The 224,692-nt window shown below is 70.1% G+C and carries 219 protein-coding genes and 1 tRNA gene (2 of these 220 only partly in view); 131 read left to right on the top strand and 89 right to left on the bottom strand.

Annotation, left to right across the window (positions count from 1 at the left end; all coding sequences use genetic code 11):
* A protein-coding gene (dnaB, locus tag ABD708_RS02705; RefSeq protein WP_425553233.1) for a replicative DNA helicase crosses the window boundary here: on the top strand, window positions 1-300 show its final stretch. The gene continues 1,089 nt to the left of window position 1, outside the view; the window shows 300 of its 1,389 coding nt (coding positions 1,090-1,389); the start codon falls outside the window, past its left edge; the stop codon is at window positions 298-300.
* 79 nt (window positions 301-379) lie between these two features.
* Here the strand turns inward: dnaB and ABD708_RS02700 are convergent, their stop codons facing one another.
* On the bottom strand, window positions 380-997 hold the full coding sequence (locus ABD708_RS02700; protein ID WP_344751742.1) for an NADPH-dependent F420 reductase: 618 nt from the start codon (window positions 995-997) through the stop codon (window positions 380-382).
* Window positions 998-1,051: 54 nt separating this feature from the next.
* On the bottom strand, window positions 1,052-2,584 hold the full coding sequence (locus tag ABD708_RS02695; RefSeq protein ID WP_344751741.1) for an MFS transporter: 1,533 nt from the start codon (window positions 2,582-2,584) through the stop codon (window positions 1,052-1,054).
* Window positions 2,585-2,741: 157 nt separating this feature from the next.
* Between ABD708_RS02695 and ABD708_RS02690 the strand changes: the two genes are divergently transcribed.
* On the top strand, window positions 2,742-3,404 hold the full coding sequence (locus tag ABD708_RS02690) for a TetR/AcrR family transcriptional regulator (RefSeq protein WP_344751740.1): 663 nt from the start codon (window positions 2,742-2,744) through the stop codon (window positions 3,402-3,404).
* Here the strand turns inward: ABD708_RS02690 and ABD708_RS02685 are convergent.
* The gene (locus tag ABD708_RS02685; protein ID WP_344751739.1) at window positions 3,388-4,338 is read right to left on the bottom strand and encodes an alpha/beta hydrolase; all 951 of its coding nucleotides are present in this window, start codon (window positions 4,336-4,338) and stop codon (window positions 3,388-3,390) included. The two genes, ABD708_RS02690 and ABD708_RS02685, sit on opposite strands and share 17 nt — an antisense overlap.
* 79 nt (window positions 4,339-4,417) lie before the next feature.
* Here ABD708_RS02685 and ABD708_RS02680 point away from each other — a divergent pair, with 79 nt between their 5' ends.
* A complete protein-coding gene (locus ABD708_RS02680; RefSeq protein WP_344751738.1) occupies window positions 4,418-4,810 on the top strand; it encodes a MerR family transcriptional regulator in 393 nt (130 codons plus the stop codon).
* Here ABD708_RS02680 and ABD708_RS02675 read toward each other — a convergent pair.
* Entirely contained in the window at window positions 4,779-5,750 is a 972-nt protein-coding gene (locus ABD708_RS02675; RefSeq protein WP_344751737.1) for an alcohol dehydrogenase catalytic domain-containing protein, read from the bottom strand. The genes ABD708_RS02680 and ABD708_RS02675 overlap by 32 nt on opposite strands.
* Complete coding sequence (locus ABD708_RS02670; RefSeq protein ID WP_344751736.1) at window positions 5,747-6,328, bottom strand: TetR/AcrR family transcriptional regulator; 582 nt, start codon at window positions 6,326-6,328, stop codon at window positions 5,747-5,749. The genes ABD708_RS02675 and ABD708_RS02670 overlap by 4 nt, the downstream gene beginning before the upstream one ends.
* Window positions 6,329-6,377: 49 nt before the next feature.
* Between ABD708_RS02670 and ABD708_RS02665 the strand changes: the two genes are divergently transcribed.
* Window positions 6,378-7,589 carry an FAD-dependent oxidoreductase gene (locus ABD708_RS02665; protein ID WP_344751735.1) on the top strand — a complete coding sequence of 404 codons (1,212 nt, stop codon included), beginning with the start codon at window positions 6,378-6,380 and terminating at the stop codon, window positions 7,587-7,589.
* A gap of 6 nt (window positions 7,590-7,595) precedes the next feature.
* Here ABD708_RS02665 and ABD708_RS02660 read toward each other — a convergent pair whose 3' ends face one another.
* Complete coding sequence (locus ABD708_RS02660) at window positions 7,596-8,636, bottom strand: LacI family DNA-binding transcriptional regulator (protein WP_344751734.1); 1,041 nt, start codon at window positions 8,634-8,636, stop codon at window positions 7,596-7,598.
* Between the two features lie 186 nt (window positions 8,637-8,822).
* On the opposite strand from ABD708_RS02660, the gene ABD708_RS02655 reads away from it, so the two are divergent.
* The 6 genes from ABD708_RS02655 (at window position 8,823) to ABD708_RS02630 (ending at window position 15,185) form a co-directional block, all read left to right on the top strand.
* Complete coding sequence (locus ABD708_RS02655; RefSeq protein ID WP_344751733.1) at window positions 8,823-10,133, top strand: ABC transporter substrate-binding protein; 1,311 nt, start codon at window positions 8,823-8,825, stop codon at window positions 10,131-10,133.
* An 85-nt stretch (window positions 10,134-10,218) separates the two neighbouring features.
* Window positions 10,219-10,965: an HAD family hydrolase gene (locus ABD708_RS02650; RefSeq protein WP_344751732.1), complete on the top strand. Its 747-nt coding sequence runs from the start codon at window positions 10,219-10,221 to the stop codon at window positions 10,963-10,965.
* On the top strand, window positions 10,962-13,502 hold the full coding sequence (locus ABD708_RS02645) for a glycoside hydrolase family 65 protein (RefSeq protein ID WP_344751731.1): 2,541 nt from the start codon (window positions 10,962-10,964) through the stop codon (window positions 13,500-13,502). The genes ABD708_RS02650 and ABD708_RS02645 overlap by 4 nt, the downstream gene beginning before the upstream one ends.
* A 73-nt stretch (window positions 13,503-13,575) precedes the next feature.
* Window positions 13,576-14,151, top strand: coding sequence for an HdeD family acid-resistance protein (locus ABD708_RS02640; RefSeq protein WP_344751730.1), 576 nt, complete (start codon window positions 13,576-13,578; stop codon window positions 14,149-14,151).
* Window positions 14,148-14,477: a hypothetical protein gene (locus tag ABD708_RS02635; RefSeq protein ID WP_344751729.1), complete on the top strand. Its 330-nt coding sequence runs from the start codon at window positions 14,148-14,150 to the stop codon at window positions 14,475-14,477. The genes ABD708_RS02640 and ABD708_RS02635 overlap by 4 nt, the downstream gene beginning before the upstream one ends.
* Window positions 14,478-14,702: 225 nt before the next feature.
* Complete coding sequence (locus tag ABD708_RS02630) at window positions 14,703-15,185, top strand: FBP domain-containing protein (RefSeq protein WP_344751728.1); 483 nt, start codon at window positions 14,703-14,705, stop codon at window positions 15,183-15,185.
* A 93-nt stretch (window positions 15,186-15,278) separates the two neighbouring features.
* Here ABD708_RS02630 and purB read toward each other — a convergent pair whose 3' ends face one another.
* Together purB and ABD708_RS02620 are read right to left on the bottom strand one after the other, a co-directional pair.
* Complete coding sequence (gene purB / locus ABD708_RS02625; protein ID WP_344752170.1) at window positions 15,279-16,661, bottom strand: adenylosuccinate lyase; 1,383 nt, start codon at window positions 16,659-16,661, stop codon at window positions 15,279-15,281.
* A 41-nt stretch (window positions 16,662-16,702) separates the two neighbouring features.
* Window positions 16,703-17,239, bottom strand: a complete 537-nt coding sequence (locus tag ABD708_RS02620; protein ID WP_344751727.1) for a low molecular weight protein-tyrosine-phosphatase — start codon at window positions 17,237-17,239, stop codon at window positions 16,703-16,705.
* A gap of 147 nt (window positions 17,240-17,386) precedes the next feature.
* On the opposite strand from ABD708_RS02620, the gene ABD708_RS02615 reads away from it, so the two are divergent.
* Window positions 17,387-17,608 carry a hypothetical protein gene (locus ABD708_RS02615; protein WP_344751726.1) on the top strand — a complete coding sequence of 74 codons (222 nt, stop codon included), beginning with the start codon at window positions 17,387-17,389 and terminating at the stop codon, window positions 17,606-17,608.
* Window positions 17,605-18,852 carry a hypothetical protein gene (locus ABD708_RS02610; RefSeq protein WP_344751725.1) on the top strand — a complete coding sequence of 416 codons (1,248 nt, stop codon included), beginning with the start codon at window positions 17,605-17,607 and terminating at the stop codon, window positions 18,850-18,852. Before ABD708_RS02615 ends, ABD708_RS02610 begins: the two co-directional genes overlap by 4 nt.
* Here ABD708_RS02610 and ABD708_RS02605 read toward each other — a convergent pair.
* Window positions 18,815-19,216 carry a phage holin family protein gene (locus ABD708_RS02605; RefSeq protein ID WP_344751724.1) on the bottom strand — a complete coding sequence of 134 codons (402 nt, stop codon included), beginning with the start codon at window positions 19,214-19,216 and terminating at the stop codon, window positions 18,815-18,817. The two genes, ABD708_RS02610 and ABD708_RS02605, sit on opposite strands and share 38 nt — an antisense overlap.
* A 37-nt stretch (window positions 19,217-19,253) precedes the next feature.
* Here ABD708_RS02605 and ABD708_RS02600 point away from each other — a divergent pair, with 37 nt between their 5' ends.
* The 8 genes from ABD708_RS02600 (at window position 19,254) to rpsN (ending at window position 24,346) form a co-directional block, all read left to right on the top strand.
* The gene (locus ABD708_RS02600; RefSeq protein ID WP_344751723.1) at window positions 19,254-20,318 is read left to right on the top strand and encodes a histidinol-phosphate transaminase; all 1,065 of its coding nucleotides are present in this window, start codon (window positions 19,254-19,256) and stop codon (window positions 20,316-20,318) included.
* A gap of 62 nt (window positions 20,319-20,380) precedes the next feature.
* Window positions 20,381-21,298, top strand: a complete 918-nt coding sequence (locus ABD708_RS02595) for a metal ABC transporter solute-binding protein, Zn/Mn family (RefSeq protein ID WP_344751722.1) — start codon at window positions 20,381-20,383, stop codon at window positions 21,296-21,298.
* Window positions 21,291-22,160, top strand: coding sequence for a metal ABC transporter ATP-binding protein (locus tag ABD708_RS02590; protein ID WP_344751721.1), 870 nt, complete (start codon window positions 21,291-21,293; stop codon window positions 22,158-22,160). The genes ABD708_RS02595 and ABD708_RS02590 overlap by 8 nt, the downstream gene beginning before the upstream one ends.
* Window positions 22,160-23,062, top strand: coding sequence for a metal ABC transporter permease (locus ABD708_RS02585; RefSeq protein WP_344751720.1), 903 nt, complete (start codon window positions 22,160-22,162; stop codon window positions 23,060-23,062). The genes ABD708_RS02590 and ABD708_RS02585 overlap by 1 nt, the downstream gene beginning before the upstream one ends.
* Window positions 23,059-23,451 carry a Fur family transcriptional regulator gene (locus tag ABD708_RS02580; RefSeq protein WP_344751719.1) on the top strand — a complete coding sequence of 131 codons (393 nt, stop codon included), beginning with the start codon at window positions 23,059-23,061 and terminating at the stop codon, window positions 23,449-23,451. Before ABD708_RS02585 ends, ABD708_RS02580 begins: the two co-directional genes overlap by 4 nt.
* Before the next feature lie 180 nt (window positions 23,452-23,631).
* Complete coding sequence (gene rpmB / locus ABD708_RS02575) at window positions 23,632-23,868, top strand: 50S ribosomal protein L28 (protein ID WP_344751718.1); 237 nt, start codon at window positions 23,632-23,634, stop codon at window positions 23,866-23,868.
* Window positions 23,868-24,035: a 50S ribosomal protein L33 gene (rpmG, locus tag ABD708_RS02570; RefSeq protein WP_022881958.1), complete on the top strand. Its 168-nt coding sequence runs from the start codon at window positions 23,868-23,870 to the stop codon at window positions 24,033-24,035. The genes rpmB and rpmG overlap by 1 nt, the downstream gene beginning before the upstream one ends.
* Before the next feature lie 5 nt (window positions 24,036-24,040).
* Window positions 24,041-24,346 (top strand): 30S ribosomal protein S14, encoded by a 306-nt coding sequence (rpsN, locus tag ABD708_RS02565; RefSeq protein ID WP_344751717.1) that lies wholly within the window; start codon window positions 24,041-24,043, stop codon window positions 24,344-24,346.
* A gap of 148 nt (window positions 24,347-24,494) precedes the next feature.
* Here rpsN and ABD708_RS02560 read toward each other — a convergent pair whose 3' ends face one another.
* The gene (locus ABD708_RS02560) at window positions 24,495-25,748 is read right to left on the bottom strand and encodes an amidohydrolase (RefSeq protein ID WP_344751716.1); all 1,254 of its coding nucleotides are present in this window, start codon (window positions 25,746-25,748) and stop codon (window positions 24,495-24,497) included.
* A 170-nt stretch (window positions 25,749-25,918) separates the two neighbouring features.
* Here ABD708_RS02560 and ABD708_RS02555 point away from each other — a divergent pair, with 170 nt between their 5' ends.
* The 7 genes from ABD708_RS02555 (at window position 25,919) to ABD708_RS02525 (ending at window position 32,536) form a co-directional block, all read left to right on the top strand.
* Window positions 25,919-26,206 carry an HU family DNA-binding protein gene (locus ABD708_RS02555; protein WP_344751715.1) on the top strand — a complete coding sequence of 96 codons (288 nt, stop codon included), beginning with the start codon at window positions 25,919-25,921 and terminating at the stop codon, window positions 26,204-26,206.
* A gap of 203 nt (window positions 26,207-26,409) precedes the next feature.
* Window positions 26,410-28,377: a bifunctional copper resistance protein CopD/cytochrome c oxidase assembly protein gene (locus tag ABD708_RS02550; protein WP_344751714.1), complete on the top strand. Its 1,968-nt coding sequence runs from the start codon at window positions 26,410-26,412 to the stop codon at window positions 28,375-28,377.
* 40 nt (window positions 28,378-28,417) lie between these two features.
* A complete protein-coding gene (locus tag ABD708_RS02545; protein WP_344751713.1) occupies window positions 28,418-28,633 on the top strand; it encodes a hypothetical protein in 216 nt (71 codons plus the stop codon).
* 42 nt (window positions 28,634-28,675) lie between these two features.
* A complete protein-coding gene (locus tag ABD708_RS02540) occupies window positions 28,676-29,014 on the top strand; it encodes a hypothetical protein (protein ID WP_344751712.1) in 339 nt (112 codons plus the stop codon).
* Window positions 29,015-29,105: 91 nt separating this feature from the next.
* The gene (locus ABD708_RS02535) at window positions 29,106-30,383 is read left to right on the top strand and encodes an ATP-dependent DNA helicase (protein ID WP_344751711.1); all 1,278 of its coding nucleotides are present in this window, start codon (window positions 29,106-29,108) and stop codon (window positions 30,381-30,383) included.
* Window positions 30,384-30,565: 182 nt separating this feature from the next.
* A complete protein-coding gene (locus ABD708_RS02530) occupies window positions 30,566-31,912 on the top strand; it encodes a serine hydrolase domain-containing protein (protein WP_344751710.1) in 1,347 nt (448 codons plus the stop codon).
* Window positions 31,913-31,984: 72 nt separating this feature from the next.
* Window positions 31,985-32,536, top strand: a complete 552-nt coding sequence (locus tag ABD708_RS02525; RefSeq protein WP_344751709.1) for a DinB family protein — start codon at window positions 31,985-31,987, stop codon at window positions 32,534-32,536.
* Here ABD708_RS02525 and ABD708_RS02520 read toward each other — a convergent pair.
* Complete coding sequence (locus ABD708_RS02520) at window positions 32,493-34,175, bottom strand: cutinase family protein (protein WP_344751708.1); 1,683 nt, start codon at window positions 34,173-34,175, stop codon at window positions 32,493-32,495. The two genes, ABD708_RS02525 and ABD708_RS02520, sit on opposite strands and share 44 nt — an antisense overlap.
* A 63-nt stretch (window positions 34,176-34,238) precedes the next feature.
* Complete coding sequence (locus ABD708_RS02515; protein ID WP_344751707.1) at window positions 34,239-35,798, bottom strand: DNA-3-methyladenine glycosylase 2 family protein; 1,560 nt, start codon at window positions 35,796-35,798, stop codon at window positions 34,239-34,241.
* Between the two features lie 76 nt (window positions 35,799-35,874).
* Here ABD708_RS02515 and ABD708_RS02510 point away from each other — a divergent pair, with 76 nt between their 5' ends.
* The gene (locus ABD708_RS02510; RefSeq protein ID WP_344751706.1) at window positions 35,875-36,900 is read left to right on the top strand and encodes a YeiH family protein; all 1,026 of its coding nucleotides are present in this window, start codon (window positions 35,875-35,877) and stop codon (window positions 36,898-36,900) included.
* Here the strand turns inward: ABD708_RS02510 and ABD708_RS02505 are convergent.
* The 3 genes from ABD708_RS02505 to ABD708_RS02495 all read right to left on the bottom strand — a co-directional run bounded on the left by ABD708_RS02505 (window position 36,865) and on the right by ABD708_RS02495 (window position 40,171).
* Window positions 36,865-38,292: an MFS transporter gene (locus ABD708_RS02505; protein WP_344751705.1), complete on the bottom strand. Its 1,428-nt coding sequence runs from the start codon at window positions 38,290-38,292 to the stop codon at window positions 36,865-36,867. The genes ABD708_RS02510 and ABD708_RS02505 overlap by 36 nt on opposite strands.
* Complete coding sequence (locus tag ABD708_RS02500) at window positions 38,289-38,729, bottom strand: MarR family winged helix-turn-helix transcriptional regulator (RefSeq protein ID WP_344751704.1); 441 nt, start codon at window positions 38,727-38,729, stop codon at window positions 38,289-38,291. The genes ABD708_RS02505 and ABD708_RS02500 overlap by 4 nt, the downstream gene beginning before the upstream one ends.
* 74 nt (window positions 38,730-38,803) lie before the next feature.
* Window positions 38,804-40,171, bottom strand: coding sequence for an HNH endonuclease signature motif containing protein (locus ABD708_RS02495; RefSeq protein ID WP_344751703.1), 1,368 nt, complete (start codon window positions 40,169-40,171; stop codon window positions 38,804-38,806).
* 291 nt (window positions 40,172-40,462) lie between these two features.
* On the opposite strand from ABD708_RS02495, the gene ABD708_RS02490 reads away from it, so the two are divergent.
* The 7 genes from ABD708_RS02490 (at window position 40,463) to ABD708_RS02460 (ending at window position 49,058) form a co-directional block, all read left to right on the top strand.
* The gene (locus ABD708_RS02490) at window positions 40,463-41,212 is read left to right on the top strand and encodes an SDR family NAD(P)-dependent oxidoreductase (RefSeq protein WP_344751702.1); all 750 of its coding nucleotides are present in this window, start codon (window positions 40,463-40,465) and stop codon (window positions 41,210-41,212) included.
* A gap of 127 nt (window positions 41,213-41,339) precedes the next feature.
* Window positions 41,340-42,548, top strand: coding sequence for an ROK family protein (locus ABD708_RS02485; protein ID WP_344751701.1), 1,209 nt, complete (start codon window positions 41,340-41,342; stop codon window positions 42,546-42,548).
* A gap of 53 nt (window positions 42,549-42,601) precedes the next feature.
* Complete coding sequence (locus ABD708_RS02480) at window positions 42,602-43,501, top strand: carbohydrate ABC transporter permease (protein ID WP_344751700.1); 900 nt, start codon at window positions 42,602-42,604, stop codon at window positions 43,499-43,501.
* The gene (locus ABD708_RS02475; protein ID WP_344751699.1) at window positions 43,494-44,309 is read left to right on the top strand and encodes a carbohydrate ABC transporter permease; all 816 of its coding nucleotides are present in this window, start codon (window positions 43,494-43,496) and stop codon (window positions 44,307-44,309) included. Before ABD708_RS02480 ends, ABD708_RS02475 begins: the two co-directional genes overlap by 8 nt.
* Before the next feature lie 60 nt (window positions 44,310-44,369).
* Window positions 44,370-45,617, top strand: a complete 1,248-nt coding sequence (locus ABD708_RS02470) for an ABC transporter substrate-binding protein (protein WP_344751698.1) — start codon at window positions 44,370-44,372, stop codon at window positions 45,615-45,617.
* 67 nt (window positions 45,618-45,684) lie between these two features.
* On the top strand, window positions 45,685-46,824 hold the full coding sequence (locus tag ABD708_RS02465; RefSeq protein ID WP_344751697.1) for a glycoside hydrolase family 15 protein: 1,140 nt from the start codon (window positions 45,685-45,687) through the stop codon (window positions 46,822-46,824).
* Window positions 46,821-49,058, top strand: a complete 2,238-nt coding sequence (locus ABD708_RS02460) for a glycoside hydrolase family 31 protein (protein WP_344751696.1) — start codon at window positions 46,821-46,823, stop codon at window positions 49,056-49,058. The genes ABD708_RS02465 and ABD708_RS02460 overlap by 4 nt, the downstream gene beginning before the upstream one ends.
* Window positions 49,059-49,199: 141 nt before the next feature.
* On the opposite strand, the gene ABD708_RS02455 is transcribed toward ABD708_RS02460, so the two are convergent.
* The 4 genes from ABD708_RS02455 to ABD708_RS02440 all read right to left on the bottom strand — a co-directional run bounded on the left by ABD708_RS02455 (window position 49,200) and on the right by ABD708_RS02440 (window position 54,031).
* Window positions 49,200-49,661 (bottom strand): YceI family protein, encoded by a 462-nt coding sequence (locus tag ABD708_RS02455; protein ID WP_425553241.1) that lies wholly within the window; start codon window positions 49,659-49,661, stop codon window positions 49,200-49,202.
* 207 nt (window positions 49,662-49,868) lie between these two features.
* The gene (locus tag ABD708_RS02450; protein ID WP_344751694.1) at window positions 49,869-50,399 is read right to left on the bottom strand and encodes a winged helix-turn-helix transcriptional regulator; all 531 of its coding nucleotides are present in this window, start codon (window positions 50,397-50,399) and stop codon (window positions 49,869-49,871) included.
* A gap of 2 nt (window positions 50,400-50,401) precedes the next feature.
* Window positions 50,402-51,646 (bottom strand): MFS transporter, encoded by a 1,245-nt coding sequence (locus tag ABD708_RS02445; protein WP_344751693.1) that lies wholly within the window; start codon window positions 51,644-51,646, stop codon window positions 50,402-50,404.
* Between the two features lie 126 nt (window positions 51,647-51,772).
* On the bottom strand, window positions 51,773-54,031 hold the full coding sequence (locus tag ABD708_RS02440) for an LLM class flavin-dependent oxidoreductase (RefSeq protein ID WP_344751692.1): 2,259 nt from the start codon (window positions 54,029-54,031) through the stop codon (window positions 51,773-51,775).
* A gap of 71 nt (window positions 54,032-54,102) precedes the next feature.
* On the opposite strand from ABD708_RS02440, the gene ABD708_RS02435 reads away from it, so the two are divergent.
* The 4 genes from ABD708_RS02435 to ABD708_RS02420 all read left to right on the top strand — a co-directional run bounded on the left by ABD708_RS02435 (window position 54,103) and on the right by ABD708_RS02420 (window position 56,514).
* Window positions 54,103-54,462, top strand: coding sequence for a winged helix-turn-helix transcriptional regulator (locus ABD708_RS02435; RefSeq protein ID WP_344752169.1), 360 nt, complete (start codon window positions 54,103-54,105; stop codon window positions 54,460-54,462).
* Complete coding sequence (gene deoC, locus ABD708_RS02430; protein WP_344751691.1) at window positions 54,455-55,147, top strand: deoxyribose-phosphate aldolase; 693 nt, start codon at window positions 54,455-54,457, stop codon at window positions 55,145-55,147. Before ABD708_RS02435 ends, deoC begins: the two co-directional genes overlap by 8 nt.
* A gap of 99 nt (window positions 55,148-55,246) precedes the next feature.
* Window positions 55,247-56,320: an ArsR/SmtB family transcription factor gene (locus ABD708_RS02425; RefSeq protein WP_344751690.1), complete on the top strand. Its 1,074-nt coding sequence runs from the start codon at window positions 55,247-55,249 to the stop codon at window positions 56,318-56,320.
* Window positions 56,317-56,514, top strand: a complete 198-nt coding sequence (locus tag ABD708_RS02420; protein ID WP_344751689.1) for a hypothetical protein — start codon at window positions 56,317-56,319, stop codon at window positions 56,512-56,514. The genes ABD708_RS02425 and ABD708_RS02420 overlap by 4 nt, the downstream gene beginning before the upstream one ends.
* Window positions 56,515-56,553: 39 nt before the next feature.
* Here the strand turns inward: ABD708_RS02420 and ABD708_RS02415 are convergent, their stop codons facing one another.
* Entirely contained in the window at window positions 56,554-57,036 is a 483-nt protein-coding gene (locus ABD708_RS02415) for an Lrp/AsnC family transcriptional regulator (RefSeq protein ID WP_344751688.1), read from the bottom strand.
* Window positions 57,037-57,104: 68 nt separating this feature from the next.
* On the opposite strand from ABD708_RS02415, the gene ABD708_RS02410 reads away from it, so the two are divergent.
* Window positions 57,105-57,575: a DUF2000 domain-containing protein gene (locus tag ABD708_RS02410; protein ID WP_344751687.1), complete on the top strand. Its 471-nt coding sequence runs from the start codon at window positions 57,105-57,107 to the stop codon at window positions 57,573-57,575.
* 13 nt (window positions 57,576-57,588) lie between these two features.
* Window positions 57,589-58,854 carry an MFS transporter gene (locus ABD708_RS02405; RefSeq protein WP_344751686.1) on the top strand — a complete coding sequence of 422 codons (1,266 nt, stop codon included), beginning with the start codon at window positions 57,589-57,591 and terminating at the stop codon, window positions 58,852-58,854.
* A 67-nt stretch (window positions 58,855-58,921) separates the two neighbouring features.
* Here ABD708_RS02405 and ABD708_RS02400 read toward each other — a convergent pair whose 3' ends face one another.
* The 3 genes from ABD708_RS02400 to ABD708_RS02390 form a co-directional block, all read right to left on the bottom strand.
* The gene (locus ABD708_RS02400) at window positions 58,922-60,484 is read right to left on the bottom strand and encodes a glycosyltransferase family 39 protein (protein WP_344751685.1); all 1,563 of its coding nucleotides are present in this window, start codon (window positions 60,482-60,484) and stop codon (window positions 58,922-58,924) included.
* Window positions 60,485-60,654: 170 nt separating this feature from the next.
* Window positions 60,655-61,977, bottom strand: a complete 1,323-nt coding sequence (locus tag ABD708_RS02395) for an LLM class flavin-dependent oxidoreductase (protein ID WP_344751684.1) — start codon at window positions 61,975-61,977, stop codon at window positions 60,655-60,657.
* A 17-nt stretch (window positions 61,978-61,994) separates the two neighbouring features.
* A complete protein-coding gene (locus tag ABD708_RS02390) occupies window positions 61,995-63,284 on the bottom strand; it encodes an O-acetylhomoserine aminocarboxypropyltransferase/cysteine synthase family protein (protein WP_344751683.1) in 1,290 nt (429 codons plus the stop codon).
* A 165-nt stretch (window positions 63,285-63,449) separates the two neighbouring features.
* Between ABD708_RS02390 and ABD708_RS02385 the strand changes: the two genes are divergently transcribed.
* Complete coding sequence (locus ABD708_RS02385) at window positions 63,450-64,088, top strand: FMN-dependent NADH-azoreductase (protein WP_344751682.1); 639 nt, start codon at window positions 63,450-63,452, stop codon at window positions 64,086-64,088.
* 7 nt (window positions 64,089-64,095) lie between these two features.
* Here the strand turns inward: ABD708_RS02385 and ABD708_RS02380 are convergent, their stop codons facing one another.
* Together ABD708_RS02380 and mftR are read right to left on the bottom strand one after the other, a co-directional pair.
* The gene (locus tag ABD708_RS02380) at window positions 64,096-65,631 is read right to left on the bottom strand and encodes a GMC family oxidoreductase (protein ID WP_344751681.1); all 1,536 of its coding nucleotides are present in this window, start codon (window positions 65,629-65,631) and stop codon (window positions 64,096-64,098) included.
* Entirely contained in the window at window positions 65,628-66,224 is a 597-nt protein-coding gene (gene mftR / locus ABD708_RS02375) for a mycofactocin system transcriptional regulator (RefSeq protein ID WP_344751680.1), read from the bottom strand. The genes ABD708_RS02380 and mftR overlap by 4 nt, the downstream gene beginning before the upstream one ends.
* A 358-nt stretch (window positions 66,225-66,582) precedes the next feature.
* On the opposite strand from mftR, the gene ABD708_RS02370 reads away from it, so the two are divergent.
* The 15 genes from ABD708_RS02370 to mftF all read left to right on the top strand — a co-directional run bounded on the left by ABD708_RS02370 (window position 66,583) and on the right by mftF (window position 83,019).
* Window positions 66,583-70,569 (top strand): beta strand repeat-containing protein, encoded by a 3,987-nt coding sequence (locus tag ABD708_RS02370; RefSeq protein ID WP_344751679.1) that lies wholly within the window; start codon window positions 66,583-66,585, stop codon window positions 70,567-70,569.
* Window positions 70,569-71,243, top strand: a complete 675-nt coding sequence (locus ABD708_RS02365; protein WP_344751678.1) for a class F sortase — start codon at window positions 70,569-70,571, stop codon at window positions 71,241-71,243. The genes ABD708_RS02370 and ABD708_RS02365 overlap by 1 nt, the downstream gene beginning before the upstream one ends.
* 154 nt (window positions 71,244-71,397) lie before the next feature.
* Window positions 71,398-71,520 carry a mycofactocin precursor MftA gene (gene mftA / locus ABD708_RS02360; RefSeq protein WP_344751677.1) on the top strand — a complete coding sequence of 41 codons (123 nt, stop codon included), beginning with the start codon at window positions 71,398-71,400 and terminating at the stop codon, window positions 71,518-71,520.
* Entirely contained in the window at window positions 71,510-71,800 is a 291-nt protein-coding gene (mftB, locus tag ABD708_RS02355) for a mycofactocin biosynthesis chaperone MftB (RefSeq protein ID WP_344751676.1), read from the top strand. Before mftA ends, mftB begins: the two co-directional genes overlap by 11 nt.
* Entirely contained in the window at window positions 71,797-73,104 is a 1,308-nt protein-coding gene (gene mftC, locus ABD708_RS02350; RefSeq protein WP_344751675.1) for a mycofactocin radical SAM maturase, read from the top strand. Before mftB ends, mftC begins: the two co-directional genes overlap by 4 nt.
* 105 nt (window positions 73,105-73,209) lie before the next feature.
* Window positions 73,210-74,106 carry a mycofactocin-coupled SDR family oxidoreductase gene (locus ABD708_RS02345; RefSeq protein WP_344751674.1) on the top strand — a complete coding sequence of 299 codons (897 nt, stop codon included), beginning with the start codon at window positions 73,210-73,212 and terminating at the stop codon, window positions 74,104-74,106.
* A gap of 26 nt (window positions 74,107-74,132) precedes the next feature.
* Window positions 74,133-74,966 (top strand): mycofactocin-coupled SDR family oxidoreductase, encoded by an 834-nt coding sequence (locus tag ABD708_RS02340; RefSeq protein WP_344751673.1) that lies wholly within the window; start codon window positions 74,133-74,135, stop codon window positions 74,964-74,966.
* Between the two features lie 29 nt (window positions 74,967-74,995).
* The gene (locus ABD708_RS02335; RefSeq protein WP_344751672.1) at window positions 74,996-75,832 is read left to right on the top strand and encodes a mycofactocin-coupled SDR family oxidoreductase; all 837 of its coding nucleotides are present in this window, start codon (window positions 74,996-74,998) and stop codon (window positions 75,830-75,832) included.
* A 12-nt stretch (window positions 75,833-75,844) separates the two neighbouring features.
* Window positions 75,845-76,687, top strand: coding sequence for a mycofactocin-coupled SDR family oxidoreductase (locus tag ABD708_RS02330; protein WP_344751671.1), 843 nt, complete (start codon window positions 75,845-75,847; stop codon window positions 76,685-76,687).
* Between the two features lie 46 nt (window positions 76,688-76,733).
* Complete coding sequence (locus tag ABD708_RS02325) at window positions 76,734-77,555, top strand: mycofactocin-coupled SDR family oxidoreductase (RefSeq protein WP_344751670.1); 822 nt, start codon at window positions 76,734-76,736, stop codon at window positions 77,553-77,555.
* Window positions 77,556-77,583: 28 nt separating this feature from the next.
* Window positions 77,584-78,546 (top strand): AAA family ATPase, encoded by a 963-nt coding sequence (locus tag ABD708_RS02320; protein WP_344751669.1) that lies wholly within the window; start codon window positions 77,584-77,586, stop codon window positions 78,544-78,546.
* Window positions 78,547-78,552: 6 nt separating this feature from the next.
* Entirely contained in the window at window positions 78,553-79,530 is a 978-nt protein-coding gene (locus ABD708_RS02315) for a vWA domain-containing protein (RefSeq protein ID WP_344751668.1), read from the top strand.
* A 26-nt stretch (window positions 79,531-79,556) separates the two neighbouring features.
* Window positions 79,557-80,909, top strand: coding sequence for a pre-mycofactocin synthase MftD (gene mftD / locus ABD708_RS02310; RefSeq protein ID WP_344751667.1), 1,353 nt, complete (start codon window positions 79,557-79,559; stop codon window positions 80,907-80,909).
* Entirely contained in the window at window positions 80,906-81,616 is a 711-nt protein-coding gene (gene mftE, locus ABD708_RS02305; protein ID WP_344751666.1) for a mycofactocin biosynthesis peptidyl-dipeptidase MftE, read from the top strand. The genes mftD and mftE overlap by 4 nt, the downstream gene beginning before the upstream one ends.
* The gene (gene mftF / locus ABD708_RS02300) at window positions 81,613-83,019 is read left to right on the top strand and encodes a mycofactocin biosynthesis glycosyltransferase MftF (protein WP_344751665.1); all 1,407 of its coding nucleotides are present in this window, start codon (window positions 81,613-81,615) and stop codon (window positions 83,017-83,019) included. Before mftE ends, mftF begins: the two co-directional genes overlap by 4 nt.
* Window positions 83,020-83,028: 9 nt before the next feature.
* Here mftF and ABD708_RS02295 read toward each other — a convergent pair whose 3' ends face one another.
* From ABD708_RS02295 to ABD708_RS02275, 5 genes are read right to left on the bottom strand one after another with little or no spacing between them, the layout of a single operon-like run.
* Window positions 83,029-84,072: an adenosine deaminase family protein gene (locus ABD708_RS02295; protein ID WP_344751664.1), complete on the bottom strand. Its 1,044-nt coding sequence runs from the start codon at window positions 84,070-84,072 to the stop codon at window positions 83,029-83,031.
* Complete coding sequence (locus ABD708_RS02290) at window positions 84,069-84,788, bottom strand: purine-nucleoside phosphorylase (protein ID WP_344751663.1); 720 nt, start codon at window positions 84,786-84,788, stop codon at window positions 84,069-84,071. The genes ABD708_RS02295 and ABD708_RS02290 overlap by 4 nt, the downstream gene beginning before the upstream one ends.
* Window positions 84,789-84,841: 53 nt before the next feature.
* A complete protein-coding gene (locus ABD708_RS02285; RefSeq protein WP_344751662.1) occupies window positions 84,842-86,506 on the bottom strand; it encodes an ABC transporter permease in 1,665 nt (554 codons plus the stop codon).
* Between the two features lie 17 nt (window positions 86,507-86,523).
* A complete protein-coding gene (locus ABD708_RS02280; protein WP_344751661.1) occupies window positions 86,524-87,357 on the bottom strand; it encodes an ABC transporter ATP-binding protein in 834 nt (277 codons plus the stop codon).
* 8 nt (window positions 87,358-87,365) lie between these two features.
* Window positions 87,366-88,496, bottom strand: coding sequence for an ABC transporter substrate-binding protein (locus ABD708_RS02275; protein WP_344751660.1), 1,131 nt, complete (start codon window positions 88,494-88,496; stop codon window positions 87,366-87,368).
* A gap of 138 nt (window positions 88,497-88,634) precedes the next feature.
* Between ABD708_RS02275 and ABD708_RS02270 the strand changes: the two genes are divergently transcribed.
* From ABD708_RS02270 to ABD708_RS02235, 8 genes are all read left to right on the top strand, one after another.
* Window positions 88,635-89,822, top strand: a complete 1,188-nt coding sequence (locus ABD708_RS02270) for an adenosine deaminase (RefSeq protein ID WP_344751659.1) — start codon at window positions 88,635-88,637, stop codon at window positions 89,820-89,822.
* Between the two features lie 55 nt (window positions 89,823-89,877).
* On the top strand, window positions 89,878-90,918 hold the full coding sequence (locus ABD708_RS02265) for a LacI family DNA-binding transcriptional regulator (protein ID WP_344751658.1): 1,041 nt from the start codon (window positions 89,878-89,880) through the stop codon (window positions 90,916-90,918).
* 68 nt (window positions 90,919-90,986) lie between these two features.
* Window positions 90,987-91,289 carry an antibiotic biosynthesis monooxygenase family protein gene (locus ABD708_RS02260; protein ID WP_344751657.1) on the top strand — a complete coding sequence of 101 codons (303 nt, stop codon included), beginning with the start codon at window positions 90,987-90,989 and terminating at the stop codon, window positions 91,287-91,289.
* A 74-nt stretch (window positions 91,290-91,363) separates the two neighbouring features.
* The gene (locus ABD708_RS02255; protein WP_344751656.1) at window positions 91,364-91,549 is read left to right on the top strand and encodes a PIN domain-containing protein; all 186 of its coding nucleotides are present in this window, start codon (window positions 91,364-91,366) and stop codon (window positions 91,547-91,549) included.
* Between the two features lie 38 nt (window positions 91,550-91,587).
* Window positions 91,588-92,406, top strand: coding sequence for an IclR family transcriptional regulator (locus tag ABD708_RS02250; RefSeq protein ID WP_344751655.1), 819 nt, complete (start codon window positions 91,588-91,590; stop codon window positions 92,404-92,406).
* A gap of 78 nt (window positions 92,407-92,484) precedes the next feature.
* Complete coding sequence (locus ABD708_RS02245; protein ID WP_344751654.1) at window positions 92,485-93,786, top strand: bifunctional glycosyltransferase family 2/GtrA family protein; 1,302 nt, start codon at window positions 92,485-92,487, stop codon at window positions 93,784-93,786.
* A complete protein-coding gene (locus ABD708_RS02240; protein ID WP_344751653.1) occupies window positions 93,783-95,891 on the top strand; it encodes a glycosyltransferase family 39 protein in 2,109 nt (702 codons plus the stop codon). The genes ABD708_RS02245 and ABD708_RS02240 overlap by 4 nt, the downstream gene beginning before the upstream one ends.
* Before the next feature lie 26 nt (window positions 95,892-95,917).
* Window positions 95,918-98,113 (top strand): ArnT family glycosyltransferase, encoded by a 2,196-nt coding sequence (locus ABD708_RS02235; RefSeq protein ID WP_344751652.1) that lies wholly within the window; start codon window positions 95,918-95,920, stop codon window positions 98,111-98,113.
* Between the two features lie 366 nt (window positions 98,114-98,479).
* Here the strand turns inward: ABD708_RS02235 and ABD708_RS02230 are convergent, their stop codons facing one another.
* The 4 genes from ABD708_RS02230 to ABD708_RS02215 are packed head-to-tail and all read right to left on the bottom strand — an operon-like array spanning window position 98,480 to window position 101,570.
* The gene (locus tag ABD708_RS02230; RefSeq protein ID WP_344751651.1) at window positions 98,480-98,755 is read right to left on the bottom strand and encodes a ferredoxin; all 276 of its coding nucleotides are present in this window, start codon (window positions 98,753-98,755) and stop codon (window positions 98,480-98,482) included.
* Between the two features lie 28 nt (window positions 98,756-98,783).
* Complete coding sequence (locus tag ABD708_RS02225) at window positions 98,784-100,025, bottom strand: NADH-ubiquinone oxidoreductase-F iron-sulfur binding region domain-containing protein (RefSeq protein WP_344751650.1); 1,242 nt, start codon at window positions 100,023-100,025, stop codon at window positions 98,784-98,786.
* Window positions 100,022-100,630 (bottom strand): ferric reductase-like transmembrane domain-containing protein, encoded by a 609-nt coding sequence (locus ABD708_RS02220; protein ID WP_344751649.1) that lies wholly within the window; start codon window positions 100,628-100,630, stop codon window positions 100,022-100,024. The genes ABD708_RS02225 and ABD708_RS02220 overlap by 4 nt, the downstream gene beginning before the upstream one ends.
* Complete coding sequence (locus ABD708_RS02215) at window positions 100,620-101,570, bottom strand: FAD:protein FMN transferase (protein WP_344751648.1); 951 nt, start codon at window positions 101,568-101,570, stop codon at window positions 100,620-100,622. The genes ABD708_RS02220 and ABD708_RS02215 overlap by 11 nt, the downstream gene beginning before the upstream one ends.
* Window positions 101,571-101,666: 96 nt before the next feature.
* On the opposite strand from ABD708_RS02215, the gene ABD708_RS02210 reads away from it, so the two are divergent.
* On the top strand, window positions 101,667-101,900 hold the full coding sequence (locus tag ABD708_RS02210) for a hypothetical protein (protein WP_344751647.1): 234 nt from the start codon (window positions 101,667-101,669) through the stop codon (window positions 101,898-101,900).
* 66 nt (window positions 101,901-101,966) lie between these two features.
* On the opposite strand, the gene ABD708_RS02205 is transcribed toward ABD708_RS02210, so the two are convergent.
* Both ABD708_RS02205 and ABD708_RS02200 read right to left on the bottom strand, forming a co-directional pair.
* On the bottom strand, window positions 101,967-103,259 hold the full coding sequence (locus tag ABD708_RS02205) for a sensor histidine kinase (protein ID WP_344751646.1): 1,293 nt from the start codon (window positions 103,257-103,259) through the stop codon (window positions 101,967-101,969).
* Window positions 103,256-103,927, bottom strand: a complete 672-nt coding sequence (locus ABD708_RS02200; protein WP_344751645.1) for a response regulator transcription factor — start codon at window positions 103,925-103,927, stop codon at window positions 103,256-103,258. The genes ABD708_RS02205 and ABD708_RS02200 overlap by 4 nt, the downstream gene beginning before the upstream one ends.
* Before the next feature lie 191 nt (window positions 103,928-104,118).
* Here ABD708_RS02200 and ABD708_RS02195 point away from each other — a divergent pair, with 191 nt between their 5' ends.
* From ABD708_RS02195 to pcaC, 10 genes are all read left to right on the top strand, one after another.
* Window positions 104,119-105,456, top strand: coding sequence for an efflux RND transporter periplasmic adaptor subunit (locus ABD708_RS02195; RefSeq protein ID WP_344751644.1), 1,338 nt, complete (start codon window positions 104,119-104,121; stop codon window positions 105,454-105,456).
* A gap of 1 nt (window position 105,457) precedes the next feature.
* On the top strand, window positions 105,458-106,168 hold the full coding sequence (locus ABD708_RS02190) for an ABC transporter ATP-binding protein (protein ID WP_344751643.1): 711 nt from the start codon (window positions 105,458-105,460) through the stop codon (window positions 106,166-106,168).
* Entirely contained in the window at window positions 106,165-107,397 is a 1,233-nt protein-coding gene (locus tag ABD708_RS02185; protein ID WP_344751642.1) for an ABC transporter permease, read from the top strand. Before ABD708_RS02190 ends, ABD708_RS02185 begins: the two co-directional genes overlap by 4 nt.
* Before the next feature lie 21 nt (window positions 107,398-107,418).
* Window positions 107,419-108,300, top strand: coding sequence for a DUF5666 domain-containing protein (locus ABD708_RS02180; protein WP_344751641.1), 882 nt, complete (start codon window positions 107,419-107,421; stop codon window positions 108,298-108,300).
* Window positions 108,293-110,281, top strand: coding sequence for an efflux RND transporter periplasmic adaptor subunit (locus ABD708_RS02175; RefSeq protein ID WP_344751640.1), 1,989 nt, complete (start codon window positions 108,293-108,295; stop codon window positions 110,279-110,281). The genes ABD708_RS02180 and ABD708_RS02175 overlap by 8 nt, the downstream gene beginning before the upstream one ends.
* A 115-nt stretch (window positions 110,282-110,396) precedes the next feature.
* Window positions 110,397-111,182 (top strand): protocatechuate 3,4-dioxygenase subunit beta, encoded by a 786-nt coding sequence (gene pcaH, locus ABD708_RS02170; RefSeq protein ID WP_344751639.1) that lies wholly within the window; start codon window positions 110,397-110,399, stop codon window positions 111,180-111,182.
* On the top strand, window positions 111,182-111,739 hold the full coding sequence (pcaG, locus tag ABD708_RS02165; protein WP_344751638.1) for a protocatechuate 3,4-dioxygenase subunit alpha: 558 nt from the start codon (window positions 111,182-111,184) through the stop codon (window positions 111,737-111,739). Before pcaH ends, pcaG begins: the two co-directional genes overlap by 1 nt.
* Before the next feature lies 1 nt (window position 111,740).
* A complete protein-coding gene (locus ABD708_RS02160) occupies window positions 111,741-113,003 on the top strand; it encodes a lyase family protein (RefSeq protein ID WP_344751637.1) in 1,263 nt (420 codons plus the stop codon).
* The gene (locus ABD708_RS02155) at window positions 113,000-113,779 is read left to right on the top strand and encodes an alpha/beta fold hydrolase (RefSeq protein ID WP_344751636.1); all 780 of its coding nucleotides are present in this window, start codon (window positions 113,000-113,002) and stop codon (window positions 113,777-113,779) included. Before ABD708_RS02160 ends, ABD708_RS02155 begins: the two co-directional genes overlap by 4 nt.
* Window positions 113,776-114,180, top strand: a complete 405-nt coding sequence (gene pcaC, locus ABD708_RS02150) for a 4-carboxymuconolactone decarboxylase (RefSeq protein ID WP_344751635.1) — start codon at window positions 113,776-113,778, stop codon at window positions 114,178-114,180. Before ABD708_RS02155 ends, pcaC begins: the two co-directional genes overlap by 4 nt.
* Window positions 114,181-114,276: 96 nt before the next feature.
* Here pcaC and ABD708_RS02145 read toward each other — a convergent pair whose 3' ends face one another.
* The 6 genes from ABD708_RS02145 to ABD708_RS02120 form a co-directional block, all read right to left on the bottom strand.
* On the bottom strand, window positions 114,277-115,902 hold the full coding sequence (locus ABD708_RS02145) for a bifunctional 3-(3-hydroxy-phenyl)propionate/3-hydroxycinnamic acid hydroxylase (protein WP_344751634.1): 1,626 nt from the start codon (window positions 115,900-115,902) through the stop codon (window positions 114,277-114,279).
* A gap of 3 nt (window positions 115,903-115,905) precedes the next feature.
* The gene (locus ABD708_RS02140) at window positions 115,906-116,796 is read right to left on the bottom strand and encodes a fumarylacetoacetate hydrolase family protein (RefSeq protein WP_344751633.1); all 891 of its coding nucleotides are present in this window, start codon (window positions 116,794-116,796) and stop codon (window positions 115,906-115,908) included.
* A gap of 33 nt (window positions 116,797-116,829) precedes the next feature.
* Entirely contained in the window at window positions 116,830-117,723 is an 894-nt protein-coding gene (locus ABD708_RS02135; RefSeq protein ID WP_344751632.1) for a VOC family protein, read from the bottom strand.
* Between the two features lie 17 nt (window positions 117,724-117,740).
* Window positions 117,741-119,723 carry a flavin-containing monooxygenase gene (locus tag ABD708_RS02130; RefSeq protein WP_344751631.1) on the bottom strand — a complete coding sequence of 661 codons (1,983 nt, stop codon included), beginning with the start codon at window positions 119,721-119,723 and terminating at the stop codon, window positions 117,741-117,743.
* A gap of 272 nt (window positions 119,724-119,995) precedes the next feature.
* The gene (locus ABD708_RS02125) at window positions 119,996-120,709 is read right to left on the bottom strand and encodes an SDR family oxidoreductase (RefSeq protein ID WP_344751630.1); all 714 of its coding nucleotides are present in this window, start codon (window positions 120,707-120,709) and stop codon (window positions 119,996-119,998) included.
* Entirely contained in the window at window positions 120,709-121,401 is a 693-nt protein-coding gene (locus tag ABD708_RS02120; RefSeq protein ID WP_344751629.1) for a TetR family transcriptional regulator, read from the bottom strand. Before ABD708_RS02120 ends, ABD708_RS02125 begins: the two co-directional genes overlap by 1 nt.
* 253 nt (window positions 121,402-121,654) lie before the next feature.
* Here ABD708_RS02120 and ABD708_RS02115 point away from each other — a divergent pair, with 253 nt between their 5' ends.
* The 7 genes from ABD708_RS02115 to mhpA all read left to right on the top strand — a co-directional run bounded on the left by ABD708_RS02115 (window position 121,655) and on the right by mhpA (window position 128,677).
* A complete protein-coding gene (locus ABD708_RS02115) occupies window positions 121,655-123,019 on the top strand; it encodes an MFS transporter (RefSeq protein ID WP_344751628.1) in 1,365 nt (454 codons plus the stop codon).
* A 110-nt stretch (window positions 123,020-123,129) separates the two neighbouring features.
* Window positions 123,130-124,071, top strand: a complete 942-nt coding sequence (locus ABD708_RS02110; RefSeq protein WP_344751627.1) for a 3-carboxyethylcatechol 2,3-dioxygenase — start codon at window positions 123,130-123,132, stop codon at window positions 124,069-124,071.
* On the top strand, window positions 124,068-124,961 hold the full coding sequence (locus ABD708_RS02105) for an alpha/beta fold hydrolase (RefSeq protein ID WP_344751626.1): 894 nt from the start codon (window positions 124,068-124,070) through the stop codon (window positions 124,959-124,961). Before ABD708_RS02110 ends, ABD708_RS02105 begins: the two co-directional genes overlap by 4 nt.
* Window positions 124,958-125,761, top strand: coding sequence for a 2-keto-4-pentenoate hydratase (locus ABD708_RS02100; RefSeq protein WP_344751625.1), 804 nt, complete (start codon window positions 124,958-124,960; stop codon window positions 125,759-125,761). Before ABD708_RS02105 ends, ABD708_RS02100 begins: the two co-directional genes overlap by 4 nt.
* 14 nt (window positions 125,762-125,775) lie before the next feature.
* Window positions 125,776-126,255: a nuclear transport factor 2 family protein gene (locus ABD708_RS02095; protein ID WP_344751624.1), complete on the top strand. Its 480-nt coding sequence runs from the start codon at window positions 125,776-125,778 to the stop codon at window positions 126,253-126,255.
* Complete coding sequence (locus ABD708_RS02090) at window positions 126,252-127,013, top strand: HpcH/HpaI aldolase family protein (RefSeq protein WP_344751623.1); 762 nt, start codon at window positions 126,252-126,254, stop codon at window positions 127,011-127,013. The genes ABD708_RS02095 and ABD708_RS02090 overlap by 4 nt, the downstream gene beginning before the upstream one ends.
* Entirely contained in the window at window positions 127,010-128,677 is a 1,668-nt protein-coding gene (mhpA, locus tag ABD708_RS02085) for a bifunctional 3-(3-hydroxy-phenyl)propionate/3-hydroxycinnamic acid hydroxylase MhpA (RefSeq protein ID WP_344751622.1), read from the top strand. Before ABD708_RS02090 ends, mhpA begins: the two co-directional genes overlap by 4 nt.
* Here the strand turns inward: mhpA and ABD708_RS02080 are convergent, their stop codons facing one another.
* The 3 genes from ABD708_RS02080 to ABD708_RS02070 all read right to left on the bottom strand — a co-directional run bounded on the left by ABD708_RS02080 (window position 128,678) and on the right by ABD708_RS02070 (window position 131,337).
* Window positions 128,678-129,139, bottom strand: coding sequence for a GNAT family N-acetyltransferase (locus tag ABD708_RS02080; RefSeq protein WP_344751621.1), 462 nt, complete (start codon window positions 129,137-129,139; stop codon window positions 128,678-128,680). It abuts the gene before it with no gap.
* 85 nt (window positions 129,140-129,224) lie between these two features.
* Window positions 129,225-130,511, bottom strand: coding sequence for an MFS transporter (locus ABD708_RS02075; RefSeq protein WP_344751620.1), 1,287 nt, complete (start codon window positions 130,509-130,511; stop codon window positions 129,225-129,227).
* Window positions 130,512-130,542: 31 nt separating this feature from the next.
* Entirely contained in the window at window positions 130,543-131,337 is a 795-nt protein-coding gene (locus ABD708_RS02070) for an aldo/keto reductase (protein WP_344751619.1), read from the bottom strand.
* 76 nt (window positions 131,338-131,413) lie between these two features.
* Between ABD708_RS02070 and ABD708_RS02065 the strand changes: the two genes are divergently transcribed.
* A complete protein-coding gene (locus ABD708_RS02065; protein ID WP_344751618.1) occupies window positions 131,414-131,788 on the top strand; it encodes a DUF2255 family protein in 375 nt (124 codons plus the stop codon).
* 17 nt (window positions 131,789-131,805) lie between these two features.
* On the opposite strand, the gene ABD708_RS02060 is transcribed toward ABD708_RS02065, so the two are convergent.
* Both ABD708_RS02060 and ABD708_RS02055 read right to left on the bottom strand, forming a co-directional pair.
* Window positions 131,806-132,531: a GNAT family N-acetyltransferase gene (locus tag ABD708_RS02060; protein WP_344751617.1), complete on the bottom strand. Its 726-nt coding sequence runs from the start codon at window positions 132,529-132,531 to the stop codon at window positions 131,806-131,808.
* A gap of 45 nt (window positions 132,532-132,576) precedes the next feature.
* A tRNA-Gly gene (locus tag ABD708_RS02055) sits at window positions 132,577-132,650 on the bottom strand.
* Between the two features lie 160 nt (window positions 132,651-132,810).
* Between ABD708_RS02055 and ABD708_RS02050 the strand changes: the two genes are divergently transcribed.
* Entirely contained in the window at window positions 132,811-132,957 is a 147-nt protein-coding gene (locus tag ABD708_RS02050; RefSeq protein WP_344751616.1) for a hypothetical protein, read from the top strand.
* Window positions 132,958-133,055: 98 nt separating this feature from the next.
* Here the strand turns inward: ABD708_RS02050 and ABD708_RS02045 are convergent, their stop codons facing one another.
* Both ABD708_RS02045 and ABD708_RS02040 read right to left on the bottom strand, forming a co-directional pair.
* Window positions 133,056-134,609 (bottom strand): carboxylesterase/lipase family protein, encoded by a 1,554-nt coding sequence (locus ABD708_RS02045; RefSeq protein WP_344751615.1) that lies wholly within the window; start codon window positions 134,607-134,609, stop codon window positions 133,056-133,058.
* A 3-nt stretch (window positions 134,610-134,612) separates the two neighbouring features.
* Window positions 134,613-135,854: an MFS transporter gene (locus tag ABD708_RS02040; protein WP_344751614.1), complete on the bottom strand. Its 1,242-nt coding sequence runs from the start codon at window positions 135,852-135,854 to the stop codon at window positions 134,613-134,615.
* 168 nt (window positions 135,855-136,022) lie between these two features.
* Here ABD708_RS02040 and ABD708_RS02035 point away from each other — a divergent pair, with 168 nt between their 5' ends.
* The 5 genes from ABD708_RS02035 to nhaA all read left to right on the top strand — a co-directional run bounded on the left by ABD708_RS02035 (window position 136,023) and on the right by nhaA (window position 141,101).
* Window positions 136,023-137,165: an ROK family protein gene (locus tag ABD708_RS02035; RefSeq protein ID WP_344751613.1), complete on the top strand. Its 1,143-nt coding sequence runs from the start codon at window positions 136,023-136,025 to the stop codon at window positions 137,163-137,165.
* Between the two features lie 46 nt (window positions 137,166-137,211).
* Window positions 137,212-138,090, top strand: coding sequence for an SMP-30/gluconolactonase/LRE family protein (locus ABD708_RS02030; protein WP_344751612.1), 879 nt, complete (start codon window positions 137,212-137,214; stop codon window positions 138,088-138,090).
* A gap of 40 nt (window positions 138,091-138,130) precedes the next feature.
* Window positions 138,131-139,330, top strand: a complete 1,200-nt coding sequence (locus ABD708_RS02025; RefSeq protein ID WP_344751611.1) for an inorganic phosphate transporter — start codon at window positions 138,131-138,133, stop codon at window positions 139,328-139,330.
* Window positions 139,327-139,659 (top strand): peptidase, encoded by a 333-nt coding sequence (locus ABD708_RS02020; protein WP_344751610.1) that lies wholly within the window; start codon window positions 139,327-139,329, stop codon window positions 139,657-139,659. Before ABD708_RS02025 ends, ABD708_RS02020 begins: the two co-directional genes overlap by 4 nt.
* Window positions 139,660-139,769: 110 nt before the next feature.
* Window positions 139,770-141,101 (top strand): Na+/H+ antiporter NhaA, encoded by a 1,332-nt coding sequence (gene nhaA, locus ABD708_RS02015; RefSeq protein WP_344751609.1) that lies wholly within the window; start codon window positions 139,770-139,772, stop codon window positions 141,099-141,101.
* Window positions 141,102-141,119: 18 nt separating this feature from the next.
* On the opposite strand, the gene ABD708_RS02010 is transcribed toward nhaA, so the two are convergent.
* Window positions 141,120-142,079 carry a LysR substrate-binding domain-containing protein gene (locus ABD708_RS02010; RefSeq protein ID WP_344751608.1) on the bottom strand — a complete coding sequence of 320 codons (960 nt, stop codon included), beginning with the start codon at window positions 142,077-142,079 and terminating at the stop codon, window positions 141,120-141,122.
* A gap of 155 nt (window positions 142,080-142,234) precedes the next feature.
* On the opposite strand from ABD708_RS02010, the gene ABD708_RS02005 reads away from it, so the two are divergent.
* From ABD708_RS02005 to ABD708_RS01980, 6 genes are all read left to right on the top strand, one after another.
* Window positions 142,235-143,383: an acyl-CoA dehydrogenase family protein gene (locus ABD708_RS02005; protein ID WP_344751607.1), complete on the top strand. Its 1,149-nt coding sequence runs from the start codon at window positions 142,235-142,237 to the stop codon at window positions 143,381-143,383.
* Complete coding sequence (locus ABD708_RS02000) at window positions 143,383-144,618, top strand: CaiB/BaiF CoA transferase family protein (RefSeq protein ID WP_344751606.1); 1,236 nt, start codon at window positions 143,383-143,385, stop codon at window positions 144,616-144,618. Before ABD708_RS02005 ends, ABD708_RS02000 begins: the two co-directional genes overlap by 1 nt.
* Window positions 144,615-145,805, top strand: a complete 1,191-nt coding sequence (locus ABD708_RS01995) for a mandelate racemase/muconate lactonizing enzyme family protein (RefSeq protein WP_344751605.1) — start codon at window positions 144,615-144,617, stop codon at window positions 145,803-145,805. The genes ABD708_RS02000 and ABD708_RS01995 overlap by 4 nt, the downstream gene beginning before the upstream one ends.
* On the top strand, window positions 145,805-146,956 hold the full coding sequence (locus ABD708_RS01990) for a CaiB/BaiF CoA transferase family protein (RefSeq protein ID WP_344751604.1): 1,152 nt from the start codon (window positions 145,805-145,807) through the stop codon (window positions 146,954-146,956). The genes ABD708_RS01995 and ABD708_RS01990 overlap by 1 nt, the downstream gene beginning before the upstream one ends.
* Before the next feature lie 73 nt (window positions 146,957-147,029).
* On the top strand, window positions 147,030-148,379 hold the full coding sequence (locus ABD708_RS01985) for an MFS transporter (RefSeq protein WP_344751603.1): 1,350 nt from the start codon (window positions 147,030-147,032) through the stop codon (window positions 148,377-148,379).
* Between the two features lie 31 nt (window positions 148,380-148,410).
* A complete protein-coding gene (locus ABD708_RS01980) occupies window positions 148,411-149,898 on the top strand; it encodes an aldehyde dehydrogenase family protein (protein ID WP_344751602.1) in 1,488 nt (495 codons plus the stop codon).
* A 101-nt stretch (window positions 149,899-149,999) separates the two neighbouring features.
* On the opposite strand, the gene lhgO is transcribed toward ABD708_RS01980, so the two are convergent.
* The 4 genes from lhgO to ABD708_RS01960 are packed head-to-tail and all read right to left on the bottom strand — an operon-like array spanning window position 150,000 to window position 153,059.
* Window positions 150,000-151,244, bottom strand: a complete 1,245-nt coding sequence (gene lhgO, locus ABD708_RS01975) for an L-2-hydroxyglutarate oxidase (RefSeq protein WP_344751601.1) — start codon at window positions 151,242-151,244, stop codon at window positions 150,000-150,002.
* A gap of 29 nt (window positions 151,245-151,273) precedes the next feature.
* On the bottom strand, window positions 151,274-152,272 hold the full coding sequence (locus tag ABD708_RS01970; protein WP_344751600.1) for a cation diffusion facilitator family transporter: 999 nt from the start codon (window positions 152,270-152,272) through the stop codon (window positions 151,274-151,276).
* Entirely contained in the window at window positions 152,269-152,649 is a 381-nt protein-coding gene (locus ABD708_RS01965; protein ID WP_344751599.1) for an ArsR/SmtB family transcription factor, read from the bottom strand. Before ABD708_RS01965 ends, ABD708_RS01970 begins: the two co-directional genes overlap by 4 nt.
* A gap of 29 nt (window positions 152,650-152,678) precedes the next feature.
* Window positions 152,679-153,059, bottom strand: a complete 381-nt coding sequence (locus tag ABD708_RS01960; protein ID WP_344751598.1) for a nitroreductase/quinone reductase family protein — start codon at window positions 153,057-153,059, stop codon at window positions 152,679-152,681.
* Window positions 153,060-153,128: 69 nt separating this feature from the next.
* Here ABD708_RS01960 and ABD708_RS01955 point away from each other — a divergent pair, with 69 nt between their 5' ends.
* From ABD708_RS01955 to ABD708_RS01945, 3 genes are read left to right on the top strand one after another with little or no spacing between them, the layout of a single operon-like run.
* A complete protein-coding gene (locus tag ABD708_RS01955; RefSeq protein WP_344751597.1) occupies window positions 153,129-153,602 on the top strand; it encodes a MarR family winged helix-turn-helix transcriptional regulator in 474 nt (157 codons plus the stop codon).
* Window positions 153,599-157,486 (top strand): ABC transporter ATP-binding protein, encoded by a 3,888-nt coding sequence (locus ABD708_RS01950; protein ID WP_344751596.1) that lies wholly within the window; start codon window positions 153,599-153,601, stop codon window positions 157,484-157,486. The genes ABD708_RS01955 and ABD708_RS01950 overlap by 4 nt, the downstream gene beginning before the upstream one ends.
* 41 nt (window positions 157,487-157,527) lie before the next feature.
* Complete coding sequence (locus tag ABD708_RS01945; RefSeq protein ID WP_344751595.1) at window positions 157,528-158,898, top strand: SLC13 family permease; 1,371 nt, start codon at window positions 157,528-157,530, stop codon at window positions 158,896-158,898.
* A gap of 140 nt (window positions 158,899-159,038) precedes the next feature.
* On the opposite strand, the gene ABD708_RS01940 is transcribed toward ABD708_RS01945, so the two are convergent.
* Window positions 159,039-159,770: an ABC transporter permease gene (locus ABD708_RS01940; RefSeq protein WP_425553232.1), complete on the bottom strand. Its 732-nt coding sequence runs from the start codon at window positions 159,768-159,770 to the stop codon at window positions 159,039-159,041.
* Between ABD708_RS01940 and ABD708_RS19420 the strand changes: the two genes are divergently transcribed.
* Window positions 159,691-159,855, top strand: coding sequence for an AzlD domain-containing protein (locus ABD708_RS19420; protein WP_425553231.1), 165 nt, complete (start codon window positions 159,691-159,693; stop codon window positions 159,853-159,855). The two genes, ABD708_RS01940 and ABD708_RS19420, sit on opposite strands and share 80 nt — an antisense overlap.
* Here ABD708_RS19420 and ABD708_RS01935 read toward each other — a convergent pair.
* The 3 genes from ABD708_RS01935 to ABD708_RS01925 are packed head-to-tail and all read right to left on the bottom strand — an operon-like array spanning window position 159,824 to window position 161,269.
* Window positions 159,824-160,573 (bottom strand): ABC transporter ATP-binding protein, encoded by a 750-nt coding sequence (locus ABD708_RS01935; RefSeq protein WP_344751593.1) that lies wholly within the window; start codon window positions 160,571-160,573, stop codon window positions 159,824-159,826. The two genes, ABD708_RS19420 and ABD708_RS01935, sit on opposite strands and share 32 nt — an antisense overlap.
* Window positions 160,570-160,938 carry a DUF1048 domain-containing protein gene (locus ABD708_RS01930; protein ID WP_344751592.1) on the bottom strand — a complete coding sequence of 123 codons (369 nt, stop codon included), beginning with the start codon at window positions 160,936-160,938 and terminating at the stop codon, window positions 160,570-160,572. The genes ABD708_RS01935 and ABD708_RS01930 overlap by 4 nt, the downstream gene beginning before the upstream one ends.
* 1 nt (window position 160,939) lies before the next feature.
* Window positions 160,940-161,269, bottom strand: coding sequence for a PadR family transcriptional regulator (locus ABD708_RS01925; protein WP_344751591.1), 330 nt, complete (start codon window positions 161,267-161,269; stop codon window positions 160,940-160,942).
* Between the two features lie 763 nt (window positions 161,270-162,032).
* Here ABD708_RS01925 and kdpF point away from each other — a divergent pair.
* The 6 genes from kdpF (at window position 162,033) to ABD708_RS01895 (ending at window position 169,875) form a co-directional block, all read left to right on the top strand.
* Window positions 162,033-162,122: a K(+)-transporting ATPase subunit F gene (gene kdpF, locus ABD708_RS01920; RefSeq protein WP_344751590.1), complete on the top strand. Its 90-nt coding sequence runs from the start codon at window positions 162,033-162,035 to the stop codon at window positions 162,120-162,122.
* Window positions 162,122-163,795 carry a potassium-transporting ATPase subunit KdpA gene (gene kdpA, locus ABD708_RS01915; protein WP_344751589.1) on the top strand — a complete coding sequence of 558 codons (1,674 nt, stop codon included), beginning with the start codon at window positions 162,122-162,124 and terminating at the stop codon, window positions 163,793-163,795. The genes kdpF and kdpA overlap by 1 nt, the downstream gene beginning before the upstream one ends.
* 2 nt (window positions 163,796-163,797) lie before the next feature.
* Window positions 163,798-165,939, top strand: coding sequence for a potassium-transporting ATPase subunit KdpB (gene kdpB / locus ABD708_RS01910; protein ID WP_344751588.1), 2,142 nt, complete (start codon window positions 163,798-163,800; stop codon window positions 165,937-165,939).
* A gap of 8 nt (window positions 165,940-165,947) precedes the next feature.
* Entirely contained in the window at window positions 165,948-166,583 is a 636-nt protein-coding gene (gene kdpC / locus ABD708_RS01905) for a potassium-transporting ATPase subunit KdpC (protein ID WP_344751587.1), read from the top strand.
* A gap of 80 nt (window positions 166,584-166,663) precedes the next feature.
* On the top strand, window positions 166,664-169,186 hold the full coding sequence (locus tag ABD708_RS01900; protein WP_344751586.1) for a DUF4118 domain-containing protein: 2,523 nt from the start codon (window positions 166,664-166,666) through the stop codon (window positions 169,184-169,186).
* Window positions 169,183-169,875 carry a response regulator gene (locus ABD708_RS01895; RefSeq protein WP_344751585.1) on the top strand — a complete coding sequence of 231 codons (693 nt, stop codon included), beginning with the start codon at window positions 169,183-169,185 and terminating at the stop codon, window positions 169,873-169,875. The genes ABD708_RS01900 and ABD708_RS01895 overlap by 4 nt, the downstream gene beginning before the upstream one ends.
* Here ABD708_RS01895 and ABD708_RS01890 read toward each other — a convergent pair.
* Both ABD708_RS01890 and ABD708_RS01885 read right to left on the bottom strand, forming a co-directional pair.
* Window positions 169,865-170,560 carry a hypothetical protein gene (locus tag ABD708_RS01890; protein ID WP_344751584.1) on the bottom strand — a complete coding sequence of 232 codons (696 nt, stop codon included), beginning with the start codon at window positions 170,558-170,560 and terminating at the stop codon, window positions 169,865-169,867. The genes ABD708_RS01895 and ABD708_RS01890 overlap by 11 nt on opposite strands.
* A gap of 152 nt (window positions 170,561-170,712) precedes the next feature.
* Window positions 170,713-172,035 carry an HNH endonuclease signature motif containing protein gene (locus ABD708_RS01885; protein ID WP_344751583.1) on the bottom strand — a complete coding sequence of 441 codons (1,323 nt, stop codon included), beginning with the start codon at window positions 172,033-172,035 and terminating at the stop codon, window positions 170,713-170,715.
* Window positions 172,036-172,191: 156 nt separating this feature from the next.
* Here ABD708_RS01885 and ABD708_RS01880 point away from each other — a divergent pair, with 156 nt between their 5' ends.
* Window positions 172,192-172,854: an enoyl-CoA hydratase/isomerase family protein gene (locus ABD708_RS01880; RefSeq protein WP_344751582.1), complete on the top strand. Its 663-nt coding sequence runs from the start codon at window positions 172,192-172,194 to the stop codon at window positions 172,852-172,854.
* A 115-nt stretch (window positions 172,855-172,969) separates the two neighbouring features.
* On the opposite strand, the gene ABD708_RS01875 is transcribed toward ABD708_RS01880, so the two are convergent.
* The 7 genes from ABD708_RS01875 to ABD708_RS01845 all read right to left on the bottom strand — a co-directional run bounded on the left by ABD708_RS01875 (window position 172,970) and on the right by ABD708_RS01845 (window position 181,628).
* Window positions 172,970-174,766, bottom strand: a complete 1,797-nt coding sequence (locus ABD708_RS01875) for a cytochrome b/b6 domain-containing protein (RefSeq protein ID WP_344751581.1) — start codon at window positions 174,764-174,766, stop codon at window positions 172,970-172,972.
* A 5-nt stretch (window positions 174,767-174,771) separates the two neighbouring features.
* A complete protein-coding gene (locus ABD708_RS01870) occupies window positions 174,772-175,755 on the bottom strand; it encodes an electron transfer flavoprotein subunit alpha/FixB family protein (protein WP_344751580.1) in 984 nt (327 codons plus the stop codon).
* Complete coding sequence (locus tag ABD708_RS01865; RefSeq protein WP_344751579.1) at window positions 175,752-176,525, bottom strand: electron transfer flavoprotein subunit beta/FixA family protein; 774 nt, start codon at window positions 176,523-176,525, stop codon at window positions 175,752-175,754. Before ABD708_RS01865 ends, ABD708_RS01870 begins: the two co-directional genes overlap by 4 nt.
* 218 nt (window positions 176,526-176,743) lie before the next feature.
* Window positions 176,744-178,885, bottom strand: coding sequence for an acetate--CoA ligase family protein (locus ABD708_RS01860; RefSeq protein WP_344751578.1), 2,142 nt, complete (start codon window positions 178,883-178,885; stop codon window positions 176,744-176,746).
* Between the two features lie 2 nt (window positions 178,886-178,887).
* On the bottom strand, window positions 178,888-180,060 hold the full coding sequence (locus tag ABD708_RS01855; protein ID WP_344751577.1) for an acyl-CoA dehydrogenase family protein: 1,173 nt from the start codon (window positions 180,058-180,060) through the stop codon (window positions 178,888-178,890).
* Between the two features lie 56 nt (window positions 180,061-180,116).
* The gene (gene fabG, locus ABD708_RS01850; protein ID WP_344751576.1) at window positions 180,117-180,878 is read right to left on the bottom strand and encodes a 3-oxoacyl-ACP reductase FabG; all 762 of its coding nucleotides are present in this window, start codon (window positions 180,876-180,878) and stop codon (window positions 180,117-180,119) included.
* Window positions 180,879-181,001: 123 nt separating this feature from the next.
* Window positions 181,002-181,628 carry a TetR/AcrR family transcriptional regulator gene (locus ABD708_RS01845; protein WP_344751575.1) on the bottom strand — a complete coding sequence of 209 codons (627 nt, stop codon included), beginning with the start codon at window positions 181,626-181,628 and terminating at the stop codon, window positions 181,002-181,004.
* Window positions 181,629-181,745: 117 nt separating this feature from the next.
* Between ABD708_RS01845 and ABD708_RS01840 the strand changes: the two genes are divergently transcribed.
* The 7 genes from ABD708_RS01840 to ABD708_RS01810 all read left to right on the top strand — a co-directional run bounded on the left by ABD708_RS01840 (window position 181,746) and on the right by ABD708_RS01810 (window position 188,918).
* Entirely contained in the window at window positions 181,746-182,687 is a 942-nt protein-coding gene (locus tag ABD708_RS01840) for an MBL fold metallo-hydrolase (protein ID WP_344751574.1), read from the top strand.
* Window positions 182,680-183,099 carry a Zn-ribbon domain-containing OB-fold protein gene (locus ABD708_RS01835; protein WP_344751573.1) on the top strand — a complete coding sequence of 140 codons (420 nt, stop codon included), beginning with the start codon at window positions 182,680-182,682 and terminating at the stop codon, window positions 183,097-183,099. Before ABD708_RS01840 ends, ABD708_RS01835 begins: the two co-directional genes overlap by 8 nt.
* 2 nt (window positions 183,100-183,101) lie before the next feature.
* Entirely contained in the window at window positions 183,102-184,265 is a 1,164-nt protein-coding gene (locus ABD708_RS01830) for a thiolase C-terminal domain-containing protein (protein ID WP_344751572.1), read from the top strand.
* Between the two features lie 128 nt (window positions 184,266-184,393).
* Window positions 184,394-185,941: an MFS transporter gene (locus ABD708_RS01825; protein WP_344751571.1), complete on the top strand. Its 1,548-nt coding sequence runs from the start codon at window positions 184,394-184,396 to the stop codon at window positions 185,939-185,941.
* A 21-nt stretch (window positions 185,942-185,962) separates the two neighbouring features.
* Window positions 185,963-187,621, top strand: a complete 1,659-nt coding sequence (locus tag ABD708_RS01820; RefSeq protein WP_344751570.1) for a sensor histidine kinase — start codon at window positions 185,963-185,965, stop codon at window positions 187,619-187,621.
* 156 nt (window positions 187,622-187,777) lie between these two features.
* Window positions 187,778-188,383, top strand: a complete 606-nt coding sequence (gene dcd, locus ABD708_RS01815) for a dCTP deaminase (RefSeq protein ID WP_344751569.1) — start codon at window positions 187,778-187,780, stop codon at window positions 188,381-188,383.
* Between the two features lie 28 nt (window positions 188,384-188,411).
* The gene (locus tag ABD708_RS01810; protein WP_344751568.1) at window positions 188,412-188,918 is read left to right on the top strand and encodes a hypothetical protein; all 507 of its coding nucleotides are present in this window, start codon (window positions 188,412-188,414) and stop codon (window positions 188,916-188,918) included.
* Window positions 188,919-188,986: 68 nt separating this feature from the next.
* Here the strand turns inward: ABD708_RS01810 and ABD708_RS01805 are convergent, their stop codons facing one another.
* Together ABD708_RS01805 and ABD708_RS01800 are read right to left on the bottom strand one after the other, a co-directional pair.
* On the bottom strand, window positions 188,987-189,304 hold the full coding sequence (locus ABD708_RS01805) for a type II toxin-antitoxin system RelE/ParE family toxin (RefSeq protein WP_344751567.1): 318 nt from the start codon (window positions 189,302-189,304) through the stop codon (window positions 188,987-188,989).
* Window positions 189,301-189,555, bottom strand: coding sequence for an addiction module protein (locus tag ABD708_RS01800; protein ID WP_344751566.1), 255 nt, complete (start codon window positions 189,553-189,555; stop codon window positions 189,301-189,303). The genes ABD708_RS01805 and ABD708_RS01800 overlap by 4 nt, the downstream gene beginning before the upstream one ends.
* A 129-nt stretch (window positions 189,556-189,684) precedes the next feature.
* Here ABD708_RS01800 and ABD708_RS01795 point away from each other — a divergent pair, with 129 nt between their 5' ends.
* On the top strand, window positions 189,685-190,314 hold the full coding sequence (locus ABD708_RS01795; RefSeq protein WP_344751565.1) for a GNAT family N-acetyltransferase: 630 nt from the start codon (window positions 189,685-189,687) through the stop codon (window positions 190,312-190,314).
* 106 nt (window positions 190,315-190,420) lie between these two features.
* On the opposite strand, the gene ABD708_RS01790 is transcribed toward ABD708_RS01795, so the two are convergent.
* Entirely contained in the window at window positions 190,421-191,176 is a 756-nt protein-coding gene (locus tag ABD708_RS01790; RefSeq protein ID WP_344751564.1) for an SDR family NAD(P)-dependent oxidoreductase, read from the bottom strand.
* The gene (locus tag ABD708_RS01785; protein ID WP_344751563.1) at window positions 191,173-192,033 is read right to left on the bottom strand and encodes a fumarylacetoacetate hydrolase family protein; all 861 of its coding nucleotides are present in this window, start codon (window positions 192,031-192,033) and stop codon (window positions 191,173-191,175) included. Before ABD708_RS01785 ends, ABD708_RS01790 begins: the two co-directional genes overlap by 4 nt.
* A 135-nt stretch (window positions 192,034-192,168) precedes the next feature.
* Between ABD708_RS01785 and ABD708_RS01780 the strand changes: the two genes are divergently transcribed.
* Genes ABD708_RS01780 through ABD708_RS01765 form a run of 4 tightly spaced genes read left to right on the top strand, consistent with a single transcriptional unit; the run spans window position 192,169 to window position 195,635 of the window.
* Window positions 192,169-193,458, top strand: coding sequence for an L-fuconate dehydratase (locus tag ABD708_RS01780; protein ID WP_344751562.1), 1,290 nt, complete (start codon window positions 192,169-192,171; stop codon window positions 193,456-193,458).
* The gene (locus ABD708_RS01775; protein ID WP_344751561.1) at window positions 193,451-194,395 is read left to right on the top strand and encodes an aldo/keto reductase; all 945 of its coding nucleotides are present in this window, start codon (window positions 193,451-193,453) and stop codon (window positions 194,393-194,395) included. The genes ABD708_RS01780 and ABD708_RS01775 overlap by 8 nt, the downstream gene beginning before the upstream one ends.
* On the top strand, window positions 194,395-195,234 hold the full coding sequence (locus ABD708_RS01770; protein ID WP_344751560.1) for an amidohydrolase family protein: 840 nt from the start codon (window positions 194,395-194,397) through the stop codon (window positions 195,232-195,234). The genes ABD708_RS01775 and ABD708_RS01770 overlap by 1 nt, the downstream gene beginning before the upstream one ends.
* Complete coding sequence (locus ABD708_RS01765) at window positions 195,228-195,635, top strand: RbsD/FucU family protein (RefSeq protein ID WP_344751559.1); 408 nt, start codon at window positions 195,228-195,230, stop codon at window positions 195,633-195,635. The genes ABD708_RS01770 and ABD708_RS01765 overlap by 7 nt, the downstream gene beginning before the upstream one ends.
* 111 nt (window positions 195,636-195,746) lie before the next feature.
* On the opposite strand, the gene ABD708_RS01760 is transcribed toward ABD708_RS01765, so the two are convergent.
* From ABD708_RS01760 to ABD708_RS01750, 3 genes are all read right to left on the bottom strand, one after another.
* A complete protein-coding gene (locus tag ABD708_RS01760) occupies window positions 195,747-196,421 on the bottom strand; it encodes a FadR/GntR family transcriptional regulator (protein WP_344751558.1) in 675 nt (224 codons plus the stop codon).
* 29 nt (window positions 196,422-196,450) lie between these two features.
* Window positions 196,451-197,062: a GTP pyrophosphokinase gene (locus ABD708_RS01755; protein WP_344752168.1), complete on the bottom strand. Its 612-nt coding sequence runs from the start codon at window positions 197,060-197,062 to the stop codon at window positions 196,451-196,453.
* A gap of 190 nt (window positions 197,063-197,252) precedes the next feature.
* Window positions 197,253-198,587 (bottom strand): MFS transporter, encoded by a 1,335-nt coding sequence (locus ABD708_RS01750; RefSeq protein WP_344751557.1) that lies wholly within the window; start codon window positions 198,585-198,587, stop codon window positions 197,253-197,255.
* A 22-nt stretch (window positions 198,588-198,609) separates the two neighbouring features.
* Here ABD708_RS01750 and ABD708_RS01745 point away from each other — a divergent pair, with 22 nt between their 5' ends.
* Window positions 198,610-199,437, top strand: coding sequence for a class I SAM-dependent methyltransferase (locus ABD708_RS01745; RefSeq protein ID WP_344751556.1), 828 nt, complete (start codon window positions 198,610-198,612; stop codon window positions 199,435-199,437).
* Window positions 199,438-199,452: 15 nt separating this feature from the next.
* Window positions 199,453-199,842 (top strand): nuclear transport factor 2 family protein, encoded by a 390-nt coding sequence (locus ABD708_RS01740; protein ID WP_344751555.1) that lies wholly within the window; start codon window positions 199,453-199,455, stop codon window positions 199,840-199,842.
* A 2-nt stretch (window positions 199,843-199,844) separates the two neighbouring features.
* Here ABD708_RS01740 and ABD708_RS01735 read toward each other — a convergent pair whose 3' ends face one another.
* The 6 genes from ABD708_RS01735 to ABD708_RS01710 all read right to left on the bottom strand — a co-directional run bounded on the left by ABD708_RS01735 (window position 199,845) and on the right by ABD708_RS01710 (window position 206,639).
* On the bottom strand, window positions 199,845-200,660 hold the full coding sequence (locus ABD708_RS01735; RefSeq protein ID WP_344751554.1) for an IclR family transcriptional regulator: 816 nt from the start codon (window positions 200,658-200,660) through the stop codon (window positions 199,845-199,847).
* Window positions 200,660-201,817 (bottom strand): pyridoxal-phosphate-dependent aminotransferase family protein, encoded by a 1,158-nt coding sequence (locus ABD708_RS01730; protein WP_344751553.1) that lies wholly within the window; start codon window positions 201,815-201,817, stop codon window positions 200,660-200,662. The genes ABD708_RS01735 and ABD708_RS01730 overlap by 1 nt, the downstream gene beginning before the upstream one ends.
* Before the next feature lie 25 nt (window positions 201,818-201,842).
* The gene (locus ABD708_RS01725; protein WP_344751552.1) at window positions 201,843-202,775 is read right to left on the bottom strand and encodes an ABC transporter permease; all 933 of its coding nucleotides are present in this window, start codon (window positions 202,773-202,775) and stop codon (window positions 201,843-201,845) included.
* The gene (locus tag ABD708_RS01720; RefSeq protein ID WP_344751551.1) at window positions 202,772-203,890 is read right to left on the bottom strand and encodes a putative B6 ABC transporter permease subunit 2; all 1,119 of its coding nucleotides are present in this window, start codon (window positions 203,888-203,890) and stop codon (window positions 202,772-202,774) included. The genes ABD708_RS01725 and ABD708_RS01720 overlap by 4 nt, the downstream gene beginning before the upstream one ends.
* The gene (locus ABD708_RS01715; protein WP_344751550.1) at window positions 203,880-205,472 is read right to left on the bottom strand and encodes a putative B6 ABC transporter ATP-binding protein; all 1,593 of its coding nucleotides are present in this window, start codon (window positions 205,470-205,472) and stop codon (window positions 203,880-203,882) included. Before ABD708_RS01715 ends, ABD708_RS01720 begins: the two co-directional genes overlap by 11 nt.
* An 87-nt stretch (window positions 205,473-205,559) precedes the next feature.
* Window positions 205,560-206,639, bottom strand: coding sequence for a putative B6 ABC transporter substrate-binding protein (locus ABD708_RS01710; protein ID WP_344751549.1), 1,080 nt, complete (start codon window positions 206,637-206,639; stop codon window positions 205,560-205,562).
* A 188-nt stretch (window positions 206,640-206,827) separates the two neighbouring features.
* Here ABD708_RS01710 and ABD708_RS01705 point away from each other — a divergent pair, with 188 nt between their 5' ends.
* From ABD708_RS01705 to ABD708_RS01690, 4 genes are all read left to right on the top strand, one after another.
* Window positions 206,828-207,310: a hypothetical protein gene (locus ABD708_RS01705; protein WP_344751548.1), complete on the top strand. Its 483-nt coding sequence runs from the start codon at window positions 206,828-206,830 to the stop codon at window positions 207,308-207,310.
* 131 nt (window positions 207,311-207,441) lie between these two features.
* A complete protein-coding gene (pldA, locus tag ABD708_RS01700) occupies window positions 207,442-208,200 on the top strand; it encodes a 4-pyridoxolactonase (RefSeq protein WP_344751547.1) in 759 nt (252 codons plus the stop codon).
* Between the two features lie 49 nt (window positions 208,201-208,249).
* The gene (pldH, locus tag ABD708_RS01695) at window positions 208,250-208,978 is read left to right on the top strand and encodes a pyridoxal 4-dehydrogenase, SDR-type (protein WP_344751546.1); all 729 of its coding nucleotides are present in this window, start codon (window positions 208,250-208,252) and stop codon (window positions 208,976-208,978) included.
* Between the two features lie 7 nt (window positions 208,979-208,985).
* A complete protein-coding gene (locus ABD708_RS01690) occupies window positions 208,986-210,506 on the top strand; it encodes a GMC family oxidoreductase (RefSeq protein WP_344751545.1) in 1,521 nt (506 codons plus the stop codon).
* A 40-nt stretch (window positions 210,507-210,546) separates the two neighbouring features.
* On the opposite strand, the gene ABD708_RS01685 is transcribed toward ABD708_RS01690, so the two are convergent.
* From ABD708_RS01685 to ABD708_RS01660, 6 genes are all read right to left on the bottom strand, one after another.
* Window positions 210,547-211,389, bottom strand: coding sequence for an alpha/beta fold hydrolase (locus tag ABD708_RS01685; protein WP_344751544.1), 843 nt, complete (start codon window positions 211,387-211,389; stop codon window positions 210,547-210,549).
* The gene (locus ABD708_RS01680; RefSeq protein ID WP_344751543.1) at window positions 211,389-212,321 is read right to left on the bottom strand and encodes a 3-hydroxyacyl-CoA dehydrogenase NAD-binding domain-containing protein; all 933 of its coding nucleotides are present in this window, start codon (window positions 212,319-212,321) and stop codon (window positions 211,389-211,391) included. The genes ABD708_RS01685 and ABD708_RS01680 overlap by 1 nt, the downstream gene beginning before the upstream one ends.
* Window positions 212,322-212,368: 47 nt before the next feature.
* Window positions 212,369-213,508, bottom strand: coding sequence for an FAD-dependent oxidoreductase (locus ABD708_RS01675; protein ID WP_344751542.1), 1,140 nt, complete (start codon window positions 213,506-213,508; stop codon window positions 212,369-212,371).
* A 154-nt stretch (window positions 213,509-213,662) separates the two neighbouring features.
* Window positions 213,663-214,442, bottom strand: a complete 780-nt coding sequence (locus ABD708_RS01670) for a class II aldolase/adducin family protein (RefSeq protein ID WP_344751541.1) — start codon at window positions 214,440-214,442, stop codon at window positions 213,663-213,665.
* A 30-nt stretch (window positions 214,443-214,472) separates the two neighbouring features.
* Window positions 214,473-215,060 carry an amino acid synthesis family protein gene (locus tag ABD708_RS01665; RefSeq protein WP_344751540.1) on the bottom strand — a complete coding sequence of 196 codons (588 nt, stop codon included), beginning with the start codon at window positions 215,058-215,060 and terminating at the stop codon, window positions 214,473-214,475.
* A 217-nt stretch (window positions 215,061-215,277) separates the two neighbouring features.
* On the bottom strand, window positions 215,278-215,817 hold the full coding sequence (locus ABD708_RS01660; RefSeq protein WP_344751539.1) for an NUDIX domain-containing protein: 540 nt from the start codon (window positions 215,815-215,817) through the stop codon (window positions 215,278-215,280).
* 72 nt (window positions 215,818-215,889) lie between these two features.
* Here ABD708_RS01660 and ABD708_RS01655 point away from each other — a divergent pair, with 72 nt between their 5' ends.
* The 4 genes from ABD708_RS01655 (at window position 215,890) to ABD708_RS01640 (ending at window position 220,160) form a co-directional block, all read left to right on the top strand.
* Window positions 215,890-217,416, top strand: a complete 1,527-nt coding sequence (locus ABD708_RS01655; RefSeq protein WP_344751538.1) for a hypothetical protein — start codon at window positions 215,890-215,892, stop codon at window positions 217,414-217,416.
* A gap of 89 nt (window positions 217,417-217,505) precedes the next feature.
* Entirely contained in the window at window positions 217,506-217,940 is a 435-nt protein-coding gene (mscL, locus tag ABD708_RS01650; protein ID WP_344751537.1) for a large conductance mechanosensitive channel protein MscL, read from the top strand.
* Window positions 217,941-218,097: 157 nt separating this feature from the next.
* Window positions 218,098-218,424, top strand: a complete 327-nt coding sequence (locus ABD708_RS01645) for a hypothetical protein (RefSeq protein ID WP_344751536.1) — start codon at window positions 218,098-218,100, stop codon at window positions 218,422-218,424.
* Window positions 218,425-218,510: 86 nt separating this feature from the next.
* A complete protein-coding gene (locus ABD708_RS01640) occupies window positions 218,511-220,160 on the top strand; it encodes a sigma-70 family RNA polymerase sigma factor (protein WP_344751535.1) in 1,650 nt (549 codons plus the stop codon).
* A 143-nt stretch (window positions 220,161-220,303) separates the two neighbouring features.
* Here the strand turns inward: ABD708_RS01640 and ABD708_RS01635 are convergent, their stop codons facing one another.
* The 3 genes from ABD708_RS01635 to ABD708_RS01625 form a co-directional block, all read right to left on the bottom strand.
* Window positions 220,304-220,933: a hypothetical protein gene (locus ABD708_RS01635; protein ID WP_344751534.1), complete on the bottom strand. Its 630-nt coding sequence runs from the start codon at window positions 220,931-220,933 to the stop codon at window positions 220,304-220,306.
* Between the two features lie 238 nt (window positions 220,934-221,171).
* Window positions 221,172-222,176 carry a magnesium transporter CorA family protein gene (locus tag ABD708_RS01630; protein ID WP_344751533.1) on the bottom strand — a complete coding sequence of 335 codons (1,005 nt, stop codon included), beginning with the start codon at window positions 222,174-222,176 and terminating at the stop codon, window positions 221,172-221,174.
* A 19-nt stretch (window positions 222,177-222,195) separates the two neighbouring features.
* Complete coding sequence (locus ABD708_RS01625) at window positions 222,196-222,765, bottom strand: TetR/AcrR family transcriptional regulator (RefSeq protein WP_344751532.1); 570 nt, start codon at window positions 222,763-222,765, stop codon at window positions 222,196-222,198.
* A gap of 95 nt (window positions 222,766-222,860) precedes the next feature.
* Between ABD708_RS01625 and ABD708_RS01620 the strand changes: the two genes are divergently transcribed.
* A complete protein-coding gene (locus ABD708_RS01620; RefSeq protein WP_344751531.1) occupies window positions 222,861-223,823 on the top strand; it encodes an alpha/beta hydrolase in 963 nt (320 codons plus the stop codon).
* Between the two features lie 255 nt (window positions 223,824-224,078).
* Window positions 224,079-224,692: the 5' end (the start) of an MFS transporter gene (locus tag ABD708_RS01615; RefSeq protein WP_344751530.1), read on the top strand. It continues 793 nt past the right edge of the window; only the first 614 of its 1,407 coding nucleotides appear in the window; it begins with the start codon at window positions 224,079-224,081; its stop codon lies off the right edge, out of view.

Raw genomic sequence — 224,692 nt, 5'->3', positions numbered from 1 at the left:
CTCAAGCTGCTCGCGAAGGAGCTGCAGGTTCCGGTCATCGCCCTCTCGCAGCTGAACCGCGGGCCCGAGCAGCGCACCGACAAGCGCCCCGCGCTCTCCGATCTGCGCGAGTCGGGCTCGATCGAGCAGGACGCCGACATGGTGATCCTGCTGCACCGCGAAGACGCCTACGACAAGGAGAGCCCGCGCGCGGGCGAGGCCGACCTCATCGTCGCCAAGCACCGCAACGGCCCGACCCGCGACGTCGCGGTCGCGTTCCAGGGCGCCTACTCGCGCTTCGCCGACATGGCGGCGATGTAGGCGCAGGTCGATGTAGGTTCCACGCGCAGCCCGCAGGTCCGGGCCGGCGCGGGGGCGACCGGCCCAGACCGGGGGTGCTTCAGCGGAGGTCGGCGCTCAGTGCGACGTTCCACCCGGCGCCGTTGCGGGCCAGTCCCATCAGGAGGATGGCCGCCCACTCCAGCACATAGGTCTCCTCTGGACCGCCGGCGTCGAGGGGGCGGATGCCGATGCTCTGCAGGAAGGCCGCGAAGCGTGCCCTCGCCCCCGCGGAACCGCCGGCGAAGAGCGCGTCCAGCGGCGCGGCTTCGGCGAGCACGTTGCGGAAGATCGTGTTGAACGCCTTGATCACCTCCGCATCCTTGGGGGCGATAGCGGCGATCTGCTGGGCCACCGAGCTTCCGGGAGTGGTGACGACGCCGGTCCCGGAGGCGTTGAACGGATTGGTGATGTCCACGAGGATCTTGCCGGCCAGCGTGTCGCCGAACTGGGCCACCACGTCGACCGCGTGCTGGTAGAGAACAGCCACGAAGACGATGCCTCCGCTCGGCCGCTCGCCATAGGTCCCGACCGTGGCACCGTGCCCGATGGCGTCGGCGGCCGCCTCGGCCTTCGAACGGCTGCGGCCGATGATCTCCACGGCGTGGCCGTGCTGGACTGCCCGGGCGCCGATGGCCGTGGCCATGTTGCCGGTGCCGATGATGCTGATGGTGGTCATGATGTGTTCCTTCGTTGTCGTGTAGGGATGGGTCGATGGAGGGCCGGCGTGCGGTCAGATGATTCCGCCGACGAACTCGTCGAGGGGCTCGGGCTGATCGGCTTCGTGGTGCAGCCGAGTGCCGCTGCGGATCAGGGCGACGCTGAGGACGGCGCCGGCCCAGAAGGCACCGGCGGCCCACCAGAATCCGACCGAGTAGCCGTGCATGGTGGCGCTTAGGGCGGCGGTGCTGCCGTGAGCGCCCAGGTAGTGGCTGGTGGCTGTCGCGACGACGGTGCTGACGACGGCGATGCCGAGTGCCGGGCCGAGCTGCTGGAACACATTGTTGACCGCGCCGGCGGTGCCCGCGTCACGCGGAGCGATGCCCAGTTGTCCGACCGCGACGGCCGAGACGATCGCTGATCCGATTCCGACCCCGGCGAGGATCAACCCGGGCAGCACCCAGGCCGCGTAAGGGCTGTGGATGCCCGTCTGGGCCAGCAGAGCAGCCCCGGTGCCGCCGATGAGCAGGCCGCCAGGGATGATGACGCGGAGGGTCAGGTGCTTCACGAGCACGTTCTGGGTCAGCGTGGCGATCACGATGATCGTGAGCATCATCGGCAGGAACGCGACGCCGGTCATGAGCGGTGAGTAGCCGAGCGTGCCCTGGAAGTAGTAGGTCAGGAACAGGAACAGCACGAACACGCCCGCCTGGCCGAGGAAGAGCGTCAGGTAGGCGGCGCCGCGGTTGCGGTCGGCGAGCACGCGCAACGGGACGAGCGGGTTGCGGTCGAAGCGCTGCAGCACGAGGAATCCGATCAGCAGTACTCCGCCCGCGATCAGCGAGACGAGGGTGATCGTCGATCCCCAGCCGGCGGTCTCTGCTCGGGAAGCGCCGAAGACCAGCCCGAAGAGCGCCGCGGAGCCGAGGACCGTGCTCGGCATGGAGAGCTTCGGCCTGTCGCCGTCCGCGGTGTTGTGCAGCAGCGCAAGGCTGCCGATGACGCCCACGACGGCGAAGACGATGTTGACGTACATCGTCCAGCGCCAGCCGGCATAGTCGGTCAGCAGCCCGCCCAGCATCAGCCCGACCGCCGAGGAGCTTCCGGCGACAGCGCCGAAGATCGCGAACGCTCTGTTCAGCTCTTTGAGGTCGGTGAAGATCACCGTGATGAGCGACAGCGCCGCCGGCGCCATGATCGCGGCGAAGCCGCCCTGGAACGCGCGGGCCGTGATCAGCGTGGAGATATTGGGAGCTGCGCCGGCCAACGCGGAGGCGATCGCGAACCCGATCAACCCCGTGACGAACATGCTCTTGCGGCCGAAGGCGTCCGCCAGTCGGCCACCGAGCAGAAGCAGGCTCCCGAACGCCAGCAGGTAGGCGGTGACCACCCAGCCGCGAGCGGCATCGGAGAATCCGAGATCGGCCTGCACCGAGGGCAGCGCGACGTTCACGATCGTCGCGTCGAGCAGCAGCATCATCTGCGCGATCAGGATGACGCCGAGCGCCAGCCATCGCCGACCGTGATGGGGGTCGTGAGAAGCGGTGGGTCGTGCTGCCGTGGCGGCGTCCGCTCGCATCGACGTCGCGGGCTCGTTGGTACTCATCGTGTTCTCTCCTGGTGAGGTCGAATCGGAGCGCCAAAGTGAGGCACCCCTCCGGTCATACAGGAGAGCGGAACGGAGGGGTGCCTCAGGTTATTCCGACGGGCTGCCTTGGGTTTGAACCGGAGGCCCCCCTCGGCATCCCAGGTAGGATCTCGATGTGAGCGTGGCAGGCATCGAGCAGCGGACAAGACCGCTGCGGCGAGACGCTCAGGAGCGCCGCGGCAGGCTCATCGCGGCGGCCCAGCGTGAGTTCGCGGCACATGGCGCCGACGCCTCACTCGAGAAGATCGCACGCGATGCCGGCGTCGCCATCGGCACCCTGTACCGCCACTTCCCGACCCGCCTAGACCTGCTGATGGCCGCCTTCCGGCCCCGCGTTCAGCAGTTCCGCGACGGCGCGACGAAGGCCCTCGCAATCGACGACCCGTGGGCTGGCTTCGTCTACTATCTGGAGAACCTCTTCGCCATGCAGGTCGGAGATCGCGGCTTCAACGACTTCCTCTCCCGCCGCTTCACTGACAACGCCGAGACCGAGCGCATCCACGACGAGATGTGCCAGCAGATCGAAGACGTCCTCACCCGTGCCCAAAAGGCCGGCGAAGCCCGCCCCGACATCACCCAGGCCGACATCGTCAACCTCATCTGGTCCAACGGCCGCATCATCGAGGCCACCAGCGACACGGCACCGAACGCCTGGCGCCGCTACCTCCACCTCATGCTCGATGCCTACCGCGCCGAGCGGGCGCATCCGATCCCCGAGCCGCCGATGACATCAGGCCAGCTCTACGACGCCATGGTCCACCTCAGCGAAGCGAAATAGGCGCACCGAGCGCGCCGCGGAGCGCTGCGGCGAGCTCTGCGATCGCAATTGCGGCGTCGTCGAAGGGGTGGCGCAGGAACTCGTGGATCATCCCGTCGTAGCGGCGCACCGTGACGTCGACTCCTGCGTCGCGGAGCTGCTGGCCGTACTGCTCGCCCTCCTCTCGGAGCGCGTCGTACTCGGCGGTGATGATGTACGCCGGAGGCAGCCCGGAGAGGTCCGGTTCGAGCACGGGCGACACGCGCGGATCGAAACGCAGAGCGGGGTCGTCGAGGTAGTGGTCCCTGAACCAGAACTGGGCCTCGCGCGTGATGTTGCCATAACGCCCGGCCAGGGTGGTGATCGTGCGGTTCTCGCGCCGGAAGTCGAGATCGGGGTAGATGAGCACCTGGAACGCGATGTGGGGCGCGCCGACGTCGCGGGCCTTGAGCGCGACGACCGCCGCGAGGTTGCCCCCGGCACTGTCCCCGGCCACGGCGAGGCGGGAGGCATCGACGCCCAACTCGACGGCGTGCTCGGCGACCCATGTGGTCGCGGCGAGCCCCGCGTCGACCTGCGACGGGTATTTGTGCTCGGGCGCGAGGGGGTAGTCGACGGAGATCACGACCATGCCCGCGGCGTTCGCCACCGAGCGTGCCAGCGCATCGTGCGAATCCAGATCGCCGAGCACGAATCCGCCGCCGTGGAAGAACACGATGACAGGAGCAGGTCCCACGGCTGCCGTCGGCCGGTAGATCCGAAGCGGGAGTTCGCCCGCGGCGGTGTCAGCGATTCGGTCGATCACCTCGGCGATCGGTTCCGGGGCAGCGACCGTCGCGGCAGTCAGCCGCCGGTCGCCGGCGCGCGCCTGTTCGGGGGAGACGGTGTGCAGTCCGGTGAAGTTGGCGGCCGCGAGGCGCTCGAGGTGCGCCCGGACTTGGGGATGCATGGGCATGTGCTTGTCCTCTCGGTGGATGGATGTCAAGATGACAGCATGCAACTTGAACCATGGTTCAAGTCAACGGAGGCCAACAATGGGAACGGGACTCGACATCGCCGACGTCGCCGAGAGAGCCGGCGTGACCGCATCCGCTCTGCGGTTTTACGAGCGTCGCGGGCTGATCGCCTCAAGCGGGCGCAACGGGCTGAGACGCACCTTCGATCCGGACGTCCTCGGGAGGCTCACCCTGATCCGCTGCGCACAGGACGCGGGCTTCACGCTCGAGCAGATCGGGCGCTTCATCGCCGCGACGCCTCAGGATGAGGAGCTCCGCCATCAGCTGGGTGGACGAGCAGGGGAACTCGACGAGGAGATCGCGCGGCTGACGCGGATGCGCGACAGCCTCCGCCACGCCAGGACGTGTACGCACTCGCCGCTCGTCGAGTGCCCCGAGTTCAAGAGTCGGCTGCTTCTCCCGGGAACATGATCGCCACCTTGCCGGGCCGGGTCCCCGCCGCCTGACAGGTAAATGCGCGTGGCACGTCGTCGAAGTCGAAGGTCTCGATGATGGGCATGTGGATTCGGTTCCGGGCGGCACTCTCGATCACGCGCCGCGTCTGGGTCACGGTGCCGAGGGACACCGCGCGCACGGTGACGTTGCGGCTGAAGAGCTTCACGGCATCGATCGGGGTGCCGCCTGCGGGGCTCACGAGTGCGATGCGCCCGGCGAACGCGAGCCGATCGACGGTCGAGTCGATGCTGCCGAAGGTGTGCACGGCGCCGTCCGCGCCGTCGGCTGGAGCACCAGGCTCTGCGCTGATGCCGGCACGCTCGAGCTCGCTGATCCGCTGGGTGCTGTTGCTCAGCAGATGCGGGATGAGCCCGCGGGTGGCGGCGAACTGCACGGCGTAGACCGAGACATTGCCTGTGGTCGTGCTCAGGAGGGACTGGCCGACGCGCAGTTCGAGCAGGTCGAGCGCGTTCCATGCGGTCACGGCCGCGCAGGGCAGGCACGCGGCCTGGAGGGGATCCATCCCCTCTGGAACGCGGACGACGGCGGATGCCGGCCAGCACAGCCGCTCGCGAAGAACTCCGTCGAGGGAGCCGCCGAGCTGAGCGGCGACGCCCAGCGAGAACGGGCCATCCTCCCAAGCGGGGAATACGGCGAGGACGACGCGCTCGCCGACGTGCAGCTCAGCGACGCCGGGCCCGGTGGCGAGGATCGTGCCGACCGCATCGCAGGCCGGCACGAGGGTTGGCTTGACGGGCAACGGGTAGTAGCCGTCGAGAATGCTCTGGTCCCGCCGGTTCAGTGTGGCGAACTCGAGCTGAATCAGCACCTCGCCCTTACGGGGTTCGGGCTCTGGCAGCTCGACGCGGCGCAGGCTGTCGACTCCGCCGCCGAAGTCCGCAAGCCATGCCCTCATGCGCGCCCCCCGATGGGGAGGATCAGGTCGACGACTCTCCTGACGTCCGCTGCGCTCGGCCGTGCACCGGTGAGAAGCCGCCGCTGGAAGAGCAGGGCGGGCCCGGCGCTCGCGAGCAGCTCGATGTCGGCCGCCTCTGGGAGGAGCCCGTCCGTCTGTGCGGCGCGCAGGACCGCGGCGAGGCGGCCGATGCGCGGTTCCAGCACCTCCGACCTCACTGCGGCGGCGACGGGGTCTGTCGCTGGGGCGACGGCCTTCGCGGTCGCGACCCGCAGCAGGAATGCAGCCGAGCGGTCGGAGGAGTCGAACATCGACGCGAGCAGCTGCCGGAGCCGCTCGCGGGGCTCCGCGCCGGCATCCGCTTCTATCGCCTCCGGCAGCCTGGCGCGAAGCGTCGCGAGCACGAGCGCCGTCTTGTCCGGCCAGCGGCGGTACAGCGACATCCGCCCGATTCGCGCTCGGAGGGCGATGCCCTCCAGAGAGGCCGCATCGCAGCCCAGCTCGTTGACCTCGTCGACGACAGCGTCGAAGATCGCTTCCTCGAGCGCCGCGCCCCGTCGTCGCGAACGCCTGGGCACGGAATTCCCGTTTGCATCATTAAGAGACATCACTGTCTATTATGAGCGCATGACGAGCTTGCCGGACACGGACGTTCTCATCGTCGGCGCCGGGCCGACCGGGTTGACCGCCGCCATCGGGCTGACGCAGCGCGGAGCCCGCGTCCGGATCCTCGACGCCGCACCCCACCCGGTGCGCGAGTCGCGTGCCGCGCTCGTGCACGCGGCGACGATCGAGATCATGGAGCGCCTGGGAATCGCCGAGGACGCGATCCGGCTCGGCCGCCGCATCGACGCGGTCAGCATCTCTGCCGGAACTCGCGTCCTGGCCAGGATTCCGTTCGGCCTGCTCGACGGTCCCTATCCGTTCGGCCTGGGGCTCCCGCAGGACGTGACCGAGCGACTTCTCATCGCCAGACTGAAGGCGCTCGGCATCACGGTGGAGCGCGGGTGGCAGGTCGAGCACGTCGAGCAGCGGGCAGACGGATGCCACATCACGGCGAGTGGCGACGCCGGGTCGTGCGCGATCCGGAGCCGCTACCTGGTCGGCGCGGACGGCCGCGACAGCATTGTCCGCGCCGAGGCCGGCATCGCCTTCACCGCCCAGCGGTACCGAGAGGACTTCCTGCTCGCCGACCTCCCCCTCGAGCCGCCACCGGCACCGCCGGACCAGGCGCGCATCACCCTCTCACCCGACGGCGTCACCGTCTTCGGCGCCCTGCCCTCCGGCAATTACCGCGTCATCGGCACCGCCTCGCCCGGGCACGAAGTCCCACCGCACCCTGACGCGGCTTCTCTCGACGCACTGTTCGCCGCCCGCGGCATCCCGACCCGGGCGGCCGCGGAGCCCGCCTGGTCCTCGCGCTTCCGGATCGCGCACGGCATCGCCCTGCAGCTGCGCGCAGGCGCGATCTTCCTCTGTGGCGATGCTGCACACGTCCACTCGCCCGCCGCAGGTCAAGGCATGAACACCGGCATCGCCGACGCTTACGATCTGGCCGAACGGCTCGCCGACGCGCTCGAGGGTCGTCCGGCCGCGCTCGACGGCTACGAGCCCGCCCGCCTCGCTGCGGCCGCGGAGGTCGTCCGCCTCACCGACCGGATCACTCGGCTCGCGCTCATCCGCCCAGCACCGCTGCGCTGGATGCGCAACGCGGCGCTCGGCCGAGTCATGGCCATCCCCGCGGTGCAGCGCCGACTGGTCAGCTGGATCTCGGGGATCGAGCGAAGCCCCCTGCGGCGCGCGCCGCTGCGCGGCCCTCAGCTTGGCATGCCGCAGTAAGACGGCTCAGCGCATGGCGGCGGTGGAGGCGCGCACGACGAGGCTCGTCAGCATCTCGACCCGAGGGTGCGGCCGGTCGGTGTCTCCGCCGCGGAGTCGCGACTCCAGCAGGAGCTTGACGGCGGCAGACCCCATTTCCGCGCTCGGCTGCCGGATCGTGGTGAGCTGCGGCGTGGCCCACTGGGCCTCAGGCACATCGTCGAACCCGACGACGCTGACGTCCTCGGCAACCCGCAGCCCGCGTGACGCGAGAGCGTCGTAGACGCCGAGCGCCATCACATCGGAACAGGCGAAGACGGCCGAGATGTCGGGGGTGCGATCGAGCAGCTCGTGGGCAGCCGCCTCGGCCTGCGTGCGGCTCCAGTCCCCGTAGGCGACGGTGACAGTGCCCCCTTCGTGCCCCGCGGCGTCGACGGCCGCACGCAGGCCGTCGACGCGCGCCCGGCTGTACATGTGGCTCCGGGCTCCCGCGACCACGCCGATCCGGCGGTGACCGAGCTCGAGGAGGTGCTCGCCGGCGATCCGGCCGCCGTCCCAGTTGGCGACGCCGACGCTGGCCGCATTGATGGGCGGCTTGCTCATCGGGTCGATGAGGACGACCGGGATGCCGGCGGCGGCGAGCGCCTTGAACTGACTGGAGGTCGGGTCCACCAAGACCACGACGGCGCCGAGCGAGCGGCGCCTCAGCAGACGCGACGCCCAGTCGCCGTTGTGGCGGGCAAGGGTGATGACGACGTCGAGACCGGCCGCAGCCGCCTCGTATTCCACGCCTGTGAGCACCCGGTTCGCCCACGAGCCCTCGACGTGATTGACCACGAGATCGATCAGCCCGGGCTGCCCGGTCTCGTCGCGAGCAGCACCGGCTTTCGCGCGGCCGGGGCGTTCATAGCCGACGGCCCGCACGGCGTCCATGACCTTGAGGCGCGTCTCCGGGGAGACATCCGTGCCACCCCTGAGGACCTTCGACACGGTGGGCACGCTGATCCCTGCGACGGCGGCGACCGTTGAGAGCGTCACGCGCGGTTCGCGTCCACTCTGTTCGGTCATGGGCACAGAGTATTGCATCGAGATATTTGCGCAAATTCAGTTCGGCTTCTACGTTGCGCGTGAGGCAAATGCCTGCAATCATTCCGGAGTAAGTCACCGGATTCACACGATTTGCGCAAAACATTGCGGGCGTGCGTTTCCCTCGTTCAACGTGGAGCGCCGGCTCGGCCGGGATGGAGGACATCGATGGAACAAGCGCATGGCATGCAGGTCTCGCGCCGTGGTCTTCTCGTCATGGCGGGCGGTGCGGCGACGGCACTCGCGCTCGCGGGCTGCGGTTCCCGCTCGGCACGATCGGGCGGCGGAAAGACCCTGAAGTTCTGGAACATGCCGTGGGGCGGCGTGAACTTCGCCCCGACGGACAAGAAGATCACCGAGTCGTACATGCCGTCCGGCTCGCTGCCGGCCGCCCAGTATCAGTCGATCGCGTGGGCGAACTTCACCGCGACGTTCGCCTCGGCGATCTCCTCGGACACCGGGCCCGCCGTCAGCAGCGGCAGCGGGACGCAGGCATTCCAGTTCGCGGCGGAGAACAAGATCGCGTACGCCGACCACCTGCTGGACAGCTGGAAGGACAACGGCCTCTACGACGACTTCCTGCCGGGTCTGATCGACACGATGAAGACCCCGAAGGGCTACGTCGCGGTCCCCTACAACCTCGACATGCGCGTGCTCTGGTACAACAAGGAGCTGCTCGACAAGGCGGGCGTTCAGCCGCCGACCGACTGGCAGTCGTATCTCGATGCGTGCGAGGCGCTGAAGAAGATCGGCGTCTTCGGCTTCGGGGCGGCATCCGGCGCTCAGGGCAACGCCTTCCAGACCCTCGTCAGCATCATGATCAACAACGGCGGCGGCCTCTTCGACGAGGAGCAGAAGCCGAACTGCGTCACCACGGAGAACCTCGACGCGCTGGACTTCGTCGTCGAACTCATCAGCAAGGGCTACATGGACCCGGGCACCCTGCAGTACTCCACCGACAACGAGTACTCGCAGTGGAAGGCGAGGCGCTTCGGCATGGGCTGGGAGGCGCCGGGCCTCGCCCAGCAGGTGGCCGGCGACGTCGGCACGCACATGTTCGTGGGTGAGCCGCTGACCTCGGCGAACGGGACGAAAGGAACCCTGTCGTTCCCGAACAACATCATGATGTACACGAACACCCCGAGCCAGAAGGGCTCAGAGGCCTTCCTCACCTACTACTACAGGCACATGGCGCCGCTGTGGACGAAGAACACCGGAATCGGCCTTCCGGTGCTCAAGTCGATCGCCGCCACCCCCGAGTTCCAGGCCGACCCGAATGCCGCGAAGATGATCTCGGCCTGGCAGCCGATCGCGAAGACCTGGGCGGCGCCCGGCGGCAGCGCCCTGTTCGCGAACGTGTCCCTCGTCGACAGCACTCCGGCGATGACGACCTTCGCGCAGGACGTTCTCTCGCGAAAGGCCACGCCGCGGCAGGCGCTGAGCACCCTGCAGCAGACGCTCAGCTCGAAGATGAAATAGCGGCGCCGGCCTCGCTCGATTTCGTGCCCGTGACGATCTCATTCCGGGGTGCCTCGGTGCGGCAACTCTCGCTACGCTCGAAGGCGTGGCTGGGGCAGAACTGTTCGCCGATGTGCACGCCGTCCTCTTCGACCTGGACGGTGTGCTGACGCCGACCGCCGTGGTGCACCGCCGGGCATGGGCGCTGCTCTTCGAGGAGTACTTCGCCCAGGTGGGCGCGGGCCCCTATACGGAATCCGACTACTTCGCCCACATCGACGGGAAGCCCCGCTACGACGGCGTGCGCGACGAGCTCGCCGCCCACGGCATCACGCTGCCCGAGGGCGACCCGAGCGACGGCCCCGACGTGGAGACCGTGTGCGGGCTCGGCAACCGCAAGAACGTCGAGTTCAACCGGGTGCTCGCCGAAGAGGGCGTCACCCCGTACCCCGGCTCGCTGGAGTTCCTCGACGCGGTCGACGCCTCAGGCATCCGCTCTGCCGTCGTGTCGTCGTCGGCGAACGCCGTCGACGTGCTGAACGCCGCAGGAATCGCCGACCGCTTCGTCGACGTCGTCGACGGAAAGGTGGCGCGCGAGCAGCAGCTCGCGGGCAAGCCGTCCCCGGAGACCTACGAGTACGGCGCGCGGCTGCTGGGTACGGATGCCGCGCACTCGGTCGTCGTCGAGGATGCCACCTCGGGCGTCGCCGCCGGCCGCGCGGGCGGCTTCATCGTCGTCGGGGTCGACCGGGGCACCGGGCGCGACGCCCTACTTCGAGAAGGCGCCGACATCGTCGTGGAGGACCTGGCCGACTTGGTCGGGGCCTGGAAGAGCAGCAAGGGAGACCGATGAGACGTCCTGCCGCCGATCCGCTGGATCGCGACCGCTTCCCCATCGACGAGTGGGCGCTGGTCGAGAGCGAGCTCTCGGTGCCCGATCTCGGGCGCACCGAGACGCTGTTCTCCGTCGGCAACGGCTACATCGGACTGCGCGGCAACTACGAGGAGGCGCGCGAGGGGGTCATGCAGGGCACCTTCGTGAACGGATTCCACGAGACCTGGCCGATCCGGCACGCGGAGGACGCCTTCGGCTTCGCGCACGTCGGGCAGACGATCGTGAACGCGCCGGATGCCAAGGTGATCCGTGTCTACGTCGATGACGTGCCGTTCAAGATCTCGGAGGCCGAGCTGCTCTCCTACGAGCGGCGACTCGACTTCGTCACCGGCGTGCTGACCCGCGACGTCGAGTGGCGCACGCCTGCGGGCCGGCGGGTGCAGATCACTTCGCGGCGCTTCGCGTCGTTCACCGACCGTCACCTCGCGGTCATCGACTACGAGGTGACGGTGCTCGACGCGGATGCCTCGGTGGTGCTCTCGAGCCAGGTGATCAACCGGCAGGACCGCACGGACGAGTACGGCATCGGCGGCGCGACGCTCGGCGACGCGGGCTTCGACCCGCGCAAGGCGGAGTCGTTCACCGACCGGGTGTTGCAGCCGCGGCTGAAGCGCAACTCGGGCGGCCGCAGCCTGCTTGGCTACCGCTGCACGAACTCGCGCATGACGATCGCGGTCGCCGCCGATCACGTCATCGACACCGACAACGAGATCACCCAGTCGTACATCCTCGAGGACGACCTCGCCAAGCAGGAGTACCGCGTGCAGGCGAAGGCCGGCGTGCCGATCCGGCTGACGAAACTGTTGAGCTATCACACCTCGCACGCCGTGCCCGTGCGCGAGCTCGCCGACCGCTGCGACCGCACCCTCGACCGGGTGCGCGAGCGGGGGCTGCACCAGCTCTATGAAGACCAGCGCATCTGGCTCGACGACTTCTGGTCGCGCGCCGATGTCGAGGTGTTCGGCCGGCCTGCCGAGCAGCAGGCGGTGCGCTGGAACCTGTTCCAGCTCGCGCAGGCGACCGCGCGGGCGGACGGGCTGGGGATTCCGGCCAAGGGCGTCACCGGCTCCGGCTACGGCGGCCACTACTTCTGGGACATGGAGATCTATGTCCTGCCGTTCCTCAGCTACACGAATCCGACCGCCGCGCGGAATGCGCTGCGGTTCCGGCACAGCATCCTCGACGATGCGCGGGCCCGGGCCGGCGAGCTCAGCCAGCGCGGGGCGCTGTTCCCGTGGCGGACGATCAACGGTCAGGAATCCTCTGCCTACTACGCCGCCGGAACCGCGCAGTATCACATCGACGCCGACGTCTCCTTCGCGCTCATGCAGTATGTGAACGCCTCGGGCGACGACGCGTTCCTGGACTCCGAGGGCATCGACATCCTGGTCGAGACGGCGCGCATGTGGGCCGATCTGGGCTTCTGGCGCTACAACGGCGGCGAGATCTTCCACATCCACGGGGTGACGGGGCCGGACGAGTACACGACGGTCGTCAACGACAACCTGTTCACCAACGTGATGGCGCGCTGCAATCTGCGTGCTGCGGTTCGAGCGGTGAACGCGGTGAAGGAGCGCGACCCGAGCGCCTACCGCAGCATGGTCAACCGGCTGGGCCTCACCGACGACGAGGTCGCCGAGTGGGGGCGGGCCGCCGAGGCGATGCACGTGCCGTACGACGAGAGCCTCGGTATCAACCCACAGGACGCGCAGTTCCTCGAGAAGGAGCTGTGGGACCTGCCGAACACGCCGCTCGACAAGCTGCCGCTGCTGCTGCACTACCACCCGCTCGTCATCTACCGCTTCCAGGTGCTCAAGCAGGCCGACGTCGTGCTCGCGCTCGTGCTGCAGGGCGACGAGTTCACGCCCGAGCAGAAGCTGGCCGACTTCGAGTACTACGACCCGCTGACCACCGGCGACTCGACCCTGTCCGCGGTCGCGCAGTCGATCATCGCGGCCGAGGTCGGCTACGGCCAGCTCGCGGTGGACTACTTCCTCGACGCCCTCTACGTCGACCTCGCCGATCTGCACAACAACGCCGTCGACGGGGTGCACGTGGCCTCGACCGGCGGCGTCTGGGGATCGCTCGTGTGGGGCTTCGGCGGGGTGCGCGACTACCTCGGCGTGCTGTCGATGGACCCCCGGCTGCCGAGCGAATGGGAAGGCATCCGCTATCGCCTGACCGTCAAGGGCAGCCGCCTGCGCGTCGAGCTGCGCCGCGAGAGCGTGCAGCTGCGCGTCGAGGAGGGCGACGGCGTCGCGGTCACCGTGCGCGGCGAGGAGTACTTCGTCGTGCCGGGTGAGCCGCAGCTCATCCCCCTCGACGGCCAGGGCCCGATCCGCCACGGCACCCCGAGCGCCAGTGCGATCAAGGGCGAGCTGCGGCCGGACGGCTCCGTGATGACCGCCTCGATCCCGACTCTCGCCGCCGACGATCCGACGCCGACGACGGGCACCGCGCCGATCGTGGTCGTTCAACAGCCGGGTGGGAACTGACGCTCGCAGCTAAGCCACAAGAGCCGCGCAACTAGACTGAGGAGTCGCTTCCCCACGTCTGAAAGAGGTGTTCGTGGCTGCCCGGTACTGGCTTGCACAGCTCGTCCGCGCCGTCATCGCCTTCGCCGCAGGGTTCGCGATCACCCTCGATCAGGACCACACGGCCGGGTACGGCATCGCGATGTTCGCCGCGTTCGCGATCGTCGGCGGCCTGGCGGTGGCCGGCTTCTTCTTCGTGACGGATGCCGGTGACCGCGCCCTCTGGCTCGTGCAGGGCCTTCTGGGGGTCGCCGCAGGCGTCGTGGCACTGATCGTCCACTCGGGCGGCCTGGGTGCGCTGCTGTACGGCGTGAGCGTCTGGGCGCTGCTGACCGGGGTCGCCGAGCTGTACGGCGGCTGGCGCGCGCGGCGCGCCCGCGGGTCGGACACCGGCTCGGCATCCGCCGCCCGTGATCGCCTGGCTGTCGGCGGACTGACCGTCGCCCTCGCGATCGTCTACCTCGTCATCCCCGCTGAGCACCGACTCGCCGTCGGGCTGTTCGGCGCCTACGCCATCGTCATCGGCGTCTACCTCGCGATCGGCGCGCTCTCGCTCAAATGGGCGCGGCCCGCCGAGACCGCCGACGAAACCACGGAGTCCCACGCATGAGCGCCCGCACGTCCCGCCCCGCCGACCGCCAGCCTTCGCGCCGCGAGGTGCTGCGCCCCGCAGAGCTCGTGGGGGGCTCTGCGCTGCTCGCGCTCTTCGCCGGGGTGATCATGCTGATCGGCTCGCGCAGCTGGTTGGTCGCCGTGATCGGCTTCGGCGTCGTGTTCATCGTCGCGCTGGTCGTGATCGCGCTCTTCGTGCAGTCGATCAAGCCGACCGCCGACGAGCAGGCGGACATCGCCGAGCAGGATGCCGCGCACGGCGGCTCGCGGCCGATGCTGGAGCCGAAGCCCGGCCCCGAGGACGAGCGGCCGAGCGGCCACTGAGCGATCACCCGGGCGCGGTGTCTAGACTCGACCCGTGCCCGTATTGACCTCACTCGGCCCGATCAGCGGGCGTCTGGAGGTCGTCGGCGCCCTCTGCGCCGGCACGAGGTAGCCCTGTTCGCAGTCCGTGATCCGCTGGTGCCCCATGGGCGCCGCCCTTCAATTCCCCGACCCCGGCGCGATTCCGCGCGGGTCGGAACTCTCGAACAGACAGGCAACTCAGTCATGCAACCGCTCACCGAGCAGGAAATCCGGGCGTCGTTCGTCAACACGTCGCTCAAGGAACGCAATTCGATCACCATGCCCGACCTCGGCGCCATCTCTTGGGACGCGCTCGACTTCCTCGGCTGGCGCGACCGGAAGATCGACAACGTGGGCTATGCCGTCGCCCACGTCGACGGCGCGCCCGTCGGCGTGATGATGCGCACCGGCAACGGACGCACTCGCACCCGCCCCCAGTGCTCGTGGTGCGAGGACGTCCACCTGCCCAACGAGGTCGTGTTCTTCTCGGCGAAGCGCGCAGGAGCAGCCGGGCGGAAGGGCGACACGATCGGCACCCTCGTCTGCGCCGAGTTCGAGTGCTCGGCGAACGTGCGCAAGCTGCCGCCGCTCGCCTACGTCGGCTTCGACGCAGAGGCGGCGCGCCTCGAGCGCATCGAGGCGCTGCTCGAGAACGTCACGCGCTTCGTCGCCGCCGTTCTCGGCTGAGCGGAACGCTGCGAGACGTGCGGCGATGTCGTCTCGCCTGAAGGCAGGCGACATCGCGGCACGTCCCGGCGAGGCATCCGTGCCCCGCTGCGCTCAGTCGAGGAAGCGGAGCAGCGCCGGGGCGACGCCGATGTAGGTGGCCGGCGTGAGCGCGATGAGGCGCCGCTTCGCCTCGTCGCCGATCTCGAGCCCCTGCACGAACTCGGCCAGCTCGGCGGGGCCGACGCGGTGGCCGCGGGTGAGGTCCTTGAGCACGGCGTAGGGGTCGGCGATGCTTGAGCGGCCGGCGACGACCTCTGCGCGGATGACGGTCTGGATCGCCTCGGCCAGCACCTCCCAGTTGCCGTCGAGATCGGCCGCCAGCGCGGACTCGTCGAGGGCGATCTCGCCGAGTCCGCGCTCAAGGTTGTCGAGGGCGAGCAGCGAGTGGCCGAATGCCACTCCGATGTTGCGCTGGGTCGTGGAATCCGTCAGATCCCGCTGCAGGCGCGAGGTGACCAGCGTGGCGGACAGCGAGTCGAGCAGAGCGGACGAGATCTCGAGGTTCGCCTCGGCGTTCTCGAAGCGGATCGGGTTGATCTTGTGCGGCATCGTCGACGAGCCGGTCGCGCCGGGCACAGGGATCTGCCGGAAGTAGCCGAGCGAGATGTAGGTCCAGATGTCAGTCGCGAGGTTGTGCAGGATACGGTTCGCGTGCGACGCCTTGCCGTACAGCTCGGCCTGCCAGTCGTGCGATTCGATCTGGGTCGTGAGCGGATTCCACGTGAGGCCGAGCCCCTCGACGAACTCGCGGCTGATCGCCGGCCAGTCGGCCGTGGGGTCGGCGGCGAGGTGCGCCGCGAAGGTGCCGGTCGCCCCGCTGAACTTGCCGAGGTACTCGGATGCCTCGAGCTGGGCGATCACGCGCTGCAGGCGGTAGACGAAAACGCCGAGCTCCTTGCCCATGGTGGTCGGGGTCGCGGGCTGGCCGTGGGTGCGCGAGAGCATCGCGGCGTCCTTGTGCTGCTCGGCCAGGGCGGCGAGCTTCCCGACGACGGCGCGCAGCTTGGGCAGCCAGATCTGCTCGACGGCGGCCTTCACGGTGATCGCATACGACAGGTTGTTGATGTCTTCGCTGGTGCACGCGAAGTGGGTGAGCTCGGCGATGCCGCCGAGTCCGAGGCGGTCGAGCTCGCCGCGGATCAGGTACTCGACGGCCTTCACGTCGTGCCGGGTGCGCGCCTCGATCTCGGCGAGGGCATCGATCTCGAGGTCGCCGAAGTTCGCCGCGAAGGCGCGCAGCTGCTGCACATGCTCGGCCTCGAGCGGCGCCGCGCCGAACATCGCGTGCGAGGTCAGGTAGATGAGCCACTCGACCTCGACGTGTACACGGGCGCGGTTGAGGCCCGCCTCGGAGAGGTGGTCGCCGAGGGCCGAGACGGCGGCGCGGTAGCGGCCGTCGAGCGGGCTGATCGGCTGGGGCGGCAGGGAGGGCAGCTGGTCGTTCATCTTCTGGTGCAGGTCCTTGTTCAGCCGGTTCAGCGGCGGTGTTCGTGCTTGAGGGCGGGTTCGAGCTGGCACACGAGCCCGGCACAGGCGCGCTCGACGAGGTCGAGCACGGTGTCGAACATGGCGTCGTCGGAGTAGTACGGGTCAGGCACATCGAGGGCATCGCCGTGGTGCGGCGCGAAATCCATGAGCAGCGCGACCTTCGCCTGGTTCTCGGGCGTCAGCGCCCAGTGGTCGAGGATGCGCCGGTGGCTGCGATCCAGGGCGACCACGAGGTCGAAGTCGTCGAACCAGTCGGCGTCAAACTGCCGGGCGCGGTGCGTGGCGCCGTCGTAGCCCCGACGGCGGAGCGCAGCGACCGTGCGGTGGTCAGCCGGTTCGCCGACGTGCCAGTCACCCGTTCCCGCGGAGCTCGAGGCGACCTTCGCGCCGATGCCCGCCTTCTCGGCGAGGTCGCGGAAGACGACCTCGGCCATCGGCGAGCGGCAGATGTTTCCGCTGCAGACGAAGCACACCCGGAAGCGGTCGGAGGGGGCCTCGTCGTCTGGGGGCGAGGCGAACGTCACGCCGACATTCTGCCGTAACACGCTGGGGATCTCGCCCTCCCCATGACGAGCGATAGGGCTGTAGTGCACGGATGCCGCAACTGAGCGCGCCACTGCCGTGGGGCCCGTGCAACGCTGGTCTTCCGCCCGCGCCGGAGCGGAAGAAAGATGTCTGTGTTGTCCGTCGACGAGGCTGCGACGGAGCGGGCGGCCGTGCGCGCACACCTGCGCGCTGCCGAGGCCGATTGCCTGCTGCTGTATCGGCTGCTGCCCGCCGTGCCGGGGTGGTCGGGTGCGGCCAGCTGGGCCTTCGGGTTGCGCCTCGCCGAGCTGCGCGCCCGGGTCGCGGCCGCGCACGCTGCGCTCGCGGCGGCGGAGGCGGCGCTGTGAGCATCGAGGTCTCCGGCGGCGGCAGCGTCGCTGTCGAGACCGAGGCGATGCTCGAGGCGCGGAGAGACCTGATCGAGCTCGCCGACCGCGCCGACGAGGCGTACGGCCAGATCCACGGTGTGCTCGACGCGGCCCAGGCGCCAGCCGGTCCGCCCGCGTGGCTGCTCGCGATCGCCGCGCGGGAGATGCGAGCTCTCGCGCGAGACGCGGACGCGCTCGCCCGAGAGCTCGACGCCGCAGCCGAGGCCTACGGCTGGGTCGAGCGAGCGCTGCTCGCGCGCGACCAGCTGCTCGCCCACCTCGCCGGCCCGGCGCCGGCCATCGACGACGCGGCGACAGCGCTCGCGGCGAGCGCGGCGCGGCACGGTGCGAACGTCGCCGGCGACCCGCAATTCGTCAGGGCGCTGCGCGAGCTTGCGGACTCGGTGAGCCTGCCCGGGCTCCTGCTGATGGTGCAGGCGCTCCCCGGCGGCGTGCTCGACGAGACGCCGGTGACGGTCACGCAGGCGTCAGCCCCGCAGGCGGTGCCCGCGTTCGACGGCTTCACGGATCTTGCGACGCGCATTCCGGCGGGGAAGCCGGGGAAGCCCCAGGTGCGCGTAGAGAAATATGAGCTGGCGGGCGGTGAGCGTCACTGGGTGGTGTACTCAGCCGGCACGATCGACTGGAGCCTCGTGCCCTCGAGCGAGCCATGGGACGACACGTCCAATGTCGTCGGCGTAGCGGGTGGTTCTGCCGGTTCGTCGCGGGCGGCGGTGCAGGCGCTCGAGCAGGCCGGCTGGAAGCCCGGCGAGCCCGTGCTTCCGGTGGGCCACTCTCAGGGCGGCATCGTGGCCACGGCGATTGCGACGAGCGGCGTCGCGCCCGTGCCGATGCTCGTCACCTTCGGCTCGCCGACGGCGGGCGTGCGCACCACCCCAGGCCTGCTCGATGTGGCCGTCGAGCACACCGACGATCCCGTGCCGGCGCTCGGCGGCAGCCCGCGGTCGCTCGTGGACCCCCGGCTGCTCGTCAGAGAGGCGGCGCCCGCGGCGGGTCCGGGCGCGGGCGGGCTGCCCGCTCACGCGATGACCGGCTATGCGAAGACGGCGATCGAGATGGATCGCTCGACCGATCCGCGCCTCGTGAACGCGCGCACCACGCTCACGGAATTCACCGGGGGGCAGAAGGCGACGGTGACGATGTGGCGCGGCGAGCGTGTTCCGGCTACCGGCGGTCCTGGCGGGTCAGCGGGCGGAAGATGAGGCCCACGATCCAGCTGATGATGGCGAGCACGAGGGCTCCGAGCACACCCCACCAGAATCCGTCGACGGTGAGGCCGAAGTGCAGCCAGTGCTCGCTGATCCATCCGACGAGCAGAAGGAGCAGGCCGTTCACGATCAGCGAGAACAACCCGAGCGTCAGGATGTAGAGGGGGAAGGCGACGATCCGCAGGACCGTGCCGACGATGCCGTTCACGATGCCGAAGACGAGGGCGAGCACGATGTACGTCCAGAACAGCGCCCAGCCCGAGCCTGCCTTCCAGGCGGTCACGTGCACCCCCGCGACGATCAGCGTGGTCAGCCAGAGCGCGAAGGCGTTGATCAGCAGTTTGACGACGAATCGCATGGCGAAAGTCTCGCAGGTGCGCCGCTACCTTTGAAGAGTGTCTGAGAACGTGCGCCTGCGCCCCGAGATCGCCGCTCTGACGGCCTACTCGCAGGGGCGCTCGCCCTCCCCCGACGGATTCAAGCTCTCGAGCAACGAGAACCCGTACCCGGCGCTTCCCGGTGTGCTCGAGGCGGCGGCCGCTCACGTCGAGATCAACCGCTACCCCGACGGTGCCGCCGTCGCGCTGCGCGCTCGGCTGGCCGACCTCTTCGACGTCGAGTTCAGCGAGGTCATCGTCGGCGCAGGCTCCTCGTCGCTGCTGCAGCAGCTCTTCCTCGCGGCCGCGGCCCCCGGCGACGAGATCGTCTACGCCTGGCGTTCCTTCGAGGCATACCCCGGGTTCGTCACCGTCACGGGCGCCACGAGCGTGCACGTTCCCTTGACCGCAGGGCTCGAGCACGATCTCGACGCGCTCGCCGCGGCGGTCACCGATCGCACCCGGGTCGTCGTCGTGTGCTCGCCGAACAATCCCACCGGGCCGGCGGTCTCGGCTGCCGCGTTCGAGAAGTTCATGGCCGCCGTGCCCGCAGAGGTCCTCGTCGTCCTCGACGAGGCGTACCGCGAGTTCGTCACCGATCCGCTGGCCGTCGACGGTGAGGCGTACCTCGGCCGCTACCCGAACCTCGTCATCACCCGCACCTTCTCGAAGGCGTACGGGCTGGCCGGCCTGCGCGTCGGATACGCCATCGGCCCCGCGCGGCTGCTCGCCGCCGCGCGCGCCACGGCGATCCCCTTCGCCGTCACCGAGCTGGGGTTCGCGGCTGCTCTCGCGAGCCTCGAGCGCAAGCCGCTGCTCGACGAGCGTGTTGCCGAGATCGTCGCGCGCCGCGATCGCCTGCGCGGCGCCCTGATCGAGCAGGGCTGGAGCATTCCCTCCGCGCAGGGGAACTTCCTGTGGCTGCCGACCGGCGGCCTCACAACGCAGGCGGCCGACGCCTTCTTCGACGCCGACATCGCGGTGCGGCCGTTCGCCGAGGAGGGCATCCGCATCTCCATCGGAGAAGAGGAGTCGATCGAGCGCGTCCTGGCGGTGACTTCGGGGCTCCGGCAGGGTCGGTGAGACGCGCGCCAGCGCACTCTTGGTTTTGACAATCATTATCAATAAGGCGTAACGTCGAGGGCGTGAACCGATCGCGCTTTCTCGCTTCCGTCGCCCTCGCCGCAGCCGCCGTCGCCCTTGCCGGGTGCTCGGCCGGGGCATCCGGCGCCACCGATCCGGCGAAGTCCGGCACGATCAACGTCGTCGCGTCGACCGACGTGTGGGGCTCGGTCGCGAGCGCCATCGGGGGCGACCACGTGAAGGTCACGTCAATCATCGACGACCCCGACAAAGATCCGCACGAGTACCAGGCCGACGCCCGCAATCAACTCGCCATCTCGAAGGCCAACGTGGTCCTCTCGAACGGCGCCGGCTACGACGACTTCATCGGCACCATGGTGAAGGCGTCGAAGCAGCACCCGACCGCCCTCGTCGCGGCCGACATCTCGGGCTACGACCAGCACCCGAGCGACGGCGAGTTCAACGAGCACCTCTGGTACGACTTCCCGACCGTTCAGAAGGTGGCGGACCGGCTGGCGGATGCCTTCGCCAAGGCCGACGCGAAGGACGCCGCCGACTTCCACGCGAACGCCGACGCATTCGGCGCGAAGCTCGCCGGCCTCGAGGCGACGGAGACCCACCTCAAGTCCGAGCACGCGGGCACGGCGGTGACGATCACCGAGCCGGTGCCGCTCTACATGCTCGACGCGATCGGCCTGAAGAACGTCACCCCCGAGAAGTTCAGCGAGGCGATCGAGAACGACACCGACGTCGCGCCGACGGTCTTGAAGCAGACGCTGGATCTCTACAGCAGCGGCCAGGTCAAGCTGCTCGCCTACAACGAGCAGACCACGGGCGCGCAGACCCAGGCCGTGCTGGATGCCGCGAAGCGGAACCACGTCGCCGTCGTCCCCGTGACCGAGACGCTTCCCGCGGGCACGAACTACATTGGCTGGATGACCGCGAACCTTGAGGCGATCGGGGCGGCGCTCGATGACTGACGCACAGGCACGGCAGCCGGTGCTGAGCCTGCGCGGTGCGACGCTGCGCTTCGACCGGCGCACGCTCTGGCAGGGGCTCGACCTCGATGTCGCCCCTGGGGAGTTCATCGCGGTGCTCGGCGCGAACGGCTCGGGCAAGACGAGTCTGCTGCGCACGATCCTGGGGCAGCATCCGCTGAGCTCGGGCGAGGCGCTCGTCGCCGGCGAGCCGGTCACCGCGGGGAATCCGCGCATCGGCTACGTGCCGCAGCAGAAGCTCGCCGACGAGGGCACGCCGCTGCGTGCACGCGACCTCGTTGGGCTCGGCATCGACGGCGGCACGTTCGGCTTCTGGCCGAGCCGCTCGAAGCGCGCCCGCGTCGACCGGCTGCTGGCCGATGTCGGCGCCACGGACTACGCCGAGGTGCCCGTCTCGACGCTCTCCGGGGGGGAGCAGCAGCGTCTGCGGGTTGGCCAGGCACTGGCATCCGACCCCGTCCTGCTGCTCGCCGACGAGCCGCTCGCCTCGCTCGACCTCACCAATCAGCGGGCCGTGAGCGAACTGATCGACCGGCACCGACGCGAGCGCGGCTTCGGCGTGCTGTTCGTCACGCACGATGTGAACCCCGTGCTGCCGATCGTCGACCGGGTGCTCTATCTCGCCGGCGGCCGCTTCCGCATCGGCGCCCCCGACGAGGTGCTGCGCAGCGAGGTGCTCACGGAGCTGTACGGCTCGCCGGTCGATGTGATCCGCGCCCGCGGCCGCATCATCGTCGTCGGCACGCCCGATGCAGGCCACGCCCCGCACGACGAGCATCACGACGCGGGCCACGAGGACGTCTGCGACCACAATCCAGAGGACACCGAGGCGGTGGTGCTGTGATGCTGCACGACTCAGGCGTCTGGGGCCAGATCTTCGACTTCAGCGACTACGGCCAGCTGCTCGTGCTGCTGCGCAACTCGATCATCGCGGGCGCCGTGCTCGGGCTGATCGGCGGCCTCATCGGCGTCTTCGTGATGAGCCGCGACATGGCGTTCGCCGTACACGGCATCAGCGAGCTCTCGTTCGCCGGCGCCTCGGCCGGCCTGCTGCTCGGCATCGGGGTCGTGCAGGGCTCGATCGTCGGCTCGTTGGTCGCCGCGCTGCTGATCGGCGCGCTCGGCGCACGCGCACGCGAGCGCAACAGCATCACCGCCGTGCTCATGCCGTTCGGCCTCGGCCTCGGCATCCTGTGCCTCGCCATTTACTCCGGCCGCAGCGCGAACAAGTTCGGGCTGCTCACCGGGCAGATCGTCGCCATCGACGACCCGCAGGTCGGGTGGCTGCTCGCGATCGCGGTCATCGTGCTCATCGGCCTCGGCATCGTGTGGCGCCCGCTCACCTTCGCCTCGATCGATGCCGACGTCGCCGCGGCCCGCGGGGTGCCCGTGCGCGGGCTCTCCATCGTGTTCATGCTGCTGCTCGGGCTCACCGTCGCCGTCTCGGTGCAGATCGTCGGCGCGCTGCTCGTGCTGTCGATTCTCGTGACACCCGCCGCGGCCGCCCTGCGGGTCTCGGCCTCGCCCCTCGTGGTGCCGGTGCTCAGCGTGGTGTTCGGAGTGGTCTCGGTCGTCGGCGGCATCCTGCTCGCCCTCGGCGGCTCGGTGCCGATCAGCCCGTACGTCACGACCATCTCGTTCGCGATCTACATCGTGTGCCGGGCGATCGGGGCGGCGCGCGCGCGGCGCGGCATCTCAGGGCGACGGATGCCGGAGCCAGCCCTGTCTGCGGGGGCGCTGTCATGACCACCGCGAAGCGCAATACCTGGCAGCGTGAGGCCGTGCGCGAGGCTCTGTCCGAGCGGGACGACTTCGTCAGCGCGCAGGGCCTCTACTCGACCCTGCGCGACGGCGGCTCGCCGATCGGCCTCGCGACCGTCTACCGCGCGCTCGCCTCGCTCGCGGTGGAGGGCGAGGCCGACTCGCTGCAGTCGCCGGACGGCGAGGCGCTCTACCGCGCCTGCGTGACCACGGGGCACCACCACCACCTGATCTGCCGCAACTGCGGGCTGACGGTCGAGATCTCGGCCGACCCCGTCGAGGAGTGGGCACAGAGGGTCGCGAGCGCCAACGGCTTCACCGAGCCGCAGCATGTCGTCGACGTGTTCGGGCTCTGCGCGTCGTGCTCGCGCTAGGGCGGAGCGCGTGGTAAAGGCATCCCGCAGGCTCTGTTAGACTTGACGTTTGTCTGGCTCGGACTCCTCGAGCCGGTTCGCACCCACCAAGCCCCTTTCGAAACGAAGAGGTACTGGTGTGTGCCGACAAGAGATCTTGGGATGCCCCGTCCGGGGCATCGGTAGTGATGGAGGAATCACATGGCAGCAGTGTGCCAGGTGACCGGCGCCACCCCCGGCTTCGGTCACTCTATTTCGCACTCGCACCGACGCAACAAGCGTCGTTTCGACCCGAACATCCAGAAGAAGACGTACTACGTCCCTTCGCTTCGCCGTAACGTCACTCTGACGCTGTCCGCCAAGGGCATCAAGGTGATCGACGCCCGCGGCATCGAGGCCGTCGTCAAGGACATCCTGGCCCGTGGGGAGAAGATCTAATGGCCAAGCAGCAGGACATCCGCCCGATCATCAAGCTCCGCTCGACGGCCGGCACCGGTTACACCTACGTGACCAAGAAGAACCGCCGCAATGACCCGGACCGCCTCGTGCTCAAGAAGTACGACCCGATCATCCGCAAGCACGTCGAGTTCCGTGAGGAGCGCTAAGGAATATGGCTAAGAAGAGCAAGATCGCCCGCAACAAGCAGCGCGAGGTCATCGTCGCCCGCTACGCCGCGAAGCGCGCCGAGCTGAAGAAGCAGCTCGTCAACCCGAACGCGACCGATGAGGAGCGCGAGGCCGCCCGCGTCGGCCTGCAGAAGCTGCCGCGCAACGCGTCGCCGGTTCGCCTCCGCAACCGCGACCAGATCGACGGCCGCCCCCGCGGTGTCCTCTCGAAGTTCGGCATCTCGCGTGTCCGCTTCCGCGACATGGCGCACAACGGCGAGCTGCCCGGCATCACCAAGTCGAGCTGGTAAGCACAGTTCTCATCCGAAGGCCCCCTGGTTCTCCAGGGGGCCTTCGTCGTACCCCGGCTGGGACGCGAGGCTGCGCTACAGCTGCGGAAGCGCGCGACCGTTACCGGAAGCGCGCGGATCCGTAGGTGTAGCGCGGTTGCAGGGCAGCTCAGGAGGCGAAGCGGGCGGAGCGTTCCACGACGGTGCCGCCGGTCGCGGCATCCCATGAATAGACCCGCGTGCCGGTGATGAAGACCTGCTCGGCGCGGGAGTTCACGTCGAGGGGATCGCCCGACCAGATGACGAGGTCGCCGTCGAGGCCGGGCTCGAGCGCGCCGACGCGGTCGCGCAGTCCGAGGAACGACGCCGGGTTGACCGTCAGCGCCTCGATGGCGGTCTTCGGGTCGAGGCCCTCCTTCACGGCGAGCGACGCCTGGTGGATCAGGAAGTTGATCGGCACCACGGGGTGGTCGGTCGTGATCGCCACGCGCACGCCGGCGGCGGCGAGGCGGCCGAGGTTCGCGATCGCGCGCTTCCGCAGCTCGACCTTCGAGCGCGTCGTGAACAGCGGCCCGAAGATGACCGGCACGTCGCGCTCGGCGAGCACGTCGGCGAGCTCCGCGCCCTCCGTGCCGTGGTTCACGACGAGGCGGTAGCCGAACTCGTCGGCCAGGCGCAGCGCCGTCGCGATGTCGTCGGCGCGGTGCGTGTGCTGGTCCCACGCGAGCTCGCCCTCGAGCACGCGCACGAGCGTCTCCTTCGCGAGGTCCCGGTCGAAGGGCTCGCCCTTGGCGGCAGCCGCGTCGCGCTTGGCGCGGTAGTTCTGTGCGTCGACGAAGGCGGAGCGAATGACGGATGCCACACCGAGGCGCGTCGAGGGCAGCTGCTTCTTGTCCCCGTACACGCGCTTGGGGTTCTCGCCGAGGGCCGACTTCACCGACACGGCATCCGTGATCACCTGCTCATCGACCGTGCGGCCGCCCCAGGTCTTGATCGCGACGGTCTGGCCGCCGATCGGGTTGCCGGAGCCCGGCTTGATGACCGCGCTCGTGACGCCGCCGATGAGCGCGTCGCGGAATCCCTCGTCCTCGATGTTGATGCCGTCGATCGCGCGCAGCCCGGCGCCGTTCGGGTCGGTCATCTCGTTGGTGTCGTTGCCGGCCCAGCCCTCGGCCTCCTCGTGCACGCCGAGGTGGCCGTGCGCCTCGACGAACCCGGGGTAGACGGCCTTGCCTCCTGCGTCGATGACCTCGATGCCCAAGGGCACCTCGACGGCGGCGCCGAGGGCCTGGATGACCCCATCGACGACGACGATCGTGCCGTTCTCGACGGGGTCGGATGCCACAGGAACGAGACGCGCGTTCGTGATCGCGATGCTTCCGCGGGTGGTCAGAATGGGCTTCTTCGTGTCGTCAGCGGCCATGAACCCATCCTTTCACCCCCGCAACACGCCGAAATTCCGCGTGATTCCGCGGATGTGATGCTACTTTGGCCGTGGCCGGAGGGGGTCGGAAGACGGGCCTCTCTATGAGCCACCCGTTTCATCACTGAACACACGCTGCTGACGCAGCAGTAGTCCGAGGAGGACACCCCATGGCTGACAAGTCGCTGAACAAGACCGAGCTGGTCGCCGCTGTCGCCGGTGAGACCGGCCAGAGCCAGACCGTCGTCGGTGGCGTCATCGACGCTTTCTTCGCGACGATCTCCAAGACCGTCGCCGCCGGTGGCAAGGTGACGATCCCCGGCTGGCTCGCCGCGGAGAGCACCACCACCGCCGCCCGCACGGGCCGCAACCCGCAGACCGGTGCCGAGATCAAGATCCCGGCCGGCAAGCGCGTCAAGCTGACCGCGGGCTCGAAGCTGAAGGCCGCCGTCAAGTAAGACCGCTTCACACGAGGAAGGCGCTCACCCGCGGGTGGGCGCCTTTTTCGTGCCCCGGGGTGGGGCTTCCCAGGCGCCCGAACTGCCCCGAGGGGGCACTTTGGGTGCCTGCTTCCGCGAGCGCGCAGCCCGAACGCACCCCTCGGGGCAGCCGCAGCCGCCGGCGCGGGAAGCTCAAAGGTGTCTCGAACTACGCTGGTGCGGTGAACAGAGCGCAGCGCGTCGCGGGGCCGGTCGCTCTCGTCGTGGCGGCGCTCGTCGCGGTGATCGCGGCGCTCGCCTTCGGCGGCGCGAGCGCTCCGCTGGGGCTCAGCGACCCGGGCGCGGTCACCCGCTGGGGGCTGCCGATCACCCGGCTCGTCGTCGACCTTTCGGCGGCCGGCGTCATCGGCGCGCTGTTGCTGGCGCTGTTCGCATTGAGCCCCGCGAAGCCGGAGTTCGACAAGGCGGTCGACCTCGCCGCGGCATCCGCCGCCATCATGACGGTCGCGGCAGGCTTCACCACGGTGCTGTCGTTCAGCGACTCGTCCTTCACGCCACTCGCCGCGACCCAGGACTTCAGCAACCAGTTCCTGCAGTTCGTCACCCAGATCGCGCTCGGGCAGGCGTGGGGCATCACGACGCTCGCCGCCGCCGCGACGACGGTGCTGTGCTTCGCGGTGCGCGGGCAGACCGCGCTCGCGTTCGTGACGGTGCTCGCGATCGGCTCGCTCATCCCGATCGCCCTGCAGGGGCACGCGGCCGGCACGAGCGGGCACAATCTCGCGGTCACCTCGCTGGCGCTGCACATCATCGGCGCGGCGGTGTGGATCGGCGGCCTGCTCACCCTCGTGCTGATCCGCAACACGCTCGGCGGCGATCGCCTGCCCACCGTGCTTGCGCGCTACTCGAGCCTCGCTCTGATCTGCTTCATCGTCGTCGCGTTCAGCGGCTTCCTCAACGCGCAGCTGCGCGTCGGCACCTGGGCGAACCTGCTCACCTCCTACGGCGTGCTGGTGATCGGGAAGGCCACGCTGCTCGTCATCCTCGGCCTCTTCGGCGTGCTGCAGCGCCGCTGGCTGATCGAACGCCTGCGCACGAACGCCGGCCGCGGGCCGTTCTGGGTCATGGTCACCACCGAGCTCGCGTTCATGGGCCTCGCCTCGGGCATCGCGGCCGCCCTCGCGCGCACCGTCACCCCGGTGCAGCAGGTGGCGACGGGCACCACCCCGGCCGAGATCCTCACCGGGCAGCCGCTGCCGCCTCCCGAGACGCTGCGCGAGCTGGTCTTCGGGGCGAACGTCGATCCGATCTGGCTGCTGGTCTGTGTGTTCGGCATCTTCTTCTACGTCGCCGGCGTGCTGCGGCTGCGCCGCCGCGGCGACCGCTGGCCGCTCGTGCGCACCATCAGCTGGATCGCGGGCGTGCTCGTGCTGGCATACATCACGAGCGGTGGAATCGCCGTCTACGTCGACTATCTGTTCTCCGCGCACATGGCGATGCACATGGTGCTGACCATGCTCGTTCCGCTGCTGCTCGTCCCCGGCGCGCCCGTCACGCTGGCGGCGCGCGCGATCCAGAGGAGAACGGATGCCTCGCGCGGCGGCCGCGAGTGGATTCTGCTCGTCGTGCACAGCCGTGTCGCCGGCTTCCTCGCCAACCCGTTCGTCGCCGCGCTGCTGTTCGCCGGCAGCCTCTGGGTGTTCTACTACTCGCCGCTGTTCCGCTGGGCGACCGAGAACCACCTCGGGCACGAGTGGATGACCGCCCACTTCCTCATCACCGGCTATCTGTTCGTGCAGTCTCTGATCGGCATCGACCCCGTGCCGTTCCGGCTCGCCTGGCCGTTCCGGTTGCTGCTGCTGCTCGGCACGATGGTGTTCCACGCCTTCTTCGGGCTCACGATCATGACCGCCTCTGGGCTGTTCCTCGCCGACTGGTTCGGGGCGATGGGCCGCACCTGGGGGCCGACGCCGATGCAGGACCAGCTGACGGCGGGCGGCATCGCCTGGAGCATCGGCGAGATCCCGACGCTCGTGCTCGCGATCGTCGTCGCCGTGCAGTGGAGCCGCAGCGACGCCCGCGAGACGAAGCGGAAGGACCGGGCATCCGATCGCACCGGCAATGCCGACGTCGCCGAGTACAACGCGATGCTGCAGCGGATGGCGGAGCGGGACTCTTCCCGCCGCTGAGTCGCGATCCTATGCTTGGGCCAAGAGATTGGCGGACAGCATGATCGCAGCGATTCTGGCCTGGGTCTTCGGCCTTGCACTCGTCGGGCTCATCGTCGCGGGGCTCATCAGGGGCCGCGGCGGGCGCAAGCGGCATGAGTCAGGCGTCTACTCGGTGCCGACCGACGACGCCGCGGTCGCTAACGACGTCGAGTCGCGGCGCGGTCAGCTGCAGGAGCTGCACGGCGCGCAGAGCATGGGCCCCGGCGGGGTCTGAGGCACGGCTGGGCGACGGATGCCTGACCCGAGCAATCCCCTGGTGCCGAGCGGCTTCGATCTGCTGTTCCCGGTCGTCTTCGCAGTCGTCGCGCTGGCCGTGCTCGCCGGGATCGCCTTTACCGTCTACCGTCTGATCCGCGACCGGAGGAAGATCGCGGCATATCAGGCGGCGATGCTCGAGCTGACAGGCGAGGTCCTGAAGGCGACCCGCGATGGTGACCTCGCCAAAGCACAGTTGCTGCAGAGCCAGCTGCTGCTGATGCAGCAGCAACTTCTGAGCAGGCGGCAGCAGCCAGGCAACGCGACCCTGCTGAATCAGCAGATGATGAACGGGGTTGTGCCTGGGGACGTCAACGGAGACGGCATCCCCGGGAATTAGCCGGTGCCGAAGGCCCTGTGGGCTGAATCGTGAAGCGGCGTGCCCTGTGGATGAGCACGGGGTGAGGCATCCGTCGCCGTAATCTGTATCGGTGCCCCAGCTCTCTCGTGAACAGCAGGCCGTCTTCGACCTGATCGAGAAGACGCGCGAGCACGTGTTCGTGACGGGGCGCGCCGGCACGGGCAAGTCGACACTGCTGAACCACCTGGCGTGGAACACGGACAAGCAGCTGGTCATCAGCGCGCCCACCGGGGTCGCGGCACTGAACGTGGGCGGGCAGACGATCCACTCGCTGTTCCGGCTGCCGATCGGGGTGATCGCCGACCATGCGATCGACCAGTCCGACGAGCTGAAGAAGCTGCTCAACACGATCGACACGCTGGTCATCGACGAGGTCTCGATGGTCAACGCCGACCTGATGGATGCGATCGACCGCAGCCTGCGTCAGGCGCGCAAGCGGAAAGAGCCGTTCGGCGGGGTGCAGGTGGTGCTGTTCGGCGACCCGTACCAGCTCGCACCGGTGCCCGGCAGCCAGGAGGAGCGCGAGTACTTCGCCGACACCTACCGCTCGATGTGGTTCTTCGACGCGAAGGTGTGGCAGGGCGCCGAGTTGCGCATCGTCGAGCTCTCAGAGGTGCACCGGCAGCACGAGGCCGAGTTCAAGTACATGCTCAATGCCGTGCGGCACGGCATGGTCACGAAGGAGATCGCCGACCGGCTCAACAGCATGGGCGCGCGGCCGGCACCCGCCGACGGCGTCATCACGCTCGCGAGCCGCAACGACTCGGTGAACCGCATCAACCAGGCGCAGCTGAAGCGGCTGCCCGGGCGGCTGCAGACCGCGAAGGCCGAGATCTCGGGCGACTTCGGCGGCCGCAACTACCCGGCGGACGAGGCGCTCGAGCTCAAGGTCGGCGCGCAGGTGATGTTCCTGCGCAACGACACCCAGGGGCAGGGCGAGGTGCGCTGGGTGAACGGGTCCATCGGCACGGTCACGAAGATCACCGCGAACGTCGAGGTCGAGATCGACGGGGTGCGCTACGAGGTCGAGCCGGCCACCTGGGAACGGCACAAGTACAGCTACGACCCCGTGAACAAGAAGCTCGAAAGAGAGGTCGTCGCCGAGTTCTCGCAGTTCCCGCTACGGCTCGCCTGGGCGGTGACGATCCACAAGTCGCAGGGCAAGACCTACGACCGGGCGATCGTCGACCTCGGTGCGCGGGCGTTCAGCCCCGGTCAGACCTACGTGGCGCTGAGCCGGATCACCGCGCTCGAGGGGCTCTATCTGACGCGGCCGCTGCGCCCCGCCGACATCTGGGTCGACAAGGACGTGGAGAGATTCATGGCCGCGCGGACCGCTAGGAGGTGACGACCCTGTGGGTCGTCGCCGCGGTCCGCGCTGAGCGAGCTGTGCTCGCGAAGAGTCGCGCCCCGCGGGTCGCTGTCACGGCTTCGTAACGCTCGCAGCAGGCATCCGTTCGACGTGTCTTTCGCTCAAGACGCCCGCATAGACTCGAGCGACAGGCTGATGCGTCACAAGGGGTGGTGTGCATGGCGCCTCGGGGCGTTCGGGGGCGGCGCGCGACACGCGCGCTCGCCGCGGTTGCGGTTGCGCTGAGCGCTCTGCTCGCCGGCTGCAGCAGCGGCGCGGGCGGCGCGACCGTGACGGCGATCGGTGCGCAGGCCGGCGATCGGATGCCGGATGCGACGGCCAAGCAGCTGCAGGCCGCCCTCGACAAAGCCGTCAAGCTCTCGGGCGGCAGCGGCGGCGTCGCGGGCGTGTGGGCTCCGTGGGCGGGCACCTGGACTGCCGCCTCCGGCACCGTCTCACGCGACAAGGGCGCTGCACCCATGAACGTCGACTCGTCGTTCCGCATCGGCTCGATCACTAAGGAAGCGACCTGCACGGTGCTGCTGAAGCTCGTGGCCGACAAGAAGGTCGGTCTCGACGACGAGGTGTCGAAGTATCTGCCGCGCATGGTCGGCCTCAACGGGCTGACGCTCGGGGGGCTGTGCCAGAACACCTCGGGCTTCGCCGACTACTGGAGCAGCCTCAACCCCCAGATGGTGACGAACCCCGGGCGCAACTGGGACGCGGTCGAGCTGATCAACAGCGCCCTCGGGAAGGCGCGCGTCGGTGCGCCCGGGCAGACGTGGTCGTATTCGAACGCCGGCTTCGTGCTGCTCGGACTCGCGCTGCAGACCGCGACCCACCAGAACTGGCAGACGCTCTACCAGAAGTACGTGACCGGCCCCCTCGGCATCGCCGACACCACGACTCTGCCGACCGGCACCTCGCTGCCGTCCCCGTCGCCCACCGGCTACGCGGCCGACCGCGACCCGGTCACGGGGGCGACCAACTGCAAGGTGCTCGACGACGACACCGGGCTGTCGCCCTCCGCCATGCAGCAGGCGGGCGGGCTGGTCAGCACTCTCGACGACACGGCGTCGCTCGTGCATGCCGTCGCCGCCGGGGCGCTGCTGCCTGCCGGGGTCGCCGCGCAGCAGCAGAAGGCCGTCAACATGTCGGACTCGATGCCGTCCTGGGCGCAGTACGGGCTGGGGGTCGAGAAGATGGGTCCGCTCATCGGGCACGCGAGCGCCGTTCCCGGATTCGCGACCGCCGCGTACAGCGACCCGAAATCGGGGCTGACCGTCGTCGTCATGGTGAACAGCTCGACCCCGGGGGCGAACTTCGCCCGGCTCGTCGCCCTGCAGCTCGCGTCGATCGGGTCGAAGGCCTCGGCGTCGTCAGGCCACAAGCAGCCGGCCATCGGCTTGCCGTGGACGGCCGACCAGCTCGCCGCCGTGCTGCCCTCCGAGACCGGGTGCAACGCCGCGGCCGCGCCCGGCGACCCCGCGCTGAAGGCGATCGGGTCGATCGGGCCGGATTACTGAGACTGGACTGATCGGGCCGGGGATGCCGGGTGCGGGTGCCGTGGCGATGCCGGCGGTTGCGATACTGGCCTGATGCCGATCACCCCTGACACGAAGAACTGGACCTGGGTGCTCGAGCGCCCCTGCCCGGAATGCGGCTTCGCCCCCGACGCCGTCGCGTACCGGGACGTGCCGCGACTGGTCCGCGATGCCGTCGTGGTGTGGCAGCGGGTGCTGGCGGAGCCCGCGATCGAGGTGCGGCCCGACGAGTCCACCTGGTCGAAGCTCGAGTACGGGGCGCACACCCGCGACGTATTCCGCATGATGCATGCGCGCCTCAACCTGATGCTCGTGCTGGTCGACCCCGACTTCTTGAACTGGGACCAGGACGACACGGCGGTGGAGCGGGACTACGGCGCGCAGTCCTCCGCGACGGTCGCCCACGAGCTCGCGGCGGCGGGCCGCGCGATCGCCGAGGCGTTCGAGCTCGTGCCCGATGCCGACCTCGGACGCACCGGCCGGCGCACGGACGGTTCGCGCTTCACCGTCGAGTCGCTGGCGAAGTACTTCGTGCACGACATCGTGCACCACCGCTGGGATGTCACCGGCGAGGCCTTCGCCGGCGCGCGCTCGGCCGGGTCCTGATCAGCGCGGACCCCAGCACGACGACAATCAGGCCGAGTCCGAGCGCCCAGGTGAGCTCGGGGTCGACGAGCGTCGTCGCGGGCGTCGGCAGGCGCACGGCCGCGGCGGCCGGGCGCTGGGTCGCGGCCTGAGGAGTGGCATCCGTCTGCTTCGAAGGCGCGCTGCGGCCCATGCTGTTCACGGCATATACGCGATAGCTGCGGCCCTTGCCGTTGCTGAGGCCGCTATCGGTCCACGACACGGTCTGTTGCCCGCTGACGAGCGGGGTGAACGCGGTGAGGAGCTTGCCCGAGGCATCCGTCACCGCGTAGAACTCGGCGCCCGTCACGGCGGGCCAGCTCAGCGCGATCGCGCCGTCGCCCGCGGTGGCGGTGATCTTCTTCGGGGCGGCGGGGGTCGCGGCGGCTGCCGCCAGCACGGCGGGATGGACGGAGGCCACGGCGTGCGTGCCGGAGGCCGTCGTGGTGCGCAGCGACACCGTGTGCTGGCCCGGGGTGAAGAAGATGGTCGACATGCTCGGCGCGGTCGTCGTGAACTGCCGCGCGGAATCCGTGGAGCCGTCGATGGTCCAGCGGTAGCTGACGATCGGGTCGGCGGGGTCGCTGAGGCTGCCGGCCGCGCTGAACCGCGACAGCTTGCCGACCTCGATCATGGACGACGCCGTCACGTGGGCCTTCGGCTTGGCCGCGGCGAGCAGCGGCAGGCCGAGCACGGCGCGCAGCTGCTGCGCCGCGTTGGCGGTGTCGCCGCGCTGATAGGTCGTGTGGTTGACGAGGATGTTCGGGTCGCCCGACTCGTCGCCCGTGGCCTCGACGATGTGCGCGAAGTCGCGCACCGGGTAGTTCCTGCCGCCGATCTCTCGGTCGTCGACCAGGCCGCAGATCGGGTCGCCGTCGTGGCAGTAGTCGAAGATCGGAGCCCCGTGGAATTCCCCGGCCCAATCGCTGCTGCCGTTCGCCCCGCTGTGCACGAGGTAGCCGTCGAGGCCCGGCGCGAAGCTGCCGTAGTCGCCCGCGGCATCGGACGAGTCGAAGTAGGTGTTCCCGAAGAACACCGCGGCGACGATGCTCTTGCGCGCGCTCGGCGTGGCCGAGAGCACGGCCTCGACCATCGCCTGCGCCCCCTGCGAGTAGCCGGAGATGATGACTCCCGTCCGCGGGCAGCTGCGACTGAGGCGGTCCAGCTCTGCGGCCGCCGCGTGGGCGCCCAGCTCGACCGACTTCGTGTAGCCGCCCAGATCACCGCTGACGAGCGCGTCGCCGCCGATGACGTCGATTCCGATCGCGGGGTAGGGCACCGGGTACGGCGTGATCGTGACGCCATTCGCGGCGGCCGTCGCCGCGACGCGTTTGAAGACGTCCGAGACCGGGCCGCCCATTCCGAGCGTGGGGTTCGCCGTCGTGTAGCGCGTCTTCGCCGGCACGCCGTTGTCCTCGCCGGAGCCGCGGGCGCCGATGAACTCGTAGTCGGGGCAGTTCGGCGGCGCCGCGAGCTTCGTGTCGATGGTGGGGGTCGGCGTGGGAGTGGCCGCCGCGACCCGAGCCGCCGCGTCGGCCGGTGTCGCGGACGACAGCGCGAGGGCGAGCGCCGCGAGGGCGGCCGCCATCGCTGCAGGCATCCGTCGGCGCGTTCGGGTCACCCCTTCGACGCTACTCGCGGGTGCTGCGCGAGCACTGGGTCCTGCGGCGCTGGGTCCTGCGGATCACGGAAGGTAGGCGGAGGCCGTCCACAGGTGCATCGCGGCGTAGCTGCGCCACGGCGACCACGCGGCGGAGACGACGGATGCCTCGCGCGCGTTCCGCGCCCCGACCGCCTTCTTCAGCACCAGATCGTCCGGAGCGAAGGAGTCGGGGTCGCCGAGGGCGCGCAGGGCGATGTAGTCGGCGGTCCAGGGGCCGATGCCGGGCAGCGCGAGCAGCGCGCGGCGGGTCTCGGCGCGATCGGCAGCGGGGCTCAGCTCAAGGCCGCCGGCGATCGCCTCGGCGAGGCGGTGCAGGGCGGCGGCGCGGCCGCCGGTGAGGCCGATCGCGCGCAGTGCTTCGACGCCGGCATCCGCCACCGTCCGCGGGGACGGGAACGCGCGCAGCGCAGAGCCGGCCACCGGGGTGCCGAATGCGCCGACGAGCCGGCCGGCGAACACCGCGGCTGCCTTGAGCGAGACGGCTTGGCCGATCACGGTGAGCAGGGCCGTGGTCGCGCCGTCGAGCGAGCCGGGCACGCGCAGGCCGGGCCGGGCCGCGATCAGCGGGCCGATGACCGGATCGGGGCCGAGTGCTTCGGTGATGAGCTGCGGGTCGGCGTCGAGGTCGAGCCAGCGGCGCAGCTTCGCGACGATGAGCGTGAGGTCGGCGATGTCGGCCGGCTGGATGCGCACCGTGACGTGTTCTGCGCCTGCTGCCGCCCAATCGACGGTCGCGAGCGCCGGGCCGTGCGGGGCGGGGATGCTGGTGGTGAAGGCCCCGTCGTCGGCGACGAGATCCATGCCGGTGACGGCATGTGCCCGCTGGAAGGCGCGCATGGCGGCCGCGTCGTAAAGGCCGCGGTGGCGCAGGCGCAGCACGATCGTGGGGGTCGCGTCGGAGCTCGGGACATCGTCGCGGGCTCGGTCTCGGTACGCGGCTGCGCCGCTGCCCGGCTCGGGAACGCGCGGCTGCGCCGCTCCTCGGCCGGCCGGGGCGGGGGCGGAAGCCGGGCGCCGCAGTGCGGAGGGCGAGGTGCCGTACTCGGCGAGCATGACGTCGTTGAACTGGCGCACGCTGCCGAAGCCCGCGGCGAAGGCGATGTCGGCGAGAGGCAGCGTCGTCTGCTCGATCAGGGTGCGCGCGGTCTGGGCGCGGCGGGTGCGATTGAGCTGCACGGGCGAGGCGCCGACCTCGGCCACGAGGATGCGGTGCAGGTGGCGCTCCGAGACCGAGAGCCTGCTCGCGAGGCCCGAGACCCCCAGCTCATCGATGGCCCCGTCGCGGATCGCGCGCACGGCGCGGGCAGCGAGGTCGCCGCTCGCGTCCCAGTGGCGCGAGCCGGGAAGCGCGTCGGGCCGGCACCGCTTGCACGCGCGGAACCCCGCAGCGACCGCGGCCGCGGCCGTCGGGAAGAACACGGCGTTGCGGCGCAGCGGCTTGCGGGCGGGGCAGGACGGCCGGCAGTAGATGCCCGTTGTCGTCACGCCGAGGAAGAACCGCCCGTCGAAGCGCGGATCGCGACCGGATGCCGCGCGGTAGGCGACCTCGGGGTCGAACGGGTCAACGGGAGTGATGCTCACCCCACCATCTTGAGCGCTGGCGCGCCCTGCGGATGGCGGAAATCGGACATCGGTGTGCGGCGGTAGCCTGGCGGCGATGAAGAAGCGGCTACCCGGACTCGCCCTCTGCGTGGGCATCGCCCTGGTTGCGACCGGCCTCGGCAAGCTGCTCCCGGTGGTCGGCGCGCCCGTCTTCGGCATCGTGATCGGCGCGATCATCGCCGCGTTCCTGAAGCCGGGTGCGGCGACGGATGCCGGGGCGAGCTGGTCGGGAAAGTACGTGCTGCAGGCATCCGTCGTCGTCTTCGGCACCGGTCTGTCGATCCGTCAGGTGCTGCAGACGGGCTGGCACTCGCTGCCCGTCATGCTCGGCACGCTCGCGATCGCGCTGCTCGGCGCGTGGCTGATCGGCCGGGCGCTCGGCCTCGACGGCGATGTGCGCACGCTCATCGGCGTGGGCACCGGCATCTGCGGGGCGTCGGCGATCGCGGCGACGCAGTCGGTCATCCGCGCCAGATCGGCCGACGTCGCCTACGCGATCGGCACGATCTTCACCTTCAATGTGATCGCGGTCGTCACGTTCCCGTTCATCGGGCGGGCGCTCGGCATGAGCGACCACTCCTTCGGCCTGTGGGCGGGCACGGCGATCAACGACACCTCGTCGGTCGTGGCGGCGTCGTTCAGCTTCAGCGCGGCGGCCGGCGCCTACGGCATCGTCGTGAAGCTCACGCGCACGCTCATGATCATCCCGATCACGATCGCGCTGGCGCTGTACAAGCGGCGACAGGATGCCCGGGCCGCGGTCGCGGGCGACACCGCGGTCGACGGCTCGGCTCAGACCCCCGCGCGCGTCTCCTGGAACAGGGTCGTGCCGCTGTTCTTGATCTGGTTCCTCGTCGCCGTGGTCGTGGACTCCCTCGGGGGGATCCCCGGCTCGTGGCATCCGTATCTCAGCGAACTCGGCAGCTTCATGATCACCGTCGCGCTTGCGGGCATCGGCCTCGGAACGCGCATCGGGGTCCTTCGGCAGGCGGGCTTCCGGCCGCTCGCGCTCGGCGCCAGCCTGTGGGTGCTGGTCGCGCTGTCGTCACTGGGTCTTCAGGCCGTCACCCACACGCTCTGACTTCGCGGACGCCGCGGACTTCAGCGCCGGGTCGATCAGGGCCAGCACGGCGGCCGCCCCCACCACGACGGCGACCGCGATGCCGAGGCTGTGCAGCCCGGAATCCGTCGGCGCGCTCGGGAACGCGAGGCCGATCGCGGCGGACGAGAGGATCGAGCCGAGATACACCGCCGTGCGGGACAGCCCCGATGCGGTGCCCAGCTGGGCACCCGGCGCCTGGCGGTAGAGCGCCTGCTGGTTGCTGACGGAGGCGAGCCCCTGCGGCACACCGAAGATCGCCGCGACGAGAAGCAGCAGCCAGAGCGGGCTCGCACCCGTGAGGAAGACGAGCAGCACCCCGCCGACGAACGGGATCGCCCCAGAGAGCACGAGCGGCAGGCGCAGGCGCTGGTTCTTGGCGATCATGATCGAGGTGGCGGCGGCGAGCACGGCGGTCGGCAGCTGGATGAATCCGGCCTGGTCGGCCGAGTACCCCGCGGAGCCCTGCACCCACTGGCTGAAGCCGTACATCATCGAGTAGGCGCCGAAGTAGATGAGCAGCATGCGCAGGTAGGTGCGGCTGAGCGCGCCGTTGCGGCGGAGCATGCGAATGTCGATGAACGGATGCTCGCTGCGCAGCGACCACCAGATCAGCGCCGCCACCAGCACGATCGTCACGCCGACGAGCCAGATCAGCTCGACCTTGAGGTTGAGCAGGAACACGAGCAGCGACGCCAGGGCGCCGGCGAAGAGCACGATGCCGATCGGGTCGATGTCGCGCAGGGCGGGTTTCGGGCCGGTGCGCTCTGGCCGCGTCTTGTCGGACGGGACCCAGATGATCGCCGTGACGAGTGCGATCGCCGCGAGCGGGATGTTGACGAGGAAGATCGACTGCCAGCCGAACACGCTGATGAGCAGGCCACCGAGCACGGGCCCGACGGCGGCCGTCGTCTGGCTGGCGATCGAGATGCCGGAGAGCAGAGCGGGCGGCGTCTGCCGATCGAGGCGCGTGCTCTGGTCGCGGATCAGCGACATCGCCGACGGATAGGCGGCCGAGGTGCCGATGCCGATCAGGATGCGCGAGATCAGCACCGCCGAGAAGTCGTGCCAGATGTTCGGCAGGAAGCCGGCGATGAGCACCACGACGAGGCCGACGAGGTAGACGCGCTTCGGGCCGAAGACGTCGGCGAGCTTGCCCATCGTCGGCTGCGCGATCGCGCTCGCGAGGTAGAGCCCGGCGACGAGCCACACGACGGTCGAGGTCGCGACGTGCAGGTCGTGGCTGATCGGCACGAGCGCGACGGCGATCATGCTCGTGTTGATCGGATTCAGCACGGGCCCGATCAGCACCGGGGTGACGAAGCGCCAGGTGAAGCGGCCCGTTCCGGTGGTGGCTGCTGCCGTTTCGGTCACTTCTGTTCCTCTTCGATCTTCATGAGCAGGGTGAGGCCGCGGGCGACCAGATCGCGCTCGTCAGCGGTGAGCTTGGTGGCGAGCAGGCGCACGAGATCGGCGTGCCTGGCTTCGTCGGTCTGATTGACGGTGGCAGCGCCGGCGTCCGTCAGTGTGAGCAGCTCGCGTCTGCCGTCCTCCGGGTCCTTGGACTTGACGACCCAGCCCCTCTCCACCAAGTCGGCCACGACCGCACCCATCGATTGCGGGGTGATCTGCTCGAACCGGGCGAGCTCAGCGGTCGTCAGCTGCCGCTTGCGGCGCAGCCAGGCGAGGGCCGCCTCGTGCCGCGGCGGTAGCTCGCCGATCTGCCGGCCGCTGCGCATCGCGCGGCGCAGCGAGGCGAGCATGTCGCCGATGCGGTCAGCGAGAAGTTCGGGGTCCGGTGGTGTGCTCACATCACAATAGTAAGGCAGACTTGCAAGGTAATCTGTCTAGTTCAACCATGGCGGCGGATGGAGCATCGCCGCGCTCAGCCCCCGTCCGGCGTTCCGGGTGGTGCTGCGGCTCGGATTCTGGCGGCGGTGCCGTTGCCGGCGGTCTTCCATCCGGTGTCGGTGCTGCCGTGGGTGTACCGCACTTCCGGGGTGCCGTGGGTCATTCTGAGGTGCCAGGGCCCCGTGTCGATCTCGTGGTGATGGAACCAGCACACCAGGACGCCGTTGCAGACGTCCGTGGGTCCGCCGTCTGTGTATGGGACCACGTGGTGGACCTCGCACCACTGCGCGGGAACGTCGCAGCCGGGGATGATGCAGGTGCCGCCGTCGCGCAAGGCGATCGCGCGGCGCTGCCTTTTCGTGAACCCCCGCACTTCCAAACCGAGGTTGAGGACGTCGCCGTCCTTGCCGAAGATCACGGTCTGGATCCCGCCCGCACACGCCGCCTGCACCGCCTCCTGAACCGGGACAGGTTCGCTGGTGCCGGCGTAGAACGCGAGCCCCGAACCGGACTGAAGCTCGGCGGCAGTGGTGCTGATCCACACGGTGGGGTGATCCCCGCCCATATCCGGCATTTCCGCCGAGCGGGCGGCGCTGCTGAACACGTCCCTGAGGTGATCGGCGGCCTTCTGCCCCCGGGTACGCGCATCAGCAGGCACCGCATCAGACTCGGGTTGGAAGGTGACGGTCTTCTTCCCCTTCGGGTTCGAGAGCCCATCCAAAACCCCGCGCACCACGGCGGCATGCCCCGCCGGTAGTAGACCCGATACTCGGGCGGCGCCGTCGACGGTGGGTCCGATCCAGAAGAACCGGCCGTCCATCGCCTTCGCCGCCTGATCCACCACCGCCGCGACGTTCAACGCCGCGGCCTTCTCCGCCGCCTTGGCCTTCACCTCATCCGCACCGGCAGAGGTCGCGAGCTCGACAAGCTGCGTCTGCACGGCCTGCAACTCGCGCGCCTCGGGTGTTCCAGGTGCCGCTGCGAGGTTCTCGAGCGTCCCGCCGGCGGCCTTCTTCAACTCGCCGCTGATCGCGGCCGCGCTCTCGCGTCCGATCCGCCCGTCCAGCACCGCCTGCTCCACTGCGGGCAGCTGCGCGAGATCCGAGGCGTCCTTCACGAGCTTCGCGGCCTCCTTCCCGGAGGACCTCGTGATCCCCGCCAGCGCCCCGGCCGCGGTCTTGAACCCCAACCGACGGGCCAGCGAATCCTGATCATCCGCGACGGACCGCCTGGCCACCTCGCCCGCGGCCGCGATCCGCAACGCGTCCACCTGCCGGGCGGCGGCCTCGATCTCTTCCACGAAGCCGACCAGCTGCCCGTCGGTCAGCGCGCCCGGGTCCACCGGCAGACGCCCGACCAGGCGCGACAATGCGCCCGACGCGGAAAACCCCGGCCCCGGCATCCGATCACCCCCGAAAAACACGCAACAACCAACAGCAACAAGCTCGCAGCATCTGGCGACATTTACGCGTAACGGGTTCAGGGGGCGACCCCAACAAGCTACCGACACTCTAAAATAAACATACGAGCAATGTCAATCGCAGATCCACAACTTCATAGAATTTTTGTTCACCACCCCCGTCGACACCCACAGCCTTACACGGCCCAGTGACATCTCTCGCCCGGTATCCATCGCTTCGCGTGCCTCGTTCGAACTAGGGTGCCGTCAAGGCAGACAGAAAGAGGTAGCGCAGTGGCTGCAGATCGTTTCGTGGGCAAAACCGTCATCGTCACAGGGGCCGGCTCGGGCATCGGCAAGGCGACGGCCGCGCGCATCGCCGAAGAGGGCGGCAAGGTGGTCGCGGCCGACGTGGTCGCCACGCGGCTCGAGGAGCTGAAGGCGGAGAATCCGTCGCTCGACATCGTGACGGTCGCCGGCGACATCACGAAAGACGAGGACATCGCCCGCATCGTCGCCGCGGCGGGCGGTCCGGTCTGGGGTCTCGCCAACGTCGCGGGCGTGATGGACTCGTTCCAGCCCGCGCACGAGATCGACTGGAAACAGTGGGACTTCGTGCTCGCAGTCAACCTGACGGCGACGGCGAAGCTGATGGCGGCCGTGATCCCGGGGATGCTCGAGGCCGGCGCCGGCTCGATCGTGAATGTGAGCTCTGAGGCGGGGCTGCGCGGCTCGGCCGCGGGCGCCGCTTACACGGCGTCGAAGCACGCGGTGATCGGTCTCACGAAGAACTCGGCGGTGATGTATGGCAAGAAGGGCATCCGGGTGAACACGGTCGCCCCGGGGGCGGTGCAGACGAACATCCAGGCCGAGTTCAAGTCGGCGCTCGCCGGCGAGGCCATCGGGCCGTTCATGCAGGTCGTCGTTCCGGGCGTCGCGCAGCCGGAGCAGCTTGCCTCGTCGATTGCGTGGCTGCTGTCCGAGGACGCGTCGAACGTCAACGGCGCCGTGCTCGCCGACGACACGGGGTGGAGCGCCATTTAGCTCGGAGTCGAAGGGCCGGCGGATTCATCGTCCGCCGGCCCTTTCGCATGCTGCTTTGACATCAACTTAGTTCCGTGCTTTATTAAGCTCCGAACTAAGTCAGTTCCCGACCTGAGAAGGCCTTTCAATGTCGAATCGCTCGCCGCACGCCGACGTCAACCGCTCGGCCGTACTGGCCCATCTCGGAGCACACGGACCGGCCTCGCGCGCAGACCTCTCCCGCGCGCTCGGTGTCTCGCCGGCGCACATGACGCAGCTCACCAGGGAACTGCTCGCCGACGGACTCGTGGTCGAGCTCGAGCAGGCGCCGTCGCAGGGCGGTCGCCCCGCGCGCATGCTGGGCGTGGCCGCAGCCGCCGGAAGCGCGGTGGGCGTCAAGGTCGTCGCCGACCATGTCGCGTTCGTCGAGGTCGGCATCGACGGAACGGTCGTGCGGTCGGCCGCGCGCGAGTTCGACGCATCCGCGACCACGGCCCTCGCCGACCTGACCGAGCTCCTGTCGGATTTCATCGCCGATGCGAGGTCGCCGCGCCTGCTCGGCGTGGGGGTCGGCATCCCCGGCAGCGTCGACAATCAGGCGAGCGGTGTCGTCGACTCCGTCCAGCTCGGCTGGACGCAGCTTCCCGTCGGCGCGACCCTCCGCCGCGCGCTGGGGCATCCTGTGCTCGTCGAGAACAACGTCAACGCCCTGGCGATGGCGGAGCGCCTCTATGGCATCGGCCGCGAGCACGACGACTTCCTCGTCGTCACGATCGGAACGGGCGTCGGCTCGGGCATCGTTCTCGGCGGATCCGTGTTTCGCGGCGCGGCAGGCGGTGCGGGCGAGATCGGGCACATCCCGGTCGCGGAGGACGGGCCGCAGTGCTCGTGCGGGAACCACGGATGCCTGGAGGCGCTGATCTCCGAGACGGCGCTCGTCCAGACTGCACGCGCACGCGGTGTCATCGATGCGGGCGACGGCATCGATGCGCTTCGTGCCGCGGCGGATGCCGGGGTCGCGGGCGCCTTCGCCGTGTTCGCCGAGGCGGGGCACCGCCTCGGTCGGGCGCTTGCCGGACTGATCCATATCATCGACCCCGAGCTCGTCGTGGTCATGGGCGAGGGCACCTCCGCGTGGCCGCACTGGTCCGCGGGATTCGAGCCGGCCCTTCGCTCTGCCCTCATTCCGAGCCGTCGCGGCATCGCCGTCGCCGTCGAGACCTGGCAGGACGAGAGCTGGGCGCAGGGTGCGGCCGCACTGGTGCTCGCGACCCCGTTCGACGCCGACGGCATCGCCGGCGCTGAGGGAGAGCTCGTGCGCGAGCGGCTGGTGTCCGGCTCAGGCGGTGGTCGCTGATGGTGCTTCCGGCGGTTGCGCCTGCTCATCGTCTGAGCAGCGAAGGCGGGTCGGTGACGCGGCGCAGGCGGGGACCGCTCAAGCGGCGTCTCGGCTACGCGGGAACGGTCGCGATCTTCCTGCTGCCCAGTCTCGTGCCGCTGCTCGCGTTCGTGATCGGGCCGATGATCTCCGCCGCGTGGACGAGCTTGCACTCATGGAACCTGATCGGCGACATGCAGTGGGTCGGATTCCGCAACTACAGCTTCCTGATCGGCGATCCGGCCACGCGGAACGCGTTCCTGCACACGATCTACTACATCGTCGGCTACCTGCCGCTCGTGTACGTGGGTGGTCTGGCGCTCGCTCTCGCGCTCAACGCGAAGATGAAGGGCCGCGCCCTGCTGCGCGGGGTCTACTTCCTTCCCGTCGTCACGAGCTGGGTGGTCGTCGCACTGGTCTGGCGCTGGCTGCTGAACCCCAGCGTCGGGATCGTGAACCACACGCTCGCCCTGATCGGCATTCACGGACCCGGATGGTGGGCGGACCCGGCGTGGTCGATGCCCTCGATCATCATCGCGTCGGCGTGGAAAGACCTCGGCTTCGTGATGGTCATCCTGCTGGCGGGGCTGCAGACGATCAACCAGGACCTGTACGAGGCTGCGGAGATCGACGGAGCAGGTTGGTGGCGCCGCCTGTTCAGCATCACGATGCCGATGCTCTCGCCCTCGACCTTCTTCGTGGTCGTGCTCTCGCTGATCAACGGCTTCCAGGTGTTCGACCAGGTGTTCGTCATGACCGGCGGCGGGCCGAACAACTCCAGCCAGGTCGTCGTGCAGCAGGTGTACGACCTCACCTTCCGATACGGGCAGGCGGGGATGGCATCCGCTCTGTCATGGCTCCTTTTCCTCGTCATCCTCGTCGTCACGCTCGTGCAGTTCTACGGGCAGAAGAAGTGGGTGAACTATGCGTAGCCCGCTCGGCAAGACCGTCTTCTACGTGGTCGTGATCGCCGGTGCGATCGCCATGCTCTTCCCCTTCGTGTGGACCGTCGTGACATCGATCAGCCCTGGGGCGAGCCTCACCACGACGCCGAAGCTGATCCCGGAGAATCCGTCGTTCGGCCCCTATCTCGAGTTGTTCAGCCGGGTGCCCTTCGCGCGCGTGATCGTCAACTCGCTGGTCATCGCCGTGGCGAGCACGATCCTGCAGCTCGTGACGAGCGCGATGGCCGCCTACGTCTTCGCGCGCATGCCGTTCCGCGGCCGGGGCGCGATCTTCCTGCTGTATCTGGCGACGATGATGATCCCGTTCCAGGTCCTCATCGTCCCGCTGTTCGTCGAGATGAAGGCGCTGGGCCTGATCAACACCTACGCCGGCGCGATCCTGCCGACGATCGCGTCAGCCTTCGGGGTCTTCCTGCTGCGGCAGGCGATGAGCACGGTGCCGCTCGAGCTGGATCAAGCGGCCACCATCGACGGCGCCGGGCACTTCAGGGTGTTCTTCCAGATCGTCCTGCCGCTCGTGCGCCCGGCCTTGGCGACGCTCGCAGTGTTCGGATTCCTGAACACCTGGAACAGCTTTCTCTGGCCGCTGATCATCCTGCGGGATCCCCTGATGCAGACCCTGCCCGTGGCTCTGTCGAGTCTTCAGGGGCAGTACTCGACCCAGTGGGACGTTCTGATGGCCGGCTCGGTGATCAGCATCCTGCCGATGTTCGCGCTCTACGTCTTCGCCCAGAAGTACATCGTCCAGGGCGTCGCAGGCACCGGTCTCAAATAGACCGGGCCGCATCCCCACCCCCACCCGAAATCCCTGCACATCAAAGGAGATTGCACTCTCATGAACAAGAAGCTCGTCGCGACCGCAGCGGTCGCGGCCCTCGCCGTGGTCGGCCTCGCCGGCTGCTCATCGTCCGGCGGCGGCAACGCATCCGGCGGAAAGACGACCGTCACGTACTCCGACTTCATCTCGGCCGGCGGCAACGAGAAGAACCTGCAGGCCATCGTCGACTCGTTCGAGAAGGCCAACCCCGACATCACGATCAAGGTCACCACGACCGCCTACGCGGACTACTTCACGAAGCTCCAGACCGACCTGGCGGCAGGCACGCAGTCGGATGTGTTCGATGTGGATGCCGGCAGCTACGCGACCTACCAGAGCCAGGGCGTTCTCGCACCGCTCGACGGGGTCACGGCGTCGGCGTATCGCACCTCTGTTCTCGACACCTACAAGACCGGAGGGAAGCAGTACGGGCTGCCCACCTCGTTCTCGAACGTGGTGCTGTTCTACAACAAGGACCTCTTCGACAAGGCCGGGGTCTCCTACCCGACCAAGGACTGGACCTGGGCCGACGAGCAGGCGGCAGCCGAGAAGCTGACGGACAAGTCCAAAGGCATCTGGGGCGACTACCAGCCGGTGACCTACAACGAGTACTACAAGGCGGTCGTGCAGGCCGGCGGACAGTTCCTCAGCGACGACGGCAAGAAGGCCGCGTTCAATGACGCCGCCGGCAAGAAGGCCGCCGACTGGATCGCCGGGAAGTCCGGCACGGTCATGCCGACCGCAGCCGACGGCGCGGGCACGGCCGACTTCGACACCAACCTGTTCAAGGCGGGAAAGCTCGCGATGTGGCACACCGGCATCTGGATGTTCAGCACGCTCGGCCAGTTGCCGTTCGGCTGGGATGTCCAGGTCGAGCCGGGCGACACTCAGCAGGCGAGTGCGACATTCTCGAACGCGGTCGTCGTCTCGAAGGACGCGAAGGACAAGACGGCCGCCCAGAAGTGGGCCGAGTACCTCACCAGCTCGAAGGAGATGGTCGACGTGCGCCTCAAGGCAGGGTGGGAGCTCCCCGCGGTGAGCGACGAGTCGCTGCTCCAGCCGTACCTCACGGCGGGAACGCCCGCCAACCGCCAAGCCGTCTTTGACTCGCTCGAGAAGGTTGCCAACGCCCCGCAGCTCGGGGCGAACTCGCAGAAGATCCAGGACGACGTGACCAACGCGCTCGGCGAGATCGCCGCGGGCCGGCAGAAGACCGCGACCGCGATCCCGGCGACCGCCGAGCAGGTCGACTCCCTGCTCAAGTGAGCTCGGGCCGTGCCCGCTGCGGCGGGCACGGCCTCTCACCGCCCGACTTCCCAGCGAAAGAGTGCCCGTGCACCGTTATAACGACTCCCGACTCGCCGAGCACAGCCTCGCGCTGATCACCGGTCTTCAGACGCCGGGAGGCGCGTACCCGGCCAGTCCCACTTTTTCGGCATACGCCGGGTACTGCTGGTTCCGGGACGGCGCGTTCATCGCCGACGGTGTGTCGGCGGCCGGAGCCGCCGAGTCCGCCGAGCGCTTCTTCGATTGGTGCGCAGGCGTCCTCCGCAGTCGCGCCGACCACATCCGCTGGATCGTGGCGGAGACCCGCGCCGGCAGGCCGCCCGAAGGCGCGAAGATGCTCCCGGCGAGGTACACCTTCGCCGGTGCCGACGGTCTCGACGAATGGTGGGACTTCCAGCTCGACGGCTACGGCACCTGGCTGTGGGCGCTCGCCGAGCACCTGCGGCGCCACGGGGCCGACGGGGAGCGCTGGCGCGACGCCGTCGAGCTCACGGTCGACTACCTCACCGCATCATGGTCCAGGCCCTGCTACGACTGGTGGGAGGAGCACAGCGACCACGTGCACGTCTCCACACTCGCGTGCATCGCGGCCGGCCTCGACGGCGTGGCGGGCGCCGGCCTCCTGGACGGCGGGCGCGAGCACGACGCCCGTGAGGCGTCCGCCGCCATCCACGCTCTCGTCCGCGAGCGCGGCACTCGCGACGGATTCCTGGTGAAGTGGTTCGGCAGCACCGCGGTCGACGGCAGCCTCGCGGCCGCTCTCGCGCCCCTCGGCTGCTTCGACCCCGGCTCCGCGCTCGGCGAGAAGACCCTCGATGCACTGGAGCGTCAGCTGACCGTGAGCGGCGGGACGCACCGGTACCTCGGCGACACGTTCTACGGCGGCGGGCAGTGGCCCCTGCTCAGCTGTTTCCTGGGCCTGGCCCATCTCGCCGCCGGGAACAGGGACCGGGCCGTCGAGCTCTACGAATGGGCCGCCGCCACCGCGACGGACGACCTCGATCTCCCCGAGCAGGTGGCGGGGCATCTCATCGCGCCAGGGATGCGGCAGGGGTGGCTCGAACGGTGGGGGCCGGTCGCCACACCGCTGCTGTGGAGCCATGCCATGCTGCTGCGCCTGGGAGCCGAGCTCGACACCACCGCTCCCCTCCCCGCCACCCCGACCCGAGAAGGACTCCCCCGATGATCCGCCACCGGCCGGCCGGCTCCGGCCACCCGTACTCCGTCGACACCGAGCAGCGGTGGCCCGTCGTCCCCGAGGCAGGCGCGACCGCGACGCTCGGCGTGCGTGCGGACGCGAGCGTCGATCACGTGACCGGCGAGCTCGTGTGGATGCCGGACTCCGGCGCCCCCGCCGTGAGCACGCCCCTCGTGCTGGAGCGGGTCGCCACCACCTCTCGCGGGCGGGTGACCGACGGCGGTCATCTCGCCTCCGCGCAGGCCCGCCTCGCGCGCGCGGCCGGTGGCTGGCGAGCGATCACCCCTGCCCTCGAGGCCGGGGGCGCATACCGCTACCGCTTCACCGCGCACCATGTCGGCGGCCGCATCGAGCGCACTCGCTGGTTCGCCTTCCGGGCCGCATCGTGGCGGCCCGGTGAGGACGTTCTGACCGCCGTCGGCCGATCGCGCGTACTGCCGGGAACCGTCTCGGTGCTGGATGACGGCCGGCGCATCCATCGCCTGCGCTTCTCCCTCGCGCTCGCCGAGGGTGAGCACGTCAGCGGTTTCGGCGAGCGTTACGACGTGATCGACCACGTCGGCGAAGAGCTCGACTCGGTGGTCTTCGAGCAGTACAAGAGCCAGGGCGCCGAGCGGAAGACCTATCTGCCCATGCCGTTCGCGCACGTCGTCGGGGGCGAGGGCTGGGGATTCCACGTCGAGAGCTCGCGGCGGGTCTGGTTCGACGTCGGCCGCAGCGACCCGCGGGCCATCTCGATCGAGGCCGAGACCGCCGAGGACGGAGCGCTCGCCGTCCGCTTCTTCGACGGCGACCCCGTCGCCGTTCTCCGGGGATTCCTCGACGGGGCCGGTCGGGCCGATGAGCTGCCCGACTGGGTGTTCCGGCTGTGGGCGAGCGGCAACGAGTGGAACACCCAGGCCGAGGTGATGCGGCAGGTGGATCTGCACCGCGATCACGGCATCCCCGTCGGCTCGGTCGTCATCGAGGCGTGGAGCGACGAGAGCACCTTCACGGCCTTCCGCGACGCGCGCTATGCGGTGACCGAGGACGGCGCGCCGCACCGGCTCGCCGACTTCGAATTCCCGGCGGACGGGGCATGGCCCGACCCGAAGGGCATGGCCGACGAGCTGCACGCGCGAGGAATCCGTCTTCACCTCTGGCAGATCCCCCTGCTGAAGAGGCGCCCGCACCCCTCCGGTCAGCTCGCGGCCGACGCCCGGGCCGCGATCCGCGAGAACGTGCTGATCGCGGAGCCCGACCCCGCGGGGAAGCCGCGGCCCTATCGCAATCGCGGCTGGTGGTTCCCGCTCTCGCTCATGCCCGACCTCACGGACGCCCGCGCGGCGAAGTGGTGGACCGAGAAGCGCCGTTACCTCGTCGAGGAGATCGGCGTCGACGGCTTCAAGACCGACGGCGGCGAGCACGCCTGGGGTGCAGAGCTCATCTACCTCGACGGACGCCGGGGAGATGAGAAGAACAACACCTTCCCGGTCGGCTACGCCGCGGCATACGGCGAGCTGCTGCGCTCGGCAGGAAAAGCTCCCGTGACCTTCAGCCGCGCGGGCTTCACCGGCTCGCAAGCGCACGGCGCGTTCTGGGCCGGCGACGAGAACTCGACGTGGGATGCCTTCCGCTGGTCGCTGAACGCGGGGCTCTCAGCGGCGGCGTCGGGAATCGTCTACTGGGGATGGGATATCGCCGGATTCTCCGGTGATATCCCGAGCGCGGAGCTCTACCTGCGGGCGATGGCGGCGAGCGCCTTCGTCCCGATCATGCAGTACCACTCCGAGTTCAACCATCACCGTTCGCCCTCGCGCGACCGCACGCCGTGGAACATCGCGGAACGCACGGGCGACGAGAGAGTGCTTCCGCTCGTGCGCGACATCGTCGGCCTGCGCGAGCGCTTGGTGCCGTACCTCGCCGAGCAAGCTGCCGAGACGATCCGCACCGATCGCCCGTTGATGCGCCCGCTTTATTTCGACCACCCCCGCGACCCCGAGGTCTGGCGATGTGGACCGCAATGGATGCTGGGGTCCGACCTTCTCGTGGCCGCGGTCGTGGACCCAGCGGTCTCGCGCGTGAAGGTGTATCTGCCGGCGGGCCGGTGGACGGATGCCTGGACCGGTGCGGCCTACGCGGGCGGTGAGACCGTCGAGGTCGATGCGCCAATCGGCCGGGTGCCGGTCTTCGCGCGAAGCGGGGCACCGGCGCAGCTGCTGTCCGTGTTCACGACGGGGTGAGGCGGCGGCGGGGCCGCCCGAGCCGGGTGCGCAAAACTCAGGGGCGTCTCGCCGCCAGCACCCCGCAGGCCCTGAGATTACGGGCCTGCGAGCACCGGCGAGCGAAAACGCCCCTGAGTTTTGCGCAGAGCAGAGTACGGGCTACGCCTGCAGCGCCGCCTCGAGCTCGATCGTGATCGTCACGTCGGAGCCGATCAGCACGCCGCCGCCCTCGAGCGCCGCGTTGTACGTCAGGCCCCAGTCCTCGCGCTTGATCTTGGTGGTCGCGGTCGCGCCGGCCTTGTAGTTGCCGTACGGGTCCGACTGGAAGCCCGCGAACTCGAAGTCGAAGGTGACCGGCTTGGTCGTGCCCTTGATGGTCAGGTCGCCGTCGACCTTGAAGTCGTCGCCATCGACGCGCACGCCGGTGGAGACGAACTCGATGTAGGGGAACTTCTCGGCCTCGAAGAAGTCGCCGGTGCGCAGGTGCCCGTCGCGGTTGGGCTCGCCCGTGTTGATCGAGGCGACCTCTGCCTTGGCGGTGACGGTCGACTCGAGGGGGTTCTCGGCGGTGACGAAGGTCGCCTCGAACTTCTCGAACTTTCCGCGCACCTTCGCGATCATGAGGTGGCGGACGCTGAAGCCGACCTCGCTGTGCGTGGGGTCGACGACCCAGGTGCCGGCGCGGTACCCGGGGATGCTGATCGTGTCGGTCATGGCTCGTACTCCTAGAGGATCTGATGGTCGGGGCGACTGCCCCGTCGAATGCATGCAATTGAATTCAATTGCTCTGTATTCCAGATGATCTAGTTCTATTACGAAAACGGATGCTTAACGCACCGCCGCCGCCCGCTCCCTGAGCTCTCCGCGGCGCTCGAAGAACGCCTCTGCCGGGGTGCCGGGCTTCGGCACCGAGTACACCTCGTCAGGCGGCACCACATTCCCCTCGGTGTCGACGAACGCGACGTGCACCTCGGCGCCGTCCGAGATGCGCCGCCGCGTGGTGGTGACGCCGAACTCGGACGGCACGTAGCGGTCACCCCAGTCGTGCAGGGCCGCCATCACGAGCTTCAGATCGCGGCCGCGCTGCGTCAGCAGGTACTCGTCGCGCGGGCGGTCCCCCGGTGCCTGGTAGCGGTGCTTCTCGAGCACGCCCGCCTCGACGAGCGAGGCGAGCCGGTCGCTCAGCACGTCGGGCGCGATGCCGAGCAGCTCGCGGAAGTCCGCGAACCGCGTGATGCCGTTGACGGCCTCGCGCAGGATCAGCAGGTTCCAGCGCGCCCCGAGCACGTCGAGGCTGCGCGCGATCGTGCAGGTCGAGTTGTAGACGCGCTCGGCTTGCGTGGTCCCACGGCTCGGCATGGTCAGTCCTCCATCGCGGATGCCATGGCCGAGGCATCCGTCACACGCTGTTCTACCCGACCGCGCACGCGCAGCACCTGCGTGGCGATCAGCGCGGCGATCGCGAAGGCGCTGATGACGACGGCGCCGATCTCGAGGGCGGCCGTCAGTCCGGAATCCGTCGCGATCAGGCCGAGCGCGATGGCCGCCGCGCCCTGCAGGATGTAGGCGACCAGGTAGACGGCCGAGATGGTGCCCGCACGGTGGTGCGCCGGCGCGTTCTGGCCGATCAGTCCGAGGCCGCCGGCGAACATCAGCGCGTAGGCGGCGCCCGAGATCAGCGTGGTCGCCAGGAACACGGCCAGCGATCCGCTGAACGCCGAGTCGATCAGGAAGCCGAACGCGATGAGCGTGACGACGCTGCCGATCGCGATCGAGACCTGGGGGTGCACGGAGCGGGTCGCGATGGCGGTGACGCCGATCACGGCCGACATGATCGCGAGGATCGCGCCGACGACGAAGACGTTGTGCGTCGCCGTGATCTCCTCGGCGATCTGCGCGCCGAGGGCCAGGAACACCGAGCCGAACATGTAGGCGACGCCGACGGCGAGTGTGGCGACGAGGTAGAGCAGACGGATGCCGGGGGCGACGGCCACGCCCCGCGGGCGCCACGTGCCGCGGGCCTCGTCACGGGTGTGCCGCGGCAGGAACCAGGCTCCGACGCCGACGGCCGCGATGGCGACGATGAGCACCCAGAAGTCGAGGTGCAGGGGGAAGGGCGCGTACTGGATCAGAGCGCCGCCGATGAGCGTCGCGAAGGCGAGGCCGAGCGCCGTGGCCGCGGTCGTCACCGATCCGGCGGAGCGCTCGCGACCCGGCCTGCTGAACTCGACGACGGCCGCCGACGCGGGGCTGAGTGCGAGGCCGACGCCGATGCCCATCATCGCGCGGCCGATGAAGACCACGGCGATGTTCGGGGCGACGGCGAACAGCAGCGTGCCGAGGAGCATGCCCGCCAGGCCGAGGACGATCGCCGCGCGACGGCCGATGTGGTCGGCCAGATCACCGAAGACGAGCAGCACGATCACGAGGGTGAGCGGGTAGACCGCGAAGACCGTCGTGGTGACGGCGGGGGTCACGTGCCACGCCGCCTCGTAGAGCGGATAGGTGGTGCTGGGGGCGCCGCTGGTCCACAGCGCGATGGCGGCGACGGCTGCGGCCGTCCAGTACGAGGCTGCGCGGGGCAGTGTGCGGGCGATGCGGTTCATCGGAGTCCTGTCGGTCGGCGTACCTGGATAGTAACCTCCAACTCAGGGCTCTGGATAGTTATTCCCTATTTAGCGGGCGGCGCTTCACAGCGACGACCCGGTGGGTCGTCGCGCGCCGGACGCCGATCAAGCTGCGCTTGATCGGGGCAGATCAGCCGAGGCTTCGATGAAGAAGTTGTCCCTGAACAGCCCGCTCGGGTCGTAGCGCAGCTTGAGCTCGCGCAGCCGCGCGAGGTGCGCAGGCGGGAACGCACGCGCCAGGGCATCGGGCCCGGTGTCGGTCTCGAAGCTCAGGTACATGCCCTCGAAGTGCGGCTCGAGGCGCCGCCACCACTCGTCGAGCCCCGACGACCGCGTGCCGAACGCGGCCACCGAGAAATTGGCGTCGCGCCAGCCGTAGGCGGTGGCGTCGGCGGGCACATCAGCGACGGCGCCTCCCACGGCGCGCAGCTGGAAGAAGTAGCTCGCGCCGGCATCCAGCAACGCCGCGGTCGTCGCCGCGAACTCCGGCGTGAGGTGCCGGATGAGCCCCGAGTGACTGTGCGGCTCCCCCTGCGCCTGCTGCGGAGCGCTCTCGTCGACGAACGCCCCCATGATCTGGTCGTACGTCGCGAGCGCCACCGACTGGTCGACGAGCGGAGCGATCTCGGCGATCGGCTGCAGCAGCTCGACGATCGTGTCGGGGTCGTCGCTGTCGACGGCGATCATGGCCTGCGCGTAGCGCGCCGCCCCGCGCGCGGGGCCCAGGATGACCGACCCGGTCACGCGGCGATCGGATGCCTCGATCGCGGCGCCCCAGCGGGTGAGGAATCCCGCCGTGTCGCTCGCGTCGAACGCGAGCTGCGCGAAGCCGAGGCGCCCGACGCGGGGGGCCTCGAACTCGAACGAGACCGCGATGCCGAAGTTGGCGCCGGCGCCGCGCATCGCCCAGAACAGCTCGGGCTCGTGCTCCGCGCTGGCATGCACGAGCTCGCCGCTCGCCAGCACGACGTCGACCGAGAGCACGTGGTCGATGGTGAGTCCGTGCTCGCGCGCGAACCAGCCGACCCCGCCCGCCGTGGCGAGGCCGCCGACGCCGACCCCGCCGTAGTCGCCGCTCGTGAGCGCGAGCCCGTGCGGGGCGAGGGCGCGCGCGACGTCGAGCCAGCGCGCGCCGGGGCCGATGCGAACGCGGCCGGATGCCGCATCGAGCACCTCGATCGCGTTGAACGCGCCGAGGTCGATCACGAGGCCGCCGCGGTTGAGCGAGCGGCCCGAGAGGCCGTGGCCGGCGCTGAAGATTCCCAGGGGCAGCTCGCGGTGGCGGGCGGCGAACCGCACGGCATCCGTCACCTCGTCCGTCGTCTCTGGACGCAGGACGAGCCCGGGCGCGCCGCCGCGCAGGTAGCCCGAGGTGTACCGCGCGTAGCCGATGTCGCCCGGCTCGATGGCACGCGGGGCGAGCGACTCCGGCAGCCCGTCGTAGTCGATGCCGGGCAGGCGCTTCGCGCGGGCGGCGGACGTGCGGATGCGTGCGGTCGGCGTCGTCGTGCCGGCCGCGGCGCGCCCCGCGGCGACGCCCTCGCGCACGGCGGGCACGATCTCGCCGGCGAGGTGGCGCAGCGTCTCGGGGTCGTCGCCCATGAAGATGAAGGTGCTCACGCCGTCGTCGAGTGCGAGGCGCACGAGCTCGTCGGCGGTGGTCTGCGGGCCGACGTTGAGCAGCCGGACGATCTCACGCGGGTCGCGGCCCGCCTGCAGCGCGGCCTCGTCGATCGTCGCGTTGCCGCGCTGCAGATCGCCGGGCTGCAGGTAGGGCAGGCTCGGCAGCCATCCGTCGGCCGCGCGCCCGATGAGGCGCAGCATGCGCGGCTTCAGCGCGCCGAGCCAGATGGGGATCTCATGGGCGGGCTCGGGCCCGCGCTTCGCGCCGTCGACGTGCCAGCGCTGCCCCGCGACGCGCAGCGGGCGGCGCTCGGCGGCGTCCCACACGCCGCGGATGATCTCGATCGCCTCGCCGAGGGCGTCGACGCCCTGCCCGGGCGTCCAGGCGGGGCCGCCCATCGCGGCGATGGCGTCCCAGAATCCGCCCGCGCCGAGGCCGAGCTCGAAGCGGCCGCCCGACAGCAGGTCGAGGCTCGCCGCGCTGCGTGCGAGCACGGCGGGTGGGCGCAGCGCGCCGTTGAGCACGTTGCCGCTCAGGTGGATGCGCTGCGTCTGCGCCGCGACCCAGGTGAGCAGGGTCCACGTGTCGTGGAAGCGCGGCTGGTACGGGTGGTCCTGGAAGGTCACGAGGTCGAAGCCGAGCTCTTCCGAGATCACGGCGAGCTCGACCGCGCGGGCGGGCGGCGCGTTGACGGGGGTGATGAAGGTTCCGAAGCGAAGGGGGTGACCGTAGTCGGGCATGGGGCCAAGCATCCGTTCTCTCCTGCCCTGCCGCAATGCGCGCAGAAGTGACTTACTCTTGGTAAGTGACCATGAATCAGGATCTTCGCACCGGCTGGGAGCAGATCGACGACGAGGAATGCCGCCGCGCCACGGGCATCGTCGAGCTCATCGGGCGGCGCTGGAGCAGCGCGATCATGCTCGCCATGGCTCGCGGCGCCGAGCGCTTCAGCGAGCTCCTCGCCTCGGTGATCGGACTGTCTGACCGGATGCTGGCGCTGAGGCTCAAGGAGCTCGAGCACGCCGGGCTGATCGACCGCGTCGTCGAACCGACGACGCCCGTGACGGTGCGCTACCTGCTGACGGCGCAGGGTCGCGACCTGCTGACCGCGCTGCAGCCGCTGGTCCGCTACGGGCAGACCTGGGAGAGGGCAGAATCGAAGCATGACTGACCACGAGCTCACCGCGGCCGAGGTCGCGCGCTACATCGACTTCACCCTGCTCAAGCCCGAGGCCACCCACGCCGACGTCGCGGCGCTCATCGCCGAGGCGATCGAGCTCGGCACCTACTCGGTGTGCGTCTCGCCCTCGATGCTGCCCGTCACGGTTCCGCTCGAGGCCGACCTCAAGGTGGCCGTCGTGTGCGGCTTCCCGAGCGGCAAGCACTCGTCGACCGTCAAGGCTGTCGAGGCGGCTGAGGCCGTGAAGCACGGCGCGGACGAGATCGACATGGTCATCGACGTGGGCGCCGCGAAGGAGGGCGACTTCGCCTACGTCCAGTCCGACATCGCCGCCGTGCGGGCCGCCGCGCCCGCCCCGACGGTGCTCAAGGTCATCATCGAGTCGGCGGCGCTGACCGACGAGGAGATCACGGCGGCGTGCACCGCGGCGGTCGCAGCCGGGGCGGACTTCGTGAAGACGTCCACAGGTTTCCACCCCGCAGGCGGCGCGACCGAGCACGCGGTGGCGCTCATGCGCGAGACCGTGGGGTCGTCGGTCGGGGTCAAGGCCTCGGGCGGAGTGCGCACCATCGAGCAGGCGCGTGCGATGATCGCCGCCGGGGCGACGCGGCTCGGCGTCTCGGGTGCGCGGGCGCTGCTCGCCGGTGCGGCGACCGGCGGCGAGTCGGGGTACTGAGCCGCGGCATCCGGCCGCAGACATCCGGTCGCCGGCGTCGATTGACGCCATTCGTCAATCCGATTGATGTGCGCGATCCCGGCACGCAGGCTCAGTGACATGACGATCACGATCTCGCCCGGCACCCAGGACTTCGAGTTCACCGTGTCGCCGCTCGCAGAGCTCGTCGCGTCCCTGCACCTGCTCGCGGAACCGGATCATCACGAAGCGCGCGGCACGTGGATCGCGCAGGCGCACGACCGGCTCGACGACAGCCTGCTCAAGGCGATCTCCCGCACGGACTACCTGTGGCGCGTCTCACGGCCTGCGATCTTCCTGCCGTCCGTCCGTAGGGCATCACTCGACGACGAGCTGGACGGCATCGACGCACTGAGCGATGAGGACTGGGTGAGCAGTGTCCTGCTCACCTCGAGCTGCGGAACGATCCAGCTGCGCACCGACCTCGGCTCGCCGCTCGTCGACGAGCGAGCTCGAGATCTCGCGCGGGAGCGGGCGGCAGTTCGCGGAGCGCGCGCATCCTCATTCGTCGAGGAGGTACTGGCCGACCCCGAAGCTGCGCGCCGTGCCGTCCGCACGGTGATCTCCGACTACGACGCGCAGTTCTTCCGAGGCGCGTGGTCCCAGCTCGGCCCGCACCTCACAGCGGAAGCGCGGGGACGGAGCGACGTGCTCGCGACCGTCGGGATCGAGCCGACGCTCGCCGGAATGTCCCATCACCTTGCGTACGCCGACGGCCAGGTCATCGTCGACAAGCTCCAGGACGCGAGGACGACAGGCGACGGGACAGGCCTGACGTTCCTCCCGACCTTCCTCGGAGACCCGCACATCCTCGTCACCTATGCGCCGCGCAGACGGCCCGTCGTGCAATATCCGATCCAGCGGGCGATCTCCGCCGACGAGGTGGGTCTCGACACGATCCAGGCGCGACTGCGTGCCCTCGATCACCCGCTGCGGCTGCGACTGCTGCGCAGCCTCGTGCGCGCACCGAGAAGCACGGCAGAGCTCGCAGACGCCTGGGCCGTGAGCCCGCCGGAAGTCTCGCGTCACCTCGCTGCCCTCCTCGAAGCGCACCTCGTGACGACGCGCCGCGAAGGACGGTTCGTGCTGTACTCGGCGGACACGGTCGCCCTGCAACGGCTCGGATCAGACCTGCTGACAGGGCTGCTGCGATGACTGCCGCGACCATCGGCATGCCGGACGGCATGGGCGCGGAGCACCCGAGCGCGAAGGCGCAGCGCGGTAGGCGCAGCGCGCGGGGCGACGGCCCGCAGCTCACCCGAGAAGAGCAGATCCGGCGCTACGAGCTCGAGCGGGTGCTCGAAGCCGAACGCGAGAAGGCCGTGAAGATCCACTCCCGGCTCATCTGAGCCCGAGTTCGAGCGTGAGCCCGAGCACGGCGGCCGGCGTCATGAGCGTCGCGGGCGCACGCCGATCGGAGCGATCTCCTTGCGCCGCAGGTGCTCGTAGACGACCGAGGTGCGCACATCGGCGATCTCGGCGCGGCTGGTGAGCTTGTCGATGACGAAGGCGTAGAGGGCGTCGTTGTCGGCCACGGCGACGTGGACGATGAAGTCCTGGTCGCCCGTCGTCACGAACGCGCCGAGCGTCTCGGGCAGCGTCGTGACCCAATCGCGGAACGCCTCGATCGCCGTGCGCGACGGCGGCCGGATGCGCACCGCGACGAGCGCCTGCACCGGGCGCCCGATCGCGGCGAGATCGACATCGAGACTCGCACCGGTGATCACGCCGCGATCGCGCAGAGCGCGGGTGCGCTCGAGCGCCGTGGTCGGGGCGATGCCGACGGATGCCGCGACCTCGCGATTCGTCGTCCGCGCATCTGCCTGCAGAATCCCGAGGATCGCCGCATCTAGTTCGTCGAGTTCGGCCATGTCGGCACTCTATCCGTACGAAGTTCGGCTGATTTGCACGGATGCCGAGGATATGGATGCATATCTGCATGACCGCCCTCACCATCGGCTACGACCCTGAACTCTTCGACCCCACCGTCTCGACCCGCGAGGCGCCGCTCAAGTGGGTGATCGTCGTCGACCGCGATCTGCCGCCGGGCCGTGCCGCCAACGCGGCGGTGTGCGTGGCAGCGGCGACGCAGGGGCGGGTGACCGGGCTGCTCGGGCCCGACGTGGCAGACGCCGCGGGCGTTGCGCACCCGGGGCTTCCCTGGGTGGGCTGCTCGATCCTGGCGGCGCCGGGCCCGCGCATCGCCGAGGTGCGGGCCAAGGCCGCCGCGCGCGACGACGTCTTCATCGCGGACATGCCGACGGCCGCGCAGTCGACCCTCGTCTACGCCGAGTACGTGGAGGAACTCGCGGCGCGAGCCGGGGCGGAGCACGGGTATCTCGCCGTGAGCCTGTTCGGCCCCCGGAGCCGCATCGACCGCCTCGTCGGAGGGCTGCCGCTGATGGCGTGAAAACATAGTTGTTGTGACCGAAGAATTTCGCCTGCGCTCCATCGCGGTCGCGGCGTACGGTCCGGCGACGCTCTTCGGGCTCGCCGAGGGCTCGATCTTCCCCGTCATCGCGCTGAGCGCCATCGACCGCGGCGCGACCACCTCGGTCGCGGCTCTTGTCGCGGCGCTGATCGGCATCGGGTCGATCGCGACCAACATCCCCTCGGGCATCCTCGCGACGCGCATCGGTGAGCGGCGCTCGATGCTCGTGGCATCCGTCATCACGATCGTCGGACTGGTGTTCTGCCTGATCGACGTTGGTGACAACGGCCCGTCGCTGCTCGTCTACGCCCTCGGAGTGCTGTTGATCGGCGCGGCGAGCTCGGTCTACAACCTCGCGCGGCAGTCCTATCTCACCGAGATGGTGCCGCCGCACATGCGAGCCCGCGCGCTGTCGACGCTCGGCGGGACGATGCGCATCGGCGTGTTCGTCGGCCCGTTCATCGGCGCGGCCGCCATGCACTTCTGGGGGCTCGACGGCGCCTACTTCGTCGCCCTCGCGGCGATCGCGGCGGCGGCGGTCATCGTCTTCCGCGTGCCGGAGCTCGAGCTCAGCGAGTCGCGGCGCTCGGCCGCGGCATCCGTCACCACCGTCGGGATCGTGAAGCAGTACTGGCGCCTGTTCCTCACCCTCGGCATGGGCGTGCTGCTGCTCTCGGCGATCAGGCAGACGCGGCAGATCGTCATCCCGCTATGGGCGGCGCATCTCGGCCTCGCCCCATCGACGTCGTCGATCATCTACGGCGTCGCGGGCGCCATCGACGCCCTCACCTTCTACCCGGCGGGCAAGGTCATGGACCACTACGGCCGCCGCTGGGTCGCCGTGCCGTCGACGATCGTGCTCGGCATCTCGTTCGCGCTCATGCCGCTCACGCACGGCGTGACGACCCTCGCGCTCGCGGCGATGCTGATGGGCTTCGGGAACGGCATCGGCTCTGGCATCGTCATGACGCTCGGCGCCGACACCTCCCCCGCGATCGGCCGTCCGACCTTCCTCGGGGTCTGGCGCGAGCTGGCGGACGCGGGCTCGGGCATCGGCCCGGTGATCCTCTCCGCCGTCACCGCGCTCGCGGGTCTCGCCGCGGGCATCGAGGTGAGCGCGGTCGTCGGCTTGGGTGCGGCGGTCGCGCTGTGGGCGTGGATTCCGAAGAACGCGGGCCGCTTGAGGGCGGAGGTCGCGCCGCCCTCGGGCGACGCGACGCCGCCGGGCGATGCGACGCGGCATCGAGGGGCGTCGTAACCGGGCGATATCGGGCCAGAGCCCGGTTACGCCACCCCTCGGTGGAGACACCGACGGTGCCACGCGCCTAAGGTTGCTCGACCCCGTCGCGGTCGAGCTCGAACACCAGATCCGAGTGCAGCTGCCAGTGGCGCACGACGTGGTACCCGGATTCCTCGAGCGAAGGCACCCCGCTCACATCGAGGACCCCCTCGCCCGGGTAGTTCGCCTCCACGGCGAACACGGTTCCCGCGGTGAAAAGGTCGCGTGAGGCGGCGGTCGAGATCTTCATGACCTTGTCGTGCCAGGTGGGCTCTGCCGTGTACGGCACCTCGATCTGCGGCGCGGTGACGTTCCGGAAGTCCGTGGGGTACACGCGATAGGCGTTCTCGGGGCGGCGGCTCGGACGCACCACCTGGTCGAACGCGACCTGATCGCCGGGCTGCGCGTTCGCCGCGATCACCGCGCCCACCTGCGCCCAGTCGCTGTTGTTCTCCGCGTTGGGGGTCCGCTGCATGGCGTACGACGGGACGGCGGCGCCGAGCACGACGACCAGCAGCGCCGCCCCGGCAGGACGCCAGCTGCGGAAGACCACCTCGACGGCGAGCGCCATCAGGATCGCGACCGCGGGAGCCGTGAAGGTCAGATAGCGGGGCGAGTAGTTGTGCAGCGTCGAGATGGTGCCGATCAGGAACGCGCTCGGAATCCCGGCCCACAGGACGGCGGCGAGACCGAGTCGCCGCTGGGGTCGGGGCGTGCGGCGCAGCATGACGACGATCACGGCGGCGATCAGCAGCAGCCAGCCGAGCGCGGCATACGGATTCGTGAAGAACCACTGGTTGACGAGCCAACTGCTCGGCGGCATCGGCCGATGGGCGAGGAACGCGACCTGGCCGTGCTCGAGGGCGCCGAGCACGATGATCGGCGAGGCCAGCGCGACGGCGACAAGCGAGGACCAGCCCCAGCGCAGCAGCTGGACGCGCCGCTCCCCGCGTGGATGCCACAGCACAACGAGGCATCCGATCACCACGATCAGGCTGCCGAGGTAGAGGTTCAGCGCCGTGCCGACGCCGAGGACGACCGCGAACCAGCTCCAGCCGAGACCCGCCCCCAGGCGCCCGGTGAGGGTGGCGACGCCGATGATGACGATCCAGACGGCGAACGCGGCCGTCCAGGAGTAGCCGCGAGCCTCGACGCCGGCGTAGTCGAGTCGCGGCAGCATCATCGCGATGGCGCCCGCGATCAGGGGAAGCCGCCAGGAAGCCCTGTGAACCGGGCGCGCTGTGACGAGGCGGACGAGCACCACCACGCCGGCGACCATGACGCCCGTCGCAATCGCCGACGGGAAGCGCAGCGAGAACGGGCTCGCCCCGAAGAGCGCCACCCACACGTGCAGGCCCGCGTAATACACGGCGTGCACCGCGTCGACGTGCGCCACCTCATGCAGGAAGGACGGCAGCGAGCGCTGGGCGGAGAGCGCGGATGCCGCCTCATCGCCCCACAGCGACGGGATCCACGAGCCGATCGCGGTGACGAGCACGGCGAACAGCCCGGCGGCCGTCGGCACGGCGATGGCGCGGGTGCGCAGCCAGGCGCGCAGTCGGACTCCCTGCGCACGAGCCGCTGTGGTCGGTCCCAGCGTGGTGCTCATAGCGACTACCGAATCAGGAGGGGTCGAAGAATCCATTAAGGAAAACGAAGAGCACCCGGTGAATACCCGGGCGCGCCCGGCGCTATGCGGCGATGACCCAGTGGGTCATCGCGCGCCGGACGCCGATCGGGCTGTGCTCGATCGGGCGCGCTCCCCAAGGATCGGGTGGGTCAGAACTCGGTGAGGTTCGCGCGCAGGTTGCCGTCGCCGTACTCGGTGCGCAGCAGACCGCGGTGCCGCAGCTCCGGCACGAGCTGGTCGAGGAAGCGGTGCACCGTCGTCGGGTGCAGATCGCCCGAGAAGATGAAGCCGTCGTTGCCCGCGACCTCGCCGAACTCCTCGATGTAGTCGGCGATGTCTCCTGCGGTGCCGACCCAGCCGGTGCGGTCGGCCGCGCGGCCCTTGCGGGCGTGCCGGCGCAGCAGTTCGCGCAACGTGTGGTCCTCGAACGAGGACGCCCCCGCGAGCAGCCCCTTGATCGAGCCGCGGGAGACGTGGTCGCCGAACACCGCGTCGGGGTTCACCGGCCGGTCCCAGTCGAGGCCGGTCAGGTCGGTCTCGAGGTCGCTCGATTGGCCCAGCAGGATCGCGTGCAGCTCGGCGTCCGTCGGGTCCTCGCTCGCCGCCACGATGCGGTCGACCTCTTCCCTGCTCGAAACGATCTCGGGCTTGAACACGAAGAGCGTCTTGATCGAGGCGGCCGTGCGCCCGGCATCCGTCGCCGCATCGATGACGCGCTGGCGGTAGCCCGCCACGGACGACACGTCGAGCGGCGCGAGCGCCAGCTGCACCTCGGAATTCGCGCCCGCGAACGCGATGCCGCGCGGGCTGCCGCCCGGCGAGACGATCACGGGGTCGCCGTCGTCGAACGGGATCGCGTTGAGCGGCCCCGTCACGTCGTAGTACTCGCCCTTGTGCTGGAACGCGTCGATCTTCGAGCCGTCGGCGAAGTGCCAGGTCTCGGTGTCGTTCACGTAGGCGCCCTCGCCCCACGAGTGCCACAGCTTCTTGACGACGTCGAGCCACTCCGAGGCGCGGTCGTAGGCGCCGTCGTGCGCGAGCGGCGGCACGCCGAAGTGTCGGCTCGAGGCGACGTCGGTGACGACGTTCATGCCATAGCGCCCGCCGCTCAGGTGGTGCAGGGTCGCGGCCTGGCGCGCGGCGAGGTACGGCGGCGTCGCGACCGGGTTGATCGTCGGGGTGAAGCCGAGGTGCTTCGTCGCGTTCAGCAGGTACGGCACGAGCAGCAGCGGGTCGTGCTTGGGGCCGCCGTAGGCCTGGCGGGTGCGCAGATCGATGGTCGACGGATTCCCGATCGAGAGCGCGTCCTCGAGGATGACGAGGTCGAGGCCGGCCTGCTCGAGCTGCTGCACAGCCTGCACGTAGAGCTCGGGGCGGTACCACTCGTAGCCCCAGCGGTAGTCGGCGCGCCCCCACGCCTGCGGGCCGAAGCCGCGCGAGAAGAACCAGCCGAAGTGCTGCAGACGGGTCATGTGAAGATTCTTGCCGATCAGGCGGTGGTCGACGCGCTGCGCGGGCGCAGCGCCTGCTCGAGGTCGGCGATCAGGTCGGCGACCTCTTCGATGCCGACCGAGAGGCGGATCGTGCCCGGCTCGATGCCGTTCTCGGCGAGCTCGGCGGCGGTGAGATGGATGTGGGTGGTGCTCGCCGGGTGCAGGATCAGCGAGCGCACGTCGCCGAGGTGCGTCATACGGCTCCACAGCGTGACGCCGTTGATGAGCGATTCGGCCGCGGGCAGCCCGCCGCGCAGGGTGAAGGCGAACACCGCGCCGTAGCCGTTCCGCAGATAGCGCTCGGCGTTCGCGTGGTGCGGACTCGACGCGAGACCGCTGTAGTCGACGGATGCCACCTCCGGCCGGCCCTCCAGCCAGCGGGCGAGCTCGAGCGCATTGCCCGACTGCTGCCGCATGCGCAGCGACAGGGTCTCGATGCCGTGCTGCAGCAGGAACGCGTTGAAGGGCGAGAGCGTCGGGCCGAAACGGCCGGCGAGGCTGCGGGCGCGTTGCAAGAACCCGGTGGGTTCTTGCAACGCGCCCGCCGAGCGAGCTGTGCTCGCGAGGGAGCTTTCCTCGGCGAAGGCATCCGTCAGATAGCTGCTGCCTGAGTCGACGATCGCACCGCCGATCGCCGAGCCGTGGCCCGAGAGGAACTTGCTCGTCGAGTGCACCACGAGGTCCGCGCCGTGGTCGATCGGCCGCACGTGGAACGGGGTGCCGAGGGTGTTGTCGACGATGACCGGAACCCCGTGCTCGTGGGCGACGCGCGCGACGAGCTCGAGGTCGGGCACGTCATTGCGGGGGTTCGGGATCGACTCGATGAACACGGCCTTCGTGTTCGGCCGGAAGGCCGCCTCGAGCGCGTCGGCGTCGTTCGGGTCCTTCACGAAGCTGGCGGTGATGCCGAAGCGCGCGAAGTCCTCGCGCAGCAGGCCGCGGGTGCCCTCGTAGATCGAGCGCGCCGAGACGACGTGGTCGCCCTGCTGCAGCAGCGTCAGGAAGGCGATGGTGAGGGCGGCCTGGCCGCTCGCGACCGCGAGGGCGTCGGTGCCGTGCTCGAGACCCGCGAGCTTCCGCTCGACGGCGGCGATCGTGGGGTTGCCGTAGCGCGTGTAGTAGTACCCCTCGGACTCGCCGGCGAAGCGCTCGCGCGCCTGGTCGAAGTCGTCGAACAGGAATCCGTTGCTCAGATAGACCGGGGTGATGCGCGCACCGTGACCGCCGTCTGGGCGGATGCCGGCGTGCACCTGCTCGGTCGCGAATCCCCATTCCGTTGTTGCCATGGTGAGGCCAGTGTGGCGCGCGCAGGTGGGAGGAGTCTGCTGTGTGTCGTGCGGTTACGCGAGAGCGTCCGTTCGGCGCAGGTGCGGCCGGTGCACGGGGTGCACGTGCGCCGCGTGGGCGCTCTTCCCTCGCGCGCGGCCCCGCTCGGTGCCAGGCTGAGCGCTATGCCTGTTCTGCTTCAGCTGGATTCCTCATCGGCGGGCGCGGACTCGGTGTCGCGCCGGCTGACCGCCGAGTTCGCCGCCCAGTGGCGCGGGCGCGGCGCGGACCGCACCGTCATCGTGCGAGACCTCCACGCCGAGGCGCTGCCGCACCTGCCGCACGCCTCGCTGCACTGGCCGGCACGGCTGCGCCCCGCCGAGGCGCCCGCGTTCCCCGAGGCGGAGGCCCGTCAGAGCGCGCTCATCGACGAGCTGCTCGGCGCCGATGTGCTCGTCATCGGGGCGCCGATGTACAACTACTCGCTGCCGTCGACGCTCAAGGCGTGGGTCGATCACATCCACGTGCCGGGACTCACCGCGCCCTTCGACGTGGACAGTCAGCCGCTGCGCGGCAAGCCGGCCGTCATCGTCACGACGCGCGGCGCGAGCTATGACGCCGGCTCGGCGACGGAGGGGTGGGACCACGCGGTTCCGCCGCTGCGGATCATCCTCGAAACGGCGCTCGGCATGCGCGTCGAGGTCGTCGCGGTGAGTCGGACCCTCGCGCTGACGGTGCCCGCGATGGCCGGCGAGCGCGCCGCCTTCGACGCGGAGTACGCCGCCGCGCAGCAGGAGCTCGCTCGCCTCGCCGCCGTTCTCTGAGAGCGGCTCAGCCGTCGGCGCGCATCGCGGCGGACACGATCTCGCCCGCGAGCAGAGCCGCAACGGCGGTGCCCCGGCGCGGGGCGGCGGGCAGAATCGACGCGTCGCCGACCCACAGCCCCGGCACCCCGAGCACGCGGCCGCCGGGGTCGACGGCCGGCGACGCCCCGGCGAACGTCGCGGTGCCCGCGCTGTGCATCGCGGTGCCGAGGCGCGCGGCGATCCAGCCGTCGAGGGCGTGATCATCGGCGAGAACGGATGCCGTAGGGGCTGTCGTCGCCCGCGCATCCGCGCGGATCGGGGCGGCATCCAGCAGCTCGGCGACCAGCCGCGCCGCGGCGCGCCAGCGTGCGCGCTCGTCGGCGCTGCTCAGGTAGCGGTAGTCGAGCAGCGGGGAATCCTCGGGGTCGGCCGAGCGCAGCCTGAGCCGGCCGGCGCGGCTCGGGGTCGTCACCGACACGAGCAGCGGCAGCACCTCGTCGCTCACCGCAGCACCCGTCAGCTCGCCCATCGACCGCAGCGACTGCAGCACCTCGAGCTCGCCGCCCGCGGGGCCGGAATGCAGGACCCCGCCCATCCACCGGCCGGCCGGCGCGGCTGCGGCCTCGCGCGGTCGCCAGCCCATCACGAGCTGCGGGTGGTCGGAGAGCGCGGCGCCGACACCCGCCGCGTCGACCGCGACGGGCAGGCCGACGGCCGCGAGCTGGTCGCGCGGCCCGATGCCCGAGAGCAGGAGCAGCTGCGGCGAGCGGATGGCTCCCGCCGTCAGCACGACCTCGCCGGCGCGGAAGACGCGCTCGCCGCCGCCGCTCGACCGCGTGACGACGCCGACCGCCCGGCCGCGCTTGAGCAGCACCCGGGTGACGAGCGTGCCGCCGCGCACCGTCAGGTTCGGGCGCGCGAGCGCGGGCAGCACGAGGGCGAGCCCCGCGTTCTGGCGCACGCCGCCCACGGCGTTGCTCGGAACCGGGCCGAAGCCGGGCGGTTCCTGCGCGTTCTTGTCCGCGTCGGCGGGGAACCCCAGCTCGGCGCTCGCCGCGGCGAATGCGTGGGCTGCCGGGTGGTCGAGCGGTCCGCGCGCGACCGCGATCGGGCCGGCGTCGCCGTGCAGCGGCGAGGCGCCGACGTCGAGGTCGCGCTCGAGGTCGATGAGCAGCGGAAGCGCCCGGTCGTACGACCAGGCATCCGTGCCCTCCCGCGCCCACTCGTCGAAGTCCGCTCGCCGCGGGCGGATGAAGTAGCCGCCGTTCGTCGCCGACGAGCCGCCGAGGATGCGGCCGCGGGTGCTGAGGAAGGGCCGGCCAGGGGTGAGCTCGCCCGGCACCTTCCAGTTGACCGGCAGCCCGGGCCGGGCGCCCGCGATGCGCCCGGCGTCGAGCACCTCGGCCGGGAACGCCTCGGCGCTGCGGGGCGCCGGGCCGGCCTCGAGCAGCAGCACGCGGCGGCCTGCGTCCTCCGAGAGGCGCGCCGCGAGGACCGAGCCCGCCGAGCCCGCGCCGACGACGATCACGTCGACGGCGGGCTCGGCCGAGGCATCCGTCACGCTGTCAGCCGCTCCGAGAGGATGTCGAGAGCCGATCCGAGCACGTCGAGCAGATCGCTGCCCGGCTCGGCCAGCCATTGCTCATAGGCGCCCAGCGATGCGGCGAGGTAGACCCAGCCGAGCATCCGCGGGCGCAGGCTGCCGACGGGCTCGCCCAGCCGGCGCGCGGCGAACTCGGCGATCACCTCGCGCCACGACTCGTAGCGCAGCGTCGAATGGGCGACGAGCGACGGCACGGTCATCAGCAGCTGCATGCGCTCGCGGTGGTAGCCGAGCTCGGAGGCCGGGTAGCTGTTGAAGTCGAGTACCGCCTGCGTCAGCGTCTGATAAAGCGGCTCGGAGTCCGGCACGGCGGCGAGGGCCGCGCGCATCCGCTCGACGAGCTCGTCGAAGTCGCCCCACGGCAGGTCGTTCTTCGAAGCGAAGTAGCGGAAGAAGGTGCGCCGCCCGATGCCCGCCGCCGCGGCGATGTCGTCGACCGTGGTCTCGTCGAAGCCGCGGTCGATGAACAGCTGCAGGCCGACGTGGCTGAGCTGGGCGACGGTCGTAGCCCGGCGGCCGGCGGGCGCATCGCCCCCTGGCGTGCTGTTCATACGCTCATTGTTGCCGGTCAAGACGTTGTGACGCGTGATCTCGGGGTCTTGGAGCGGCGTCGGTGCGCCAAGCACTCGTTCGCGCGAGGCCGCGCCTGCAGTGGCGCCTGTTTCAGTAAGCAACTTTCTTGCGTATGGCCCCCACCCGGGGCGCGTAGAGGGTGAACCGCTTGGTGAATCCGCTCTCGGACTCTTCCTTCTGTGTTGAAGCTGAGTTTTGACTGTGTCGCGGGGGGCAGTCGTTGCTGACCTCCGTGAGGTCAGTGAACGTAAGGACAGTGCTGTGCGCCTACGCGAGATTTTCAAGAACACGAGGTGGGGCGGAGGGCCGCGGCATCGTGCGCGCGGGCGCGTCGCCATGGCGACGGTCACGGCCGTCACCGGGGCATCGCTGGTAGCGATCGCGGCCGGTGGCGTCGTGCTCGGCGACGCGCAGCCCGCTGCTGCGGCGGACGGCCCCGCGTGGACATGCTCGACGTACGGCTATCTCTTCCAATCCCCGAACGGTGATGGCACCGCCCCGCCGCATAGCATCTACCAGGTCGACCTGGTCAGCGGTGCCTCGTCGCAGATCGGATCGACCGCGGACAATGTCAACGCGGTCGGCTACAACACCACCGACAACTACATTTACGGTGTCGACGTCACGACCCAGAAGCTGGTGCAGGTCGCCAGCGATGGCACCCTCACGACGCTGCCGGACCCCACCGGCTATATCGAGGGCGGCTACAACGTGGGTGATTTCGACAGCGCCGGCCACTACTGGGTGACCCACAGCGGTTCATCGCAGCGCTGGTACGAGATCGACTATGCCGCCGGGTCTTCCACCTACGGGCAGATCCTCGCGTCGGGAACCAACACCGGTGCGACGATCGGCTCTGACTGGGTCTATGTCGACGGCTCGCTGTACACCGTCACGAACGGCACTGATCACCTGGTCCGCTTCGATACGACCACGCACACCGCAACCGATCTCGGCTCCGTCCCCGACCTTCCTGTCGGGACACCGGGGTACGGCGCCGGCTACGCCGACGCGGCGGGCAAGCTGTATTTCTCGAGCAACCAGACGGGTGAGATCTATCGGATCGACCCCGTTTCTGTCGCCGCGATCGACCTCTCGGCCGGCCCTCCGTCGCTCGGCAACGACGGCGTGCGCTGTGCGAACGCCCCGATTCCGACGGTCACGGTTCAGAAGACGGTCGACGGGCGCCTTGCTGCCAGCGACCAGTTCACGGTCGGCCTCGACAATGCCGCCGGGACCACCTTGACCGATGTGACCACAGCGGGTTCCGCGACCACGGCTTCCACCACGAACTGGCCGGTGAGTCAGGGCGAGACCTACACGATCACGGATGCCATGGCCGGCGGATCATCGAGCACGCTTGCGCAGTACGGTGCCACCGTCGTCTGTACCGATACGACGACCGGGGCGACCGTCGCCACCGGTGGCACCAAGGGTGCATGGACGCTGACGGTGCCGGGCGAGGACGCGTACCTGTGCAACGTGACGAACACCGCGCCGTCCTTCACCGTGACGAAGACGGCGGATGCGACCGAGGTGAACTCCGGCGAGACGGTCCACTACACGGTGACAGTGAAGAACACGGGGAGCGTGGACTACACCGACGCGAACCCCGCCTCGTTCACGGACGATCTCTCAAGCGTGCTCGATGACGCCAGCTACAACGGCGACGCCACCGGCGGCGCAAGCTATGCCGCGCCCACGCTCTCGTGGTCAGGCGCGCTTGCGGCCGGCGCGACTCACACGGTGACCTACTCGGTCACCGTCAATGCCGCCGACACGGGCGATGCGCACCTCGACAACACGGTCGTGACTCCTGCTGATTCCGGCGGCGATTGCCCGACCGGAACCGACAACGCCGAGTGCACCGTCAACATCCCCTCCGGCCAGTTCATCGTCGCCAAGACCGCGTCGGCCTCGACCGTCAGCGCCGGAGGCACGGTGACCTACACGGTGACCGCGACGAACACAGGCGCCCGTGACTACACGGCTGCCGCTCCCGCTTCGTTCTCGGACGACCTTTCGAACGTCCTGGATGACGGCACCATCACTTCCGGCCCGGACAACGGAGCGGTGGTGAATGGAAACACGCTCTCGTGGTCGGGACCTCTCGCCGTCGGAGCGACGGCGACCATCACGTACACCGTGACGGTCGACAACCCCGATACGGGTGACGGCGAGCTCACCAACACCGTGCGGCCGACATCTCCGGGCGGCCAGTGCGCACCCGGCGAGTGCACGACGACGACGCCGATCCGGGCGTTCACCATCGCCAAGACCGCGTCGCCGACCGGCGACGTGACCCCCGGCGACACGGTGACATACAAGGTCACGGTCACCAACACGGGCGCGGCGGACTTTACCGCGGCCGACCCGGCCTCGTTCACCGACGATCTGTCGAAGGTGCTCGACGACGCTCAGATCACCTCCGGCCCGGACAACGGAGCGAGCATCAGCGGCAGCACCCTGTCCTGGTCGGGACCGCTTGCCGTGGGCAGCGCCATCACGATCACCTACACGGTGACCGTGGCCAACCCGGACACCGGCGATCACGACCTCGTGAACACGGCCTCGGCCGGCCCCGGCGGCTCATGTGAGACCACCGACGGCTGCACCACATCCGACCCGGTGAAGTCCTACACGATCGCCAAGACCGCGTCGGCCACAGGCCCCGCGCACCCGGGCGACACGATCACTTACTCGGTGACCGTCACGAACACCGGGGCCGCGGCCTACACCGCAGCCGACCCGGCCTCGTTCACCGACGACCTGAGCGGCGTGCTGGACGACGGCACCTATGTCGCCGACTCGGCGAGTGACGGCGCGTCCGTCAACGGAACGCAGCTGAGCTGGTCCGGCCCGCTCGCTGTCGGCGCCAGCCAGACGATCACCTACAAGGTGAACGTCGGAGCCGCCGGCTCGGGTGACGGCACCTTGAGCAACAGCGTTGCCGCAGACCCTGACAACGGGGGAGGCTGCGCCGCCCCGGGCGACTGCACGACCACGAATCCGGTGCAGGCGTTCAGCGTCGCCAAGACCGCGGATGCCACGGAGGTGAACCCGGGCGACACGATCCACTACACGGTGACGGTCACCAACACGGGTGCTGCCCCCTACACCGCGGCCGACCCGGCCTCGTTCACCGACGACCTGTCGCAGGTGACCGATGACGCCACCTACAACGGCGACGCCAGCAACGGGGCCACCGTGAATGCCGACACGCTGTCCTGGTCGGGCCCGCTGGCGGTCGGGGCGACCGAGACGATCACCTACTCGGTGACGGTCAACGACCCCGACACCGGCGACAAGCACCTCGACAACACGGTGGTGACTCCCACCGGCTCCGGCGGCGACTGCCCGACGGGAACCGACAACGCGGAGTGCACCGCCAATGTGCCCGCCGGCTCATACACGGTCGCGAAGACCGCCTCCACGAACCACGCGGAGCTCGGCGGCAAGGTGACCTACACCGTGACCGTGACGAACACCGGCAACGCGGCCTACACGGCCAGCAAGCCGGCATCCTTCACCGACGATCTGAGCAACGTGCTGGATGACGCCACCTATAACAAGGACGCCGACCACGGGGCGACCGTCTCCGGCCACACGCTCACCTGGTCCGGTCCCCTTGCGGTCGGCGCCACCGTGAAGATCGCCTACTCGGTGACCGTGAACAGCCCGGATGCCGGCAACCACAACCTCGTCAACACGGTCATCCCGACGGGCGACGGCGGGCAGTGCGCTGCTGACGGGTCGTGCCTGACCACCACTGGCGCGGCGTCGTACACGGTCGCCAAGACGGTCTCGACGACCGACGAGGTGCAGCCCGGCGCGACGGTCGGCTACACGGTGACCGTCACGAACACCGGCCAGGTCGCCTACACCGCCGGCAGCCCGGCCTCGTTCGCGGACGACATGAGCGATGTCCTCGACGACGCCAGCTATAACGACGACGCCACTCACGGGGCGGCCCTCAGCGGGGACGTCCTGTCCTGGTCGGGCGCGCTCGCCGTCGGGCAGACCGTCCAGGTCACCTACTCGGTGACCGTGAACGATCCCGACACCGGCAACCACCGGCTGCTGAACACCGTCGACCCGACGGTGGGCGGCGGGTCCTGCCTCGCCGACGGCGACTGCGCCACGACCACGGGGATCATCACGCCGCAGGATCCTGTGGTCGCGGTGAACACCGGCGGCTACACCGTGGATCGGCAGCCGGTGTGGGAGCGGCTGCTGCCCTTCGGGGGGCTGACCGCGGCGCTGCTGGGTCTTGGGGCGGCGTTGGTGCTGTGGATGCGCCGTAAGGGCAGCCAGCAGGAGTGATGCTCCAGCTGCGCAACCGGCGCATTCTCTGGGTGGCCCTGGTCGCGATCCTCGTGATCGCCGCCGGGGCCGCCTGGGTCGTCAGCGCGTCGCTGACGCACAGCACTGCGCCCGGGACGACGGACATGTCCGGCAAACAGGTCGCTCTCGACCCCGGCACGCTGCCGTCGGCAGAGGTGCAAAAGCAGATGCACGCCGTTGCCGACACCGGGCCGCGCTTCCGCGTTCCCGCCGTTGGCCTCGACGTGCCGGTCGGGCAGATCAGTGTCGCCGGGGGGCAGCTCACGCCACCGGGCTTCACCTCGGTCTACGCCGTGCGCAACCTCGGCACCACCGCGACGACGCCCGGCAAGGGCACGGTGTATGTCGTCACGCACTCGCTGCGCGGCGGCGGCAAAGCCCCAGGCAACTACCTCACGGACGTCGCCCGCCAGAAGGCCGCCGTGACGAAAGGCGAGGCCGTGTTCGTGGGGAGCACCGAGTACACGATCTCCGGCACCGAGCTGGTGAAGAAGTCCGACATCGGCGCTCAGAAGGCACTCTGGGCCAACACCCCGAACCGGCTGGCGGTCATCACCTGCCTCGAGAAGCCCTCCGGCGCGCCGTCGACGGACAACCTCGTCATCTACGCGACCGTTGCCAAGCCATCGCCGACCGCGACGCCTCGGGGCTGATAGCTCAACGGGAGAAGGCGATCCGCGATCGTCCTGCCCCTGTCGTGGCCAGGAATTACGCCCAAGGGCCTTCCGAATGGCACTGGGTGCCACTAGTGTGTCTTCCATCGCGGAACCCTCCACGGTCAATGCAGATCGATTCCAAGGAGTACCCATGAGCAGTGCCTCGCCCGCAATCGCGCCCGAGTCCGTTGCCGACGCAGCCGACGACGCCATCATCGAATCCGACGTTCTCGTCGAAGAGGTCTCGATCGACGGCATGTGCGGTGTCTACTGAACCGCGCCAGCACCTCGATCTGAGCCGCGCGTGGCGCCTGCATCCGCAGGTGTCCGTGCGCCCAGAGCCGTTCGGCGCCCTGCTGTACCACTTCGGCACGCGGAAGCTGTCCTTCCTCAAGGACCGCCGCCTGCTCGCCGTGGTGCAGAGCCTCAGTGAGAAGCCGACGGCGCTCGCCGCGTGCCAGGACGCAGGCGTGACGGATGCCGAGCTGCCGACCTTCCGGCGCGCGCTCGAGACCCTGCGCGACTCGAGCATGTTGACGGAGGTGGCGGCATGACGATGACGGATGCCTCTGCCGGGGTGATCGCTTCGAGACGCAGCGCTGACGCGCCGCCCCGCAACGATCGGGGCACGGCGCAGCCGCAGCGGCTGGTCGACCTGTTCGAGTACGGGCTCGACTCCCCGATCTGCCTGACCTGGGAGCTCACCTACGCGTGCAACCTGTCGTGCGTGCACTGCCTGTCGAGTTCGGGGCGGCGCGATCCGCGCGAGCTTACGACCGAGGAGTGCTTCGCGGTCATCGACGAGCTCGAGCGCATGCAGGTCTTCTACGTGAACATCGGCGGCGGCGAGCCGACGGTGCGCAGCGACTTCTGGGAGATCGTCGACTACGCGACGAGCCACCACGTCGGCGTGAAGTTCTCGACGAACGGCGTGAAGCTCACCCGCGAGCGCGCCGAGCAGCTGGCCGCGAACGACTACCTCGACATCCAGATCTCGCTCGACGGCGCGACGGCCGAGGTGAACGACTATGTGCGCGGGCCGGGTTCCTACGACACAGCGCTTCAAGCGATGGCGAACCTGCAGGCGGCCGGCATGAAGAACTTCAAGCTCTCGGTCGTGTGCACCCGGTACAACATCCCGCAGCTCGACGAGTTCAAGGCGATCGCCGACCGCTACGGAGCGCAGCTGCGCCTCACCCGGCTGCGGCCCTCCGGCCGCGGCGCCGACACGTGGGACGACCTGCACCCGCGGCCCGCGCAGCAGAAGCAGCTCTACGACTGGCTCGTCGCCCACGGCGACGGCGTGCTCACCGGCGACTCGTTCTTCCACCTCTCGGCCTACGGCCAGGCGCTGCCCGGCCTCAACCTGTGCGGCGCAGGCCGGGTCGTGTGCCTGATCGATCCGATCGGCGACGTGTATGCCTGCCCGTTCGCGATCCACGAGGAGTTCCTGGCCGGCAACATCCGCATGCCGGGCGGATTCCAGAAGGTGTGGCGCGAGTCCGAGCTGTTCCTGCGCCTGCGCCAGCCGCAGTCGGGCGGCGCGTGCACGTCGTGCCAGTTCTTCGACACCTGCAAGGGCGGATGCATGGCCGCGAAGTTCTTCACCGGGCTGCCGCTCGACGGGCCCGACCCCGAGTGCGTGCAGGGCTACGGCGAGGAGCTGCTGAAGAACGCGAAGGCCAAGGAGCAGCTGGCCCCGAAGCCGTCGGCCGACCACTCCCACCGCACCACGCCGCCGCGGCCCCGCGAGGGCCTCGGGCCGGTGCGCCTCACCCTGAAGCGCCGAGAGGATCTCGCGCGCCCACCCGTCAACGCGTGCGAGGCCGACCCTCTGGCCGGCCTGACGCCGCAGTAGGAACAGCACAGCCAGAGGACCCGCGCGAGGCATCCGTTCAACCCGACATCGCCGTCGGGGCGGTGGTTCGCGCGCTCAAAAACACAAGAAAGCAGGACGGAAAACATGGGACTCCTCGAAGGGAAGACCGTTCTCATCACCGGAGGGTCGCGCGGGCAAGGCCGCCAGCACGCCCTCGTCAGCGCCCGCGAGGGCGCGGACATCATCATCGTCGACACGCTCGAGCAGATCGGCTCGGTCGCCTACCCGATGGCGACGCAGGCCGACATCGACGAGACGGTGCGGCAGGTCGAGGCACTCGACCGGCGCATCCTGCCCGTCGTCGGCGACGTGCGGAAGCAGGCCGAGCTTGACGCGGCAGTCGAGAAGGGCATCGCGGAGTTCGGCAAGATCGACTGCCTGATCGCCAATGCCGGCATCTTCTCGCTCGCCCCGTCGTGGGAGCTCGATGAGCAGGCGTGGGACGACATGATCGCCGTCAACCTCACCGGGGTATGGAAGTCGGCGAAGGCGGTGCTGCCGCACATGATCGAGCGCGGCACCGGGTCGATCGTGATGACGTCGTCGATCAACGGGCTCGAGCCCGGCGAGAACTACGTGCACTACTGCGCCGCGAAGTACGGGGTCGTGGGCGTGATGAAGACCATCGCTCTCGAGGTCGCCAAATACGGCATCCGGGTCAACTCCGTGCACCCCGGCGCGATCCTCACGCCGATGACGAGCTGGCAGGGCGCCTGGGACATGATGTCCGGCAAGGCCGCCGGCGAGGGGACCGAAGAGGATCTCGTGGCGGCCGGCTACTCCTTCCATGCCTTGAAGGGCGCCGGGATGCTGCATCCGCACGTCATCGCCGATGCCGCGCTCTGGCTGAACTCCGATCTCGCGGCCGCCGTCACCGGGATCTCCGTGCCGGTCGACGCCGGCCACCTGCTGCAGCCGGGCTACAACGCGAACCCGACGCGCGAGGCGAACCCGCTCATCTCCGCCCAGACGCTCGCCTGAGCGGCACGAGGAAAGAAGGAAGCGAAATGGCAGGACGGGTAGAGGGCAAGGTCGCCTTCATCACGGGCGCCGCGCGCGGGCAGGGCCGCAGTCATGCGATTCGGCTCGCGCAGGAGGGCGCCGACATCATCGCGGTCGACATCGCCGAGGACATCCCGTACAACGTGCACTCCGGCGCGACGGAGGCCGACTTGGCCGAGACGGTGCGGCAGGTCGAAGCGCTCGATCGGCGGATCGTCGCGAGCAAGGTGGATGTCCGGGATTTCCCCGCGCTCAAGGCGGCCGTCGACGACGGTGTCGCGCAGCTCGGCCGGCTCGACATCGTCTCCGCGAACGCCGGCGTCGGCGGAACGCCACAGCTCGCCGAGGAGTTCCCGGAGGACCAGTGGCAGACGATGATCGACATCAACCTCTCCGGCGTGTGGCACGCCGCGAAGGCGGCGATTCCGCATCTCAAGGCGGGCGGGCGCGGCGGCTCCATCATCCTGACGAGCTCGGAGGCCGGCATCCGCGGCTACGCCAACATGGCGCACTACGTCTCGGCCAAGCACGGCGTCGTCGGCCTGATGCGGTCGCTCGCGATGGAGCTCGCGCCGTACAGCATCCGCGTCAACAGCATCCACCCGACGCAGGTGAACACCGACATGATCCAGAACTCGGCGATCTACGACCTGTTCACCGGCAAGCAAGGATCCACGAAAGAGGAGTTCGCCGCGGCGTCGCAGGCCGTGATCGCACTGCCGATCCCGTGGGTCGAGCCGGTCGACATCTCGAACGCCGTGCTGTGGCTCGCCTCTGATGAGGCCCGTTTCGTCACCGGAGTGCCGCTGCCCGTCGACGGCGGCAACTACCTGATCTGAGCGATCGAAAAAAGAAAGAAGGAACCAGCATGCCTGGAAGAGTCGAAGGCAAAGTCGCCTTCGTCACCGGAGCGGCTCGCGGCCAGGGCCGCAGCCACGCCCTTCGCCTGGCGCAGGAAGGCGCCGACATCATCGCCGTAGATCTCACCGGCCAGATCGACACGGTGCCCTACGCCATGTCGACGCCGGAAGACCTCGATGAGACGGTGCGCCAGGTCGAGGCGCTCGACCGCCGGATCGTCGCCACCCAAGCCGATGTCCGCGACTTCGACGCGCTCAAGGGAGCGCTGGATGCCGGCGTCGCGCAACTCGGCAAGCTCGACATCGTCTCGGCAAACGCCGGCATCTTCAGTTTCGGAACGCTCGACGAGCTCACCGAGGAGCAGTGGAACGACATGCTCGCCGTGAACCTGACGGGCGTGTGGCACACCGTGAAAGCGGCGATCCCCCACCTCAAGGCGAACGGCGGCGGCTCGATGATCCTCACCAGCTCGACCGCGGGGCTGCTCGCGATCCCGAACATCGGACACTACGTGGCGGCGAAGCACGGCGTCGTCGGAGTGATGAAGACGGCGGCCCTCGAGCTCGCCCCGTTCAACATCCGGGTCAACTCGGTGCACCCCACCAGCGTCAACACGGACATGATCCAGAACTCTGCGGCCTACGAGCTGTTCGCACCGGACCTCACGCCTGAGCAGCGCACCAAGGAGGCGCTCGCCCCGCGGTTCCAGACGCTGAACGTGCTGCCGATCCCGTGGGTGGAACCGGTCGACATCTCGAATGCCGTGTTGTGGCTGGCATCCGACGAATCCCGTTATGTGACCGGGCTCGAAGTCCGCGTCGATGCGGGCCAGCTGCTCAAGTAGAAGGGCACGGATATGGCAGGTCGTGTTGAAGGCAAGGTCGCCTTCGTCACCGGCGCCGCCCGCGGGCAGGGGCGCAGCCACGCGCTGCGCCTCGCGCAGGAGGGCGCCGACATCATCGCGGTCGACATCTGCGAGAGCATCCCGAGCATCGAGAGGTACTACCCAGGGTCGACGCAAGCCGATCTCGACGAGACGGTGCGGCAGATCGAAGCGCTCGATCGGCGGGTCGTCGCGCGCAAGGCCGACGTGCGCGACTTCGACGCGCTGAAATCCGCGCTAGATGAGGGCGTGGCCGAGCTCGGTCATGTGGACGTCGTCGCGGCCAACGCCGGCGTCTTCGCCTTCGGCGACAAGACGCACGAGGTCAGCGACGCCGACTGGCAGGACGTCATCGACATCAACCAGACGGGCGTGTGGCACACCGCCAAGGCGGTCATCCCCCACCTCATCGAGCAGGGCACGGGCGGCTCGATGATCTTGACGAGCTCGACGGCGGGCCTCAAGGGCACGCCGAACGTCGCCGCGTACACGGCGAGCAAGCACGCGGTCGTGGGCATCATGCGCACGCTCGCGCTCGAGCTCGCGCCCTACCGGATCCGCGTCAACACGGTGCACCCGACGGGCGTCGCGACGGACATGATCCTCAACGAGGCGGCGTTCAAGCTCTTCCTGCCCGACGTCGAGCACCCGACGAAGGAACAGGCGGCCGAGGTCTTCGCGTCCACGAACGCGCTGCCCATCCCGTGGGTCGAGCCGGTCGACATCTCGAACGCCGTGCTGTTCCTCGCGTCCGACGAGGCGCGCTACGTCACCGGCACCGAGCTCAAGGTCGACGCCGGCTACACGATCAAGTGACCCGGTTCGCGTAACCCGATTCAGACGACTCACGGAAGGACAGCACATGGCAGGACGGGTGGAAGGCAAGGTCGCCTTCATCACCGGGGCGGCACGCGGGCAGGGGCGGGCGCATGCCCTCCGGCTCGCCGAGGAGGGCGCCGACATCATCGCGGTCGACATCGCGGCGCAGGTCGAGAACGTGCCGTACCCCACGGCCACGCCGGACGATCTGGCCGAGACGGTGCGCCAGGTCGAGGCGCTCGATCGGCGCATCGTCGCGGAAGCGGTCGACGTGCGCGATCTCGGCGGTCTGAAGGCCTTCGTCGACAAGGGCGTCGGCGAGCTCGGCCGGCTCGACATCATCGCGGGCAACGCCGGCATCGACATCGTCGGCCCCTGGCACGACATGACGCCCGAGATCATCCGCACCACGATCGACATCAACCTGATCGGGGTGTGGAACACCGTGATGGCAGGAGTGCAGCACCTCATCGACGGCGGGGGCGGCTCGGTCATCCTGACGAGCTCGGCCAACGGGCTGAAGGCCGGACCGTGGAACCTCGCCTACAACATGGCGAAGTTCGGCGTCACGGGACTCACCAAGTCCCTCGCGATGGAGCTCGCGAAGGACCACGTGCGCGTCAACTCCGTGCACCCCGGCGGTGTCGACACCCCGATGGCGAACGGCATCTTCGGCCTGCCCGACAACGGCTTCGAGCGGGGGCAGAAGGAGAACCCGGACCTCTTCGGGATGCTGACGCAGTGGATCCCGGGCATGATGCCGCCTCGCGAGATCTCGAACGCCGTGCTGTGGCTCGCCTCCGACGAGTCGACCTGGGTCACCGGGCATGCGCTCGCCGTCGACGGCGGCATGACGCAGTACTAGGAAAGAGAGCGCAGAGGAGGAATCCGTTATGAGCGACAGCGACGTCACGCGCGGCGGCGAGCTCGCGGCGGTCCGCGCGCGCATCCTCTCGCGCGTCGTCGGTCGTGAGCACGAGCTGGAACTCGCGCTCGCGGCCGTCGGCGCCGGCCGCGACCTCATCCTCGAAGGCCCGCCGGGCACCAGCAAGACCACCATGCTCAAGGCGATCACCGCAGAGTGGGGCATCCCGCTGCTGTTCGTCGAGGGCAACGGCGACCTGACCCCCGCGAAGCTGATCGGCCACCACAACCCCGCCCGTGTGCTGCGCGAGGACTACAGTGCCGACAACTTCGTCGCAGGGCCGCTCGTCGAGGCGATGGAGCAGGGCGGCTTCCTCTATATCGAGGAGTTCAACCGCGCGCCCGAAGACACCCTGAACACCCTGCTCACCGCGATGGCCGACCGGGCGATCGAGGTGCCGCGGGTCGGCAGCGTGACCGCCAAGTCGACCTTCCGCGTGATCGCGTCGATGAACCCCTACGACAACGTGGGCACAACCCGCCTGTCGATGAGCGTGAGCGACCGCCTCAACCGCATCGTCGTGGACTATCAGGATGCCGCGGCCGAAGAGCGCATCGTCACCCTGCGCGGCGGCATCACGGGCACGGTGGCCGAGCGCGTCGTCGTCGACGCGGTCGCCGTGACGCGCGCAACGCGCACACATCCGGCCGTGCGGCAGGGCGCGAGCGTGCGCGGTGCGATCGACTGCGCGCTGATCGCTAACGAGCTGGCGGAGCTGCGGGGGGTGACGGATGCCGTACCCGATGCCCGGGCGGGCGCGGGCGACGGCGCGGCGCCGTACCCCGAGCTGATGCTCGACGCCATGCTCGTCTCGCTCTCGGGCCGCATCCGGCTCGACGAGGCGGCCGAGACGACCCCGGAGCGCGTGCTGCGCGAGATCTGGGAGGACCGCTTCATCCTCGAGCCGGCCACCTTCACCGGGCCGACCTGAAGAGAGGTGCCCGCCGACGGCGGCCCCATCGAGCGGCACACGCAGCGCCCGTCGGCGCGCCCGCTGCGCCGCACCCCGAAGCAACTCACCGAGGAGCCCACTCTGTTCGAAGCCCAGCCAGGCAAGGCCGGCGTCGCCCTGCGAGCGCAGAAGCGCGGCGCGGCATCCGCCCGCGCGCCGCAACTGCCGAGCGCGCTGCAGGCGGGCTTCACCGATGACCCGGCCGAGCTCGCCCTGATCGACGAGCAGCTCGCCGTCGAGCCCGCCGCGCGGGAGCGGGCTCGGGCGATCGCGGCGGCGCTCGCCGTGCCCCGGCCCCGGGCGGAGTCGTCGTCGCGCCGCGGGCAGGGCGTACTCGCGAGCCTGCCCTACCGCGGCGCGGCCGACGACATCGACCTCGACGCGACCATCGAGGTGCTCGCCGAGCGGCCGGTGCCCGAGGACGAGGACATCATCGTGCGCGACCGCATCCGCTCGACGCGCGCGGTCGTGCTGCTCGTCGACGTCTCCGGGTCGTCGAAGGGCGAGCGGATGACCACCTCAGCCGCCGCGGTCGGCGCGCTCGCCTCGGAACTCGAGCGCGACAAGCTCGCCGTGATCGCCTTCTGGTCGGACGCCGCGGTGCTGCTCCCGATCGGCGCGCCGGTGCGGCCCTTCGAGCTGCTCGACCAGCTGATGCGGATTCCGGCCAGGGGGCTCACCAATCTCGCGTTCCCCCTGCAGCTGGCATCAGAACAGCTGGCCCGCTCGCCCGAGCGCGACAGCCGCGTCGTCCTGCTCTCCGATTGCGTGCACAACGCCGGCCCCGACCCGCGCCCGCTCGCCGCCGCGCTGCCCCGGCTCGACGTGCTGCTCGACACGAGCGGCGAGCGCGACGTCGAGCTCGGCCGCGAGCTCGCGCAGGCCGGGCACGGCACCCTGCACCTCGTGCGCGACTTCCACGACGTCGCGCCCGCGGTGACCGACATCTTCCGAGACCGATAATCGGCACATCCACACGAGGAGCTCAGATGCCCTGGCGACAGAATCCCTGGTTCGAGACCGTGCTCGAGGCGCAGCGCCGCGCGAAGAAGCGCCTGCCGCCCTCCGTGTACGCGGCGCTCGTGGCCGGCTCGGAGCGCGGCCGCACCCCGGAGGACAACCAGGCGGCGTTCGCCGAGCTGCAGTTCGCCCCGCACGTGGCCGGCCACCAGACCGAGCGCGAACTGAACACCACGGTGCTCGGCATCCCCATCTCCCTGCCCGTGCTGATCTCGCCCACCGGTGTGCAAGCTGTGCACCCCGACGGCGAGGTGGCGGTGGCGCGGGCGGCGGCGAACCGCGGCACGATCATGGGCCTGTCGTCGTTCGCGTCGAAGCCCGTCGAAGAGGTCGCCGCGGCGAATCCGAACACCTTCTTCCAGATGTACTGGACGGGCACGCGCGAGCAGATGGTGCAGCGCATGGACCGTGCCCGGGCAGCCGGGGCGAAGGCGCTCATCGCGACCCTCGACTGGTCGTTCTCGATCGGGCGCGACTGGGGCTCGCCGGCGATCCCCGAGAAGATGACGCTCAAGGCGATGTGGGACTTCGCCCCAGAGGCGATCATCCGGCCGAAGTGGCTGTGGGCCTACGGGAAGACGGGCCACGTGCCCGATCTGACGACGCCGAACCTGCAGTCGCCGGGCGGCGAGGCGCCGACGTTCTTCGGCGCGTACTACGAGTGGCAGCAGACTCCCCCGCCCACGTGGGAGGACGTCGCGTGGCTGCGCGAGGAATGGGGCGGCCCGTTCATTCTCAAGGGCATCACCCGGGTGGACGACGCGAAGCGGGCGGTCGACGCCGGGGTGTCGGCGATCTCGGTGTCGAACCACGGCGGCAACAACCTCGACACGACGCCGGCGACGATCCGGTGCCTGCCGGCGGTGGCGGGCGCGGTCGGCGACCAGATCGAGGTGCTGCTCGACGGCGGCGTGCGCCGCGGCGGCGACGTGGCGAAGGCGCTCGCCCTCGGCGCGCGCGCCGTGATGATCGGCCGCGCGTACCTCTGGGGCCTGGCCGCCAACGGGCAGACCGGCGTCGAGAACGTGCTCGACCTGCTGCGCATGGGCCTCGACTCGGCCGTGCTCGGGCTCGGGCACAAGTCGATCCACGAGCTGAGCCGAGAGGACTTCTATATCCCGCAGGGTTTCGAGCGGCACCTTGGGGTGACGGATGCCGGGGCCGGGGCGTCCCCGTCAGGGGCGGCCGCCTCCGCAGCACCGGCGCGTCGGCCCGCACCTCGGCGCTCGCCGCGGAAGCCGGCCGCGCCCGCGAGCGCCGAGGCGCCGGTCACGCCGCCGACGCCCGATTCCCCGGCACCGGACACGGCGCCGGGGCAGTGACCGAGCTCGCCCAGGCGCACTGGCCCGCGCTGGGGGCGCCCGAGCTGGTGCTCGTGCCGCTCGGATCGACCGAGCAGCACGGGCCGCACCTGCCGTTCGACACCGACGCGGTGATCGCCACGGCGGTCGCTCGGGGCCTGGCCGAGCGGTTACGCGTGGCATCCATCGCCGTCGTGGTCGCGCCAGCCTTGCCCTACGGCGCGAGCGGCGAGCACCAGGACTTCCCCGGCACGACCTCGATCGGCGAGGAGGCGCTTGCGCTCGTGATCGTCGAGCTCGCGCGCTCGCTGCGCACGTGGGCGCCGCGCGTCGTGTTCGTCAACGGGCACGGCGGCAACGTGCGTGCCCTGACGGATGCCGTCGCGCAACTCGTCGAAGAGGGACATGACGCCGCCTGGGTGCCCTGCGGGGTGGCGGGCGGCGATGCGCACGCGGGCCGCACCGAGACCTCGCTGCTGCTGCACCTCGCACCGGCATCCGTCGATCTCGCCGCCGCGGAGCGGGGTGTCGTCACCCCCATCGGCGAGCTGCTGCCCGAGCTGCGGCGGCAGGGCGTGCGAGGGGTTGCGCCCAACGGTGTGCTCGGCGACCCGACCGGGGCTTCCGCCGCCGAGGGCGCACGGCTGCTCGCCGCGATGGTGGACGCCGCCGCTGGCGCCCTCAACGGCATCAACGGCATCGCCGCGGCGCGGGACGCGGCCACGTGAGCCTGCCGCCCGAGTTCGTCGTGCGGCTCGGCCGGCACACGCGCGTCGTTGACGGCGGGCGTGGGCTGCTCGGGGGCTCGCCCACCCGCTATGTGCGGCTGTCGGATGCCGCGCGGGCCGCACTGCACGGCCGCGAGGTGTGCGCCGCGACGCCCGCGGGGGCGCGCCTCGCCGACATGCTGCTCGAGCTCGCGATGGCCGACCCCGTCGTCGCGCTGCTGCCGGAGCGGCACGACGAATACACGGTCGTCGTGCCGGTGATGGACCGCGCCGACGAGCTCGATCGGCTGCTCGGCTCGATCGCCGCGAGCACGGGCCCCGGCCGGCATCCGCGCGTCATCGTCGTCGACGACGGCTCGGCGGACCCCGCGCCGATCGAGGCCGTCGCGGCACGGCACGGCGCTGAGTTCCTCGGTCTGCCGGAGAACCTCGGGCCTGGCGGTGCGCGCAATGCGGGCCTGCGGCTCGTCGAGACCGAGTTCGTCGTCTTCGTCGACTCCGACATCGTGGTGAACGTCGAGACGATCCCGCTGCTGCTGCGCCACTTCGCCGACCCGAAGGTCGCGAGCGCGGTGCCGCGCATCGTCGGCCTCGCGGGCTCGGACACCTGGATCTCGCGCTATGAGGACGCGCGCAGCTCGCTCGACCTGGGCGCCCACGCCGCTGCGGTGAAGCCGCGCTCGCCGGTGGCCTGGGCGTCGTCCGCCTGCGTCGTGGTGCGGGTCGCTGCGCTGGGCGACGGCTTCGACGCGGCCATGCGCGTCGGCGAGGACGTGGACCTCGCCTGGCGGCTCACCGAGGCGGGCTGGCGCATCCGCTACGAGCCGGCGGCGTTCGCCGAGCACGAGCACCGCGCCCGCTTCGGGGACTGGATCACCCGGAAGGCGATCTACGGCACCGGCGCGCAACCCCTCGCCGAGCGGCACCCCGAGGCGATCGCGCCCGCCATCCTCGCCCCGTGGAGCGTCGGCGTAATGCTCGCGCTGATGGCGCAGCGGCGCTGGTCGGTTCCGGTGGCCGTCGCGATCACCGCGGTCACCGCCGTGCGCATCGCGCGCCGGCTGCGCTCGGCGGGGCATCCGTACGCGCTGGGCGCCTGGCTCACGGCGAACGGGGTCGTGAGCGCGGCCGCGCAGGCCTCCGCGCTGATGCTGCGGCACTGGTGGCCGATCGCGGTGATCGGATGCCTGTTCTCGCGCCGCATGCGCCGCATCGTCGCCATCGCCGCGGTCACCGACATCGCGCTCGAGTACCGCAGGTCCCCCGCTCGCCTCGATGTCCTGCGTTTCGGCCTCGCCAAGCGCCTCGACGATCTCGCCTACGGGGCCGGGGTGTGGTGGGCGGCGCTCAAGGCGCGCTCGGCGGCGTCGCTCAAACCCGACTGGCGCGGGCAGCGGCGGTGACGGCCGTCATCACGCGAGAGCGGTGAAGGCGGCATCCACGCGGGCAAGGGCGGCGCGGCGCTCGGTCTCCGACAGCCAGGACGCCTCGAAGCCGTTCTCGATCATCTCGCGCAGCTCGTGGAGGCCCCACCCGGACTCGTCGAAGAGGGTCTGATAGCAGTCGCGCACCGTGACGCCGAACATCGCCGGGTCGTCCGAGTTGACGGTGAGGCGCAGCCCGGCATCCTTCATCACCCTGATCGACGCGCGCCGCGACGCCCGCCGGCCCTCCGCCGAGGTGAAGGTGACCACGTTGAAGACCGCGCCGTCGCGGGCCGCCTCGGCGAGCACCTCCGGGTCGCTGACCAGGTTGTTGCCGTGGTCGTAGCGCTCGCAGCGCAGCAGGTCGCGGCTGGTCAGGTAGTTCGCCGCCGGGGCGCGCTCGATCGACTGGTTGTCCTCGCAGACGTGGTTGGCGCGGCGCAGGCCCTCGCGCTCGGCGAGCTGGAACGCCGCCGCGAAGCGCTCGGGCGGCCCGTCGCCCTCGGCGCCCGACAGCGCCAGCCCGCACACCAGCTCGTCGCCGTAGTCGACGGTCTGCTTCACGAACTCGACGGCCTCCTCCGCACTGGTCGTGCCGCGGTCGAGGGCGACGAGCACGCGAGAGGTGACGCCGAGCGTGCGATGCGCGCGGCGGATGCCCGCGGTGACCCCGTCGAGCACCCGTCGGAAGGGGACCCCGGCGCGCACATGGGCCTGCACCTCGACGTGCAGCTCGCGATGGATCACGTTCGCGTCGTTCAGGCCGTCCTCGAGCGCCTCGTAGGCGACGCGGGCCAGATCCTCTTCTCGGGTGATCGCCCGGCCCGCCGTGTCGAACACCTCGAGGAACTCGGGGAACGAGGCGAAGCGGTAGCCGTCGCGGCACGACGGCGGCAGCTCGATGCCCGTCGCCCCCGCGATCTCGACGAGGGTCGCGTGACGCACGGTGCCCATGTAGTGGCAGTGCAGCTCGGCCTTCGGCACCGTGGCGATCGCCTGGGCGAGCAGCGCCCGCTCGGCATCCGCCGTCATAGCCCGAGCGCGCCGAGCGCGATCTCGAGGGCGTTGCCGAAGCTCTTCTCGCGCTCCTCGGCCGTGAGGTTGCGCTCGGCGTCGCGCCGGTCGCTGACCGTCAGCACGGCGAGCGCCTCGCAGCCCTCCGCGGCGGCGACGGCGTAGAGCGCCGCGGCCTCCATCTCGTTCGCGAGGACCCCGTGCGCCCGCAGCCCCTCGACCACCGCGGGGCGGTCCTTGTAGAACGTGTCGGTCGACATGACCATGCCGAAGTGCACCTCGTGCTCGCCCCGCCAGGCGACGTTCTCGGCGGCCCGCGCCGCGGCCGCGAGCAGCGGGAAGGACGCGACGTGGCTGAAGTGCACCCCGGGGATGCGCAGCTCGGACATCGACGAGTCGGTGTGCGCCCCCGTCGCGACCACGACGTCACGCACCTTCGCGCTCGGCGCGACGCCGCCCGCCGTGCCGACGCGGACGATGCGCCGGACGCCGAAGAAGCGCACCAGCTCGGTCGCGTAGATGGTGGCGGACGGCATCCCCATGCCGGATGCCAGCACCGAGATCGGCTTCCCGCCGCGCGTCCCCGTGTAGCCGAGGATGCCGCGCGTCTCGGACACCACGGCGGCGTCGTCGAACCACTCCTCCGCGATCCGGCGGGCGCGCAGCGGGTCGCCGGGCAAGATCACGTCGGGGGCGAAGTCGCCCGGCTCGGCGGAGATGTGGGGGGTTGCCATGGTGTCCTCTCTGGTGGCGCGCGGCGCGGGTGGCGCAAAGCGCCGGCGGTGGGTCAGTCGTGGCGCCCGGCCTGCGGGCCCCACAGGGCGAGGACCGGGACCTCGATGAGCTCTACGATGTTGTAGGCGACGATCGAGATGCCGGTGACCGCGATGACGATCGCCCAGGTCTCGCCGTACAGCGAGTGGGCGTTCGCGACCGTGATGTCGCCGCCGAGCCCCTGCAGGCTGAACAGCCACTCGTAGAGCATCGCCGCGACGAGCGAGCCGGGCACCGAGATCTTGATCGACGCGAACAGCTGGGGCAGCGCCGAGGGGATCGCGACCTTGCGCAGCGCCGTCAGTCGCGAGCCGCCGTACACGCTCACGACGTCGAGCGTCTGCGCCGTCGCCGACCTCAGCCCGAAGTTCATGTTGATCAGCACAGGGAAGAACACGATGATCGCGCCGATGAGTCCGATCGTGAGCGCCCCGTTGCCGAAGATCAGGTAGATGATCGGCGCGAAGCCGACGAGCGGGATCGTGCGCATCAGCATGGCGAGCGGCATGAAGGCCGATTGCGCCCGCGGCAGCAGGAAGAAGATCAGCGCCAGCAGGATGGACGCGGCCACCCCGACGGCGAATCCGATGCCCGCGTCGCGCAGCGTCGTCACCGTGAGGCCGATCAGCCGGTGGCGGATCGCGGCAGCCGTCGTGTTGCCGAACGTCGGGTCCTGCGTGACGTACTGGAGCACCTGCAGCGGGCTGCGCGCGATGTACGGGTTGAGCGGCAGCACGAGCACCATCAGCTGCCACAGCACGAGCAGGAACGCGGCGGAGCCGAGCAGGGCGACGATGGTCACGACGAAGTGGCGCAGCGGCCGCCGGTAGGTCGTCGCGACGACCCCGGAGCCGCCGCTCGCCTGCGCGTACCACGGCGTCGCGACCCGGGCGAGCAGCGACATGACGGCATACGCGACCCCGGCCACCGCCGCGCACAGCAGGGCGAGGGCCCACAGCTGCTGCGGCTTCACCGCGATCTGCGCCGCCATCAGCATGATGCCGAGGCCGCTGTCGACGCCGCTCAGGAACAGCTCGCCGAGGATCGCCCCGACGAACGCCGCCGGCGCGGCGATGACGAGCGCCGACATGATGTGCGGCAGCGCGGCGACGAGCCGCACCTTGGTGAGCTCCTTCCACTTCCCGCCGCCGTAGGCATGGACGAGATCGACGGATGCCGCGTCGGCGGCCCGCAGCCCGGCGAGCGACCCCACGACGGTCGTGAAGAAGACGCTGAGGCCCGCGAGCACGACGCAGGCGAGGCGGCTCGACTGCGGCGACATCAGCACGATGAGCGGGGCGATCGCGGTGAGCGGGATGCACGAGGTGATGACGGCGAGCTGGGTAGAGACCCCCTCCAGCCAGGGAATCAGGAAGACCACCGCGGTCACCGCGAGCGCGATCAGGTTGCCCCAGAAGAAGCCGCGGGCGGCCTCCCACGCCGTGACGCCGATGCCGTTCCAGTAGCGCGCGTCGGCGAGGTCCCTGACGAACTGCGCGACGACGCTGGCAGGCGTCGGGATCGCGCCGCTGCCGTGGAACGCGAACAGCGCGAGCGCCTCCCACACGAGGAGCAGGAACACGATGCCGCCTGCCGCGTAGCCCAGTGAGCGCGAGCTCGCGCTGGGGATGAAGAAGGCGCGAGGCATCCGGATGCCTGCTCGCTCGTCGATCGCCATGAAGCCCTCCTGCGCCGTCAGCTCTCGCGGGGGTCGCCGAACAGGAGCGCCGAGAGCCGGTCCTGATAGGCGTGGAACTCGGGTGTGCGCATGACCTCGGGGGTGCGCGGGCGCGGCAGGTCGATCGTCACCATCGCGGCGATGCGGCCGGGCTTCGCCTGCATGACGGCGATCACGTCGGAGAGGAAGATCGCCTCGGCGATGCCGTGCGTCACCATCAGGGTCGTCGCAGGCCGCTCGGAGACGATGCGCTGCAGCTCGCTGTTCATGCGCTGCCGCGTCATGTCGTCGAGGGCGCCGAACGGCTCGTCGAGCAGCATCATGGCGGGCTGCACGACGAGGGCGCGCGCGATGGAGACGCGCTGCCGCATGCCGCCGGAGAGCTGCGCCGGCTTGGCCTTCTCGAAGCCCGAGAGGCCGACCAGCGAGATGAGGTCGCTGATCTGCGTCGGCTGCGGCGTGATGCCGGCGATCTCGAGTGGCAGGCGGATGTTGTGCTCGACCGTGCGCCACGGCAGCAGCGCGGAGTCCTGGAATGCGATGCCGAGCTCGGTGTCGGCGCGCACATCCTCCGGCGTCTTGCCGTTCATCGTCGCGACGCCGCCGCTCGGCGACTCGAGGCCCGCGAGGATGCGCAGGATCGTCGACTTGCCGCACCCCGAGGGACCGATGAGCGAGAGGAAGGTGTTGCGCTGCGTGCTGAGCGTCACATTCTCGAGGGCGGTGAGCTCGCGCGACCGGCCGAGTCGGAAGCGCTTTGTGAGCCCGTCCAGCACGACACCGGTGCCGGTGTCGGCGTTGGTGTCGGCGTCGGTGCGCTGCGCGATGAGGTCTGGTGCCGTCTGACTCATGGGCGGGCTCAGACGGTCGGCATCTTCGGCACGGTGAGGTCGCTCGGCGCGGTGATCGGCTTGATCAGCTCAGGGTGCTCCTTGTAGACCTCGTCGAGGAGCGACAGGTCGAAGAGCTTGTCGGCCGAGATGTCGTAGCCCATCGTCTTGAGGGAGGCGATGTTCTGCGAGACGAGCTCGTCGGTCATCGTGAACAGGCCGTTGGCGTTGGTGTCGTCGCTCACGATGAGCTCCTTGGCGAGCTCGACGGCCGGTGCATACTGCTCGCCCCAGACCAGGTTCTGGTCCTTCCCGTACTTCTGCACGGCGTAGGCGCAGGCCGTCGCCGGGTCGAGGATCGCGTCGTGCCAGCCCTTGATCTCGGCCACGAGCAGCGCCTTGAGCAGCTCGCGGTTCTTGTCGATGCTGTCCTGCGTGACCGTGAACGTCTCGGCGACGAACGGCAGGCCGTTGTCGGCGAAGGACATCACGAGGCCGTCGTACTTCTCCTCCTTGAGCGAGATGTCGCCGGTGACATAGGACATGAATCCGTCGACCTTGCCCTGCTTGAGCACCGTGTTGTCGTACTCGACGCCCACGATCTCGAGGTCGGACTTCGAGATGCCGTTGGCCTTGAGCAGCCCTTCGAAGAGCGTCTGGTTGCCGCCCGACTGCACGCCGATCTTCTTGCCGATCATGTCCTTCGGGGTGCGGATCGGCGTGATCGAGCCGATCGACTCGATCGCGAACGGGTTCTTCTGGTACGTGGCGCCGATGATCTTGAGGGGCGCGCCGGAGTTGAGGATGCTGGCGGCGGTGATGGGCGGCGAGGAGAGGCCGACCGTCGCCTTCCCAGCGAGCACGATCGACTCGGCGGTCGTCGAGGTGCCGCCGGCGAGCAGGTCGACCGACTGGAATCCGGCGCTCTTGTAGTAGCCCTTCTCGGTCGCCATGTACTCGCCGACGAACTCGTAGTTCTTGATCCACGACAGTTGGATCGAGGCGGTGCCGAGGCTCTTCGCGCCGGTGGACGAGGTGGATGCCTTGGCGCCGCAGGCGGCGAGAAGGAGGCTGCCGCCGGCGGCGACGCCGGTCAGGCCGGCCGCGCGCAGCAGCGAGCGGCGAGAGAGGAGCGGGTTGAGAGGCGCGGGCGCGGCCATGGTGCCCTCCGATCAGGAAGCGTGCGGACGTGGAGTCGAGTGCTGAGGTGCTCCCACGTTTGCAGTCTGTTGTTTCCGTTGCGCACCAATATTGTTTCTGTTGCGTAAGTTGCGCATTTTCGGGTCCAAGGTGGTGCCATGACCTCCTTCTCCGCCGACGCCGTCCCCGCCGCCCCGCGGTGGATCGAACAGGGCGCCGAATACCTGCGCTTCCCGAAGATCAGCCTTCACGACCACCTGGACGGGTCGCTCCGGCCGGAGACGGTCATCGAGCTGGCCGACGAGCAGGGCGTGCAGCTGCCGCACACCGACCCGGCGAAGCTCGCGTACTGGTTCATGCACCGCGACGCCGAACCCATCCCGGCGAACTGGGACGACAAGTTCGGCCTGACGACGGCGCTCATGCAGACCCCCGAGACGATCGCTCGCGTCGCCCGCGAGTTCGTGCAGGACGTCGCCGCGGACGGCGTCGTCTACGCCGAATGCCGCTGGGCGCCCGAGAAGCACGTGCTCGGCGGCCTCAGCCTCGACGACACTGTCGCCGCGGTGGCGGAGGGCATCGCTCAGGGCGAGGCGGTCGCCGCGGCATCCGGCCGCCGCATCCGCGTCCGCCAGCTGCTCTGCGGTATGCGCACGAGCGAGCGCAGCGCGGAGATCGCGGAGCTCGCCGCCCGCCATCACGGGCCGGCCGTCGCCGGCTTCGACCTCGCCGGCCACGAGCTCGGCCACCCCGTCACCGACCACCTGGACGCGTGCCGCATCGTGCACGACGCCAATGTGCCGCTCACCCTGCACGGCGGCGAGCACGCCGGGGCCGACAGCCTGCAGACGACCGTGCACCGCGGCCATCCCCTGCGCATCGGCCACGGAGTGCGCATCGTCGAGGACATGACGCTCGACGGGCATCCGCTCGACATCCGCACGGCCATCGTCGAGATCGCCGCCGCGGGCCCCGATGCGATCGAGCGGATCGAGCTCGGCCCGCTCGCGAGCTGGATCAGGGACGCGCGGATTCCGCTCGAGGTGTGCCTCACCTCGAACTCGCGCCACGTCGTCGACGGCCGCTCGAACCACCCGCTCGGCCTGCTCTACCGACTCGGCTTCACCGTGACCGTGAACCCCGACAACCGCCTCATGTCGAACACCTCGATCTCGCAGGAGTGGGCACGAGCCGTGGAGGAGTTCGGCTGGACGATCGACGACTTCAAGGCCGTGACGCTGAACGCTCTGAACGCGAGCTTCCTCAGCGTGCCCGAGCGCGAGCGCCTGCGCCGGGAGGCCCTCGAACCGCAATGGGAAGTAGCACGGGGAGCGATGGCGGCCTGAGGAGCCCTTGGGGTGGCTAGAATCGCGTCGCCCGCTCAACGAAAGGCCGAAGATGGTGGAGCGCCCTCCTAGCCTGCGGGCGATCGCCGTCGCCACCGGCGTCTCGGTCTCCACCGTCTCGCGCTATCTGCGCGGCCAGCTCGCGCTGCGGCCCGAGACGGAGGCGCGGCTGCTCGACGCCGCAGAGAAGCTCGGCTACCACCAGGCCGCGGAGAGGTCCGCGAGCCGCCCCAACAGGCGGCCCCGGCAGGGCACGATCGGGCTGGTGCTGCCCGAGTTGCGCAACACCTACTTCGGCGTCGCGGCCGACGAGATCGTACGGGCGGCCGAGAGCCACGGGCTCGCGGTCGTGATCGCGTCAACACTGCTGCACTCCCGGCACCAGGAGGACTATGTCGAGCTGCTCGGCGGGCTCGGCGTCAGCGGTCTGATCTACTCGGGCAACTCGATCTCCAATCCGGCGCTGTCGGTGCTGGCGCGCAGCGAGATCCCGATCGTCGTGTTCGACGAACATGTCGAGAACGTGCCGAATGCCGACGAGGTGCTGATCGACGACTACTCGGGCGGATTCCAGGCCACCGCGCTGCTGACCTCGCTCGGGCATCGGCGCATCGCCTTCGTCGGCGGACCGCCCGAGCTGCTCTCCGTGCGCCGCCGCGGCGACGGCTGGGCAGACGCGCTGCGGCAGGCCGGTGTCGACCCCGCGCAGCAGCTCTCACTGCCTGGGGATTACACCCTCGACTTCGGCTCCGCCGCCGTCTCGTACCTGCTCTCCGCCGCAGAGCGGCCCACCGCCGTCTTCGCGGCGAGCGACGTCGTGGCGCTCGGGCTGCTCTCGGCCGCGCGCTCGCTCGGCGTGCGCATCCCCGAGGAGCTCTCGATCGTCGGCTACGACGACATCCCGCAGTCTGCGCTCGTCACCCCGCGCCTGACGACGGTGCGCACGCCCCTCAACCAGATGGCCGACACCGCCGTGTCGCTGCTGGTCGACCGGATCGCCGACCCGACACGCTCCCCCCGCACGGTGATCACCCCCGTGACGCTCGTCAGCGGGGGCTCGGTCGCGCGCCTCGGCGAGGCGCCGGCCGCGCGGTAGGACCAGCGGCAGGGCCCGCGGCAGGGTTTGCGCGGCGTACGCGCAGGCGATGCGGCAAGGATGGACCCATGTCCGTCGTGAAGATCAATGCCATCGAGGTGCCAGAGGGCGCCGGTTCCGAGCTCGAGTCGCGCTTCGCCGCGCGCAAGCACGCGGTCGATTCCGCGCCGGGGTTCGAGGGCTTCCAGCTGCTGCGCCCCGTCTCGGGCGAGAGCCGCTACTTCGTCGTCACCACCTGGGATTCGGAGGCGTCGTTCCAGGCCTGGCGCGAGAACGGCGCCGCGGCCGCGCACCACGGCGGCTCGGGTGCTGGCCCCCGCCCGGTCGCGACCGGTGCGAGCCTGCTCGAGTTCGAGGTCGTCGAGCTGTAGGGCAGCGCGACTTTCCTCCGCGCGTCACATTGTCACGCGCGGAGGAAATGAGGGTGCGGCCCTTGCCGTGACCCATGCCGATCGATGCCGAGGTCGTGCGCACAGCGCGCATCATCGATCCCCCGGTGCTGCCCAGCTTCGACGCCATCCATCCGGCCACGGCCATGCTGATCGGCGCCGACATCATCGCCGCCTATGACAAGCGGCTGGCGGATGCCGCCGCCGCGGTCGGCCTCACGGCAGCGGCCCCACGGGGTTGAGACCCACCCCGCTCGACCACGACCGCCAGAATTGCTGCATGGCAGGCGGGGCGCGCGACGAGGGCGAGGGCGTCCTGCAGCGGGCGCTGCGGCTGCTCGGCGCGTTCAATGAAGACGAGATCGAGCTGAGCGCGGCGCAGCTCGCCCGGCGCAGCGGTCTGCCGCGGTCGACCGCGCATCGGCTCGCCGGCGAGTTGGAGGCGATCGGATTCCTCAGCAGAACGGACTCCGGCGGCTACGCCGTCGGGACCCGGCTGTGGGAGCTCGGCGAGCTGTCACCCCTCTCGGTGCGCCTGCGCGAGGGCGCGCTGCCGTTCCTCGAGCGGCTCTATGAGGCCTCAGGTGAGAACGTGCACCTCGCCGTGCTCGACGGCGCCGGCCCGGCGACCGCAGAGGCGCTCTATGTGGCGCGGGTGGCCGGGGAATCCTCGATCCCGACGCTCAGTCGCATGGGCGGCCGACTGCCGCTGCACACCACCGGCGTCGGCAAGGCGCTGCTTGCGACGCGCGACGACGTATGGCTCGACGGATTCTTCTCGCGGGCCCTCGAGCGCGAGACGGTCTTCTCGGTGACGGACGAGCGGCGGCTGCGCGCCGAGCTCGCCGAGGCGCGCGAGCGCGGCTACGCCACCACACGGCAGGAGATGACGCTCGGCAACATCTCGATCGCGGCGGCGCTGCCCGGCATCCCCGGTCTGCCGCAGGCCGCGGTCGGCATCGTGGGCCACATCGCCCGCTCGGACGAGCGCCGGCTCGGGCCGCTCGTGATGCGTGCGGCGCGAGACATCGCGGGCGCAGTGGGCGGCCCAGAGATCGCTGTCGCGCCGCGCTCGCGCCGTGGTGCGCGAGGTCGCTGAGGAAGTACATAGAAACCTCCCGCCCTCCGCTCGGCCCGAATAAGAAAGCGAGAAGAACGCCGAACCAGCCTTGAGGGCATGAACGAGACAGCACGTCGCCAGGGCGAACCATCGGAGACGCCCAGCCTGGACCTCGACATCGTCATGCCCGTCTACAACGAGCAGGCGACCCTCGAGCACAGCGTCGTCGAGCTGCGGGAGTTCCTGTCGGCGGCGATGCCCGAGAGCTGGCGCATCACGATCGCGGACAACGCGTCGACGGATGCCACAGCGGCGATCGCCGACCGGCTGGCCGCCGAACTCGACGGAGTCCGCGCCGTGCACCTGCCGCAGAAGGGGCGTGGCCGCGCGCTCAAAGCGGTGTGGTCGGATTCCCCGGCCAGGGTGCTGGCCTACCTCGACGAGGACCTCTCCACCGACCTGCGCGCCCTGCGCCCGCTCGTGGCGCCGCTGCTCTCCGGCCACTCCGATCTCGCGATCGGGACGCGCCTCGCGCGCAGCTCGCGGATCATCCGCGGCGGCAAGCGCGAGTTCATCTCGCGCAGCTACAACCTCATGCTGCGCACCATGATGGACGCGAAGTTCTCGGACGCGCAGTGCGGCTTCAAAGCGATCCGCTCCGACGTCGCGCGCGAACTGCTGCCCTACGTGGAGGACACGGGCTGGTTCTTCGACACCGAGCTCCTCGTGCTCGCCGAGCGGTCGGGGCTGCGCATCCACGAAGTGCCGGTCGACTGGATCGACGACCCTGACAGCTCGGTCGACATCGTCGCCACCGCGACCGCCGACATCAAAGGCATGTGGCGCCTCTCTCGCGACCTCGCGAAGGGGCGTCTGCCAGTGGACGAGCTCTATGCGCGCCTCGGCCGACAGCCGCTCAGCGCCGAGGCGGGGCACCGCCAGGGGCTTCTGATGCAGCTGCTCAGCTTCGGGCTGATCGGCGGCCTGTCGACGGTCGCGTACGCGGTGCTCTATCTCGTGCTCGCGCACGCGATGCCCGCCCAGGCCGCCAACTTCGTCGCTTTGCTCGTCACCGCGATCGCGAACACCGCGGCGAACCGCCGCTTCACCTTCGGGGTGAGAGGGCGCTCGCATGCGGCGACCCATCACGCGCAGGGACTCGTGGTCTTCGGCATCGCCTGGCTGATCACGAGCGGCTCGCTTCTCGGGCTGCACGCCTGGTACCCCCGCGCGACCGCAGGGGTCGAGGTGGTCACCCTGACCGCCGCCAATGTCGTCGCCACCCTGCTGCGCTTCGTGCTGCTGCGCTGGTGGGTCTTCCGCCGCGGCAGCTCGCAGGGGGTCCCGCCACGCCCCGCCGTCAAGCCGCTGACCGTTCCGATTCAGATCGCTGCCCGAGAGAAGGCGAACCAACGATGACCACCACGACATTGACGACGACCCTCGCCACGCCCGAGGCTCGCACGACGGCCCGAACCAGGGTGCGCGGGGAATGGGCCGCCTTCGTCGGCCTGCTTCTCGTCACCGGAGTGCTCTATGTGTGGAACCTCGCCGCGAGCGGCTGGGCGAACTCCTTCTACTCGGCGGCGGTCCAGGCCGGCACGAAGAACTGGGTCGCCTTCTTCTACGGCTCCAGCGACGCCGCCAACTCGATCACCGTCGACAAGCCGCCAGCCAGCCTGTGGCTGATGGAGCTCTCAGCTCGGATCTTCGGGCTGAGCTCGTGGAGCATCCTGCTTCCCGAGGCGCTCATGGGCGTCGCGACGGTCGCGATCGTCTACGTCGCCGTGCGACACCGTTTCGGCGCGGTCGCGGGCCTCGTGGCGGGCGGTGCGCTCGCCGTGACCCCGGTCGCCGCGCTCATGTTCCGCTTCAACAACCCGGACGCCCTGCTGCTGCTCCTGCTGACGACCGCCGTCGTCTTCACGCTGCGCGCGATCGAGAGGGAGCGGGTGCGCTGGCTGGTGCTCGCCGGCGTCGCCGTCGGATTCGGATTCCTCACCAAGCAGCTGCAGGCATTCCTCATCCTGCCCGTCTTGGCGGGCGCTTATCTCGCGTTCGCCCGCACCGGCGTGCTGAAGCGCCTCGTGCACCTCCTCCTGGCTCTCGGCGCCGTCATCGTCTCGGCGGGCTGGTGGGTCGCGATCGTCGAGCTCGTTCCGGCATCCGCCCGGCCCTACATCGGCGGCTCGCAGAGCAACAGCTTCCTCGAGCTGACCTTCGGCTACAACGGCTTCGGCCGGCTGACCGGGAATGAGACCGGCAGTGTGACCGGCGGCACGGGGACCGCCACCGGCGGCGGCGCGGGCTCCTGGGGCTCCACGGGGCTGTTCCGCCTGTTCGAGAACGAGATCGGGGGCCAGATCTCGTGGCTCATCCCGGCGGCGCTGGCCCTGATGGTCGCCGCGCTCGTGCTGATCGGGCGCGCACCGCGCACCGATGCGCGCCGCGTCACGATCGCCACCTTCGGCGGCTGGCTGCTCGTCACCCTGCTCGCGTTCAGCTTCATGGGCGGCATCTTCCACGCCTACTACACCGTGGCGCTCGCCGCACCGGTCGCGGGCCTGCTCGCGGCATCCGGCGCGGTGGTCTGGGGTGCGCGCGAGCGCCTCTGGGTGCGCATCGTGCTCGCCGTGGCCTCTGCAGGCACGGCGGCATGGGCGTGGGTGCTGCTCTCCCGGGCGAGCGACTGGCTGCCGTGGCTCAAGGTCGTCGTGCTGGTTCTCGGCCTCGCTGCCGCGGCGGCCGTTGTCGCACTACCTTGGCTCAGCAAGCGGGTCGCACCGGCCGTCCTGGTCCTGCTGATCGTCGCCGGGCTCGTCTCCCCGACCGCGTACACGCTCGAGACCGTGTCGACGGCCCACACCGGGTCGATCGTGACCGCGGGACCGACGGTCGCCGGCTCGATGGGCGGCGGCCCGGGCGGCATGGGCGGCGGCCAGGGCGGGCCCGGCGCGGGCCGGGGCGGCGGCCAGGGTGCACCCGGCGGCATGGGCGGTGCCCCGAGCGCGGGGCAGGGCGCCCAGGGCGGATTCCCCGGCCAGGGCGGCTCGAGCTCTACCTCCGGACAGAACGCCGCGCCTTCGCAGACCGGAGCTCAGAGCCAGGGCGCGCCCGGCGGCCAGGCCGCAGGCGGCGCAGGCGGACTGCTCGGCGGAACCTCCGTCAGCAGCACTCTCACCGCGCTGCTCGAGAAGGACGCATCCGACTACACCTGGGTCGCCGCGACCACGGGGTCCAACGAGGCCGCGAGCTATCAGCTGGCCACCGGCGACTCCGTGATGCCGATCGGCGGCTTCAACGGCAGCGACCCGTCGCCGACCCTCGCTCAGTTCAAGAAGTACGTCGCCGAAGGCAAGATCCACTACTACATCGCGGGCTCCGTCGGCCAGTCGAACGGCGGCAGCGACGTGGCGAGCACGATCGCCAGTTGGGTCGAGGCCACCTATACGGCGAAGACGGTCGGCGGGGTCACGGTCTACGACCTGAGCGCCTCGACCTCCTCGTCCAGCGCGGCCGGCTGACCCCGGCTGACCAGAAATCCACCGACATGGAGACTTCGCTCGTGCAGCTCACGACCACCGACCATCCGACCATCGAGAGCACGGATGCCGCCGCCGGGAACTTCGGCGCGGCATCCGCCCCTCGGCGTCGAGGCGGCGCTCTGCGCCGCCTCTTCCTCGGTGCCCCAGGCGACCCGCGCTGGCTCAGGCCGGCGTTCTGGCTGCTGCTCGCCGTCACGGCCGCCGTCTATCTCACCGATCTCACCGTCTCGGGCTACGCCAACAGCTTCTACGCGGCCGCCGTGCAGGCCGGCGCGAAGAGCTGGAAGGCCTGGTTCTTCGGCTCGCTCGACTCGGCGAACTTCATCACGGTCGACAAGCCCCCGGCCTCGCTGTGGGTGATGGGCCTCTCGGCCCGGCTGTTCGGCTTCTCCAGCTTCAGCCTGCTCTTCCCGCAGGCACTCATGGCCGTCGGCTCGGTCGCCTTGACGTGGGGCGCCGTGCGTCGCACGCTCGCGCGCCTCGGTGCGACGACGGCGAACGTGGGCGCGCTCGTCGCCGGCTTCGTCGTGGCGTTCACGCCTGCGGCGGCGATGATGTTCCGCTTCGACAACCCCGACGCGCTGCTCGTGCTGCTCATGACGGCCGGGGCGTATTGCGTCGTCCGCGGGCTGCCGAAGGGAAGCTGGCGTTGGATCGCCCTCGCGGGTGTCGCGCTCGGCTTCGCGTTCCTCACGAAGATGCTGCAGGGCCTGCTGGTGCTGCCCGCGTTCGCCGTCGTCTACCTGCTCGCCGCGCGCACCGGGTGGCGGCGCCGCGTCGTCGGACTGCTCATCGCGGCGGCGTCGCTCGTCGTGAGCGCCGGGTGGTGGGTGCTCGCCGTGGCGCTGTGGCCGGCTTCCGCCCGGCCCTACATCGGCGGCTCAACCGACAACACCGTGCTCGAACTGGTCTTCGGCTACAACGGCCTCGGCAGGATCTTCGGGGGCGACGGCAACGGCGGCGGTGGCGCGCCCGGCGGCGGAGGCCCGGGCGGCACCGGCGCCGCCGGCTCGTCCTTCGGCGGCTCGACGGGGCTCGAGCGGCTCTTCTCCTCCGAGATGGGGCTCGAGGCATCCTGGCTCATCCCGGCCGCGCTCATCGCGCTCGTGCTCGGCCTCGTCGTCGCCGGCCGCCGCCGGCTCTCCGACCCGGCGCGCGCCGGGCTCCTGCTCTGGGGTGGCTGGCTCGTCGTCACCGGGCTGGTCTTCAGTTACATGTCCGGCACGATCCACCCGTATTACACGGTCGCGCTCGTGCCCGCGATCGGCGGCCTGGTCGGCACGGGCGGCGCGATGCTCTGGAAGGTCCGCGGGCGGTGGATCGGCCGGGGCGGCCTCGCCGCGATGATCGCCGCGAGCGCGGTCTGGGCCTGGTGCCTGCTGAACGAGAACCCGTCGTGGCAGCCGTGGCTGCGCTGGATGATCCTCGCCATCGGCATCCTCTCGGCCGCTGCGGTCCTCGTCGGCAGCGTTCCGGCGCTGCGCAAGCTGGTCGCGGTCGGCGTGCTCGCCGGCCTGGTGAGCGGGCTCGCGGGCACCACCGCATACTCGCTCGCGACGGCGACCGTCGGCCACACGGGCTCGATTCCGAGCGTCGGGCCGGCCGGCTCGTCATCGGGCGGCTTCGGCGGCGGGATGCCGGGAGGGGGTCAGGGCGGAGCGCCGGGCGGTGCACCGGGCGCGGGCTCTGGCCAGGGCCCGCAGCAGGGCGGCTCGTCCTCGCAGAGCTCCGGTGCGGATTCGGGCAGCCAGGGGTTCCCCGGCGGCGGAACGGGTGGCCCGCAGAGCCAGGACGGCGGCGGACAAGGCGGAGCACCGTCAGGCGGCGGCGCGGGAGGCGCCGACGGCATGGGCGGCGGCACCACCTCGAGCGCGCTCACGAAGCTGCTCGCCTCGTCGGATGCCACGTGGGCGGCCGCGGTGAACGGCTCGCAGTCCGCGGCGCAGCTCGAGCTCGACACCGGCACGGCCGTCATGGCGATCGGCGGCTGGTCGAGCGACCCCGCCCCGACTCTCGCCCAGTTCAAGAAGCTCGTCGCCGAGGGGAAGATCGGCTACTACATCTCCTCGGGGGGCATGGGTGGCGCGCCGGGCGGCGGCAGCTCGTACGCGACGCAGATCGAGCAGTGGGTTGCGCAGAACTTCACGGCGAGGACCGTCGGCGGCCAGACCGTCTACGAGCTGAGCAGCGCGAAGAGCTGACGTTGCGGCGTCAGCCGCTCGTGGCCCCGCAGGATTCCTGCGGGGCCACGGTCGCGCGACGTGCCACGAAGCTCGAAGGCCTCGACGCCTGCGGCACCGCCGGGGCGGGCTCACATCCTGGACTTCGTCCGTCATCGCCGCCCGGCGACAGTAGACGCTGTTCAGGCCCGCCCTCTCCGTCACGCGGCGACAACGGATGCGGGAATGCCGGGCGCTTTCCGACATCGCTTGTCGCCGCGTGAAGGAGACGGCGAAGGGCCCCCGCCGGTCCCGGCGGGGGCCCTTCATGATGGCTTACTCGATATTCAGTTGTGTGCTGGAGAAGGTCCTGGAATCGGCTCCCTTCGTCGTGGTCGGGCGCGCTCGTCAGCGCGCGTGGGGGTCCGTGAGTCTCAGCGCGATGACGGGGCAGAGCGCTACGGCGTCGCGCGCGGCCGCCTCCGACTCGGCGGGGATGGGGATGTCGCGGCCGCGGTGCCGGGCGGCGGCGAGAGGGTAGCCCCATTCGTCGCGTTCGAGGAGCTCCGGCAGGATCTCCGAGCACAGGCCGCGCCCGTCGCAGCGGGTCCAGTCGATGTGCAGGGCGACGGCCGGCGCCGTGCCCGGCTGCGGCGGCCGGCCGTTCGAGATCGTCTGGCTCATCGGAATCCGTTCTCGTGATGGGGTCTGGTCAGTGCGCGGCGCGCAGGCAGCGGCCGTGCCGGTGCTGCTCGATGTCGGCGGCGAAGGCGCGCGTGGCGCTGCGGCTGAGCCGTGCGGTCCCGTCAGGGTGTGCGCAGGCGCCGCGTCCGTCGACGGCGTCGGCCAGCGTCCACGTGCGGTGCGGCGCGTCGGCCGGGGCGGCGCCGGTCGCGAGCTCGCGCCAGCTCGCGGCGAGCGCAGGCAGGCCGAAGAGGCACGGCCCGCACTGGCGTGCGGACTGCCCGGCGAGGTAGTCGATGATCTCGGCCGTCGCCTGCACGGCGCAGCGGGTGCGGTCGAGCGCCAGCAGGATGCCGGCACCGGGGTGCGCGCCGTGCGGGGCGAGGGCCTCGGCCGAGAGTGCGGCGCCCAGCCGGTCCGCGGTGAGCCACGCGCCGTGGTAGCCGCCGACCAGCACGGCCGAGATACGATCGGGCTCAGCGCCTGCGGCCGCGAGCACGGCGTCGATGCGGGCGCCGCCGTGCACCTCCAGCACCTGTGGCTGCGGCACGTCGCCGGCGACGGTGACGAGCCGGGTGCCCGGGTCCGTCGTCGTGCCCGCCGCTCGGAACCAGGCGGCCCCGTAGCGGGCGATGAGCCCGATGTGGGCGAGCGTCTCGACGTTGTGCAGCAGTGTGGGGCGCCCCCGCAGGCCGGACGCGCTGAGGCGTCCGACGGCGTCGCGCGGCACCGGCCGCCCGGTCTCGATCGCGTTCACGACGGCGCTCGCCTGACCGGAGAGGAAGGTGTCGGCGGCGGCAACGATGCGGATTCCCGCGGCATCCGCGCGCTCGGCCACCGCGCCCTGGATCGCGGAAAGCGCCGGCTCGCTCGCGTACAGGTAGAGCTCGCCCGCACCCACCGCCGCACCGGCGGCGAGCAGGCCATCGATGACCAGGTGCGGCGCATTCGTCATCAGCGTCTCGTCCTTACGGCTGAGGGGCTCGCCCTCCGCGCCGTTGCCGATCACGACGGGGCGCGCACGCGGCGAGGAATCCCCTGCCTTCACCGTCGCGGCGAGCTTCCGCCAGGCCGCGAAGCCTGCGCCGCCGCGCCCGGTCAGCCCAGAGGCCTCGAGCTCGGCGAGCAGCCGTGGTGCGGCCGCGGCGACATCGAGCGCTCCGAAGCAGGCGAGGTGCCGCGTGAAGTCGGCGTCGGCGCCTGCTGCGAGCAGGCGGGAGGCGACGACGGGCGTCTCGGGCGTGCGGGTGGCCGTGGTCTCGATGGTCATGACGCCCTCCAGATCTGCGGCTCGGCGAGCGCGGCCGGTCGCGTCGCACCCGCAACGGCGGCGGCGCGCCGCGGCGCCTCCAGGAAGCGCGGCGAGAGGCGCCAGAGCACCGCGCCGATGACGAGGAGCGTCGCCGTCGCGGCGCCGGCCAGGAACCAGGCATCCGTCCCGTCCGTGCCTTCGAAGACGCCGTGCAGCATGGCCACCGGCCACATCGCGTAGGCCAGCCAGTGCACGGCCTTGAACGCTCGCACCCCGATCGCCCGCCGCGCCAGGGCGGTCACGACGATCGCGATCAGCAGGTCGAGGGCGAGGGTGCCCATGCCGAGCCAGAAGGGATTGTCGGTGCCGAGGAACGGCACGACGACGTCCGTCAGCGTCAGCTTCGCGAAGGGGTCGATCAGCAGCGTTCCCACGTGCAGCGCGAGGAAGACCACGGCGAGCAGCGAGGCGTTGCGATGGATGAGAGACAGTGCGAAGCGGGGGATGCCCGGCAGCGGGCGCCCCGAGCGGGTGAGGATCCCCGCGACGAGCGAGACGGTCAAGAGCGCCAGATCGGCGATGCCGCTGCCGCGCCCGAAGGCCCACATGACGTCATCGAACATGACCGGCCTCCTCGAGGGCGCGCGCGGCCGGCGGCCAGCCGCCGATGGCGTGGACGCGGCCCGCGCTGCTGACGAGGCGCGCGGCATAGCCTAGGGTGTTGATCCACTCGATGGCGCGCGGCCCGCGGACGATGGCCGCGGTCGAGACGGCGTTCGCGTCCAGGCAGCTGTCGGCGACCACGGTCACGCTGCGCCAGGTCTCGGGCGCGGGCAGCCCGCTGCGCGGGTCGAGGATGTGGTGCATCGTCCGGCCGGCGGCCGTCCAGCGCCGCCGCTGCGTGCTCGAGGTGGCGATCGCCCAGCCGGGGCTGAGCGAGATCTGCTGCGCGGGGTCGCCAGGCACGTCGCACACGTCGATCTGCCACGGGCCGTCAGGCCCCGGCCCGGCGGTGGCGACGTCGCCGCCGAGCCCGACCAGCACGCCGCAGCCGAGCTCGCGGCTGATCAGCGCCGCGGCGTCGTCGACGGCCACGGCCTTCGCGGTCGCGCCCAGGTCGAGGGCGAGATCGTCGGGCACGGTCAGCGTCGTGCCCTCGAGGCGGACGCGTCGCCACTGCTCGTCCTGTGGCGGCAGCAGGTGAGCTGAGACGGAGAAGTCCGCGCGTGCCCTGACCTCTGCCAGGTCCCGGTCGTAGCCGAGCTCTGCCAGCCGGTTGCCGAGTGTCGGGTCGACGCACCCCTTGGTGCGCGCGGCGACGCGCAGTGCGGCATCGACGAGCCTCGCGAGCAGCGGCGAAACGGAGACACCGGCGGCCGCCCTTCCGGTCAGCAGGCTGAGCTCGGAGTCGGGGCGGAAGCGGCTCGCCGCCCGCTCGACGTCGAGAAGAGAGGAGTCGAGGATGCCGCGGGCGGCGACGAGCTGTGCGGAATCCGTCACCGTCAGCACGGCATCCGTGCCCCAGACGGTCCAGTCCATGCGCGCGGTGCTGCGGGTGCTCATGAGCCTGAGCTGCTTCCGTGCGATTCGCCACCGAGACCCGAGCTGACGCCCGAGGAATCCTGTGTTGCGGAGCTCGAGGAGCCATCGGAGCTGTCCGTGCCGCTCGTGCTCGTGCCAGTGCTGTCCGTGGTGCTGGTGCTGTCGCTGCCGGTACCGGTGGTGCTGCCGGTGTCGGTCGAGGCAGAGGACGTGCTCGACTCCTGGTGGAGGAAGACGAGACCGAGCGCTGCGGTCATACCGAAGGCGACGAGCCCGGCGCCGCTGACGATCGCGGCGGCTGCTCGCTTTCCCCGAGTGCGGATGTCCATCGGATCCCCTCTTTCGTCGTGATGACTCCAGAGTGGGCGCCGCTTCTTCCGGCTTTCTTATTCCATCTGCGGACGGACCGCGCGATTCCTATGTCTGAGATATGAGGGGCAGGCGCACACGGACGAGCGCCCCGCGGCCGCCGGTGTCGACGATCTCGACGCTGCCGTCGTGGCGGTGCGCCACCTCGGCGACGAGCGCCAGTCCGAGTCCGTAGTGGCGCTGGCCGGAGCCGCCGGTCTCGGCCGCGCGCGTGCTCGCGAAGCGCTCGAAGACGCGCTCGGCCGCGCCGGCGGGGAAGCCGGGCCCGTCGTCGCGGACCTCCAGCCAGGTCTCTTTGCCGTGCTTCGACACGGTGATCTCGACGCGGGTGCGGGCGTGATCGAGCGCGTTGCTCACGAGCGCCAGGATGAGCCGCGCGAGCGACACCCGCACGCCCGAGACCGTCACCGCGGCATCCCCCGTGCGCGCGATCGCGATGCCTCGCTCGCCCGCCTCGGCGCTGGTGCCCGCGGCCACCTCATCCGCCACGAGGGCGAGGTCGAGCGTGACGCGCTCGGCGTCCTGGCGAGGGTCAGCGGAGATCAGCAGGTCCTCGAGGATGCCGGTCAGCGCCTTCGCGTCGGAGACGATCTCGTCCAGCCCGTCGCGCACGGTGTCGGCAGCGGGGGTCGGCTGAAGGGCCGGCTGCTCGCCGTGCGGTGCGGCGCCGAGAGAGCGCTGCAGGATCTGCGCGCGGGTGCTGAGCAGCGTCAGGGGGGTCCGCAGCTCGTGCCCGGCGTCCGCGACGAAGCGGCGCTGCAGCGCGAGCGCCTCCGCGAGGGGCCGCATCGCCCGGCGCGACATCCACCATGCGGCCAGCACGGCCCCGGCGATCGCCGGCACTCCCGCGAGAGCCAAGGCGATGATGACCCGGCGCACCTCGGCCTGGCTGTCGCTCAGGTTGACCGCGACCTGCACGGCGCGCCCGGCGGAGAAGCTGGTGCGCACCACGTAGCTGATGCCGTCGATGGTCTCGTTCTTCTGCACGACCGTGTGCGTGCTGGCGACCCGCTCGAGGACGGTCAGGTCGGGGAATCCCGACGGCGCGTTCGGCGACACGGCCACCTGGTCCTGGTCTTGGGGCTGCTGATCGCCGGGCGGAGCCTGGCCGGGTTGGCCGGGGCCGCCGAGGATCGCGACGTAGACGCCGGCCGGCGCGTCCCGCGGCGAGTCGAGCCGCGCAGCGCTGGCCAGGGACTGCTTCACCGCCTCGTGCTCGCTCGTGGTGACGAGCGTGATCACGACGCCCGCCACGATGAGGAAGAGCGCGACGATCAGGCCGGCGAAGCGGAGAGCGAGGCGCAGCGAGACCGAGCGCAGGCCGCTGGGGTCGGTCCTCACGACAGCGCCCCGAGTGCGTAGCCGACGCCGCGCACCGTGAGCACGCAACCGCGACCGAGCTTCTTGCGCAGGTGGTGGACGTAGGCGTCGACGACGCCGGTGTCGTCAGCGTCCGCGAAGACGGACTCGAGCAGCTCGTCGCGGGTGAACACCTGGCGCGGCCGGCGCGCGAGCGTCGCCAGCAGGTCGTTCTCGCGCTCGGAGAGCACGACGACCGGCCCCGCCGTGAGCGCGGCCTCGTGGCGCTGGGGATGCAGGATGCCGCCGGGGATCGCGAGCCCGGTGGTCGCCATGGCGCTCTTGCGGCGCAGCACGCGCAGCCGGGCGAGCAGCTCGTCGACGTCGAAGGGCTTCGGCAGGTAGTCCTCGGCCCCCCGGGTCAGCCCTTCGACCCGGTCGGCCGGGTTCCCGAGTGCGGAGAGGATCAGCGCGGGAACGGTGTTCCCCTGCGCACGGAGGCCCTCGATCACATCGAGCCCTTCACGTGCGGGCAGCCCGCGGTCGAAGAGCAGCACGTCGAAGCGGCCGGTCATCGCCTCATGCAGGGCGCGCTGCCCGTCATAGGCGACGACGACCTCATAGCCGTCCGAGGCCAAGAGCTGCTCGAGCATCCCCGCGAGCCGCCGGTCGTCCTCGGCGACGAGGATCCGCGCCGGTTCATCAGTCACGCTCGAAGTATAGGAACCGGCAGTGCGCCTTCCCGGCGGTTCGGCGTCGCTCGCAGACCTCTCCTCCCTCGCACGTGCAACCCCTATCGAACGCATAGGAAGTCGAGGCGGTTCGTTCAGCCGAAATAAGAATCCCGGAAGAACCGCGCCCGATGGTGGACAGTGCTCGACTCCCCCGTGAAAGGACCGCGATGAAACTGCCCGACCAGGTCGGCCGGATCGTCACCAGCCGCAAGATCGTGATCAGCGCCGCCGCCGTCGCGGTGGTGCTGGCCGCATCAGGCGTGTGGTGGTTCGGATTCGCCTCGAAAGCCCATGCCGACTCGGCGACCGCCACGACCCAGAACCTCACGGTCTCGACTCGCACCCTGCAGCAGACCGTCAGCGGCACCGGCACACTCAGCCCGACCGTCGACGAGGACGTCAGCTTCGCAGCCTCGGGCACGGTCACCGCGGTGAAGGTCACGGCCGGACAGACCGTCACGAAGGGCCAGGTTCTCGCGACGATCACGACGACTCAGGCCGACGCCGATCTCGCCTCTGCCAAGGCCGCCCTTACGACCGCACAGGCCCAGCTCGCCGAGGCGGAGAGCTCCTCGACCGGCTCTGACGCGGACGTTGCCGCGATCGCCTCCGACCAGGCTGCGGTGACCGTGGCGCAGGCATCCGTCACCTCCGCACAGGCGGAAGTCGACGGAACGACGCTGACGGCGCCGGTTGCCGGAGTGGTCGCGGCCGTCAACGTCGCGGTGGGCGACCAGGTGAGTGGCAGCTCGTCGGGCTCGAGCTCGTCAGGTTCCGGCTCGTCTTCGTCCGCAGGCTCCGGCCAGAGCGCATCGCCGTCGAGCGGTTCGTCCTCTTCATCCGCTTCTTCTTCATCCGCTTCTTCTTCCGGCTCGTCGAGCTCGGCGTTCGAGATCACGGGCACGGATTCCTGGACGACGTCGATCGCCGTGAGCGCGACCGCGGTGAAGAACATCAAGGTCGGCGACCAGGTGCAACTCTCCACGACGGAGAACTCCAGCTTCTTCGGCACCGTCTCGGCGATCGGGCTGCTGCCGTCGACCACCTCGGGCGCCGCGACCTACCCGGTCACGGTCAAGGTCACCGGCACCCCGGACAACCTCTACGACGGCGTGAGCGTCACCGCCGAGGTGATCTACAAGCAGATCAGCGACGCCGTCGCGGTGCCGTCGCTCGCGATCACCACGAAGGACGGGAAGTCCACCGTGCAGAAGGTCGTCGACGGCAAGGCCGTCACGACCACCGTGACCACGGGCCTCTCGGAGGACAACTACACGCAGATCACCAAGGGCCTGTCGTCCGGCGACACCATCCAGCTGAGCATCGCGACGCCGGGTGCGGGAGGCTCTAAGGGCAGCTCGGGCAGCTCGGGCAGCTCGGGCGGCAGCGGTTCCAGCGGCGGCCTCAGCGGGCTCGGCGGCACGGGCGGCAACGGCTTCAGCGGCGGTACGGGCGGCACGGGCGGATTCCCCGCGGGCGGCCCCGGCCAGCAGGGGGGCAACTGACATGGGCGCCCTGACTCCTTCCCCCGCCCCCGTCATCGAGCTGCTGGGCGCCGGCAAGACCTACAAGACCGGCACGATCGAGTTCGAGGCTCTGCGCGGCATCGACCTCGCGATCCGCGAGGGCGAGTACGTCGCCGTGGTGGGCCCGAGCGGCTCCGGCAAGTCCACCGTCATGAACGTGCTCGGCTGCCTCGATACCCTCACCCGCGGCAGCTACCGGCTCGCCGGCGACGACGTCGAGCAGCTCGACGAGGAGGACCTCGCCGTCATCCGCAACAAGCGCATCGGGTTCGTGTTCCAGCAGTTCCACCTGCTGCCGAGCCTGTCGGCCTGGCGGAACGTCGAGCTGCCGCTCGTCTACGCGGGTGTCCCGCGAGAGGAGCGCCGGCAGCGCGCCGTCGCCGCCCTGGAGCGGGTCGGCCTCGGCGACCGCGTCAACAACAAGCCGGGCCAGCTCTCCGGCGGGCAACAGCAGCGCGTCGCTGTGGCGCGCGCCCTCGTCACGGAGCCGACGATGATCCTGGCCGATGAGCCGACGGGAAACCTCGACTCGGTCTCGACTGCGGACGTGCTGGCGCTGTTCGACCAGCTGCACGCGGCGGGCCGCACCATCGTCCTCATCACGCATGAGAACGAGGTCGCCCAGCGCGCCCGCCGGGTCGTACACGTGCGCGACGGCCTGATCACCGCTGAGGAGCTGACGGCGGCATGAACTGGCAGGAGACCCTGCGAACCAGCTGGTTCGCCATCAACGCGCATCGGATGCGCTCCATCCTGACCGTCGTCGGCATCCTGATCGGCATTGCTGCCGTGATCCTGACGGTCGGGCTCGGCCTCGGCACCCAGAAGGACGTGTCGAGCCAGATCTCCTCGCTCGGCTCGAACCTGCTGATCGTCTCGCCCGGGTCGACGACCTCGTCGACCGGCGTGCGCGGCGGCTTCGGCACCGGGTCGACGCTCACCCTCGCCGATGCGAACGCGCTGGCGGAGAAGTCGAACGCGCCCGACATCAAGGCGGTCGATGCCGAGAAGTCGAGCTCTGAGGAGCTCACCGCCGGCTCGACCAACTGGACGACCACGGTCGACGGCGTCACGCCGTCGTATAAGTCGGTGCGCAGCCGCACCGTGGAATCCGGCTCGTTCATCACCCAGGCGCAGGTGAACGCGAACGCCGCCGTCGTGGTGCTCGGCAGCGAGACCGCCGACGAGCTGTTCGGCTCGACCAATGTCGTCGGGCAGTCGGTGACCATCGACTCGCAGAGCTTCGAGGTCATCGGCGTGCTCGCCCCGAGCGGCTCGAGCTCGACAACGGACCTCGACGACCTCGCGCTCGTGCCGCTCTCGACGATGCAGCAGGACCTGGTCGGCGGCACCTCGGCGAACTCGGTCTCGACCGTCTATCTGCAGGCGACCTCGGCGGATGCCCTGCCCGCGGCCTATCAGGAGGCGAAGAGCCTCCTGCTGAACCGACACGCCATCACCGACTCGTCCGACGCGGACTTCAGCATCTCGAGCCAGAACGCGCTCGTGTCGACGGCGACGAGCGTCTACAAGACGCTCACCGTGCTGCTCACGGGCATCGCGGCGCTGTCGCTGCTGGTCGGCGGCATCGGCGTGATGAACATCATGCTCGTCTCCGTGTCGGAGCGGACGCGCGAGATCGGCCTGCGGAAGGCGCTCGGCGCGCCGCCCGGGGCGATCAGGAACCAGTTCCTCGTCGAGGCCGCCATCCTCGGGCTCACCGGCGGCATCGTCGGGGCCGGCCTCGGCGTCCTCGCCGCCCTCACCCTGCCCGCCGCCATCGGCTCCACGATCGTCATCAGCGGTGCCGCCGTCGGGCTCTCCCTCGTCGTCGCGATCGGCATCGGCCTGGTCTTCGGCGTCTACCCCGCCACCCGCGCCGCCCGGCTCGCGCCGATCGACGCGCTGCGCACCGAATAAGTACGGAATCAAGGAAAGAACATGACTCGGAAAACCCCCTTCGTCATCGGCGCAGCGCTCGCCGCGGCCGCCGTGCTCACCCTCGCGGGCTGCGGCTCCAACTCGGCATCCTCCGGCACCTCGTCGAAGTCCACCGGCTCCGGCTCCTCCGCCCAGCAGGGTGGACCCGGCGGTCAGGGCGGCGGCGTCTCGGGCGAGATCGCCGCCATCGACGGCACCACGCTGCAGGTGCAGGACAGCTCATCGCAGACCGCGGTCAGCTACAGCTCGAGCACCAGCATCCTCACGAATGCCACCGCCTCGCTCTCCGATGTCACCGTGGGCTCGTGCATCACGGCCTCGTCGATGCCGAGCTCCTCGTCGTCGAGCTCATCATCGGGCATCACCTCGGTCAGCATCACCGCGGCCGTCGACGGCAGCTGCACCACCGGCTTCGGTGGTGGCGGCGGCGCGCCGAGCGGCGGCGGCTCGGGCTCCGGGTCTCGCCCGAGCGACATGCCGAGCGGCATGCCGTCGGCGGCCAAGGGCTCCGGCAGATCCGGGAACTTCACCGCTCCGACGAGCGGCGAGGTCACCGCGGTAAGTGGCGACACGATCACCGTCAAGGTGACCAATCCGCAGACCAAGAAGACGTCGACCAAGAAGGTCACCGTCAGCTCGTCGACCATCTACACCAAGCAGCAGACCGCGTCGAGCTCCGCACTCGTCGTCGGCCAGTGCGCTGCTGTGCAGGGCAAGGCGGACGACTCGGGCACGGTCGCCGCAACCTCGATCACCGTGAGCGCGCCCTCGTCCGACGGCAGTTGCACCTCGGGCTTCGGCGGTGCCGGAGGCCCCGGCGGCCAGGGCGGCCCCGGCGGCAGCGGCAGCGGCGACTCGAACGGAGGCAGCACGAATGGCTGAGCCCCGTGAGCTTCGCCGGCGCCGCGCGCGCCGCCGCAAGCGCATCGTCACCGGCACGGCCGTCGGCATCGTGCTCGCCGTGGCCGCGGGCGGAACCGCCTACGCACAGCTCGCCGACCACGGCCCCGGCTACCGCACGGCGACGGCGGCGAAGGCCGACGTCGTGCAGACCTCCACGCTGAGCGGCACCGTCGCCTCGGCCTCGGAGGCCGAGCAGGCGTTCCAGGTCTCCGGCACGGTCTCCTCCGTGAAGGTGAAGGTGGGCCAGACGGTGAAGGCCGGCGCGACCCTCGCGACGCTCGACCCGGACTCTCTTGAAGACGCGATCACGAACGCCGAGCAGGCCGTCACGACGGCGCAGCAGACCCTCGAGTCCGACCTGGACTCGCAGACGGCGACGACGAGCACGACGAGCGCCACGACCGCGTCCGCGGCATCCACCTCGTCTTCGACTTCGACGTCTTCGACGAGCACCGAGAAGATCGTGACGGCGGCCTATGTGACCACTGCCGCCAGCACGTCCGGATCGAACTCGAGCTCCACGTCGCTCGCCACGCAGATCGCGGCGGTGCAGAAAGCGCAGAAGGCGCTGATCGCGGACTACGACAGCGTGACGGATGCCGTCACGAGCACCCAGTCCGAAGTGACCGCCGTGCAGACGACCTTGAACGCGCTGCTCGGCACGGATGCCTCGAACAACGCGTGCGCCGCCTTCGCCGCCGACACGGCAGACACCGCGGACGACCTCGCCCAGGCGCAGGCCGATCTCGCGAGCTGCCAGGCGGCCGTCGCAACCGCGCTCACGGGCGGAGGCACGTCGAGCGACGCGTCGTCGACGGGCACCGATGTCGCCACCGCGGTCTCGGACCTCGGCACGACGCTCACGAAGCTGAAGAGCCTCGAGTCGCAGCTCACGGCGGACAAGACCGCGCTGACGGATGCCGTCACGGCGCTGCAGGAGGCGGCGGAATCCGCGGCGCAGTCGTCGAGCGGCGGCTCCGGATCGGGCTCCGGCAGCTCGGGTTCTGCGTCGGGCGCGGGCGGCTCCGGCTCCGCGTCGGGCTCGGGGGCCGCCGGCAGCAGCACCCAGGCGCCGTCGGCTGGCGGCTCGAGCACCGGGACGGCCGGGGGCTCCGGCGCCGCCGACGAGGGAAGCTCTTCGGCGGGCGCGGGCGCGGGCTCGACCACCGGCACCGGCACCGGCAAGACCTCGACCGCGGCATCCGCCGAGCAGATCGTCGCCGACGAGGCCGCCGTCACCAGCGCGAAGGCGCAGCTCGCCGTCGCGCAGGAGAACGCCACCATGGCGACGCTCACGACGCCGATCGGCGGAACGGTCGCGTCCGTCTCGTTGAGCGCGGGCGAGAGCGTCAGCGCGGGCTCCAGCACCGAGACGATCACCGTCATCGGCGACGATGGCTGGGTCGTCGACACGACCGTGGGCGTGACGGGCATCGGTGCGCTGAAGGTCGGGCAGCAGGCATCCGTCACCGTGTCCGGCGTGGGCGAGAAGCTCACCGGCACCGTGAGCTCGATCGGCATCCTCAACACGGCAAGCGACTCGACCACGCCGAGCTATGACGTGAAGATCAAGCTCGACGACACGGATGCCGCGCTGCTCAACGGCGCCTCGGCGAGCCTCGACGTCAGCATCACGACGGCGAAGGACGTGCTGAGCGTTCCGAGTTCCGCAGTACACGTCGCCTCGGGCAACACGTACACCGTCTACGTCGTGAAGAACGGCGAGCTCGTCACCAGGAGCGTCAAGGTCGGCGCCGTCGGGTCCGACCGCACGCAGATCACCTCGGGGCTCGCCGCAGGCGATCAGGTCGAGCTGGCCGATCTGTCCTCCACGACCAGCAGCGACAGCACCTCGAGCTCCAGCAGCAACCGCTTCGGCACCGGCTCGAGCGGCGGCTTCGGCCCGTCGGGCGGGTCCGGTGGTGCCGGCGGCCCGGGTGGGACGCCTCCTGGGCAGTGAGATCGCCCGCGCCCTCCGGGGCGGCGCGCAGGGCGGCGTCCCATTCAGTGAGACATCCGTATTCGGGATCCATCGACTGAATGGGACGCTCGACTCTGTCGAAGGAGACACCAGCATGACCACAACCGGGCCCGAACTGGAGCCGCAGTCGGCGATCACCGCCGAGATCGTCTCGAGGCAGCAGCAGTACCAGGACGATCTCGCGGCAGGGGCCCGGCCGACGGCCACCCTGCTCGACTTCGCGCCGTACCGATCGAGCGTGCTGCGCCACCCGACGAAGGATCCGCGCCTCGTCGACCCTGAGACGATCGAGCTCGTCTCGCCGGCGTACGGGCACTGGGAGGTCGCGCCGATCGAGTCCGACCTCACCGCGCAGCACGTCGGGGGCGAGCCGCAGGGCCAGCGCATGGTCGTCACGGGCCGCGTGCTCGACTCGGCCGGTCGGCCGATCCGCCACCAGCTCGTCGAGATCTGGCAGGCGAACGCCGGCGGCCGATACATTCACCAGCGCGACCAGCACCCGGCCCCGCTCGACCCGAACTTCACCGGGGCGGGCCGCACGCTCACCGACGAGAACGGCGTCTACCGCTTCACGACCATCAAGCCGGGCGCGTATCCGTGGAAGAACCACCTCAACGCGTGGCGCCCGGCGCACATCCACTTCTCGTTGTTCGGCAACGCCGTCACCCAGCGGCTCGTGACGCAGATGTACTTCCCCGACGACCCGCTGTTCGCGCTCGACCCGATCTACAACTCGATCCCCGAGCAGAAGGACCGCGACCGCCTGGTCGCGGACTACGACCACGAGCTGACGAGCCCCGAGTGGGCGCTCGGCTTCCGCTGGGACATCGTGCTGAGCGGCCCGCAGGCGACCTGGTTCGAGCAGGAAGGGGACGAGTGATGAGCGGCGACGCGAGCCTGCCGACCCCGGGCCAGACGGTCGGCCCGTTCTTCCGCTTCGGCGTCGAGTACGCGGGCGAGAACCAGGTCGTGCACCCCTACAGCCCGGGCTCGGTGCTGCTCAGCGGCACGGTCTACGACGGGGCGGGCGACGCGATCCCCGACGCGATGGTCGAGATCTGGGCGGCAGATGCCGACGGCACCGTGCCCGCCGGCGAGGGCGCCCGGCAGCGCACCGCGCACCTGTTCTCCGGCTTCGGCCGCTCGCAGACGAACGGCGCGGGGCACTTCGAGTTCTGGACCCGCAACCCGGGGCCGACGGCGCCCGGCAAGGCGCCGTTCTTCGCGGCCGTCGTCTTCGCCCGCGGCCTCACCGACAAGCTGCACACCCGCATCTACCTGCCCGACGACGAGGCGGCCCTCGCCGCCGATCCGTTCCTCGCGTCGCTCGAGCCGGACGAGCGGCGTACCGTGATCGCAGAGCGCGACGCCGAAGGGAACCTGCGCCATGACATCCGACTCCAGGGCGAGCGCGAGACCGTCTTCATCCGGTTCTGAGGTGACCCCTGACTCCGGGGGCTTCGCGGACGTCGGCCTGCTCACGCCCGTCGCGGTCGGGCACGACGCGGTCGTCTCCGACGCCGCAGTCGCGGCGGCGCTGATCGAGGTCGAGGCCGCGCTCGTGCGCGCCGCCGTGGCGCTCGGGCTCGCGCCCGGCTCGGTCGGCGTCGCCGTCGAACGCGGCGCCGACGAGCTGCGCCGCACGCTCGACGTGGCGGCGCTCGCCGCGGAAGCCGTCGGCGGCGGGAATCCCGTGATCCCGCTCGTCGCGTTGCTGCGCACGACTGTGTCGGATCTCGATACGGATGCCGCAGGCTGGGTGCACCGCGGGGCCACCAGCCAGGACGTGGTGGACTCGGCCCTCGCCCTGCTCGTCGCGCGCGCGTGCTCCGCCGTGAGCGTCGACCTCGGCCGCGTGATCGCCGGCCTCGCGGCGCTCGCCGCCGAGCACCGCGACACCGTCGCCGTCGCCCGCACCCTGGGGCAGCACGCGACGCCGACCACGTGGGGGTTCCGCATCGCCGGCTGGATCGCCGCCGTGCGTGCGGCCCGCACCGAGCTGCGGCAGGCGTGCGAGGCGCTGCCCGCGCAGCTCGGCGGGGCTTCGGGAACGCTCGCGTCGTTCACGGCGCTCTACGGCGCCGAGACCGCGGCGCGACTGCCCTCCGCCTTCGCCCACGAGCTCGGGCTCGCCGCGCCCGAGCTGCCCTGGCACGTCGCGCGCCGGCCGCTCACCCGCGTCGGCGACGCCTTCACCGCCGTGCTCGACGCCCTCGGCGTGATCGCGACCGACGTCGCGCTCGCCTCGCGCACCGAGGTCGGCGAGGCAGCCGAGCCCGCGGCGCCCGGCCGCGGTGGATCGTCGGCGATGCCGCACAAGCGCAACCCCGTGCTGTCGGTGCTGATCCGCTCGGCCGCTCTGCGCGCGCCGGGGCTCGCCGCAGACCTGCATCGCGCCGCGGCCCTCGCCGCCGACGAGCGGCCCGACGGAGCCTGGCACAGCGAATGGCCCGCCCTGCGCGAGCTGCTGCGCGGTGCGCTCGGCGCCGCGGCCGCGGCCGCCGAGCTGGCCGAAGGCCTCACGATCGACGCCGGGCGCGCCACGGCGAACCTCGCGCTCACGGGCGGCGACGTCGTCAGCGAGCAGGCGAAGCTGACCGGCTCGGCAGGGGCCCCCGCGGACTACACCGGGCTCGCGGGCCGCTATGTCGACGAGGTGCTCGCGGCCGTCAGGCAGGAACGACAGCAGGAGGAACAGTGACCGTCCCCGAACTGCACGCCACCGCGCCGCGCGGCGCCGAGGGCCGCCCGTTGCTGGTGCTCGGCCCGTCGCTCGGCACGTCGACGATCCTCTGGGACGAGGCTGCGGCCCTGCTCCAGAACGACTTCCGCGTCGTCGCGTGGGACCTGCCCGGGCACGGGCTCTCTCCCGCCGCGCGAGAGAGCTTCACGGTCGGCGAGCTCGCCGACGGGGTGGTCGCCGTGCTCGACGCGCTCGGCGAGGAGCGCTGCTACTACGCGGGCGACTCGCTCGGCGGGGCGGCGGGGATCGAGCTCGCGCGCCGGCATCCGTCTCGCGTCATCGCGCTCGTCGACATCTGCTCAGCGGCCAAGTTCGGCGCCTCAGAGGGCTGGATCGAGCGCGCCGGACTCGCCCGCACCCAGGGCACGGCCTCGCTCGTCGTCGCGAGCGCGCAGCGCTGGTTCGCGCCAGGCTCGATCGAGCGGCATCCGGTGATCTCGGGCCGTCTGCTGCACGCGCTGCGCGACGCCGACGACGAGAGCTACGCCCTGTGCTGCGAGGCGCTCGCCGCCTTCGACGCCCGGCCGTGGCTCGGCGAGCTCGCGCTGCCGGTGCACGTGATCGCGGGCGAGCACGACGTCGCGGTCCCGGAGGGGGCGGGCGACGAGATCGCGAAAGGCGTGCAGTGCGGCAGCCTCGAGGTGGTGGCGGATGCCGGGCACCTGGCGCCTGCGGAGAACCCCGAGGCCGTGGTGTCAGCTGTTGTGAAGCTTGCGAGCGAGGTTCGGGCATGAGCGAGGAGCATCACGACCTGACGGAGTCCGAGCGCTACGACCGCGGCATGGCCGTGCGCCGCGAGGTGCTCGGCGACACGCACGTCGACCGGGCGACGGCGAACATCACCGACTTCACGCGCGAGTTCCAGGAGTTCATCAGCCGCACCGCGTGGGGTGACGTGTGGACCCGGCCAGGGCTCGCCCGCCGCGAGCGCTCCATCGCCGTGCTGTCGTCCCTGATCGCGCTCGGCCACCACGAGGAGTTCTCCATGCACGTGCGCGCCGCGCTGCGCAACGGGCTCACCCGCGACGAGATCGCCGAGGTGATCCTGCAGTCGGCGATCTACGCGGGCGTGCCCGCGGCGAACACCGCGTTCCGCCTCGCCCAGGCCGTCTTCGCCGAGCTCGACGCGGGCTGACTCGCGCGGGGCGCCCTGCGCAAAACCCAGGGTGTTCTTCCGTGCCGGGGCCGAGCCGTCCCGGAATTCCGCGGATGCGCACAGCCCGAAGCGAACTCAGCCGGCGTTTTGCGCGAGCGGCGCCGCGAGCAGCGTCGTCGGCACCGTCGAGTAGCGGCCGAGCTCGGCGAGGGCGGCCGCCGTCCGTGCCGGCGTGACCACTGCGGCGACGTAGCGATCCGGGCGCACGATGAGCTGGGCGCCGGCTTCCGCCGCCGCCGCGAACGCCCGGGACGGATCGACGACCTGGGCGCGGGCGGCGACACCCCCGGCATCCGTCGCCGTCACCTCGATGCCGCCGTCCGCCGACGGCCACAGCACCGCCCAGCCGTTTCCGAGCACCTCGTCGAGCGGTACGGCCTCGCCCGAGGCGAGCGTCACGCGCGGCTGCGACAGCGTGCGCCCGACGAGGTCGCGGGCGTCCGCGGGCAGTGACGGTGACGGCGCGACCACGCAGCCGGCGGTGAAATGCGGCTGCTTCAGGAACTTCATGCCGGTGAGCCACCGCTTCCACGACGGCACGATGCCGACCGCCTTCACCACGCCGTCGCGCAGCAGGTTGACCGCCGGATTCGTCGACATGACGACCTGCCCGATGCGGTGCGAGAGCCGCACCATGTCGCGCGCGTGCGGGCGCCGCTCGACGGCATAACTCGAGATCAGGGCATCCGTGCCCGTCCCGCGCACCGCCTCCGCGACCTTCCACGCCACGTTGGCCGCGTCGCGCAGCCCCGCGTTGAGCCCCTGCCCCGCGAACGGCGGCATCAAGTGCGCGGCGTCGCCCGCGAGCAGCACGTGCCCGGAGCGGTACCGCTCGGCGATGCGCTGGTGCGCGACGTAGACCGCGGCACGGCGCACATCCCCTGGCGCGATCGTGCGGAACGGGGCGACCAGCCGCACGATCGACTCCGGCCGCACGATCGCCGCCTCGTCGTCGCCCGGCAGCAGCATGAACTCGTAGCGGCACCGGCCGCCGACGCCGGGAACCACGACGACCGGCCGGCGGCCGTTGCAGTGGAACTCGGCGAAGTGCTCGGGCTCGCCCGGCACGTTCAGCAGGTCGACGACGACCCACTTCTCGACCTGCGTCGAGCCCTCGAGTCCGATGCCGAGCGCGCCGCGCGTGAAGCTGCGGCCGCCGTCGCAGGCGACAAGCCACGACGCCGTGAACTCGCGCGTATGGGCAGAGCCCCGACCTTCGGGCCCCTCGACGGTGAGCGTCACCCCGCCCGGCCCGTCGACGAGCTCGGTCACCTCGGTCCCGAACAGCAGCCGCGCGTTCGGCCGCGCGGCCACCGCCTCGGCCAGCCGCGCCTCGACGTCGGGCTGGTCGAACTGCGATTTGCCCGGCTGTCCGAGCCGGCTCGAGGCGGGCTTCACCTCGGCGATGAGCTGCTCGTTGCGTCCGAAGTACCGCGCGCCGGTGTCGAGCAGCATCTCCTCGGCAGCGGCCTCGAGCACGCCGAGCTGCTGCAGGATGCGCAGGCTCTCGTCGGTGATCGAGATCGCCCGCGGCTCGTCGCCGGTCGACGGATGCCGCTCGATCACGGTGACGCGCACGCCGTAGTCGGCGAGCAGCGCCGCGGTCGTGAGCCCGGTCGGGCCGGCGCCGAGGACGACGACGTCGGTGTTGAGGCCGGCACCGTCGGACGCATCGGCTCCGTGCGGCTGCGGGTCAGGCATCCGTCAGTCCTCTGCCGTGTCCTCGGCCACGACGGTGTTGGTCAGCGTGCCGAGCGTGAAGCCGTTCGGGCCCGTGATCTCGACCTCGACCAGGTCGCCGGGCTCGAGCAGGGCGGGCGGGTTCGAGAAGCGGCCGACGCCGCCCGGCGTGCCGGTGACGATCACGTCGCCGGGTGCGAGCCGCGTGAACGTCGTGACGTACGCGATGATCGCGGGGATGTCGAAGATGAGGTCGGTGAGGTCGGCGTCCTGCCGCACGCCGCCGTTGACTCGCGTCTGCAGGTGCAGCGCGGTCACGCCGCCGGCGCCCGCGTCCACGTCGGCCGCGGGCACGAGGTAGGGGCCGAACGCGCCGGAGTCCGGGAAGTTCTTGCCGGGCCCCCACTGGGTCGCGAACAGCTGCCAGTCGCGCACCGAGAAGTCGTTGTAGGCGGCGTAGCCCGCGACGACGCCATACGCGTCCTCGGGGGCGACGTGCCAGGCATCCGCCCCGATCACGAGCGCGAGCTCGCCCTCGTAGTCGTACTCCGTGCTCACCGCGGGGTACACGGCGGGCTCGAGGTGCCCCATCTGGCTGTCCGCGTAGCGGAAGAACACGGTCGGGGCGGCCACGTCGGCCTTCTTCGCCTCGTCCTGGTGCGAGCGGTAGTTGACCCCGATGCAGATGATCTTCCTCGGCTCGGTGATGGCGGGCAGATAGCGGATGCCTGCTTCGGGCGTCCCCGGCGCCGCCTTCGCCGCCTCCTCCGTGACCTTCCCGAACACCCCGGTCGCGATGGCGGCGCCGAGCGACGGGGCCAGGTTCGCGCCGGTGGGTCCGAGGTCGTGGGCGACGCCGTCGATGGCGACGCCCCAGGTGGCGCCGCTGCCGGCGGTGTAGCTCAGGTATTTCATCAATGGTCCTTTTCTCTAGCGTCTCTAGCGTCTCTAGCGGGCGATCACGGAACTGATGGGCGCAGGGGCAAGCCCGTGCATGCGGAACGACTCCGGCCGGAAGTCGGACCACATGTTGAACCAGTTGTCGTTCCCGCCCCAGGTGACCGGCGGCCGCTCGTCGTCGTAGATCTGCTCGAGATCGGTGTAGATCTCGACGACGGCGCCGGAGGCCTCGACGTAGTAGCACGCGATGTTGTGGCCGGCGCCGTGACGCACGGGCCCCCAGATGATCTCGCGCCCCGCGGCGCCGACGCGGTCGCACACCTTGGTCAGCTCGGTCGCCGACTGCACCTGCCAGGCGTGGTGGTGCAGGGTGCCGGCGCCCCGGATGAGCGCGATGCCGTGGTGGTCGCTGTTGCAGCGCAGGAAGTAGGCGAAGTCGTCGCCGATCACGTCGGAGAGGCGGAAGTCGAGCACCTGCACCAGGAAGTCCTTGAAGGCGACGACGTCCTGTGGGTGGATGTTGATGTGGCCGTAGCGGTCGGGGCCAGAGGCGCCGCGGCCCAGCGGGTTCGCGACGTGCTCCATGCCGGTGTAGATCTCGAAGACGTAGCCCTCCGGCCCGACGAAGGAGAACGCCTCGGCGACACCGGGTCCGTCGGCTTCGCCGGAGAGGATCGGGAAGTCAGTGCGCTTGACCCGGGCGTAGAGCTCGCGCAGCGCAGCCGGGCTCGCCGCGACAAGTCCGATGCGGTCGATGCCGTTGAGCTCGCCGCCGTGGTAGCTGAGCTCGTGGTGCACGTCGGCGCCGGCGAGGTAGGCCACGCCGTCGCTCGCCTCGTTGACGTGCAGCCCGAGCAGACTCGTGGCGTCGACGACGGATGCCGCGACATCCGTCGTCTGAATGGACACGTGGCCCATCTGTGCGATCAGACCCCAGGTCATGACCGCCTCCTTTCCGGTCAGAGGTGCGTCGTGAAGTCGCGGTCGAAGTCGACGTCGTGCGTCAGCTGCCAGTACTCGACGTGGCTGAACGGCCAGATCTGCGAGACGCGGCCCGCGCTGTTCTTGTACCAGGTGCGCACCTGCGGCTGGCCCCAGGCGCGCGTGGCGTTCTCGGCGTCGACGGCGGCGACGAACGCGTCGAGCGCCTCCTGCGTCACGTCGAAGCCCTTCACTCCGCGCAGCAGCGTCTGGTGGATCGCCTCGACGGCGAACTCGACGGCGCACTCCATCATGAAGTGCTGGCTGCCGTGCACGACGTAGTTCGTGTTCGGCCCCATCACGATGAAGAGATTGGGGAAGCCGGGAACCGAGATGCCGCCCCACGCGGTGGCATCCCCCTGCCAGTGCTCCTTGAGCGTCTCGCCCGTGGTGCCGCGCACCTGAATCGGGTCGAGGAAGTCGGCCGCGAGGAATCCGGTCGCATAGATCACGACGTCGAGCTCGTGCTCCTCGCCGTCTGCGGTGACGATACCCGTCTCGGTGAAGTGGTCGATGCCGCTCGTGACGATGTGCGCGTGCGGGCGCTGCAGCGCCTCGGCCCAGACGCCGTTGTCGCGCAGCATGCGCTTGCCGCCCGGCGGGTAGCTCGGCACGACGGTGTCGATCAGCTCGGGCCGCGCGCGCCACTGCTCGCGGATGATCTCGGTGAGCAGCTCGCGCACGCGCAGGTTGACGGGCGAGACGGAGTCCTCGCGCTCCCACCCCGGCTCGGCGACGACGGTGTGGGTGCGGCCCGTCGCCGATTGGAAGAAGCCGGAGAGCCGGAACCACTGGCCGTAGTAGGGCACGTGCTCGCCGAGCCAGGCGAGCGCCTCGGGGGTGGCGTCGTGACAGTTCGGGGCGGGCACCATCCACGGGCCGGAGCGCTGGAAGACCGTCAGCTCGGCGACGTCGTCGACGATGCTCGGCACGATCTGGTAGGCGCTCGCGCCCGTGCCGATGACGGCGACGCGCTTGCCGGCGAGGTCGACGCCGTGGTCCCAGCGGGCGGAGTGCATCTGCGCGCCGCGGAAGCCCGCGCGACCCGGGTACTCGGGGATGTTGGGCCGCTCGAGCTGCCCGACGGCCGAGATCACGGCGTTGAAGCGGTGCGCGGTCTCGGTGCCGTCGCCTGCGCGGGTCACGACCTCCCACTCGCCGGCTTCCTCGTGCCAGGTCATCGCGGTGACCTCGGTGTCGAAGACGACGTGCTCCCGCAAGCGGGCGCGCTCGACGATCTCGAGGGCGTACTGCTCGATCTCGCTGCCGCGCGCATAGGCGCTCGGCCAGTCGGCGCGCTGCGCGAAGGAATAGCTGTAGGCGAAGGTCGGGGTGTCGAGCCGGACGCCCGGGTAGGTATTCGCCCACCACACGCCGCCGACCTCGGGGTTCTTCTCGAACGCGGTGAAGGGCACCCCCGCCTGGCTGAGGCGATACATCGCGCCGATGCCCGACATGCCGGTGCCGATGACCGCCACGGTGAAGTCGCGACCGCGCGCGACCTCGTCGAAAGACCAGCGGGGCGCGCCGAGCTTCTGCGGCGCGAGGTCGAGCTCGTGCCGCAGCACCTCGGTGTCGGCATCCCCCGCGCCGTTCGTGAGGAAGTCGAGCAGGGCGGCCGTCTCGGCGTCGTCGAGGCGGCGCGGGGTCGTGATGCGCTCGTCGCGCACGCGCGTGAGCGCCGCGAGGGCGAGCTCGCGCGCCAATGCCTGCGCCTCGTCGCTCAGCCCGCCGTGCGGAGCCGGGCCGATGTCGCCTGGGGGGAAGCCGGGGCGCAGCTCGTCGCGCAGCAGCGAGCGGTCGCCGGTCGCGGCGGCGAGGGCGAGCAGCAGCGAGGGCAGGTCCGCCTCGGCGACGATGCGCGCGAGGAAGGCGTCGTCCGCCGTGATCGGCGTGTATTCCTCGCGCCAGTAGACGTCGTCGACGGCATCCGTTCGCGGTGATGTTGACGTCGTCGTCACTGGAGTCCTCCTCGACTCAGCGGGTGCCCGGGTGCGCACGACCTCGCGGCCGCTATGCGCGAATCAGGATTCTAGAATGGGACATTTTTCGCTTCGGCACAAGCCACGGGTCGGTGCTGTGCCTCACTGTTCGCGCGGCGACACTAGATGCTCTTTCATCGCCCAGGGCTTTCGCCCGGCGACAGTCGATGCTGCTCCGGTCGCCGGATTGCCACGCCTACCGTCGCCTCGCGACGCTCTCGCTCCTCTGAGCGACACCTACTGTCGCCCGGCTACACGGCGCGCGAACTGCCCCCGTCGACACGGATGTTCTGGCCCGTGATGTAGCTTGCCTCGTCGCTCGCGAGGAAGCGGACGACGCGCGCGATCTCGGCTGTCGCGGCGGCGCGACGCAGCGGGATGCGGGCGGTCCATTCGGCGGGCACGGTGCTCGGGTCCGGCTTCGTGAAACCGGGCAGCACGTTGTTCATGCGGATGCCCTGCGGGCCGTACTCGTCGGCATACAGCTTCACGAACGAGGCGAGTCCGGCGCGGATCGTCGCCGACACCGGGTAGTTCGGGTTCGGCTCGAACGGCGAGCTCGTCGAGATGTTCACGATCGAGCCGCCGCCGGCCTCGAGCAGGTGCGGCGTGACGAGGCGGGCCATGCGCACGACGTTGAGCAGGTAGAGCTCGAGCCCGTCCCGCCAGTCCTGATCGCTCAGCTCGAGTACCTTGCCTTTGGCCGCGTGGCCCGAGCAGTTCACGACGGCGTCGATGCGGCCGTAGGTGTCGATCGCCAGGTCGACCACAGCCTGCAGGTCGTCGACCGAGCGGTTCGAGCCGTCGAGGCCGACGCCGCCGAGCTCGCGGGCAAGCTCCGCACCGCGGCCCGAGGGTGACATCGCGGCGATGCGGTACCCCGACGCGGCCAGCTCCCGGGCGCTCGCGGCGCCGATTCCGGAGCCGCCCCCGACGACGATCGCGACTTTCTGATCCTCTGACATCAGCTCTCCTCCGAGTCTGCGGGCGTCTGTTTCGGCTTCGGCTTCTGCTGTGGCTTCGCGGTCGTCTCGGCCCCGAGCTTCGCATAGTGCTCGGTCAGCAGGTCGACGGCGAGGGTCGACAATTCGGCGAGCTGGTCGAAATCGACGTCATCGCCCGCGGCCGCCGAGATGTAGAGGCCCTCGATCAGCGCGCGCCCGAACGCCACGATCTTGCGGGGCAGCTCGGGGTCGGCCTCGAGGGCCTCCGGCGGGAACTGCCCGCCGACCTGCCCGAGCGCCGTCTCGTACATCTGCGCGCGGATCTCGAGGTACCTCTTGCGCGCCTCGTTGTCGGAGAGGCGCTTCTCGAGGGCGAGGATCAGGCCGATGATCCAGAACGTGTCCCTGACGTGCCCGCGATCGGATGCCGGGGCGGAGGAACCGGCGATCGAAGTGCGCAGCAGCTGCTGCTGCGTCTGCCCGGCCACGGTCTCGCGCCACTGCTCGAAGCAATAGTCGAGGAGTGCGGCGAACAGCTTCTCCTTGTTCTCGAAGTGCCAATAGACCGAGCCGATGGGCAGACCGGAGACGCGGCTGACCTCGGCCATAGTCGTGCCTTCGTAGCCGGCATCCAGCGCCAGCTCCATCACGGCGTCGAGGATCGCCTTCTCATTCTCGGGAGTTGTGTAGTGCACGTTCTTGCGCTTCGCCACGCTTCCCCACCCTTCCGCATCACCCTGCGTCTTCGCGAGGGCCTCTTGACGCGTCGTCGTCTCACGATATATGGTCCCTGCATTCGAGAATGTTGGTTCTAGAACCGACACACCACAAAAGACACCGCGGCCCCGGCCCGGAGTCACCCCACACCTCCACAGCTCGAGACCCGGTCCACATCGTCGTGCACCAACACCCGCAAGGACGCGGCACGGAGTCTCGGTCACAGCGATCTCGTGCAGAGAGGCACACATGAAGATCACCGAACTGATCGCCGACTCGAAGATGAGCCGGTTCCAGATCCTCGCCATCGTCGTCGCCATCGTGCTGACGGTCATCGACGGCTACGACAACGCGATGATGGTGTTCGCCGCGCCGTACGTCACCAAGGAATTCGCCTCGTCCGCCAGCCTCATCGGCGTCGTCATGTCGGGCGCGCTCATCGGCATGGTCGTCGGCTCGATCCTGATCGCGCCCATCGCCGACAAGCTGGGCCGCCGGCTCATCGGCATCATCGGCACCATCGTGGTGACCATCGGCATGGTCATCGCGCCGCTCGCGCACAGCCTGCCGACGCTGCTCGCCGGCCGCATCGTGACGGGCCTCGGCCTCGGCATGCTGCTCTCGGTCGTCGGTGTCATCGCAGCCGAGTACTCGAACCGTCGCGTCTACCCGATCGTGATGTCGATCTACGCTGCGGGCATCAACATCGGCGCCGTGCTCGGCGCGGTGCTCGTCGGCCCGCTGCTGCCGGAGCACGGCTGGCGCTTCGGCTTCTGGATCGGCGTCGTGTTCTCGGTCATCGCCATCCTCATCGCGATCGCCGCCTTCCCCGAGTCGATCTCGTGGCTCGCCGCTCGTCGGAAGCCGGGCTCGCTCGACCGCCTCAACCGCACGCTCGGCCGCATGGGCCACGAGCCGCTGCCCCTGCTGCCCGACGATCAGCTGCCCCCGCGTGACCGCCGCGGCGCCCTGCGCACCGTCTTCTCGTCGAAGCTCGTCACCCAGACCCTGCTGCTCGTGCTCGGCAACATCGCGCTGCTCGTCTCGTTCTATTTCGCCAACTCCTGGGCGCCCAACACCCTGGCCGAGACGACGCGGAACCCCGCGATCGCGGCGCCGACCACCCTGGCCCTCGGGCTCGGCGGCATCCTCGGCACGGTGGTGTTCGGCTTCATCTCGACGAAGGTCAGCCCGCGCGTGCTCACTCCGATCTTCCTCATCGTCGGCGCTGTCGGTATCGCGATCTTCGGCTCGATCGAGTCTCACATCGGTGGCGCGCTCACTGAGATCTTCGCGGCGTCGTTCTTCTTCAGCTCAGGTGTCGCCGGCTTCTACCAGATCGCGCCCCGGCTGTACCCGACGCTGGCACGTGCGACGGGCTACGGCATCGTCACGGGTGCCGGCCGCCTGGGCGGCATCGCCGCCCCGATCCTGGCGGGCGCCGCGCTCGATGCGCACATCTCGGTTCCGATGGTGTTCGTCATCTTCGCCCTGCCGCTCGTCGTCTCCGCGCTGTGCCTCGTGGTGCTCGTGGCCGTCGAGTCCGTGCAGCGCCGGCGTAAGCCGGCCTCCGTTGCGGCAGACGAGGGTCCGCTCGCCTCGCTCGCCAACTAGAGGCTCCGTCCCGGGCCGCCGCGATCAGCGCGTGGCCGCCCGGGACGGATTTCCTCTTTTCTAGAACGCTGATACTAGAATCCAAAATCTCCCCTCGAAAGGAAGCAGCAATGACGCTCGCAGTGGCAGCCCTGTCCCACGCCCCCTCCTTCGGGAACGTCGACCCGGGCGGGACGACCTTCGCCGAGATCCAGTCGGCGATCGAGGAGGTCAAGGCCTTCGTCAAGGATTACGACCCCGAGGTGGTCGTCGTCTTCGGCCCCGATCACTTCAACGGCCAGCTCTACTCGCTGATCACCCCGTGGGCGATCGGCGCGCAGGCAGAGGGCATCGGCGACTACAACACGACCGAGGGTCCGCTGCCCGTCGACAGCGACACCGCCCGTGACCTGCACGTGCGCGTGCTCGAGCAGGGCATCGAGATCGGCCGCTCCGAGCGCATGAAGGTCGACCACGGCGTCGTCCAGCCGCTCGACTTCGTGTTCGGCAAGGGCTTCACGCAGCCGATCGTCCCCGTCTTCGTGAACTCGATCGGCCTGCCGCTCACCCCCATGTACCGGGTGCGCGAGCTGGGCGAGGCGTTCGGCCGCGCCGCGCAGGAGATCGACAAGCGCGTGCTCTTCCTCGCCTCGGGCGGCATCTCGCACAACCCGCCGATCCCCCGCTGGAAGGGCGCCCCCGGCACCCTGCAGGAGCGCCTCATCGAGTACCACCCCACCCGCGAGGAGCGCCTCGAGCGCGAGCAGAAGATCGTCACCGGCATTCAGGCGATCGCCGACGGCAAGGGCACGAGCGACGACCTGAACGAGGAGTGGGACACCCTGCTGCTCGACACCTTCCGCTCGGGTGACCTGAGCGCCGTCGACAACTGGGCCAACGACTGGTTCATCGCCGAGGGCGGCTCCGCCGCGCACGAGATGCGCAGCTGGATCGCGGCCTACGCGGCGCTGTCGACCGCCGGGAAGTACAGCTTCCCGGTCGACCACTACTGGCCCGTCGCCACGTGGAACGCCGGCTTCGGCATCCAGGCCGCCATCACGGACCCGGCATGACCCAGCCCGAGCTCGTGACGTTCTGGGAGGCCGTCGTCGACCTGCCGCACCGCCTGGAGTACGTCCAGGTGGGCGACTGGACGACGCGCGTGCTGCATGTGGGTGAAACGGATGCCGGTGAGGCCAGCGCTCCGCGCCAGACCGTCGTGCTGCTCAACGGCACGAGCGGCCACATCGAGGCGTTCACCCAGAACGTCCGAGCGCTGGCGAGCGAGTACCACGTCGTCGGCTACGACTACCCGGGCCACGGCTTCACGACGCTGAGCGACCACGACCTCGAGATCCCCGAGTATGAGCAGCACCTGCTCGGCCTGCTCGACGCGCTCGGGCTCGACCGGGTGCACCTCGTCGGCGAGTCGCTCGGCGGCTGGATCGCGATCAAGTTCGCGGCGCACCACCCCGAGCGGCTCCGCACCGTGGTGCTGAGCGCCCCCGGCGGCCGCGTCGTCGGCGACAGCCAAGTCGACAAGGCCCAGTCGGTGAGCGTGCAGGCGGTCGCCGAGCCCACCTTCGCCAACGTCAAGAAGCGTCTCCAGGTCGTCATCCATGACCCCGAGAACATCACCGACGAGCTCGTGCGGCTGCGCCAGGCGGTCTACTCGCGCCCCGGCTTCGACGAGTCCATGCGGCACATCTCGGTGCTGCGGCAGCCCGAACCGCGCTGGCGCAACCGCGTCGCCGACGAGGACTTCGCCGCCATCCCCGTTCCGGCCCTCCTGGTGTGGACCGACCACGAGCCGACCGGCGGCCCCGAGGTCGGCGAGCAGCTGGCATCCCTCATCCCCGACGGCGAGTACCTGCTGGTTCCGGATGCCGCCCACTGGCCCCAGTGGGAGGGCGCCGCCGCCTTCAACGAACGCACACTCGACTTCCTGAGGAGGAAAGGGTGACCACCACCGCAAGCGATCAGCTGATCGACGAGATCGCGGACGAGCTCTACCGCGCCCGCCGCGACACCTACACGATCGACTACATCAGCCCGCGCCTGCCCGACCATGACCTCGAGGCCGCCTACCGCATCTCGAGCATCGTCGCCGCCCGCCGCGAAGCGGAGCTCGGGGTGAAGCGCGTCGGCCGCAAGGTCGGCCTCACGAACCCGCTCGTGCAGCAGCGCGTCGGGGTGTTCGAGCCCGACTACGGCATCATCCACGACGACATGGTCTTCCCGTCCGGCGTGCGGCTGCCGCAGTCGAAGTTCAACTTCCTGCGCATCGAGGCCGAGGTCGCGTTCGCGCTCAGCCACGACATCCTCGACGCCGACCTCGAGGTCATCAAGAACTCGATCGACTACGTCACCCCGGCCTTCGAGGTCGTCGACTTCCGCTTCCCCGGCAACGTCGGCGCGATCGTCGACACCATCGCCGACAACGCCGGCTGCGGCGGGCTCGTGCTCGGCGAGGAGAAGCACGTCTACGGCGAGACTGACCTCACCACCATCGAGATGGTCATCACGACCGCCGACGGCACCGAGATCACCCGCGGCGTCGGAAGCAACGTGCTCGACGACCCGATCAACGCGGTCAAGTGGCTCGCCGAGACGGCGATCCGCCAGGGCGAGCCGTTGCGCGCCGGCGAGCTGCTGCTGTCGGGCTCGATCGGCTACATCGAGCCGTGGCCGGCCGATGTCGAGTGCATCGCCGCCATCACCGGGCTGGGCCGCGTCACCGCAACCCTCGATTCCACGATTTAGAAGAGGAGAGACGGATGCCTGACAGGACGTACGGTGTCGACGCGGCCACTCGCGCCGAGATCGAGCAGCTGATCTCCGAGCTGCTGTACCGCCTCGACCACAACCTGACGAACACCACCTGGGAGCTCTACACCGAGGACGCCGAGACCGTCGGCCCGCTCGGCCCCATGGTCGGCCGCGAGGCGATCAAGGCGTGGGGTGCGAAGCGCGCGCTGCAGACCGACGTCGTCGGGCGGCACTTCATCGGTGGCATCCGGCTCGCGTGGGAGGGTGACGTGCTCACCGGCACCGTCGCCTACCTCACCTTCCGCGACGCATCGGAAGACGTGCTGAAGCCCGCGAGCGTCGGCGAGTTCCGCGAGCAGTACCGGCAGGTCGACGGCGAGTGGCGCTTCGCCCGGCGCGAGATCGTGCCGGTGTTCGGCGGCGCGAACGCGCAAGCCCACGCGAAGCGACTGGCTGACGCCGAAGCCGCGAAGGCGGGCTCGCAGTGAAAGCGGCCGCGGCGCAGGCATCCGTGCCCGCTCCCGCCCTGTTGCATCAGGCGCTCGCCTCGCAGGCCGCGGCAGAGTTCGTCATGGCCTCTGGCTACGACGGCACGATCATCGACCTGCAGCACGGCGAGGTCGGGCTCGAGGACGCGTGCCGGATGCTGCGCGCGATCCCCCGCGACCGGAACGCGTATGCCTACGCGCGGGTCGGCTCGATCGACGCCGCGACGATCCTGCGGCTGCTCGACTCGGGCGCGCGGGGCATCGTCGCCCCGACGGTGGAGACCGCGGCGCAGGCATCCGCCCTCGTCACCGCTGTGAAGTACCCGCCGCTCGGCGGGCGCAGCCTCGGGCCGTCGCGCCCCGCGCTGTACGACGGCGAGCCGTATACGGATGCCGGCAACCACGCCGTCTCGGCGATCATCCAGATCGAGACCCGCGCCGGGGTCGAGAACGCCGAGGCGATCTTCGCGACGCCCGGCCTCGACTCGGTCTATCTCGGTCCCGCCGACCTCGCCGTGAGCCACGGCCTGCCGGGCCGCGGCGACTGGGCCGACGGGCCGGTGCGCGACGCGCTCGTCGAGCTGTCCTACCTCGCCCGCGGGGCGGGCCTCACCTTCGGCAGCTACTGCGCCTCACCCGCGTATGCGAAGGCCCTCATCGAGGACGGCCTGGTCGACTACGTCGGCCTCGGCATCGACCTCGTCTTCCTGAACCGCATGGCGCAGGACGCCATCACTGCGCTGAGGAGCGAATCATGAGTCACGACGCCGACGTCGTCATCATCGGGGCGGGGCCGGTCGGCCTCACCCTCGGCAATCTGCTCGGGGCCGACGGCGTGCGCGTCGTGCTGCTCGAGGCCGGGGCGGAACTCGTCGACTACCCGCGCGCCGTCGGCATCGACGATGAGGCGCTGCGCACCATGCAGACGATCGGCCTCGTCGACGAGGTGCTGCCGCACACCGTGCCCAACCAGAAGATCTTCATGGTCAACGGCGATCGCGCGATCCTGAGCGAGGTCGACCCGCGCATCTCCGAGTTCGGCTGGCCGCGCCGCAACGGCTTCGTGCAGCCGCTCGTCGACCGGGTGCTGCTCGCCGGCCTCGGCCGCTTCCCGAACGTCGACGTGCGGTTCGGGGCCGAGGTGACGGATTCCACGGACGATGGCTCAGCCGTGACCGTGAGCTACCGCACCGCCGACGGGGCGACGCACCAGGTGACGGCGACGTATCTCGTCGGCGCCGACGGCGGCAGCTCGCCCACCCGCAAGCGGCTGGGGCTCACCTTCGAGGGCGAGACGCGGGCGACCAAGGGCCTCGTCATCGACGTCAACAACGACCCGATCGGCACCCCGCACGCCGTGTTCGGCGGGGACCCGAAGCGGGGCTACGCGACGATCCGGCTGCCGCACGGCATCCGCCGCTGGGAGTTCACGCTCTTCGAGGGCGAGGACGAGGCGCTGGTCGAGGACGACGCCTTCGTCTTCGGGCTGCTGCGCTCGCACGTGCCCGACCCAGAGGCCCTCGACATCATCCGCCGCCGCGTCTACACGCACCACGCGCGCGTGGCGGGCGCGTTCCGCGTCGGCCGCACCCTGCTCGCGGGGGATGCCGCGCACGTCATGCCGGTCGTCGGCGGGCAGGGTTGGAACTCCGGCATCCGCGACGCCCTCAACCTCGGCTGGAAACTGTCGGCGGTCGTGCGCGGCCTCGCCGGCGACGGGCTGCTCGACACTTACGAGTCCGAGCGGTTCGGGCACGTCAGCCAGATGGTCGCCATCTCGCTGAACATGGCGGAGGAGATGACCTCGCACGACGAGGAGTTCGCCCGCGAGCGCGACCGCCTCGCCGCCGCGCGCACCGCGGAGGAGCGCGAGCAAGTCAGGAACCAGGCGTTCAAGCCGCAGCCGCACTATCTCGACGGAGCGGTCGTGACCGCGCCCTCGCCTACCTACAAGACACTGCCGGCCCGTGAGGTGCCGAGCACCGCCGGGACGCTGTTCCCACAGCCACGGGTGCGCACGACCGACGCTTGCGAGGTGCTGCTCGACCATGCGACCGGCCAGGGCTGGCGCGTCATCATGTGGGACAACGACCCGACCGCGTTCCTCGGCGACGAGGTGGTCGCGCAGCTCGCGCGGCTCGGTGGTTCGCTCGTGCGGGTGGTGCCGACGACGCAGCTGCCGTGGGACCGGGTGCACACCGCCGAATCGGTCGTCGTGGTCGGCGACGACGGCGCGCTCAAGGACTGGTTCGACGCGCGCCCCGTCGGTGCCGTGATCGTGCGGCCTGACCACATCATCGCGGCCGAGTGCCTCGCGCAGGATCTCGAGGCGACGCTGCGGCAGGTCTTCGCTGTCGCGCACGTCGCGCAGCCGGCGGAAGAGCGCGGCGAGGCGGTCTCGGCCGGGGCGGTGGCGAGCTAGCTACAGCGCCAGCGCGAAGTACCTGCTGTTCGGGTCGTCGGTGTAGTCGGCGAAGGGGCCGCAGCTGCGGAATCCGTGCTTCACATAGAGCGCGCGGGCGGGCGCGAAATACTCCTCTGCCCCGGTTTCGAGCTTGAGATCGCGGATGCCGCGGCGGCGCGCCTCCGCGAGGATCGTCGCCAGCACCGCGCTCGCGACGCCCCTGCCGCGGGCCGCGCTGCTCGTGCGCATCGACTTCAGCTCGCCGAGCGCGTCGTCGTGCTGCTTGAGCGCGCCGATGCCCAGCAGTTCGCCGGTCTCGGCATCGCGCGCCGACCAGAAGGTGATGCTCGGGTGCGCGAGCGCCTCGGGGTCGAGCGCGTGCACGCTCTCCGCAGGAGAGGTGGCGAACATGTCGCGCAGGTGCTCTTCGAGCAGCTCGAGCACGTCGCCGGCCCGCGGATCGTCAGTGGAAATGAGCACGCATCAAAGCTATCTCCCCACGTCGATTGCGCCGTACGGTCATCGCTGCGCCGCACGCACGCCGCACGAGAGCAGTGGTGACCGTTCAGCGCAGTTGGGCGGCATCGCGCGCGGCGGGACGTCGCGCCGCGAACCACCACGCCCCGAGCGCGCCCACGGTGAGCACCGCCGCGAACACGCCGACCGCCGGGATGACCCCCACCGCGGCGCCCAGCACGCCGAGCGTCACGCCGCCGCCGGTGCGCAGGCCTGAGGCGAACATGCCGTAGACCCCGAGGGTGCGCCCGCGCTCGCCGGCCGGCGCCTCGAGCTGCACGACGCTCTGCGTGATCGAGAGGGAGGCGATCTCGCCGCAGCCCGCGATGACGAGGGCGACGAGCGCCAGCGCGTAGCTCGCCGTCACCGCGAAGACGACGATCGCCGCGCCGAACACCACGGTCGACAGCACTGCCGCCCGCAGCGTCGGTCTGATCACACCGGTCGCCTCGAGCAGGAATCCGCCCACCACTCCGCCGAACCCCATCGCGAACAGCAGCGCGCCGTAGGTGAAGTCGCCCGACGAGCCGGCGCCGAGCCGCGCGGCGAACGCGGGCATCGACGACTGCAGGGCGTTGCCGATGGTGATGGCGGTGAGGCCCGAGATGATGATCATCGCGATGATCAGATGATTCGAACGGATGCCGCGCAGCACCCGCATCGTGTCGCGGAAGCCGACGCGGGGCTTCTCGGCGCCGACCCCGGCGGCGGCAGCGTCGCGCACATGCCCCGTGAACTTCGTGCGGAACATCAGCACGGTCATCGGCAGGTAGATCAGCACGTTGGCGAAGATGCCGCCGGTCGGGCCGAGCCAGAGCAGCAGCGCCGAGCCGACGACGGGGCCGAACAGGATGCCGAGGCTCTGGAAGGTCGCGTTCATGCGCACCGCGCTCGGCAGCTCGTGGCGGTCGACGAAGTCGTGCAGCATGAGCTGCTCGGCCGGGCCCCAGATCGAGCCGGCCGTGCCGTGCAGCACGAGCAGGATGCACGCCGCCCAGACGGTCAGGCTGTCGGTGAGGAAGAGCACACCCCACACGGCCGACACGAGCATGAACAGGCCCTGCGCCGCCTGGATGAGCCGGCGGCAGTCGTACTTCTCGGCGAGCGTGCCCGTCCAGACCGACAGCAGCAGGAACGGCAGCCAGTGGCTGATGATCTGGAAGCCGACGAGCGCGGGCGAGTGGAAGGTCTGCCAGAGCACCCAGTAGGTGATGACGTGCTCGGTGTTGTCGGCCATCATCGACAGCCCAGAGGTGAACAGATAGGGTCGCGAATCGCGGTTCCGCAGCGCCGCGAACCGGCGGGGGATGCCGGGAATCGCGGTCGCCTCGCTCACCCTTCGAGCGTACTGTCGCCGCGGTTGACGCTCACGCGATGGCGTCGAGGCGCGCCAGCTCCTCCTTGCTCAGCGTGAAGCCGAAGACGTCGAAGTTCTCCCTCTGGTGCTCGGCCGAGCGCGAGCGGGGAATCGGCACGGTGCCCGAGTCGATGTGCCAGCGCACGATGAGCTGGTTCCGCGTGGCCCCGTGGTCGGCGGCGATGCGGGCGAACTCGGGGTGGCTGCTGGCGGTCTGCGCGTTCTTGAGGGGGCTGTAGCTCTCGGTGAGGACGCCGCGCAAGGCATCCGTCTCACGTGCGGCCGTGTTGTGACGCAGCAGGTTCACCGGCACCTGGTTCACCGCCGGGGTCACGCCGCTCGCCGAGATGACGTCGTCGAGCTGCTGCGCGTCGAAGTTGGAGACGCCGATCGAGCGCACGCGCCCCTGCTGCTGCAGCTCGACGAGCGCCTGCCAGGTCTCGACGTAGAGGCCGTCCTCGGGCTCTGGCCAGTGAATGAGGTACAGGTCGAGCTTCTCGAGGCCGAGGCGCTGCATCGTCTCGTCGAAAGCGGCGAGGGCGGCATCGCGCCCATGACGGCCGTTCGGCACCTTGCTGGTGACGACGAGCTCGGCCGGATCGATGCCGGAGCGGCGGATGCCCTCGCCCACGGCATCCTCATTGCCGTAGCTGTACGCCGTGTCGATCAGCCGGTAGCCGGTCGCGATGGCCGCCGCGACGGAATCCGCGCCGGCGCTGCCGTTCAGTCCGTAGGTGCCCAGACCGATCGCGGGAATCGTCGTGCCGTCGTTGAGCGGGAGCGTGGGAACAGCGGTGTCCGTCATGTCTGCAGGTTAAGCCGTCGGCGTGATCGGCGGTCAAGGGGTCGCGGCGGGCTGCGGCCTGCGTGACACTGGCGGCATGAGCGAATGGACACCTGAGGAAGTTCACGCGATCGGCGAGATCGAAGAGGTGACGGTGGCCCCGCTCGCGGGCGACGGCACGCCGCTGCAGAGCGTCACCATGTGGGCCGTCACCGACGGCAGCGACGTCTTCGTGCGCTCGGCGCACGGGCACCGCGGCCGCTGGTACCGGCGCGTCACTGAGACGGGGCGAGGGGTTTTCGATGCAGGCGACGTGTCGCGCGAAGTCACGTTCGAGCCCGTCAACGAGATCAAGAACCAGGCGGTGACGGATGCCTACAGGGTGAAGTACGCCGCACAGCCCGACGAGTTCCTGCGGCCGATGGTCGAGGGCGAGTCGGTCGAGGCGACGCTGCGCGTCGTGCCGGTGTAGCTCGGTCGAGCTGCAGCTCAGTCGAGCTGCAGCCACCACGTCGCGCCCATGCCGACGCGCGTGAAGCCCTGAGCCCGGTAGACGATCGCGCCCTGCGGGGACGTGCTCAGGGCTGCGGTGCGGGCTCCGGCCTCGCGGGCGGCCCCGGCGATGGAGTGCAGCAGCGCCGCACCGAGTCCGCGGCGCCGGTACGGTGGCCACACGTCAAGATCGAAAATGCCGGCGACGTCGCCCTCGACGAGAGACCAGGCGTGCCCGGCGAGGACTCCGTCGACGCGGACGGCGGCATAGAACGCGTGACCGAGCTCGAGGTTCGCGAGCTCGAGCAGGCGGCCGTCGCCGTCGCGCGCTTCTTCGTCGGCGATGTCCTCGGGCAGGACGCCGACGTGCACGCGCTCGTCGTGCGGCGGATCGATCGCGTCGAGCGGGGCGGACATCCACCAGGGCGCCCAGCCGCGCTCGAATCCGGCGAGGGCCAGCGGCGTGGCATCCGTCTCCCCCGACACCCAAGCGCTCACCAGCTGGTGCTTCTTGTCGCGGGCGTACTCGATGCCGCGGCGCAGCTCGGCCTCTGGAAGGCTCTCGGGGAACATGAGGTTCAGCCCGTCGGGGCCGTCGATCCACAGCAGCGGACCGTCTTCCCAGACCTCGCCGCCGAGCCGCTGGGCGCGCAACCGGAACCACTCGGTCTGCGTCTGCTCGCTGAGGGAGACGATCTGGCGGTGCTCGGCGCGCTCATCCATCTGTTCCAGGGTGCCTGGTGGACGGGCTGCGCTCAAGGGGTTGCGTGGAGCCGGTGACGGGAATCGAACCCGCGCCACAACCTTGGGAAGGTCGGATTCTGCCATTGAACTACACCGGCGCTGTTACGCAGCCCATCCTACAGAAACCAGATGGCGCAGCGAACTTGCGACTCCGCGGTGTTCCATCAGTCGGTGGTGCGGGTGGCGCGGGCAGCGCCCGGGTGAACGGATAGCCTCGCAACGACAGCGCCAGGGCAACGTGGATGCTCGGCACAAAAGGTGCCGAACTTCCCCTGGGACCTGCTCGACCACAGCAATGACGAAGCGGCCGTCCTGTTGTCGCCGGAGTACCACGACTTCGCGCTGCTCGAACGGGTGGGCCTGCCGGAAGGCCATCCGTGGAGGGAGGACCTGCCGCAATGGTGAGCGAGAAGGCTTGGTACCTCGATCTCCGCGAGCGGTGGCGCCCCCGGCACATCCGCTGCACTTGACCGCCTGGTCGCCGCTCATCGCCGCGACGTCGTTCAGAATGCTGTCGAGGTCGGCAGGTCGCTGAGCGGTGCAGTGATGTCGATGTCGGTGACCTGTGAATCGAGCGGCGACCCGAAGTGGTGCACCTGCCCGCCATCGTGGGTCCAGGGCCGCCAGGCCTCGCCGAGGCTGCCGTGTCGGGCGAAGTGTGACCACGCGTACATCATCTGCCGGGAGACCTCGATGCGCTGCGGGTCGCGCCCGGTGAGTGGGATGCGGTCGACGGTGCCGAAGACGTATGCGAGGTCGAGGCTGTGGCAGGCGCCGAGGAGGCCTCCGAGAACTTCCGTGGTCTGGTCGAACTGGTAGGTCCAGGTCGGGACACCGGCCTGCGCAGTGATCGCGGCGATCTTCATGGCGGGATCGCGCATGATGCGAGCGCTGATCCGGCGGGACCACAGCAGGTGAGGCGGCTCCTGCGGGTACTCGCGCGAGAGTTCGGTGTAGGCGGCGGCACCCTGCCCCGGCTCGTCCTCCTCGAGCAGGGCGATCGCCTGCTGTGGCGTCATCGAGGTGGTGTAGCGGGGGTCGTCGACGAGGAGAAGGCCGGCCTCGTGCGCGGTCCACCCGAGAATCAGCTGCTTGCCCGCGACGAGCCCGATCGCTTCCGCGCTGAAGGGGTCGGCGGGCAGCTGGGTGGCATCCAAGGCGGGACCGAAGCCGGGGATGCGGTCGAGCTGGGCGCTGCCGAAGCGGGTCGCTCCCTCTGCCAGGATGCGGGCTTGGGCAGAGAGGAGCTGTTCCAGAGAGAGCGACCGCAGTTCATCGAGGTCGGGCGCGCCCAGATGGGAAAGCGCACGGTCGCGCACGCCGGCGGCCTCGGCGGGGCGTGCGACGTGAGTGAAGGGGCCGCTCATCATGACGGCCCGGCGGAACAGAGGCTGGGCGGCGGGCATGGCGTGCAGGGTGGCGACCTTGCCGCTGCCGCCCGACTGGCCGCAGATGGTGACATTGCCGGGGTCGCCGCCGAAGTTCGCGATGTTGTCGCGGATCCATTCGAGCGCGGCGACGATGTCGAGCATGCCGGCGTTGGCGGAATCCGGGAGCCCGTGCTCGCGCAGATCGAGGAATCCGGTGATCCCGATCCGATGGGTCACGGTGACCACGACGAGGCCGCCCGCTTGGGCGAGGATGTCGCCGTTGAAGGCCATCTCATTGCCGGAGCCATGGGTGAACCCGCCCCCGTGGAGCCAGACCAGCACGGGCAGGCCGGCGGATGCCGGCTCGGAGGGGGCCCAGACGTTCACGCGAAGGCAGTCCTCGTCCATGGCCGCCGCCTCGACCGGCCAGCCGCCGCGCGGGTACAGCAGGGAGAGCGTCTTGGGGCCGTTGGCCGCGGCGTGGGAGCGGGTGTCCACCTGCGGAGCGGACGGCCCGAAGCTCAGCGCATCGCGCACGCCCTCCCATGGCTGGAGCGGCTGCGGGCCGCGGAATCGGTTCGCGCCGGCGGTCGTGGCGCCGTAGGGCACGCCGAGGAAGCTGCGGACCCCGGCGTTGTCGATGCCGCGCAGGCGGCCTGTGGTGGTGTCGGCCTCGATGTAGGGCATGGGTCAGCGCACCTTTCGGATGGGGAGGATGAAGAACGCGGACAGCGCCGCGGTGATGCAGGTGAAGACGAACAGCGGCGCGTACCCGTTGAAGGCGGTGATCACGAGCGCGGCGATGAACGGCCCGGCGATCTGGGGGCCGGTCGTCGCGACGTTCAGCAGGCCGAGGTCGCGGGCGTTGTTCTCGGCGTGCGGCAGCACCAGCGTCATGATCGCCTGGTCCACGGCGGTGTAGACCCCGAAGAACAGTCCGACCACGATGGAGTAGGCGATCATGCCGCCCCACGTCGGGCTGAAGGCCGGGATGAGTGCACCTGCCGCGACGCCGACCGAGGCGATGACCACGAAGATCTTGCGGCGGCCGATCCGGTCGGAGAGGGGACCCGCCGCGAGGGTGGTGATGAAGGTGGAGCCCATGTTGATCGTGCCGAGCAGCGCGACCGCCGCGGCGGTGTTCCCGCCGGGCAGGTTCTTCGCGCCGATGTAGTCCGTGAGCGTGTAGAGCTGATAGGTCGACACCGTCCAGTACCCGATCATGATCGCGACGCGCGCCCAGAACGCCCAGGCGAAGTCATGATCGGCGAGGCCGGAGAAGAACGTGCGGATCGACTGGCGCTCCTTCACCACCGCCTCCGGCTCTGTGCCGGGGCGGGCGGTGGGGTCGGGAGCGAGCAGGACGAGGAGGACCACTCCGACGAGGAGCAGCGCGGCGATCGCCAGATAGCCCAGAGTGGGCTTGTCGGTGAAGAACGGGGCGATGTTCAGCCCGTAGATCACTCCGAGGGTCGTCGCGATGCCCGCGATCGAGGACACCAAGCCACGGCGGTGCTCGGGAACCCGGTCGGGCATGACGGCGGTGATCACGGCCTGGTAGGCGCTCATGGCCAGCATGACGCCGATGTATGCCGCCCCGAGCCAGAACAGCTCGGTCATGCCGCCCAACACGGCCAGCAGCAAGGTGGCGATGACCGCGCTGGCCAGGAGCCAGGGCGTTCTGCGCCCGAATCGGCTGCGGGTGCGATCTGACAGGGCGCCGAAGATCGGGTTTCCGACCGCCGCGGCCAGTGCGCCGATGGAGGCGAGGACGCCGTAGGCGCCGACCTTGCCGGCGCTGTCGAGCGCGGCGATCTGCCCGGGCAGGAGGATCTGCTGCATTCCCTGGAAGATCGCGAACATGCCGGCGTTGGCGAGGAAGAAGGTGCTGAGGAAGCGGGCGCCGCCGACGATCTTGGCGGCCGGGGCCACAGCGGAGTCTGTGGCTGGGGGAAGGGTTTCTGACATGGCAATGACCTCACTGTCACGGGATTCGCCGCGGCGGCGTTGCCGGGCGAAGGAATAGTTTCAGATACTGAAATTAAACGCAAGTACGATGGGGCAATGCCGACAGATGCGTCCCGGAGCGAGCTTGCAGAGATGCGTCGGCGGAACCTGGCGCGGGTCGCGCGGGTGATCCGGGACCAGCCGGGAGTCCACCTGAGTGAGGTCGTGACGCGCACCGGGCTCGCCTCGGGTTCGGTGACATCGCTGGTGAACGCGCTCGTCAAAGCGGAGGTCGTGCACGAGGAGGCGACGAAGGAGACGGCGGGCCGCGGCCGCCCACGACGAACCCTTGCGCTGGCGGATCGGTGGGCCGATCTCGTGGCCGTGCGCCTGACGCGTACGGGCATCGAGGCCCGCGCGACAACACTCGCCGGCCGGGTCCTGGCTTCGCGCGGCCAGGAGAGTCGCTCGGGGTGGAGCACCGCAGCCGCTGCGGGGGCGATCGCCGAGCTGATCGACGATGTGCTGGGCGACCACCGTCGGCCGGGCGGCGTCCCCTTCTGCACCGTTTCTCTTCCCGGTGTGTCCCACGGGGGGAAGCTGGGGGCAACCGAGCTCAGCTGGAACGACATTCCGGCCGCCGAGCTGCTCGAGCCGCTGCACAGCCGTCATCGACGCATCGAGATCCGTAACGACGGAAATCTCGCGACCCTCGCCGAATGGCGGGTCGGCGTCGCGCAGGGGGTGAAGAACGCAGCGGTCATCCTGCTCGGCCGCGGCCTCGGCGGCAGCGCCATCATCGACGGCCACCTGTTCCACGGAAACGGCAGTCCGTACGGATTCGGCCACACCCCCGTCAATCCTGCGGGACCCGCATGCGTCTGCGGGCTGCACGGCTGCATCGAGCTCTATTCCTCGCTTCAGGCCCTCGCGCGGCGCCTCGGTGAGGCTTCCCGCCTGAATGAGATGACATCGTCGGACTACGCCCGCGAACTGGACGAGCGCGCGAAAAGAGCCGAACCCGAGGTGCTCCTGGCCCTTCACGACGCCCAAGACCGACTGCGCGAGTTCTGCGACCTCATCGGCGCGCTGCTCACCCCCGACGTCATCGTGGTCACGGGCCAGTCCGCCGTCCTCGCGCCGTATCTGATCACGGACCGCGTCGGGTCGGCCGGCATCCCCGTGCTCCACGGGGCATTGGGCGCAGACGCCGCCATCATCGGAGCGACCCTCGCCGCGCAGGAGCGCGCGCTCTCGAATCCTCTGTCGCTCGCATCCGTTGGAGTCGAGGAATGACCGACCAGAATGCTGTGGAGGCACGGCAGGTCGAGAGGCGACGACGATGACAGAACGGATTCCCGGCCTGGAGGGCCTCGTGCCCGACGGGGTGCAGGCGCGGAAAGTCGCGACCGGCGCGACCTGGTCAGAGGGCCCGGTCTGGGTACCTGAGCGCGCCGGCCTGATCTGGAGCGACATCCCCGGCAACCGCATCCTCGAGTACACGCCGGCCACCGGTGAGACCACCGTCTACCGGGGCGAGGTGGAGTTCACGAACGGTCGCACGCTCGACCACGACGGGTCGATCGTGCAGTGCTCGCACGGCCGGCGCCGCCTCGAGCGCGACCGGGGCGGCGAGATCACGTCGATCGTCGACGGTTTCGACGGCCACCGGCTGAACTCTCCGAACGACGTCGTGGTCGCCGACGACGGCGTCATCTGGTTCACCGACCCGGACTACGGCATCACCCAGCCGGCCGAGGGCCACCCGGGCGAGCACGAGTACGGCGCCTGCTGGGTGTTCCGCTATGACCCGGCCGCCGACGACCTCGTCCCCGTGGTGACCGACATGGTCGAGCCCAACGGGCTCGCCTTCTCGCCCGACGAGAGCCTGCTCTACGTCTCGGACACGTCAGAGGCCCGCCACATCCGCGTCTACGACGTCGTCGACGGGATGCCGGCGAACGGCCGCGTGTTCGCCGAGATCGAGCGGGGCGCCCCCGACGGCTTCCGCGTCGACGAGCACGGGAACGTCTGGACCTCGAGCCTCGACGCCGTCATCATCTACGCCCCCGACGGCACTAGACGAGGCGAGATCCCCATCCCCGAGAAGGTCGCCAACCTGTGCTTCGGCGGCCCGGACGGCACCGAGCTGTACATCGCGGCGACCTCGAGCATCTACTGGATCCCGACCCTGACAAAGGATGCGGCCGGCAGGCCCTGACCCTGCGGTAGCCTGCCACGGTGGGATTGAGAGCCGACGGGTGAATCTGACCCTGATCGTCGTTCTGGTCGTCGTGCTGGCGCTGTTCTTCGATTTCACGAACGGATTCCACGACACAGCGAACGCCATGGCGACCCCGATCGCGACGGGGGCGCTGAAGCCTCGCACCGCGGTGGCACTCGCCGCCGTGCTGAACCTGGTCGGCGCGTTCCTCTCGACGGAGGTCGCGCAGACGATCTCGGGCGGCCTGATCCGAGGTGAGGGCGGCCAAGTGTCGATCACCCCGGCGCTGGTGCTCGCAGGACTCGTGGGGGCCATCACCTGGAATCTGGTGACGTGGCTGTGGGGCATCCCCTCGTCCTCCAGCCATGCGCTGTTCGGCGGCCTGATCGGCGCGACGATCGTCGGCACGTGGGACGCGGGGTCGATCGACTACTCGGTCCTGCTCGAGAAGATCGTCATCCCCGCCCTGCTGTCGCCTGTCGTCGCGGGGCTCGTCGCCTACTGCGCGACCCGGCTCGCGTACGTCATCACGCATCGCAGCGACGGCCTCGCCGACGGCCGCAGCGGCTTCCGCTACGCGCAGATCTTCTCGTCGTCGCTCGTCGCGCTTTCGCACGGCACCAACGACGCGCAGAAGACGATGGGCGTGATCACGCTGCTGCTGATCGCGGCCGGCCTGCAGCCGGCCGGGCACCCGGGCCCGCAGTGGTGGGTGATCGTGGCCTGCGGCCTCGCGATCGCGACCGGCACCTACACGGGCGGCTGGCGCATCATCCGCACCCTCGGCACGGGCCTCACCGAAGTGAAGCCGGCGCAGGGCTTCGCGGCCGAGACGAGCACGGCGGCGACGATCCTCGCGTCCTCGCACTTCGGCTTCGCGCTCTCGACGACACAGGTCGCCTCTGGGTCGGTCATCGGCTCGGGCCTCGGCCGCAGCGACGGCAGCGTGCGCTGGGGCACCGCCGGCCGCATCGCGCTCGGCTGGCTGATGACGCTGCCGGTCGCGGCCGTGGTCGGCGGCGCGACGGCCGTGATCGCCCGGCTCGGCACCGCCGGCCTGGTCATCGACCTCGTGATCGCCGTCGTGGTGATCGTGGTCGTGTTCCGCATCAACGCGCGCCGCCGTGTCACCGCCGAGCACATGACGGCGCGGGCCGAGGCCGAGGTGGCATCCGCGACCTCCGCCATCCACATCACGCGGCCGGTGCCCACCGTTTCCAGTGAGGAGAAGCAGTGATCGACTGGCTCTCCTTCGTCGCGGTCTTCGCCGCCGCGCTGCTCGGCGCGGCCGTCGTCGTCAGCCTCTACGCCCTCGGCCTGCGCCTGCTCGCCGTTTCGGGGCACGCACCGTTCGTGCCGCCGGTGGAGTTCGAGGAAGCCATCACCGTGCTCTCGCCGAAGCAGGTGAAGAAGGAGACCAAGCGGATCAAGAAGGCGCGGAAGACGAATCCGTATTCTCCGGCCGTGAAGCGCGTCGCGCTGATCGCCGCCTACGTGCTGTTCTCGATCTCGGGCCTCGTGGTGCTGTTCGGGATCTACCTGATCGTGCCCTACTTCCACTCCTGAGTGCCGTCGCGCTCACGCCGAGGGGCTGTCAGAGGGCCGGTAAACTGGAGGCACTGGTGTGCCGGGAAGTCTGGTCGGCGTTTCTTTGCCGATAACCCCGGAGAGCCAGCATGAACGCGACGTCCCCACCGCCCTCAGACCGCCACGCGCGACTGTTCCCCTTCCGCGCCAGTCCGCGCGAGGCATCCCGCATCGGGTCGATCCTCCGGAAGGAGACTGTCGGCGGAGCGCTGCTGGTGGGCGCGGTCGTGGTCGCGCTCATCTGGGCGAACTCGCCGTGGGCGGCCGGCTATGAGGCGCTGCGCGACATCGAGCTCGGCTTCGCGCCGTGGCACCTGCGCCTGAGCCTCGAGGCCTGGGCGGCGGACGGGCTGCTGGCCGTGTTCTTCTTCCTCGTCGGACTCGAGCTCAAGCGCGAGTTCGTGGCCGGCGATCTGCGCCGATTCGGCACCGCGATCATTCCGATCGCCGCTGCGGCCGGCGGCGTCGCGGTGCCCGCGCTGATCTACACCGCGATCGCCGCGCACGACCCCGCGCTGCGGGGCGGCTGGGCGATCCCGACGGCGACGGACATCGCCTTCGCCGTTGCCGTCCTCGCGTTGATCGGCTCGCGACTGCCGAGCTCGCTGCGGATCTTCCTGCTGACCCTCGCCGTCGTCGACGACCTCATCGCGGTCGCGATCATCGCGATCTTCTACACCGACAGCATCCACCCCGTCCCGCTTCTCGCCGCCGTGATCACCATCGTCGGCTACGGCGCGCTCGCGCAGCTGGGCAGGCGCTTCTTCGCCGCCCGTCCCGCAGCCGCCTGGCTGATCCTGCTGCCGATCGGCGCGGTCGCCTGGGCGTTCATGCACGCCTCGGGCATCCACGCGACCATCGCCGGCGTGCTGCTGGGCTTCACCGTCCCCGTGCTGCACCGCAGACGCGACCGCGATCGCGACGGCGAAGACGGGCCGGGCCTCGCCGAGCGGTTCGAGCACCGCTTCCGCCCCCTCTCCGCGGGCATCGCGGTGCCACTGTTCGCGTTCTTCTCCGCCGGGGTCGCGATCGGGGGCGCGAAGGGGTTCGCGGCGGCGCTCGGCAGCCCGCTCACGCTGGGCGTCATGGCCGCGCTCGTGATCGGCAAGCCGGTCGGCATCGTCGTCACGACCTGGCTGCTGACGCGCCTGGAGCGCGTCCGACTCGACCCGGCCCTGCGCTGGGTGGACATCGTCGGCGTCGGCCTCCTCGGCGGGATCGGGTTCACCGTCGCGCTTCTGGTCGATGACCTGTCCTTCGCGTCGGGGAGCCCGGAGAACGCCCATGCGAAGGTCGCGATCTTCGCCGCGTCGATCCTTTCGGCGATCCTCGCCTCGATCGTTTTGGGCAGCAGGAACAGGCGGTACCGGCGGGCCGAAGACCACGAAGACGGCGACGCCGCACGCGGCGGGAGCGAGTGATCGGATGCCTGCGCCGAGCTACTCCGCGGCGGCGCCGTCGCCCCCGCCCGACTGCTGGGCGAACGCGACGAACGCGCGGGCGACGCGGCTGAGCGAGCGCGTGCGCGGCCACACGATGACGACGTCGACGGGGTCGGCCCGCTGCGTGAGCGGCTTCATCACGACGCGCAGCCCCTCGTGCGTGAGCTCGGTGCGCGGCGGGGTGAGCAGCACCGTCCAGCCGAGGCCGCGGCCCACGAGCGAGCGCACCGTCTCGAAGTTCTGCGAGCGGTAGGTGATGCGCGGGGTGAACCCCGCAGCCCGGGTGATGGAGGCCAGGTGGAAGGTGCTCACGGGGGTGTCGAACAGCACATAGGGCTCGTCGGCGAGCTGCTTCAGGTCGACGGCGCGGGCGTTGCCCCACTTCCCGTCGGCCGCGACCAGCACCCCGGGCTCGCGGTGGGCGATCGGCACCTTGACGAGGTTCTCCGACAGGGCGAGGTCGTAGCTGATCACGACGTCGAGGGCGCCGCTCAGCAGATCGTGCTCGAGGGACTCCTGCGGGCCCTCGTCGAGGGTCGGCTGCGCGCGGGGGTATGCGTGCAGGAATCCGTCGACCAGCGCGGGCACCAGCGACGGGCCGAGGCTCGGGTAGCAGCCGACCGCGACGCCGCCGACGACCTCGCCCCGGCCGCCGATCTCGTCGAAGAGGTCGGTCGCCTCCGCGAGGATCCGGCGGGCGGCCGCGAGCACCGTGTGGCCCGTCGTCGTGAGCGTGACGCCGTGGGCGCGCCGCCTGATCAGCAGCTCGGCGCCGAGCGCCTTCTCGAGCTGCGTCAGCGCCAGCGAGACCGCGGTCTGAGACAGCCGCAACCGGCCGGCCGCGCCGCTGATCGTGCCCGTCTCGGCGACGGTGGCGAACAGGCGCAGCTGATGCAGGGTGAACGGCAGGTCGCGGGCGGCAGCGGATTCCTGCCCCGGCGTCGTTGCTCGGGCCATGATTCCTCAGGATAACTGAGGAACCACCCCACACTTCTGTCGTTGTGCGGGACTAAGGGCCCCGCGCACACTCGGTGAATCGAAAGACGGCGCCGTCTTCGCGAGAACCGCGGGCCCGGCCGTCGAGCAACACGACAAGGGAGTCAGTGCCTGCCATGCAGCCCCCGGTTCATTTCAGCGAAGAGTACGACGAGTTCGCCGCCTGGGTCCGCGAGTTCGCGACCCCGTATGCAGAGGGCTACAACGCCCGCGCCCACAGCGAGGAGTTCCCGTGGGACCTCGCCCGCGCCATGGGCGAGGCCGGCCTGCTCGGCCTCGGCACCTCGGAGGCGCGCGGCGGCCAGGGCAAGATCGGCGAGGAGCTCACCAAGGTGCATCTCGGCATCGCCCACGAGGAGCTCGCCTACGCCGACTTCTACCTGAGCCAGCTCTCGTACACCTCCAACCTCACCGCGCCGCTGCTCGAGCGCTTCCTGCCGGCGGCGCAGGCCGACGAGTGGGTCCCGGGCATCGTGAAGGGCGAGCACATCGTGGCCCTCGCGCTCACCGAGCCGGGCAGCGGGTCGGATGCCGCAGGCATGCGCACCCGCGCCGAGCAGGTCGAGGGCGGCTGGAAACTCAACGGCGAGAAGACCTCGATCACCTTCGCCCCGCACTCGAAGGCGATCATCGTCTTCGCGAAGACCGAGGCGGGCTTCACCGCATTCCTCGTGCCGAACGCCGCCGACGGCGTCTCGGTGCACAAGTTCGACGACCCGGGCTGGAAGCCGCTCGGCCGCGCCGCCGTGTTCCTCGACGACGTCTTCGTGCCCGACGAGCTCGTGATCGGCGGTGTCGGCGATGGCTTCCGCCTCGTCATGAAGGAGTTCGACTACACCCGCTCGGTCATCGGGCTGATGACGACGGGCGTCGCCCGCAAGGCGCTCGACATGACGATCGACTACGTCAAGATCCGCCAGGCCTTCGGCCAGCCGGTCTCCACGAACCAGGGGGTCAGCTTCCCCATCGCCGAGAACGCGACCAAGCTCGAGGCCGCGCGCTGGCTCACCTACCGCGCGCTCTCGCTCGCCGACGCCGGCCAGAAGTTCTCGAAAGAGGCCGCGATGACGAAGCTCTACGCGACCGACGTCTCCCTGCAGACCATCCGCGACTGCATCATCGCGCACGGCCACACCGGCCTCTCCGAGGATCTGCCCCTGCAGGCGATGCTGCGCGACGTCTCGGGCCTCGAGATCGGCGAGGGCACCCCGCAGATCCAGAAGCTCGTCATCGCGCGCTCGCTCCTCGGCCGGGAGTACGTCTGATGGCCGGCCGCGCGCTCGACGGCGTCAGGGTCATCGACCTCACGCAGGCCCTCTCCGGCCCGTTCTGCACCTCGCTGCTCGCGGACCAGGGGGCGGATGTCGTCAAGATCGAGTCACCCCGCGGCGACATGCTGCGGCACACCGGGCCGTTCGGCGAGGACGACACGGCCCGCGTCTACGGCGGCGTCTTCGGCAACGCCAACCGCAACAAGCGCAGCGTCGTGCTCGACCTCAAGGTGCCGGAGGCGAGGGATGCCCTGCTGAGGCTCATCGACGAGGCGGATGTGCTCGTCGAGAACTTCAGCAACGGGGTCATGGAGCGGCTCGGTCTCGGCTACGACGAGCTCGCGGCCAGGAATCCGCGCCTCGTCTACACCTCGATCCGCGGCTTCGGTGACGCGCGCGGCGGAGCCAGCCCCTACGCCCACTGGCCCGCCTTCGACATCGTCGCCCAGGCGATGGGCGGCCTGATGAGCATCACCGGGCAGGACGCCGACCACCGCGTGCGCGTCGGCTCGGGCATCGGCGACACCGTGCCCGCGATCTTCGCGGCCTTCGGCACGGTCACCGCGCTGCTCGAGGCCCGCGTCTCGGGCAAGGGCCAGTACGTCGACGTCGCGATGGTCGACGCGGTGCTCGCGGTCAGCGAGGTCGTCGTCAACACCTACTCGCACACGCGCACCGCGCCGGAGCCGATCGGCAACCAGCTGCGCGGCTTCGCGCCCTTCGACGTCGTGCCCGCCCAGGACGGCGAGGTCACCCTCGGCGCGCCGCACAACCCGCAGTGGGCGAAGCTGTGCACCGTCATGGGCCGCCCCGAGCTCATCACCGACGAGCGCTTCGACACCGACGACAAGCGGTGGATCAACCGCGAGCCGCTCTACGAGATCGTCACCGCCTGGACGTCGAGCCACACCGTCGCCGAGCTCATCGAGCTGCTCGGCGGCATCGTGCCCCTCGGCCCGATCTTCACCGCAGAGGACATCTTCGCCGACCCGCACTTCGCGGCCCGCGAGATGCTGCCGACGGTCGAGCAGCCGGGCACCGGTCGCGACATCGAGGTCACCGGCGTCGTCCCCAAGCTCTCGCGCACCCCCGGCGATGTCCGCCACCGGGCACCGCTGCTCGGCGAGCACACCGTCGAGGTGCTGCGCGCAGCCGGCCTCGACGAGGCCGCCCTCACCGCCCTCGAGACCGCAGGCGGCACCGTCATTCAAGAAGGAGTCCTGTCGTGAAGATCACGCGCGTCGAAACCATCCCCGTCTCCACCCCGCTGGTGAAGCCGTTCCTCATGCCGGGCACGAGGATCACCCACATCCACTCGGTCGTCGTGAAGATCTACACCGACGAGGGCGTCATCGGCGTCTCCGACGGCGGCGACACCTCGAGCTGGTACCGCGGCGAGACCCAGGACTCGATCCAGGGCATCATCACCGACATCATCGCCCCCCAGTTCCTCATCGGCGAGGACCCGTTCGCGATCGAGAAGGTCGTCGGCCTGATGGACCGCTTCGTGCGCGAGAACAACCAGGCGAAGGCCGCGATCGACTTCGCGCTGCACGACCTCAAGGGCAAGGCGCTCGGCGTGCCCGTCTACGAGCTGCTCGGCGGCCGCACCACCGAGGCGTCCCGCCAGGGCTGGGTCGCCTCCGCCGGCGGCACCGAGGTCACGGTGCAGGCCGCGATCGACGCGGTTGCGAACGGCTTCGAGCTCGTCAAGCTCAAGGCGGGCGACGACATCGACGAGGTCGTGCGCAATGTGGCATCCGTTCGCGAAGCCGTCGGCGACGACGTGCGGCTCACCATGGATGTGAACGGATTCTGGAATTACGACCAGGCCTACAAGGCGCTGCGCCGCCTCGAGCCGTACCACCTCGAGTGCGTCGAGCAGCCGCTGCCCTATTGGGACATCGAGGGCCTCGCCCGCCTGCGCCAGAAGGTCGGCACGCCCATCTACGCCGACGAGTCGGCGCAGGAGCTGCACCACCTCAAGGAGATCATCGACCGCCGTGCGGCCGACGGCCTGTTCATCAAGATGCAGAAGGCGGGCGGCCTGCTCAAGGCGCAGCGCTGGCTGACCCTGGCGCGGCTCGCCGATCTGCCGGTGATGAGCGGATGCATGATCGGCTCGGGCCTCGAGGCCTCGCCCTCCGCTCACCTGATGGTCGCCGACCAGTGGGCCTCGCAGTTCACGCACGAGAACCTCGGGCCGCTCATCATCAACTCGCAGTGGGAGAACCGCGAGCAGCGCATCACCCAAGACATCGCGACGCAGGTGCCGATCTTCACCGACGGCAAGCTCTACCCGAACGAGGGCCCGGGCTTCGGCATCGACCTCAACGAGGAGTTCATCGCGGGTCACATCACGCCGAGCAAGCAGGTCAAGACGGTCGCCGCCGAGCCGGTCGGGGTGTTCGCCTGATGGCCGCGTGCACCGGGGTCGGGCCTCTTGCGGGCATCCGTGTCGTCGAACTGGGCGGCCTCGGGCCCGCCCCGTTCGCCTGCATGCTGCTCGCCGACCTCGGTGCGGACGTCGTGCGCATCGACCGCTCAGGGGCCGGCTTCGAGATGCCGGTGCCCCCTGAGCTCGACACGCTGCAGCGCGGCAAGGCCCGCGTCTCGGTCGACCTCAAGGACCCGGCCGGCCTCGACCAGGTGCTCGCGCTGATCGACGCGGCCGATGTGCTCGTCGACCCCTACCGCCCCGGCGCGGCGGAGCGCCTCGGCCTCGGGCCCGACGTGCTGCTCGCGCGCAACCCGCGCCTCGTCTACGGCCGCATGACCGGCTGGGGGCAGACCGGGCCGCTGGCGCAGCGCGCGGGCCACGACCCGAACTACCTCTCGGCAACGGGCGCCCTGCACGCCATCGGGCGCGCGGGCGGTCCGCCGCAGCTGCCGCTCTCGCTCGTCGGCGACTTCGGCGGCGGGGCGATGTACCTCGTCACCGGGATCCTCGCGGCGCTCGTCGAGCGCAGCGCCTCCGGACTCGGCCAGGTCGTCGACGCGGCGATCGTCGACGGCGTGGCGCATCTGATGGCGAATCCGTACTCCCTGCTCGCCGCAGGCGTCTGGCACGACGAGCGCGGCACCAACCTGATCGACTCTGGTGCGCCCTTCGTCGACGTCTATGAGACGGCCGACGGCGGCTGGATGTCGGTCGCCGCGCTCGAGCCGCCGTTCTACGCGCAGCTGATCGACGGGCTCGGGCTCGCCGCGGCGGGCCTTCCCGGGCAGTGGTCGCGCGATGAGTGGCCGGCCCTGCGCGCCGCGTTCGCCGCTGCTTTCGCCACGCGCACGCGCGACGAATGGACCCAGATCTTCGACGGCACGGATGCCTGCGTGGCGCCCGTGCTCTCGATGTCAGAGGCCCCGCGCGGCGAGCACCTTGCCGCGCGCGGCACCTTCATCGAGCGCGATGGCCGGCCGGAGCCGGCACCCGCACCGCGCTTCGGCCGCACCCCAGCAGGGGTGCCCGCACCGCCTGTTCCACCTGCACCACCCGCACTGCCCGGGCACGGCTCCGTGGCGGAACTGCTCGAGCGCTGGGGCGCGGCGATCCCGCACCCGGTGTGAGCGCCACTGCTCCCCCTCCCCCCTCACATCGACCGTCGACACCGTCGTCGACTTCCTCGAAAGGACCACTCGCATGGTCTCCAACACCAGCCCGGCCGTCGCCTCGACGTCGGCCCCGCGCGACCGTTCGCTGTTCGCGTTCCTCGGCACCGGTCAGGTGCGCCGCGCCGCCCTCTCGGGCTACCTCGGCTCGACGATCGAGTTCTACGACTTCATCCTGTACGCGACGGCGTCGTCGGTCGTCTTCGGCCCGCTGTTCTTCTCGGGCCTCAACCCGCTGATGCAGACCGTCGCCTCCTACGGCACCTTCGCGACCGGCTACCTGTCGCGGCCCATCGGCGGCATCATCTTCGGCCACTTCGGCGACCGCATCGGCCGCAAGCGCATGCTGCTCATCTCGATGTCGGTGATGGGCGTCGCCTCGACGCTCGTCGGGCTCGTGCCGGCCGTGCCGACCCTCGGCGCGGTCTTCCTGATCCTGCTGCGGCTCATCCAGGGCATCGCGATCGGCGGCGAGTGGGGCGGCTCCGCGCTGCTCGCGCTCGAGCACTCCGGCGGCCGCAAGCGCGGCCTCGCGGCATCCTTCGCGAACGCCGGCGGCCCCTCTGGCGCCTTCCTCGGCACCGCGGCGCTCGCGCTGTTCGCGCTGCTGCCGCACGAGCAGTTCGCCTCGTGGGGCTGGCGCATCCCGTTCCTGCTCTCCGCCGTGCTGCTGATCATCGGCCTCTACGTGCGCATGAAGGTGCAGGAGTCCCCGATGTTCGAGAAGGCCGTCGAGCTCGACAACCGCCAGCGCGCCGAGAAGCGCACCATCCCGCTGGTCGAGGTGCTGAAGCGCCCGCGCGCCCTCATCGTCGGCGCGTTCAGCGGCATGGGCTCCTTCGTCATCCAGGCGCTGTTCTCGACCCTGGCCCTGAACTACGCGGTGCAGCACGGCGTGAGCGAGTCGGTGGGGCTCTGGGGCTTCGCCGCCTCGCAGGCCGCGGCCGCGATCACGATCCCGATCTGGGCGGCGCTCTCCGACCGCATCGGCCGCCGCCCCGTCATGATCTTCGGCCTCGTGGCCCTCGCCGCGCTCGCCTTCCCGCTGTGGTCGATGTTCGGCTCGGGCAGCGTCGGGCAGGTCATCGCGGCGTTCCTCATCGCCCTGCCCTTGCTGCAGAGCGCCACCTTCGGGCCGCTCGCGGCCTTCGTCTCGGAGACCTTCGCGACGAGCTCGCGCTACACCGGCGCCTCGCTCGGCTATCAGTTCGCGAGCCTGCTCGGCGCCGGGTTCACCCCCGTCATCGCCGCGTCGCTGCTCGCCGCGAACCACGGCAACCCGGCCGGCGTGCTCTGGTACCTCATCGCGATGTGCGTCATCAGCGCCCTCGTGCTGTTGATCTTCGCCCCCGAGAGTAAGAATCTCGAGATCGACGAGTAATCGCCGCACCCACCCCACAAGGACGTGAATCATGAGCATCACTGACATCGCAGAGACGGATTCCCCGGCATCCGTCGCCCCCGACTGGACCGGCCGCCTCTTCACCGGCACCTGGACGGAGCCGAGCGGCGGCACGATCGACGTGACCGCGCCGGCCACGGGCGCCGTGATCGGCACCGTCGGGCAGGCGAGCACCGCCGACCTCGACGCCTCGGTCGCGGCCGCGACGGCCGCGCAGAAGGAGTGGGCGGCCCTGCCCTACGACCGCCGCGCCGCCGTGCTGCGGAAGGCGTCGCAGCTGCTCGCGGCCGACCCTGAGCGCGTGACGAAGTGGCTCATTCCCGAGTCGGGCTCTGGAATCGGCAAGGCGATGTTCGAGGTGAGCCTGCTCATCTCGGAGTTCGACGAGACCGCGGCGCTGGCATCCCAGCCCTACGGCGAGCTGCTGCGCTCGGTGAAGCCGCGGCTCTCGGTCGCGCGCCGGGTGCCGCTCGGGGTGGTCGGCGTGATCGCGCCGTTCAACTTCCCCGGCATCCTCGCACTGCGCTCGGTGGCGCCGGCGCTCGCCGTTGGCAACGCGGTGATCCTCAAGCCGGACCCGCGCACGCCGATCTCGGGCGGCTACGCGCTCGCCGAGCTGCTCGCCGAGGCAGGACTCCCAGAGGGCGTGCTGCACGTGCTTCCCGGCGGTGGCGAGCTCGGGGCGGCGCTCGTCGCGCACCCCGACGTGCCGTGCATCTCGTTCACCGGGTCGACCCCGGCCGGCCGGGCGATCGGCCAGGCCGCGGGACCGCTGCTCAAGCGCGTGCACCTCGAGCTCGGCGGCAACTCGGCCTTCCTCGTGCTGCCGGACGCCGACGTCGAGGCCGCCGCGGCCGCCGGCGCCTGGGGGCCGTTCCTGCACCAGGGCCAGATCTGCATGACGACGGGCCGGCACATCGTGCACTCGTCGCTCGCTGCGCGGTATTCCGAACTGCTCGCCGAGAAGGCCGCCCGCCTGTCGGTCGGGGACCCGACCGACCCGAGCAATGCGCTCGGCCCGCTCATCGACGAGCGGCAGCGCGACAAGGTGCACGGATTCGTCACCGAGTCGGTCGCGCAGGGTGCTTGCGTGCTGGCCGGCGGGGAGTACGACGGCCTGTTCTACCGGCCGACGGTGCTCGTCGACGTGCCGCGCTCTGCGCCCGCCTATAAGGAGGAGGTGTTCGGCCCCGTCGCGCCGATCGTCACCTACGACACGATCGACGAGGCGATCGAGCTCGTGAACGACTCGGAGTACGGCCTCTCGGTCGCGATCGCGACGGGGAATCCGTTCGCCGCCTTCGAGCTCGCCGGACGCATCGAGTCGGGCGCCGTGCAGATCAACGACGTGACGGTCGACGACGAGGCGGTCATCCCCTTCGGCGGGGCGAAGGCCTCGGGCGTCGGCGGCCGCTTCGGCGGCACGGCGAACCTCGACACCTTCTGCGAGACGCAGTGGATCACGGTGCAGTCCGACATCGAGAAGTACCCGTTCTGAGCCCGCGGCCCAGGGTCCCTCGCCAGGTCGTCACAAAATCCCGTTTTCGCGCGAGAACGCGTGCGTTTGTGACGACCGGGGATGCCGCGGGGCGGGCCGGTTCAGGCATCCGATCGACTCCTCGCCAGCTGCAGGAAGTGCTCGATCACGTGGTCGGCGATCGCCATCGAGCTGGTGGCCGCGGGTGACGGGGCGTTGCGGATCAGCGTGACCGGTCCGAGCCGGTCGACGGCGAAGTCGTCGATGAGGCTGCCATCGCGCCCCCAGGCCTGCGCGCGCACCCCGGCCGCCGACTTGCCGATCAGGTGCTTCATCGTGAGTTCGGGCACGAAGCGCCGCGCCTTCTCGAAGTAGCGGCGCTTGATGAGCGAGGCGCTGATCTCATCGACGCCCATGAACCAGTGCTCGCGCAGCAGCGGGCCGGCACCGGGCCAGGCGAGCGAGCCGAGCGTGTCCTTCAGCGAGATGCGGCGCCACGAGTAGCCCTCGCGCGCGAGGGCGGGCACGGCGCTCGGGCCGAGGCGCACGTCGTCGTAGACGCCCCGCGTGAAGTGCACCCCGAGGAACGGGAAGCGCGGGTCGGGCACGGGGTAGATCATGCCGCGGCACAGCTCACTCGCCTCGGCGGAGAGATCCCAGTACTCGCCGCGGAACGGCAGGATCCGCGGCGCGGCGTCCCCGCCCGCCAGCTGCGCCACGAGGTCGGACTGCAGGCCTGCGCAGGCGACGACGAGATCGAACTCCTGCTCGTTGTGCGCCGTCGCGACGCGCGCCCGATCGCCCGCGATCCGCAGGCCGGTCACTTCTTGACCGAGACGGATGCCGGCGCCGGCCGCCCGCGCGTCGGCGGCGAGCGCCTCGGTGATCGCCGCGTAGTCGACGATCGCCGTACGCGGGGAGTGCACCGCGGCGACGCCCGCGACGTGCGGCTCGATCTCGCGCAGCCGCGCCGGGTCGTCGATGCGCTCGAGCTCTGGCACCCTGTTCTCGCGTGAGCGGCGCTCGATCTCGGCGAGCGCCCCCAGCTCCGACTCGTCGACCGCGACCACGAGCTTGCCCACCTCGCGGTAGGGCAGGCCCTTCTCGAGGCAGAAGTCCCTGATCTGCACGCGCCCGCGGGCGCACAGCTCGGCCTTCAGGCTGCCGGGCGGGTAGTACAGCCCGGCGTGCACGACGCCCGAGTTGTGCCCGGTCTGGTGGGCCGCGAGCCGCCGCTCCTTCTCGTAGACCGTGACCTCGCCGAGCCCGCGCATCGCGAGCGCCCGTGCGAGTGCGATGCCGACGATGCCACCGCCGATCACGGCGACGCGGCGGGTGCCCGGGGTGCGGGCGGTCGGGCGCGGCATACCGCAACGCTATCGGTACTGAGAAATACTCAGCGATCACCACTTAGGGGGACCGGCGTCACGTCGAAGACGTCGAGCGTGCGCAGCGCGCCCCGCGCGTGCGCGCTCGCGTGGGCCGCGATCTCGGTCGCGGCGGCGAGCTGCGCGGCATCCGTCTCGACCGTCGCCTCGCCCGCCAGCCGGTGCCCGACCCAGCGCAGCCGGATGCTGAGAACGGATGCCACCCCGGGCGTGTGTTCGATGGCGTGCTCCGCCCGCTCGACGAGCTCGGGGTCGACGGCGTCCATGAGCCGCGCGCCGACCGACTTCACGGTGCCCCATAGCAGCATCAGGATCGAGATCGCGATGAGCAGGCCGATGATCGGGTCGGCGAGCGGGAAGCCGAGCAGCACGCCGATCGCGCCGAGCACGACCGAGAGCGAGGTGAAGCCGTCGAGGCGCGCGTGCACGCCGTCGGCGACGAGTGCGGCCGATCCGATCTGCCGCCCGACGCGGATGCGGTAGATCGCGACGAGCTCGTTGCCGACGAAGCCAATGAGCCCCGCCGCGATGAGCCACCACGCGTTCTCGACCGGGCGGGGGTGGATGAAGCGTTCGACCGCCTCCCACCCGGCGATCACGGCCGAGAGCGCGACGACAAAGACGATGAAGAGCCCCGCGAGATCCTCAGCGCGGCCGTAGCCGTAGCTGTACCGCCGGGTGGCGGCCCGGCGGCCGAGGATGAAGGCGATCCAGAGCGGTACCGCGGTCAGGGCATCGGCGAAGTTGTGGATGGTGTCGGCCAATAGCGCGACGGAGCCGGTCAAGAGGACGAAGGCGAATTGCAGGACCGTCGTGCCGAGCAGCGCGAACATCGAGATCTTCACCGCCGAGACACCGGCCTGGCTCGCCTCGAGTGCGTCGTCGACCGCGTCGGCGGCGTCGTGCGTGTGCGGCACGAAGAGGTCGTAGAGGAAGCCCCTCACGCCGCCGTGCGGGTGACTGTGGTCGTGGTCGTGGTCGTGGTCGTGCCCGTGCGCCCCGCTCACGCCGGCTGCCCCGGGGCATCGGGCTGCGCATGGTGGTGCCGCGGCAGTGCGCTCGCGACGCTGTGCTCCGCCTGCTTGATCGCGTCGCTCACAAGATCGGAGGCGTGCTCGTCGGCGAGCCGGTAGAACACCTTCGTCCCGTGCTGCCGGGTGGTCACCATGCGCGCCATGCGCAGCTTCGCCAGGTGCTGCGAGACCGCGGCGGGCGACTTATCGACGACGTCCGCGAGGTGGTTCACCGACATCTCGCCGGCGCTACGCAGCGCGAGCACGATGCGCACCCGCGTGGCGTCCGCCAGCATCGCGAACACTTCGACGGCGAGCTCGACGAACTCCGAATCGGGGTCCATTCCGCATATCCGCTTATCTGCATCCATGCGCAGATTATTGCACCAGCGGCTGCGGCTCAGGCCGCGTCGAACGAGACCTCGACGAGCGGACTGTCGGCGAGCCAAGCCTCGACCGGGGCATCCTCACCCGGCAACTGCGGCAGCTGCGCCAAGATGCCCTCGAACACGGCGGCGCGCTCGGCCGGGTCGGTGATCGGCCGGGCTGTCGCGGGCAGGTCGGCCGTCGCCGACTGCTTCAGGTGGAAGGTGAAGTGCGGGTTCGCGACGAGGTTCGCGTACCAGGCGCGCGGCCGCGGCGGCTTGCCCGTCAGGTAGATCTTGCCCGCGACCCGGTGGAACCAGATCTCGATGCGGCGCGGCTCCCCCGAGCTTTTGCCCCTCGTGGTGATGTCGATCACGCGGTCGGTCGCCAGCGCCTTGTTCACGTCTTCGCTCATGACGTCATCTTCACCCGGCGCCGGAGGAAATAGTTCAGATGTCGAACAATGACGCGTATAGTTCAGAGGGTGAACGATCAGATCGATGGGGTGACGGATGCCTCACTCCATGCCGCCGTCGACGCCCTCGCGCGCCTCGCGCGCATGCTCGAGCGCTCGGCCGCGCCGCTCAGCCTCGCCGACTTCCGGGTGCTGAGCGCGCTCGACGCCGGTGAGGATCGGGCGAGCCGCCTCGCCGAGCGCCTCGCGGTGGGCAAGCCCGCCATCAGCGCGACGGTCGACTCGCTCGCGAAGCGCGGGCTCGTCACCCGCACCAAGGTCGACGGCGACCAGCGCGCGACGGCGCTGGCGCTCACGGACGACGGCGCCGCGCAGGTGCGCGAGGTGAAGGAGCGGCTGGCGCAGCGGGTGGGCGCGGTCACCTCTCTGATGGGCGACCCGGGCTCAGGCATCCGTGCCCTCGCCGAACTCGGCGACGCGATCGAGTGCTATCACGCGCATCAGCAGGCGGCTCGACAGGCCGAACGGAAAGCAGGCGAATGAGCGACACGGTGAGGCCGGCCGGCTGGATCGCCCGCCTCTGGGCCTACGTCCTGCGCCACCGCAGGGGCCTCTACATCGCGCTCGGCGCCGCCCTGCTCGGCAGCGGCAGCCAGGTGCTCACCCCGCTCGTCGCCCGGCAGATCGTCGACACGGTCATCGGCCACCACCAGGGCAACCTCTGGGTCTGGCTCGGCGTGCTGCTCGCGCTCGCCGCGGCGAGCTTCGGCTTCGCGTACCTGCGCCGCTACAACGGCGGCCGGGTCGCGCTCGAGGTGCAGAACGACCTGCGCAACGACATGCACGACCACCTGCAGTCGATGGACTTCACGAACCTCGACCGCATGCCGACGGGCCAGCTGGTCGCCCGCGCGAGCTCGGACTCCGGCCTCGTCATGATGCTGCTCAACTTCCTGCCGATCGTGAGCGGCAACGTCGTGCTGCTCGTGCTCTCGCTCGTCGTCATGTTCGTGCTCTCGCCGCTGCTCGCGCTGGTCGGCATCGCGATCATCCCGGCGCTCGTGTTCGTGAGCTACCGCATGCGCTCGCGCGTGTTCCCCGCCACGTGGGACGCGCAGCAGCGCGAAGGCGAGCTCGTGCAGATCGTCGACGAGGACACCGGCGGCGTGCGCGTCGTCAAGGCCTTCGGCCAGGAGCGCCGCGAGCTGAACAGGCTGACGGATGCCGCGACGAAGCTCTACGGAGCACAGATGCGGTCGACCCGCATCCAGTCGCGGTTCCAGCCGCTGCTCGAGTCGATCCCGGCGTTCGGGCAGGTCGGAATCCTGGCGCTCGGCGGCTGGCTCGCGCTCCACGGGAACATCACGCTGGGCACCTTCCTCGCCTTCTCGACCTATGTCGCCCAGATGCTCGCACCCGCCCGGCAGCTCGCCGGCATGCTCTCGATCGCGCAGCAGGCGCGGGCCGGGGTCGAGCGCATCGCGCAGCTGCTCGACACCCCGCCGGCGATCGCAGACGCCCCCGACGCGGTCGCGCTCGCGAACCCGGCACGCGGCGAAATCGAGTTCGACGGCGTGCGCTTCAGCTACGAACAACACAGTGCGTACGAGCAGGAGAGGCACGCCGACGCGCACGAGACGCTCGCCGGGTTCTCGCTACGGGTCGCGGCGGGCGAGCGCGTCGCCCTCGTCGGCGCGAGCGGCTCGGGCAAGTCGACCGCGGCGATGCTGATCCCCCGCTTCTACGACCCGGGCCGCGGAGCCGTGCGCGTCGACGGCGTCGACGTGCGGCGGCTGACCCTGCACTCCCTCAGATCGCAGATCGGGGTCGTCTTCGAAGAGAGCTTCCTGTTCAGCGACTCGGTGCGCTCCAACATCGCCTACGGCCGCCCAGAGGCGACGGATGCCGAGATCGAGCGCGCCGCCCGGCTCGCGCAGGCCGACGGGTTCATCGCGGCCCTGCCGCGCGGGTATGACACCGTCGTCGGCGAGCGCGGCCTCTCGCTCTCGGGCGGCCAGCGCCAGCGCGTCGCGCTCGCCCGCGCCATCCTGGCCGACCCGCGCATCCTGATCCTCGACGACGCGACCAGCGCGATCGACGCGCGCACGGAAGAGGCGATCCATGAGGGGCTGCGCGAGGTCATGGCCGACCGCACGGTCGTGCTGATCGCGCACCGGCAGTCGACCCTGCACCTCGCCGACCGTGTCGTGCTCGTCGACGGCGGACGCGTCGTCGACGAGGGCACGCACGACGAGCTGATGGCGCGCAACACCGACTACCGCCTGCTGCTGTCCGGCATGGAGGACGGCGATGCACCGCGGGTCGGCGCCGACGCCGCTGCGACGGGCGACATCGACTCGGTTGCGGCGTACGCCGGCAAGGTCACGTCCGGCGCATGGCGCAGGACCGAGACGGATGCCGCACCCTACGGCGCCCGCGCCCAGGTGCCCGGAGTACCGAGCCTCGGCCCGGGCCTCGGCGGGGGCGGCGGCCGCGGCGGCGGCATGCGCCGCGGGCTCTCGGCGACGCCCGAGCTGCTCGCCCAGGTGGGCAAGCTGCCGCCGATCAAGGACGTCCCCGAGGTCGACGTCGACCGCGAGGGCGCCCATCGGCCGCACTTCTCGCTGCGCTCCCTGCTCGTCGACTACAAGTGGCCGCTGCTGCTCGGACTGCTGCTCGTCGTGATCGACGCCGTCGCCGGGCTCGTCGGCCCGGTGCTGGTCAAGAGCGGCATCGACGAGGGCGTGGTGACGGGTTCGACGTACGCGATCCTCGCGGCATCCGGTCTCTTCCTGCTCGTCACCCTGGTGGACCTCTTCGACCAGATCGCCGAGACCTTCGTGATGGGCCGCACTGCCCAGCGCGTGATGCTCTCGCTTCGGGTGCGCGTTTTCGCGCAGCTGCAGCGGTTGTCGCTCGACTACTACGAGCGCGAGATGGCGGGCCGCATCATGACCCGCATGACGACCGACATCGACCAGTTCGAGCAGCTGGTCGAGAACGGGCTCTTGGCCGCCCTCGTCGCGTTCGTGACCTTCGTCGGCGTCGGCATCGCGATCCTCATCGTGAACCCGCTGCTCGGCGGCGCGGTGCTCGTCGTGATCATCCCGCTCGCGATCGCGACCGTGTTCTTCCGGCGTCGGGCCGCCGTGCTCTACGAGCAGGCGCGCGACCGCATCGCGATCGTCAACGCCGACTTCCAGGAGAGCCTGTCGGGCGTGCATGAGGCTCAGGCCTTCGTGCACGAGAGCGCGACGAAGGCGCACTTCCACAGCCTCGGCGGCTCGTACCTCGAGGCGCGCGTGGCCGCACAGAAGCTGGTCGCGACCTACTTCCCCTTCGTGCAGTTCCTCTCGTCGGTGGCCGACGCGATCGTGCTGGGGCTCGGCGCCTGGCTGATCCTCAACGGGCACTTCACGACGGGCGCGCTGATCGCGTTCCTGCTCTACGTCGACATGTTCTTCTCGCCGATCCAGCAGCTTTCGCAGGTGTTCGACGCCTGGCAGCAGACGACCGTGTCGGTGCGGCGCATCGCAGGGCTGATGGCCCTCGACTCGCTGACGCCCGAGGCCGAGTCGCCCGTCGACCCCGGCCGGCTGTCGGGGGCGCTCACCCTCGAGGACGTGCACTTCGCGTACCCCGCCGTGACCGCGCGGCCGGGGCTGCAGGAGCAGGAGCGCGGACCGGCGGATGCCCCGCTCGCCGCCTCGGCCGAGGCATCCGTCTCGAAGCCGCCCGAGGCGCTGCGCGGGGTGTCGCTCGACATCGCGGCCGGTGAGACGGTGGCGCTCGTCGGCGAGACCGGCGCGGGCAAGTCGACGGTCATGAAGCTGCTTGCCCGGTTCTACGACGTCGACCGCGGTGCGGTGCGCGTCGACGGGCACGACGTGCGTTCGCTGTCGCTCGGCGCGTACCGCGCGCAGCTCGGCTACGTCCCGCAGGAGGCGTTCCTGTTCACCGGAACGGTGCGCGACAACATCGCGTACGGCAGGCCCGAGGCGACGGATGCCGAGGTCGAGGCCGCCGCCCGCGCCGTCGGCGCGCACGACTTCATCGCGGCGCTGCCGAACGGGTACCTGCAGCAGATCTCCGAGCGCGGCCGCTCGCTCTCTGCCGGGCAGCGGCAGCTGATTGCCCTGGCGCGGGCGCAGCTTGTCGACCCGGCGATCCTGCTGCTCGACGAGGCGACCTCGAACCTCGACCTCGCGGCGGAGGCGCGCGTGACCGCCGCGATGGACCAGGTCGCGGCGGGCCGTACCACCGTGCTGATCGCGCACCGGCTGCAGACCGCCCGCACCGCCGATCGCATCGTGGTGCTCGGCGGCGGCGGGGTGCTCGAGGTCGGCTCGCACGACGAGTTGCTGGCATCCGACGGTCACTACGCCCAGATGTGGCGCGCCTTCGAGCTCGCCTCGCAGCGCGCGTAGCGGTCTTCCCCGGACGGCGCCCACGCGGCAGGATCGGAGCGGTGAGTCCGCAGATCGTGATCACGCTGGCGACCATCGTGCTCGCGATGGTGCTCTTCGTGTGGAACCGCGTGCCCGCGGTGATCGTCGCGGTCGGCGCGGCGCTGGTGCTCTTCCTCACGGGCGTGCTCACCATGCGCGAGACGCTGAGCGGCTTCGGCGACCCGGTGGTGATCCTGCTCGTCTCGCTGTTCTCGATCGCCGTCGCGCTCGAGGAATCGGGGGTGGCCGCCTGGGCCGGGCAGCTGCTGCTGCGGCACACGGGCGGCAACGCGACCTGGCGGCTCGTCGTCATCATGGCGGTCGCGGCGGTGTTCAGCCCGCTGATGGGCATGAACGGAGCCGTCGTCGCCATGGTGCCGATCGTCGCCGCGATCGCGCTGCGCACGGCGACCTCGCCGTCGAAGCTCATGATCCCGCTCGCCTTCGCTTGCACCGCGGGCGCGAACCTCAGCCTGCTCGGCAGTCCGGTCAACGTGGTGGCGGCCGAGAAGATCGATGCGGCAGGCGCCGGGCCGTTCGGATTCTTCGCCTGGGCCGTCGTCGGCATCCCGCAGGTCGTCGGCACGATCGTGATCGTCGTGCTGCTTGGCGGCCGACTGCTGCCCGAGCGGCGGCCGCTCACGGTCGACCGGGATCCGATGACGGATGCCCTGCTGCTCGACATCGCGGCGACGGATGCTGCGATCACGGATGCCGCCCAAGCCCGCCGGTCGAGTAGCCGCGCAGCGGCGTATCGAGACCCATCGGCCCCGGCATCCGATCACCCTCCCGCCCGTCTCGGGTGGCGGGCCTATCTCGCCCTGGCCGTGCTCGCCCTGCTCATCGCGCTGCTCGCCTTCGACGTCGTGCCGCCCGCGATCGCGGCGGCGAGCTGCGCGGTGCTCATGGTGCTGCTGCGCGTGGTGGACGTGCCGCGGCTCGTGCGCGGGGTCGACTGGAGCACCTGCATCCTCATCGGCGCCATGATCGCGCCGGCGGTCGCGATGTCGAAGACCGGGGCGGCGAGCCTGCTCGGCGACCAGGTGGTGCACGGCATCGGCGGCCTGGGGCCGTACGCCGTGTTCATCGGGCTGTTCCTCGTCACGGCGGTGCTCAGCCAGTTCATCTCGAACACCTCGTCGGCCCTCGTGATGCTGCCGATCGCGGTCGCGACGGCGGGCGATCTGCACGTGGCGGCGCTGCCGCTGATCCTCGGCGTGGCGCTCGGCGCGAGCACCTCGTTCGTCATGCCGTTCGCGAACGCGGTGACCCTGTCGGTGTACGGTCCGGGCGGCTACCGCTTCGGCGACTACTGGCGGCTCGGCTCGGTCGTCTCGGCGTGGGCCTTCGTGGTGGCGGTCGTCGTGGTGCCGCTCGTCTGGCCGTTCTGATTGTTTTCGCGCGTCCGATCATCACCCGGCGACAGTAGACGCGGTTCTGATCGCCGAATTGCGGCATCTACTGTCGCCGCGTGAAAGGTTTGCGCTGGCCCGAAGTCATCGAATCGCGCCGGGCGACATGCCTTGGCCGCTCACGCCGCCTTGCGGCGGTAGATCGCCACGGCGGCGACGAACGCGGCGATCAGGATGCCGACGCACCACGCCAGCGCGACCCAGACATCCGCCCCGACGCTCTGCTGCGCGAGCAGCGCGCGCAGGGTGTTCACGATCGAGGTGACCGGCTGGTACTCGGCGAACCACCGCACCGGCCCCGGCATCGTCGCGGTCGGCACGAACGCCGAGCTGATGAACGGCAGGAAGATGAGGGGGTAGGAGAATGCGCTGGCTCCGGCGACCGACGACGCCGTGAGGCCGGGGATGACGGCGACCCAGGTCAGCGCGAGGGTGAACAGCACCAGGATGCCGGCGACGCCGAGCCACGCGCGCACCCCGGCGCCCGAGCGGAACCCCATCAGCAGCGCCACGCCGATGACCAGCGCGATCGAGATGAGGTTGGCGACGAGCGAGGTGAGCACGTGCGCCCACAGCGCGGCCGACCGCGCGATCGGCATCGAGCGGAAGCGCTCGACGATGCCGCCCTGCATGTCCTGGAACAGGCGGAACGCGGTGTACGAGATGCCCGAGGCGACCGTGATGAGCAGGATGCCGGGCAGCAGGTAGTTCACGTACGGGCCCGTGCCGGCGCTGATCGCCCCGCCGAAGACGTAGACGAACAGCAGCATCATGGCGATCGGCGTCACCGCCGTCGTGACGATGGTGTCGAAGCTGCGCGCGATGTGGGTGAGCGAGCGCCGGGTGAGCACCGCGGTGTCGCTGACGAAGTGGGTGCGGGGGATGCCGATGGCGGTGCTGGTGGTCATGACTGCTCCGTGCTTCCGACGAGGGTGAGGAACACGTCCTCGAGGGTGGGCTGCTTCTCGACGTACTCGACCTTCGCCGGGGGAAGCAGCTGTTTGAGTTCGGCGAGCGTGCCGTTCTGGATGATCCGCCCCTCGTGCAGGATCGCGATGCGGTCGGCGAGCTGCTCGGCCTCGTCGAGGTACTGCGTGGTGAGCAGCACGGTCGTGCCCTGCGCGGCGAGCTGCCGCACCGCCTGCCAGACCTCGCGGCGCGCCTCGGGGTCGAGACCGGTCGTCGGCTCGTCGAGGGAGACGACGGGCGGATTCCCGATCAGGCTCATGGCGATGTCGAGCCGCCGCCGCATGCCGCCGGAGTAGCCGGCGACCTTCCGGCCGGCGGCATCCGTCAGCCCGAATCGCTCGAGCAGCTCGTCGGCCACCCTGCGGGGGTTCGCGAGATGCCGCAACCGGGCGATCAGCACGAGGTTCTCGCGCCCGCTCAGGACCTCGTCGACCGCGGCGAACTGCCCGGTGAGGCTGAGGGATTCGCGCACGCGGGCGGCCTGCGTGCGAACGTCGAAGCCGGCGACGGATGCCTGCCCGGCATCCGCGTCAAGCAGGGTCGAGAGGATCTTCACGACCGTCGTCTTGCCCGCCCCGTTGGAGCCGAGCAGCGCGAAGATGCTGCCGCGCCCCACCTCGAAGTCGACGCCGCGCAGCACGTGCAGCCGGCCGAAGGACTTCTCGAGTCCCGACACGCTGATCATCGCCCGTCACCTGCCGCATCGTCGATCGCCTGGGCGAGACGGGCGCGCTCCTTGTCGACCCAGCGCTTGCCTGTGTACGCCTGGGCGAACGTGTCGGCGAACTCGACGGGGTCGTCTCCGACCACGTCGCGCACGGGCGTGCCGTCGGCCGCGGCACGCTCCCAGAGCTCGGTGAAGTCACCCGTCATCGTGATGAGCATCTCGCCGTCCTCCGGGCCGCCGCCTGCGTACATGAAGTACCGCTGCAGGGCCTTCGCCGCTGCGGCGTATGGCTCGGGCAGGGCCTTCAGCCGGGTCTGGTACTGCCGGTACTGCTTCTTCTGCTCGAGCGATCCGGTGACCAGCTCGATCCATTTCGCTGCCATGTCACGTGCCTTCCGTGTGAAGTCGTTCAAGTCGTTCGGCGAGGAAGCTCCAGGTGGTCCAGAACTCCTCGAGGGATGCCGCGCCCGCCGCGCCCAGCGTGTAGACCTTGCGCGGCGGGCCTTTCTCGGAGGGCACCTTCTCGACATCGACGAGGCCGCGCTGCTCGATGCGCACGAGCACGGCGTAGATGGTGCCCTCGGCGATGTCATCGAAGCCCTGCTCGCGCAGCCACGCCGTGATCTCGTAGCCGTATGCCGGTCGCCGCGCCAGGATCGCCAGCACGATGCCCTCGAGAATCCCCTTGAGCATCTCGGTCTGCTGCTTGCCCATCGCGCCCCTTGTGCTACTCAGTGTTGCCGACTACTGGTAGATAGTAACACTGAGTAGCCGTTGCGCAAGGGGATCCGGCGGGTCCTTTCTGCGCCCTCATCCGCGCGGCGACACTGGATGCCGTTTTGACCGCCCCTGTTCCACGCGGCGACGGTAGACGTTGCAATTCCGCGGGCGAAGCCGCGTCTACTGTCGCCGCCTGGGGGCTCCTCTGGGCTGAATGACATCTACTGTCGCCCGGCGGTGGCATGCGCGTGCGGCTCGGCGCGCGTCTCGAAACGATTCCCGCGCAGGGCTCTCGACGCCCACCCTCGCGAGCACGGCTCGCTCGGCATCCGTACCCCGGACCCTTCACGCTTCGAGAAGTTCCGCGATGTCGTCCTGCCTTGAACGAGACGACATCCCCGCACTTCTCGGTGCCCCGCCCCCGGCGGTCGAGTAGCGTCCGGCGCTGAGCGGCGGCGACCCGGTGGGTCGCCGCGCGCCGGACGCCGAGCGAGCTGCGCTCGCGAGGGGCGCGTATCGAGACCCCTCCCGTGGCGGGAAGGGTCTCGATACGGCCGCATATGCGGCCTACTCGACCAGCGCCCGCTGTCGTTAGCGCGGCGTTAGGGTTTCAGGTCGCGGCGTGAGGGTTCCGTTAGGACGGCGTTAGCGAGGCCTCCGAAGGGCTTCACTCGTCCCTCGTGGACATTTTGTGGATTCTGGGCATCATCGCCCTCGCAGTGGTGGTCGCGCTGACCGCCAAGGGGGTCGAGAAGCTGTGATCTTCTTCGATCTGCTGGCCGCGGTGCTCGCCGCCGCGTCTCTCGCGTATCTGGTGTACGCCCTCTTGAAGCCGGAGAAGTTCTAGTGACCTTCTGGCTTTTCCTCGCGCAGTTCGCCACTCTCGCCGTGCTGCTCGGCCTGTGCTATCGGCCGCTCGGCGACTACATGGCCCACACCTATACGACGACGAAGGATCTGCGGATCGAGCGCGGATTCTACCGCCTGATCGGCGTGAAGTCCGGCTCCGACCAGAGCTGGCAGGCGTACCTGCGCAGCGTGCTCGCCTTCTCGGTCGTCGGAGTCTTCATCGTCTACCTGCTGCAGCGCCTGCAAGAGTGGCTGCCTTACTCGCTGGGCCTGCCCAACGTGCCCAGCGGCCTGGCCTTCAACACGGCGATCTCCTTCGTCACGAACACCAACTGGCAGTCGTACTCCCCCGAGCTCACCCTCGGCTACACGGTGCAGTTCGCCGGCCTCGCCGTGCAGAACTTCGTCTCGGCGGCCGTCGGCATCGCGGTCGCGGTCGCCCTGGTCCGCGGCTTCGCGCTGCGCCGCTCGGGCACGATCGGCAACTTCTGGGTCGACCTGACGCGCGGGACGACACGGATTCTGCTGCCGATGTCGATCATCGCCGCCATCGTGCTCATGGCGGGCGGGGTCATTCAGAACCTCAACCCGGTCGAGGCGGTGCACACGATCGCCGGCGGCATCCAGAACCTGCCCGGCGGCCCGGTCGCGAGCCAGGAGGCGATCAAGGAGCTCGGCACCAACGGCGGCGGGTTCTTCAACGCCAACTCGGCGCACCCCTTCGAGAACCCGACGCAATGGACGAACCTCTTCGAGATCTTCCTGCTGCTGCTCATTCCCTTCGCGCTGCCGCGCACCTTCGGCAAGCTGGTCGGCGACAACCGCCAGGGCTACGCGATCCTCGCGGCGATGAGCGTGCTGTTCGTGGCATCCCTCGTCGGTCTCACGCTCTTCGAACTTCATGGCGCGGGCACCGCGACACAGCTCGCGGGCGGCGCAATGGAGGGCAAGGAGACCCGCTTCGGCATCCTCGGTTCCACCCTGTTCGGAACGTCGTCCACCCTCACGAGCACCGGCGCGGTCAACTCGATGCACGACAGCTTCACCGCGCTCGGCGGCATGATGCCGATGATCAACATGATGCTCGGCGAGGTCGCCCCAGGCGGTGTCGGCGCCGGCCTCTACGGCATCCTCATCATGGCGATCGTCGCCGTGTTCCTCGCGGGCCTCATGATCGGCCGCACGCCCGAGTACCTCGGCAAGAAGATCGGCGCCCGCGAGATCAAGCTCGCGAGCCTCTACTTCCTCACCACCCCGACCCTCGTGCTGGCCGGCACGGCGCTGAGCTTCGCGATCCCTGCGATCTCGCACGACGTGCAGCACACGAGCATGTGGAACCCGGGCCAGCACGGCTTCAGCGAGGTGCTCTACGCCTTCACCTCCGCCGCGAACAACAACGGCTCGGCGTTCGCGGGGCTCACCGCGAACACGCCGTGGCTCAATTCGGCGCTCGGCGCGGCGATGTTCCTCGGACGCTTCCTGCCGATCGTGTTCGTGCTCGCGCTCGCCGGGTCGCTCGCCGCGCAGGACCGCGTGCCCGTCACCGCAGGCACCCTGCCGACGCACCGCCCGCAGTTCGTGGGACTGCTCGTCGGCACGATCCTGCTCGTCTCCGCACTCACCTACTTCCCGATGCTCGCGCTCGGGCCCCTCGCAGAAGGACTGCACTAGCAATGACGACCGGTATCTCTCGCGCGCCGAAGGGCGCGTTCAACGCCCGGCAGCTGTGGACCAGCCTCCCCGAGGCGTTCCGCAAGCTGAGCCCGCGTGACATGTGGCACAACCCCGTCATGTTCATCGTCGAGGTCGGCGCCGCGCTCACCACCGTGCTCGCGATCGCGCTGCCCTTCCTCAACCACACGACCGGCACGACGATCGCCTTCACCTGGTGGATCACGATCTGGCTGTGGCTCACCGTGCTGTTCGCGACGCTCGCCGAGGCGGTCGCCGAGGGCCGCGGCAAGGCGCAGGCGGCGAGCTTGCGCAAGACGCGCACGACGACCATGGCGAACCGGGTGCTCGACTATGACGAGAAGACGGATGCCTCGGCCGGCGCCGCCCGCGTGGAATCCGTCGCCTCCGCCGAGCTCACACTGAACGATGTGGTCGTCGTGACCGCCGGCGAGCTGATCCCCGGCGACGGCGACATCATCTGGGGCATCGCCTCGGTGGATGAATCCGCCATCACCGGCGAGTCGGCGCCCGTCGTCCGCGAGTCGGGCGGCGACCGCTCGGCCGTCACCGGCGGCACCCGTGTCCTCTCGGACCGCATCGTCGTGAAGATCACATCGAAGCCGGGCGAAACCTTCGTCGACCGCATGATCGCGCTCGTCGAGGGTGCCGCCCGGCAGAAGACGCCGAACGAGATCGCGCTCAACATCCTGCTCGCGAGCCTCACGATCATCTTCGTGGTCGTCGTGCTGGCGCTCGGTCCGACGGCCGGCTTCGCACACGCCGCGCCCTCGGTGACCGTGCTCGTGGCTCTGCTCGTCTGCCTCATCCCGACGACCATCGGCGCGCTGCTCTCGGCGATCGGCATCGCCGGCATGGACCGCCTCGTGCAGCACAACGTGCTCGCCATGTCCGGGCGCGCCGTCGAGGCCGCCGGTGATGTCAACACGCTGCTGCTCGACAAGACCGGAACGATCACCTACGGCAACCGGCAGGCGGCGGAGTTCCGCGCGGTCACCGGCTCGGACGGCGATGAGCTGATCGAGGCGGCGGCGCACGCGTCCATCGCCGACCCGACCCCTGAGGGGCAGTCGGTCGTCGCGCTCGCCGAGACGCTGAGGGGTTTCGATACGCGCTCTGCGAGCGCTACTCGACCAGCGGGAGCGGCGGAGGGCGGGGAGGTCGTGCCGTTCACGGCGCAGACGCGCATGAGCGGCGTCGACTACCCGGACGGCAGCCAGGTGCGCAAGGGCGCTCCGTCTGCGGTGCTGGCCTGGGTCGCCGAGGCGGTTCCCGACGCGGCGTTCACCGAGGCGAAGGCAGACCTCGAGTCGCAGGTCACGCACATCTCGGGCCTCGGCGGCACGCCGCTCGCGGTCGCGGAGCGCGCCGCCGACGGCACCACCCGGCTCCTCGGCACGATCTACCTCAAGGACGTCGTCAAGACCGGCCTGAAGGAGCGCTTCGCCGACCTGCGCCGCATGGGCATCCGCACCGTCATGGTGACGGGCGACAACCCGGTGACGGCATCCGTCATCGCCCGTGAAGCAGGTGTCGACGACGTGCTCGCCGAGGCCACGCCCGAGGACAAGCTGGCGCTCATCCGCCGCGAGCAGGACGGCGGCAAGCTCGTCGCCATGACCGGCGACGGCACGAACGACGCGCCGGCGCTCGCACAGGCGGACGTCGGGGTCGCGATGAACACGGGCACGAGCGCTGCCAAAGAAGCCGGCAACATGGTCGACCTCGACAGCGACCCGACGAAGCTCATCGACATCGTCACGATCGGCAAGCAGCTGCTCATCACGCGCGGGGCGCTCACGACCTTCTCGATCGCCAACGACGTGGCGAAGTACTTCGCGATCATCCCGGCCATGTTCGTCGCGGTGTTCCCCGGGTTGCAGGCGCTCAACATCATGCACCTGCACTCGTCGAACTCGGCGATCCTCTCGGCCGTGATCTTCAACGCGCTCGTCATCGTCGCGCTCATCCCGCTCGCGCTGCGCGGTGTGCAATACCGGCCGTCCGCGGTGTCGTCCTTGCTCGGCCGCAACCTGCTGATCTATGGCATCGGCGGCATCATCGCCCCGTTCATCGGCATCAAGCTGATCGACCTGCTCGTCAGCCTCATCCCTGGGTTCTAGGAGGACTCATGCCATCCACAACTCGCGCCACCGCGCGGCAGTACTGGGTCGCGATCCGCGCGATGATCGTGCTGACCGCGGGCCTCGGCATCCTCTACCCGCTCGTCATGACCGGCGTCGGGCAGCTCGCCTTCCACAGTCAGGCCAACGGCTCGAAGATCACGGATTCCGGAAAGACCGTCGGCTCCTCCCTGATCGGCCAGTCCTTCACCGACGCGAAGGGGAACCCGCTCACGCAGTGGTTCCAGACCCGCCCGTCGGCCGCGACGAACAACGCGAAGAACGGCTACGACGCGAACGGCTCCAGCGGTTCGAACTACGGCCCGAACAACCCCGACCTGGTCGCCGCGATCAAGGCCCGCAAGGCCGTGATCGAGAAGACCTACGGGGTCACCGCCTCGCAGATCCCGGCAGACGCGGTCACGGCTTCCGGCTCGGGCCTCGACCCCGACGTCTCGGTCGCCTACGCCGATCTTCAGATCAAGAAGGTCGCCGAGACGCGCGGCCTCAGCGAGGCATCCGTTCGCCGCCTCGTCGAGCAGAACACGCACGGCCGTGATCTGGGCTATCTCGGCGACCCGTACGTGAATGTCGTGCAGCTGAACCTCGACCTGTCCAAGATGGACCCAAGCGGAAACAAGTAGGAGCGGCCAGCCGAATCGGCGGCGTGTACGGCGATTCGGCGGGCGCGCCGGGCGGGGACCGGCGCGCAGGAGGGCACAGGATGGGCAGAGGCAGGTTGCGCGTGCTGCTCGGCGCTGCGCCGGGGGTCGGCAAGACCTACGCCATGCTCGAAGAGGGCCGCCGCCTCCAGGCGGAGGGCAAGGACGTCGTCGTCGCAGTCGTCGAGACGCACGACCGCGCGGCGACGGCCGCGATGCTCGAGGGGCTCGAGGTGGTGCCGCGCCGGGCCGTCAGCCACCGTGGCGTCGAGCTCGACGACATGGATCTGCCGGCCGTGCTCGCCCGGCATCCCGAGATCGCCCTCGTCGACGAGCTGGCGCATACCAACGCGCCCGGCCTCGAGCACGAGAAGCGCTGGCAGGACGTGCAGGAGCTGCTGGATGCCGGCACCACGGTGTTCACGACGGTGAACATCCAGCACATCGAGTCGCTGAACGACGTCGCCCTGCAGATCACGGGCATCGTGCAGCGCGAGACGATCCCGGATGCCGTGCTGCGCGCCGCCGACCAGATCGAGGTCGTCGACCTGGCACCCCAGGCGCTGCGCGACCGCCTTTCGGAGGGCCTGGTCTACCCGGCGGCGCGCATCGACGCGGCGCTCTCGAACTACTTCCGCCTCGGCAACCTCACCGCGCTGCGCGAGCTCGCCCTGCTCTGGCTCGCCGACGAGGTCGACAGCTCGCTGCAGGCCTACCGTGCCGAGCACGGCATCGACTCGAAGTGGGAGGCGCGCGAGCGGGTCGTCGTCGCGCTCACCGGCGGGCCGGAGGGCGAGACGCTGATCAGGCGGGGCGCCCGCATCGCCGCGCGCGGGGCCGGCGGTGAGCTGATCGCCGCGCACGTCACGGGGCAGGAGGGCCTGCGCGAGGCGCATCCCGGCGCGCTCGCCGCGCAGCGCGCCCTCGTCGAGAAGCTCGGCGGGTCGTTCCACCAGGTCGTCGGCGACGACGTGCCCGCCGCGTTGGTGGACTTCGCACGGGCATCCAACGCCACTCAGCTCGTCATCGGCGTCTCGCGGCGCGGGCGCCTGCTCGCCCTGCTCACGGGGCAGGGCGTCGGGCAGACGGTCATCCGGGAATCCGGTGACATCGACGTGCACATCGTCACGCACCAGGCCGCGGGCACTCACCAGCTTGTGCTGCCGCGGGCGCGCGGGGCGCTCTCGACGCGTCGCCTGGTTTTGGGGTTCGTCTTCGCCCTGCTCGCGGGGCCGCTGCTGACGCTCTTCCTGTGGTCGTTCCGCTCGGCTGACGCGCTGACGGCCGAGGTGCTCGCCTTCCAGCTGATCGTGGTGGTCGCGGCCCTCATCGGCAGCATCTGGCCCGCCGTGTTCGCGGCGGTGCTGTCGGGCCTCACGCTCGACTACGTCTTCGTCGAGCCGTACTACACGATCACGATCGCCCGGCCGCTGCATCTCGCGGCGCTGCTGCTCTACGTCGTGATCGCCGTGCTCGTGAGCTTCCTGGTCGACCAGGCGGCGCGGCGCACCCGGGCGGCGCGGCGCTCGGCGGCGGAATCAGAGGTCCTGGCCACCGTGGCAGGAAGCGTGATCAGGGGTGACGACGCGGTCGAGGCGCTCGTCGTGCGCGCTCGCGAGGCGTTCGGGCTGGATGTCGCGCGCTTGGTCGCGCCGGACGGCGAGGTGCTCTTCGAGGTGAGCGCCGTCACCCCTACCCCGCGGGAACAGGTTGGCCGGGGAACTGCGGCGTCGTACCGCGAGCCGATCGGCGACCGCGCGGTCCTCGAGCTCTACGGCGCGGAGCTCGAGAGCAGCGACCGGCGCATTCTCGCCGCGATCGTGTCCCAGCTCGACGCCGCGCTCGAGCACCGCGACCTCGCCGACACGGCCGAGCAGCTCGCGCCGCTCGCCGAGACCGACCGGGTGCGCACCGCCCTGCTCGCCGCGCTCGGCCACGACCTGCGCCGCCCGCTCGCCGCGGCGACCGCGGCGGTCACGAGCCTGCGCTCACCGCAGCTGAAGCTGTCGCAGGGCGATCGCGACGAGCTGCTCGAGACGGCCCAGACCGGACTCGAGAACCTCAACACGCTCGTCACCAACCTGCTCGATGTGAGCCGCGTGCAGGCGGGCGTGCTGGCGGTGAACCTCGCCGACGTCGATGTCGACGACGTGCTGCCGTCGGCCCTCGAGGAGCTCGGCATCGCGCCGGGCGATGTCGTGCTCGACCTCCGCGAGCCGGTGCCGCCGGTGCGCGCCGACCCGGTGCTGCTGCAGCGGGTGCTCGTGAACCTGCTCGCCAACGCCTTGCGCTTCTCGGCCGCGCCGCCGCTGCTCGGCGTGAGCACCTTCGACGACCGCGTGCAGCTGCGCGTCGTCGACACCGGCCCCGGCGTTCCCGACGACCGCAAGGACGCGATCTTCCAGCCCTTCCAGCGCGAGGGCGACACCGACAACTCGACTGGCATCGGGCTGGGCCTCGCCCTCTCACGCGGTTTCGTCGAGGGCATGGGCGGCACGCTCGACGCTGAGGACACCCCGGGCGGCGGCCTCACGATGGTCGTCGAACTGCCCTGCGTCACGGCCGCACACGAGGAGTCCGCATGAGAATCGTGGTCGCCGATGACGATCGGCAGATCCTGGGCGCCCTGCGCATCATCCTCGCCGCGCACGGCTACGACGTCGTGCTCGCACGGAACGGCAAAGAGGCGCTCGACCGCGTCGTGAACGACCACCCCGACGTGGTCGTTCTGGATCTGGGGATGCCTCAGCTCGACGGCCTCGCCGTGATCGAGGCCATCCGTGGCTGGTCGGCGGTGCCGATCCTGGTGGTGTCGGGCCGGTCGGATTCCTCGGACAAGGTCGAGGCCCTCGACCTCGGCGCCGATGACTACGTCACGAAGCCGTTCCAGACGGACGAGCTGCTCGCCCGCATCCGCGCACTCGGCCGGCGCCGGGCGCCGGGCGATGACGCCGCCCCGGTCGTGCGCTTCGGCGACGTGATGGTCGACCTCGCGGCGCGCCGGGTCGTGCGGGGCGAGCCGGGCGCTGAGGCATCCGTTCGCCTGACCCCGACCGAATGGCAGCTGCTCGAGCTGCTCGTGCGCAACCCGGATCGCCTGGTGACGCGCGAGACGATCCTGACCGAGATCTGGGGCCCGAACCACACGGCGGACACCGGCTATCTGCGGTTGTACCTCTCTCAGCTGCGCAAGAAGCTCGAGCCTGACCCGTCGGCGCCGCGCTACCTGCTCACCGAGGCCGGCATGGGCTATCGCTTCGCGCCTACGGGGTGACGACGCCGAGGCGCGGCGAGACGGTGGCGACGCGCGCCTGCAGCACGATGAGCACCCCGACGGCGAGCTGGATCATGGGGAGGGCGACCGACCCCCAGCTCAGGATCGGAATGATCTCGGGCCCGGTTCCCAACAGTCCCTGCCACAAGAGGTCCGCGAGGACGTTCGCCAGCGCGAGCGCGGCGAGCCCCCAGCGCGCGGCACCGCGCAGCACGCCGGCGTGGATGACGAAGACGGATGCCACGACCAGCGCGACGTGGCCGAGGTAGACGACCCCTTCGAGCCCCCAGACCACGATGTTCAGCAGGTGTTGGTCAGGTTGCCCGGTGCCGTCATAGGCGCTGGCGGGCAGATAGGTCATGGGGCTCAGGGGCGCGAGGTTCAGAAGATCGCCGGCGAGGACCGCGGAAGGGAACATGATCAGGGCGATCTTCCCGGCGAGCAAGTCCCCGGCGATCCCCGATTCCTTTCCGATGCCCACGGCGAGCACGGCGAAGGCGGCGACGAGCACCGCGGACGAGGCGGTTGTCCCGATCGGCTGCCACGCGTAGTTCAGCCACGCCCGGCCCGCCGGAGGAAACACGTGGATCGCCTGCCAGGCGAGCGGCAGGAGCGTCGCGACCACGATTCCCGCGCCGCCCCAGGCCAGCGTCAGCCGCGGTGACCGCGGCGGCGTGCTCAGCATGACCACAGAGTCCTCTGCCCACCGGCCGCGCGCAAGTCGTACGTCTCGCATCGCTCCGGCATCTTTCCTCGCGCGACGTCTTGCATGGCCTCCATGCCCCGCACTGGTCAGGTGGTCGCTCCGCGGGGCAGACTTCTCCCCCGCGGGTGACTTCACGAACTGAGCGGGACGGGCGCGTTCGGGTTGACGGGCTGCCACTCGGTCGTGCGGCCGCCGTAGGACCAGCGCACCCACGGTCTGCCGTCGACCATGCGCACCTGCCAGGGCCCCTTCTCGACCTCGTCGTGGTGGAAAGGGCACAGCAACACGCCGTTGTCCACATCGGTGGCACCGCCCTCGAACCAGCTGAGCACATGGTGCGCCTCGGCGCGATACCCCGGCACATGGCACCCCGGAATGATGCACGCGCCGCCGTCGCGTACCGCCATGGCCCGCCTCTGGCGGCGGCTGAACGCCCGCTTGCTGCGCCCGAGTCGGAGGAACGCCCCGGTCTCGGTCAGCACGACCTCCTGCAATCCGCCCGTGCAGACCGCCTTGCGCGCGACTTGCACGCTGGTCGGCTCGGCGGCGCCGCTGATGAACGCGAGGCCCTTCCCCGCCGCGAGTTCGGCCTCGGTCGTCGAGATCCACACCGTCGGGTGGTCACCGCCGACCTCGAGCGTGTCGGCGATGCGCGCCTGCGCGCCGAACACCTCGGCCAAGCCGTCGGCGTACTTCTGACCGATCGTCCGCGAGTCGGCCGGCACGTCTGTGCCCGCACCCGCGTCTGTGCCCACAGCGGTTTCCGTGAAGGCGACCTTCCGCTTCGGGCTCGCGAAACCATCGAGGACCATGCGCACCTTGGCGGCGTACTCCACCGGGAGCTTCCCCGACACCGGCGCGAGCCCGTCCTGTTCCTTCCCGATCCAGAAGTAGCGCTTCTCGAACGCCTCCTGCGCGCGGCGCTCGATCGTCTCGGGCGAGAGCTCGGCCGCGAGCTTCTGCGCCTCTTCGCGCACCCGATCGGCCGGAGCGGTCACGGCGAGCTCGACCAGCTTCGCCTCGACGCCCGCGACCTCGCCCGCCGACGCACCCTCGGCCTTCTTCAGCTCGCCGGCGATCGCCTGGGCGCCCTCGCGCCCGATGCGCCCGTCGAGCACGGCGGCCTCGACGGCGGGCAGCTTGGCCAGGTCTTCGAGGTCGGCGACGAGCTTGCGTGCCGTCTTCCCCGACGAGCCGGTCATCGCCTCGACCGCCTGTGCCGTCGTCCTGTGCCCGAGCCGTTTCGCGAGCGAGTCGCCACCCGGCGTCGGGTCGGAGCGCCGGTTCAGCTCGGCGGCCCCTGCGAGCTCGAGAGCCTCGACCTGCCGCTTCACCTCGCTCACCCGCCCGAGGAAATCGACGACCTGCTGGTCGCTCAGGGCACTCGGTTCCACGGGCAGCAGCGCCGCGAGCCCAGTGAGGGCTGCGGCTGCAGTGGAACCGATGCAGGTCATGCCCGTAGTTTAGTCGCGAAGAGCCAAAATTAGAAGCCTGAAATACGAACAGATATCCACAACCCGCTTGTCACTCCGAGTTTCGCACAACCCACCGACGCTCGCGCCGTAGCGTGGTGACAGCACGTCAACGAGGACGGCGAGAAAGGCCAGCACATGCCCGTGACCCTTGAGCGCGTCGGCGACGTCTCGCTGCTCCGCTTCAACGACAACGAGAACCGCTTCACCCGCGACTGGCTCGACGCGGTCGATCACGCGCTTGACGACGTCACGGCTCAGGCATCCGTCACTCCCACCGCACTCGTCACGGTCGGCACCGCGAAGTTCTACTCCAACGGGCTCAACGTCGACGAACTCGCCGCAGGCGGTGAGCAGCGCGACAGCTATCTCGCAACCGTCCAGCGCCTGCTCGCCAAGCTGCTCACCCTTGGTGTGCCGACCGTCGCCGCGATCAACGGCCACGCCTTCGGCGCGGGCGCCATGCTCGCCCTCGCCCACGACTTCCGCATCATGAATGCCGAGAAGGGTTTCCTCTGCTTCCCCGAGATCGACCTGCACCTGTCCTTCGCGCCGGGCATGGCCCGCCTGATCCAGGCCAAGACGACGCCCGCGACGGCCGTCGAGGCCATGACGACGGGCAGAAGATATGGCGGGCCGGATGCCGCAGCCGCAGGTCTCGTCGACGCGGTCGCCGCCCCGGAAGAGCTGCTGAACAGCGCCGTCGCGCGGGCGGCATCCCTCGCCGGTAAAGACGCCGCCACCCTCGCCGCGATCAAGACCGAGATGTTCACGGTCGCGGTCGCGGCCCTGCGCGGCTGAGCCACGCGCAACGGTAGCCCCATGGCAGATAGACCATGGCACCGAGACGCGCGAAAGCGGGGGAATAGCCGATCAGAAGCCCATTTCGGCGCGTCTCGGCCGAGGCAGCAGGCCCCTACCGCCCCACCTTCCCGAACAGCGACGCGATGGGCGCCGTGACCAACGGACGCGCCGCCACCCAGCCGCCCGCCATCACGACGAGCGCCGCCACGAACAGCCAGAATCCGGTCCAGCTCACGACGTCGCTGTGCCCGTACATGTGGTTGAGGTTCCGCAGCGCGCCGGTCGCCAGCACGAGCACGACGTGGACCACGATGAACGCGCAGAACACGATCATGGTCGGGAAGTGGATCGCCCGCGCGAGCGGCAGCGGGTACAGGCGGCTCGCCCGCTCCCACTTCTTGTTCCACAGCCCCGACATGCGCACACCGGTGATCATGGCGAGCGGCGCGATCAGGAAGACGACCGCGAAGTAGCTCAGCTGCTGCAGGCTGTTGTAGTTCGCCCAGCCGTCCTCGGTCGGCCAGCTCAGTGAGGCGTACTTGATCGCCGCGGTGAACGCGTTGGGGAACACGGACCAGCTCGTCGGCACGATGCGCATCCACTGCCCTGTCGAGAACAGCGCGACGATGAAGATGACGCCGTTCGCCACCCACAGCAGGTCGAGCGACTGGTGCAGCCACACCGTGATGCTGACGCGGCGCTGCGGATTCCAGCGCGGCGACCAGCTCGCGGGCGGCTTCCGCTCGCCCCTGATCTGGATGCCCGTCCTGATGATCAGCAGCATGAAGAACGCGTTCAAGAAGTGCTGCCACTCGAGCCACAGTGGGAAGCCGACCGGGGCCGAGTCCGGCAGCGCGTACGCCCCCGGGAAGCGTCGCACGAAGTCCTGCGCCCACGCGAAGGTGAGCAGGCCGCGCGCCGCCAGCACGACGAGGCCGACGAACGCCGCGATCGCGATCACGCCGCCGATCGAGCGCCACACCCATTGCGAGAGGGTGAGTCCGCGATACAGCCGCGGCTCTGCCTTCGCGGTCGAGGACGGGGGCACGGATGCCTGAGCCGCAGCGGCCTTCGCCGCGGGCGCAGGTGCAGGCTTGGTCGCCGCGGGTGCCGCGGCCACGGACGCAGCTGCCGCCGGCTGAGGGGCCGGCACAGCCGGCGTCTCGAAGTCTGCGGGCGTACCGGCGGCTGTCGTAGTCGGCTCGGCGACAGTAGATGCGGCTTCGGTGGGTGCGATTGCGGCATCTATTGTCGCCGCAGCGTTGGTGCCGGTGCCGGTGCCGGTGCCTGTGCCGGCGCTGGCGGGTGCGGGCGCGGGGGCAGCTGCCGCCGCGGCGGCGAGTGCCGCATCATCGACCTCGGGCCAGGCCGGACCGCCGGCCACCCGCGGCAGCCCGCGCCGAATCGTCTTCGGCACCTGCGTGGCAGACGTCGCCGTCGCGGGCTGCGCGGCGGGGGGCGCCACGACTGCAGGCGTGCCGGTCGGCGCGCCGAGACGCGCCGAAACGGGGGACTCGCCCGGCAAAAGCCCACTTCCGCGCGTCTCGGCCGCGGCCACCTCGCTGAGCCCGACCTCGGGCCAGGGTGCGCCGCCGGCCACGCGCGGCAGTCCCCGGCGGATCCTGGTCGGCACCTGGGCGCCCGGTGCAGAGCCGCCGGCGACATTAGTTGTCGCTTCGGCGGGGGCGACTGCGGCATCTACTGTCGCCGGAGCGCCCGCGGCGGCGGCAGGAGCGACCGAAGCGGCAGCAACGTCCGAGCCGGCAGGCGCCCCGGCCCCGGCATCCGTCGCCGCACCCCCCACTGCCGCACGTGCCGCAACCTCCACAGCCGCCGCAGGCGGCCACGGCTCGCCGCCGCGCACCCGCGGCAGCCCGCGCCGGATCGACTTCGTCGTCGTCTCAGCCACGCGACTCAGCCCCGCTTCGCCTCGATCGCCGCGACGAGCTGCGGCACCACCTGGAACACGTCGCCCACGACGCCGAAGTCGGCGATCTGGAAGATCGGGGCGTCGGCGTCCTTGTTGATGGCGACGATCGTCTTGGCGGTCTGCATGCCGGCGAGGTGCTGGATCGCGCCGGAGATGCCGAGAGCGACATACAGCTGCGGCGACACCGAGACACCGGTCTGGCCGACCTGGTGCGCGTAAGGAATGTACCCCGCGTCGACCGCGGCGCGCGAAGCGCCGACGGCGGCGCCGAGGGCGTCGGCGAGCTGCTCGACGAGCGCGAACTTCTCGGCAGAGCCGAGGCCGCGGCCGCCGGAGACGACCCGTGCCGCGCCACGCAGCTCGGGCCGCGCCGAGGCGGTCTCGATCGCCTCGCGCGAGACCACCCGCACGGCAGGCGACGTCGCCTCGACCGAGAGCTTCTGCACGGCGGGCGTGACGGCGGCGAGGGATGCCTCGGCCGCGCCGGCCTGCAGCGTGATCACCGAGGTGCCGAAGGTCACGGCCGAGTCGGCGTTGTAGGTGCCGCCGAAGACGGAGTGGTGCGCCACGATGCCCTCGTCGTCGCGCGAGACGCTGATCGCGTCGACCGCGATGGCGTTGCCGGTGCGCACGGCGAACCGCGCCGCGGCGTCCCGCGCCTCGATGGTGTTCGAGACGAGCACGGCCTCGGGGCCGACGAGCGCGGCGGCGGCCACAAGGGCGTCGGCGTAGGCCGAGCTCGGCACCGTGCCGTCGTCGAGGGTCTCGGCGACGAGCACGTGCCCGACACCGAGCGCGCCGAGCGCGCTCGCCGCGGCATCCCCGGCCCCCGCCGCCGTCACGGCGACCGCGACCGGCGTGCCCACCGACGCGGCAGACGCCGCGAGCTGGGCGACGGTCTTGGCCGGGGCGCCTGCGGCGGTGAACTCCGCAAGAAGAAGGATCGAGTCGGCGGGGAAGTCGGTCACAGGAGTCCCTTCTGGGCGAGGAAGTCGGCGAGCTGCGTGGCGGCGGTGCCGTCGTCGACGACCTTGACGCCCGCGCCGCGCGGTGGCCGCTCGGCCACGGCGGTCATGATGGAGCGCGGCACGAGCTCGTCCGCATCGACCCCGAGCTCGGCGAGCGAGAGCGTGTCGAACGGCTTCTTCTTCGCCGCCATGATGCCTTTGAGGCTCGCGAAGCGCGCGTCCGGCATCCGCTCGGTGACCGAGATGACGGCGGGCAGCGGGAACTCGACGCTCACCTTGCCGCCGTCGATCGTGCGCTCGCCCGTGCCGGTGCCGTCGGTGAGCGAGACCGTGTCGAGCGCCGTGACGACCGGCAGGCCGAGGTGCTCGGCGACCATGGCGGGGATGAGACCCGCGCCGCCGTCGGTCGAGACGTTGCCCGTGACGATGAGATCCGCCTCGACCTTCCGCAGCGCTGCGGCGAGGGCGGTCGCGGTCAGCGTCAGGTCCGCACCGGCGAGCGCGGGGTCGGCGACCTGCACGACCCGCTGCGCGCCCATCGCGAGCGCCTTCCGGAGCGAGTTGACGGCGACCTCGGGCGTGAGCGAGACGGCGACCACCTCGGTGTCGGGCGCTGACTCCGCGTACGAGATCGCGAACTCGAGAGCCCGCTCGCCGACCTCGTCGAGCACCCGGTCGCTCGCGTCGCGGTCGGCGAGGCCCGTGGCGAGATCGAGCTTGCGGGCGCCGTAGGTGTCCGGCACCTCTTTCACCAGGACGGCGATTCTCATTCCTTGCCTTTCACTGTGCGGTGGGGCTCCATGAGCGGCTCACACCGCTCGAAGCACGAAGGGGCCCCGATCCAGTACGACGTCGCCGCCTTCGTTGGCGACGCGGAAAAGTTGCGTGCCGCCATCGTTCCATACCTTCGTGTGCGGTGCGTCACGGGCGGTCACGGCGACGGCGGCCGACCGCGGCTGCGAGCCGCATCGAGATCGAGCGGCACGGCCTATCTCCAGGTGATCAGCGCGTCGAGGGCCTCGACCTCCGAGCCGCGCACGAGCAGCGGGTTGACCTCGAGCGACTCGAGGCGGTCGCCCAGGCGCACCGCGACGTCCGCGATGCGTGCGACCACATCGGCGACGGCGTCGAGATCGGATGCCTGGGTGCCGCGCGCCCCCTCGAGCAGCTTCGCGCCTCGGAGCGACGTGAGACCCGCCTTGATCTGCTCGCGATCAACGGGCAGCAGGTGCAGCGTGGAGTCCTTCAGCACCTCGACCCACACGCCGCCGAGGCCGACGGCGAGCACCAGACCCCACTTGGGGTCGCGCACCGCGCCGACGATCAGCTCGACGCCGTCGGAGCGCTGCGGCTGCACGAGGGCGGCCGGGGCGGCTGCGCCCGCCGCCCGACCGGCCGCGACCACATCGTCGAAGGCCTGGCGCACGGCATCCGCGTCGGAGAGCCCGAGCCTCACGCCGCCGATGTCGCTCTTGTGCTCGATCTCGTCGGCGGCGAGCTTGACGACGACGGGGAAGCCGAAGCGCTCGGCGGCCTCGGCCGCGGCATCCGCACTGTCGACGAGAGCGTTGGGCACGACCGGCACGCCGTGCTCGGCGAGCAGCGCGGCCGCCTTCCGCTCGGCGAACGACTCGCCGGGGCGCGCGTCGACCACGATGGGCGGTTCGGCGGTCACGGCCGCGCCGCCGCTGACACCGGCCTGCGCCGCGCGGTAGCGCTCCGACCACTCGGCCGCGCGGCCCAGCGCCGTGATGCCGTGGTGGATGCCGCCGACGACACCCGGGAACTCGCTCGCGGCCGCGACGGCGCGGCCGACCGGCGTGATGTCCGTGATCGTGTTCGACACGACGATGACGGGCTTCTTGGAGCGCGAGATCGCCTCGGACTGCAGCTGGTAGCGGGCCACCGCCGCATCGAAGTCGGCGGGGTCGTCGTGCGGCAGGTCGCCGATGTAGACGATCTCGTCGATGTTGGGGTCGTCCTGCACCACGTCGAGCGCTTTGATGGTGAGCATCGGGTCGATCAGGATGTAGCCGGTCACGTCGATCGGGTTGTGGACGCTCGCGAAGTCGGGCAGCACCTCGGCGAGCCGCGCCTCGGTCTCCGGCGCGAAGTCGGGGATGAGGATGCCCTCGTCCTCCGCGCGGTCGGAGATGACCTCGCAGGCGCCGCCAGAGGGGGTGACGAAGCCGACGCGGCGGCCGGGAAGCGGCGCCGCGTGCGAGAGCAGCTCGGCCGTCACGATCAGGTCCTCGAGCGAGTCGACGCGGATCACCGCGTTCTGCCGGAACACCGCGTCGATGACCGCGTCGTCGCCGACGAGCGAGCCCGTGTGGGCGCGCGCCACGCGGGCGCCGCCCTCGCTGCGGCCGACCTTGAGCGCCACGATCGGCTTGCCGGCCGCGAGCGCGAGGCGGGACACCTCGAGGAAGTCCTCCGGGTGCCTGATCGACTCGACGAACAGCATGATGACCTTCGTCGCCTCGTCTTCGACGAGGTAGCGCATCACGTCGGTCATCGAGATCATCGACTCGTTGCCCATCGAGACGAGCAGGCTGAGTCCGGCATCCCTCGTCTGCGCGAGCTGGATGACGGCGCTCGCGAGCGCGCCGCTCTGCAGCACCACGCCGATCGAGCCGCGCTTCAGCTCACCGCTGATAAGCAGGCCGTACGGCGTGATGCCGGAGGCGACGTTGACGTAGCCGTTCCCGTTCGGGCCGAGAACGGTGATGCCGCGCTCCTCGGCGAGCCGCACGAGCCGGGCCTCGAGCTCCGCGCCCACCTCGCCGACCTCGCCGAAGCCGGAGGTCAGCACGACGGCGCTGCGGATGCCGGCATCCGCGATGTGCTCCATGACCTCGAGCACCGCCCCGGTCGGCACCATGACGAACGCCAGGTCGACGACCTCGGGCAGCTCGGCCACCGAGGTGTACGACTGCTGGCCGTGAACGACGACCCCGCGCGGGTTCACGAGGTAGACCCTGCCAGGGAAGTCGGCCAGGTTCTTGAACAGCGACAGCGACCAGACGGACTTGTCCGTCGCGCCGACGAGGGCGATCGACTTCGGGTTGAACAGCTCTCTGACGCGCTCGACCGTGATCCCGGCCGGAAGCGCCTGGGTGTCCGTCATCGCTACGCGCCGATCTCGCTGACCTTGGCGTAGCCCTTGATGAGGTTGCGGGCGATGGTGCGCTTCTGGATCTCGTCCGTGCCCTCGAAGATGCGCAGCAGGCGCAGCTCGCGGTACCAGCGCTCGATCGGCAGCTCCTTCGTGTAGCCCATGCCGCCGTGGATCTGCAGCACCCGGTCGACGACGCGGTTCGCCATCTGCGAGCCGGTCAGCTTCGCCATCGAGGCCGCGTGCCGGTTGTCCTTGCCGTTCTCGAGCAGCCACGCGGCGTACAGCGTCAGCCACCTGGCCTGCTCGATCTCGATGTGCGAGTCGGCGATGTGCCACTGGATCGCCTGGTACTCGGCGATCGGATGCCCCATCGAGACGCGGTTCTTCGCGTGCTCGATCGCCATCTCGAGCAGGCGCTCCGCCGCGCCGATCGCGCGGGAGGGAATGAGGTAGCGGCCGTTGCCGATCCACTGCATCGCCAGCTTGAAGCCCCAGCCGACCTCGCCGAGCACGTGGTCGCCCGGCACGCGGACGTTGTCGAAGTTGAGCGCGGCGGGGCCCCACTCGCCCATGGTCGGAATCGGCGTCGAGGTCCACCCCATCGCCCGGTCGACGAGGAAGCAGGTGATGCCGCCGTTGGCGCCCTTCTCGGGGTTCGTGACGGCGAACACCATCACGAAGTCGGCCTCGTTCCCGTTCGTGATGAAGATCTTCTCGCCGTTGATGATCCAGTCGTCACCGTCCCTGGTGGCGCGGGTGCGGATGTTGGTGGCATCCGACCCCGCTCCCGGCTCGGTGATCGCGAAGCAGCTGCGCCGCTCGCCGTTGATCGTCGGGATCAGGTACTCCTGCTTCTGAGCCTCGGTGCCCGCGTACAGGATGTTGTCGGCCGTGCCGCCGAAGCTGAACGGCACGAAGGTGCGGCCACCCTCCATCGCGACGATCGAGGTCATGACGGCGCCGAGGTCGGTGCCGCCGTACTCCTCGGGCGTTCCGATGCCCCAGAAGCCGGCGGCCTTGGCCTTGGCGCGCAGCTCCTTCTGCTGCTCGGGCTCGAGACCGGGCTTGCCCTCGCGCTCGTTCCGCAGCACCTGCGGCTCGAAGGGCATCACCTCCTTCTCGATGAAGTCGCGGATGCTGTCGCGGACCATGCGCTGCTCGTCAGAGAGCGAGAAATCGATCATTGTGCCTGCTCCAAGTACTCGTCGTTGAGTGAGAAGAAATGAGAAGAACGGATGCCTCAGGCCTTCGGGCCGCCGGCGACGTAGATGACCTGGCCGGAGACGTAGGACGAGTCCTCGCTCACCAGGAAGGAGATGACGTTCGCGATGTCCTCCGGGCGCCCGACCCGGCGCACCGGGATCTGCTTGGAGGCCGCCTCCTGCATCGCGTCGAAGTCGACGCCGGTGCGCTCGGCGGTCGCGCGGGTCATGTCGGTGACGATGAAGCCCGGCGCGACGGCGTTGACGTTGATGCCGAACGGCCCGAGCTCGATCGCGAGCGACTTCGTGAAGCCCTGCATGCCGGCCTTGGCCGCCGAGTAGTTCGCCTGGCCGCGATTGCCGAGCGCCGAGGTACTCGACAGGTTGACGATCTTGCCCCACTTGTTCGGCACCATCTGCGCCTGTGCGGCCCGCGACCACAGGAACGCACCGCGCAGGTGCACGCCGAGCACGGTGTCCCAGTCGCTCGTGCTCATCTTGAAGAGCAGGTTGTCGCGCAGCACGCCGGCGTTGTTGACGAGCACGCCGATGGCGCCGAGCTCGCTCTGCACGCGCTCGGCGGCGGCGGTGACGGATGCCTCGTCGCTGACGTCGCACGCCACGCCGATCGCCCGCCGCCCGAGCGCCGTGATCTCGGCGACCGTGGCCTGCGTGGCCTCTTCGTTGATGTCGATGACGGCGACGTCGGCGCCGTCAGAGGCGAGGCGCACGGCGGTGCGGCCGCCGATGCCTCGGCCGGCGCCGGTGACGACGGCGACCTTGCCTTCCAAGCCGGACATTGACCCTCCCCATTGATGGTCATCTGAATGGTCATCGCGGACCTGCCCCAGAACAGAACGTTGTTCTAGAACACGGTTCAGACATTAGGAGGCGGGAGGGGCCTCGTCAAGCATCCGTCTGTGTCACGCGACGGTCGCGATGCGGCGGATGATCGCCAGGGTCTCGTCGATGATCACGTCGATGTCGGCCTTGCGGCGGGCGCGCGCGATCGCGCTCTCGCCCTCGACGACGGTGCGGATGAGAATGCGCACGCGCAGCCGGTTCGCGAGGGTGTCCTCGAGGCCGAGCAGCGTCATGTTGTTCTTCGCCCAGGCGGCGCCGACGTCGGTGCCGAGCGCGTCGTAGCCGGGCGGGCCGTCGCCGCCGCGGAACAGCAGTGTGAGCTTCGCGTTGCCGCGCGCGACGTCGAGGTAGCCGCGCGATCCGGCGATGAACAGCTCGACGGGGTCGGTCACTCCTGCGTGCTTCGCCGCGGCGACGGCTGCGGCTGCCGCCTCGCTGTAGACGGCCTCGAACTCCGACCACAGTGCGAGGAACAGGTCGGCCTTGCCGGTGAAGTGGTGGTAGACGCTGCCCACGCTGAGGCCGGAACGCTCGACGATGTGCGCGATGTTCGCGTCGGTGTAGCCCTCAGCGATGAACACCTCGCGCGCGGCGTCGAGAATCACGCGCCGCGTGCGCTCGGTGCGGCCCCACTGGCGTGCCGGGCGAGCGGCGCCGGCCGTCGTGCTTCCTGTGTCGGTGCTCACCGCGCCCCCTTCGTCGGCTGATTCAAACACATCTTGCGAGCGCTTCGGCGACCGTGTTAGAACATCATTCTAGAACCGGATTTGGTTCTCTTTGCCAATGGCGGCAGCAGGAGGTCGATGATGACAGCCGACGTGCTCTCGTTCTGGCCGCCTAAGCCGGATGTGAGCAGGGCCGTCGCACCGGGAATCCGCCATCTGCTCGCGCCCAACGCGAGCTCGTGGACCTACGAGGGCACGAACTCGTACGTCATCGCGAGCGGCGACAGCGCCGTGCTCATCGACCCGGGCTGCGAGGTGCCGAGCCATCACGAGGCCCTGCGCCGCGCGGGCCGCGAAGGGCGCCGCACGGTCACCGCCGTGCTGCTGACCCACGACCACCCGGACCACAGCGACGGGGCGCGTACGCTCGCGGCATCCCTCGACGTCCCCATCATTGGCATGTCGCCCCGCTTCGCCGACGAGTTCCTCAGCGACGGGCAGGTGCTGCGCATCGGCGAGCTCGACGTCCACGTCGTGCACACTCCCGGCCACAGCGACGACTCGATCTGCCTGTGGATGCCGCAGCAGGGCACCCTGCTGACGGGCGACACGCTGCTCGGCGCCCGCTCCTCCGGTGTGATGGGCACGCTGAGCGAGCTGCTCGGCTCGCTCGAGTGGCTGCGCAAGCTCGTCGGCGACCGCGAGGTGCTCGCCCTGCCCGGCCACGGGCCGGCGTTCACCGATGTCGTCGAGTCCGCCACGCGTGTGATCGACGTGCGCATGAAGCGCATCGACGAGGTGCGCGGGCACATCGCCGACGGGGTGACGACGCTCGAGGGGCTCACCCGGCTGCTCTACCCGAACCACTCGGGGTCGAAGGTGGTGTTCGCGGTTTCCACGGTGGTCTCGACCGTGACGTACCTGCTCGAGCAGCAGGGCGTGCGCGGCATCCCCGATCCCGTCCAGCGCGCGGCGGTCGCCGCCGACGTCGATCGCTACGAGCAGCAGCTCGCCGAGCGCATGCGCGCGCACAAGAAGGAAGTCGACGCAGAGGTCGACAGAGAGGAAAACCGTGTCTGAAGGCCCCGTGCCCGAGCCGACTCCGGAGACCCGTCCCTTCTGGGAGGGCACCGCGGTCGGGGAGCTCCGCATCCAGAGGTGCAACGTGTGCGAGAAGTTCTACTTCTACCCGCGGCCGTACTGCCCGACGTGCCTGTCGGAGGACGTGGAGTGGCGCGCGGTCTCCGGTCGCGGCTCGCTGGCGTCGTACAACATCAACTACCGGCCGATGCCGATGTTCAAGACCGACCAGCCGCAGGTCATCGCGCTCGTCGAGCTGGACGAGGGCGTGCGCCTCATGTCGAACATCGTCGGTGTCGAGCCCGTGCCCGAGAAGCTGCCGCTCGGGCTGCGGCTCACGGTCGGCTTCGAACCCCGGGGAGACCAGTTCCTGCCGGTGTTCTCGCCGGCGGCCGACGGGGAGGGCGAGTGACGATGACGACGCAGAGCATGCACGGCGGCAACGTCGCCATCGTCGGCGCCTCGGAGACCGACCGCATCGGCGCGCTGCCCGACGTGTCGATGATCCATCTGCACACGAACGCGGCTAGGCGGGCGATCGCGGATGCCGGCATCGACAAGTCCGAGATCGACGGTGTCGCCACCGCGGGGCCCACGCCCATCGAGGTCGCCGACCAGCTCGGCATCCGCCCGCGCTGGGTCGACGGCACCATGATCGGCGGCTGCAGCTTCATGGCGCTGGTGCGCCACGCGGCGGCGGCCATCGCCTCGCGCGCCGCGAGCGTCGTGCTCGTGACGCACGGCGAGTCCGGCCGCTCGCGCGTCGGCGTTCCCGGCTACGGCCGCGCGGCATCCTCGATCTCCGGCCAGTTCGAGGCACCCTACGGGGCGCTCGCTCCGTATTCGTCGTTCACGACGCCCGTGCTCGCCTTCATGAAGGCCCGGGGCTTCACCCGGGAGGATCTCGCCGAGGTGGTCGTCTCGCAGCGGCTGTGGGCGATCCCGAACGAGCGCGCCTCGCGCCGTGACCCCATCGATGTCGAGGGGGTGCTGGCTGCGGCGCCGATCGCGTACCCGTTCACGAAGGACATGTGCTGTGTGGTCACGGATGCCGGCGGCGCGCTCGTCGTCACGAGCGCCGAGCGCGCCCGCGATCTGCCCTCCGCCGACCGCGCGGTCTACCTGCTCGGCTCGGGTGAGGGCACCGAGAGCGTGATCGTCTCGCAGATGGACCAGCTCGACAGCTTCGGCCCCTTCCGCCGCGGCGCGCAGGAGGCCTTCCAGACCGCAGGGCTCAGCCACGACGACATCGACCACGTCATGTTCTACGACGCGTTCGCCCACCTGCCGCTCTACATGCTCGAAGACACCGGCTTCGTCGGGAAGGGCGAGTCCGCCGCCTTCTTCAAAGAAGGCCACACACGGCCGGGCGGCGACCTGCCGATCAACACCCAGGGCGGCGGCCTCTCCTACACGCACTCGGGCATGTACGGCATGTTCGCGATCCAAGAAGCGGTCAGACAGCTACGCGGCGAAGCCGTCGTACAGGTGCCCGACGTGAAGACGAGCTTCGTACAAGGCGTCGGAATGATGTTCGGCGCAGGAGGGAGCCTGGTGCTGTCGAACCAGCGAGGCTGACACCCTCACGGGCCGTCGGCCCACCTTTTCCACGCATCTTCCAGCGCTCGCAGTTGAGCACCAATCCAGGGCAATGGCGCCCATGCGGTCACGCCTGCCCTTTTTCGAACCTTCACGCAGGGCAGGAAATGACAACTACCACCATCGCACCCCTCACCGGCGTCGACCGGCGCCTCGCAGCGCTGCGCATCAAGCCGGTCAACGCCGTGGCCATCGTGGCCGCCATGATCGTGTTCGTCGGCGACGCTCAGGCGCTCGCGCTGATCCCCCTCTCGAACACCATGCAGAAGGAATACGGGCTCACGCCGTCCGAGTCGAGCCTCGTGCTCGCCATCCTCGGCCTCGTCGGCGCCGGCTTCCTGCCGGTCCTCACCCGACTCGCCGAGCGCATCAGCCTGCGCACCTTCCTCTTGATCGGCGTCGCGCTCGTGACGATCGGCAATGCGGCCTGCGCGCTTGCCCCCGGCTTCACGATGCTGCTCATCGGCCGCGGCATCATCGGCTTCAGCGCGGCCATGCCGATCGCCCTCGCGCTTGTCCGCGAGAAAGCCGACAGCGAGCACAGCACGAACCGCGCGCTCGCGGTGGTGACCGCGGCCGTCGGCGTCAGCGTCGTGTTCTCCTTCCTGCTCGGCGGCTTCATCCTCGAGGTCGGCGGGCACGTCAACACGGTGTTCTGGGTGATGGCGGCCGTCGGCCTCGCGACGCTGCTGGTCGGCTTCGTGATCGTGCCCGACTACCGCACGAGCCGGCGGCAGCGGATCGACTTCGCCGGCGCGATCGCGCTGCTCGTCGGCCTCACCCTCGTCGCCATCGGCATCGGCTTCGTCGACAGCTGGGGCGTGACCGGCCTTCTCGTGCTCGTCGCGGGCCTGGTCGTGATGGTGCTGTGGGTGGTCATCGAGCTGAACGTGAAGGATCCCATGATCGACCTGCGGCGCACCTTCCGCCGCTACACGGTGCCCGCCTACATCCTGGGCGGACTCTTCGGCGCGGTCGCGGTCATCTCGAACCTCGCCGTGACGAGCTACGGCGAATTCGACCCGAAGCCGTTCCAGTCGGTGCCGGAGCTCGCCGGCCCGCTCGGCTACGGCTGGGGCCTCATCGTGCTGCAGACCTCGCTGTTCCTGATGCCGACGGCGCTGTTCGTGCTGATCGGCGGGTTCACCGTCGGGCGCATCATCACGCGCATCGGCGTGAAGACGACGTTCTACATCGCGGCAGGCTGCACCATCGTCGCGTTCGCCCTGATGGCCATCGGGCACACGCAGATCTGGGCGAACGCCGTCGGCATGGGCATCTGGGGCGCGGCATACGCGCTCGGCAGCACCGCGGCCAACGCGGCGGTCCTGCACGCGGCGGGCGACACCGAGGGCGCGCAGTTCTCCGCGGCATCCTCGACCATGGTCGCCACCATCGGCGGACTCGCGGCACCGGTCTTCACGGCCATCCTGTACGCGTTCGCCGTCGCGGTCCCGCTGCCGGACGGCAAGGGCGGCACGGTGCCCACCGCGATCCCGACGGTCACCTCGTATGTGAACGTGTACTGGGCGCTCGTGGTCGGCGGCGTGCTCATGCTGATCTTCGCCGTGCTGCACAAGACGCAGAAGTTCCGGGGCGGCGTGGATCTCGCCGCCGAGCCCGCGGTGGTGCCGATCCCGGGGGCGGCCGAGTAGCGGCCCCGCTAGCCTGGAGCCGTGGCCCCCGGCACCCCGGTCGAAGCGAGACTGCGCGCACTCATCCAGGCGAACGCGCAGCTCGTCTCCGCGCTCGACATCGAGGTCGTGCTGCGCCGCATCGTCGAGCTCGCGATCGAGCTCTCGGGCGCGCAGTACGGCGCCCTCGGGGTGCTGTCGGCGACGGCGCCGACCACCCCGACGGGCAAACGCCTCGAGCGCTTCATCTACGTCGGCCTCGATCAGGACGAGGCGCGCGCGATCGGCCATCTGCCCGACGGCCACGGACTGCTCGGCGCCCTCATCGACGATCCGCGGCCGATCCGCCTCGACGAGATCGGCGTCGACGCGCGCTCCGTCGGCTTCCCCGCGCACCACCCGCCGATGCGCGAGTTCCTCGGCGTGCCCGTGCACTCGCGCGACACGATCTTCGGCAACCTCTACCTCACCAACCACGCGGGCGGCTTCACGGAGGACGACCAGGAGGTCGTGACGGCGCTCGCCGCGACCGCCGGCCTCGCGATCCAGAACGCGCGGCTGTACACCGAGACCGCGCGCCGTCAGGCGTGGACGGCCGTGACCGCCGAGATCACCGCGGCGCTCCTCGCGGGCGACGGCCGCGACCCGCTCGCCCTGATCGCGGAGCGCGTGCACGACACCGCCGACGCGGCCGTCGTGATGGTGATGGTGCCGACGAGCAGGGCAGAAGATGAGGGCAGGGGCGCGGATGCCGGCGAGCCGGGCACCCTGCGCGTCGCCGCCGTCTCGGGCATCGGGTGGGAGGACGCGCTCGGCGACGAGGTCGCCATCGCCGACTCCCTCGCCGGCCGGGCGTTCTCCAGCGGCCAGGCGGCGTATGCCGAGACCCTGCCCGTGGCATATGCCCACGACGGCATGCTCGGCCCGACTCTCGCACTGCCGCTCACCGCGGACGGGGCGAACAGCGGCGTGCTCGTCATCGGGCGGGCGACCGACCAGGTCGCGTTCAGCGAGGCGACGCGTCAGCTGGCGGCCGAGTTCGCTGGCCAGGCGAGCCTCGCGCTCGCCCTCGCCGAGGCGCGGGACGCCCGGCAGCGCATGGCCGTCGTGCGCGATCGCAGCCGCATCGCCCGCGAGCTGCACGACAACGTGATCCAGCAGCTCTTCGGGTCTGGGCTCGAGCTGCAGGGGCTGCTCGGCACCGGCATCCGTCCAGATGCCGGCGCGAGCATCCAGCGCGTCACCGAGCAGCTCGACGACGCGATCAGCCAGATCCGGCTCGCGATCTTCGCGCTGACGGCGACGCAGACGGATGCCTCGTCGCTGCGCCACCGCGTCATCGACGTCGTCGAGCAGTACCGGCACGAGCTGCTGCGCAGCCCGCGCATCGACTTCCGCGGGGCGCTCGACTCGACCGTGACGCCCGAGCTGGCCGACGACGTCGTCGCCGTCGTGCGCGAGGCCGTGTCGAACACGGTGAAGCACGCCCGCGCGCGCACCGTCAACGTGTCGGTCGCTCTCGCCGACGGCCGATTGCGGGTCGAGGTCGCCGACGACGGGCAGGGCGGGGTGGATGCCTCGAGCCGGCGCTCCGGCCTCGCCAATCTGCACGCCCGTGCGGAAGCCCGCGGGGGCACCTTCACGATCGAGTCGCCGACGACCGGAACCCGCATCGTGTGGGAGGTCCCGATCGGCGCCTGACCCGCGCCGTTGTTCCCGGTGTGCATGACTGTTCCCGTTCGGTCCGGCGATGTGCCCGAAAGGCGCAATTGTGCCCGCAGCACCGGGCACAGTCGCGCCGAATGGGAACTGTTGCGCGGCATCCGCCCATCCAGCGCCCTTCGATAGGCTGGCCGCGTGCTGCTCAGCGACCGCGACATCAAGTCCGAACTCGACAGCGGCCGGATCGCGCTCGACCCATACGAGCCCGTGATGATCCAGCCGTCCAGCATCGACGTGCGGCTCGACCGCTTCTTCCGGCTGTTCTCGAACCACAAATACCCGTTCATCGATCCGGCCGAAGACCAGCCCGACCTCACCCATCTCGTGGAGGTCGACGGCGACCAGCCGTTCATCCTGCACCCCGGCGAGTTCGTGCTGGGCTCGACCTACGAGCGCGTCACCCTGCCCGACGACATCGCCGCGCGCCTCGAGGGCAAGAGCTCGCTCGGTCGCCTCGGCCTGCTCACGCACTCGACGGCCGGATTCATCGACCCGGGGTTCACGGGCCACGTCACCCTCGAGCTCAGCAACGTGGCAACGCTGCCCATCAAGCTGTGGCCGGGAATGAAGATCGGCCAGATGTGCTTCTTCCGGCTGACCTCGCCGGCTGAGAAGCCCTACGGCTCCGCCGATTACAGCTCGCGCTACCAGGGGCAGCGCGGCCCGACGGCATCCCGCAGCTACCTCAACTTCCATCGCACCGACGTCTCGTCCACCGAGACCGGTCGACCGGAGAACTGACCACCCACCACCGACGCAGGAGGCCCCGATGGAACTCGACACCGCCACAGGACAGTTCGTCGAGGCTCTGCTCGCCGAGGGCCATCACAGCCTGCGCAACTTCCGCAAGCTCGTCGGCTCGTGGCACGTGACGGGGCAGCGCCTCGATGAGGCCACCGGCGAGTGGATTCCCCGCGAGTTCGACTACCTCGTCGCGTGGGTGCTCGAGGGCCGGGCCATCCAGGACCTCGAGGTGGTCACGCAGCCCGACGGCACGCGGCGCACCGTCGCGATCGGCCTGCGCGTCGCCGACCCGCACGCAGGCATCGCCCGGGTGAGCTTCTTCGCCCCCGACGCGAACGAGTTCACGAGCATGATCGCCTCGACGTGGCGCGGCGGCGTCCGGCAGGACGGCTCGCAGAACGACGGCCGCCCGATCAGGTGGAACTTCACCGACATCCGCGAGGACGCCTACGACTGGCAGGGCTGGGTCTCCGACGACGAGGGCGCGACCTGGCGGCTCGTCGAGGAGCTGCACGGCATCCGTACTGCCTGACTCGAGGCTTATGCGAGCGGCACACGGATGCCGCGATCCGAGGCGCCCTTCGCTGCGAAGTGTGCCCCTCAGCCCTCCAGCCGACCTGACCAGTACCCCGGTTTTCGTCGTTCGTGCGCATACGCGATTACGACGACTTCGTCGTCGGATGGGACGTAGATGACACGGTAGGGGAAGACTGCCACCCTTCGGCTGCGCACCACGGCACCGTCGGGCCCCCGGCGCACGATCGGCCATGAATGCGGCCACTCTCGGATGTCCGAGAGCGCAGCGACGATCTCCGCGTCAAAATCGTCACCGAGCCCGGCCCGCTGTCGATGGTAGTAGGCGATCGTGGTGAGCAATTCGTCAGTCGCCGCGGCATGCTCGCGCCAGGGCGGCGTCACTCGTGGAGCTTGGCGAGGAGCGTTCGAACCCTGGCCCGAGATTCCTCGCCATCGATGAGTTCGGCGGTGCCGTTCACGACCTCAGCGACCCGGCGGTCGATCACCTCGTTCCACGCAGCATCGACCTCGGCGGGCGTCTCGTCGTCAACGTCTTCCTCGAGAGTCAGCAACAACTGGTGCGCCAACTCTGCGCGCTGTTCGTGAGAAAGCGCTCGCGCGGTCTCGAGTACCGTCGTGACATCCGTTGACATACCGTGAGTGTACGTCGGGGTCCCGACATCCCCGTCGGGTCGACGTCACCTGTGGAAACTGACGCCTGTAGTCCCCGAGGGGCGCAAGCGCTGCGACTCGAGGCCGCCGCCGTTCTGTAGGGTTTCGGCGTGAGTGACAAGGACCCGCACGCAGCCCACGAGCCGAGCCCCGGCGGCTTAGCCACCCCAGAGCATGCTTCCGAGTATGGGTCGGCGGTGCTGACGGGCGCGCGGGTTCGGCTGCGCGCCGCCGAGCCCGCGGACCTTGAGAGGCTCGCGAGCTGGTATCGCGATGCCGAGTTCACTGTGCTGCAGAGCGAGACGTTCCAGATCGCCTCGCAGGCCGAGACGGTCGAGCAGATGAAGAAGTGGTTCAGCAACGACGGCGTTCGCGGCGGTGGCAACTTCGCGGTGGAATCGCTGGACTCGGGCGAGGTCGTCGGCGGTGTCAACATCTGGGGCGGCCGACTGCCGGAGAGGGCGGGCACGCTCGCCATTCAGATCGGCGGCCCATTCGTGGGCAAGGGCTTCGGCACCGACGCCCTGCGGGTGGCCGTTGACTTCGCCTTCCGAGAGCTCGGCCTCAACCGCCTTCAACTGACCGTTGCGGCGTTCAACAGTCGCGGCATCAAGGCGTATCAGAAGGCCGGATTCGTCGTCGAGGGGCGCCGCCGGCAGGCGACGTTCCACGACGGGCGGTTCCACGACCAGCTGCTGATGGCGATCCTTTTCGAGGAGTGGGCCGGCTCGCGCGGCTGAGGGGCGGCGAGGTCGCGAAACCACCGAGACGTTCCAAAACGGGCTTCTGCCGATTCAGAGGCCCATTTCGGAACGTCTCGATGCGGGATGCCGCGAAGCGTGCCGCTCAGTCCTCCGCCGGGCGTAGCCGCAGCGACTCGAGGCCGCCGTCGACCGTGATCGACGTGCCCGTCGTCGAGCGCGAGCGGGGGCTCGCGAGATAGGCGACGGCATCCGCCACCTCGGCGGCCGAGACCAGACGTCCGTGCGGCTGTCGCGCCTCGAGCGCCGCGCGCTCGGCGACCGGATCGGCGGCGGCCGACAGCAGGCGCCCGACCCACGGCGTGTCCGCGGTGCCCGGGTTCACGCAGTTGACCCGGATGCCTTCCCGCAGGTGATCCGCCGCCATGGCCCGCGTCAGGCTGAGCACCGCCCCCTTCGTCGCCGAGTAGAGCGCGCGCTGGGGCAGCCCCACGTTGGCGGCGACCGAGCAGGTGTTCACGATCGCAGCGGCCGGCGACTTCCGCAGCGCGGGAAGCGCCGCCCGCGTCACGCGCACCATGCCGACGACGTTCACGTCGAAGACGCGGTGCCACTCGGCATCCGTATTGTCCTCGACACCGCCCTGCGCGCCGATGCCGGCGTTGTTGACGACCACGTCGAGTCGGCCGAACCGGGCGACGACGGCGTCGATCGCGGCCTGCACCGAGGAGTCATCCGTCACGTCCGCCGTCACCGCGAACACGTCGGCGGCGCCGGATACATCGCGATCGAGCACTGCCACCGTGGCGCCGCGCGCACCCAGCTCGGCCGCGATCGCGGCGCCGATTCCAGATGCCCCGCCCGTCACGACCGCGACGAGGCCGTCGAACTCCGTACTCATCGCGCGACCCCCGCCGCCACGAACTCCTGCCGCTGCCGCCCGAGTCCTTCGATCTCGAGCTCGACCACGTCGCCGGCCTTCAGGTAGGGGAACCGCCCGGAGAGCGCGACGCCCTGCGGCGTGCCGGTGAGCACGAGGTCGCCCGGCTCGAGCGCGAGGTACTGGCTGAGCTGGTAGACGATCGTCGCGACGTCGAAGACCATGTCGGCCGTGTTCGAGTCCTGCCGGGGCTCGCCGTTGACCCAGCTGCGCAGGCGCAGGTTCTGGTGCGAGACCTCGTCGGGCGTCACGAGCACGGGGCCGGTCGGGCAGAACCCGGGCGCGGACTTGCCCTTCCCCCACTGACCGCCCGAGATCTCGAGCTGCCACTCCCGCTCGGAGAGGTCGTTCGCGAGCACGAAGCCGGCCACGTGCTCGAGCGCCTCATCGGGCGACGAGAGGTAAAGCGCGCGGGTCCCGATCACGACGCCGAGCTCGACCTCCCAGTCGGTCTTCTCACTGCCGCGGGGGATCTCGACCGCGTCGTCGGGGCCGACCACGGTGCTCGGGGTCTTGAGGAACACGATCGGCACCTCGGGCGGCTCCGAGCCGGACTCGGCGGCGTGCGCCGCGTAGTTCATGCCGATGCACAGCACCGCGCTCGGTCGGGCGATGGGCGCGCCGATGCGCAGCGTCTCAGCAGCGGGAAGCGGCGCCAGCTCGCGTGCCGTCAGCGCGGCGGCGGCCCGGGCAGGCCCGCCGCTCGACAGGAACGCGCCGTCGATGTCGGGCGTCACCGGCCTCAGGTCGTAGGCGACGTCGCCGTCGACGAGTACGGGGATCTCCTGGCCGAGGGGCCCGAGGCGCGCGAATTTCACTCTTCTCCTGCTTCCTTGCGATCGAATGCGATGACGGATGCCTGAAACATCTGACCTGAGCCTAGCTGTCGCCCGCATCTTGGCTCCATCTCCGTTGTTGACACTCTAGACATCCGATGTCTAGGCTCGCCACTCGTGAGCCTCATCGCCGAGTTCCAGACGCACGACGTGCGCTTCCCCACCTCGCTCCTTCTCGACGGCTCCGATGCCATGAATCCCGACCCCGACTATTCCGCGGCCTATCTGCGCATCGCGACCGACGCGGGCGACGGCCTCGAGGGGCACGGCTTCGTGTTCACGATCGGACGCGGCAACGACGTCGAGGTCGCGGCGATCCAGGCGCTCGCGCCCTATGTGCTCGGCCGGAACGCGGAGGAGCTGCTCGCCGACCTCGGCGGCGTCTGGCGCGAGCTGCAGCACGACTCGCAGCTGCGCTGGCTCGGGCCCGAGAAGGGCGTCATGCACATGGCGATCGGCGCCGTCGTGAACGCCCTGTGGGACCTGCGCGCCAAGCGCGAGGGCAAGCCGCTCTGGCGGCTGCTCGGCGAGCTCTCGCCTGAGGAACTCGTCGATCTCGTCGACTTCCGCTACCTGAGCGACGCGCTCACCCGCGACGAGGCGCTCGCCATCCTGCGCGACGCAGAGCCCGGCCGCGCGGCCCGCATCGCGCGGCTCGAGGCCGAGGGCTACCCCGCTTACACGACGACGCCGGGCTGGCTCGGCTACAGCGACGAGAAGCTCGCCAGGCTTAGCCGCGAGGCGGTCGCCGAAGGCTTCGCGCAGATCAAGCTCAAGGTGGGGGCGAGTCTCGACGACGACGTCCGCCGGCTCGGAATCGCCCGCGAGGCGGTCGGCCCCGGCATCCGTATCGCCGTCGATGCCAACCAGCGCTGGGACGTCGCCGAGGCGATCGACTGGATGCGCCGGCTCGCCCGCTTCGACATCGCCTGGATCGAGGAGCCGACCAACCCCGACGACGTGCTCGGCCATGCGGCGATCGCGCGCGGCATCGCGCCGATCCCGGTGGCGACCGGCGAGCACGGCGCGAACCGGGTGATGTTCAAGCAGTTCCTGCAGGCGGGGGCGCTGCAGGTGCTGCAGATCGACTACTCGCGCGTGGCCGGCGTGAACGAGAACATCGCGATCCTGCTGCTGGCGGCGAAGTTCGGGGTGCCCGTGTGCCCGCATGCGGGCGGAGTTGGGCTGTGCGAGGCGGTGCAGCATCTCGCGATGTTCGACTTCATCGCGGTGTCCGGCACGACCGACGACCGCATGATCGAGTTCGTCGACCACCTGCACGAGCACTTCACGGCCCCCGTCGACGTGCATGACGGGCGGTACTGGCCGCCGGCCGCCCCTGGGGCGGGCACCGAGATGCACGCCGGCTCGATCGCGCAGTACGAATTCCGGGTGACGGATGCCTGAACCGGGCGTTCCCCTCGGCCGGCTGGGGTTCGGGGTCGCCTCGCTCGGCAACCTGTTCATGGAGCTCTCGGACGAGAGGGCGTTCGAGATCCTCGACGAGGCGTGGGCGGCGGGCATCCGCTCCTTCGACACGGCGCCGCACTATGGCCTCGGACTCTCCGAACGGAGGATCGGCACGTTCCTCGCCACGAAGCCGCGCGACGAGTTCGTGCTCTCGACGAAGGTCGGCCGACTGCTCGAGCCCGACCCGGGCGCGGACGGCCTCGACGACGAGGGCTTTCGCGTTCCCGCGACGATGAAGCGGGTATGGGGATTCGACGCGGATGCCGTGCGCCGCAGTCTCGACGCATCGCTTGAGCGCCTCGGACTCGACCGCGTCGACATCGTCTACATTCACGACCCCGAGCGCAGCGACATCGGACTGGACGCTGCGCTCGCCACGGCGGTTCCGGCGGTCGCGGCGCTGCGCGACGAGGGCGTCGTCGGCCAGGTCGGCATCGGCACGATGGTGAACGAGGCCGTCGTCGCGGCGGTGCGCACCGGTGCGCTCGATCTCGCGATGATCGCCAACCGGCTCACGCTCGCCGATCACTCGGCACTCGACGAGGCGGTGCCCGCCTGCCGCGAGCACGGCGTCGGCGTCGTTGCCGCGGCCGTCTTCAACACCGGGCTGCTCGCGCATGCCGAGCCTCACGGGCGCTTCGAATACGCGGATGCCGACCCGCAGCTTCTGCGTCGGGTGCGCCGCATCGCGGCGGTGTGCGCCTCTCATGGCGTCGACGTGCCGACGGCGGCGCTGCACTATCCGCTGCGCCGGGGCGCCCAGACGGTTGTCGTGGGCGCGAACGGGCCCGGGCAGATCGCGCAGAACGCAGCGCGGCTCGAGACGCACGTGCCCGAGGAACTGTGGGCGGAGCTCGAGGCAGACGGGCTCTGATGACCATCATCGACGCGCACGTGCACCTGTGGGATCCGGCCGACGGCTACGCCTGGCTCGCGAACGTCGACCCCGGTCTGCGCCGGCCGATCACCGCGGCCGATGTGCGGGCAGAGCTCGACGCCGCGGGTGTCGCCGAGGCGATCCTCGTGCAGGCCGACGACACGGCGGCTGACACCGGCCGCATGCTGGCGGCCGCCGCCGCGCACGAGTGGATCGTCGGCGTCGTGGGCTGGGTGCCGCTCGACGACGCGGCGCGCGCGGCGAGCGAGCTCGAGCGCCGCGCGACGGAGCCGAAGCTGCGGGGCATCCGCCACCTCGTCCACGAGGACCCGCGCGGCGACTTCCTCGCGCTGCCCGCAGTGCGCGCGTCGCTGGCGCGGGCCGCGAGGCTCGGCTTGGTTTTCGACATTCCGGATGCCTGGCCAAGGCACCTCGCGCAGGCATCCGATCTCTCCGCCGCCCTGCCCGAGCTCACGGTCGTGATCGACCACCTCGCCAAGCCGCCCTTCGGCGGCGCCGACTGGGGCGACTGGGCGGCCGCGCTGACGGCCGTCGCCGCGCACCCAAACACCGTCGCGAAGGTCTCCGGCCTGCATACGGGCGGCGTCGCACACCCGGTTGACACGGTGCGCCCCGCGTGGGAGCTCGCCCTCGAGCTGTTCGGCCCCGACCGGCTGCTGTACGGCAGTGACTGGCCGATGACCGCCGCGGGCAGCGGCTACCTGTCGACCTGGAGCCAGCTCGGCGCGCTGATCGGCGAGCTCGCGCCGATCGAGCAGACGGCGATCTACGCGGGCACGGCGCGCCGCGTCTACGGATTGGAGAACGGATGCTGACCGGAATCGACCCCGTCCTCTCCGGCGAGTTGCTGCTGCACCTCGACGCCATGGGTCACTCTGACGCGGTCGTCGTCGCCGACGCGCATTTCCCCGCCGAGCGCGTCGCCCAGCGCCTCGTGGTGCTGCCGGGCCTCGAGACGCCGCGCGTGCTCGCCGCGATCTGCTCGGTGCTGCCCCTCGACGACGCGCCCGCGCTCGACCTGATGGCGAGCGCCGACGGGAAGGAGCTGCCGGTGCAGGTGCAGCTCATGAAGGCGGCGGGCGTCGATGACGTAGGCACCCGCTTCGTCGACCGCTTCGCGTTCTACGACCTCGCGGAGCAGGCGTACCTCGTCATCCGCACCGGCGAGACGCGCATCTACGGCAACGCGCTGCTGCGCAAGGGCGTCGTGCGCTGAGGTGGGTCGACATGCCGCTCCGCGCAGTTGCGCTGCTCGGATCCGGCATGCGCTATTCGGATCCGAGCAGCGCACTGCGGATCGCAGCAGCGCGTGCAGAATGGCGCCGAGTCACGACGCCGCGCGGCGCAGCCAGTCCTCGACGCCGGCGATGTGCACGGCGGCGCGCGCGCGGACGAGCTCGGCGTCGCCCAGGGCGAGCGCATCGACGATCGCGCGATGCTCGGCGAGGGTGCGCTCCAGCACGTTCTCCTGCGTGAGACCGCGCCAGATGCGGGCGCGCAGCGTTCCGCCGGAGAGGTTGTCGAGCAGGCTGGTCAGGTAGTGGTTGCCGGCGAGCTCAGCGATGCCGTGGTGGAAGGAGACATCGTGATCGACGAGGCTGTCGATCGACGTCCCGCCGTCGACCGAGTCGACCATCGCGCCGAGGCGCTCGATGTCGGCATCCGTCGCCCTGCCCGTCGCCATCGCCGCCGCAGCGGGCTCCAGAATCCGCCGCACCGCGAACAGCTCGAGCACGGACGCGTCCTCGTGCAGGTCGACGACGAACGACATCGCCTCAAGCAGCAGCCCCGGATCGAGGCTCGTGACGAAGGTGCCGTCGCCGCGCCGCACGTCGAGCACGCGGATGATCTCGAGCGCCTTCACCGCCTCGCGCAGCGAGCTGCGCGACAGCCCCAGCGACTCGCTGAGCTCCTTCTCGGGAGGCAGCCGATCGCCGGGGCGCAGGCGGCCGTCGATGATCATCTTCTTGATCTTGAGGATCGCCTCGTCCGTGACGGCCATGCGACGAGCCTAAAGGTGGGGCCGGGCGATCAGACCGAGCGGGTGTCGCGCCGCACCTGGCGGTGCAGGTCCTCCATCTTCCCGTCGAGATCGGCCGCGACCTCCGCCGCCTCGCGCAGCCCGGCGAGCATCTCGGCCGGCACCTCGCGGTCGTACTTGTAATAGATCTTGTGCTCGAGGCTCGCCCAGAAGTCCATCGCGACGGTGCGCAGCTGCACCTCGACGACGACCGGCACGGGCCCGTCCGAGAGGAACACGGGGATCTCGATGATCGCGTGCAGGCTCTTGTAGCCGTTCGGCTTCGGGTTCGCGATGTAGTCCTTGACCTCGATCACGCGCACGTCGTCCTGCGCGGTCAGCGCGTCGAACACGCGGTACACGTCGCTCACGAACGAGCAGACGACGCGGATGCCGGCGATGTCGGTGATCGCGGACCGGATCGCCTGGTACGACGGCGCCACGCCCTTGCGCGCCACCTTCTCGAGCACCGACTCGGTCGTCTTGAGCCGCGAGTTCACGTGCTCGATGGGGTTCTCGGCGTGCAGCTGGGCGAACTCCTCGCGCAGGATCGAGATCTTCGTCATGACCTCGTCGATCGCGAATTTGTACGGCATCATGAACCGCGCGAAGTCGTCGCGCATGGCGTAGATCTCGCTGAGCGCCGAATCGCCGAGCTGCTCGATGACGGCCTCGGTGCCTTCGGTCACGATGCGCTTGTCGGCAGCCTCTGCGGGTTCGGTCTGACCTAGGGGAACGACATCGCTGGACACGCCCTCGAACCTATGGGGGCAACTTGAGCGGATGCCGCGAAGCAGCTGTCCCGATCGTTGATCAGCGCCCGCGCGCGGTGAGCTTCTCCTGCCCCGGCTTCACCGGGATCATCACCAGCAGGCCGATGAGCAGCACCAGGACGATACCGATGATGCCGTAGATCTGGTGGCCGAACAGGCCGACGAAGAGCGCGAACGCGGTCGGCGCGAGGAAGGTCGCGGCGCGGCCCGTCGTGGCATACAGCCCGAAGACCTCGCCCTCGCGCCCTTCAGGGATGATGCGCGCGAGGAAGGTGCGCGACGCCGACTGCGCCGGCCCGACGAACAGGCAGAGGATCAGGGCGAAGATCCAGAAGATCGTGGCGCCGCCTGAGTGCAGCGCGAACACGAGCGCGCCCGCCACGACCAGGCCGACGAGCGAGGTGATGATGACCGGCTTCGGCCCGACGCGATCGTCGAGGGGCCCCGTCGCGATCGTCGAGATCCCTGCGACGATGTTCGCCGCGATCGCGAAGATGATGACCTCGCCGCTCGAGAAGCCGAAGCTGCCCTGCGCGAGCACGCCGCCGAAGGTGAAGACGCCCGTGAGCCCGTCGCGGAAGATCGCCGAGGCGAGCAGGAACCAGATGGTGTTGCGGCTCAGCTTCCACAGCTCGGTGATGGTGCGCCACAGCGTGACGTAAGCGCCGAAGAACGAGGAGCGCTCGCGGGCGATCTCGCCCGGCACACGGGGCTCCTTCACCGCCACAAGCACGGGGATCGCGAACACCGCGAACCACACGGTCGCGACGAGCATGGAGATGCGGATGTTCCAGCCGCCCTCCGTCGAGACGTGCAGCGCCCCGCCGTCGCCGGAGATGAACAGGATGTACACGATCAGCAGTAGCACGATGCCGCCGACGTAGCCGAGGCCCCAGCCGAGGCCCGAGACGCGGCCGATCGTCTTCGGCGTCGAGACCTGCGTGAGCATCGCGTTGTAGTTGACCGCCGCCAACTCGTAGAACACCGTTCCGACGGCGACGGCGATGAGGCCGAACCACAGGAAGCCAGGCTCGGACTTCACGAACACCGTCGCGAGCAGCGACAGAGCGACGAGTGTCGAGAAGATCGCGAGCCAGAGCTTGCGCCGGCCTGCGGCATCCGACAGCTCCCCCGTCACCGGCGCGGTCAGCGCAACCAGCACGCCCGCGACGCCGAGCACCCAGCCGAGCAGCGCCGAGGTGTGGTCGGTGTCGCCGAAACTTGTGCTCGTGAGGTAGACCGTGAAGACGAAGGTCGTCGCGACGGCATTGAAGGCGCTCGACCCCCAGTCCCACGCACCCCACGCGAGGATCGTGCGGGTCGGGATCTTGGGCTCATCGGCGGCGAGGGCGTCGGGTGCGGCGGCTGTGCTCACGCGCAAACCTTAGTGTGGTCAGGTGGCCTTCGCGGAATGGGCGGGCATCTCCGCGCCGTACGATCGCTCGTTCGGCGCGCTGTGCGCCTGCGCGGTGCCGGAAGTTCTCTGCGAACTGAACGCTCAAGGATCGGGCGGGCGTTTGCTCGACGTCGGCACGGGCACCGGATCGGTCGCGATCGCCGCGGTGCGCGCGGGCTGGCAGGTCGACGCCTTCGACGCCGAGCAGTCGATGATCGACTTCGCGATGCGGAGAACGGATGCCGCAGGCATCCGTTTCATCACCGCCACACTGCCCCGTCTGCCGTACCCCGACGGCGCCTTCGACGCCGTCGCCGCGAACTTCGCGATCAACCACGTCGACCACCCGCGCGAGGGACTCGCCGAGCTGCGGCGCGTGCTGCGGCCCAGCGGCCACCTCGCCGCGACGGTCTGGCCATGGGGCGCGCCGAGCGCGACGGCGGTGCTGTGGCGCGAGATCCAGGACGAGACGGGCGCCTACCCGCCGCCGGGCAATCGGCTGCCGGCCGGCAGCGACTTCGACCGCAGCGAGGCGGGGCTCGCGGGCGTCCTCGAGGAGTGCGGCTTCGTCGACGTCCGCGCTCGCCGCATCGAGTTCGAGTGGCGCGTCGACGCGGATGCGCTGTGGTCGGGCGTTGAGGCGGGCATCGCGCTCATCGGCTACGCCTATCGGGCGGCGGATGCCGCGACGCGTGTCGCGATGCGCGCAGCCTACGACGCCCGCACCCCTGCGCTCACGGGCGCCGACGGGTTGCTGCACTTCCCGCAGGCGGCAGTGCTCGCCTCCGGCACGAAGGCTGCGCTCGCAGAAGCATCCGTAGACCGTTGAATAAAAGGAGAAGCCATGACCTCGTCAAACCAACTCCCCGAATGGTTCGCGACGGCGCTCGACGCGTTCGGGCGCGGTGATCTCGACGGGTGGATGGCGATCTATGCGCCCGACGCTGTGCACGAGTTCCCGTGGGTGCCCGAGGGGCGCATCACGCGGCTGGAGGGGTGGGACGCCATCAACGCATACATGGGCCGCCTCGTGGCGGCCGGCGCCGGGGGCGGCGGCACGTTCGAGGTGATCAGTGTGACCGAGACCGACGACAAGCTGATCGTCGAGATGATCGGGCGCCGGGAGCGCGATGGTGTTCCCGTCGAGCTGGGGTACGTGTCGGTCCTGACTTTGCGCGACGGGAAGGTCGTGCGGTTCCGCGACTACATGAACCCGCTGCAGCTGCGGCGGTGATGTCAGCGAGCCGGGACGAGCATCGACTCGAACTCGGCCGCGGCTCGCTTGACCTCGTCGCCGATCTTCTCCTGCTGGGAAGGACCGACACGGTAGCCGGGCGCGACGACCGTGATCGCGCCGATCAGGCGGCCATGCACTCGGACGGGTGCGGCGCATGCCCACACGCCCTCATCGACTTCGGCCTCGCTGACCGAGAAGCGCTCCCGTTTGATGCGGTCGAGATCCGCTTCGAGCTCCTTCCGCGCCGCCTTCGACAGCGGGGGCTCCACGGCATCGAGATAGTGTGCGCGCTTGCTCTTCGAGTACTCGGCCAGCAGCAGCTTCGCCGCCGCGCCGGCGTGCAACGGCATGACGTGGCCCGGCTGGAAGGAGATGCTCACGGCGTGATCGGAGTCGGAGATGGCGAGACAGATGGCGGCATCGTTGAGCCGGCGCAAGTAGAGCGCGGTCTCGCCGGTGCGGCCTCGCAGTGCGTCCAGCACGGTCTGCGCCTCGGCGCGATAGTCGAGCGTGCGCTCGGCGGCCTCCGCGAGCTGCAGGATCTCCGGTGACAGCACGAACACGCCCTTGCTGCGTTCTTCGATGAGGTACATCTCTCGCAGCAGCGACAGGTAGCGATAGGCGCTCGGCAGGGAGATATCGTGCATCTCGAGCAGGTCGTCAACGGTCAGCTCAGGCTTCTCCTGCGTGAACTGGAGGAGGATCTGCAGTGCCCGTCGGGCGCTGTCCACCCCCTTGGTGCGCTGCACGGCCACCGGGCCGTCCTTTCGCCGACCGCCCCGCCCCGCCGCATCGACATGTGTGGAAAGTGCCATCAATTCCTCTGCTTGCTGAGCACGTCTAGCGCTGACTCGATTCCCGCGCCGACATCGACCGAGACGCCCAAGTCCAAAAGCGCGCGGCCGAGCGCCGAGAGCCCCACGATCGGGAAGAGCCCCGTTGCTGTGGGACCCATGTGTGCGATCCGAATGAGATTACCGGCGCCCTGCCCGCTCGACAACATGACGCCGTAACGGTCGCGCACGTACGAGCGTAGCTCGGTGTGGTCGATCGAGTCCGGCAGAGCGATCGAGGTTACGCAGAACCCTGAGATCTCGTCGGCCGACCAGAGCGAGAGCCCCATGGCACGCACGCCCGCGCGCGTGACGAGCGCCGAGTCCCGATGGCGCGCGATGACGTTGTCGACGCCCTCTTCCAGTGCCTGGTCGAGGCAGGCTTCCAGACCGTGGATGTCGGAGATGGACGGCGTGTAGGGGAAGACGCCCTGCCCAAGCCACTTCTCCTTCCAGTCAGTCAGGGACAGGTATGACGCGGTGGGTGCGTTCGGATTGGCCGAGATCGCCTTCCAGGCCGCTTCGCTGACCGAGACGAGGGACACTCCTGGGGGGCCGCCGAGGCACTTCTGCGCCCCGGCGACGCACACGTCGAGCCCCCACTCATCGGCGAGCAGCTCCATGCCCGCGAGCGCGGAGACGATATCGACGAGAGTGAGCACGCCGCGGGCTTGTGCGATCGGACCGATGCGCGACAGATCGCTCACGGTGCCGGACGGTGTCTCCGAAGCGACCACGGTCAGCAGCTCGATCTCGGGGTGAGCGTCGAGGTAGGCCTCGACCTGCTCTGGATCGACGGCCTCGTTGTACGGGACCTCGATCTCGTGGACGACGGCGCCGAAGTCGGCGAGCCAGAACCCCGTCCCCTTGCCGAAGACGCCCTGGACGAGGTTGAGCACGTGCATACCCGGCCGGACGAGCGACCGTGTCGCGCCCTCGAGGCCCAGGATCGCCTCGCCTTGCATCAGGATGATGTCGTTCTCGGTGCGGAAGACCTGTGCGACCTTCTCCTGCGTGCGCCGGAACGCCTCGAGGAACTCGGGGTCGTAGTGGTAGGTGATCGGCGCCCCGAGGGCGGCGAGAGTACGGGCCGTCGTGGCGACGGGCCCTGCTGACAGTGTGAAATCGAGGGTGGACATCCTGCGCCTTTCTAGCGGGCTCGGTTCAACGTGCGCCGCGGGCGTAGGGAGCGGCGAGCACGGGTGAGATGTAGACGCTTCTCGCGAAGATCAGCAGCACGACCATGACGACCAGGTAGGGCAGCATCGTGATGACCTGGGTCGGCACACTGATGCCGCCCAGCTGCAGCGCCGTGCCGAGTGCCTGCGTCACTCCGTAGAGGAGCGAGATGGCCGCGACCACCCAGATGCGGCCGCGCGACAGCATGGTTACGACGATGGCGATGTAGCCGACGCCCGCCGTCATGAAGGGCGTGAACGCTCCGGTGGAGATGAGGGACAGGTAGGCGCCGCCCAGGCCGGAGAAGAAGCCGCCGAGCAGCACCGCCTGCGAGCGCGTCTTCATCACGGAGCCGCCGGCTGCGTCGAGCGAAGAGGGCTTCTGCCCTGCGGCGCGGATGCTCAGTCCCCAATTGGTGCGCGAGAGAAGGTACGCGACCACGATCGCGAGCAGCACCGCGACCCAGAACATCCCAGAGGCGCTGAAGATCGACGACCCTACCGCTGGAATTCCGGACAACCCGGGAATCCGCCACCGGTCTGGGCTGATCGACGGCTGGCTCTGCGCGTATTTCTCCTGGTAGAGGACGCTGGTGATTCCCTGGCCGGCCAAGGTCATCGCGATGCCGATCACGATCTGGTTGAGGCCGAACAGTGTGTTCAGCACCAGCATCAGCAGGGAGAGCACGATGCCGCCTACTGCGCCGCCGAGCATGCCGATCCAGACGCTGTGGCTCGCGATCGTGACCGCATAGCCGGTGTAGGCGCCGACCAGCATGACGCCTTCGATGCCGAGATTGAGGACACCGGACTGCTCGCCGATCGTCTCGCCGACGGAGGCGAGCAGCAGCGGCACGGCGCCCGCGATGCAGGCGACGAGGAACGCCGAGATGAAGGCGGCGGTGAGCAGATCGTTCATGCCTGGGCGCTCCGTCCGGTGAGGGCGGCGAACGGGCGGCGCACCGCGTCCCTGAGCTCGTCAGGCAGGTAGCTCTGCCCGAGCTCGCGCTTGCTGCCGACGTACTCGGTGATGGTCATGAAGACCAGGATCAGAGCGACGATCACCATGTTGAAGTCGGTCGACAGCCCCGAGTCGATCGAGGCCACCGTGCCTCCTGTGGCGAAGATCGAGTAGAAGAGCACGAAGGGGATCGAGCCCACCGGACTCAACCGCGCGAGGAACACAAAGGGCATGATCGTGTCGCCGTATGCCGGGTTCCAGTTGTTGCGGACGTAGCCCCACTGCCCCATGACATCGAGCGCCGCGGCGAGTCCGATGAGACCACCGCTGATGAGGAAGAGCACGATGGTCATGGTGCGCGAGTTGATGCCCACGTGGCGCGCAGCCTTGGGATTCACGCCGAAGATGTCCAATCGGAGGCCGAACGATGTGCGGCTGAGGATGAACTGGAACACGACGGCGGCGACGATCGCGACGATGAATCCGACGTGCACCTTCGTGCCCGGGATGTAGGGCAGCATGTCGGCCGTGTTCATGGTGCGCGTCTGAGGGGTGCGCTGAGCGGGGTCCTGGAAGAGGTACTCGATGAGCAGGCCGGTGCCGCCGACCCCGATCGAGGACATGACGAGGGTCGTGATGATCTCGTTGGTTCCGAATCTGGCTTTCAGCCACGCCGGGACCAGCGTCCAGGCGGCGGCGACCGCGATCGAGAGGACGATCAGCGCGATATAGCTCGGCCCGAGCCCGATCTTCGGGATCAGCTGTGGCGCGAGGCCGCCCACGAACACTGCCCCGAGCAGGTACTGGCCGTCGTAGCCGAGGTTCCACAGCTGCCCGCGGAACACGACGATGAGCGCGATGGCCATGAGGAGCAGCGGCGTCATCATGACGAGGCTGTTCTGCAGGTTGCCGCCGAGGACCCCGTTGACCACGATGTCGCCGTAGTACTTGAGCGGGTTCTTGCCGAGCGCCAGCAGGATGATGCCGCCGACGATCAGTGCGAACACCACGGGGAGCACGGAGCGGACGACGATGTCCACCGCCCGCCGGGTTCCGGTCCGTTCAGTCGTCATTGCCGCCGCCGATCATGAGTTGTCCGACTTTCTCTGCTGTTCCGCTGCCGTTGTTGTCGACGTGGCCGACGATCCGGCCCTTGGAGATCACGCTCACGCGATGCGAGAGCTCCACGATCTCGTCCATCTCCGTGGAGATGAGGAGCACGGCGCCGCCGCGCGCCGCGAAAGAGCGCAGCAGCTCGTGCACGAGGCGCACGGTCTTGAGGTCGAGGCCGTAGGTGGGCTTGTTCACGACGAGAACGCGGGCCCCGTCGCCGAGCTCCCGTGCAAGGAGGATCTTCTGGATGTTGCCGCCGGAGAGCGCGGCAGCACGTGTCGCGGGCGAGGGAGTGCGGATCGTGTACTGGTCGATGAGCCGCCGGGCCTCCGCATTCACTGCGCTGCGGTTGATCTGGCCGAACCGCCAGAACGGCGGCTTCCCGATGCGCTTCAAGACGAGGTTCAGCGCGACGCTGAGATTTCCGACCGTGCCCTCGTGCAGGCGATCGTCTGTGACATAGCGGGCGCCGAGTTCCTGACGCTCGCGTACGCCGAGCTTCGTGATGTCTGCGCCGTCGAAGCGCACGGCGCCCTGAGTGGCGGCGCGCTGACCCGCGACGACCTCGGCGAGGCCGGTCTGCCCATGGCCGTCGATCCCGGCGACGCCGAGGATCTCGCCCTGGTGGAGCTGCAGGCTCACGTCGTGGACCATCACGTCCATCGTTCGTCCGGACGACGTGACTCCGTCGAGCTCGAGGATCACCGGATGCTCATCGATGTCGATCGCCGCGACCTCGCGGGTCGCCTCGCTGGCGCCCGCGAGGTCCGCTGCCTCGTCGAGGCCGCCGGCCGCGCTCAGGTCGTCGCCGAACATCGCCCGCAGGATCTCGGCCTGCGCCTGCTCCTCGGTGAAGCCGGACATCTGCTCCGGGCTGAGGAATCCGACCTTGCGGCCGCTGCGCAGCACCGTGACGCAGTCACCCATCTGATGCGCTTCGCGCAGCTTGTGGGTGATGAACACCACAGCGAGGCCCTGGTGCTTGAGCCGATCGATGCTCTCGGCGAGATTCTCGATCGCCGAGGGCGTCAGCATCGACGTGGGCTCGTCGAGGATCAGCAGCCGTGAGCCCGCCCACATCGCCTTGGCGATCTCCACCTGCTGCTGCTGGCCGAGACCCAGATCGCTCGCGAGCAGCCGGGGATCGATGGATGCCCCGAGCAGGCCGGACAGCTCCTCGAGCCGTGCCCGCGCGCGCTTCTCCTGGAGGCGCAGGCCGGTCTCGCCGAGCATGAGATTCTCCAGCACGGTCAGGGACGGCACGAGGGTCGAGTGCTGGTGAACGACGCCGATGCCGTGCTTGACGGCCGTCTTGGGCGAGCCGATCACGACGGGCGTGCCGTCGATCTCGATGGTGCCCGCATCGGGGAGCTGCAGCCCGGCGAGGATGCTGATCAGGGTTGATTTGCCTGCGCCGTTCTCCCCCAGCAGGCAGTGCACCTGCCCGCTGTGGATGTCCAGCGAGATGTTGTCGTTGGCGACGACGCCGGGGAAGGCCTTGGTGATGCCCTTCAGCGCGACGACGCCCGTGGAAGAACTCATCGGTGAGGTGGTCCAATCCGTCTCTCGACCGGAGGGGCACAGCCGGGCGGCGGTCTGAATGCCGCCCGGCCGTGCTTCCAGTGGGTCCTACTTGGCGAGAATCGCGTCGAGCTGGGCCTTCGACTGTGCCTGGTCGACTTTGATGGAGCCGCTCTTGATGCCGTCCGTCGCCGTGGCGACCGCCGACTTGATCGCGGGGGTGAGCTGCGCCGTGTCCTGCAGCAGCAGCCCGCCGTTGGCGAGGTCGAGGTTGTACGGCTTCTTGGCGAAGTCACCCGACTTGATGTCCTTCACCGCCTGCTCATAGGTGCCGGTGAAGCTCCACAGGGCCGAGGTCAGCAGCTCGTCCGGCTTGCTGACGAGGTCGGAGACATCGCCGATGTCCGCGATGTACTTGACCGATCCGCCGGCCGCGTCGGCATCGTTGACCGCCGACACGTAGCCCTCCGTCGCGCCGTCGCCCATGCCGAAGATGACGTCGTCGCCCTTCGCGATGAGCTGCTGCACGATCTTCTTGCCGCCGGCCGAGTCGTCGTAGCCCGAGGCCGAGATGTAGGCCACGTCGACCGCGATCGACGGGTTCACGCTCTTGGCGCCTTCGTAGAAGCCGCCGGCCATGGAGTACCAGTTCACGTCGTCGGCTGAGATGGCGACGCCGAGTTTGTCGGACTTAGTGGTTTTCGCGGCCGCGATGCCGGCCAGGTAGCCGACCTGCTCCGCGCTGAAGGTGATGACGCCGACCGCGCCTGTGACCTGCTTGTCGGGGTAGTCCGTGACGAGGACAGGGACCTTGGTGTCCGCCTGCGCCTTGGCGGCGGCATCGCCGAAGCCCGACGCGTGGGCGATGACGAAGCCGACGCCCGGCTTCTTGGCGGCCTGCTCGATGACGGTCTGCGGGTCGTCATAGCCGACGTTCGGGTACTTGTCGAGCTTCACGCCGAGGCTCTTCGCGGCGGCAGCGGCGTCCTTGAGCCCGACCTGGTTCCATCCGTGATCGGCCTCGGTCGCGGGTGTGACAATGGCGATCCGGCTGAACGACTTCGCCTTCGACGAGCTCGACGAGTCGGTGGAAGCGGTGGTGCCGCGGCCGGAGCAGGCCGCCAGCATTGCCGCGAGTGCGAGCGCGCCGGCAGTGAGCGCAGCGCGCCTGATAGTGGAACTGTTCATTGCAGGCTGTTCCTCTCGGGGGGAGTGATCGCGCAGAGTGAGCGTGGAGTATTTTTCTCACAATGTGCGGGATGAACGTGACACTATGAGAAGTCGAGCGATGGGTCAACGCACGATTCGAGGGATTTACAAAGCCGAAATCTCCCTCTTCCACGATCGGGATCACGGGCCACACGAGGGGATCGCGCATGCGCCGGATTGCTTGGGTCATCGCCGCAGCGGCGGTACTGGTGCTCGGCGGGTGCGCCGGCGACGCGGCGCCGCGCGCGACGTCCGCCACTACGGCCTCCCCTTCCCCCTCCCCGCTTGCGACCCCGGCGAACGTCGCCGTCGTGCCGCAGGACACGACGGCGTTCGGGATCATGAAGAAGGTCGCGCCGGAGGCGGCGCGGCTCTCGAGTGGCGCGAGCGTCTCGACGACATCGTGCTGGACGCCGTCTGAACACCTGTTCACGGACCCGACTGTGGCTCCGCCGACGGTGTTCCGCGTGATCTGCCGGGTGTTCTACTCGCTCGACGCGGCGCAGCGATACACGGATGTGGTGTGCATCGGCGACTTCGCGAAGACCCCGATGCTGGACCACTGCTACATCTGGAAGCCGCACCTCGGCGACCCCGGCTTCGGCGACGGGCCTGCGCTGGCCTCCGCCCCGCCGACGCCGCTGCCGTAGGACGTCGCGTTTCCGGCGCGTAAAACCTGCGGCATCCGTCAATCTGCGTCTTGACCCGTCACGCAGAATTCTCATAACGTGACTCACAATTCGCAAGATACGAGCAACACGACCCGACGTGAGAGGCCAGAATGACGGATCCGAAGGTGTTTCTCCTCGATGGCGGCACGCTGGTGATCGACGCATCCGATGTCCACTGGCACATCGATGCGGGCACGCCGGTGCGCTTCCCGGTCTACTCGGTGCTGGTCGAGACGCCGAGTGCGCTGATCCTGTACGACACCGGCTACGACCTCGACCACGTCAACAAGGTGCTGCCCTTCGAGTTGCCGGAGCAGACGCCGGAGCAGACGATCCCCGCCCAGCTCGCCCTCTGCGGGTACACCCCGGAGGACGTCGACATCGTGGTGAACTCGCACTTCCACTTCGACCACGTCGGCGGCAACAAGTACCTGACCAAGGCGACCACCCTCGTGCACACCGCCGAGCTGAGGCAGGCCAAGGTGCCGGAGCCGTTCGAGCGCTACGGCTACTCCGACCTGTCGTTCGACCACCCCGAGGTGACGTACCAGCCGATCTCGGGCGATTACGAGATCGCTCCGGGCGTCACGCTCTTCGAGACCCCCGGCCACACGATCGGCCACTACTCGATGCTCGTCGAGATGGCGAACGAGAAGAGCATGCTCTTCTGCGGCGACGCCGCCTACACGCGCACGACGCTGGCGAACGAGTGGATCGCCGGCTTCCACCTCGACCCGGCCAAGTCGGTGCAGTCGATCCGCCGGCTGAACTACCTCGGTCGCATCAAAGAAGCCGACATTTACCCGTCGCACGAGCTCGAGCCGTACCTCACCTGGAAGCTCGCGCCCGCGTACTACGGCGGCAGCTGAGCACACGGCCTGGCAGAGCGCACAGAGCCCGAGAGAGAACAGGACGAATATGACAGAGCAGCGCGTGGCTATCGTGACCGGTGCCGCCCAGGGCATCGGGGCGGGCATCGCCAGAGAGCTCGCGAACGACGGCGTCAAGGTGGTGGTCGCCGACCTCAACCTCGAGGGCGCGGAAACCGTCGCCGCCGAGATCGACGGGATCGCCAAGCGGCTGGACATCTCCGACCCGGCCGCCGTCGCCCAGGTCGTCGGCGAGATCGACGCCGAGTTCGGCCGCATCGACATCCTCGTCAACAACGCGGGCGTGGTGCCCTTCACTCCGTGGGAGGAGCTGACCTTCGAGGGCTGGCAGCGCACGTTCTCTGTCAACGCGAACGGCCTGTTCCTGATGGTGAAGGCGGTGGAGCCGATCATGAAGCGGGCCGGCTACGGCCGCATCGTCAACATCGCCTCGAACACCTTCGTGGCGGGAACCCCGAACTGCGCCGACTACGTGGCGACCAAGGGCGCCGTGATCGGTTTCACACGCGCGCTGGCGGGCGAGATCGGGAAGGACGGCGTCACGATCAACGCGGTCGCCCCCGGCATCATCGCGAGCGAGGGCGTGTTCACGACCGGTCACGGCGACGGCTTCGATTACGTCGTCCCCATGCAGGCATTCGACCGCCGAGGGGTGCCCGCCGACATCGCTCCCGCTGTGGCCTTCCTCGCCAGCGAAAAGGCGGAGTGGATCACCGGTCAGACCCTGGTGGTCGACGGTGGCCATACGCGCAACTAGGCGTGCCGTGACAAGACCCGATGTCCTTATCATCGGCGCGGGTTCGGCCGGCTCGGTTCTCGCCGACCGGCTGAGCGCCGACCGATCGCGCGCGGTCACGGTTCTCGAGGCGGGTGAGCGCGTCGAGGATCCGGAGATGAGGATGCCGCAGCTGTGGCCCTTCATCCAGCAGCGCTCCTACGACTGGGCGTACCGGACCACCCCGCAGCCGCGGCTCGCCGGGCGGAGCCTCGAGTGGCCGCGCGGGCGTGGGCTCGGCGGCTCGAGCATGCTGCACGCGATGGCGCACATGCACGGCTGCCGAGCGGACTTCGCCGCCTGGGCGGAGGCCACGGGCACCGAGCGCTGGTCGTGGGACGGCCTCGAGCCGTTCTTCGACGGGCTCGAGGAGGCGGGCGGCGGCCCCCTGCCCGTGCTGCACCCCACGCCGGAGCTGTCCAGCCCGCTCGTCGGGAGCTATCTCGCCGGGTGGGAGTCGCTCGGCGTCCCGCGCATCCCGGACCACAACCGCGGCGAGATGCTCGGCGCGACCGTCAACGCGCTCACGATCCGAGACGGGCGACGCGTGACGGCGGCGGATGCCTGGCTCGAGCCGGCATCGACGAGATCGAACCTCACCGTGCGCACGGGCGTGCTCGTCCATCGCCTGCTGATCGAGAAGGGGCGCGTGCGCGGCGCCGTCTATTCGAGCCGTTCGACCGGGGGCGCACTCGAGACGGTCCTCGCCGACCGGGTCATTCTCGCGAGCGGGTCGATCGCCACCCCGCTGCTGCTGATGCGCTCCGGCGTCGGCGACCCGGCGGTGCTGGCGGAGGCGGGGGTCGACCCGGTGGTCGAGTCGCCTGCGCTGGGCGGCAATCTGCACGACCACCTGCTCGGCGCGGGGAACATCTACCGCACCAGGCGCCCCGTGCCGCCGAGTCGCCTGCAGATCTCCGAGGCGATGACGTATCTCAGGGCGGACGATCTCGGGGCGAGCGAGGGCCGGCCGGACATCGTCGTCGGCTGCGCCGTCGCGCCGAGCCCCTCAGAGGTCTACGCCCCGGGCCTTGAGCTCGCGCCGGGCGACGGCTTCACCCTGTTCTTCGGCGTGACGAATCCGCGCAGCCGCGGAACGCTGCGCATCACGGGTCCTGAGGTCGACGACGCCCCGCTGATCGACCCGAACTACCTCGACGAGGAGAGCGATCGCGAGCTCTTCCGAGCGGCGTTCGAGCGGGCGCGCTCGGTCGGCCGCTCAGCCGCGCTGGCGGAGTGGGGTGCGGAAGAGGTGCTCCCCGGCCCGGCGCTGACCACGTCGGACGACCTCGACGCCTTCATCGCCCGAGCCGCGATCACGCACCATCATCCCGTCGGCACGGCGCGCATGGGGAAGACGGACGACGCCCCCGTGACCCCGGAGCTCGCCGTCCGCGGGCTCGAAGGCGTCCACGTCGTCGACGCGTCCGTCTTCCCGTCGATCACGGCCGGGCCCGTGCACGCGACGGTGCTCGCGCTCGCGGCGAGCTTTGCGGCGTCGCTGGCCTGAGCGCCGGCCCGCCTGAGCGCCTGCCCGGGCCGACCCACGCTCAGCGGGCGGACAGCCCCAGCAGCCGCTCGAGCTCCGCCACGATGACGGCCGGATTCTCCTCGGGGACGTAGTGGTCGGCATCCGTTTCGAGGACCCAGCGGTCGCCCGGCCGCGCACGCCGCGCCGCGTCCCACGACGCCTCGCTCACGATCTTGCTGTGGGCGCCGCGCACGTGCGTCATCGGGGCGGCGACCGCTGCGAACTCGGCGTCCCATGGCGTCCGGAAGCCCTCGATGAGCCGGTCCATCGCGCCCGGGTCGGCGAGCGGCCACCACAGGCCGTCGTCGCGGCGCTGGTAGCCCCACGCCGCACGGCGCGCGACGGCGTCGGGCGGCAGCAGCGGGTAGCGGGCGTGCAGGTAGGCCTCGATGTCGGCGACGGAGTCGAAGCCGCGGTAGCCGCCGGCGACCCGCAGCTGCAGATCGTCGAGCACCGCCGCCTCGACGTATGGCGTGTAGTCGACGATCAGCGCCGCCGCCACGCGCTCGGGGTGCAGCGCGCCGCACACCCACGCGTTCCGGCCGCCGAGCGAGTGACCGCCGACGATCGCACGCTCGATGCCGAGGGCGTCGAGCACGGTGACGACGTCTGTCGCGAAATCCGCCGCCGTGTATCCGCTCGCGGGCTTGTCCGAGCGCCCATGGCCGCGCTGGTCGAGGGCGATCACGGTCGCGTTCTGCGCGAGCGCCGCGGCGACCGGCTCCCACACGGCGTGGCTGGCCGAGGTGCCGTGCAGCAGCACGACGGCCGGCCCGGCGCCCCACGTGCGGAACGCCAGGTCGACCTCGGCCCCGCTGGTGCGGGTCAGCCCGTCTTCCCGCTGCTCGAGGGTGACGGGCATCAGACCGGCGTGATGCTCGAGAGGGTCTTGAGCGCGGCGACGAGACCCGCGGTGATGTCCTTGCGCTTCGCGTCGACCTCGCCGGGGCCGTACTCGTACATGCCCTTGCTGCTCTTGAAGCCGAGCTCGCCCGCGGCGATCTTGTCCTTGATCACCTGGGGGGTGTCGGTCGACGCGTCCAGCTGCTTGTTGAGGTAGCCGGAGACGGCGGCGTAGATGTCGACGCCCGCCATGTCGAGCAGCCGGGTCGGGCCGATGACCGAGAGCTTGTAGCCGATGCCCCACTTCACGCACGTGTCGAGCGCCTCGGGCGTGACGATGCCCTCGTCGAGCAGCGCGACGCACTCGCGCAGGATCGCGTAGAGCACGCGGTTCTCGACGAAGCCGGCGATCTCCTTCTCGAGCACCGGGTGATAGCCGAACGAGTTCACGATGTCGACAAGCTCATCGACGGTGCTCTGCTCGGTGGCGTCGCCGGGGATGACCTCGATCATCGGGATCAGGTGCGGCGGGTTCGACCAGTGCATGCCGATGAAGCGGCCGGGGCGCTCGAGCGAGGGCGCCATGTCGGAGATCGGGATGCCGGAGGTGTTGGTCGCGATGATGACGTCGTCGCCGACGAGGCGCTCGATCTGCTTCAGCACGCTCTCCTTGAGCTCGATCTTCTCAGGCACCGCCTCGATCACGAAGCGGCTGCCGGCGAGCGCCTCGCCGATGTCGGTCGTGAAGGTGGCGGAGCCGCCGTCGACCTTCGGGCCGCCGACCTGGTCGAGGACGCCCGAGGCGAAGGCGAAGGTCTGCTCGGCGCGGGCGAGGGCCTCGGCGCTGATGTCGTAGACCCGCACTTCGGCTCCGGCGCGGACCAGGGTTGCGGCGATGCCGGGCCCCATGGTCCCGGAGCCGACGACGGTGGCGATTTCAGGAACGCTCATGGTGATCTCTCTTTTCCTTGTTCTCGGGGGTGAGTGCTTCGCTCGACTCAGACCTGCGCGAGGTGCCGATTCGGGTCGGTCGGGTCGTACAGCGCAGTCTCGAGGTTGTCGCCGACGAACTGGCCGCCCTGGGACATCCCGCGGGTGCTGGCGTACTCCTGCGAGCGGTCCTGGCAGCGTTCGGTGAACGGCCTCTCGAGCCGCTCCCATTCGACGAGGGCATCCGGCAGGTCCGCTGGGTCGGCCGCGGTGGCGGCGGTCGCGAGGGTGAAGGCGTTCATCATGGCGCAGCCGCCGCCCTGGGCGAGCGCAGGGGCCATGGCGTGGGCGGCGTCGCCGATGAGCGCGACCCGGCCCTTCGTCCACTGTTCGAGGCGGTTGGTCTGATAGCGGAAATACTTGCCATCGATCTTCGTGGCCTCTTCCAGCACGGGGCGCAGCTGCGGATGGATCGAGGTCCAGACGTCGAGGTTGATGGTCGGCGTGGCCGAGCCCTCCTTGTCGTCAGAGGGCGCCATGAGTGCGATGTACAGCTCCCGTGCGTTGGCGGGGGTGTAGAGCACACGGAGCACGCGCGGCTCGAGGTTCCAGAAATCGATGACATTGTCCCACTCGGTGTCGGGCTCGATCCGCTGGAGGTCCTCCTTGCGGCGGGGCACGAGGAAGCGGGTGATGCCGTCCTTTGCGTTCCAGCGGTCGTAACGGATGCCGAGCGAGTCGCGCACCGCCGAGGCGACGCCGTCTGCGCCGACGACGAGGTCGGCTTCGAGCTCTTCGCCGCCGCGCACCCGCAACGTGCCGCTTTCCGTGGCGCCGATGACCTCCGAGCCCGTGGCGATCTCGACACCGGCGTGCCGCGCCGCTTCCGAGAGGACCTTGTGGAGGAAGGGGCGCGTCAGAGTGCGCCACCAGACGCCCGGCATGTCCTCGTCAGAGACGATGACGTTCTGCATGCGCGTCTCGTAGAAGGGGGGTGTCATCGACCCCTCGTTGATCTCGTCGATGACGCCGAGCGACTCGAGCACCTTGAGCGAGTTGCCGAACAGCACGATGCCCGCACCCTGCTCACGGAGCTCGGTGCCCTTCTCGTGCAAGCGGACCGACCAGCCCCTTTGTGCCAGCGCAGTCGCCACGGTGAGACCCGCGAACCCTGCACCGGCGATCTCCGCGTGACGGGTAGAACTCATCTCGACATGCCTCCAGCGATCGTTTTCTTATGTTGTGCGAAGTCGTTCTCGTGCTTCGCAGCGGCGAATGGCTCTGTCTCAGCGGACAGAGCCGCGGATGGGAAGGGGTTCGCCCGCGTGGGAACGCAGCTTCTTGCGCGCGGGCGAGCGCGGATCAGACGCCCGGCGGAAGGCTGATCTGCGAGATGCCGATGCCCTGCAGCGCTTCGACGCGGTCGAGCCGCCGATTGAAGAAGGTCCAGAAATTGTGCTGTGCCTTGGGCGGGTAGATGCGGTCGAACTTCTCCTTGGCCTCTTCGGGGTCGGGCTCGATCGGCGTGAACCCGGAGGCCTTCAGGTCGACCTGGAAACGGGCGGCTTTCTCGAGGAAGATCCCAGCGAGGGTCACCTCCGGCACCGTCTTCCCGACGAAGGCGACGCCATGGTTCGCAAGAAGCAGCGCCTGCGCATTGCCGAGCGCCTTCGCCGCGGCGACGCCGAGCGGAACGGTCGTGATGATGTGACAGGTCTCGGCGAAGCGCGGCACGCCCTCGTAGGCGAACCAGATGCCGTGGTTGTTGTACGGCTTCAGCTCCTCCGTCGAGGCACCGAGCACTGTGGCGAAGTGGGGGTGCGAGTGGCCGACGAAGTTGACGTCAGGCCGCGCCTTCATGATCTCGGCGTGCAGCGGCCACTCGAGGTGGCGCAGGCCGGTCCCCTCGAGGACGTTCCCATCGAAGTCGATGAGGATGAAGTCGTCGCCCTCGACCTCCGACAGGGCGAGGTTGCCGCGCTTGAGCCAGAGCCCGCGACCGAAGGGGTCGCGGTAGGAGAGGTGCCCCATCGACATGTCGGCGTGGCCCTCGATCTCGAGGATCCGGTGCGCCCGGGCGACGTCGGCGAGAACGCTGGCGATGGAGGCGTCTTCGTAGTACTGGCTGTGCTGGTAGGTCACGAGCTGCTCCTGGTGTCTCGAGGGGGTGATCTAGTTCTGGTCTCGGGCGATGACGTCCGCGACGGTCATGCCGCCGACGCGTGCATTCGGGCGGCCGCCGCTCGCGCCGGCCACGATGATGACGAGCTCGTCCGGCCGCGGGCCGTCCGGCAGGGCGATCGTGATCGCGTCGTAGTGGGAGCGCACGTAGACCTCGTCCTTGTAGGCGAGGGGGATGTCGATCTGGGCGCCCGTCGCGGCGACCTTCGACGCCGAGGAGATCCACGCCTTGCCTCCGCCGACGGCATCGCGCAGCGCGTCGCCGAACACGGTCGTGATGCAGGCGACGACGTGCTCCTGCTCGCCGTTCACCCCGGCGAGGCCGCCTTTGCCATAGGACTCAACGGCTCGGCCGCCCAGCAGCGCGACCAGGCGGCTCCCGAGCTCGGTGCCGAGGCTCGCGCTCGGGTCAGTGAGCGGCGACAGGTCCTCGACCCACCGCCCGGCGAAGGGGTTCTCGATCACGACCGCGACGGCCGCCTTGATCAGCGGCTGCTCCGGCGCGGGGCCCAGCTCGTGCAGCGTCTCTTGCACGAAGGAATGGAAGGCGCGGACGTTGTAGTACGGGTCGATGCTCATGAAGACTCCGGCATTTCTTAGATGCTGATACGCAGTTCTTATTACACAAGACCCTAGGGGCAACTGATTTCCGCGACTAGTGGTCTTCCCCGATTTTTACGCCCTGGAAACACGGCGAAGGAGCCGAGCGATCGAGAGCGGCCACGTCGTCGCCAGGTTCCGCGGTCTCGATGTGAAGGAGGCCGCGGAAAATGGCGAGCACGTGAGCGGCTCGGAGTTACGCCAGCCGCCCCAGCTTGATCGCCGCGAGGGACACCGCGGCGACCGTCTCGTTGTCGCTGATCTCGCCGCGGCCGATCATCGCGAGCACCTCGGGCAGCGGCACGAAGCGCACGCCCGAGATCCCCTCCTCAAGCTGGCTGTGCGAGGAATCCGTCGCCTGACGAAGCCCGCGCGCGAGGAACACGTGCTCGGGGGCCAGCGCGGCGCCGTTCAACGCGAACAGCGACCCCAGCTCGGACCAATCGGATGCCTCGAGCCCGGTCTCCTCGAGAAGCTCGCGCTGCGCCGCGACCAGTGGTTCCTGCCCGTCGCTTCCCCCTGCGGGCACCTCGAGCGAGGCGCCGACCGTGTACCGGTCGATCTCGATCAGCGCGACGCGGTCGTCCTCGTCGAGTGCGACCACGAAGACCGCGGGCCGCAGCTCGACCACGCCGTAGAGCCCGTGCGAGCCGTCGGGGTGGACGACCTGGTCCTCGCGCACCCGGATCCACGGGTTCTCGTAGGCGGTGCGGGTCGTGAGAGTCGTCCAGGGCATTCCCAGAGCCTATGTTCCGCGTTGATAGACGATCTGTGTGGTTTCTTGCGGGAGGGCGCGTGCACTGGCTGAGTGACCCCTCACGCCCCGAGTCCGGCCTCGGTCGTCAACACGTCGCGGAATCCCCGCTTTACCCGCGACTTTCTGACGACCGGGCGGACGGCGGCGCGGCGATCCGAGCTCTGGTGGGGGCTGGCTGCGGCGCTTTGGGCCGTGGGGTACGCCGTGATCAACGCGACCGCCGCGCTGCCCGCGAACCCGCAGCTGTGGTGGCAGCTGCGGCAGGGCGAGCTGACGCTCAGCACGGGTCACGCCGTGCTGAGCCATTCCTGGTCGTGGACGGCGGGCATGCTCCCCTGGATTCCGAACAGCTGGGGCTGGGGCACGCTGCTCGCGATCGCCTATCGGGGCGCCGGATTCGCCGGGGTCGTGGTCTTCGTGCTTCTCGCCCAGCTCGGCGTGCTCGCCCTCGTCTGGCGGGTGCTCGGGCGATTCGGGTTGCAGGCCGGGCCGGTGCGGGTCGGCATCCTTGTGCTCTTCAGCCTCACCCTGGCGGGGTGGGCCGACGGCCAGTCCGAGCTGGCGGACTACGGAGCGGTCTTCGCTTTCGCCCTCGTGTGCCTGCATCCGCGCATGAGCGCGCTGTCTGAAGGCCGCCGCCGCCTCGCGCTCGGCGGCGCGGCCTTCGCGATCGCGGCCGTCTGGGAGAACCTGCACCTCGGCGGACTCGTCGCGATCGCCGTGTTCGCGGCGGTCTACGCGATCTGCATGCCGGTGGCCCGCCGTGCGTCGACGGCCGCGGTGGTCGGGCTCGGGGCGGCGCTCGGCGTGCTGGCGACGCCCGCGGGCGCGGCCGGCATCGTGAAGTCCCTCGGCACGGCGAGCAGCTCGCGCGCCGAGCATTACGCGGCCTGGGGTCATCTGTTCGCGGATCCCGGCGGTTACAACTACGAGCCCGTCGTGCTCGCTCTCGTGATCGGCGCCGCGGCGATCGTGCTGGTGCTGATCCGGCGGGACCACGTCGCGGCGGGCATCCTGCTCATCGCCGCCCTGTCGGCCTGCCTGGTCGTGCGCTCGGACACCGATCTGGTCATGCTCAGCGTGCTCGCGGGCGGCCCGGCGGTGGCGCGGATGCCTCAGCCGCGACTGCCCCGCATCGGCATCGGCGCGTTCGGCGCGGCGGCGGCCTGGGCGATCGTCGCGGTGTGCGTGGCTGCGGCATCCGTGGTCCCCGGCTGGCGTCTCACGGGCGTCGACCCCGCGGATCTCGCTTCGATCCCCCACGGCGCCCGGGTCTTCAGCACGGTCGGCGCGTCCGACGCGATCGACGTGCTGCGGCCCGATCTGCAGGTGACGATCGACTCGCGCAACGATCTCTACCCGGTCGCGCAGTTCGAGTTCGCGAAATCGCTCACGGGCGCGGGCGCGGGCGCTGCGCAGGCGCCCGACTACTTCGAGGACAACGGGGTCACCGCGGTCTACCTGCAGGGCGCGCCTGCGCACGAAGAGCGCACGAGGCTCGCGGCGGTGCTGGCGGATGCCGGCTGGCGAGCCGTCCCCGGCGTTCGCGGGCTCGTGCTGCTGGCCCCGCAGAAATAACTTCAAAAAATCTTCGCAAGGCGCGTCACGATCTCGCGGACCCCGGGTCTTCCTCCGATGTAAGGCACAAACCGAACTGGAGGAAAGCCATGCTGAAGGGGTTCAAAGAGTTCCTCTCCCAGGGGAACGTCATCGACCTCGCGGTCGCCGTGGTCATCGGCACGGCGTTCACGGCACTCGTCACGGCGGTGGTCACGAAGATCATCAACCCGCTGATCAGCGCCGTCTTCAACGCGAACAGCCTCGACAAGGCCCTGGCGGTCGACATCCCGACCGTCTCGGGTGGCCACTCGACGCTGTACTTCGGCGCTGTGATCGGCGCGCTGGTCAACTTCGTGATCATCGCGGCGGTCGTGTACTTCGCCTTCGTGCTTCCGCTTCAGGCAGTGATGAAGCGGCGCGCGGCGGCGGTCGAGCCGGCGGAAGGGGCGCCGACCGGGCCCAGTGACATCGAGCTGCTGACGCAGATCCGCGACCTGCTCGCGGTGCGCACCGATTTCGGCAGCCGTCACCGGGCCGACTAGGACCGGCCAGGGGGTGCCCGCATCGACGACTGGGAACTCGCGTGCGGGCATGGGCCGAGAGCGGCCGCCATGGGGGTGGCGGCCGCTCGTGTCCGGTATTCCGAGTCTTCCCGCGCGCCGCGCGGGGCATCCGTATCTCTAGAGAAGGCGAGAACACATGAACGAGGTCATCGAGCTCGACGCACTGCGGGTCGCGCGAGCGCTGGCCGAGCAGAAGGCACCGGATGACTGGCGGCAGTTCGTCCAGGCAGTGGCCCGCGACGTGGTCGAGCACCTTCCCGACGTCGTGCCGTGGAAGACGGCGGCGGGTCTGCTGAACGTCGCCGCGGCGACGCTGTCGGCCGCGGCGCTGAGCGGCGGCCTCGTCGTGCAGCGCATCGACGGCGCTCTGTGCTTGATGGTGCGCCAGTGCGAGGCGGTGCTGGTCGAGCTGATGTCCGTGCGTCTGGCCGTGCCTCGCCCTCTGGCGACGCTGCCCGTCTAAGGCTCACGGGCTCCGGATAGCGTGATGGCGCGCGCATCGCGTAGCGTACCGATGCACCCCTCTGTCTACCCGACCGGGATCTCTTCATGACTGCCCTTCCCTCGCACGCCGAGTCCGACGACGCCCTCAGCGACGCCGCGCTGCTCGAGCGCGTGCGCGCCGGCGACAAGCAGGCGTACGGGGCGCTCTGGAACCGGCACCACCGCGCCGGCATCAACGCTGCCCGTGCGATCACGTCGGCCTTCGACGCCGACGACCTCGTCTCCGAGGCGTTCGTGCGTGTGCTGAAGGCGATCGAGCGCGGCAACGGCCCGACGGCGGCGTTCCGGCCGTACCTCGTCACGACGATCCGCTCGGTCGCAGCGCGCTGGGGCGCGCAGCCCGCTGAGCTCACCCCCGAGGAGTTCGAGGCCGTCGACCCCGACTCGAGTGATGAGGCCTTCGCCGAGCGCTTCGATCAGAGTCTCACGGTGCGCGCCTTCAACACGCTGCCGCAGCGCTGGCAGGAGGTGCTCTGGTACACCGAGGCCGAGCAGCTGCCCCCGCGCGAGGTCGCCGCGATGATCGGCATCAAGCCGAACGCGGTGTCGGCCCTTGCGAAGCGCGCGAAGGAGGGCCTACGGCACGCCTGGGTGCAGGCGCACATCGAGACCGTCCCCGCCGAGTCCGAGTGCCGCTGGTCCATCGACCGGCTCGCCGCCTCGACCCGCAAGTCTCTGCCCGCCCGCGAGCAGGAGCGCCTCGACGCCCACCTCGACGAGTGCGACCGCTGCCCGCTCGCCGCGGCCGAGATGACCGAGGCGTCGCACCGCCTCGGCGCGCTGATCCTGATCGGATTCCTCGGTGCGGGCGCCGCCACCGCGTACGGGGCTCTTCTCAAGCCGGCAGCTGCGACCGCCGCCACCCTGGGCGCCGGCGCCTTCTGGCCGCCGAAGCCCACGCACGTGCGCAACGTCGCGATCGGCGCCGGCTCGGCCGTCGCCGCGGGGGCGATCGCCGTCGGCGTCGCGTTCGCCGTGACCGGTGGCCCGGCACCCGAGAAGCAGATCATCACCTCGGTCGCGCAGTCTTCCGAGGCTCCCGGGGGGACGTCGACGGATGCCGCACCGAGCGCACCTGTGCCAGCACCCTCCACACCCACGCCGTCCCCGAGTCCTGCCCCGGTAGCGCCGGAGTCGCCCGCTGCCGGAGCCGCTCCGGCGCCCGCGCGGGGCACCGCCGTGCCCCCGGTGGCCCCAGCCGCAGCATCCGCCCCGTCCTCGTCACCGTCCTCTCGGCCGAGCTCTTCGTCGAGTCCGACGCCGACCCAGACCTCGACCCCAACGCCCACCCCGACCCCAACGTCGACTCCGAGCACTCCGCCGACCTCCCCGCCCGCCACACCCCCGTTGCCGCTCATCACCTTCACCGAGTGTTCCGCGTCAGCGGACGGCAGCACACTCACGCTCACCTGGCAGTACGACGGAACGCCTGTCACCGGTCAGACGCCGTCGTTCGTCATCGCCTCGGACGGTGTGGCGCTCGGCGGAAGCGGCACGTCGACCTCCGGTCCGGTTGACGGCGTTTACACGACCAGTGTTCAGGCTGACTCGGTCCTCGGGCTCGGCACCTACACGATCACTGCGAGTTCGAGTGCCGGGGATGCGACGGCCGGCGCGACCAACAGCGCCTCTGCGTCGGCGATCTCGCTGCTGGGTTTGACCTTATGGGGCACCTGCTCGCTCAGCTCCGACTGAGAGGTCGCTTCGGCCCCGAAAGCTGCACCAGGACTCCCACCGAGGAGTGCGGGGATGTCGTCATTGCGCGGTAGACACGACATTCCGGCACTTCTCGGTACCGGTCCGGGGCCGCGGGCGCGGGGCCTGACCCCAGGCCCGGGTCACCCCCAGGCGGAAGCCGGGGCGGCCACGATCGGCACATTCACCGCGTGGAAGCGTGCGCCGCCGCCGTAGTGGCTTGAGGCCCAGGGCGAGGCGATGATCGCCTGCTCGGTGACCGCCGGCGCGGAATCCGCTGCGAGCGCGTCGTGGATGCCCGCGAACAGCGACCGGTCCAGCTGCTGCGCCACGTACGACGCCGCGATGCGCAGGTTCGCGTAGCTGCCGAATCCGCCGCCGCCACCCGAGCCGAGCCCGTTGTTCAGCGGGTTGTTGCGCAGGTACCAGCTCTTCGGCGAGTTCTCGGAGTCCATCCACTGCAGGATCACGGTCACGTTGTTCTGCGTGATGGGCAGACCGGCATCCTGCAGCACGAGCGCGGCCCAGTCGGCGTTGGTCACGCCGCCTACGGTCAGCGCCGGCGCCCCGGATGACGTCGTGACGGTCTTCGAGTCGAACGACGTGCTCTCGACGGCGTCGCCCGTGACGTCGGATTCCACTGTGAGGCTCTGCGTGTGTGCGAGCAGCTCGCTGGCGTACAAGGGCTGCGAGTTGACCGTCGCCGCATCCGCCGGGATCGCGACCATGACGCTGCCGACGAGCAGCATCGTCGCCGCCCCGGCTGCGGCCATATGGCGCCGCGATCGGGCATGCGGCGCGTGTCGACGGCCCTGTGCGGCACGGCCCTTCTGGGCACCCGGCTGCTGGCGGAGAGAGCGGCGAGAGGGGTAATCGGTCATGGAATCTGAGGCGGTGCGGCGGCGGGTCGGCGTCACCACGGGGTAGAGGTGCGCCCCGTACGGGCGAAGGGGGCGCGCGACTTTGCGAGGGTAGCAGGCGAGTCTTTGTGCGGCCACACCGGTGAGCGGCTCAGATCCAGTTCTTGCGCTTGAAGACGAGATAGAGGATGCCGGCGGCGACGACCATCACGCCGACGCTCAGCAGGAACCCCCACCACTGGCCGAAGCCGGGGTACGGCACGTTCTGACCGAAGTAACCGGTCACGGCGGTCGGCACCGCGATGATCGCGGCCCATCCGGTGAGCTTCTTCATGACGTTGTTGAGCCGGGAGTCCTGCAGCGACAGGTTCGTCTCGAACAGGGCCGTGACCATGTCGCGCAGCGACTCGGTCCACTCCGTGACGCGCAGCACGTGGTCGTAGAGATCGTCGTACGAGGCATCCAGCTCGGGCCCTGAGCCCGCGTCGCGGCGGTGCCGCAGCACCCCGTTCACGACCTCGCGCATGGGCAGCACGATGCGGCGCAGCTGCACCAGCTCTTTGCGCAGCCGGTAGGTCGCGCGCTGCACACGGGTCGCGAGGACTCGCTCGTCGAAGAGCACGTCCTCGAGCCCCTCGACGGCGTCGTCAAGCACCTGCACCGCGTCGAAGTGGCTGTCGACCACGGCGTCGAGCAGGCCGTGCACGAGCGCGCCGACGCCAGAGCGCAGCAGATCGGCGTTGTCGTTCCACCGCGACACGAGGTCGTCGATGTCGAACTCGGGGCTGCGCACCGTGATGAGCCCGGTGTGGAAGACGAACGCCGACACCTTGTCGAGGCGCAGGCGTGCGGCGAGGTCGTCGTCGTCCGGCTCGTTCTCGGTGTCGTATGCGGCGGCGTATGCGGTGAAGAAGGTGTGCGACGTGTAGCGCAGCGCCTTCGGCCGCTCGACGTGAGCGATCGCATCCTCGACGGCGTACGGGTCGAGGCTGAGCTCGTCGGCGAGCCTCTGCAGGTCCTTGTGGTCGGGCTCGCACAGGTCGACCCACGTGAGCACGTCGTCGCGGGCGAGGTAGTCGGAGATCTCCGCAAAGGGGAAGTCCTGGGCGATCACCTGACCATCGCGGTCCCAGACGAGCGAGCGAAGCGTCCCCATGCGGGCAACGCTACCTGCGTCAGATGCCGGCGGCGGCGACGAGCGACTCCGCGGCGGCGCGGGCGTGGCGTGCGGCATCCGTCGTCCCGGCGATCGCGGCCGTCGTCTGCGCGCCTTCCGCGAGGATCGCGAGTTGAGGGCCCAGGGATGCCGGCCCGCCGGCGTCCTTCACCAGCGAGTCGACATAGCGCTGAAAGTCCGCTTTGTGCGCGCGCACGGTCTCGGCGACCTGCGCGTTCGCGGCGCCGAGCTCGCCGAAGGCGTTGATGAAGCCGCAGCCGCGGAAGTCGGCGTCGCCGAACCAGTCGGCGAGGTAGTCGTAGACCGCGAGCAGCTTCTGGCGGGGCTCGGCGATCGCGTCGACCTTGGCTGTGACGCCATTGGTCCACATCGTGTGGCGCTTGCCGAGCACGGCGACGATGAGGTCGTCCTTCGAGGGGAACTCGGTGTAGAGCGCGCGCAGCGAGATGCCGGCGGCATCACGCACGGCGTCCATGCCGACTTGGCCGATGCCGCGTGTGTAGAAGAGCTCGTCGGCGGCATCCACGATCCGCTGCCGGCGGTCTGCTGGGGTGCTGATCTCGCTCATGCCGAAAGTCTACTTGACAGTGAGAACGTTCGTTCTCTAAAGTGGCGGTCAGATGCGAGAACGGTCGTTCTCATCAGAGCAGAAGGAGCCAGATCATGAGCGGCAACCCGAAGGACATCTCTCTCGAACCGGCGGCGCAGGCATTCGTGGATGCCACGAGCGAGCCCCCGTTCCTCTATCAGCTCGCCCCTGAGGAGGGTCGCAAGGCCGTCGACGGCGTGCAGGACGAGCCGATCTTCAAGCCCGAGATCGACGAGGAATGGATCGAGGTCCCCGGCGGCCCGACCGGCTCGGTCAAGGTGCGCATCGTGAAGCCGCTCGGCGCGACCGGCGCGCTTCCCGTGATCCTGTACACGCACGGCGCCGGCTGGGTCTTCGGCGACGCCCACACGCACGACCGACTTGTGCGCGACCTCGCGATCGGCGCCGGTGCCGCCGTCGTCTTCCCGGAGTACGACCGCTCGCCCGAGGCGCGCTATCCGCACGCGCTCGAGCAGGTCTGGGCGACCGCGCAGTGGATCGTCGCGTCCGGTGCCTCGAAGGGGCTGGATGCCGCGCGGCTCGCCGTCGCCGGCGACTCGGTCGGCGGCAACATGACCGCGGCTCTCACCCTGCTCGCCAAGGAGCGCGGCGGCATCGACATCACGGGCCAGCTGCTCTTCTACCCCGTCACCGACGCGAACTTCGACACCGCCTCATACGAGGAGTTCGCCGAGGGTTACTTCCTCACCCGCGACGGCATGAAGTGGTTCTGGGACCAGTACACGACCGATGAGGCACAGCGCGCCGAGATCACCGCGTCGCCGCTGCGGGCGTCGCTCGAGCAGCTCTCCGGCTTGCCGGCCGCGCTCGTCATCACCGGGGAGGCCGATGTGCTGCGCGACGAGGGCGAGGCCTACGCGGCGAAGCTGCGCCGGGCCGGCGTGCCCGTGACCGCGGTGCGCTACCAGGGCATCGTGCACGACTTCGTGATGGTCAACGGGCTGCACGACACCTTCGCCGCAAAGGGCGCCGTCGCTCAGGCGGTCGCGTTCCTGAAGGACGTGCTCGCCTCCTAGGCATCCCTCGCGCCTCGCACCCGCCGCCCACCTCGCGTGCGCTGCTCGTCCTAGCATGCGCTGCTCGGATCCGGTGTGCGCGCCCCCGATCCGAGCCGCGCACACCGGATCGCAGCCGCGCTACTCGCACGGATGGGCGCCACCCCCGGCGGAGTGGCGCCCATCCGCAGCTGTAGCGCACCCGCACCCTCGGCACGGCGCGGCACGCCACAGCACCGCACCGCGCGCGTGCACACCTCGGCATAGGCTCGAAGGATGGTCAGAAACTCTGACGCGGGGCTAAGTGCCAACTCCGCGTCGAACGTCATTCCTGCTGTCTCCGCCTCGGACCGGGTCGCCACGCGCGTCACGCTCGCCTCACTCGTCGGGACCTCTCTCGAGTCCTACGACTTCTACGTCTTCAGTTACTTCAGCGCCCTGTTCAGCGCCGCGGTGTTCTTCCCGGCTGAGAACCACGCCGTCGGCACGCTCGCCGCATTCCTGACTCTCGCGACCTCGTACCTTGTGCGGCCGATCGGCGCGATCGTCTTCGGACACCTCGGCGACCGGATCGGCCGCCGCCGCACCCTGATCTGGACGGTCGGCATCATGGGCGTCTCGACCGCCCTGATCGGCGTGCTGCCGTCGTATGACCGCATCGGCGTCTGGGCTCCCGTGCTGCTCGTCGCCCTGCGCATCGTGCAGGGCCTGTCGCTCGGCGGCGAGTGGGGCGGCGCGATCCTCATCGGCGTCGAGCACTCGACGGCCCGGCGGCGCGGCTTCTACGCCGCGATCCCCCAGCTCGGCTCGCCGATCGGGACCGTCATCGTCGGCGGCCTCTTCCTGCTGCTGAGCTCGACCATGAGCCCCGACGCGCTCGCCGGCTGGGG

It is taken from the genome of Gryllotalpicola koreensis (assembly GCF_039538185.1).
GTDB lineage: Bacteria > Actinomycetota > Actinomycetes > Actinomycetales > Microbacteriaceae > Gryllotalpicola > Gryllotalpicola koreensis.
The sequence above is the reverse complement of the archived record's forward strand: the minus strand, read 5'-3'. Positions and strand labels throughout refer to the sequence as shown.

Bases quoted from the DNA above. Each gene is read 5' to 3' on its own strand.
- ABD708_RS02035 (WP_344751613.1), top strand. From the start codon at position 136,023: ATGCGTCGGCGGAACCTGGCGCGGGTCGCGCGGGTGATCCGGGACCAG.
- ABD708_RS01840 (WP_344751574.1), top strand. From the start codon at position 181,746: ATGATGACAGCCGACGTGCTCTCGTTCTGGCCGCCTAAGCCGGATGTG.
- ABD708_RS02105 (WP_344751626.1), top strand. From the start codon at position 124,068: ATGACCCAGCCCGAGCTCGTGACGTTCTGGGAGGCCGTCGTCGACCTG.
- ABD708_RS01930 (WP_344751592.1), bottom strand. From the start codon at position 160,938: ATGGCAGCGAAATGGATCGAGCTGGTCACCGGATCGCTCGAGCAGAAG.
- ABD708_RS02495 (WP_344751703.1), bottom strand. From the start codon at position 40,171: ATGCCGGGGCCGGGGTTTTCCGCGTCGGGCGCATTGTCGCGCCTGGTC.
- ABD708_RS01630 (WP_344751533.1), bottom strand. From the start codon at position 222,176: ATGGGGACGCTTCGCTCGCTCGTCTGGGACCGCGATGGTCAGGTGATC.
- pldA (WP_344751547.1), top strand. From the start codon at position 207,442: ATGACGGATCCGAAGGTGTTTCTCCTCGATGGCGGCACGCTGGTGATC.
- ABD708_RS02390 (WP_344751683.1), bottom strand. From the start codon at position 63,284: ATGGCAACAACGGAATGGGGATTCGCGACCGAGCAGGTGCACGCCGGC.
- ABD708_RS02070 (WP_344751619.1), bottom strand. From the start codon at position 131,337: ATGACGGACACCGCTGTTCCCACGCTCCCGCTCAACGACGGCACGACG.
- ABD708_RS01735 (WP_344751554.1), bottom strand. From the start codon at position 200,660: ATGGCACTTTCCACACATGTCGATGCGGCGGGGCGGGGCGGTCGGCGA.
- ABD708_RS02330 (WP_344751671.1), top strand. From the start codon at position 75,845: ATGGCAGGTCGTGTTGAAGGCAAGGTCGCCTTCGTCACCGGCGCCGCC.
- ABD708_RS02010 (WP_344751608.1), bottom strand. From the start codon at position 142,079: ATGGCCCGAGCAACGACGCCGGGGCAGGAATCCGCTGCCGCCCGCGAC.
- lhgO (WP_344751601.1), bottom strand. From the start codon at position 151,244: ATGCCGCGCCCGACCGCCCGCACCCCGGGCACCCGCCGCGTCGCCGTG.
- mhpA (WP_344751622.1), top strand. From the start codon at position 127,010: ATGAGTCACGACGCCGACGTCGTCATCATCGGGGCGGGGCCGGTCGGC.
- ABD708_RS01760 (WP_344751558.1), bottom strand. From the start codon at position 196,421: ATGGCCGTCACGGACGAGGCGATCCTCAAGATCAAGAAGATGATCATC.
- ABD708_RS02415 (WP_344751688.1), bottom strand. From the start codon at position 57,036: ATGGCCGAACTCGACGAACTAGATGCGGCGATCCTCGGGATTCTGCAG.
- ABD708_RS01685 (WP_344751544.1), bottom strand. From the start codon at position 211,389: ATGCCCGTCACCCTCGAGCAGCGGGAAGACGGGCTGACCCGCACCAGC.
- rpmG (WP_022881958.1), top strand. From the start codon at position 23,868: ATGGCCAAGCAGCAGGACATCCGCCCGATCATCAAGCTCCGCTCGACG.
- ABD708_RS02095 (WP_344751624.1), top strand. From the start codon at position 125,776: ATGCCTGACAGGACGTACGGTGTCGACGCGGCCACTCGCGCCGAGATC.
- ABD708_RS01830 (WP_344751572.1), top strand. From the start codon at position 183,102: ATGACGACGCAGAGCATGCACGGCGGCAACGTCGCCATCGTCGGCGCC.
- ABD708_RS02460 (WP_344751696.1), top strand. From the start codon at position 46,821: ATGATCCGCCACCGGCCGGCCGGCTCCGGCCACCCGTACTCCGTCGAC.
- ABD708_RS01620 (WP_344751531.1), top strand. From the start codon at position 222,861: ATGAGCGGCAACCCGAAGGACATCTCTCTCGAACCGGCGGCGCAGGCA.
- ABD708_RS02325 (WP_344751670.1), top strand. From the start codon at position 76,734: ATGGCAGGACGGGTGGAAGGCAAGGTCGCCTTCATCACCGGGGCGGCA.
- ABD708_RS02655 (WP_344751733.1), top strand. From the start codon at position 8,823: ATGGAACAAGCGCATGGCATGCAGGTCTCGCGCCGTGGTCTTCTCGTC.
- ABD708_RS01680 (WP_344751543.1), bottom strand. From the start codon at position 212,321: ATGAGCGTTCCTGAAATCGCCACCGTCGTCGGCTCCGGGACCATGGGG.
- ABD708_RS02700 (WP_344751742.1), bottom strand. From the start codon at position 997: ATGACCACCATCAGCATCATCGGCACCGGCAACATGGCCACGGCCATC.
- ABD708_RS02245 (WP_344751654.1), top strand. From the start codon at position 92,485: ATGAACGAGACAGCACGTCGCCAGGGCGAACCATCGGAGACGCCCAGC.
- ABD708_RS02660 (WP_344751734.1), bottom strand. From the start codon at position 8,636: ATGACCGAACAGAGTGGACGCGAACCGCGCGTGACGCTCTCAACGGTC.
- ABD708_RS01855 (WP_344751577.1), bottom strand. From the start codon at position 180,060: ATGATCGATTTCTCGCTCTCTGACGAGCAGCGCATGGTCCGCGACAGC.
- ABD708_RS01990 (WP_344751604.1), top strand. From the start codon at position 145,805: ATGGCCGCGTGCACCGGGGTCGGGCCTCTTGCGGGCATCCGTGTCGTC.
- ABD708_RS02510 (WP_344751706.1), top strand. From the start codon at position 35,875: ATGAAGAAGCGGCTACCCGGACTCGCCCTCTGCGTGGGCATCGCCCTG.
- ABD708_RS01645 (WP_344751536.1), top strand. From the start codon at position 218,098: ATGAACGAGGTCATCGAGCTCGACGCACTGCGGGTCGCGCGAGCGCTG.
- mftC (WP_344751675.1), top strand. From the start codon at position 71,797: ATGACGATGACGGATGCCTCTGCCGGGGTGATCGCTTCGAGACGCAGC.
- ABD708_RS01950 (WP_344751596.1), top strand. From the start codon at position 153,599: ATGAGCGACACGGTGAGGCCGGCCGGCTGGATCGCCCGCCTCTGGGCC.
- ABD708_RS01625 (WP_344751532.1), bottom strand. From the start codon at position 222,765: ATGAGCGAGATCAGCACCCCAGCAGACCGCCGGCAGCGGATCGTGGAT.
- deoC (WP_344751691.1), top strand. From the start codon at position 54,455: ATGACTGACCACGAGCTCACCGCGGCCGAGGTCGCGCGCTACATCGAC.
- ABD708_RS02585 (WP_344751720.1), top strand. From the start codon at position 22,160: ATGCTGCACGACTCAGGCGTCTGGGGCCAGATCTTCGACTTCAGCGAC.
- rpsN (WP_344751717.1), top strand. From the start codon at position 24,041: ATGGCTAAGAAGAGCAAGATCGCCCGCAACAAGCAGCGCGAGGTCATC.
- ABD708_RS01765 (WP_344751559.1), top strand. From the start codon at position 195,228: ATGCTGACCGGAATCGACCCCGTCCTCTCCGGCGAGTTGCTGCTGCAC.
- mftA (WP_344751677.1), top strand. From the start codon at position 71,398: ATGAGCAGTGCCTCGCCCGCAATCGCGCCCGAGTCCGTTGCCGACGCA.
- ABD708_RS01720 (WP_344751551.1), bottom strand. From the start codon at position 203,890: ATGACGACTGAACGGACCGGAACCCGGCGGGCGGTGGACATCGTCGTC.
- ABD708_RS01935 (WP_344751593.1), bottom strand. From the start codon at position 160,573: ATGATCAGCGTGTCGGGACTCGAGAAGTCCTTCGGCCGGCTGCACGTG.
- ABD708_RS02485 (WP_344751701.1), top strand. From the start codon at position 41,340: ATGTCGAATCGCTCGCCGCACGCCGACGTCAACCGCTCGGCCGTACTG.
- mscL (WP_344751537.1), top strand. From the start codon at position 217,506: ATGCTGAAGGGGTTCAAAGAGTTCCTCTCCCAGGGGAACGTCATCGAC.
- rpmB (WP_344751718.1), top strand. From the start codon at position 23,632: ATGGCAGCAGTGTGCCAGGTGACCGGCGCCACCCCCGGCTTCGGTCAC.
- ABD708_RS02235 (WP_344751652.1), top strand. From the start codon at position 95,918: ATGGAGACTTCGCTCGTGCAGCTCACGACCACCGACCATCCGACCATC.
- ABD708_RS01960 (WP_344751598.1), bottom strand. From the start codon at position 153,059: ATGAGCGAAGACGTGAACAAGGCGCTGGCGACCGACCGCGTGATCGAC.
- ABD708_RS02180 (WP_344751641.1), top strand. From the start codon at position 107,419: ATGACTCGGAAAACCCCCTTCGTCATCGGCGCAGCGCTCGCCGCGGCC.
- ABD708_RS02290 (WP_344751663.1), bottom strand. From the start codon at position 84,788: ATGGCAACCCCCCACATCTCCGCCGAGCCGGGCGACTTCGCCCCCGAC.
- ABD708_RS02225 (WP_344751650.1), bottom strand. From the start codon at position 100,025: ATGACCATCGAGACCACGGCCACCCGCACGCCCGAGACGCCCGTCGTC.
- ABD708_RS02425 (WP_344751690.1), top strand. From the start codon at position 55,247: ATGACGATCACGATCTCGCCCGGCACCCAGGACTTCGAGTTCACCGTG.
- ABD708_RS02615 (WP_344751726.1), top strand. From the start codon at position 17,387: ATGTCTGTGTTGTCCGTCGACGAGGCTGCGACGGAGCGGGCGGCCGTG.
- ABD708_RS02260 (WP_344751657.1), top strand. From the start codon at position 90,987: ATGTCCGTCGTGAAGATCAATGCCATCGAGGTGCCAGAGGGCGCCGGT.
- ABD708_RS02445 (WP_344751693.1), bottom strand. From the start codon at position 51,646: ATGAACCGCATCGCCCGCACACTGCCCCGCGCAGCCTCGTACTGGACG.
- pcaG (WP_344751638.1), top strand. From the start codon at position 111,182: ATGAGCGGCGACGCGAGCCTGCCGACCCCGGGCCAGACGGTCGGCCCG.
- ABD708_RS02220 (WP_344751649.1), bottom strand. From the start codon at position 100,630: ATGTTCGATGACGTCATGTGGGCCTTCGGGCGCGGCAGCGGCATCGCC.
- ABD708_RS02685 (WP_344751739.1), bottom strand. From the start codon at position 4,338: ATGCCCATGCATCCCCAAGTCCGGGCGCACCTCGAGCGCCTCGCGGCC.
- ABD708_RS02115 (WP_344751628.1), top strand. From the start codon at position 121,655: ATGAAGATCACCGAACTGATCGCCGACTCGAAGATGAGCCGGTTCCAG.
- ABD708_RS02320 (WP_344751669.1), top strand. From the start codon at position 77,584: ATGAGCGACAGCGACGTCACGCGCGGCGGCGAGCTCGCGGCGGTCCGC.
- ABD708_RS02030 (WP_344751612.1), top strand. From the start codon at position 137,212: ATGACAGAACGGATTCCCGGCCTGGAGGGCCTCGTGCCCGACGGGGTG.
- ABD708_RS02530 (WP_344751710.1), top strand. From the start codon at position 30,566: ATGGCGCCTCGGGGCGTTCGGGGGCGGCGCGCGACACGCGCGCTCGCC.
- ABD708_RS02185 (WP_344751642.1), top strand. From the start codon at position 106,165: ATGAACTGGCAGGAGACCCTGCGAACCAGCTGGTTCGCCATCAACGCG.
- ABD708_RS02280 (WP_344751661.1), bottom strand. From the start codon at position 87,357: ATGAGTCAGACGGCACCAGACCTCATCGCGCAGCGCACCGACGCCGAC.
- ABD708_RS01925 (WP_344751591.1), bottom strand. From the start codon at position 161,269: ATGGGCAAGCAGCAGACCGAGATGCTCAAGGGGATTCTCGAGGGCATC.
- ABD708_RS01885 (WP_344751583.1), bottom strand. From the start codon at position 172,035: ATGACCTGCATCGGTTCCACTGCAGCCGCAGCCCTCACTGGGCTCGCG.
- pcaC (WP_344751635.1), top strand. From the start codon at position 113,776: ATGAGCGAGGAGCATCACGACCTGACGGAGTCCGAGCGCTACGACCGC.
- ABD708_RS02680 (WP_344751738.1), top strand. From the start codon at position 4,418: ATGGGAACGGGACTCGACATCGCCGACGTCGCCGAGAGAGCCGGCGTG.
- ABD708_RS01890 (WP_344751584.1), bottom strand. From the start codon at position 170,560: ATGCTGAGCACGCCGCCGCGGTCACCGCGGCTGACGCTGGCCTGGGGC.
- ABD708_RS01665 (WP_344751540.1), bottom strand. From the start codon at position 215,060: ATGAGCATCGACCCGTACTACAACGTCCGCGCCTTCCATTCCTTCGTG.
- ABD708_RS02240 (WP_344751653.1), top strand. From the start codon at position 93,783: ATGACCACCACGACATTGACGACGACCCTCGCCACGCCCGAGGCTCGC.
- ABD708_RS01880 (WP_344751582.1), top strand. From the start codon at position 172,192: ATGCCCGTGACCCTTGAGCGCGTCGGCGACGTCTCGCTGCTCCGCTTC.
- ABD708_RS02455 (WP_425553241.1), bottom strand. From the start codon at position 49,661: ATGATCGCGAAGGTGCGCGGAAAGTTCGAGAAGTTCGAGGCGACCTTC.
- ABD708_RS01730 (WP_344751553.1), bottom strand. From the start codon at position 201,817: ATGTCCACCCTCGATTTCACACTGTCAGCAGGGCCCGTCGCCACGACG.
- ABD708_RS01775 (WP_344751561.1), top strand. From the start codon at position 193,451: ATGCCTGAACCGGGCGTTCCCCTCGGCCGGCTGGGGTTCGGGGTCGCC.
- ABD708_RS02365 (WP_344751678.1), top strand. From the start codon at position 70,569: ATGCTCCAGCTGCGCAACCGGCGCATTCTCTGGGTGGCCCTGGTCGCG.
- ABD708_RS01965 (WP_344751599.1), bottom strand. From the start codon at position 152,649: ATGGATGCAGATAAGCGGATATGCGGAATGGACCCCGATTCGGAGTTC.
- ABD708_RS02470 (WP_344751698.1), top strand. From the start codon at position 44,370: ATGAACAAGAAGCTCGTCGCGACCGCAGCGGTCGCGGCCCTCGCCGTG.
- pldH (WP_344751546.1), top strand. From the start codon at position 208,250: ATGACAGAGCAGCGCGTGGCTATCGTGACCGGTGCCGCCCAGGGCATC.
- ABD708_RS01810 (WP_344751568.1), top strand. From the start codon at position 188,412: ATGGAACTCGACACCGCCACAGGACAGTTCGTCGAGGCTCTGCTCGCC.
- ABD708_RS02255 (WP_344751656.1), top strand. From the start codon at position 91,364: ATGCCGATCGATGCCGAGGTCGTGCGCACAGCGCGCATCATCGATCCC.
- ABD708_RS02450 (WP_344751694.1), bottom strand. From the start codon at position 50,399: ATGCCGAGCCGTGGGACCACGCAAGCCGAGCGCGTCTACAACTCGACC.
- ABD708_RS02195 (WP_344751644.1), top strand. From the start codon at position 104,119: ATGAAACTGCCCGACCAGGTCGGCCGGATCGTCACCAGCCGCAAGATC.
- mftR (WP_344751680.1), bottom strand. From the start codon at position 66,224: ATGAACAGCACGCCAGGGGGCGATGCGCCCGCCGGCCGCCGGGCTACG.
- ABD708_RS02435 (WP_344752169.1), top strand. From the start codon at position 54,103: ATGAATCAGGATCTTCGCACCGGCTGGGAGCAGATCGACGACGAGGAA.
- ABD708_RS01635 (WP_344751534.1), bottom strand. From the start codon at position 220,933: ATGGCCGCAGCCGGGGCGGCGACGATGCTGCTCGTCGGCAGCGTCATG.
- ABD708_RS01800 (WP_344751566.1), bottom strand. From the start codon at position 189,555: ATGTCAACGGATGTCACGACGGTACTCGAGACCGCGCGAGCGCTTTCT.
- ABD708_RS02665 (WP_344751735.1), top strand. From the start codon at position 6,378: ATGACGAGCTTGCCGGACACGGACGTTCTCATCGTCGGCGCCGGGCCG.
- ABD708_RS02410 (WP_344751687.1), top strand. From the start codon at position 57,105: ATGACCGCCCTCACCATCGGCTACGACCCTGAACTCTTCGACCCCACC.
- ABD708_RS01710 (WP_344751549.1), bottom strand. From the start codon at position 206,639: ATGAACAGTTCCACTATCAGGCGCGCTGCGCTCACTGCCGGCGCGCTC.
- ABD708_RS02060 (WP_344751617.1), bottom strand. From the start codon at position 132,531: ATGGATGAGCGCGCCGAGCACCGCCAGATCGTCTCCCTCAGCGAGCAG.
- kdpC (WP_344751587.1), top strand. From the start codon at position 165,948: ATGCCATCCACAACTCGCGCCACCGCGCGGCAGTACTGGGTCGCGATC.
- ABD708_RS02230 (WP_344751651.1), bottom strand. From the start codon at position 98,755: ATGAGCCAGACGATCTCGAACGGCCGGCCGCCGCAGCCGGGCACGGCG.
- ABD708_RS02190 (WP_344751643.1), top strand. From the start codon at position 105,458: ATGGGCGCCCTGACTCCTTCCCCCGCCCCCGTCATCGAGCTGCTGGGC.
- ABD708_RS01860 (WP_344751578.1), bottom strand. From the start codon at position 178,885: ATGACGGACACCCAGGCGCTTCCGGCCGGGATCACGGTCGAGCGCGTC.
- ABD708_RS01725 (WP_344751552.1), bottom strand. From the start codon at position 202,775: ATGAACGATCTGCTCACCGCCGCCTTCATCTCGGCGTTCCTCGTCGCC.
- ABD708_RS02630 (WP_344751728.1), top strand. From the start codon at position 14,703: ATGCAACCGCTCACCGAGCAGGAAATCCGGGCGTCGTTCGTCAACACG.
- ABD708_RS02525 (WP_344751709.1), top strand. From the start codon at position 31,985: ATGCCGATCACCCCTGACACGAAGAACTGGACCTGGGTGCTCGAGCGC.
- ABD708_RS02395 (WP_344751684.1), bottom strand. From the start codon at position 61,977: ATGACCCGTCTGCAGCACTTCGGCTGGTTCTTCTCGCGCGGCTTCGGC.
- mftD (WP_344751667.1), top strand. From the start codon at position 79,557: ATGCCCTGGCGACAGAATCCCTGGTTCGAGACCGTGCTCGAGGCGCAG.
- ABD708_RS02215 (WP_344751648.1), bottom strand. From the start codon at position 101,570: ATGAGCACCCGCAGCACCGCGCGCATGGACTGGACCGTCTGGGGCACG.
- ABD708_RS02135 (WP_344751632.1), bottom strand. From the start codon at position 117,723: ATGACCTGGGGTCTGATCGCACAGATGGGCCACGTGTCCATTCAGACG.
- ABD708_RS01755 (WP_344752168.1), bottom strand. From the start codon at position 197,062: ATGCGCGACGACTTCGCGCGGTTCATGATGCCGTACAAATTCGCGATC.
- ABD708_RS02580 (WP_344751719.1), top strand. From the start codon at position 23,059: ATGACCACCGCGAAGCGCAATACCTGGCAGCGTGAGGCCGTGCGCGAG.
- kdpB (WP_344751588.1), top strand. From the start codon at position 163,798: ATGACGACCGGTATCTCTCGCGCGCCGAAGGGCGCGTTCAACGCCCGG.
- ABD708_RS01980 (WP_344751602.1), top strand. From the start codon at position 148,411: ATGAGCATCACTGACATCGCAGAGACGGATTCCCCGGCATCCGTCGCC.
- ABD708_RS02590 (WP_344751721.1), top strand. From the start codon at position 21,291: ATGACTGACGCACAGGCACGGCAGCCGGTGCTGAGCCTGCGCGGTGCG.
- ABD708_RS02275 (WP_344751660.1), bottom strand. From the start codon at position 88,496: ATGGCCGCGCCCGCGCCTCTCAACCCGCTCCTCTCTCGCCGCTCGCTG.
- ABD708_RS02635 (WP_344751729.1), top strand. From the start codon at position 14,148: ATGAGCGCCCGCACGTCCCGCCCCGCCGACCGCCAGCCTTCGCGCCGC.
- ABD708_RS02385 (WP_344751682.1), top strand. From the start codon at position 63,450: ATGCCTGTTCTGCTTCAGCTGGATTCCTCATCGGCGGGCGCGGACTCG.
- ABD708_RS02295 (WP_344751664.1), bottom strand. From the start codon at position 84,072: ATGACGGCGGATGCCGAGCGGGCGCTGCTCGCCCAGGCGATCGCCACG.
- ABD708_RS02140 (WP_344751633.1), bottom strand. From the start codon at position 116,796: ATGAAATACCTGAGCTACACCGCCGGCAGCGGCGCCACCTGGGGCGTC.
- ABD708_RS02000 (WP_344751606.1), top strand. From the start codon at position 143,383: ATGGCCGGCCGCGCGCTCGACGGCGTCAGGGTCATCGACCTCACGCAG.
- ABD708_RS02440 (WP_344751692.1), bottom strand. From the start codon at position 54,031: ATGCCCGACTACGGTCACCCCCTTCGCTTCGGAACCTTCATCACCCCC.
- ABD708_RS02270 (WP_344751659.1), top strand. From the start codon at position 88,635: ATGACCTCCTTCTCCGCCGACGCCGTCCCCGCCGCCCCGCGGTGGATC.
- ABD708_RS02045 (WP_344751615.1), bottom strand. From the start codon at position 134,609: ATGCCCTACATCGAGGCCGACACCACCACAGGCCGCCTGCGCGGCATC.
- ABD708_RS01705 (WP_344751548.1), top strand. From the start codon at position 206,828: ATGCGCCGGATTGCTTGGGTCATCGCCGCAGCGGCGGTACTGGTGCTC.
- ABD708_RS02065 (WP_344751618.1), top strand. From the start codon at position 131,414: ATGAGCGAATGGACACCTGAGGAAGTTCACGCGATCGGCGAGATCGAA.
- ABD708_RS01740 (WP_344751555.1), top strand. From the start codon at position 199,453: ATGACCTCGTCAAACCAACTCCCCGAATGGTTCGCGACGGCGCTCGAC.
- ABD708_RS01660 (WP_344751539.1), bottom strand. From the start codon at position 215,817: ATGCCCTGGACGACTCTCACGACCCGCACCGCCTACGAGAACCCGTGG.
- ABD708_RS02545 (WP_344751713.1), top strand. From the start codon at position 28,418: ATGATCGCAGCGATTCTGGCCTGGGTCTTCGGCCTTGCACTCGTCGGG.
- ABD708_RS01790 (WP_344751564.1), bottom strand. From the start codon at position 191,176: ATGAGTACGGAGTTCGACGGCCTCGTCGCGGTCGTGACGGGCGGGGCA.
- ABD708_RS02345 (WP_344751674.1), top strand. From the start codon at position 73,210: ATGGGACTCCTCGAAGGGAAGACCGTTCTCATCACCGGAGGGTCGCGC.
- ABD708_RS02475 (WP_344751699.1), top strand. From the start codon at position 43,494: ATGCGTAGCCCGCTCGGCAAGACCGTCTTCTACGTGGTCGTGATCGCC.
- ABD708_RS02645 (WP_344751731.1), top strand. From the start codon at position 10,962: ATGAGACGTCCTGCCGCCGATCCGCTGGATCGCGACCGCTTCCCCATC.
- ABD708_RS01770 (WP_344751560.1), top strand. From the start codon at position 194,395: ATGACCATCATCGACGCGCACGTGCACCTGTGGGATCCGGCCGACGGC.
- ABD708_RS02605 (WP_344751724.1), bottom strand. From the start codon at position 19,216: ATGCGATTCGTCGTCAAACTGCTGATCAACGCCTTCGCGCTCTGGCTG.
- ABD708_RS01825 (WP_344751571.1), top strand. From the start codon at position 184,394: ATGACAACTACCACCATCGCACCCCTCACCGGCGTCGACCGGCGCCTC.
- ABD708_RS01865 (WP_344751579.1), bottom strand. From the start codon at position 176,525: ATGAGAATCGCCGTCCTGGTGAAAGAGGTGCCGGACACCTACGGCGCC.
- ABD708_RS02400 (WP_344751685.1), bottom strand. From the start codon at position 60,484: ATGAGCACCACGCTGGGACCGACCACAGCGGCTCGTGCGCAGGGAGTC.
- pcaH (WP_344751639.1), top strand. From the start codon at position 110,397: ATGACCACAACCGGGCCCGAACTGGAGCCGCAGTCGGCGATCACCGCC.
- ABD708_RS02285 (WP_344751662.1), bottom strand. From the start codon at position 86,506: ATGGCGATCGACGAGCGAGCAGGCATCCGGATGCCTCGCGCCTTCTTC.
- ABD708_RS02420 (WP_344751689.1), top strand. From the start codon at position 56,317: ATGACTGCCGCGACCATCGGCATGCCGGACGGCATGGGCGCGGAGCAC.
- ABD708_RS02005 (WP_344751607.1), top strand. From the start codon at position 142,235: ATGCAGCCCCCGGTTCATTTCAGCGAAGAGTACGACGAGTTCGCCGCC.
- ABD708_RS01640 (WP_344751535.1), top strand. From the start codon at position 218,511: ATGACTGCCCTTCCCTCGCACGCCGAGTCCGACGACGCCCTCAGCGAC.
- nhaA (WP_344751609.1), top strand. From the start codon at position 139,770: ATGAACGCGACGTCCCCACCGCCCTCAGACCGCCACGCGCGACTGTTC.
- ABD708_RS02335 (WP_344751672.1), top strand. From the start codon at position 74,996: ATGCCTGGAAGAGTCGAAGGCAAAGTCGCCTTCGTCACCGGAGCGGCT.
- ABD708_RS02110 (WP_344751627.1), top strand. From the start codon at position 123,130: ATGACGCTCGCAGTGGCAGCCCTGTCCCACGCCCCCTCCTTCGGGAAC.
- ABD708_RS02370 (WP_344751679.1), top strand. From the start codon at position 66,583: ATGGCGACGGTCACGGCCGTCACCGGGGCATCGCTGGTAGCGATCGCG.
- ABD708_RS01895 (WP_344751585.1), top strand. From the start codon at position 169,183: ATGAGAATCGTGGTCGCCGATGACGATCGGCAGATCCTGGGCGCCCTG.
- ABD708_RS02125 (WP_344751630.1), bottom strand. From the start codon at position 120,709: ATGTCAGAGGATCAGAAAGTCGCGATCGTCGTCGGGGGCGGCTCCGGA.
- ABD708_RS02340 (WP_344751673.1), top strand. From the start codon at position 74,133: ATGGCAGGACGGGTAGAGGGCAAGGTCGCCTTCATCACGGGCGCCGCG.
- ABD708_RS01715 (WP_344751550.1), bottom strand. From the start codon at position 205,472: ATGAGTTCTTCCACGGGCGTCGTCGCGCTGAAGGGCATCACCAAGGCC.
- ABD708_RS19420 (WP_425553231.1), top strand. From the start codon at position 159,691: ATGGCGATCGGCGTCACCGCCGTCGTGACGATGGTGTCGAAGCTGCGC.
- ABD708_RS01985 (WP_344751603.1), top strand. From the start codon at position 147,030: ATGGTCTCCAACACCAGCCCGGCCGTCGCCTCGACGTCGGCCCCGCGC.
- ABD708_RS01900 (WP_344751586.1), top strand. From the start codon at position 166,664: ATGGGCAGAGGCAGGTTGCGCGTGCTGCTCGGCGCTGCGCCGGGGGTC.
- ABD708_RS02145 (WP_344751634.1), bottom strand. From the start codon at position 115,902: ATGCCTGACCCGCAGCCGCACGGAGCCGATGCGTCCGACGGTGCCGGC.
- ABD708_RS02175 (WP_344751640.1), top strand. From the start codon at position 108,293: ATGGCTGAGCCCCGTGAGCTTCGCCGGCGCCGCGCGCGCCGCCGCAAG.
- ABD708_RS02555 (WP_344751715.1), top strand. From the start codon at position 25,919: ATGGCTGACAAGTCGCTGAACAAGACCGAGCTGGTCGCCGCTGTCGCC.
- fabG (WP_344751576.1), bottom strand. From the start codon at position 180,878: ATGTCCGGCTTGGAAGGCAAGGTCGCCGTCGTCACCGGCGCCGGCCGA.
- ABD708_RS01675 (WP_344751542.1), bottom strand. From the start codon at position 213,508: ATGAGTTCTACCCGTCACGCGGAGATCGCCGGTGCAGGGTTCGCGGGT.
- ABD708_RS02675 (WP_344751737.1), bottom strand. From the start codon at position 5,750: ATGAGGGCATGGCTTGCGGACTTCGGCGGCGGAGTCGACAGCCTGCGC.
- ABD708_RS02695 (WP_344751741.1), bottom strand. From the start codon at position 2,584: ATGAGTACCAACGAGCCCGCGACGTCGATGCGAGCGGACGCCGCCACG.
- ABD708_RS02560 (WP_344751716.1), bottom strand. From the start codon at position 25,748: ATGGCCGCTGACGACACGAAGAAGCCCATTCTGACCACCCGCGGAAGC.
- ABD708_RS02250 (WP_344751655.1), top strand. From the start codon at position 91,588: ATGGCAGGCGGGGCGCGCGACGAGGGCGAGGGCGTCCTGCAGCGGGCG.